This is a genomic window from Microbacterium sp. F01 (genome assembly GCF_056156365.1).
This window is the reverse complement of record NZ_CM149592.1, coordinates 172,654-401,029: the sequence shown is the minus strand read 5'-3', so window position 1 is coordinate 401,029 and position 228,376 is coordinate 172,654. Positions and strand designations below refer to the sequence as shown.

The 228,376-nt window shown below is 70.1% G+C and carries 200 protein-coding genes, 4 pseudogenes and 1 riboswitch (2 of these 205 running past the window's edge); of the genes and pseudogenes, 101 read left to right on the top strand and 103 right to left on the bottom strand.

The features are described from left to right. Nucleotides 1-373, top strand: the 3' portion of a protein-coding gene (locus ACVN90_RS01780) for an FAD synthase family protein (RefSeq protein ID WP_475100464.1). It extends 98 nt beyond the left edge of the window; the window shows 373 of its 471 coding nt (coding positions 99-471); the start codon falls outside the window, past its left edge; it ends in the stop codon at nt 371-373. A gap of 43 nt (nt 374-416) precedes the next feature. Here the strand turns inward: ACVN90_RS01780 and ACVN90_RS01775 are convergent, their stop codons facing one another. Further along, nucleotides 417-1,568 (bottom strand): glycosyltransferase, encoded by a 1,152-nt coding sequence (locus ACVN90_RS01775; RefSeq protein ID WP_475100463.1) that lies wholly within the window; start codon nt 1,566-1,568, stop codon nt 417-419. A 140-nt stretch (nt 1,569-1,708) separates the two neighbouring features. On the opposite strand from ACVN90_RS01775, the gene ACVN90_RS01770 reads away from it, so the two are divergent. The 7 genes from ACVN90_RS01770 (at nt 1,709) to ACVN90_RS01740 (ending at nt 10,390) form a co-directional block, all read left to right on the top strand. After that, nucleotides 1,709-1,978, top strand: a complete 270-nt coding sequence (locus ACVN90_RS01770; RefSeq protein ID WP_475100462.1) for a glutaredoxin domain-containing protein — start codon at nt 1,709-1,711, stop codon at nt 1,976-1,978. Nucleotides 1,979-2,080: 102 nt separating this feature from the next. After that, a complete protein-coding gene (gene kynA, locus ACVN90_RS01765) occupies nt 2,081-2,941 on the top strand; it encodes a tryptophan 2,3-dioxygenase (RefSeq protein WP_475100461.1) in 861 nt (286 codons plus the stop codon). Further along, nucleotides 2,941-3,921: a hypothetical protein gene (locus tag ACVN90_RS01760; RefSeq protein ID WP_475100460.1), complete on the top strand. Its 981-nt coding sequence runs from the start codon at nt 2,941-2,943 to the stop codon at nt 3,919-3,921. The genes kynA and ACVN90_RS01760 overlap by 1 nt, the downstream gene beginning before the upstream one ends. Further along, nucleotides 3,908-5,173 (top strand): kynureninase, encoded by a 1,266-nt coding sequence (locus ACVN90_RS01755; RefSeq protein WP_475100459.1) that lies wholly within the window; start codon nt 3,908-3,910, stop codon nt 5,171-5,173. The genes ACVN90_RS01760 and ACVN90_RS01755 overlap by 14 nt, the downstream gene beginning before the upstream one ends. A 59-nt stretch (nt 5,174-5,232) precedes the next feature. Beyond that, complete coding sequence (locus ACVN90_RS01750) at nt 5,233-6,741, top strand: MFS transporter (RefSeq protein ID WP_475100457.1); 1,509 nt, start codon at nt 5,233-5,235, stop codon at nt 6,739-6,741. A gap of 218 nt (nt 6,742-6,959) precedes the next feature. Then, nucleotides 6,960-8,726 (top strand): aldehyde dehydrogenase family protein, encoded by a 1,767-nt coding sequence (locus ACVN90_RS01745; RefSeq protein WP_475100456.1) that lies wholly within the window; start codon nt 6,960-6,962, stop codon nt 8,724-8,726. Further along, the gene (locus ACVN90_RS01740) at nt 8,723-10,390 is read left to right on the top strand and encodes a GMC family oxidoreductase (protein ID WP_475100455.1); all 1,668 of its coding nucleotides are present in this window, start codon (nt 8,723-8,725) and stop codon (nt 10,388-10,390) included. The genes ACVN90_RS01745 and ACVN90_RS01740 overlap by 4 nt, the downstream gene beginning before the upstream one ends. Nucleotides 10,391-10,727: 337 nt before the next feature. Here ACVN90_RS01740 and ACVN90_RS01735 read toward each other — a convergent pair whose 3' ends face one another. From ACVN90_RS01735 to ypfJ, 3 genes and pseudogenes are all read right to left on the bottom strand, one after another. Continuing rightward, nucleotides 10,728-12,305, bottom strand: a complete 1,578-nt coding sequence (locus tag ACVN90_RS01735) for a DEAD/DEAH box helicase (RefSeq protein ID WP_475100453.1) — start codon at nt 12,303-12,305, stop codon at nt 10,728-10,730. A 721-nt stretch (nt 12,306-13,026) separates the two neighbouring features. Beyond that, nucleotides 13,027-13,998, bottom strand: a pseudogene (pip, locus tag ACVN90_RS01730) (prolyl aminopeptidase); the annotation flags it as partial. Beyond that, nucleotides 13,995-14,864, bottom strand: a complete 870-nt coding sequence (gene ypfJ / locus ACVN90_RS01725; RefSeq protein WP_475100452.1) for a KPN_02809 family neutral zinc metallopeptidase — start codon at nt 14,862-14,864, stop codon at nt 13,995-13,997. The gene ypfJ and the pseudogene pip, both read right to left, overlap by 4 nt. 92 nt (nt 14,865-14,956) lie before the next feature. On the opposite strand from ypfJ, the gene ACVN90_RS01720 reads away from it, so the two are divergent. From ACVN90_RS01720 to ACVN90_RS01710, 3 genes are all read left to right on the top strand, one after another. Next, nucleotides 14,957-15,979 (top strand): malate dehydrogenase, encoded by a 1,023-nt coding sequence (locus tag ACVN90_RS01720; protein WP_475100451.1) that lies wholly within the window; start codon nt 14,957-14,959, stop codon nt 15,977-15,979. Nucleotides 15,980-16,030: 51 nt separating this feature from the next. Then, nucleotides 16,031-17,803, top strand: a complete 1,773-nt coding sequence (locus tag ACVN90_RS01715; RefSeq protein ID WP_475100450.1) for a cation:proton antiporter — start codon at nt 16,031-16,033, stop codon at nt 17,801-17,803. A gap of 132 nt (nt 17,804-17,935) precedes the next feature. Next, complete coding sequence (locus ACVN90_RS01710) at nt 17,936-18,427, top strand: recombinase family protein (RefSeq protein WP_475100448.1); 492 nt, start codon at nt 17,936-17,938, stop codon at nt 18,425-18,427. A gap of 12 nt (nt 18,428-18,439) precedes the next feature. On the opposite strand, the gene ACVN90_RS01705 is transcribed toward ACVN90_RS01710, so the two are convergent. From ACVN90_RS01705 to ACVN90_RS01680, 6 genes are read right to left on the bottom strand one after another with little or no spacing between them, the layout of a single operon-like run. Beyond that, on the bottom strand, nt 18,440-19,189 hold the full coding sequence (locus tag ACVN90_RS01705) for a hypothetical protein (protein WP_475100447.1): 750 nt from the start codon (nt 19,187-19,189) through the stop codon (nt 18,440-18,442). Further along, nucleotides 19,186-20,811: a serine/threonine-protein kinase gene (locus ACVN90_RS01700; RefSeq protein ID WP_475100446.1), complete on the bottom strand. Its 1,626-nt coding sequence runs from the start codon at nt 20,809-20,811 to the stop codon at nt 19,186-19,188. The genes ACVN90_RS01705 and ACVN90_RS01700 overlap by 4 nt, the downstream gene beginning before the upstream one ends. Then, a complete protein-coding gene (locus tag ACVN90_RS01695) occupies nt 20,808-22,211 on the bottom strand; it encodes an FHA domain-containing protein (protein WP_475100445.1) in 1,404 nt (467 codons plus the stop codon). Before ACVN90_RS01695 ends, ACVN90_RS01700 begins: the two co-directional genes overlap by 4 nt. Then, entirely contained in the window at nt 22,211-23,065 is an 855-nt protein-coding gene (locus tag ACVN90_RS01690) for a PP2C family protein-serine/threonine phosphatase (RefSeq protein WP_475100443.1), read from the bottom strand. The genes ACVN90_RS01695 and ACVN90_RS01690 overlap by 1 nt, the downstream gene beginning before the upstream one ends. Continuing rightward, nucleotides 23,065-24,318, bottom strand: a complete 1,254-nt coding sequence (locus tag ACVN90_RS01685; protein WP_475100442.1) for an RDD family protein — start codon at nt 24,316-24,318, stop codon at nt 23,065-23,067. The genes ACVN90_RS01690 and ACVN90_RS01685 overlap by 1 nt, the downstream gene beginning before the upstream one ends. Then, nucleotides 24,315-26,825: a transglutaminaseTgpA domain-containing protein gene (locus ACVN90_RS01680; protein ID WP_475100441.1), complete on the bottom strand. Its 2,511-nt coding sequence runs from the start codon at nt 26,823-26,825 to the stop codon at nt 24,315-24,317. The genes ACVN90_RS01685 and ACVN90_RS01680 overlap by 4 nt, the downstream gene beginning before the upstream one ends. A 275-nt stretch (nt 26,826-27,100) precedes the next feature. On the opposite strand from ACVN90_RS01680, the gene ACVN90_RS01675 reads away from it, so the two are divergent. Further along, nucleotides 27,101-28,297, top strand: a complete 1,197-nt coding sequence (locus tag ACVN90_RS01675) for an IS110 family RNA-guided transposase (protein WP_475098221.1) — start codon at nt 27,101-27,103, stop codon at nt 28,295-28,297. 17 nt (nt 28,298-28,314) lie between these two features. On the opposite strand, the gene ACVN90_RS01670 is transcribed toward ACVN90_RS01675, so the two are convergent. The 6 genes from ACVN90_RS01670 to ACVN90_RS01645 form a co-directional block, all read right to left on the bottom strand. Then, nucleotides 28,315-29,577, bottom strand: coding sequence for a DUF58 domain-containing protein (locus ACVN90_RS01670; protein WP_475100440.1), 1,263 nt, complete (start codon nt 29,575-29,577; stop codon nt 28,315-28,317). Next, entirely contained in the window at nt 29,577-30,548 is a 972-nt protein-coding gene (locus tag ACVN90_RS01665) for an AAA family ATPase (protein ID WP_475100439.1), read from the bottom strand. The genes ACVN90_RS01670 and ACVN90_RS01665 overlap by 1 nt, the downstream gene beginning before the upstream one ends. 46 nt (nt 30,549-30,594) lie before the next feature. Further along, entirely contained in the window at nt 30,595-36,660 is a 6,066-nt protein-coding gene (locus ACVN90_RS01660; RefSeq protein WP_475100438.1) for an Ig-like domain-containing protein, read from the bottom strand. A 202-nt stretch (nt 36,661-36,862) separates the two neighbouring features. After that, a complete protein-coding gene (locus ACVN90_RS01655; RefSeq protein WP_475100436.1) occupies nt 36,863-39,235 on the bottom strand; it encodes an ATP-binding cassette domain-containing protein in 2,373 nt (790 codons plus the stop codon). A gap of 198 nt (nt 39,236-39,433) precedes the next feature. After that, nucleotides 39,434-41,680 (bottom strand): LLM class flavin-dependent oxidoreductase, encoded by a 2,247-nt coding sequence (locus ACVN90_RS01650; RefSeq protein ID WP_475102046.1) that lies wholly within the window; start codon nt 41,678-41,680, stop codon nt 39,434-39,436. Nucleotides 41,681-41,720: 40 nt separating this feature from the next. Further along, nucleotides 41,721-42,293, bottom strand: coding sequence for a DNA-3-methyladenine glycosylase I (locus ACVN90_RS01645; protein ID WP_475100435.1), 573 nt, complete (start codon nt 42,291-42,293; stop codon nt 41,721-41,723). 135 nt (nt 42,294-42,428) lie between these two features. Here ACVN90_RS01645 and ACVN90_RS01640 point away from each other — a divergent pair, with 135 nt between their 5' ends. After that, nucleotides 42,429-42,830, top strand: a complete 402-nt coding sequence (locus ACVN90_RS01640; protein WP_475100434.1) for a glucose-6-phosphate dehydrogenase — start codon at nt 42,429-42,431, stop codon at nt 42,828-42,830. A gap of 120 nt (nt 42,831-42,950) precedes the next feature. Here ACVN90_RS01640 and ACVN90_RS01635 read toward each other — a convergent pair whose 3' ends face one another. Beyond that, nucleotides 42,951-45,056: an acyl-CoA dehydrogenase family protein gene (locus ACVN90_RS01635; RefSeq protein WP_475100433.1), complete on the bottom strand. Its 2,106-nt coding sequence runs from the start codon at nt 45,054-45,056 to the stop codon at nt 42,951-42,953. Between the two features lie 219 nt (nt 45,057-45,275). On the opposite strand from ACVN90_RS01635, the gene ACVN90_RS01630 reads away from it, so the two are divergent. Beyond that, a complete protein-coding gene (locus ACVN90_RS01630; RefSeq protein ID WP_475100432.1) occupies nt 45,276-45,632 on the top strand; it encodes a VOC family protein in 357 nt (118 codons plus the stop codon). 19 nt (nt 45,633-45,651) lie between these two features. Beyond that, complete coding sequence (locus ACVN90_RS01625) at nt 45,652-46,464, top strand: glycoside hydrolase family 16 protein (RefSeq protein ID WP_475100431.1); 813 nt, start codon at nt 45,652-45,654, stop codon at nt 46,462-46,464. Nucleotides 46,465-46,480: 16 nt separating this feature from the next. Here the strand turns inward: ACVN90_RS01625 and ACVN90_RS01620 are convergent, their stop codons facing one another. Beyond that, on the bottom strand, nt 46,481-48,178 hold the full coding sequence (locus ACVN90_RS01620) for a formate--tetrahydrofolate ligase (RefSeq protein WP_475100430.1): 1,698 nt from the start codon (nt 48,176-48,178) through the stop codon (nt 46,481-46,483). 264 nt (nt 48,179-48,442) lie between these two features. Here ACVN90_RS01620 and ACVN90_RS01615 point away from each other — a divergent pair, with 264 nt between their 5' ends. The 3 genes from ACVN90_RS01615 (at nt 48,443) to ACVN90_RS01605 (ending at nt 51,416) form a co-directional block, all read left to right on the top strand. Then, nucleotides 48,443-48,904: an N-acetyltransferase family protein gene (locus ACVN90_RS01615; RefSeq protein WP_475100429.1), complete on the top strand. Its 462-nt coding sequence runs from the start codon at nt 48,443-48,445 to the stop codon at nt 48,902-48,904. 140 nt (nt 48,905-49,044) lie between these two features. Beyond that, a complete protein-coding gene (locus tag ACVN90_RS01610; protein WP_475100428.1) occupies nt 49,045-50,523 on the top strand; it encodes an APC family permease in 1,479 nt (492 codons plus the stop codon). Beyond that, complete coding sequence (locus tag ACVN90_RS01605; protein ID WP_475100427.1) at nt 50,520-51,416, top strand: universal stress protein; 897 nt, start codon at nt 50,520-50,522, stop codon at nt 51,414-51,416. The genes ACVN90_RS01610 and ACVN90_RS01605 overlap by 4 nt, the downstream gene beginning before the upstream one ends. 64 nt (nt 51,417-51,480) lie before the next feature. On the opposite strand, the gene ACVN90_RS01600 is transcribed toward ACVN90_RS01605, so the two are convergent. Both ACVN90_RS01600 and ACVN90_RS01595 read right to left on the bottom strand, forming a co-directional pair. Further along, complete coding sequence (locus ACVN90_RS01600; RefSeq protein ID WP_475100426.1) at nt 51,481-53,274, bottom strand: glycoside hydrolase family 3 protein; 1,794 nt, start codon at nt 53,272-53,274, stop codon at nt 51,481-51,483. Beyond that, a complete protein-coding gene (locus ACVN90_RS01595) occupies nt 53,274-54,575 on the bottom strand; it encodes an MFS transporter (RefSeq protein ID WP_475100425.1) in 1,302 nt (433 codons plus the stop codon). Before ACVN90_RS01595 ends, ACVN90_RS01600 begins: the two co-directional genes overlap by 1 nt. Nucleotides 54,576-54,731: 156 nt before the next feature. On the opposite strand from ACVN90_RS01595, the gene ACVN90_RS01590 reads away from it, so the two are divergent. Then, on the top strand, nt 54,732-56,009 hold the full coding sequence (locus ACVN90_RS01590) for a TetR/AcrR family transcriptional regulator (protein ID WP_475100424.1): 1,278 nt from the start codon (nt 54,732-54,734) through the stop codon (nt 56,007-56,009). A 124-nt stretch (nt 56,010-56,133) separates the two neighbouring features. Here the strand turns inward: ACVN90_RS01590 and recQ are convergent, their stop codons facing one another. Continuing rightward, a complete protein-coding gene (gene recQ / locus ACVN90_RS01585; RefSeq protein ID WP_475100423.1) occupies nt 56,134-58,146 on the bottom strand; it encodes a DNA helicase RecQ in 2,013 nt (670 codons plus the stop codon). A 218-nt stretch (nt 58,147-58,364) separates the two neighbouring features. Next, nucleotides 58,365-58,901 carry a DUF1697 domain-containing protein gene (locus ACVN90_RS01580; protein ID WP_475100422.1) on the bottom strand — a complete coding sequence of 179 codons (537 nt, stop codon included), beginning with the start codon at nt 58,899-58,901 and terminating at the stop codon, nt 58,365-58,367. Nucleotides 58,902-59,053: 152 nt separating this feature from the next. Here ACVN90_RS01580 and ACVN90_RS01575 point away from each other — a divergent pair, with 152 nt between their 5' ends. Then, the gene (locus ACVN90_RS01575; RefSeq protein ID WP_475100421.1) at nt 59,054-59,932 is read left to right on the top strand and encodes an SDR family oxidoreductase; all 879 of its coding nucleotides are present in this window, start codon (nt 59,054-59,056) and stop codon (nt 59,930-59,932) included. Between the two features lie 388 nt (nt 59,933-60,320). Here the strand turns inward: ACVN90_RS01575 and ACVN90_RS01570 are convergent, their stop codons facing one another. Then, nucleotides 60,321-62,891 carry a DEAD/DEAH box helicase gene (locus ACVN90_RS01570; protein ID WP_475100420.1) on the bottom strand — a complete coding sequence of 857 codons (2,571 nt, stop codon included), beginning with the start codon at nt 62,889-62,891 and terminating at the stop codon, nt 60,321-60,323. 269 nt (nt 62,892-63,160) lie between these two features. Here ACVN90_RS01570 and ACVN90_RS01565 point away from each other — a divergent pair, with 269 nt between their 5' ends. The 7 genes from ACVN90_RS01565 (at nt 63,161) to ACVN90_RS01535 (ending at nt 69,551) form a co-directional block, all read left to right on the top strand. Then, complete coding sequence (locus ACVN90_RS01565; RefSeq protein WP_475100419.1) at nt 63,161-63,481, top strand: GNAT family N-acetyltransferase; 321 nt, start codon at nt 63,161-63,163, stop codon at nt 63,479-63,481. A 13-nt stretch (nt 63,482-63,494) separates the two neighbouring features. Continuing rightward, the gene (locus ACVN90_RS01560) at nt 63,495-64,481 is read left to right on the top strand and encodes a pirin family protein (protein WP_475100418.1); all 987 of its coding nucleotides are present in this window, start codon (nt 63,495-63,497) and stop codon (nt 64,479-64,481) included. A 239-nt stretch (nt 64,482-64,720) separates the two neighbouring features. Continuing rightward, complete coding sequence (locus ACVN90_RS01555; RefSeq protein WP_475100417.1) at nt 64,721-65,272, top strand: ECF transporter S component; 552 nt, start codon at nt 64,721-64,723, stop codon at nt 65,270-65,272. Between the two features lie 78 nt (nt 65,273-65,350). Next, entirely contained in the window at nt 65,351-67,189 is a 1,839-nt protein-coding gene (locus tag ACVN90_RS01550) for an ABC transporter ATP-binding protein (protein WP_475100416.1), read from the top strand. Further along, complete coding sequence (locus tag ACVN90_RS01545; RefSeq protein ID WP_475100414.1) at nt 67,186-68,034, top strand: energy-coupling factor transporter transmembrane component T; 849 nt, start codon at nt 67,186-67,188, stop codon at nt 68,032-68,034. The genes ACVN90_RS01550 and ACVN90_RS01545 overlap by 4 nt, the downstream gene beginning before the upstream one ends. Before the next feature lie 24 nt (nt 68,035-68,058). Continuing rightward, nucleotides 68,059-68,931, top strand: a complete 873-nt coding sequence (locus ACVN90_RS01540) for a siderophore-interacting protein (protein ID WP_475100413.1) — start codon at nt 68,059-68,061, stop codon at nt 68,929-68,931. After that, nucleotides 68,928-69,551: an ECF transporter S component gene (locus ACVN90_RS01535; RefSeq protein WP_475100412.1), complete on the top strand. Its 624-nt coding sequence runs from the start codon at nt 68,928-68,930 to the stop codon at nt 69,549-69,551. The genes ACVN90_RS01540 and ACVN90_RS01535 overlap by 4 nt, the downstream gene beginning before the upstream one ends. A gap of 12 nt (nt 69,552-69,563) precedes the next feature. Here ACVN90_RS01535 and ACVN90_RS01530 read toward each other — a convergent pair whose 3' ends face one another. The 7 genes from ACVN90_RS01530 to ACVN90_RS01500 form a co-directional block, all read right to left on the bottom strand. Further along, nucleotides 69,564-70,409 carry a carbohydrate ABC transporter permease gene (locus ACVN90_RS01530; RefSeq protein ID WP_475100411.1) on the bottom strand — a complete coding sequence of 282 codons (846 nt, stop codon included), beginning with the start codon at nt 70,407-70,409 and terminating at the stop codon, nt 69,564-69,566. Further along, the gene (locus ACVN90_RS01525; RefSeq protein ID WP_475100410.1) at nt 70,406-71,329 is read right to left on the bottom strand and encodes a carbohydrate ABC transporter permease; all 924 of its coding nucleotides are present in this window, start codon (nt 71,327-71,329) and stop codon (nt 70,406-70,408) included. The genes ACVN90_RS01530 and ACVN90_RS01525 overlap by 4 nt, the downstream gene beginning before the upstream one ends. 55 nt (nt 71,330-71,384) lie before the next feature. After that, on the bottom strand, nt 71,385-72,680 hold the full coding sequence (locus tag ACVN90_RS01520; RefSeq protein WP_475100409.1) for an ABC transporter substrate-binding protein: 1,296 nt from the start codon (nt 72,678-72,680) through the stop codon (nt 71,385-71,387). Between the two features lie 54 nt (nt 72,681-72,734). Beyond that, nucleotides 72,735-74,609, bottom strand: a complete 1,875-nt coding sequence (locus tag ACVN90_RS01515; protein ID WP_475100407.1) for a glycoside hydrolase family 127 protein — start codon at nt 74,607-74,609, stop codon at nt 72,735-72,737. 116 nt (nt 74,610-74,725) lie between these two features. Then, nucleotides 74,726-75,727 (bottom strand): LacI family DNA-binding transcriptional regulator, encoded by a 1,002-nt coding sequence (locus ACVN90_RS01510; protein ID WP_475100406.1) that lies wholly within the window; start codon nt 75,725-75,727, stop codon nt 74,726-74,728. Nucleotides 75,728-75,853: 126 nt separating this feature from the next. Beyond that, nucleotides 75,854-77,017 (bottom strand): acyl-CoA dehydrogenase family protein, encoded by a 1,164-nt coding sequence (locus ACVN90_RS01505; RefSeq protein WP_475100405.1) that lies wholly within the window; start codon nt 77,015-77,017, stop codon nt 75,854-75,856. A gap of 147 nt (nt 77,018-77,164) precedes the next feature. Continuing rightward, entirely contained in the window at nt 77,165-78,523 is a 1,359-nt protein-coding gene (locus ACVN90_RS01500) for a M15 family metallopeptidase (protein WP_475100403.1), read from the bottom strand. A gap of 121 nt (nt 78,524-78,644) precedes the next feature. On the opposite strand from ACVN90_RS01500, the gene ACVN90_RS01495 reads away from it, so the two are divergent. Next, on the top strand, nt 78,645-79,775 hold the full coding sequence (locus ACVN90_RS01495) for an Rv2578c family radical SAM protein (RefSeq protein ID WP_475100401.1): 1,131 nt from the start codon (nt 78,645-78,647) through the stop codon (nt 79,773-79,775). A gap of 6 nt (nt 79,776-79,781) precedes the next feature. Here the strand turns inward: ACVN90_RS01495 and ACVN90_RS01490 are convergent, their stop codons facing one another. Then, nucleotides 79,782-80,699: an alpha/beta fold hydrolase gene (locus ACVN90_RS01490; RefSeq protein ID WP_475100400.1), complete on the bottom strand. Its 918-nt coding sequence runs from the start codon at nt 80,697-80,699 to the stop codon at nt 79,782-79,784. Nucleotides 80,700-80,769: 70 nt separating this feature from the next. Here ACVN90_RS01490 and ACVN90_RS01485 point away from each other — a divergent pair, with 70 nt between their 5' ends. Together ACVN90_RS01485 and ACVN90_RS01480 are read left to right on the top strand one after the other, a co-directional pair. Continuing rightward, nucleotides 80,770-81,432 (top strand): TetR/AcrR family transcriptional regulator, encoded by a 663-nt coding sequence (locus ACVN90_RS01485; RefSeq protein WP_475100399.1) that lies wholly within the window; start codon nt 80,770-80,772, stop codon nt 81,430-81,432. A gap of 170 nt (nt 81,433-81,602) precedes the next feature. Further along, nucleotides 81,603-82,880, top strand: a complete 1,278-nt coding sequence (locus ACVN90_RS01480) for a glycosyltransferase (RefSeq protein ID WP_475100398.1) — start codon at nt 81,603-81,605, stop codon at nt 82,878-82,880. An 11-nt stretch (nt 82,881-82,891) separates the two neighbouring features. On the opposite strand, the gene ACVN90_RS01475 is transcribed toward ACVN90_RS01480, so the two are convergent. Continuing rightward, nucleotides 82,892-84,562, bottom strand: coding sequence for a DEAD/DEAH box helicase (locus ACVN90_RS01475; protein WP_475100397.1), 1,671 nt, complete (start codon nt 84,560-84,562; stop codon nt 82,892-82,894). Between the two features lie 275 nt (nt 84,563-84,837). Between ACVN90_RS01475 and ACVN90_RS01470 the strand changes: the two are divergent. From ACVN90_RS01470 to ACVN90_RS01460, 3 genes and pseudogenes are all read left to right on the top strand, one after another. Then, a pseudogene (locus tag ACVN90_RS01470) lies at nt 84,838-85,590 on the top strand (hypothetical protein); the annotation flags it as partial. Between the two features lie 134 nt (nt 85,591-85,724). Beyond that, entirely contained in the window at nt 85,725-86,354 is a 630-nt protein-coding gene (locus ACVN90_RS01465) for an antibiotic biosynthesis monooxygenase (RefSeq protein WP_475100396.1), read from the top strand. 68 nt (nt 86,355-86,422) lie between these two features. Beyond that, nucleotides 86,423-87,508 (top strand): DUF998 domain-containing protein, encoded by a 1,086-nt coding sequence (locus ACVN90_RS01460; protein WP_475100395.1) that lies wholly within the window; start codon nt 86,423-86,425, stop codon nt 87,506-87,508. 41 nt (nt 87,509-87,549) lie between these two features. Here the strand turns inward: ACVN90_RS01460 and ACVN90_RS01455 are convergent, their stop codons facing one another. Beyond that, nucleotides 87,550-87,885, bottom strand: coding sequence for a hypothetical protein (locus ACVN90_RS01455; protein WP_475100394.1), 336 nt, complete (start codon nt 87,883-87,885; stop codon nt 87,550-87,552). Nucleotides 87,886-87,945: 60 nt separating this feature from the next. Here ACVN90_RS01455 and ACVN90_RS01450 point away from each other — a divergent pair, with 60 nt between their 5' ends. Continuing rightward, nucleotides 87,946-88,749 carry an MBL fold metallo-hydrolase gene (locus ACVN90_RS01450; protein WP_475100392.1) on the top strand — a complete coding sequence of 268 codons (804 nt, stop codon included), beginning with the start codon at nt 87,946-87,948 and terminating at the stop codon, nt 88,747-88,749. 6 nt (nt 88,750-88,755) lie between these two features. On the opposite strand, the gene ACVN90_RS01445 is transcribed toward ACVN90_RS01450, so the two are convergent. Beyond that, complete coding sequence (locus ACVN90_RS01445) at nt 88,756-89,496, bottom strand: hypothetical protein (protein ID WP_475100391.1); 741 nt, start codon at nt 89,494-89,496, stop codon at nt 88,756-88,758. A gap of 49 nt (nt 89,497-89,545) precedes the next feature. Between ACVN90_RS01445 and ACVN90_RS01440 the strand changes: the two genes are divergently transcribed. Continuing rightward, nucleotides 89,546-90,697, top strand: a complete 1,152-nt coding sequence (locus ACVN90_RS01440; protein ID WP_475100390.1) for a hypothetical protein — start codon at nt 89,546-89,548, stop codon at nt 90,695-90,697. Nucleotides 90,698-90,815: 118 nt separating this feature from the next. On the opposite strand, the gene ACVN90_RS01435 is transcribed toward ACVN90_RS01440, so the two are convergent. From ACVN90_RS01435 to ACVN90_RS01425, 3 genes are all read right to left on the bottom strand, one after another. Beyond that, nucleotides 90,816-91,895 carry an ABC transporter substrate-binding protein gene (locus ACVN90_RS01435; protein ID WP_475100388.1) on the bottom strand — a complete coding sequence of 360 codons (1,080 nt, stop codon included), beginning with the start codon at nt 91,893-91,895 and terminating at the stop codon, nt 90,816-90,818. A 289-nt stretch (nt 91,896-92,184) separates the two neighbouring features. Beyond that, nucleotides 92,185-92,748 carry a dihydrofolate reductase family protein gene (locus ACVN90_RS01430; protein ID WP_475100387.1) on the bottom strand — a complete coding sequence of 188 codons (564 nt, stop codon included), beginning with the start codon at nt 92,746-92,748 and terminating at the stop codon, nt 92,185-92,187. 95 nt (nt 92,749-92,843) lie between these two features. Continuing rightward, nucleotides 92,844-94,019 carry an MFS transporter gene (locus ACVN90_RS01425; RefSeq protein ID WP_475100386.1) on the bottom strand — a complete coding sequence of 392 codons (1,176 nt, stop codon included), beginning with the start codon at nt 94,017-94,019 and terminating at the stop codon, nt 92,844-92,846. Nucleotides 94,020-94,178: 159 nt separating this feature from the next. Between ACVN90_RS01425 and ACVN90_RS01420 the strand changes: the two genes are divergently transcribed. Next, complete coding sequence (locus ACVN90_RS01420; RefSeq protein ID WP_475100385.1) at nt 94,179-94,586, top strand: YciI family protein; 408 nt, start codon at nt 94,179-94,181, stop codon at nt 94,584-94,586. Continuing rightward, nucleotides 94,583-95,731 (top strand): RNA polymerase sigma factor, encoded by a 1,149-nt coding sequence (locus ACVN90_RS01415; RefSeq protein ID WP_475100384.1) that lies wholly within the window; start codon nt 94,583-94,585, stop codon nt 95,729-95,731. The genes ACVN90_RS01420 and ACVN90_RS01415 overlap by 4 nt, the downstream gene beginning before the upstream one ends. Here ACVN90_RS01415 and ACVN90_RS01410 read toward each other — a convergent pair. Next, on the bottom strand, nt 95,716-96,822 hold the full coding sequence (locus ACVN90_RS01410) for a fatty acid desaturase family protein (RefSeq protein WP_475102045.1): 1,107 nt from the start codon (nt 96,820-96,822) through the stop codon (nt 95,716-95,718). The two genes, ACVN90_RS01415 and ACVN90_RS01410, sit on opposite strands and share 16 nt — an antisense overlap. 187 nt (nt 96,823-97,009) lie before the next feature. Next, nucleotides 97,010-97,213 carry a cold-shock protein gene (locus ACVN90_RS01405; RefSeq protein ID WP_310287476.1) on the bottom strand — a complete coding sequence of 68 codons (204 nt, stop codon included), beginning with the start codon at nt 97,211-97,213 and terminating at the stop codon, nt 97,010-97,012. 556 nt (nt 97,214-97,769) lie between these two features. Between ACVN90_RS01405 and ACVN90_RS01400 the strand changes: the two genes are divergently transcribed. Further along, nucleotides 97,770-99,047 (top strand): MFS transporter, encoded by a 1,278-nt coding sequence (locus ACVN90_RS01400; protein ID WP_475100382.1) that lies wholly within the window; start codon nt 97,770-97,772, stop codon nt 99,045-99,047. A 16-nt stretch (nt 99,048-99,063) separates the two neighbouring features. Here the strand turns inward: ACVN90_RS01400 and ACVN90_RS01395 are convergent, their stop codons facing one another. The 3 genes from ACVN90_RS01395 to hxlB form a co-directional block, all read right to left on the bottom strand. After that, nucleotides 99,064-99,588, bottom strand: a complete 525-nt coding sequence (locus tag ACVN90_RS01395; protein ID WP_475100380.1) for a hypothetical protein — start codon at nt 99,586-99,588, stop codon at nt 99,064-99,066. A 91-nt stretch (nt 99,589-99,679) separates the two neighbouring features. Further along, entirely contained in the window at nt 99,680-100,303 is a 624-nt protein-coding gene (gene hxlA / locus ACVN90_RS01390; protein WP_475100379.1) for a 3-hexulose-6-phosphate synthase, read from the bottom strand. Nucleotides 100,304-100,362: 59 nt separating this feature from the next. After that, nucleotides 100,363-100,944: a 6-phospho-3-hexuloisomerase gene (gene hxlB, locus ACVN90_RS01385; RefSeq protein ID WP_475100378.1), complete on the bottom strand. Its 582-nt coding sequence runs from the start codon at nt 100,942-100,944 to the stop codon at nt 100,363-100,365. 95 nt (nt 100,945-101,039) lie between these two features. On the opposite strand from hxlB, the gene ACVN90_RS01380 reads away from it, so the two are divergent. Both ACVN90_RS01380 and ppk2 read left to right on the top strand, forming a co-directional pair. Then, complete coding sequence (locus tag ACVN90_RS01380) at nt 101,040-101,864, top strand: helix-turn-helix transcriptional regulator (RefSeq protein ID WP_475100377.1); 825 nt, start codon at nt 101,040-101,042, stop codon at nt 101,862-101,864. Between the two features lie 162 nt (nt 101,865-102,026). After that, nucleotides 102,027-102,932 carry a polyphosphate kinase 2 gene (gene ppk2, locus ACVN90_RS01375; protein WP_475100376.1) on the top strand — a complete coding sequence of 302 codons (906 nt, stop codon included), beginning with the start codon at nt 102,027-102,029 and terminating at the stop codon, nt 102,930-102,932. A gap of 26 nt (nt 102,933-102,958) precedes the next feature. On the opposite strand, the gene ACVN90_RS01370 is transcribed toward ppk2, so the two are convergent. Genes ACVN90_RS01370 through thiO form a run of 4 tightly spaced genes read right to left on the bottom strand, consistent with a single transcriptional unit; the run spans nt 102,959 to nt 106,326 of the window. Beyond that, entirely contained in the window at nt 102,959-104,134 is a 1,176-nt protein-coding gene (locus tag ACVN90_RS01370) for a ThiF family adenylyltransferase (protein ID WP_475100375.1), read from the bottom strand. Continuing rightward, a complete protein-coding gene (locus ACVN90_RS01365) occupies nt 104,131-104,943 on the bottom strand; it encodes a thiazole synthase (RefSeq protein WP_475100374.1) in 813 nt (270 codons plus the stop codon). The genes ACVN90_RS01370 and ACVN90_RS01365 overlap by 4 nt, the downstream gene beginning before the upstream one ends. Further along, on the bottom strand, nt 104,906-105,145 hold the full coding sequence (gene thiS / locus ACVN90_RS01360) for a sulfur carrier protein ThiS (protein WP_475100373.1): 240 nt from the start codon (nt 105,143-105,145) through the stop codon (nt 104,906-104,908). Before thiS ends, ACVN90_RS01365 begins: the two co-directional genes overlap by 38 nt. Next, nucleotides 105,142-106,326 (bottom strand): glycine oxidase ThiO, encoded by a 1,185-nt coding sequence (gene thiO, locus ACVN90_RS01355; RefSeq protein WP_475100371.1) that lies wholly within the window; start codon nt 106,324-106,326, stop codon nt 105,142-105,144. The genes thiS and thiO overlap by 4 nt, the downstream gene beginning before the upstream one ends. Nucleotides 106,327-106,380: 54 nt before the next feature. Between thiO and thiE the strand changes: the two genes are divergently transcribed. Next, entirely contained in the window at nt 106,381-107,028 is a 648-nt protein-coding gene (gene thiE, locus ACVN90_RS01350) for a thiamine phosphate synthase (RefSeq protein ID WP_475100370.1), read from the top strand. A 58-nt stretch (nt 107,029-107,086) separates the two neighbouring features. On the opposite strand, the gene thiC is transcribed toward thiE, so the two are convergent. Beyond that, nucleotides 107,087-108,820: a phosphomethylpyrimidine synthase ThiC gene (gene thiC / locus ACVN90_RS01345; protein ID WP_475100369.1), complete on the bottom strand. Its 1,734-nt coding sequence runs from the start codon at nt 108,818-108,820 to the stop codon at nt 107,087-107,089. Further along, nucleotides 108,819-108,927: riboswitch (TPP riboswitch) on the bottom strand. Its footprint overlaps the gene before it by 2 nt. A gap of 136 nt (nt 108,928-109,063) precedes the next feature. Here thiC and ACVN90_RS01340 point away from each other — a divergent pair. From ACVN90_RS01340 to ACVN90_RS01305, 8 genes and pseudogenes are all read left to right on the top strand, one after another. Next, nucleotides 109,064-109,357, top strand: a pseudogene (locus ACVN90_RS01340) (alpha/beta hydrolase); the annotation flags it as partial. Nucleotides 109,358-109,449: 92 nt separating this feature from the next. Beyond that, nucleotides 109,450-109,980, top strand: a complete 531-nt coding sequence (locus ACVN90_RS01335) for an alpha/beta hydrolase fold domain-containing protein (RefSeq protein WP_475100368.1) — start codon at nt 109,450-109,452, stop codon at nt 109,978-109,980. Nucleotides 109,981-110,034: 54 nt separating this feature from the next. Next, a complete protein-coding gene (locus ACVN90_RS01330) occupies nt 110,035-111,750 on the top strand; it encodes a SulP family inorganic anion transporter (protein ID WP_475100367.1) in 1,716 nt (571 codons plus the stop codon). 134 nt (nt 111,751-111,884) lie between these two features. Further along, nucleotides 111,885-115,043, top strand: a complete 3,159-nt coding sequence (locus ACVN90_RS01325; RefSeq protein WP_475100366.1) for a M14 family metallopeptidase — start codon at nt 111,885-111,887, stop codon at nt 115,041-115,043. A 74-nt stretch (nt 115,044-115,117) separates the two neighbouring features. Continuing rightward, the gene (locus ACVN90_RS01320) at nt 115,118-116,242 is read left to right on the top strand and encodes a M24 family metallopeptidase (RefSeq protein WP_475100364.1); all 1,125 of its coding nucleotides are present in this window, start codon (nt 115,118-115,120) and stop codon (nt 116,240-116,242) included. 131 nt (nt 116,243-116,373) lie between these two features. Next, nucleotides 116,374-117,837 (top strand): glutamate/gamma-aminobutyrate antiporter GadC, encoded by a 1,464-nt coding sequence (gene gadC / locus ACVN90_RS01315; RefSeq protein ID WP_475100363.1) that lies wholly within the window; start codon nt 116,374-116,376, stop codon nt 117,835-117,837. Next, nucleotides 117,834-118,283 carry a hypothetical protein gene (locus tag ACVN90_RS01310; protein ID WP_475100361.1) on the top strand — a complete coding sequence of 150 codons (450 nt, stop codon included), beginning with the start codon at nt 117,834-117,836 and terminating at the stop codon, nt 118,281-118,283. Before gadC ends, ACVN90_RS01310 begins: the two co-directional genes overlap by 4 nt. Next, nucleotides 118,280-119,629, top strand: coding sequence for a M20/M25/M40 family metallo-hydrolase (locus tag ACVN90_RS01305; protein WP_475100360.1), 1,350 nt, complete (start codon nt 118,280-118,282; stop codon nt 119,627-119,629). Before ACVN90_RS01310 ends, ACVN90_RS01305 begins: the two co-directional genes overlap by 4 nt. Before the next feature lie 15 nt (nt 119,630-119,644). Here the strand turns inward: ACVN90_RS01305 and ACVN90_RS01300 are convergent, their stop codons facing one another. Next, nucleotides 119,645-121,003 carry a threonine/serine exporter family protein gene (locus ACVN90_RS01300; protein ID WP_475100359.1) on the bottom strand — a complete coding sequence of 453 codons (1,359 nt, stop codon included), beginning with the start codon at nt 121,001-121,003 and terminating at the stop codon, nt 119,645-119,647. On the opposite strand from ACVN90_RS01300, the gene ACVN90_RS01295 reads away from it, so the two are divergent. Continuing rightward, the gene (locus tag ACVN90_RS01295) at nt 120,978-121,448 is read left to right on the top strand and encodes a hypothetical protein (protein ID WP_475100358.1); all 471 of its coding nucleotides are present in this window, start codon (nt 120,978-120,980) and stop codon (nt 121,446-121,448) included. The two genes, ACVN90_RS01300 and ACVN90_RS01295, sit on opposite strands and share 26 nt — an antisense overlap. A gap of 80 nt (nt 121,449-121,528) precedes the next feature. Here the strand turns inward: ACVN90_RS01295 and ACVN90_RS01290 are convergent, their stop codons facing one another. Both ACVN90_RS01290 and ACVN90_RS01285 read right to left on the bottom strand, forming a co-directional pair. After that, nucleotides 121,529-122,653 carry a Gfo/Idh/MocA family protein gene (locus ACVN90_RS01290; protein ID WP_475100357.1) on the bottom strand — a complete coding sequence of 375 codons (1,125 nt, stop codon included), beginning with the start codon at nt 122,651-122,653 and terminating at the stop codon, nt 121,529-121,531. After that, nucleotides 122,650-123,474: a sugar phosphate isomerase/epimerase family protein gene (locus ACVN90_RS01285; RefSeq protein ID WP_475100356.1), complete on the bottom strand. Its 825-nt coding sequence runs from the start codon at nt 123,472-123,474 to the stop codon at nt 122,650-122,652. The genes ACVN90_RS01290 and ACVN90_RS01285 overlap by 4 nt, the downstream gene beginning before the upstream one ends. A 229-nt stretch (nt 123,475-123,703) precedes the next feature. Here ACVN90_RS01285 and ACVN90_RS01280 point away from each other — a divergent pair, with 229 nt between their 5' ends. Continuing rightward, the gene (locus ACVN90_RS01280; RefSeq protein ID WP_475100355.1) at nt 123,704-124,060 is read left to right on the top strand and encodes a hypothetical protein; all 357 of its coding nucleotides are present in this window, start codon (nt 123,704-123,706) and stop codon (nt 124,058-124,060) included. Nucleotides 124,061-124,144: 84 nt separating this feature from the next. Here the strand turns inward: ACVN90_RS01280 and ACVN90_RS01275 are convergent, their stop codons facing one another. Continuing rightward, a complete protein-coding gene (locus ACVN90_RS01275) occupies nt 124,145-124,633 on the bottom strand; it encodes a DUF6326 family protein (RefSeq protein WP_475100354.1) in 489 nt (162 codons plus the stop codon). 119 nt (nt 124,634-124,752) lie between these two features. Between ACVN90_RS01275 and ACVN90_RS01270 the strand changes: the two genes are divergently transcribed. Then, a complete protein-coding gene (locus ACVN90_RS01270; RefSeq protein WP_475100353.1) occupies nt 124,753-125,424 on the top strand; it encodes a TetR/AcrR family transcriptional regulator in 672 nt (223 codons plus the stop codon). Between the two features lie 10 nt (nt 125,425-125,434). Here the strand turns inward: ACVN90_RS01270 and ACVN90_RS01265 are convergent, their stop codons facing one another. The 4 genes from ACVN90_RS01265 to ACVN90_RS01250 all read right to left on the bottom strand — a co-directional run bounded on the left by ACVN90_RS01265 (nt 125,435) and on the right by ACVN90_RS01250 (nt 129,172). After that, entirely contained in the window at nt 125,435-126,328 is an 894-nt protein-coding gene (locus tag ACVN90_RS01265; RefSeq protein WP_475100352.1) for an ABC transporter permease, read from the bottom strand. Continuing rightward, nucleotides 126,315-127,256, bottom strand: a complete 942-nt coding sequence (locus ACVN90_RS01260) for an ABC transporter ATP-binding protein (RefSeq protein ID WP_475100350.1) — start codon at nt 127,254-127,256, stop codon at nt 126,315-126,317. The genes ACVN90_RS01265 and ACVN90_RS01260 overlap by 14 nt, the downstream gene beginning before the upstream one ends. A 7-nt stretch (nt 127,257-127,263) precedes the next feature. Further along, nucleotides 127,264-128,379: a LolA family protein gene (locus ACVN90_RS01255; RefSeq protein ID WP_475100348.1), complete on the bottom strand. Its 1,116-nt coding sequence runs from the start codon at nt 128,377-128,379 to the stop codon at nt 127,264-127,266. Between the two features lie 82 nt (nt 128,380-128,461). After that, nucleotides 128,462-129,172 (bottom strand): lysophospholipid acyltransferase family protein, encoded by a 711-nt coding sequence (locus ACVN90_RS01250; protein ID WP_475100347.1) that lies wholly within the window; start codon nt 129,170-129,172, stop codon nt 128,462-128,464. Between the two features lie 135 nt (nt 129,173-129,307). On the opposite strand from ACVN90_RS01250, the gene ACVN90_RS01245 reads away from it, so the two are divergent. Both ACVN90_RS01245 and ACVN90_RS01240 read left to right on the top strand, forming a co-directional pair. Beyond that, the gene (locus ACVN90_RS01245) at nt 129,308-129,988 is read left to right on the top strand and encodes a DUF2461 domain-containing protein (protein ID WP_475100346.1); all 681 of its coding nucleotides are present in this window, start codon (nt 129,308-129,310) and stop codon (nt 129,986-129,988) included. Between the two features lie 122 nt (nt 129,989-130,110). Then, nucleotides 130,111-130,947: an alpha/beta fold hydrolase gene (locus ACVN90_RS01240; RefSeq protein ID WP_475100345.1), complete on the top strand. Its 837-nt coding sequence runs from the start codon at nt 130,111-130,113 to the stop codon at nt 130,945-130,947. 43 nt (nt 130,948-130,990) lie between these two features. Here the strand turns inward: ACVN90_RS01240 and ACVN90_RS01235 are convergent, their stop codons facing one another. Beyond that, complete coding sequence (locus ACVN90_RS01235; protein WP_475100344.1) at nt 130,991-134,101, bottom strand: nSTAND1 domain-containing NTPase; 3,111 nt, start codon at nt 134,099-134,101, stop codon at nt 130,991-130,993. A gap of 21 nt (nt 134,102-134,122) precedes the next feature. Between ACVN90_RS01235 and ACVN90_RS01230 the strand changes: the two genes are divergently transcribed. Further along, the gene (locus tag ACVN90_RS01230) at nt 134,123-134,761 is read left to right on the top strand and encodes a hypothetical protein (protein WP_475100343.1); all 639 of its coding nucleotides are present in this window, start codon (nt 134,123-134,125) and stop codon (nt 134,759-134,761) included. 37 nt (nt 134,762-134,798) lie between these two features. Here the strand turns inward: ACVN90_RS01230 and ACVN90_RS01225 are convergent, their stop codons facing one another. The 4 genes from ACVN90_RS01225 to ACVN90_RS01210 form a co-directional block, all read right to left on the bottom strand. Beyond that, entirely contained in the window at nt 134,799-135,482 is a 684-nt protein-coding gene (locus tag ACVN90_RS01225) for a DUF1345 domain-containing protein (protein WP_475100342.1), read from the bottom strand. Between the two features lie 198 nt (nt 135,483-135,680). After that, nucleotides 135,681-137,774 (bottom strand): iron ABC transporter permease, encoded by a 2,094-nt coding sequence (locus tag ACVN90_RS01220; RefSeq protein ID WP_475100340.1) that lies wholly within the window; start codon nt 137,772-137,774, stop codon nt 135,681-135,683. 11 nt (nt 137,775-137,785) lie between these two features. Then, entirely contained in the window at nt 137,786-138,814 is a 1,029-nt protein-coding gene (locus tag ACVN90_RS01215; RefSeq protein ID WP_475100339.1) for an ABC transporter substrate-binding protein, read from the bottom strand. A 79-nt stretch (nt 138,815-138,893) separates the two neighbouring features. Beyond that, nucleotides 138,894-139,751: an ABC transporter ATP-binding protein gene (locus ACVN90_RS01210; protein ID WP_475100337.1), complete on the bottom strand. Its 858-nt coding sequence runs from the start codon at nt 139,749-139,751 to the stop codon at nt 138,894-138,896. A 270-nt stretch (nt 139,752-140,021) separates the two neighbouring features. Here ACVN90_RS01210 and phnD point away from each other — a divergent pair, with 270 nt between their 5' ends. From phnD to ACVN90_RS01185, 5 genes are read left to right on the top strand one after another with little or no spacing between them, the layout of a single operon-like run. After that, nucleotides 140,022-140,924, top strand: a complete 903-nt coding sequence (gene phnD, locus ACVN90_RS01205) for a phosphate/phosphite/phosphonate ABC transporter substrate-binding protein (RefSeq protein WP_475100335.1) — start codon at nt 140,022-140,024, stop codon at nt 140,922-140,924. Then, nucleotides 140,924-141,730 carry a phosphonate ABC transporter ATP-binding protein gene (phnC, locus tag ACVN90_RS01200; RefSeq protein WP_475100334.1) on the top strand — a complete coding sequence of 269 codons (807 nt, stop codon included), beginning with the start codon at nt 140,924-140,926 and terminating at the stop codon, nt 141,728-141,730. Before phnD ends, phnC begins: the two co-directional genes overlap by 1 nt. Then, nucleotides 141,714-142,562: a phosphonate ABC transporter, permease protein PhnE gene (phnE, locus tag ACVN90_RS01195; RefSeq protein WP_475100333.1), complete on the top strand. Its 849-nt coding sequence runs from the start codon at nt 141,714-141,716 to the stop codon at nt 142,560-142,562. The genes phnC and phnE overlap by 17 nt, the downstream gene beginning before the upstream one ends. Further along, entirely contained in the window at nt 142,559-143,329 is a 771-nt protein-coding gene (locus tag ACVN90_RS01190; RefSeq protein WP_475100331.1) for a tyrosine-protein phosphatase, read from the top strand. The genes phnE and ACVN90_RS01190 overlap by 4 nt, the downstream gene beginning before the upstream one ends. Beyond that, complete coding sequence (locus ACVN90_RS01185) at nt 143,326-144,066, top strand: TetR/AcrR family transcriptional regulator (protein ID WP_475100330.1); 741 nt, start codon at nt 143,326-143,328, stop codon at nt 144,064-144,066. Before ACVN90_RS01190 ends, ACVN90_RS01185 begins: the two co-directional genes overlap by 4 nt. Nucleotides 144,067-144,098: 32 nt before the next feature. Here ACVN90_RS01185 and ACVN90_RS01180 read toward each other — a convergent pair whose 3' ends face one another. Continuing rightward, nucleotides 144,099-145,829, bottom strand: coding sequence for an ABC transporter ATP-binding protein (locus tag ACVN90_RS01180; protein ID WP_475100329.1), 1,731 nt, complete (start codon nt 145,827-145,829; stop codon nt 144,099-144,101). After that, on the bottom strand, nt 145,826-147,409 hold the full coding sequence (locus ACVN90_RS01175) for an ABC transporter transmembrane domain-containing protein (RefSeq protein WP_475100328.1): 1,584 nt from the start codon (nt 147,407-147,409) through the stop codon (nt 145,826-145,828). Before ACVN90_RS01175 ends, ACVN90_RS01180 begins: the two co-directional genes overlap by 4 nt. Nucleotides 147,410-147,532: 123 nt before the next feature. Between ACVN90_RS01175 and ACVN90_RS01170 the strand changes: the two genes are divergently transcribed. The 6 genes from ACVN90_RS01170 (at nt 147,533) to ACVN90_RS01145 (ending at nt 153,169) form a co-directional block, all read left to right on the top strand. After that, on the top strand, nt 147,533-148,318 hold the full coding sequence (locus ACVN90_RS01170; protein WP_475100327.1) for a helix-turn-helix domain-containing protein: 786 nt from the start codon (nt 147,533-147,535) through the stop codon (nt 148,316-148,318). Between the two features lie 99 nt (nt 148,319-148,417). Then, nucleotides 148,418-149,377: an ABC transporter substrate-binding protein gene (locus tag ACVN90_RS01165; RefSeq protein WP_475100326.1), complete on the top strand. Its 960-nt coding sequence runs from the start codon at nt 148,418-148,420 to the stop codon at nt 149,375-149,377. Continuing rightward, a complete protein-coding gene (locus ACVN90_RS01160) occupies nt 149,374-150,264 on the top strand; it encodes a siderophore-interacting protein (protein ID WP_475100325.1) in 891 nt (296 codons plus the stop codon). The genes ACVN90_RS01165 and ACVN90_RS01160 overlap by 4 nt, the downstream gene beginning before the upstream one ends. Nucleotides 150,265-150,267: 3 nt before the next feature. After that, nucleotides 150,268-151,293: a FecCD family ABC transporter permease gene (locus ACVN90_RS01155; RefSeq protein ID WP_475100324.1), complete on the top strand. Its 1,026-nt coding sequence runs from the start codon at nt 150,268-150,270 to the stop codon at nt 151,291-151,293. Then, the gene (locus tag ACVN90_RS01150; RefSeq protein ID WP_475100323.1) at nt 151,290-152,336 is read left to right on the top strand and encodes a FecCD family ABC transporter permease; all 1,047 of its coding nucleotides are present in this window, start codon (nt 151,290-151,292) and stop codon (nt 152,334-152,336) included. Before ACVN90_RS01155 ends, ACVN90_RS01150 begins: the two co-directional genes overlap by 4 nt. After that, on the top strand, nt 152,333-153,169 hold the full coding sequence (locus tag ACVN90_RS01145) for an ABC transporter ATP-binding protein (RefSeq protein WP_475100322.1): 837 nt from the start codon (nt 152,333-152,335) through the stop codon (nt 153,167-153,169). Before ACVN90_RS01150 ends, ACVN90_RS01145 begins: the two co-directional genes overlap by 4 nt. Before the next feature lie 144 nt (nt 153,170-153,313). Here the strand turns inward: ACVN90_RS01145 and ACVN90_RS01140 are convergent, their stop codons facing one another. Then, on the bottom strand, nt 153,314-153,856 hold the full coding sequence (locus ACVN90_RS01140) for a hypothetical protein (protein ID WP_475100321.1): 543 nt from the start codon (nt 153,854-153,856) through the stop codon (nt 153,314-153,316). A 277-nt stretch (nt 153,857-154,133) separates the two neighbouring features. On the opposite strand from ACVN90_RS01140, the gene ACVN90_RS01135 reads away from it, so the two are divergent. Further along, the gene (locus ACVN90_RS01135) at nt 154,134-154,706 is read left to right on the top strand and encodes a YdeI/OmpD-associated family protein (protein WP_475100320.1); all 573 of its coding nucleotides are present in this window, start codon (nt 154,134-154,136) and stop codon (nt 154,704-154,706) included. A gap of 234 nt (nt 154,707-154,940) precedes the next feature. Here the strand turns inward: ACVN90_RS01135 and ACVN90_RS01130 are convergent, their stop codons facing one another. Continuing rightward, nucleotides 154,941-155,780, bottom strand: a complete 840-nt coding sequence (locus ACVN90_RS01130; protein ID WP_475100319.1) for a CPBP family intramembrane glutamic endopeptidase — start codon at nt 155,778-155,780, stop codon at nt 154,941-154,943. Between the two features lie 303 nt (nt 155,781-156,083). Between ACVN90_RS01130 and ACVN90_RS01125 the strand changes: the two genes are divergently transcribed. Continuing rightward, nucleotides 156,084-156,551, top strand: a complete 468-nt coding sequence (locus ACVN90_RS01125; RefSeq protein WP_475100318.1) for an alcohol dehydrogenase catalytic domain-containing protein — start codon at nt 156,084-156,086, stop codon at nt 156,549-156,551. Here ACVN90_RS01125 and ACVN90_RS01120 read toward each other — a convergent pair. Next, nucleotides 156,548-156,742: a VOC family protein gene (locus ACVN90_RS01120; RefSeq protein ID WP_475102173.1), complete on the bottom strand. Its 195-nt coding sequence runs from the start codon at nt 156,740-156,742 to the stop codon at nt 156,548-156,550. The two genes, ACVN90_RS01125 and ACVN90_RS01120, sit on opposite strands and share 4 nt — an antisense overlap. 352 nt (nt 156,743-157,094) lie before the next feature. Between ACVN90_RS01120 and ACVN90_RS01115 the strand changes: the two genes are divergently transcribed. The 4 genes from ACVN90_RS01115 (at nt 157,095) to ACVN90_RS01100 (ending at nt 160,137) form a co-directional block, all read left to right on the top strand. Beyond that, nucleotides 157,095-157,910, top strand: coding sequence for an AraC family transcriptional regulator (locus tag ACVN90_RS01115; RefSeq protein WP_475100317.1), 816 nt, complete (start codon nt 157,095-157,097; stop codon nt 157,908-157,910). A gap of 45 nt (nt 157,911-157,955) precedes the next feature. Next, nucleotides 157,956-158,501, top strand: a complete 546-nt coding sequence (locus tag ACVN90_RS01110) for a DUF5655 domain-containing protein (RefSeq protein WP_475100316.1) — start codon at nt 157,956-157,958, stop codon at nt 158,499-158,501. A gap of 198 nt (nt 158,502-158,699) precedes the next feature. After that, on the top strand, nt 158,700-158,999 hold the full coding sequence (locus tag ACVN90_RS01105; protein WP_475100315.1) for a hypothetical protein: 300 nt from the start codon (nt 158,700-158,702) through the stop codon (nt 158,997-158,999). Nucleotides 159,000-159,579: 580 nt separating this feature from the next. Next, nucleotides 159,580-160,137 (top strand): hypothetical protein, encoded by a 558-nt coding sequence (locus ACVN90_RS01100; RefSeq protein ID WP_475100314.1) that lies wholly within the window; start codon nt 159,580-159,582, stop codon nt 160,135-160,137. 117 nt (nt 160,138-160,254) lie between these two features. Here the strand turns inward: ACVN90_RS01100 and ACVN90_RS01095 are convergent, their stop codons facing one another. Further along, complete coding sequence (locus ACVN90_RS01095) at nt 160,255-160,836, bottom strand: TetR/AcrR family transcriptional regulator (RefSeq protein WP_475100313.1); 582 nt, start codon at nt 160,834-160,836, stop codon at nt 160,255-160,257. Between the two features lie 4 nt (nt 160,837-160,840). Beyond that, nucleotides 160,841-161,425 carry a sugar O-acetyltransferase gene (locus ACVN90_RS01090; RefSeq protein WP_475100312.1) on the bottom strand — a complete coding sequence of 195 codons (585 nt, stop codon included), beginning with the start codon at nt 161,423-161,425 and terminating at the stop codon, nt 160,841-160,843. A 112-nt stretch (nt 161,426-161,537) separates the two neighbouring features. Here ACVN90_RS01090 and ACVN90_RS01085 point away from each other — a divergent pair, with 112 nt between their 5' ends. The 7 genes from ACVN90_RS01085 to ACVN90_RS01055 all read left to right on the top strand — a co-directional run bounded on the left by ACVN90_RS01085 (nt 161,538) and on the right by ACVN90_RS01055 (nt 168,141). Beyond that, complete coding sequence (locus tag ACVN90_RS01085) at nt 161,538-162,779, top strand: MFS transporter (RefSeq protein ID WP_475100311.1); 1,242 nt, start codon at nt 161,538-161,540, stop codon at nt 162,777-162,779. 130 nt (nt 162,780-162,909) lie between these two features. Then, complete coding sequence (locus ACVN90_RS01080; protein ID WP_475100310.1) at nt 162,910-163,911, top strand: phosphotransferase family protein; 1,002 nt, start codon at nt 162,910-162,912, stop codon at nt 163,909-163,911. After that, on the top strand, nt 163,908-165,260 hold the full coding sequence (locus tag ACVN90_RS01075; RefSeq protein WP_475100309.1) for an MATE family efflux transporter: 1,353 nt from the start codon (nt 163,908-163,910) through the stop codon (nt 165,258-165,260). The genes ACVN90_RS01080 and ACVN90_RS01075 overlap by 4 nt, the downstream gene beginning before the upstream one ends. Further along, nucleotides 165,257-165,892 carry a TetR/AcrR family transcriptional regulator gene (locus tag ACVN90_RS01070; RefSeq protein ID WP_475100308.1) on the top strand — a complete coding sequence of 212 codons (636 nt, stop codon included), beginning with the start codon at nt 165,257-165,259 and terminating at the stop codon, nt 165,890-165,892. The genes ACVN90_RS01075 and ACVN90_RS01070 overlap by 4 nt, the downstream gene beginning before the upstream one ends. 171 nt (nt 165,893-166,063) lie before the next feature. Beyond that, nucleotides 166,064-166,876, top strand: a complete 813-nt coding sequence (locus ACVN90_RS01065) for a potassium channel family protein (protein ID WP_475100307.1) — start codon at nt 166,064-166,066, stop codon at nt 166,874-166,876. A gap of 77 nt (nt 166,877-166,953) precedes the next feature. Next, nucleotides 166,954-167,247 carry a hypothetical protein gene (locus tag ACVN90_RS01060; protein WP_475100306.1) on the top strand — a complete coding sequence of 98 codons (294 nt, stop codon included), beginning with the start codon at nt 166,954-166,956 and terminating at the stop codon, nt 167,245-167,247. 597 nt (nt 167,248-167,844) lie between these two features. Further along, nucleotides 167,845-168,141, top strand: a complete 297-nt coding sequence (locus ACVN90_RS01055; protein ID WP_475100305.1) for a hypothetical protein — start codon at nt 167,845-167,847, stop codon at nt 168,139-168,141. 209 nt (nt 168,142-168,350) lie between these two features. On the opposite strand, the gene ACVN90_RS01050 is transcribed toward ACVN90_RS01055, so the two are convergent. Together ACVN90_RS01050 and ACVN90_RS01045 are read right to left on the bottom strand one after the other, a co-directional pair. After that, the gene (locus ACVN90_RS01050) at nt 168,351-169,244 is read right to left on the bottom strand and encodes an arginase family protein (RefSeq protein WP_475100304.1); all 894 of its coding nucleotides are present in this window, start codon (nt 169,242-169,244) and stop codon (nt 168,351-168,353) included. Nucleotides 169,245-169,389: 145 nt separating this feature from the next. Beyond that, nucleotides 169,390-169,788, bottom strand: a complete 399-nt coding sequence (locus ACVN90_RS01045) for a PPOX class F420-dependent oxidoreductase (protein ID WP_475100303.1) — start codon at nt 169,786-169,788, stop codon at nt 169,390-169,392. A 251-nt stretch (nt 169,789-170,039) separates the two neighbouring features. On the opposite strand from ACVN90_RS01045, the gene arfB reads away from it, so the two are divergent. Together arfB and ACVN90_RS01035 are read left to right on the top strand one after the other, a co-directional pair. Beyond that, nucleotides 170,040-170,477: an alternative ribosome rescue aminoacyl-tRNA hydrolase ArfB gene (gene arfB, locus ACVN90_RS01040; RefSeq protein ID WP_475100302.1), complete on the top strand. Its 438-nt coding sequence runs from the start codon at nt 170,040-170,042 to the stop codon at nt 170,475-170,477. A 618-nt stretch (nt 170,478-171,095) separates the two neighbouring features. Next, nucleotides 171,096-171,842: a nucleotidyltransferase domain-containing protein gene (locus ACVN90_RS01035; protein WP_475100301.1), complete on the top strand. Its 747-nt coding sequence runs from the start codon at nt 171,096-171,098 to the stop codon at nt 171,840-171,842. A 214-nt stretch (nt 171,843-172,056) separates the two neighbouring features. On the opposite strand, the gene ACVN90_RS01030 is transcribed toward ACVN90_RS01035, so the two are convergent. After that, a complete protein-coding gene (locus tag ACVN90_RS01030) occupies nt 172,057-172,788 on the bottom strand; it encodes a flavodoxin family protein (RefSeq protein ID WP_475100300.1) in 732 nt (243 codons plus the stop codon). A 358-nt stretch (nt 172,789-173,146) separates the two neighbouring features. Here ACVN90_RS01030 and ACVN90_RS01025 point away from each other — a divergent pair, with 358 nt between their 5' ends. Continuing rightward, complete coding sequence (locus ACVN90_RS01025; RefSeq protein ID WP_475100299.1) at nt 173,147-174,175, top strand: hypothetical protein; 1,029 nt, start codon at nt 173,147-173,149, stop codon at nt 174,173-174,175. 1,181 nt (nt 174,176-175,356) lie between these two features. Here the strand turns inward: ACVN90_RS01025 and ACVN90_RS01020 are convergent. The 6 genes and pseudogenes from ACVN90_RS01020 to ACVN90_RS00995 all read right to left on the bottom strand — a co-directional run. Continuing rightward, nucleotides 175,357-178,515, bottom strand: a pseudogene (locus ACVN90_RS01020) (efflux RND transporter permease subunit); the annotation flags it as partial. Nucleotides 178,516-178,606: 91 nt separating this feature from the next. Beyond that, on the bottom strand, nt 178,607-178,978 hold the full coding sequence (gene crcB, locus ACVN90_RS01015) for a fluoride efflux transporter CrcB (protein WP_475100298.1): 372 nt from the start codon (nt 178,976-178,978) through the stop codon (nt 178,607-178,609). Continuing rightward, nucleotides 178,975-179,388 (bottom strand): fluoride efflux transporter FluC, encoded by a 414-nt coding sequence (locus ACVN90_RS01010; protein ID WP_475100297.1) that lies wholly within the window; start codon nt 179,386-179,388, stop codon nt 178,975-178,977. The genes crcB and ACVN90_RS01010 overlap by 4 nt, the downstream gene beginning before the upstream one ends. Nucleotides 179,389-179,411: 23 nt before the next feature. Then, nucleotides 179,412-180,380, bottom strand: a complete 969-nt coding sequence (locus ACVN90_RS01005; protein ID WP_475100296.1) for a DNA topoisomerase IB — start codon at nt 180,378-180,380, stop codon at nt 179,412-179,414. 72 nt (nt 180,381-180,452) lie between these two features. Beyond that, entirely contained in the window at nt 180,453-180,719 is a 267-nt protein-coding gene (locus ACVN90_RS01000) for a DUF7218 family protein (RefSeq protein ID WP_475100295.1), read from the bottom strand. A gap of 36 nt (nt 180,720-180,755) precedes the next feature. Next, nucleotides 180,756-181,640, bottom strand: coding sequence for an SDR family oxidoreductase (locus tag ACVN90_RS00995; RefSeq protein WP_475100294.1), 885 nt, complete (start codon nt 181,638-181,640; stop codon nt 180,756-180,758). 212 nt (nt 181,641-181,852) lie between these two features. Between ACVN90_RS00995 and ACVN90_RS00990 the strand changes: the two genes are divergently transcribed. After that, a complete protein-coding gene (locus ACVN90_RS00990; RefSeq protein WP_181911764.1) occupies nt 181,853-182,017 on the top strand; it encodes a hypothetical protein in 165 nt (54 codons plus the stop codon). 90 nt (nt 182,018-182,107) lie between these two features. Here the strand turns inward: ACVN90_RS00990 and ACVN90_RS00985 are convergent, their stop codons facing one another. Continuing rightward, nucleotides 182,108-182,890, bottom strand: coding sequence for a MerR family transcriptional regulator (locus ACVN90_RS00985; protein ID WP_475100293.1), 783 nt, complete (start codon nt 182,888-182,890; stop codon nt 182,108-182,110). Between the two features lie 173 nt (nt 182,891-183,063). On the opposite strand from ACVN90_RS00985, the gene ACVN90_RS00980 reads away from it, so the two are divergent. Both ACVN90_RS00980 and ACVN90_RS00975 read left to right on the top strand, forming a co-directional pair. After that, nucleotides 183,064-184,026 (top strand): DUF4097 family beta strand repeat-containing protein, encoded by a 963-nt coding sequence (locus tag ACVN90_RS00980; RefSeq protein ID WP_475100292.1) that lies wholly within the window; start codon nt 183,064-183,066, stop codon nt 184,024-184,026. Between the two features lie 5 nt (nt 184,027-184,031). Next, a complete protein-coding gene (locus tag ACVN90_RS00975) occupies nt 184,032-184,640 on the top strand; it encodes a PadR family transcriptional regulator (protein ID WP_475102172.1) in 609 nt (202 codons plus the stop codon). A 151-nt stretch (nt 184,641-184,791) separates the two neighbouring features. Here the strand turns inward: ACVN90_RS00975 and ACVN90_RS00970 are convergent, their stop codons facing one another. Beyond that, nucleotides 184,792-185,331: a universal stress protein gene (locus tag ACVN90_RS00970; RefSeq protein WP_475100291.1), complete on the bottom strand. Its 540-nt coding sequence runs from the start codon at nt 185,329-185,331 to the stop codon at nt 184,792-184,794. Nucleotides 185,332-185,499: 168 nt separating this feature from the next. Here ACVN90_RS00970 and ACVN90_RS00965 point away from each other — a divergent pair, with 168 nt between their 5' ends. Beyond that, nucleotides 185,500-185,697 carry a DUF3073 domain-containing protein gene (locus ACVN90_RS00965; RefSeq protein ID WP_141895483.1) on the top strand — a complete coding sequence of 66 codons (198 nt, stop codon included), beginning with the start codon at nt 185,500-185,502 and terminating at the stop codon, nt 185,695-185,697. An 87-nt stretch (nt 185,698-185,784) separates the two neighbouring features. Here ACVN90_RS00965 and ACVN90_RS00960 read toward each other — a convergent pair whose 3' ends face one another. The 4 genes from ACVN90_RS00960 to ACVN90_RS00945 form a co-directional block, all read right to left on the bottom strand. Then, nucleotides 185,785-187,023: an MFS transporter gene (locus ACVN90_RS00960; protein WP_475100290.1), complete on the bottom strand. Its 1,239-nt coding sequence runs from the start codon at nt 187,021-187,023 to the stop codon at nt 185,785-185,787. Nucleotides 187,024-187,066: 43 nt separating this feature from the next. Then, nucleotides 187,067-188,527: an amidophosphoribosyltransferase gene (purF, locus tag ACVN90_RS00955; protein WP_475100289.1), complete on the bottom strand. Its 1,461-nt coding sequence runs from the start codon at nt 188,525-188,527 to the stop codon at nt 187,067-187,069. A 35-nt stretch (nt 188,528-188,562) separates the two neighbouring features. Then, a complete protein-coding gene (gene purM, locus ACVN90_RS00950; protein WP_475100288.1) occupies nt 188,563-189,711 on the bottom strand; it encodes a phosphoribosylformylglycinamidine cyclo-ligase in 1,149 nt (382 codons plus the stop codon). 223 nt (nt 189,712-189,934) lie between these two features. After that, nucleotides 189,935-190,804: an endonuclease domain-containing protein gene (locus ACVN90_RS00945; RefSeq protein ID WP_475100287.1), complete on the bottom strand. Its 870-nt coding sequence runs from the start codon at nt 190,802-190,804 to the stop codon at nt 189,935-189,937. A gap of 278 nt (nt 190,805-191,082) precedes the next feature. Between ACVN90_RS00945 and ACVN90_RS00940 the strand changes: the two genes are divergently transcribed. After that, nucleotides 191,083-191,694, top strand: coding sequence for a zinc-binding alcohol dehydrogenase (locus tag ACVN90_RS00940; RefSeq protein ID WP_475100286.1), 612 nt, complete (start codon nt 191,083-191,085; stop codon nt 191,692-191,694). Between the two features lie 4 nt (nt 191,695-191,698). On the opposite strand, the gene ACVN90_RS00935 is transcribed toward ACVN90_RS00940, so the two are convergent. Both ACVN90_RS00935 and ACVN90_RS00930 read right to left on the bottom strand, forming a co-directional pair. Beyond that, complete coding sequence (locus ACVN90_RS00935) at nt 191,699-192,052, bottom strand: potassium transporter Trk (protein WP_475100285.1); 354 nt, start codon at nt 192,050-192,052, stop codon at nt 191,699-191,701. Nucleotides 192,053-192,153: 101 nt separating this feature from the next. Then, nucleotides 192,154-196,056 (bottom strand): HtaA domain-containing protein, encoded by a 3,903-nt coding sequence (locus tag ACVN90_RS00930; protein ID WP_475100284.1) that lies wholly within the window; start codon nt 196,054-196,056, stop codon nt 192,154-192,156. A gap of 163 nt (nt 196,057-196,219) precedes the next feature. On the opposite strand from ACVN90_RS00930, the gene ACVN90_RS00925 reads away from it, so the two are divergent. The 3 genes from ACVN90_RS00925 to ACVN90_RS00915 all read left to right on the top strand — a co-directional run bounded on the left by ACVN90_RS00925 (nt 196,220) and on the right by ACVN90_RS00915 (nt 199,268). Beyond that, entirely contained in the window at nt 196,220-197,347 is a 1,128-nt protein-coding gene (locus tag ACVN90_RS00925; RefSeq protein ID WP_475100283.1) for a heme/hemin ABC transporter substrate-binding protein, read from the top strand. Between the two features lie 86 nt (nt 197,348-197,433). Then, nucleotides 197,434-198,447, top strand: coding sequence for a FecCD family ABC transporter permease (locus ACVN90_RS00920; protein ID WP_475102171.1), 1,014 nt, complete (start codon nt 197,434-197,436; stop codon nt 198,445-198,447). Beyond that, nucleotides 198,444-199,268 (top strand): heme ABC transporter ATP-binding protein, encoded by an 825-nt coding sequence (locus tag ACVN90_RS00915; protein ID WP_475100282.1) that lies wholly within the window; start codon nt 198,444-198,446, stop codon nt 199,266-199,268. The genes ACVN90_RS00920 and ACVN90_RS00915 overlap by 4 nt, the downstream gene beginning before the upstream one ends. Before the next feature lie 6 nt (nt 199,269-199,274). On the opposite strand, the gene ACVN90_RS00910 is transcribed toward ACVN90_RS00915, so the two are convergent. Further along, nucleotides 199,275-199,643, bottom strand: a complete 369-nt coding sequence (locus ACVN90_RS00910) for a sterol carrier family protein (protein WP_475100281.1) — start codon at nt 199,641-199,643, stop codon at nt 199,275-199,277. 202 nt (nt 199,644-199,845) lie between these two features. Between ACVN90_RS00910 and purD the strand changes: the two genes are divergently transcribed. The 5 genes from purD (at nt 199,846) to ACVN90_RS00885 (ending at nt 205,017) form a co-directional block, all read left to right on the top strand. Beyond that, nucleotides 199,846-201,120 carry a phosphoribosylamine--glycine ligase gene (purD, locus tag ACVN90_RS00905; protein ID WP_475100280.1) on the top strand — a complete coding sequence of 425 codons (1,275 nt, stop codon included), beginning with the start codon at nt 199,846-199,848 and terminating at the stop codon, nt 201,118-201,120. A gap of 3 nt (nt 201,121-201,123) precedes the next feature. Further along, entirely contained in the window at nt 201,124-201,513 is a 390-nt protein-coding gene (locus ACVN90_RS00900) for a hypothetical protein (RefSeq protein ID WP_475100279.1), read from the top strand. Nucleotides 201,514-201,827: 314 nt separating this feature from the next. Further along, complete coding sequence (locus ACVN90_RS00895; RefSeq protein ID WP_475100278.1) at nt 201,828-203,276, top strand: aldehyde dehydrogenase family protein; 1,449 nt, start codon at nt 201,828-201,830, stop codon at nt 203,274-203,276. After that, complete coding sequence (lhgO, locus tag ACVN90_RS00890; protein WP_475100277.1) at nt 203,276-204,565, top strand: L-2-hydroxyglutarate oxidase; 1,290 nt, start codon at nt 203,276-203,278, stop codon at nt 204,563-204,565. The genes ACVN90_RS00895 and lhgO overlap by 1 nt, the downstream gene beginning before the upstream one ends. Before the next feature lie 11 nt (nt 204,566-204,576). Next, on the top strand, nt 204,577-205,017 hold the full coding sequence (locus ACVN90_RS00885; RefSeq protein WP_475100276.1) for a flavodoxin domain-containing protein: 441 nt from the start codon (nt 204,577-204,579) through the stop codon (nt 205,015-205,017). 76 nt (nt 205,018-205,093) lie between these two features. Here ACVN90_RS00885 and ACVN90_RS00880 read toward each other — a convergent pair whose 3' ends face one another. After that, the gene (locus ACVN90_RS00880) at nt 205,094-205,258 is read right to left on the bottom strand and encodes a hypothetical protein (RefSeq protein ID WP_475100275.1); all 165 of its coding nucleotides are present in this window, start codon (nt 205,256-205,258) and stop codon (nt 205,094-205,096) included. Here ACVN90_RS00880 and ACVN90_RS00875 point away from each other — a divergent pair. The 4 genes from ACVN90_RS00875 to ACVN90_RS00860 all read left to right on the top strand — a co-directional run bounded on the left by ACVN90_RS00875 (nt 205,257) and on the right by ACVN90_RS00860 (nt 209,073). Further along, nucleotides 205,257-206,480 carry an MFS transporter gene (locus tag ACVN90_RS00875; protein ID WP_475100274.1) on the top strand — a complete coding sequence of 408 codons (1,224 nt, stop codon included), beginning with the start codon at nt 205,257-205,259 and terminating at the stop codon, nt 206,478-206,480. The genes ACVN90_RS00880 and ACVN90_RS00875 overlap by 2 nt on opposite strands. A gap of 109 nt (nt 206,481-206,589) precedes the next feature. Next, on the top strand, nt 206,590-207,291 hold the full coding sequence (locus tag ACVN90_RS00870; protein ID WP_475100273.1) for a DUF2306 domain-containing protein: 702 nt from the start codon (nt 206,590-206,592) through the stop codon (nt 207,289-207,291). Between the two features lie 4 nt (nt 207,292-207,295). Next, nucleotides 207,296-208,423 (top strand): sensor histidine kinase, encoded by a 1,128-nt coding sequence (locus ACVN90_RS00865; protein ID WP_475100272.1) that lies wholly within the window; start codon nt 207,296-207,298, stop codon nt 208,421-208,423. Then, nucleotides 208,420-209,073, top strand: coding sequence for a response regulator (locus tag ACVN90_RS00860; RefSeq protein ID WP_475100271.1), 654 nt, complete (start codon nt 208,420-208,422; stop codon nt 209,071-209,073). The genes ACVN90_RS00865 and ACVN90_RS00860 overlap by 4 nt, the downstream gene beginning before the upstream one ends. A gap of 57 nt (nt 209,074-209,130) precedes the next feature. On the opposite strand, the gene ACVN90_RS00855 is transcribed toward ACVN90_RS00860, so the two are convergent. From ACVN90_RS00855 to ACVN90_RS00785, 15 genes are all read right to left on the bottom strand, one after another. Continuing rightward, nucleotides 209,131-209,418: a putative quinol monooxygenase gene (locus ACVN90_RS00855; RefSeq protein ID WP_475100270.1), complete on the bottom strand. Its 288-nt coding sequence runs from the start codon at nt 209,416-209,418 to the stop codon at nt 209,131-209,133. Beyond that, the gene (locus tag ACVN90_RS00850; protein WP_475100269.1) at nt 209,415-210,467 is read right to left on the bottom strand and encodes a hypothetical protein; all 1,053 of its coding nucleotides are present in this window, start codon (nt 210,465-210,467) and stop codon (nt 209,415-209,417) included. The genes ACVN90_RS00855 and ACVN90_RS00850 overlap by 4 nt, the downstream gene beginning before the upstream one ends. A 13-nt stretch (nt 210,468-210,480) precedes the next feature. Then, nucleotides 210,481-210,948, bottom strand: coding sequence for a GlcG/HbpS family heme-binding protein (locus ACVN90_RS00845; RefSeq protein WP_475100268.1), 468 nt, complete (start codon nt 210,946-210,948; stop codon nt 210,481-210,483). 1 nt (nt 210,949) lies between these two features. Further along, nucleotides 210,950-211,756 (bottom strand): alpha/beta fold hydrolase, encoded by an 807-nt coding sequence (locus tag ACVN90_RS00840; protein ID WP_475100267.1) that lies wholly within the window; start codon nt 211,754-211,756, stop codon nt 210,950-210,952. Nucleotides 211,757-211,879: 123 nt separating this feature from the next. Continuing rightward, a complete protein-coding gene (locus ACVN90_RS00835; protein WP_475100266.1) occupies nt 211,880-212,356 on the bottom strand; it encodes a VOC family protein in 477 nt (158 codons plus the stop codon). Further along, nucleotides 212,353-213,228, bottom strand: coding sequence for a fumarylacetoacetate hydrolase family protein (locus ACVN90_RS00830; RefSeq protein WP_475100265.1), 876 nt, complete (start codon nt 213,226-213,228; stop codon nt 212,353-212,355). Before ACVN90_RS00830 ends, ACVN90_RS00835 begins: the two co-directional genes overlap by 4 nt. A 13-nt stretch (nt 213,229-213,241) precedes the next feature. Beyond that, nucleotides 213,242-214,729, bottom strand: a complete 1,488-nt coding sequence (locus ACVN90_RS00825; protein ID WP_475100264.1) for an NAD-dependent succinate-semialdehyde dehydrogenase — start codon at nt 214,727-214,729, stop codon at nt 213,242-213,244. After that, nucleotides 214,726-215,664 (bottom strand): VOC family protein, encoded by a 939-nt coding sequence (locus tag ACVN90_RS00820; protein WP_475100263.1) that lies wholly within the window; start codon nt 215,662-215,664, stop codon nt 214,726-214,728. The genes ACVN90_RS00825 and ACVN90_RS00820 overlap by 4 nt, the downstream gene beginning before the upstream one ends. A 4-nt stretch (nt 215,665-215,668) precedes the next feature. Continuing rightward, nucleotides 215,669-216,205, bottom strand: coding sequence for a MarR family winged helix-turn-helix transcriptional regulator (locus ACVN90_RS00815; RefSeq protein ID WP_475100262.1), 537 nt, complete (start codon nt 216,203-216,205; stop codon nt 215,669-215,671). Between the two features lie 219 nt (nt 216,206-216,424). Beyond that, entirely contained in the window at nt 216,425-217,345 is a 921-nt protein-coding gene (locus ACVN90_RS00810) for a substrate binding domain-containing protein (RefSeq protein WP_475100261.1), read from the bottom strand. A gap of 141 nt (nt 217,346-217,486) precedes the next feature. Further along, a complete protein-coding gene (locus ACVN90_RS00805; protein WP_475100260.1) occupies nt 217,487-218,395 on the bottom strand; it encodes an ATP-binding cassette domain-containing protein in 909 nt (302 codons plus the stop codon). After that, nucleotides 218,392-220,296, bottom strand: coding sequence for a dipeptide/oligopeptide/nickel ABC transporter permease/ATP-binding protein (locus ACVN90_RS00800; protein WP_475100259.1), 1,905 nt, complete (start codon nt 220,294-220,296; stop codon nt 218,392-218,394). The genes ACVN90_RS00805 and ACVN90_RS00800 overlap by 4 nt, the downstream gene beginning before the upstream one ends. Further along, entirely contained in the window at nt 220,293-221,240 is a 948-nt protein-coding gene (locus tag ACVN90_RS00795) for an ABC transporter permease (RefSeq protein WP_475100258.1), read from the bottom strand. The genes ACVN90_RS00800 and ACVN90_RS00795 overlap by 4 nt, the downstream gene beginning before the upstream one ends. A 96-nt stretch (nt 221,241-221,336) precedes the next feature. After that, nucleotides 221,337-222,884: an ABC transporter substrate-binding protein gene (locus tag ACVN90_RS00790; protein ID WP_475100257.1), complete on the bottom strand. Its 1,548-nt coding sequence runs from the start codon at nt 222,882-222,884 to the stop codon at nt 221,337-221,339. Between the two features lie 185 nt (nt 222,885-223,069). Next, nucleotides 223,070-224,641, bottom strand: coding sequence for an arylsulfatase (locus ACVN90_RS00785; protein WP_475100256.1), 1,572 nt, complete (start codon nt 224,639-224,641; stop codon nt 223,070-223,072). A gap of 181 nt (nt 224,642-224,822) precedes the next feature. On the opposite strand from ACVN90_RS00785, the gene ACVN90_RS00780 reads away from it, so the two are divergent. Beyond that, a complete protein-coding gene (locus ACVN90_RS00780) occupies nt 224,823-226,157 on the top strand; it encodes an aminomethyl transferase family protein (RefSeq protein ID WP_475100255.1) in 1,335 nt (444 codons plus the stop codon). Nucleotides 226,158-226,311: 154 nt separating this feature from the next. On the opposite strand, the gene ACVN90_RS00775 is transcribed toward ACVN90_RS00780, so the two are convergent. Continuing rightward, a complete protein-coding gene (locus tag ACVN90_RS00775; protein WP_475100254.1) occupies nt 226,312-227,691 on the bottom strand; it encodes an aminomethyl transferase family protein in 1,380 nt (459 codons plus the stop codon). 129 nt (nt 227,692-227,820) lie between these two features. Between ACVN90_RS00775 and ACVN90_RS00770 the strand changes: the two genes are divergently transcribed. Further along, nucleotides 227,821-228,303 (top strand): MarR family winged helix-turn-helix transcriptional regulator, encoded by a 483-nt coding sequence (locus ACVN90_RS00770; protein WP_475100253.1) that lies wholly within the window; start codon nt 227,821-227,823, stop codon nt 228,301-228,303. 67 nt (nt 228,304-228,370) lie between these two features. On the opposite strand, the gene ACVN90_RS00765 is transcribed toward ACVN90_RS00770, so the two are convergent. After that, nucleotides 228,371-228,376, bottom strand: partial view of a bifunctional methylenetetrahydrofolate dehydrogenase/methenyltetrahydrofolate cyclohydrolase gene (locus tag ACVN90_RS00765; RefSeq protein WP_475100252.1) — the 3' portion only. Its footprint extends 927 nt past the window's final position; only the last 6 of its 933 coding nucleotides appear in the window; its start codon lies off the right edge, out of view — the gene reads right to left on this strand; its stop codon occupies nt 228,371-228,373.

The following is a 228,376-nucleotide window of genomic DNA, read 5'->3' as shown; positions in this document are numbered from 1 at the left end:
GATCGCGGGCGTCGTCAGCGACGAGATGCTCCGACTCGTGAAACACGTCGAGCCCGTCATCCCGACGGCGGAGCGCGTCGAGATCGTCCGGAGCATCACCTACGTGGACCAGGTCCATGTGGAGGACGTCCCCGACAAGCTCGAGACGTGGCGGCAGCTCCACTTCACGCACTTCTTCAAGGGCGACGACTGGCGCGGCACCAAGAAGGGCGCCCGACTCGAGCGGGAGTTCGCCGCGGTGGGCGTCGAAGTCGTCTACTTCCCCTACACGGTGCACACGTCGAGCAGCGCCCTGCGGCACGCGCTCGAAGCGATGGCGGCGTCGCACCCGCGCGAGGAGACGCTCACCGAGGGCCTCATCGCGAACGCCTGAACGGCACGATTCACGGATGCCTCGGGCCGAGGCATCCGTGAAACTACAGCTCGCCGGGCTGCATGGCCTCGCGGTCGAGCTCCTCGACGAAGCGGCGGGCGGGGCTCGGCTCCACGCCGGCCTTGCGGGGTGCGTAGACGACGAGCGAGTGGAAGAGGAAGCGCACGAAGAACGCGACGACGAGGGTGACGGCGGTCGCGACGACGGCGGAGATGTGGCCTGTCGAGACCATGGCCGCGACGATCGGGATGCGGATCACCGCTTCCGCGTTGTTGAACGTGAACGACTTGGCGAACCGCAGCCACACCCCCGACGCGCTCTCGCGCATGTCCTCGAAAACGAACCGCTCCTGCAGCAGGAAGTTGCCGATGATGGTGACCTCGGCGGCGACGATCGCGGCGACGATGTAGTCGACGCCGAGCTGCGTGAGCGCCCACACGATCGCGACGTTCGCGATGGCGCCGACGCCGCCGATCACGGCGAACAGCGACATCTTGCCGAACCGCAGCGCGGTCAGCTGTGTGACGAAGTGCAAGCCCTGTCGCACCGACGCCTTCGATTCGCCCGCGTGGCGGTCGGCGAAGTCGAACGGGATCTCGGCCACGCGCATGGGGCGGCGCGCGAGGATCTCGAGGAGGATCTTGAATCCGCGGGGTTTCAGCAGCGCCTGATCGACGCTGCGCCGATCGATGAGGAAGAAGCCGGTCATCGGGTCGGTCACGTCTCGCAGCCGGATCGGGAACATCGCGCGGGTCACCGCGGTGGACGATCTCGACACCAGCACCCGCGTGCGGTCGGCGAGTCCGTGGGCCGTGCCTCCGCCGGCGTAACGCGATCCGATCACCACATCGACGTCACCGCGCGAGAACCGGGCCCACAACTCGGGGATCTTCTCGGGCGGATGCTGCAGATCGGCGTCCATCACGAGGCATGCGTCCGCCTCCGCGGCGACGAAGCCCTCCATGACGGCTCCGCCCAGGCCCCCGACGGCCTGATCGCGGTGGATCAGCCGCACCGGCAGGGACGCGGATTCCGCGACCTCGTGGATCACGTCGGGTGTGGCGTCCGTGCTGTCGTCGACGAAGAGGATCTCGGCGTCGATGCCCGCCGTCTCGACGGCAACGGTGACACGACGAACCAGCTCCGCGATGTTCGGAGCCTCGTTGTAGGTCGGAACCACGATCGACAACTGCATCGCGGGCTATCCTCCCATGCGCCGGTGAATCGTCGCTTCCGAGTTCGGCAGACCCATGACGGCTTCTCGGTCGGCCCACAGGGCCCCGGGGCGACGGCGTGCTCGGCGCCCACCCAGGATCCATCCCTGAGAATGGGATGATGACTTCCCCCGCGTCCTCCCCCTCCTCCCTCACGATGTTCGGCGCCGACTGGTGCCGCGACTGCATCCGCACCAAGAAGCAGCTCGACGCGCTGGGCATCTCCTACACTTATGTCGACCTCGTCGCCGACCCCGCCGCGGCGGACGTCGCCCGCGACATCTCGGGCCGCACCAACATCCCGGTCGTCGTGTACCCGGATGCCTCGCACCACGTCGAGCCGTCGAACGCCGACGTCGAGGCGAAGCTGCGCGAACTCTCCCTCATCTGAGGCGCATGGCTCCCGCTCGTTGAGCGAGCTTGCGAGTCGGAACGCCTCGGAGTACCGGCGACACCCTGACGCCGCGGCATCCGTCCGAATTAGGCTGAGGCCGTGAGCGTCGAACGCAATACCCGGGCGATCGAGGGATCTGTCGTCACCGACTTCGAGGACCGCATGAGCTATGGCGGCTACCTCGATCTCGCGACCCTTCTGTCGGCCCAGCGGCCGCTCAGCGGCGGCGGCGGCAAGCAGGAGCATCATGATGAACTGCTGTTCATCGTGCAGCACCAGACCACGGAGCTGTGGCTGAAGCTCGTGCTGCACGAGCTCGGCGCCGCCTGCCGGCTGCTCCGCGAAGACCAGCTCGCCCCCGCGCTCAAGTGCATCGCACGTGTCAAGCACATCCAGAAGACCCTCACCGAGCAGTGGTCGGTGCTCGCGACCCTCACGCCCGCCGAGTACGGGCAGTTCCGCGGGGTGCTGGGGAACGCCAGCGGCTTCCAGTCCGCGCAGTATCGCGCCGTCGAGTTCACTCTGGGCAACAAGAACGCCGCGATGCTGCGGGTGTTCGCCTCCGACCCCGCCGCGCACGCGCTCGTCGGCGCGGCGCTCGAGGCGCCGAGCCTCTACGACGAGTTCCTGGGCATGCTCGCCCGCTCCGGCTACCCGATCCCCGCCGAGGTGCTCGAACGGGACGTCACGACGGCGTGGACCTACACGCCGGAGCTCGTGCCGGTGTTCACCGAGATCTATCGCGACCCCCAGGCGCACTGGGCGGCCTACGAGACGTGCGAGGAGCTGGTCGATCTCGAGGACAACTTCCAGCTGTGGCGCTTCCGCCACTTGAAAACCGTCGAGCGCATCATCGGCTTCAAGACAGGCACCGGCGGCTCGAGCGGCGTGCCGTTCCTGCAGCGGGCGCTCGATCTCACCTTCTTCCCCGAGCTGTACGCCGTGCGGACGGAGCTGTGATGTCGCACGATCCCGACGCCCTGCGCGAACTCCTCGGCCCCGACGCGGCGCTCTGCCACCGCGCCATCACCGGCGAGCACGGCGTCTCGCTGCCGCCGTTCACCGACCACCACGTGCACCTGCACCTCATCGACGAGAGCGCGCTCGCCGCGGGCGGCATCGCCGGCGTCGTCGACCTGGGCGGCGACCCGGTGGCTCTGGCACGACGGGCGAACCACAGCATTCCGCGCGTGGCATATGCCGGCGCATTCCTGACGGCGGTCGGCGGCTACCCGGTCGGGCGCCCGTGGGCGCCGGCCGAGATCGCCCGCGAGATCGCGGACGCCTCGACCCATCCTGGCGTCGCCGGAGGCGCGGCGACCGCGGTCGACGAGCAGGCGTCGTTCGGGGCATCCGTCATCAAGGCCTCCCTCAACAGCGTTGCGGGGCCGGTGCTCGACGCGGCGGCGCTGGCCGCGATCGTCGAGGTCGCGCGCGAGCGCGGGCTGCCGGTCGTCGCACATGCGGAGGGCATCGGGATGCCGCAGCTCGCGCTGGATGCGGGCGTCGACGGCTTCGCCCACACGCCGTTCACCGAGTTCGTCGGACGCCACTTCACCGCGCACGCCGTCAAGGCCGGCCAGGTGTGGATCTCGACGCTCGCGATCCACGAGGGCGATGAGGAGGCGGCCGAGTTCGCCCGGGTGAACCTCGCCGGCTTCGCCGCCGCAGGCGGCCGAGTGCTCTACGGCACCGACCTCGGCAACGGCGAGCAGCCGGTGGGCGTCAACCCCGACGAGGTCGCCGCGCTCGACCGCGCGGGCGTCCGTGGCGCGGCGCTCATCGCGGCGCTGGCCGATCCGTGGCCGCTCGCCGACCCGCCGTCCGGAGTCTGCACCTTCGTCCCCGGACCCCCGCCCGTCGAACTCGACGAGGTCGCCGAGTGGCTGCGGGGCGCGACCGTCGTCCCCAGCGAGGAGCTCATCCATGACGACCACTGACCCCGCAGCGGCGGCCGTCACCGAAGGGCTCGAGGACGCAGCATCCGTTCTCGATGCAGCCGATCCTCTCCGCGCTCACCGTGACGCGTTCGTCGGAGCCGAGACGTCGCTCGTGTACTTCGACGGCAACTCGCTCGGGCGCCCGCTGCGGGCGAGCGTCGAGCGGCTCGCCGCGTTCGCGCGCGACGAGTGGGGCGGGCGCCTCATCCGCGGGTGGGACGAGTCGTGGATGCAGCTGCCCTTCGGCATCGGCGACGCCGTGGGCCGTGCGGCGATCGGCGCCGCGCCCGGCCAGACCGTCATCGGCGACTCGACCACCGTGCTCCTCTACAAGCTCCTGCGGGCCGCGTTCGACGCCGCCGTCGCCGCGGATCCGGCCCGCGTCGAGATCGTCGTCGACCGCGACAACTTCCCGACCGACCGCTACCTCGTCGAGGGCATCGCCGCGGAGCGCGGCGGCCGCGTGCGATGGATCGATGTCGACCTCGCCGGTGGCGTCTCCGCGTCGGCGTTGAGCGAGGCGGTCGGACCCGAGACGGCGGTCGTGCTGCTGTCGCACGTCGCGTACCGATCCGGTTATCTGGCGGATGCTGCGACCCTCACCCGCATCGCCCACGACGCCGGCGCGCTCATCCTGTGGGACCTCTGCCACTCCGCGGGCTCCGTGCCGGTCGAGGCCGACGCATGGGAGGTCGACCTCGCCGTGGGCTGCACCTACAAGTACCTCAACGGCGGGCCGGGCTCGCCGGCGTTCGCGTATGTGGCCGCGCGATTGCAGGATCGACTGGCCCAGCCCATCCAAGGGTGGATGGGCACGGCCGACGTGTTCGCGATGGGGCCTTCGTACCTCCCGGCGGACGGGATGCGGCGCTTCCTGTCGGGCACGCCGCCGATCGTGGGCATGCTCGCGATGCAGGACACGCTCGCGCTGCTCGAGGAGGTCGGCATCGAGGCCGTGCGCGCCAAGTCGGTCGCGCTCACCGAGTTCGCCGTGCGCGTGGCCGACGAGCTGCTCGCCCCGCTCGGCGTCACGGTGGCGTCGCCGCGGCATCCCGCCGAGCGCGGCGGACACGTGACGCTGTCGCACCCGTCGATGCGCGCGGTCACCGCGCGTCTGTGGACCCAGGACGTCATTCCCGACTACCGCGACCCGGGGGGCCTCCGCATCGGCCTCTCCCCCCTGTCGACGTCTTTCGCCGAGACGCTCGCCGGGCTCCGCGCGGTCGAGGCAGCCGTCCGCGCCGAGTCCTGACTCGCGGTGGGCATCCACAGGCCGAATCGGCGCGTGCGTCACTGACCTACACTGGCGCGATGAGCAAAGAGGCTCCGCCGGCGACTGGGGTTCCGGCATCCACCTCCGCCCGGCTCGGCCGCGGCACCATCGCGCGTTACGCGACCGGGTCGCTCGGCACGGGCGGGTTCGCGACCCTGCCGGGGCTCGTGCTGACCTACTACCTCACCGACTCGCTCGGGGTCGCGGCGCTCGCGGCCGGCGCCGTCATCACGGTCGCGAAGGTGTGGGATGTCGTCATCGACCCGATCATCGGGGCGCTCACCGACCGCGACCTCGCGCGCCACGGCAGCCGTCGGCGCCTGATGCTCATCGGCGCGCTCGCGCTGCCGGTGCTTTTCGCGCTGACGTTCGCCGTGCCGCCGTCGCTCGGACCGGTGGTCGCGGGCATCTGGGTGCTCCTCGCGTTCACGATGACGGCCACGGCGTTCAGCCTCTTCCAGGTGCCGTACATCGCCCTCCCCGCTGAGCTCACGCCGCGGTACGACGAGCGCACGCGCCTGCTGACCTGGCGCGTGGTGGTGCTGACGCTCGCGATCCTGCTGTTCGGCGCCGGTGGGCCGGCGCTGCGCCGCGTGTCTGACGACCCGTTCGTCCAGTACCTCGTGATGAGCGTCGTGTGCGGCGTCGTGATCGGGATCGGGATGCTGGTTACCACCGGTGTCGCCCGGGCCGCGGCATCCGTCCCCCCGCAGATCCGCGAGAGAACACCTGGCGGCCGAGAGGTAGTGAAGTTCCCTGACTCTCGGCCGCCAGGTGTTCTCTCGCAGAAGGACGACGGGGACGACGGTGGCGACGGGGGCGACGGGACGGCGAACGGGCGGAAGGCCGGCGCGCGGATTCGGGAGCACTTCGCGGACGGAATCGGCGCGCTCAGACGCAGCACGGCGTTCCGGATGCTGCTGTCGACCTTCGTGCTCCAAGCCCTCGCCACGGGGCTCATGCTCGCGGGCGCGCAGTACGTCGCGACATGGGTGCTGCACTCGCAGGCGGCCGTCGAGCTGCTGTTCGTCGCGCTCATCGCGCCTGCTCTGCTCGCCGCCCCGGCGTGGGGTGTGATCGCGCGCCGCATCGGCAAGGAACGCACGTTCACCATCGCGAGCGTCGTGTTCGCGGTCGCGGCGCTGTCGATCCTCGGCATGCTGTGGGCACCGGGAGACTGGATCTACGCGCCCGTGAGCGTCGCCGGCATCGCGTACGCGGGCATGCAGTCGCTGCCGATGGCGATGCTGCCCGACGTGATCTCGCACGACGAGCGCACCCACGGACCCGGCCGGGCGGGATCGTTCAGCGGCGTCTGGACCGCCGGCGAGACCGTGGGCTTCGCGCTCGGCGCGACGACGCTGGCGGTGATCCTCGCGGTGACGGGATACGTCTCGTCGACAGGAACGCAGGTCGTGGAGCAGCCGGATGCCGCGATCACGGGCATCGTCGTGAGCTTCAGCCTCGCGCCGGCCGTGCTCATCGGCCTCAGCCTGCTCACCCTGGCCCGGTACCCGCTGCGCCGCGCCGACATCGACCACGACTGACGCCCCGCCGCGTGCACAGAATCGGAGAACTTCACCGACACGCGGACGAGTGGATGCTGCCACCCGGCGTGTGAGGCGGAACCTCCGATTCTGTGTACGACGGGGTGGCATCGGGTCGCACGGACACTGACACCGGGTGCCGTGCGGGGTGACGTAGGATGCCCGGTGACGGACTCGCCCGACCCGGGTTCGGGGACGCGAGTTCGAAGGAGAGCAGCATGGCACCCACCTCGGCGAAGGCCCAGGCGAAGCCCCGCGCGAAGAAGTCCAGCGCTCCGGCGCTTCCCGCCGACGAGCGTGCGGCACTCGACGCCGACCTCGATCGGCTCGACGCGGGCGCGAAGGTGTGGGTCGCGCTCACGCTCGACCAGCGGGCGCGGCTGCTCGGCCGGGTGCGCGACGCCGTCGGCGCCGTCGCGCAGGAGTGGGCAGACGCTGCCACCGTGTCGAAGGGCCTGGAGCCCGGGCATGCCCTCTCGGGAGAAGAGTGGCTCGGCGGACCCTACGCCGTCATCGGTCTGCTCGACGCGCTGCGCGAGACCCTTGAAGCGCTCGCGAAGGGCCGCAGCCCGCTCGATGGCGTCACTCTCGGCGAGGCGCCCGGCGGGCGTCTGCGCGCGCATACGTTCCCCCTCAACGGCACCGAGAAGTTCCTGCTGTCGGGGTTCACCGGCGAGGTGTGGTTCGAGCCGGGCGTCTCCGCGAGCGAGGCGACGCGCGCGGCGGGGCTCGCGCAGCTCGACCCGACCGCGTCGGGCGGCATCGGCCTCGTGCTCGGCGCGGGCAACGTCACCTCGATCCCGATCGCCGACGTGCTGTACGAGCTGTTCGCGCACAACCGCGTGGCGCTGCTCAAGGTCAACCCGACGCAGGACGCCCTCGTCCCAGTGTTCGAGCGCGCGCTCGCCGCGCTCATCGAGCCAGGCTTCGTGCGCATCGTGCGCGGCGGCGCCGCGACCGGCGCCTACCTCACCTCGCACCCGCGCTTCGCCCACGTCCACATCACGGGCTCGGCGGCGACGTTCGACGCGATCGTGTGGGGGACGGGGACGGATGCTGCGGCCGCACGCGAATCCGGAACCCCGAAGCTGCAGGTTCCGATCACGGCGGAGCTCGGCGGCGTCTCGCCCATCATCGTGGTGCCGGGCCGTTGGACAGCAGCGGACCTGACCTACCAGGCGCAGCACGTCGCGACGATGCGCCTCGTGAACGCGGGGCACAACTGCATCGCGGGCCAGGTCGTGGTCGTGAGCTCCGACTGGCCGCAGCGCGAGGAGTTCCTGCGCGAGCTGCACACGGCGTACGCCGAGGCCCCCGAACGCCCGGTCTGGTACCCCCGGAGCGACGAGCGGCTCGAGTCCGCAGCATCCGCTTATCCAGATGCCGTCTGGAACGCGGACCGCACGCGCGCGATCGTCGACGTCGGCCAGGGCGACGCCGCAGACCCGGTCGAGACCGTCGAGTACTTCGCGCCGATCCTCGGGGTCGTCGAGCTGGGCGGCACGGGCCAGGAGTTCCTCGACGCGGCGGTCGCGCACGCCAACGACAGGCTCACCGGAACCCTCGGCGCGAACGTGATCATCGACCCGGTCACCGAGCAGGCGCTCGGCGACGGGTTCGAGCGCGCGATGGCCGACCTCCGCTACGGCGACATCGCGATCAACACGTGGACGGCCTTCAACTTCCTCACGGCGCGCCTCACGTGGGGCGGCTTCCCCGGCGCGACCCTCGCCGACGTGTCGAGCGGCATCGGCGTCGTGCACAACGCGCTGCTGCTCGACCGCGTCGAGCGGTCGGTCGCGCGCGGCCCGTTCCGCCCGTTCCCGCGGTCGATCGGCAAGGGCGTCTTCAGCATCCTGCCCACCCCACCGTGGTTCCTCAGCTCGCGCACCGGCGCCGAGGTCAGCGCCGGACTCACGCGGTACCTCGTCGACGGCAGACTCCCCGGACTCGTGAAGACCCTGACGAAGGCCATGCAGGCGTGACCGCCGGGTTCGGCCCTCCCGCGAGCGCTGGATTCGGCTCGGATGGGCTCGAGGCCGACTACGTCGTCGTCGGCGCAGGCTCGGCGGGCGCCGCGCTCGCGGCCCGCCTGAGCGAGGACCCGAACGTCTCGGTGCTGCTGCTCGAGGCCGGCGGACCCGACAAAGCGCTCGAACTGCACGTTCCGGCCGCCTTCTCGAAGCTGTTCCGCGGCGCGTACGACTGGAACTACGACACCGTCCCCCAGCCGGGCCTCGAGGGGCGCACCGTGTACTGGCCGCGCGGCAAGACGCTGGGCGGGTCGTCGTCGCTCAACGCGATGATGTGGATCCGGGGCTTCGCCGCCGATTACGACGAATGGGCGGATGCTGCGGGCCCGACCTGGTCGTGGGACGCCCTGGTCCCCTACTTCCGGCGCGTGGAGCGCACGTCCGACCCGGTCGATGCGACGCAGGGCACTCACGGTCCGCAGTCGGTCGAGCACCAGCGCGACCCCCGGCCTCACACTGCCGCGTTCCTGGCGGCGGCGGCCGAGGCGGGGCATCCGTTGACTCCGCCGAATCTGCCCGCGGCACAGGGGTTCTCGCAGACGATGGTGAGCCAGCGCCGCGGCGCCCGCGCCTCGACGGCCGACGCGTACCTGCGCCCGGCGAAGAAGCGGCGCAACCTGCGCGTGGTCACGGGAGCGCACGCGCGGCGGGTGACCTTCCACGTCGGCGAGGGTGCCGAACCGCGCGCGACCGGCGTGTACGTCGACATCGACGAGATCACGCGCCACCTGCGCGCACGGCGCGAGGTCGTGCTCGCCGGCGGCGCGATCAACACCCCGCAGCTGCTCATGCTGAGCGGCATCGGTCCGGCTGGACACCTCGCCGAACACGGCATCGACGTCGTGGTCGATGCGCCGGAAGTCGGCGCGAATCTGCAGGACCACCTCGTCGCCGGCCTCGCCCCGGCCGCGAAGGGCGGCACGCTGTTCGCCGCCGAGAAGCCCGCCGAACTCGCGAAGTACCTCGCCGCGCGGAAAGGGATGCTGACCTCCAACGTCGCCGAGGCCTACGGCTTCGTGCGCACCGAGGTCGCCGAGCGCACGGGCGCACCCGAGGGGCTCCCCGACATCGAGATCATCTTCGCCTCGGCGCCCTACGTCGGCGAGGGTCTCGTGCCGACGCCGGCGCACGGGCTCACGGTGGGCGCGATCCTGCTCCGCCCGCGCAGCCGCGGCACGATCCGGCTCGCGTCGGCGGACCCGTCCGCAGCGCCGCTCATCGACCCGGCGTACCTGTCGGATCCCGACGGCATCGATGCCGAGACGATGCTCGCGGGTCTCGCGGAGTGCGAACGCCTCATCGACACCGACGCCTTGCGCGCCGTCACGACCGGCGGGTGGGTGCAGCCCGAGGGCGGCGAGCGCATGACACCCGCCGAGCGCGCCGAGTTGTCCCTGCGCCGCTACTCCCACACGCTCTACCACCCCGTCGGCACGGCACGGATGGGAACGGATGCCGCCTCCGTCGTCGACCCCGAACTCCGAGTCCGCGGGGTCTCGGGGCTGCGAGTGGCCGACGCATCCGTCATGCCCACGGTGATCCGCGGCCACACGAACGCCCCCGCGATCGTGATCGGCGAGGTCGCCGCCGACCTGGTGCTCGGACGCCGCGTCTGACCAGCGACCGCCGTCCTGCTTCTCACCTGTCACAACGTGCTGCCACGAGCGACGCGTCGTGACAGGTGAGAAGCACCCTCGGCGCAACACTCTGCGAAGTCCGGACCTCGCAGCCCTGTCGGCGCAGAACTCTGCGATGTCCGGACTTCGGAGGCACACCCGCATTCCGTGTGGTCGCTGCCGTCCAGGTTTCGCAGCATCCCACGCGCAAGACTCTGCGAAGTCCGGACTTCGCCCGGGGGTGGTGGGACGGCCGGGCGGTGCGGGCGGGCCGGTACACGAACGACGAACCCCTCCGTCCTCGGATGAGGTCGGAGGGGTTCGAGGTGGACCGGGGTCAGCGGCCGCCGCGGCGGTTGGTGCCGTTGGGGCGGACGACCGAGCCGACCATGAGCTTGCCGGTGCCGCCGGACGAGGCGCGACGGCCCGGGGTGCGGGGGTTGCCGGCGGGCTGAGCAGAACGCGAGTGGCCCACGCTCTGGTCGTGACGCTGGTGCGAGGCCTTGTCGTGCGCGGTGGCCGCGTCGCGACGCTGGCCGCCCGCGGCCTGCTGACGACCGGCGCCCTGGGCCGAACCGCCCTGGCCCGAACCGCGACGGCGACGGCCGCCGCCGCCGGAGCGACCGGCGGTGGCGGCAGCATCCGTCTCGCGTGCTTCACGCGCGGCGCGCTTGCGCTGGGCGTTCGCGCCCTGGCTGGTGCCGCGCGGCGTCTCGGCGACCGGGACCGGCTTGACGTACGGGGCGACCTGGCCGACGAGCTCGACGACCTCGGGCGAGGTCGCGGTGACCGCGACGGGCTCGACCGAGATGGCGGCCTTGCGCAGCAGCTGCGACACGTCGCGCTTCTGCTCGGGGAGCACGAGCGTCACGACCGCACCCTCCGCGCCCGCGCGGGCGGTGCGGCCGGAGCGGTGCAGGTACGCCTTGTGCTCCATCGGCGGGTCGACGTGGATGACGAGCTCGACGTCGTCGACGTGCACGCCGCGGGCCGCGACATCCGTCGCCACGAGCACCTTGACGGCGCCCGACGAGAACGCCGCGAGGTTGCGGTCGCGCGCGGCCTGCGACAGGTTGCCGTGCAGGTCGACCGCCGGGATGCCCTGGCCGGTGAGCTGCTTCGCGAGCTTCTTCGCCTGGTGCTTGGTGCGCATGAACAGGATGCGGCGGCCCATGCCCGAGGCGAGCGCCTTGACGACGTCCTTCTTGGCGTCGGCGTCGGCGAGCGTGAAGACGTGGTGCGTCATCGCGGCGACGGGCGAGTGCGCCTCGTCCACGGAGTGCAGCACCTCGTTCTGCAGGAAGCGGTTCACGAGCTTGTCGACCCCGTTGTCGAGGGTCGCGCTGAACAGCAGGCGCTGGCCGCCGGCCGGCGTCGCGTTGAGGATGCGCGTGACACCCGGGAGGAACCCGAGGTCGGCCATGTGGTCGGCCTCGTCGATGACGGTGATCTCGACGGCGTCGAGGTGCACGAAGCCCTGCTTCATGAGGTCCTCGAGGCGGCCCGGGCACGCGACGACGATGTCGACGCCGGCGTTGAGCGCGTTCACCTGGCGGTTCTGGTTGACACCGCCGAAGATGGTGGTCGTCGTCAGGCCGTGCGCCTTCGCGAGCGGGGCGAGGGTCGCGTCGATCTGGGTCGCGAGCTCGCGCGTCGGCGCGAGCACGAGGCCGAGCGGGCGACCCTTGCGGCAGTTCCCGCCGGCGAGCTTGCCGCCGAGGCGCGCGGCCATCGGGATCGAGAAGGCGAGGGTCTTGCCCGAGCCGGTCTTGCCGCGGCCGAGCACGTCGCGGCCGGCGAGCGTGTCGGGGAGCGTGTCGACCTGGATCGGGAACGCGGTGGTCTTGCCGCCCGCGGCGAGCGCGTCGACGAGGGGCTGCGGCACGCCGAGCGCGCCGAAGGTGGTTTCGGTCATGAGGGGAGTTCTCCGGGCACGCGTGTGCCCTGTCGGTGGCCGGGGCGTATCTCGCCCGCGGGTCGCCGTACGAAAGATGTCAGCGCGGTTCTTCGGATCGGGGTCCGGATGCCGGCGAGGGAAGCGTTCTACGACGCGAGAAGCGCACGAAGCGCTGCAAGGGTCTCCACCCTACCAGTGGTCGGCTGGGCGTTGCCCGGCGGCGCTCGAGGTGCGCGTCGCGGTCAGGCGTTTCGACTCGCAAGCTCGCTCAACGAGCGAGGAGAGGTGCTCGGTACACCCTGGGTCAGAGGTCGGCGGTGTCCTTGCGCTTCTTGGACCGCTTGCCGTTGCGTTCGCGTCGGAGCCCGGGCTGTGCGGCCGGCGGGTCCTCAGGGTCGCCCGCATGCTTGGAGCCGAGCTCGGCCTCGGGCTCGACCTGCGAACCCGCCTCCGGCTCCTCGGACTCGGCGTGCGAATCCGTCTCCGCTTCCTCGGGCTCGGGGTCGGGGTCGGGCTCGGGCTCGGGCTCGGGCTCGGGCTCGGGCTCGGGCTCGACCTGCGAACCGGCCTCCGGCTCCTCGGGCTCGGGCTCGGGCTCGGGCTCGGGCTCGGGCTCGGGCTCGGGCTCGGACGACTCTTCAGGGCCTGGCTCTTCTGCCTCTGTCTGGTCGGACTCCTCGGCCGCGATCTCCTCCCCCGGTTCGTCGGGCGTCTCGGCGCCGTCGAGCGACTCGGCGGGCGCCCCGGCGAAGCGGTCTGCCGCGGCGCGGAGCGCGGACGCGATGCCCGGCTCGGACGCGGCGTGCGCAGCATCCGGAATCATGACGAAGTCGGCCTCGGGCCACGCGCGGTGCAGGTCCCACGCGGTCATCGCGGGGGTGCACACGTCGTAGCGGCCCTGCACGATGACGGCGGGGATGTGACGGATGCGGTCGACCTGCGCGATCAGCTGATCCGGCGTGAACCAGCCGCCGTGCAGGAAGTAGTGGTTCTCGATGCGCGCGAAGGCGACCGCCGCCTTCGGCTCCGTCATCGCCTCGATGAGCTCAGCGTCGGGCAGCAGCGTGAGATTCGCGGCCTCCCAGCGCGACCACGCGACGGCGGCCGGCACGTGCACGGCCGGGTCGGGGTCGGCGAGCCGTCGATGGTACGCCTCCATGAGCTGCGAACGCTCGAGGATCGGGATGGGGGCGATGAAGTCCTCCCACAGATCCGGGACGATGGATGCTGCGCCCCCCTCGTAGAACCATTCCAGCTCGTGGCGGCGCAGCGTGAAGATGCCCCGCAGCACGATCTCGGTCACCGCCTGCGGGTGCGACTCTGCGTAGGCGAGCGCGAGCGCGCTCCCCCACGAGCCGCCGAAGACCTGCCATCTGTCGATGCCGAGGTTCTTGCGCAGCAGCTCGATGTCGGCGACGAGGTGCCACGTGGTGTTGTGGCGGAGGTCGGCGTCGGGCTCGCTCGCGTGCGGGGTGGAGCGGCCGCAGCCGCGCTGGTCGAGCAGGATGATGCGGTACTTCTCGGGGTCGAAGAAGCGGCGGTGCCAGGGCGAGGTGCCGGCGCCCGGTCCGCCGTGGAGGAACACCACCGGCTTTCCCTCGGGGTTTCCGCTCTGCTCATACGCGATGCGGTTGCCCTCGCCGGCGATGAGCGTGCCGGTGTCGTAGGGCTCGATGGGCGGATAGAGGATGTCGTCGAGGTGTTCGTTCATAGGCTTCCCCCCGAGACGGCGAAGGTGTCGCAGGCGGAGGGACCGTTGCGGTAGCCGGTCTCGAACCAGCCCTGTCGCTGCTCGCTCGAACCGTGGGTCCAGGATTCGGGGTTCACGAAGCCCCCGGACTCCTGCTGGATGTGGTCGTCGCCCACCGCGCCTGCCGCGTTGATCGCGTCGGCGATCTGCTGCTGGGTGGGCTCCTTGAGATACGGTACGCCGTTCTCGTCGCGCAGCTCGGTCATGTCGCCGACCCAGGCGCCGGCGAAGCAGTCGGCCTGCAGCTCGGTCCTCACGCCGTTGCTGTCGGGACCCGTGCCGTTGTCAGGGTGCTGGTCCATGATCCCGGCGATGTACTGCACGTGATGGCCGTACTCGTGGGCGAGGACGTAGAGCTGGGCGAGGTCGCCGGCCGACGCGTCGAACTGCTGACGCAGCAGCCCGAAGAACGTCGGATCGATGTACACGGTCTCTTCGGGCGGGCAGTAGAAGGGGCCGGTCTGGTTGGAGGCCGTGCCGCAGGCGGTGCCCGTCTGCTGGTCGACGATGATCAGCTGCGGCGCCCGATAACCCTGCACCTGGGTCTCCCAGTACTGGTCGAGCACGACGCTGCCGGCGGCGAGGCGGCACTCGTCGTTCGCGTTCGCGTCGGCGCCCGTCTCGCACTGCTGGATCTCGGACTCCTCGCCGGATCCGACCTGCGGCTGCGAGGGGATGACGCTCGACAGGTCTTGTCCGGTGAACAGCTGGAACAGGATCACCGCGATCGCGCCGAGACCGGCGATGCCGCCGCCCGCGACCGCGATGCCCCCGCCTCGACGCCGCGCCGTGTTCCCCCCGACGTTGGCGTTCTCATTGAACGTCATGCCGTCACGGTACCCCGACAGTCCGATCCACAGCAGGAACCATTCCCGAATCAGCAGGAATGAGTACAATGCGCGGGGCTACGCTCGGGGGCATGGCGAGCGAACCCACGACAGTGACCATCACCGGCGGCGGAGGCCAGATCGGCTACGCGCTGATGTTCCGCATTGCTGCGGGTGACATGCTCGGCCCCGATCGTCCGGTTCGGCTGCGGCTGCTCGAGATCCCCCAGGGCATGCGCGCGGCCGAGGGTGCGGCGCTCGAGCTGCAGGACTGCGCGTTCCCGCTGCTCGCCGACGTCGACGTCACCGACCACCCCCTCACCGCCTTCAACGGCACCCGCATCGCGATGCTCGTCGGCGCGCGGCCACGCACCGCCGGCATGGAGCGCGGCGACCTGCTGGCGGCGAACGCGGGCATCTTCGGCCCGCAGGGCAAGGCGATCGGCGCAGTGGCGGACGATGCCGTGCGCGTGGTCGTGGTCGGGAACCCCGCGAACACGAACGCGCTCATCGCCGCAGCATCCGCTTCGCCCGACATCCCTTCCGAGCGCTTCACCGCGCTCACACGTCTCGATCACAACCGCGCCGTCGGCCAGCTCGCCGAGGCGCTCGACGTCGCGGCCGGCGACATCGCCGACGTCGTGATCTGGGGCAACCACTCCGCCACGCAGTTCCCCGACGTAGACCATGCAGCCCTTGCCGATGGGAGGTCGGTGCCCGAGGCCCTCGCCGAACGTCTGGGCGGCGCCGAGCAGGCGATGGCATGGCTGGACGACGTCTTCATCCCGCGTGTGGCGAAGCGCGGGGCCGAGATCATCGAGGTGCGCGGCTCGTCGTCGGTGGCCTCCGCCGCGAACGCCGCGATCGATCACGTGCGCGACGAGCAGCTCGGAACGCACAAGGGCTGGACGTCCGCGGCGGTGGTGTCGCGGGGCGAATACGGGGTTCCCGAGGGCCTGGTGTGCTCGCTGCCCGTGGTGTCACGTGGCGACGGCAAGGGCTACCGCGTCGTCGAGGGTCTCGACCTCGACGACCGCGCGCGGGCCAGGTTCGCAGCATCCGTCGCCGAACTCGCCCTGGAGCGCGACGCGGTCCGGGCGCTCGGCGTGCTCTGACCCCGCCGCGGCTCGGCAGGGCCGGCAGCGCCCGGCAATAGGCTCTGAGGCGTGGAAGTCCTGATCGTCGTCATCATCGCGATCGTGGTCATCGCGCTCGCGACGGCGGTCGCCCCGAAGCTCGGGATCGCGGGGCCACTGATCCTCGTGCTGGTCGGCGGAGCGGTGAGCCTGCTGCCCTTCGTCGAGATCCCCGAGATCAACCCCGAGTTCATCCTGGTCGGCGTGCTGCCGCCGCTGCTCTACTCGGCGGCGGTCTCGCTCCCTGCGATCGAGTTCCGCCGCGACTTCGGCCCGATCGCGGGCCTGTCGTTCCTTCTCGTCATCATCAGCTCGGTGCTGCTCGGGTTCTTCTTCATGGCCGTGATCCCCGGCATTCATCCGGCCGTCGCGGTGGCGCTCGGGGCGATCCTCAGTCCCACGGATGCCGTGGCCACATCCATCGTCAAGCGCCTGGGTGTGTCGCGCCGCGTGGTGACGATGCTCGAGGGCGAGAGCCTGCTCAACGACGCGACGGCGCTGGTGCTGCTGCGCACGATGATCGCCTCGGTCGGACTCGCGACCAGCGTCAGCGGCGACACCCGCGTCGGATTCGGGTTCATCCCGGCGTTCGCGTGGGGCGTGGTCGTCGCGGTCGTGGCCGGCGCGATCGTGGGCTGGCTGAACCTGCGGCTGCGGGCGCTCATCAAGAACTCCGCCGCGAACACCGCGATCGGCTTCGTCGTGCCGTTCATCGCGTACATCCCCACCGAGGAGCTCGGCGGCTCCGGACTCGTCGCCGCGGTCGTCGCGGGCATCGTCACCGGCCAGGGCGCGGCACGGTGGTTCACGCCCGAGCAGCGCCGGTCGGACGAGCACAATTGGCGCACCATCGAGCTCGTGCTCGAGGGCGCCGTCTTCCTCATCATGGGCCTCGAGCTCCGCGACATCGTCGAGCAGAACGTCGAGCAGCACAACGGCCTCGGCACCGGCCTCGGGATCGCGCTCGGAGCGCTCGCGATCATCATCGCCGCGCGCGCGGCGTACGTCTCACTGCTGGTCTGGCTGCAGAGCCGGCGCGCCCGCGGGCGGCAGCGCACCCGTCTCGAAGCGATGAACACGCGGCTCGACCGGATCGCGGACGGCTCGGCCGTGCCCGATCCGCGCTACCGCGGCCGGCATCCCGACAGGTCGTTCGACGATCCGCGCGCGCAACGGCGGCTCTCGTCGATGCGGACGCGCGTGTCGCGGGCGCTGAGCGACCTCGACTACTACCAGGCCTCGCCCCTCGGCTGGAAGCACGGCGCCATCATCGTGTGGGCCGGCATGCGCGGCGTGGTGACGCTCGCCGCCGCACAGACGATCTCGAGCGACGTCACCGACGATCGCGCGCTGCTGGTCTTCATCGCGTTCGCGGTGGCCGTCGGGAGCCTCATGCTGCAGGGCTTCACGCTGCCGTGGGTGGTCAAGGCCCTGCGAATCGAACGGACGGGCGACGACAGCGTCGACAAGGCGGAGCAGTCGGCGATCGACGACGAGCTGCGCGACGCGGCGATCGGTGCGCTGTCGGATCCCGCACTGCGCCGGCGCGACGGCTCGGAGTTCGCCGAGGACCTCGTCTCGCTCGTCGGCAGCCGCATGGTCGACCCGCCCGACGACGCCGAGGGCCTGGCGACGCGCGACCTGCTCGAGCTCCGGCTCGCGATGATCGAGGCGATGCGGGGGCGGCTGAACGACCTGTCGTCGGGCGGCGAGTACTCGACGCCCGCCCTGCGCCACTCCCTGGCCGAGCTCGACGCCGACCAGCTCAGCCTCGAGCTGCGGCTGGACGACGAGGACGACTGAGCGCGGGTGCCGAGCCGGCGCTGCGACCGCGCTCGGGCGTTTCGACTCGCAAGATCGCTCAACGAGCGGAAGGGCCGGGGCGAATCCGCCTCGCGGGTGGGGGAGAATGGGAACGAGCGAGGGGGCCTCACGATGAGCGAGACGACGAAGACGCCGGATGCCGCGCACACGCACGCGGCGGCGGCTCCGGGGTCGGTCGCGGCCGACACCGCGCCGCTGCACCTGCCGCACCAGGCGGCCGAGTGCCCCAAGTGCTTCACCGAGCTGCAGCAGAACCGCAACTGGTGGCTCGCCCAGCCCGCCGGGTCGCGCCTCGTCGGGCTCGTGATCGCCCGCGACGACATGCCCTCCGTGGTCGAGCAGCGCAACGACCTCACGCGCTTCGGCGTGCCGATCGAAGGCTTCCGCCATCCCGCGCCCGAGACCCTCGAGTCGTGGGAGGAGCGTCTCGTGCGCCTGTTCGGCACGCTCGTCCGCGGCGACGTGCTCGTCGTGGCGAACGTGCACGCCCTCGGCCGCGACATCGACGAGGAGACGCGCACCGTCACGGAGCTGCACCGTCGCGGTGTCGTCGTGAAGGTCGTCAGCCACGGCGGCCGCCACCTCTACGACGCCGGCCGCTGACGCATCGAGCCGTCAGCCGGCGTCGTCCTCTCCAGAGTTCTCACTGCTGAGCGAGTTCTCGCGCTCGACGTCCAGGAGGGGGAGGTCGTCGCGTGTGACGAGACGTGCCGCGATCGCGTGCTCGACGAGCCGCACGCGGCGATTGGTCGCATAGGAGCGGACTCCGCCGCGCATGCCCGGAACACCGGCGCGGTCGAGCTTGTCGCACACGTTGTCGAGCTTGCGGTTGAACCGGGTGAGCGTCCAGCCGAGGCGCTCGGCGGCCTGCGCCGACGTCGGCAGTTCGCTCATGCCGGTGCCGTCGCGCCGGAGCACCGGCTCGGCGAGCGCGAGGATCATGACGCGCTGACTGTGCGTGAGCGGCACCTCGCCGATCGTCGAGAGGCCGTCGTCGTCGGCGGGCGGCTGCGTCTCGCGGAAGGTCGGTTCGGCCGCGTGGATCGTGAGCTCGTACGTCGTGGGGCCGGCACTGAAGATGACGGATGTCGCGGCGAAGACGAGCGGCAGCCGCGCACCTGGTGCGAGCCAGGCCTGCACACGCCCGCCCGTGTCGGTGACCGTCGCCGACAGGCGCGAGCCCACGTTCGAGAGCAGCCAGAGCCCTTCGATGTTCTGGATCGTGAGGAAGTTGCGGTGCAGGAACAGGTTGTCGTCGATCGCGAGATCGCCCTCACGGCCCACCGTGAAGACGGTGCCGGGTGCCACCGAGAACTCCTCGCCCGCGAACTCGACCCTGAGCTCGTCGACCTCTGCGGCTGTCACGGTGTGCACCCCCGCGTGGGTTCGGGCTGGAACTGCCCGTTCTCGCGAACCAGCTCGACGTCGACGCAGGTCGGCCCGGAGGCCGCCGCCGGCACGACGATCTCGGCGATGGCGACCGGCTCGGGCTCGGCATCGCCGTCGCTCACCGAGATCGCCGTCACGAGGTACTGGTCGCCGTCCTGCGGATCGGGGTTCGTCCAGGTGAATTTCACGCCGCCCTCGACCGGTGTGCCGACGACGTCGGTGACGGCGGGGATCACGGTCGACAGCGGGTCCTGCGGCTTGGACGACTCCGTCGGCGTCGGCGGTTCCTGTGCCGTGCCCGACAGGATGCCCGGCAACGACACCCCGACGATGACCGCCACGATCACGAGCGCGGCGGCGCCGAGTCCGATCCACAGGCCGGTGCGGCGAGGGCGCGGGGGCGCAGCATCCACCTCCTCCTGCACAGGGGCCGCATCGAACGCGGGAGCGCGGACGATCGTCTCGTCGAGCGACTCCGGCGGGCCGACCTGGTCGCGGCGGATCGTCTGCTCGTACGCCGACGGCGGGATCGCGGACGCCTGGCGGGCGACCGTCTCGGTCTCGGCGGGTGCCGGATCGAACTGCGGCGCGGAGGCCCGGCTCGGCGCGGTCGTGGCCGACGGACGGGTCATGCCGGCCGCGGGAGTCGTGTCGGGGTTGATGCTGACGACGCCGCGCACGCGGGTGAGTCCGTCGTCCTCGTCCTCCTCGATGTCCTCCGGGACGTGGTCGTCGAGGATGTCGATCGGGGTGACGGAGTGCGACAGCTCGATCTGCACGGTCTGCAGCGCGCGGGCGAAGGCCAAGGCGCTCTCGTACCGGTCGACGGGCGCCTTCGCCATCGCGCGCTCGAGCACGCGCTGCAGCGACGCCGGCACGTCGGCGCGCCCGAGGGCGGGAAGCGGCAGCGACTCGATGCGGTGGATCAGCTCGGCCGCGCCGTTGCGCTGGCCGGGCAGCTCGAACGGCGAGCGTCCGGCGAGGAGCGTGTAGACGGTCGCGCCCAGCGCGTACACGTCGGAGCGCGGGTCGCTGCGCGGCACGTCGGCGAACGACTCCGGCGGCGACCACGGGATCGACAGGCCGGCCGACTCGGCCGCCGCGTTCGTGGTCGAGGCGATGCCGAAGTCGGTGAGCGCGGGGCGGTTGTACTCGGTGACGAGGATGTTCGCGGGCTTGATGTCGCGGTGCAGCACGCCCGCGCGGTGCGCCGTCTCGACGGCGGCGGCGACCTGCACGCCGACGCGCAGCGACTCCGCGATCGAGAAGGGCTCGCGCCGGTACCGCACCTGCAGGTTCGGCCGCGGGCAGTACTCCATCACGAGGTAGGGGCGGCCGTCCTTGGCGACGCCGGCCTGGTAGATCGTGACGATCGCCGGGTGCGTCGACAGCATGGCCATGACGTTGGCCTCGGCGGTGAACTCCTCGACCGACCCGCTCGACATGCGATCGGTGAGCAGCACCTTGACCGCGACGCGGCGCTTCGGCAGCTGCTGCTCGTACAGGAACACGTCGGCGAAGCCGCCCGAGCCGAGCAGGTCGACGTAGGTGAACCCGGGAAGATCCGGCGGCGCCATGGGCGCGCGCTTGGCGCTCACGACAGCCCCTCGATCGCGACGGTGATGCCGTCGCCGAGGTCGAGCACGTCGCCCGGGACGACGACGGCGCCCTCCCCCGGGTGCAGCCGCACCGGGTCGGCGCCCTGACGCAGCAGCGTCGTGCCGTTCGTGGTGCGCAGGTCGGTCGCGACGATGCTCTCGCCCTCGACGCGCAGCTCGACGTGGCTGCGCGAGATGTCCTGCTGGGGGCTGTCGACGGCCACGAGGTGCGGCAGGTCGGTGCCGCTCACGCGGGTCGAGCGCGGACGGCGGCCGATCACGATCGTGCGGTCGAGCTGCAGCACCTGCCCCGTCGAGACGCGGATGCGTCCGGGAGCGGGCGGCCGCGGCGGCGCGAGCGGTGCGGGGGTCGAGTCGAGGGGAACGGATGCTGCGCCCCCGGCGCCGCCCGCCGCCTCGCGCAGTGCGCGGGCCTGGGCCAGCGAGATCGTCGCGCCGTCGTGGTCTCCGGCGGGCGGCGCTGCGGGACCGCCCTCGTCCACGGGGCCGGCCTCGACTGCGTCGGTGGAGCGGATGACCGTGGCACCCCAGACGTCGTCGAATCCCGCGGTGGACTCGTCTTCGCCGGCCGGCACAGGGCCTGCCGGAGGCAGCGGCACGATGGTCTCGGCGGACGGCGTGAGGGCCGAGTCGAGCGGGAGCAGCGTCTCCGCGTCGACGACCGATGGCACGGAGTTCGAGTCGATGAGCCCCGAGACGGCCGGCCCCGGTTCCGGCGTCGTCGCCGGAACACGGGTCGGTCGTCCGACACGCCGGGCCGCGGCATCCGTCTCCGGCGTGTCGCCGTCATCGGCCCGTGTTTCGGCAAGGACGGGAGACGCGGATGGCGGCTCCGGCACCGCGGGCGCCGCGGGGACGTCGCGCCGACGCGGACCCGGCGCGACCTCGGCCGGAGCCACCTCGGCCGCAGCTGCGCCGGCCGGAGCGGCCGGCGACGCACCCGCGGGCGCAGCATCCCATTCGATCCTGCTCGCCAGCACGATGCCATCGGCGATCTCGAACTCGGCCGGTGCATCGGACCCCGACATCGTGAGGGCCACGCGCACCACGCCGGGGATCACGCGCTCGGTCCAGGTGGTGACGCCGGCGCCCGACACGCGCTCGGAGACCGTGGCGTCGACGTCGAACGCGAAGTCGCCGCGCACCGCGACGCGCACGCCGTCGCCCTCGGCGAGCGCGACGGCGAATGCCGGGATCGCCGTCAGCGACGCGCCGTACGCGCCGGTGAGCGCCTCGATCACGCCCCCGAGGCCGCGGCCGTCGGCGAGCAGCGACCTGATGCGGGTGAGGAGCGCGGCGGAGGTGCCGGACTCGAGCATCGCGAATCCGCGTGGGGTGACTGCGGCCGGCGTGGTTCCCGGGGCGTACAGCGTGGGCATCAGAATCCTCCCGCGACGACCGCGCGTGGCAGCGTGTCGCCGTCGATGTCGGCGTCGTCGTGGGCGGGGGCGCTCACCGGCACCGTATCGCGTTCGCACGCGCGGCTCGTCCGGGTGCGCACCGAGAGGGCGTCGACGACGATCGCCGTGATGTTGTCGCGGCCGCCGCGCACCATCGCCTCGTGCACGAGCCGTGTGGCAGCCGCCTGCGGATCGGCTTCGGCGAGGAGGATGCCGTGGATCGCATCCTGCTCGAGCTCGCCCGAGAGCCCGTCGGAGCACACCAGGATGCGATCGCCGTCCTCGGCCGGGATGAGCCAGTAGTCGGGCTCGGCATCGCTGCCCGCACCGATCGCCCGCGTGATCACGTTGCGGCGGGAGTCCCGCTGGGCGGCGGCGGCGGCGAGCTGGCCGCTGTCTACGAGCTCCTGCACGATCGAGTGGTCGACGCTGACCTGCTCGAAGTGCCCCTCACTGAGGCGGTAGGTGCGCGAGTCGCCGAGGTTGATCGCGAGCCAGTAGCCTTCGCCGTCGACGTCGGCGATCACGACGCCCGCGAGCGTCGTACCGGCACCCGCGCCGGCGTCGGCCGGCAGCGCCGCGACCCGGCGGCGCGCCGCGACGACGCCCGCCTGCACCTCGTCGATCGTCAGGCTCTCGCGGCCGGCGAGGCCCGAGAACTCCTCGATCACCGTCGCGCTGGCGATCTCACCGGCATTGTGGCCGCCCATGCCGTCGGCCACGAGGAACAGTGGCGACACGGCGAGGTAGGAGTCCTCGTTGATGCGGCGGCGCAGGCCGGCGTCCGTCGACGCCCCGAAGGCGACCGCGATCGGCGCGGTGGCGCCGGTCATCACGTGAGACCCACCGTCACGCGCCGGTCGCCGAACTCCAGCGTGTCGCCGTCGCGCAGGTTCGTGCGCGCGCCCGGCGTGAGCGGGATCCGCCCGCCGTCACGGACGAGCGTCGTGCCGTTGGTCGAGTGGCGATCGGCGATCCACGCACCGGTGGCACCGCCGCCGACCTCGAAGTGCGTCTTCGACAGCGAGAGGGTCTCGTCGCGCACCGGGATCGCGACAGCGCCGTCCTCGCCTGCGGGGTTGCGGCCGTACAGCGTGCGGCCGTACACCGCCATGCGCGTGCCATCGTCCCACGTGAGCACCGCGAGCACCGGCGCGCCGTCGTACAGCGCGGCCCGCTGCGCCGGCGGCGGCACGACGATGCGCGTGGACTCGAGGTCGTCTTCGACGGATGCGGGGATGACGGATGCTGCGACCGCAGCGGCTGCGGCAGGTGCGGCCGGGGCGGCGGTCACGGTGGCGGTGGCGCCGAGCGGCTCGGTCGTCGTCGCAGCGGGGAACGGCATGGTGACACTGGGGAAGGCCTCGGCCTGCGGCGGGCGCGTGACAGGAGCCTGCGGGTCGCGCGTGACCCACGGGATGTCGTCGATCACACCGGTCGGCGCCGGGGCGGCCGGACGGGTGGTCGACGGGGCCGATACGGGCATGAACCCGGCCGCCGGGACCGGGGTGGCGGGTCGCAGCGGCGGGGCCGGCGGCAACGATGCGGCGCCTGTCGGTGACGGCAGGTACGGGTTCGCTGCGGGCAGAGCTGCGGACGCCGGGGTTGCAGCATCCGTGTTCCGGATGTCGATGACGACCGCCCGCGATGCCATGTCGTGCCAGCCCTGCCGGCGGCCACGGGAGTCGAAGAGGGGCGTGAAGTAGCCGACCACGATCGACGCGGCGAGGCTGAAGACGAGATTGCGCAGGATCGCGCGCCAGAAGCCGATCGGGGCGGCGGAGGCGGCGTCCTGCAGACGCAGGCCGAGGAGCCGCTGCCCGATCGAGCCGCCGCGACTGCCCTGCATCGCCGAGTAGACGAGCCACCAGACGAAGAGCAGGAGGCCGATCCCGAGGTAGCTGAGGACGATCATGACGGCCAGGCCGTCGCGCTGCCAGGCCGGACCGACGCCGAAGATGATGCCGACCACGATGCCGATGAGCACGGCGCCGATCACCCAGACGACGCCGATGTCGATCGCGAACGCCCCCACACGGCGTCCGATGGTCGCCGCGGGGGCGGCGCCTGGCGGGCTCACGGTCATTCGTTCTCCTGTGGGGGGTGGGCGGAGGGCTCGGGTGCGCTCCGGGTCTTGCTGCCGCGGCGCGAGCGCCGGGTCGAGCCCTTCGGCGCGTCGGCGTCGTGCTGAGGGGTGTCAGCGGGCTGCGTCATTCGCGCGCGCGGCGCCGGACGCGCGGGCAGCGCGAATCGCGTGCCTTCGAGGAGTGTACGGATACTGAGCCTCGCGCCGAGACGATGCCACACCGAGCGCCCCTTCCCCATGCCGCCGACGATCTCGTCGACCTGTGTCCAGAAGGCCTCGATGTCGTCGGGCGACGGCTCGGTCGGACCGAACACCTCGAGATCTGCGCGGGATGCCAGGGTCGCGACCCGCGGCTCGGCGAACGCCGCGGTGAGCACGCCCGCGTCCTCCTGGCGCGTCGCACCGGGGCGGACCGGGGCACCGAAGTCGGAGGCGCGGTCGACGAGCTCGTCCCATCCGCCACTGATGCGGTCGGAGGCGCGCTCCGCCTCGCGGCGCTTGCGGCGGCGGGTCGCCTTCAATGCGCCGATCACGATGAACGGCGCGAGCAGCACGGCGAGCAGTCCCAGTGCGCCGACGCCGATCGACACGATCGTCCACAGGAGGCCCGCGTCGAAGGCGTTCTCGTCCTCCGAGCCGCGGTCGTCGGCGACAGTCGGCGGCAGGTCGACGGGCTCCGCCGGTGGCGGCGGGGGCTGCAGCACCTGCGGCTTGGGGTCGGCCTTCGGCTTGGTCGTCTGGTCGCTCGGAACCTGGTCCTCGGGCGGGGTCGGGTCGAAGGGGACCCAGCCGGCGCCGTCGAAGGCGACTTCGACCCACGCGTGGAGCGTCTCGCCCGTCGCGGCGTACACGGGCTCCGCTGCGGCGTCCTCGTCGGGGTAGAACCCCATGACGACCCGCGCCGGGATGCCGACCTGGGCCGCGAGGAGCGCCATCGCCGTCGCGTACTGCTCGTCGTCGCCCACCATCTGCTCCGAGCCGAGCAGTGTCGCAATGCGCTCCGCACCGTGACCGGCGCGCGAGAGCGGCTGCCCGGCGAGGCCGTGACTGAAGTAGCCGCCTTCCGACAGCATCTGCTCGAGGGCGCGCACCTGCTCGACCGGCGTCTCGGCCTCGGCGACCGTCTTCGACGCGATGTCGGCGAGGGTCTCGGGCACGCCGACCTGCTTCGGCATCTTCAGCGGCGCGAAGCTCTGGTCCGCGAGCGCCTCGTCGCTCGGCACCTCGGGGATCACCGCCTCGAGCGTGTACTCGTCGCCCTTCTCGAGACCGAGGGTGACGACGCCCGTCGCGGTCGCTTCGTTGTAGTGCGCGGTGCGGCGGAGATCGTCGGCGCGGGCGCCGTCGAACGTGACGCTCTGCACGGCGCCAGCGTCCGGCATCCACACGCTCTCGAGCTCACCGATCTCGACGTGCACCGTGGCCGGCGTGCCCTCGGCGTCGGCGGACATGTTGGTGCGCGCGGGCGCGAAGGCGCTCGACGAGCCGGTGCCGTCGTCCGACACGTTGTAGACGGTGCCGTTGTAGGCGTCCATCGTGGCCAGGCGCATGCGGGCGCCTTCGGGCAGGCCGCTGACCGTGAAGAGCGGCTCGTCGGGGTGGTCGCGCACGTACGCGCGGAACGACTGCAGCGGGCTCGCGAACTCGCGGATGTCGAACGGCGGGATCACGACGTCGCGCAGCACGTACCGCGGCGACGAGGGCGCCGCGAATCCGCTCGTGGCGACGCCGACGACGGCGGCGATCACCACGACGGCGGCGCCCATCAGCACGCGCCGCACACCCGCGCCCGAGCGGGCGGGGCCTTCGCCGACCGAGATCGCGGCCGCCTGCGGCTGCCACGCCTGGCGCAGTGCGAGCCAGACCACGGCGACGAGTCCGAATGCCACGCCCTGAACGACGGGGACGAAGGGCTCGGACGTGCCCAGCGCGATCTCGATCGCGAGGAACGCGGCCGCAGGGACCAGCGCCCACGCGGCGCTGCGCAGCCGCAGGGCGAGGGAGGTCGTCAGCACCGCCGCGACGAGCGACAGGACGAACGGCACGATCAGGTGGCCGTCGTCGGTCGCCACGGGAGCGATCGTGGTGAGCAGTTCTTTCCACGATATGACCGCACCGAGCGCGAGCTGACGCAGCGTCTCGAGGGTGGGGATCACGCCCGCGACGGTGGTGTGCGGCAGGGCGAGCGCCCCGCCGAAGAGGAAGTAGACCGCGATCGTGGCGGCCGCGAGGAGGAGGATGCCCCAGCGGAAGATGCGGCCGAGCACGCCGAGCCCCATTCCGAGCACGAGCCCGCCGAGGGCGGCGACGAGGTAGCTCGCGCCGTCGAACGTCGGCGCGAACCCGACCACGGGGATGAGGAGCAGCAGCGCGACGGCGGTGAGGTCGAGGATCCAGCGGCGGGTCGGGAGCGCGTCCACGCGGGGAGCGCGGGGAGCGGATGCTGCCGCCTGTGGCGGTGCGGATGCTTCGGCGCGCGTCGGGAGCGGGGTGACGGGCGCGCTCATTGGTGCACCATCGCTTCTGTAGCGCGAGCGGGTCGCGTTGGATGAGGCTTCCTGTTGAACCGCCGGCCGGTGGCTGACCGCCTGAGCCGCTTGTCCCTCGAGGACCAGCATGAGATCTGCGGCAGCCGCCGGGCCGGGAAGCCGATACCGGCGCTAGGGATATGCGGGTTGGACCGCCACGCAATGAGCATCCGGACTGGCTCCCCGTCACCGACGGTGCCAGATCCATCATCACAGGAAGGACCGGACAGATGTCCACAGAGAACGACCCGCGGTTGTTCGCCGGCATCGACTGGGCCAGCAACACCCATGCCGTCTGCGTGGTCGACGCTCACGGAGAGATCCGGGTGCGTTTCGAGATCGCTAACACCGGCAAGACCTTCGCGGGGCTCGTGAAACGGTTGGCCAAGCTCGCCGTCGAAGGCGTCGCGATCGAACGGTGTGACGGGCCGCTGGTCGAAGCGCTGCTGGACGCGAACCTGCACGTCGTGGTGATCACGCCACGACAGGTCAAGGGACTGCGCAGCCGCTACTCCGGCTCGGGCGCGAAGTCCGACGCCGGCGACGCCTACCTGCTCGCCGACGTGCTGCGCACCGATGGCCACCGGCTGAGCCCGCTGACCCAGGACAGCGGCGCCACCCAGGTACTGCGGTCGCTGTCGCGCACCCGCAAGCAGCTCGTCGAGGCCCGGGTCGGGTTGATGAACCAGCTGCGCGCCGAACTGGAGCGCTGCTTCCCCGGCGCGATCGGCCTGTTCGCCCGACTGGACAGCGACGTCACCATCGCGTTCCTGCGCCGCTACCCCACCCAGCGCGCCGCCGCCCGACTCACCCCGGCCCGGCTCGCGGCGTTCCTGCGGCGCATCGCCTACTGCGGCCGCAAGAGCGTCGACGACCTCTACGCTCGCGTCACCCAAGCGCCCCCGGCGGGACTGTCCGCCGAGGAAGCCGACGGGCACGCCGTCTGCGTCCACGCCCTGCTCAAAGCCATGGAGACCATCCGCAACCAGGAACGCGAACTGGAAGCCGAGATCATCGAACGCCTCGACGCCCACGCCGACGCGCACATCTTCACCAGCCTCCCCAAAGCGGGCCACGGCGTCCGCGCCGCAACGCTGCTCGCCGAGATCGGCGACGTCCGCGCCCGGTTCCCCGACGAGGAATCCCTCGCCGCCCTCGCCGGCGTCGCACCCGTCACCAGAGCCAGCGGAAAGATCCACTCCGTCGCGTTCCGCTGGGCCGCGGACAAGAAGCTCCGCAACGCGCTCATCGACTTCGCCGACGACTCCCGACACGCCAGCCCCTGGGCCGCGAAGATCTACCAAGATGCCATCGCCCGCGGCAAACGCCACCCCCATGCCGTCCGCATCCTCGCCCGCGCCTGGGTCCGCGTGATCTGGCGCTGCTGGCAAGACCACACCGCCTACAACCCCCAACTCCACGGAGGCGCCATGCAGCAGATCGCCGCCTGAGGTTGACCTAGGGAATCTCATGCGAGCACCTTCCGGAGGGCGTTCGGGAGCTGGTCGAGCGCGCCGAGGGTCACGACATCCGCTTCTCCGATCCTTCGCAGCGACGGCGCCGCGTGGTCCGCCGACGCGACGACGGCGAGCATCCGCGCGCCGAACGGCAGGCGGCTGCACGCGGTGCGCAGGTCGTTCGCGTCGACCTTGCTGCCGCACACGAGCACGACCACGCTCGCCAGGGGAAGCGTCGCGGCGACGACGCCGGCGAGCTCGACGACCGAGCCCGCCTTCGGCTTCGAGTGGCCCAGCGCCGAGAGGGAGTCGAGGAACTGCTTGCCGGTGCCGGACGGCAGCGCCCGCTCCTGCACGCGCACCTCGACGCGCTGGGAGTCGCGCAGGGCGCGCAGGCCGAGGGAGCCCGCGGCGGAGATCGCGAGCTCGAACTCGTCGTCGTCGCGGTAGTCGCCGGGGCTCGTCGACAGCCCGATCACGAAGTGCGAGCGGCGCGTCTCTTCGTACTGACGCACCATCATGTGCCCGGTCCGCGCCGTCGACTTCCAGTGGACGTGACGCAGGTCGTCGCCGGGCTGATACTCGCGCAGCGCGTGGAACGAGACGTCGTCGGGCGACAGATCGGTCGCGGGGAGGCCTTCGAGGTCGCGGAGGAACCCGAGGGACTGACCGTCGAACAGCACAGTGCGCGGGTGCACGAAGAGATCGACCGGCTCGTCGCGGCGGTGGACCCGCTCGAAGAGTCCGAGCGGATCGCCGCGCACGACGCTCACCGGGCCGACCTTGACGACCGCGCGACGCGATGTGGGGATGGCGAAGAGCTCCTCGGCGGACTCGCCCGCCGCGAGCCGGTGCACGTCGAAGACGCCGCGGCCGCTGCCGACCGGCAGCAGCACGCGCGACGGCAGGATGGCACGCGAGCTGGTGTTGGCGAGCGTCAGCGCTCCCACGGCTCGCTCCCCGACCACGACGCGCGTGCGGTTGAGATCGAGCGACACGTCGTAGGCGGTGCGGCCGATGAGGAACAGCAGGCACAGCGCCAGCACGACGGTGATCGAGATCGCCGCGACGGTGAGCTCCCACCAGCCGAGCGCGTGGCCGGCGATCCACAGGGTCAGCGCACCGGCGATGAGCACCCAGGCGACGGGGCGCACGACCCCGAACACGCGGCCGAGCACGATGCCGGCGCGCCGCAGCGCGCCGAGCAGCAGCTGCCCGTACCAGGCGCGACGGTCCTGCGTGGAAGCCGCCTGCCCGAGTGCTTCCGTCGTCATCAGGCCGCGGACCTCGCCTGCGGTGCGGCCACCGACTCGAGGACGCGTCCGATGACGGTCTCGGCCGACGTGCCGGCGAACTCGGCCTCGGGGTCGAGCACGATGCGGTGCGTCCACACCGGTGCGACGAGCGACTTGACGTCGTCGGGCAGCACGAAATGGCGGCCCTGCGCGGCGGCATAGACTTTGGCGATTCGGATCATCGCGAGCGAGCCGCGCACCGAGACGCCCAGGCGCGTGGCCGGGTCGTTGCGGGTGGCCTCGGCGAGCTGCGCGGTGTAGCGCAGCACCGCGGGGTCGACGTGGACCGTGCCGGCGAGGTCGGCCATGTCGGCGACCGCGCCCGTCGTGATGATGGCGGGGAGGTGCGCCGACGGGTTGCGGTCGGCCGCGCCCGCGAGGATGCGCTCGGCCACGGCCAGGTCGGGGTAGCCGATCGACGTCTTCACCAGGAAGCGGTCGAGCTGCGCCTCGGGCAGCTTGTACGTGCCCGCCTGCTCGATGGGGTTCTGCGTCGCGATGACGAGGAACGGGCGGCCCACCTCGTGCGCGACGCCGTCGACGGTCACGCGCGACTCCTCCATGACCTCGAGGAGGGCCGACTGCGTCTTCGGCGAGGCGCGGTTGATCTCATCGGCCAGGACGATCGACGCGAACACCGGACCGCGGTGGAACTCGAAGCGGTGCGAGGTCTGGTCGTAGATCGTGACGCCCGTCACGTCAGACGGGAGCAGGTCGGGCGTGAACTGGATGCGGCTCGACGTGCCCTGCACGGTGGCGGCAAGCGCCTTGGCGAGGCTCGTCTTGCCCGTGCCCGGGGCATCCTCCAGCAGCACGTGCCCTTCGGCGAGCATCGCCGAGAGCACCAGTGCCACCACCTCGCGCTTGCCCATGAGGGCCTGATCGACGTTGTCGACCAGTCGCGCGAAGGTGCCCTGGAACCAGGCCGCCTGTTCGGGGGTCATCGTCATGAGTGTTCTCGTTTTCTCGTTGGAAGGTCGTGTTCGTCGCCGCCTGTTACCAGACGATCGATTCGGCGTTGCCCGTACCGCCGGGACCGCTGTAGCTCACCCAGCTCGTGTAGCCGGTGTAGCCCGTGTAGCAGGACAGCTGCACGCTGCCGTTCTGGGGCACGTTGTAGGTGCGGTTCCCCCACCGGCCCTCGGTGTCGTTGCAGTTGAGCGTGTACGTGCCCGCGACCCAGTTCTGGACGTTCAGCACCATGTATGCGCACGACGCACTCGAGCAGCCGGACATACCCTGCGCACTGGATCCCCGACTGGTCCACGCCCGCGGCTGCGGCGGATCCGAGGTGCGGGCCGAGTCCGAGACGACGGCGCTCCACTGGCCGGCGGCATCCTGAGCTCGCGCTTCGATCGTGTGGGTCTGGCTGTGGCCGTAGTTGCCGGACGTCGAGCCGCTGTTCGCGACGTTCTGCCAGCCGCCACCGTCGATCCGGATCTGCATCTGGGTGATCGCGCGACCGTTCTCGGAGGGCGGCGACCACCGGTAGGTGATGCTCGTGCCGTTGGCCGTCGCGGTGACGCTGGGGTTGCGCACCGGTCCGTACGGGATCACCGCGTTCGACGGGGCCGACGCGGCACCGGGTTCACTCACGCCGCCGACGTTGGCGACGGCGCGCACCCGGACGGTGTACGTGGTGCCGTTCGAGAGGCTGCCGATCACGTTGTTGCCCGGCATCGCCTGCCAGCCGCCGTTGTTGAGCGAGTACTGGTAGCTGAGCTCGCCGGCCGTCGCGCCGTTGCCCGCGGCTGCCCCATAGGAGACCGTGATCGAGCTGTTGCCGCTCGGCGTCGACGCACTCACGTTCGTAGGCGCTCCCGGAGGAGTGAAGCCGCGCTGTGGGGCGGAGTTCGCGCTGAATGCGCCCCAGCCGGCCTTGTTCTGGGCGCGGACCCGGAACGTGTAGTCCGTCGTCGAGGTGTTCACCACGACCGCCTGGCTCGTCGAGGTCGCCGACACGGGAATGGTCCGCACGACGCTGGAGCCCTGCATGACGTCGAGCTGATACGCCGAGATCGCGTCGCCGTTGTCGGCCGGATTATTCCACGCCACCTGGATCTGGGCCTGGCTGCCCACGGGTTCGAGGCGGCTCACCGACGGCGCGCCCGGCGCCTCCGGGGCGCGCGCCGGGATCTCGCTCACCGACCACGTGCTCCAGCTCGACGGCTCGGGAGCGCGGTTGTGCGCCTGGACGCGCACCTGGTACGCGACGCCGTTCTGCAGCCCGTCCCACACGATCGAGTTGCCGACCACGTCGGTCTTCTGCGACAGGCCCGAAGGCGGCGCGGGCGAGATCTCGAGCGTGTACTTCTCCACGGGCGAGCCCGGCGTCGTCGGCGTCACCCACGACACGTTGAGGCTCCGGTCGCCGAACACGAGGCTGGGCGCGGCCGGCGTGTCGGGCCGTGCATCGGGTCGAGCGGTTTCGGACGGCGCCGACGGGTCGGACGGGCCGACGCGGTTCTCGGCGACGACGGTGAAGTTGTACTCGACGTTGTTCGTCAGCTGGTCGAGCGTGCACGTCGTCGCGAGGCACACCTTCTCGTAGCCGCCCGTGGTCGAGGTGACGAGGTATCGCTCGATCTCAGCGCCGTTGTTGGCCGGCGGCGTCCACGACAGCACCACAGTGCGGTCCTGCACGCTCGAGACGATCGGCGTGCCCGGTGCGTCGGGCTTGCCCTGCACGGTCAGGCGGATGCGGCCCTCGACCTCGCGATCGGCGTCGCCCGTGGCGTCTTGCACGCGGTAGCGGACCGTCATCGTGCCGAAGAACTTCGCGTCCGGCGTCACCTTCACGTCGCTGCCGGAGACCTCGACATCGCCCTGACCGGTCTCCAGAAGCGCCGTGGTGACCTCGAGCGGCTTGTCGGGGAAGGGGTTGACGTCGTTGCTCAGTACCGGGACCGTCACGGTCTTGCCCTGGTGGGCCTCGGGCACGATGTCGTCGTTGGCGGTGGGCAGCTCGCGCGTCGACGCGATCACGCGCACGTTCACGGCACCCTCGATAGCCTCGGTGGTGCCGTCCGAGATGCGCAGCTTGATCGTCGCCGCGGTGCCCTTCTTCGTGTCGGCCGCGGCACTGACGCGCAGTTCGTCGCCCTCGATCGTCGCCGTCATGCCCGCAGGTGACCCGCCGACGATCTGGTACTCGATGCGGTCGGCGTCTTCGGGATCGGGGTCGGTCGTGAGCCCGCCGAGGTCGAGTGTCGTCGCGTCCTCGCCGGGAGCGACATCCATCTGGCCGTTCACGAACGTCGGCTGCTGGTTCTCGGGCGGCAGCACGGTGATCGGGAGGGTGAGCGTCGCCTTGCGGCCCTCGGGGTCGTCGGGACCCGTGCCGTCGGTCACCTCGAACGTGATCGCGTCGGGACCGAAGTACCCCTGCGCCGACGTGTAGACGAGTGTCGTCTGGTCTTTGATGAGCGAAGCGCCGTTGTGGTGCGCCGCGGTGACCTTGGCGGCCTCGGTGATGACGACCTTGCCGCCACCGGCAGCGCGCACGTACTTCGACAGAGCCAGCTCGACGGTCGCGCCGCTCTTGACCTCGACCGGCTCGGAGGAGACCAGGGTCGGCGGCAGCGACGACAGCGATGGGACGTGGATGAATGCGGATGCCGCGTTCCCGTCGCGGTCGGTGATCGTATAGGTCACGAGCCGGCCGGTGTCGCCGAGCGTCACGCGCACCTTGCCGTCGGCGAGCACGCGCGAGTCCGCGTCTGCGACCTTCAGCTCGAGATCGTCGACCGTGCCGTCGGGGTCCTCGTCGTTCGCGAGCACCTCGAGGTCGACCACGCCGTCCTCGACGTCGGCGGCGAGCACGTAGTCGTCGCGGGCGATCGGCTTCTGCAGCGGCACGTCCTCGGCGACGGTGATCTGCAGCACGGCCTTCGCCTCGGCGCCGCGCGCGTCGCGGATCGTGTAGTGCAGCGACGTCTCGACGGGCTGCGACGGCGACGTGACGACGACCCGGTTGCCGTCGACCTTCGCCTTGAGCCCTGCGACGTCGGGCAGGATCAGGCCGTTCTTCACGATGCCGAACTCGTCGCCGTCGGGGTCGGAATCGTTGGCGAGCACCGGCACGGCGACCGAGCGGCCGGGGCGCATGATCACGGAGTCCTTGACGGCGTACGGCGCCTGGTTCACGCCCTCGGCCGGCGCGATGCCGACCCGGATGGTCGCGGTGGCCTCGGCGCCGAGGCGGTCGCGCACGCGGTAGGTGAACGTGTCGACGCCCGCGGTGTCGTCGAATGCCTCGTAGACGAAGTGGTCCGCCCCGGTCTCGGTGATCCGTCCCTTGCCGGGAGAGGAGGCGAGCCCGACGAGCTCGACGGAGTCGCCGTCGGAGTCGATGCCGTCCAGCGGCACCGCGATGTTCACGCGGCTTCCGGCGAGCACACGAGCGGTGAGGTCCCGGGGTCGCGGAGCGGCGTTGGTGTCGGCGTTCACCGGCAGCACCTGGATGGTGATGTAGCCGGCGTCCTTCTGGCCGGTGCTGTCGACCGCCTCGTACGTCGCGTAGACGGTTCCCGGCTCGTCGGAGGCGCGGAAGCGCACGGTGTCCTGCGAGACGAAGATCTCGCCGTCCTCGGGCTCGATGAGCGGCGGGATGAGGTCGGGGGCGACGTGGATGGTGTCGCCGTTCGGGTGATAGTCGTTGTCGAGCACTGGGATCGTCACGACGTCTCCCGCCCGCACCACGACCTGGTCGTCGTTCGCCACGGGTGGGCGCAGTTGCGCCGGCGCCGGGATCGGGATGACGATGACGTCGCCCTCGGCCGACTGCGACCCGTTCGAGATGCGGTACGAGATGCGCACCTGCTCCGACAGTGCCGCCTGATCGCTGATGCGGAGGGTTTCGTGGTTGAGCACGGCCACCGCGACGCCCGAGTTGGGCTCGACGGTCACCGACTGCACGACGAGGATGCCGCCCGACGGGTCGGAGTCGTTCGTGAGCACGTTGACGAGCACCTCGCCGCCGCTCGGCAGCAGCGCGACGTCGCGCACGGCGACGGGCGGCAGGTCGGTCTCGCCCTCGGGGAGCACGTCGACGCGGACGATGCCGGGCACGCCGGCCGCACCCGCGGCGACCATGTACTGGACGTAGTAGGTGCCTGGACTCGCCGACCGGAACGTGAACGTCTTGTTCGCGTAGTCGGGGACGACGTCGGCGCCCGACACCGGGTCGACGCGGGCCAGACGCAGCGGCTCGCGGCCCGCACCCACGTCGTTCGCGAGGGGCGACACGGTGGCCGTCTGTCCGGCGCGCACCGCGATGTAGTCGGCGTTCGTCACGGGGTCGATCGAGCCGACCGGACGCACATCGAACCGCACGGTGCCGACTGTCACGTCGGACCCGTCCGAGACAGTGATCTCGACGTCCTTGCGCCCCTGCGTGCCGCCGACCGCGCGGTAGGTGACGCGACCGTCCGACGTGAAGTCGGCCTCGTCGCCCTCGGCCGGGGTGACCGTGCCGAGGAAGACGTCGTCGCCGTCGGGGTCGATCCAGTCCGGCAGGACGTTGTAGGTGATCGTCCCACCGGCCTCGACGGCGACCGTCGTCACGCGCTTCTGCGTCGGCGGGGAGTTGACGTCCCAGCCGTGCACCGCGAGCGAGACGCGCGCGGTGTCAGTGCCGCCCCGGCCGTCCGAAACCTCGTAGGTGAAGGAGGTCGAGCCCTCCGCGTCTTCGGGCACCGCGATCTGCAGCGACCGTCCGTTGTCGATCGACTGCACCTCGCCGACGGACGGACCGCCGTCGACCACGCGCGTCGTCAGCACGTCGCCGTCGGGGTCGCTGTCGTTGTCGAGGAGAGGGAGGATCGTCGTGCGGCCCGGGCGAACGCCGAGGTCGTCGTCGTTGGCGTCGGGCGGGGTGTTGATGTCGGAGCGCTCAGGGAGGACCGTCTCGGTCGTCTCCTCGGTCGTCTGCTCGTCGTCCTCGGTCTCACCCTCGGGCGGGGTCATCTCGTCCCAGTTGTCGACGCGCTGCAGCTCGTCGACGGCCATCCAGGTGGCGCCGCCGACCACGTCGTTGAGCACCACGACGTCGCGGTTGACCCGGAACTTCAGCAGCGAGGTCGGCTCGATGCCGTCGATGTCGACCGCGAGGTCGTCGGCGTCGCCTGCGCAGTCGCGCACGAACCTGCCGGAACCGGTCCACGCGGCGTAGCCGCAGCCCTCGAGCCACACCGGCTCGGCGGGGGCGCCGTCGGCGCCGGCCTCGACGGTCGTCGGCTCCGATCCATCGAACGGCACACGCACGAGCGCGGATGCCGTGGACATCGTGACGGCATCGGATGCTGCGGACGGCTGCTGCAGGACGGCGCTGCGTCCACCGTCGACTTCGGTCGCGCGGCCGTCCGCGATGACGGTGCCTGTGGAGGTGTCGAGCACGATCGGCTTGTCGCCGACCGCGGTGACCGAGAGCTCAGCGTTGTCGCCGAGCGCGGGGAGACCCGAGCGACTCGGCTCCTCAGGGGTGCCGTCCGCGCCGAAACGGATCGTGACGAGTTCGGCGGTCTCGGGCGCGACCGCGTAGACGACGCCGTCGACGCCGACGGCGACATCCGCACCCTTGCCGACGTTCGCGGTCGGGTCGGTGCCCTCGATCTGGAACGAGCCGACGCTCGCGCTCGAGACGACCCACAGGTCGCCGGAGGCGGGGTCGAGGATCGCGACAGTGTCGCCGCCGAGCGCCACATCGGCGCCGCCCGGCACGCCTGCGGCGCCAGAGAGCGCGACCATCGCGGGATCGACCACGCTCACGGTGGAACCGGCGTCGTCGACGACGAGGACGGTGCTGCCCGACTGGAGGATGTCGTAGTCGTCGCTCGTGGTGCGCAGGGCCCCGTCGAGCACCTGCGACTCGTGGTTGAAGTGACCGACGAGCAGACTCGACTGCTTCGTCACCCACACGCCGCCGTCGTGGAGGTCGACCTCGGTCGTGGGCACGCCCTGGTAGACGAACGCCAGCGTCGTGATCGTGACCGCGGCAGCGGTCACCGCGCCTGCCGACGCGAGGGCGCGCGGGCGCGATCGCAGCCATGCGAAAGACCTCATCGAACCTCGGCCTCCTCCGGGGTGTCGTGCGTCTCTACGTGGCGTCGGGACCCGACGTGGGGCGTCGGGCGCTCACAGAAGACCTGGGGGAACACTCCAGCCTAACCCGGCGCGCGTCGCGCGACGGGACGGGAAGTGTCAACTGAGGAGATCGTATTCCGCCTGATCAGAGGGGATCGATGGGGACAAACACCCATCCCCCTCAGGAAGCGGTCGCCGAGCTTGTCGAAGCGCCGACGTACTCCCGCAGATGCTGGGCCGTCAGCGTCTCGGCGCCCGCCACGAGGTCGGCCGGGGTCCCCTCGAACACGATCGAGCCGCCGTCGTGCCCGGCGCCGGGACCGATGTCGATGATCCAGTCGGCGTGCGCCATCACGGCCTGGTGGTGCTCGATCACGATCACGCTGTTGCCCGCGTCGACGAGGCGGTCCAGCATCCCGAGCATGTTCTCGACGTCGGCCAGGTGCAGGCCCGTGGTCGGCTCGTCGAGCACGTAGATCGCGCCCTTCTTCGCCATCGAGATCGCCAGCTTGAGGCGCTGCCGCTCGCCGCCCGACAGCGTGTTGAGCGCCTGACCGAGCGTGATGTAGCCAAGGCCGACATCGATCATGCGCATCAGGGTCGTGTGCGCGGGGCCCTTGGAGAAGAAGACGGATGCCTCGGCCGCCGACATCGCGAGCACCTCGGCGATGTTCTTCCCGTCGAGGGTGTACTCGAGCACCTCGTCGCTGAATCCCGACCCCTCGCACAGCTCGCACAGCGTCTCCACGGTCTGCGTGAACCCGAGGTTCGTGATGATCACGCCGAGGCCGCGGCACGCGGGGCACGCGCCCTCGGAGTTGGCGCTGAAGAGGGCCGGCTTCACGCCGTTGGCCTTCGCGAACGCGGAGCGGATCGTGTCGAGGATGCCGGTGTACGTCGCCGGGCTCGAGCGGCGGTTGCCCTTGATCGGCGACTGGTCGACGACGACCACGTCGTCGAAGCCCGGCACGTTGCCATGGATGAGCGAGGACTTGCCCGACCCCGCGACGCCCGTGACGACGGTGAGGATGCCGAGCGGCACATCGACGTCGACCTCTTTGAGGTTGTGCTGCGTCGCGCCGCGGATCTCGAGCGCGCCCTTCGCGGCGCGCGTCGACTCCTTGAGCCGCGCGCGGTCGCCCAGGTGGCGCCCCGTGATGGTGCCGGACGAGCGAAGGCCGTCGACATCCCCCTCGTACTGCACCTCGCCACCGGCGCGGCCGGCGCCGGGACCGAGGTCGACGACGTGGTCGGCGATCTCGATGACCTCGGGCTTGTGCTCGACCACGAGCACCGTGTTGCCCTTGTCGCGCAGAAGCTTCAGCAGTCGGTTCATGCGCTGGATGTCGTGCGGGTGCAGACCGGCCGTCGGCTCGTCGAAGACGTAGCTGATGTCGGTCAGGGCCGAGCCGAGGTGGCGGATCATCTTCGTGCGCTGCGCCTCGCCGCCCGAGAGCGTGCCCGACGCGCGGTCCAGCGACAGGTAACCGAGTCCGATGTCGATGAACGACGCGATCGTCTGACGCAGGCCCACCATCAGCGGGGCGACCGACGGGTCGTCCACCGTGTCGAGCCACGCCGCGAGGTCCGTGATCTGCATGGCCGCAGCATCCGCGATGCTCGTCCCGTTGATCTTCGACGACCGTGCGCCGTCGTTGAGACGCGTGCCGCCGCAGTCGGGACACGGCATGAACTTGACGGCGCGATCGACGAACGCGCGGATGTGTGGCTGAAGCGCCTCGCGGTCCTTCTGAAGGAACGACTTCGTGATCTTCGGCACGAGCCCCTCGTAGGTCATGTTGATGCCGTTGATCTTGACCTTCGTCGGCTCCTTGTAGAGGAAGTCGGCGCGCTCCTCGGCGGAGTAGTCCTGGATCGGCTTGTTCGCGTCGACGAATCCCGACTCGGTGAAGCCCTTCACCATCCAGCCGTCGACGTTGTAGCCCGGCACCGTCAGAGCGCCCTCCGCGAGCGACTTCGTCTTGTCGTAGAGCTCGTCGAGGTCGACGTCGCTCACCTCGCCGAGGCCCTCGCAGCGCGGGCACATGCCGCCGGTGATCTCGAACGAGCGACGCTCCTTGACCTTCTTGCCGCCCTTCTCGAGGGTGATGGCCCCTGCTCCCGACACCGACGGGATGTTGAACGAGAACGCCTGCGGCGACCCCACGTGCGGCGACCCGATGCGGCTGAACAGCAGCCGCAGCATCGCGTGCGCGTCGGTGGCGGTGCCCACCGTGGACCGCGCGTTCGAGCCCATTCGCTCCTGGTCGACGATGATCGCAGGACTCACGTTCTCGAGGGCGTCGACCTCGGGGCGGCTCAGCTGCCCCATGAACTGCTGCACGAACGTCGGGTACGTCTCGTTGATGAGGCGCTGCGACTCGTTCGCGATCGTGCCGAACACCAGCGACGACTTGCCCGACCCGCTCACCCCGGTGAAGACGGTCAGCCGCCGCTTCGGGATGTCGACCGACACGTCCTTGAGGTTGTTCTCGCGGGCGCCGACGACCCGGATGACTTCGTGCGAATCAGCGATGTGGGAGTCCGATGCCATGCGCACGAGTATGCCCGGGAACCCGGACACCGCGCTTCCTGAATCCTGCTCGATCCGATGTCACCTCGGCGGCTCGGCGCGTTTCGACTCGCTCGTTCCTCGCCCGCTCAACGAGCGAGAAGCCGGCCAAGTCCCCGCTCGTTGAGCGAAGGGCGCTCTGGCGCCCGAAGTCGAAACGCCTCGGGCATCCGAACGACCTCAGGCCGCGTCGGAGGCCGCAGGCTCGATCGCGAAGTTGTCGCGGAAGACGCACGTCGGGTCGTACGCCGCCTTCACGCGGCGCAGTCGCTCCAGCGTCGCGGGCGGGAACGCCTCGGCGATGCGCTCCGGGCGCTCGGACGAGTCGAAGCTCAGGTACATCCCGTCGACGTGGTCGGCGAGGGTGCGCCACTGGGCGTCGAGCCGTTCCGGGTTCGACCCCAGCGCGGCGACCGAGAAGTTCGCCGAGCGGTGCGCGTAGGCCGTCGCGTCCTCGGCGACGTCGGCCACGGCCCCGCCGACCGCGCGCAGCTGGAAGAACGGCACGGCGCCGGTCTGCAGCATCCGTTCCACCGCCGCCGCGAAGGCGGGCGTGACGTGCTCGATGAGACCCGACCGGGAGTGGGGCTCGCCCGCGCCGTGCTGGGGGCCGAGGTCGGCGTTCGCCATGACCTGCGCGTAGGTGGTGAGCTGCACCGACTGCTGCACGAGCGGTGCGAGCTCCGCGAACGGCTGCAGCCGCGCGATGATCGTGTCGGGGTCATCGGAGTCGACGATGCCGTAGAGCTGGACGACCTGCGGCTGGCCCGGGCGGGGTCCGCCCGTCAGCAGGAACAGCGTGAGGTCGCGCGGCGAGGACTCGACGATGCGGCCGTAGCCCTCGAGGAACCCGGCGACGTCGTCGACCTGGAACGCGAGCTGCGCGTAGCCCACCTGGCCGACCTCGTCGACCTCGAACTCGAAGGCCGTGACGATGCCGACGTTGGCACCGGCTCCGCGAATCGCCCAGAAGAGGTCGGGATGGGTCGAGGCATCCGTCCGCACGATCGAGCCGTCGGCGAGCACCACCTCGGCGGCGCGCAGGTGGTCGATCGTGAGGCCGTGCTCGCGCGCGAGCAGGCCGATGCCGCCCGCCGTCGCAAGACCGCCGACGCCGACCCCGCCGTAGTCGCCCGAGGTCAGCGCCCAGCCGTGCTCGCCGAGCGCCGCGGCGACCTGCGCCCAGCGCGCACCGGGCCCGATGCGCACGAGCCGGCGATCGGCGTCGAGCACCTCGATCCCGTCGAGCCGGCGGAGGTCGATGACGATGCCGCCGTCGTTGGTGCTGCGGCCGCTGATGCCGTGGCCGCCGCTGCGCACCGCGAGCGGGAGCCCGGGATGCCGCCGCGCGAACGCGAGCGCCTCGGCCACCTGCGCGGCCGTGTCGGGCTGCAGCACGATGCCCGGACGTCCCCCGCGCATGTAGGTGGCGCGCACGTCGCCGTAGTCGAAGTCGCCGGGCTCGATCGCGCGAAGGCCGGCCGGCACGTCGTCGTACGCGATGCCGTCACGGCGAGCGGCGAGCGCAGCGGCGGATCGGACGGATGCTGCCGCAGTGCCTCGCCGGCCGCGCTCGGCGGCGACGAGCTCGCGGGCCGCGGGCGCGACGTCTTCGCCGAAGCGCTGGAGCAGGTTCGGGTCGTCGGCGGCGATGATGAACGTGCCGATGCCGTCCTCGAGTGCGAGGCGCGCGAGGCGCTCGGCGAACTCGTTCGGGTCAGCGGCGAGCTGGCCGATGTTGAGCAGACGCCGCACCTCGCGCGGGTCGCGGCCGACGGACGCCGCTGCCTCGTCGATCGCGGCGTTGCCTTTGGCGAGATCGCCGGGCTTCATGTAGCCCAGCGACGGCAGCCACCCGTCGCCCTTGCGGCCGGTGAGCGCGAGCATGCGCGGCTTGTACGCGCCGATGTGGATCGGGATGTCGTGCGCCGGCCGCGGCCCGCGCTTCGCGCCGTGCACCGCGTGGTACTTCCCGTCGGTGAAGACGCCCCGGCGCTCGTCGGTGCGCCACAGCTCGCGGATGACGTCGATCGCCTCGCCCAGCGCCGTGACGGCCTGACCCGGCGTCAGCCGCGTGCCGCCCATCGCCTCGATCGCGTCCCAGAAGCCGCCGGCGCCGAGGCCGAGGTCGAAGCGCCCGCCCGACAGCAGGTCGATGCTCGCCGCCGCGCGTGCCACGACGGCGGGCGGACGCAGCGGCACGTTCAGCACGTTGGGCGCGATGCGGATGGTCTCGGTGCGCGCCGCGACGAACGACATGAGCGTCCACGTGTCGAGGAACGCGGGCTGATACGGGTGGTCCTGGAAGGTGACGAGGTCGAGACCGGCTGCCTCGGCCACCTGCGACAGCAGCACCGGCGCGTCGGGACTCGCGACGGTCGGGGTGATGAAGGCGCCGAATTCGAGCGGGTGTCCGTAGTCCACGATCCATTCGAACGCATGGGGAGCGCTCGTTGTTCCTCGCGGCTCAGCCGACCCGCCAGCACCCGTCGACGTGGTCGTCGACCATCCCGGCCGACTGCATGAGCGCGTACATCGTCGTCGGGCCGACGAAGCGGAACCCGCGCTTCCGCAGCGCCTTGCTCATCGCCTCGGCCTCCGCCGTGATGGCGGGCACCTCCGCAAAGGTCGACGGTCGCTGATGAGCGGCCGGTGCGAACGACCACATGAAGTCGTCGAGCTCGCCGGGCTCGAGTTCGAGCACGAGCCGCGCATTGGAGATCGTGGCCTCGATCTTCGCGCGATTGCGGATGATCCCGGCATCCGTCATCAATCGTGCGATGTCGTCGTCGTCGAACGCCGCCACGGCCTCCGGCTCGAACCCCGCGAACACCTCGCGGAATCGCGGGCGCTTGCGGAGGATCGTGATCCACGACAGCCCGGCCTGGAACCCCTCGAGGCTCATCTTCTCGAAGAGGGCGCGGTCGCCGTGCAGCGGCACACCCCACTCCTCGTCGTGGTAGCGGGCGTACTCGGAGTCGTCGCCGACCCACGCGCAGCGCGCGCGGCCGTCGGCGCCGAGGCGGACGTCGGTGCTCACCGCGCCAGCCTAGGTTCCCCCTCCGACGTCGCCGGTGTTCAGCACTCCGTCACCAGGCCGATTCCCGGATGCCGCCTCCGTCGCTTACCGTGGAATGTCGGGCTGTTCGCGCCCGCGCAGCTGGGAGGCAGGACCATGAAGATCGTCGCGTCGGCGGATTGGCGGGACTCGGTCCCCTTCGAGAACCCCGTGCTCCTGGCGGACGTGGTCCCGGGCGAGCCGACGCGCTGCTTCACCTGCGGCCCGGACTCCGAGCTGCTGCCCCGCACCGAGCTCTGGGCGTACAAGCACCGGCACCCCAAGAACCACGACGGCTATGTGCGCTTCTACTGCGCGTACCACGTGCCCGCCGCGGCGATCGTCCCGCAACCGGCGGCGGCGCCGGCCGCCCGAGCGAAGTCGTCGCCCCGCCCGGCCGCCGAGCGCCGCGTCGCCAAGCCGGTCGTCCCCGAGCGCGTCCGCGCGATGTGCCCGAACTGCTTCATCGAGGTCTCCGCGACCGGTGAGTGCGGCAACTGCGGCTGGACCGCCTCCTGACGCGATCGCGATCCTCATCTGAGGATCGTGGCCGAGATGCGGAGCTGTCGGCGACGATCAGCCCGCATCCCGGCTCCACTCCTCAACTGAGGACGCCGGCTTGCGCTGCGCGCCGCGCCGTCACTTCTTCTTGAGCGACTTCTCCGACACGGGCGCGTTGCCCGACGCGGCGAGCGCGCGGTAGTACTCGCGGGCCTCGTCCTGGCGCTGGCGCTCGGCACCCGACGCGATGGGCGCGCGCACGTGCTCGGGCGCGAAGCCGTAGGCGTCGACGAGATCCTGCGCGTGCGGACGCAGCCGCGCCGCGAGCCGGTCGATGTAGCGGGAGACGGATGCTGCGCGCTGGGTCGAGAGCCGGCCGTTGATGATGTACCACGCAAGGTGCTTCTCGATGAGGTGCAGGCCGAAGAGGTCGCGCATCCACGTCAGCACCTGCTTCGTGCCCTCGTCGGAGACGCGATTCACGCCGTCAGTGAAGGCCTCCCACTGCAGGAGCTCGCCGTGCGCGCGGGCGGCTTCGATCAGTTCCGCCTGGTGGCTGTTGAACAGCGCCGCGGCCTCAGCGGGCGACAGCTTGGACGCCGGCCGCAGGGCGGCGGCGACATCCGCCACCATCTGCTGCACGCGGCCGGCGAGCAGCTCGTGCTGCTGGTCGGTGCGCAGGCCCAGCTCGATCGAACGCGCGGTCGAGCCGAAGTCGGTGACCGTCTGCCCGAGCTGGCGCAGGCCCGCGCCGTGGAACACCTTGCCCGCGGTGTGGCCGACGGCGAAGCGGGCGAGGGCCGCAGCATCCTTCCCCTTGAACTGCTTGGCGTAGTCGGACAGGAGCCGCTTTCCGACCAGCTGGAGGAGGACGTTGTTGTCTCCCTCGAAGGTGACGTAGACGTCGAGGTCCTGGTGGAGACCGACCATGCGGTTCTCGGCGAGGAAGCCCGAGCCGCCGCAGGCCTCGCGGGCCTCCTGGATCGTGCTCAGCGCGTTCCAGGTGCTGAGGGGCTTGAGCGCCGCGGCGAGGGTCTCGAGGTCCTCGCGCTCCTCGGGGGTGTCGGTGCGGCCCGAGAAGACGGCGTCGAACTTCTTGAGCAGCTCGTCGTGGGCGAAGAACTGCGCGTAGTTCTGCGCGAGGAGGGGAAGCAGGCGCCGCTGGTGCTTGCCGTAGTCGAGCAGCACGACCTCTTCGGTGCCGGTGCCGGAGTCGAACTGGCGGCGCTGGTTCGCGTAGGTGAGGGCGATGTGCAGGGCGAGCGCGGTGCCGGTGGTGGCGGCGCCGTCGAGCGACACACGGCCCTGCACGAGGGCGCCGAGCATCGTGAAGAAGCGGCGACCCGGCGTCGGGATGTCGGACGTGTAGGAGCCGTCCGCGGCGACCTGGCCGTAGCGGTCGAGCAGATTGAATCTGGGCACACGCACGCTTTCGAAGGCAAGCCGCCCATTGTCGATGCCGTTGAGGCCGCCCTTGACGCCGTCGTCCTCGCTGATGATGCCGGGGAGCATCGCGCCCTCGTCGTCGCGGATCGGCACGAAGAAGCAGTGCACGCCGTAGTTCACGCCGCCCGTGATGAGCTGTGCGAACACCGTCGCGGCCTTGCCGTGCAGCGCGGCGTTGCCGAGATAGTCCTTGTACGCGCCGCGGAACGGCGTGTGGATGACGAACTCCTCGGTGTCGGGGTCGTAGGTCGCGGTCGTGCCGATGGCCGCGACATCCGATCCGTGCCCGGTCTCGGTCATCGCGAACGCACCCGGGATGGAGAGATCGGTGATGCCCGGCATCCACTTGTCGTGGTGCTTCTCTGTGCCGAGCTGGAAGACGGCCGAGCCGAACAGACCCCACTGCACGCCGGACTTGATCTGCAGACTGGGGTCGGCGAGCACGAGCTCCTGGAAGCCGGCGAGGTTCGCGCCGTTGTCATTGAGTCCGCCGAACTTCTCGGGCATCGCGCGGCGCGAGCCGCCGTGCTCGACGAGCAGGTGCAGCTGCGTCAGCACCCGCTCGCGGTGCTCGGGCATCGACTGCCCCTCGATGCGCCAGAACGCGGGGTCCTTGATCATCTCGCGGGCTTCGCGGCGGGTGTCGCCCCACGTCCCGAGGAGCAGATCGGTGACCGCGGCGATGTCGATGCGGGGATCGGATGCCTCGGCCGCGGTGTGCGGGGCGGTCGGGGCTCCGCCGGCGGGCGTGTTCTTGTGAACGGCGGGCTTTTTGGTGCGGACGGCGGCGTCAGCCATGTGCATCACCTCTCGGTGCGACGGGGAAGGTCACGTATCCCTCGACCGTAGGACTCCCACAACCTGACCTCAAAGCCTCTGGTGAATGTCCACAACCACGGAGCGGCACGGGTGACGGATGCGTTGTGCGAGACGCACAGGATGGGCCGCTGCGGAGCCCGCGCGTCGCCCGTCCGACAGTCCCGAGCGAACGTCCGCGGCGAGGCCTAGGCTCAGGTCATGGCCCCTCCGACGGCGATCACGACCGCGTTCATCCCCGTGCACGATCCGCGCGCGAGTGCGCACTGGTACGCGGATGTCTTCGGTCTCGGCGTCGCCGAAGAGACGGACTTCTCGAGCGTGCTCTCCGGGTCGCACGGCCAGGTGACGCTCATGGGGCCGAAGAGCGGCATCCATGTCGTCCCCGGCCTGCCGTGGGCGACATGCAACTTCCGCGTCGACGACCTCGAGCCGGTGCCGGAACTCCTGGCCAGGCTCGGGGCCCATCCGGGCGAGGTGCAGGGCGACCCCGACCGCTGCCTGTTCTTCACCGCGACCGACCCCGACGGGAACATCATCCTCGTCACCGATCGGTGACCCGGACTCGATGGTCGACATGACCGACGACACCGCGTTCCTCGACACGTCGCCGCTCGACCTCGACGGCCGCGAACCCGATCTCGACGAGCGGTTCGGCGAGGGCGTGCTCGACGAGACGGTGTGGTGGCCGCACTACCTGCCGCACTGGTCGTCGCGCGAGCGCACCGCCGCCAAGTACTCGGTCGCACCCGACGCACTCGAGCTGTTCATCGACGCCGACACTGCGCCGTGGTCGCCCGAGTTCGACGGCGAGAACCGCGTCTCGCACCTGCAGACCGGCCAGTTCTCCGGTGATCGGGGCAGCGAGATCGGGCAGCACCGCTTCCGCGAGGGACTCGTGGTGCGCGAAGAGCAGCCGGAGCGACTGCTCCACCTCCCGAGGTTCGGTGTGATCGAGGTGCGGATGGCGGCGGTGCGCCACCCCGACGCCATGGTCGCGTTCTGGCCGATCGGGTTCGAAGGCACTCCCGACGACAGCGGCGAGATCTGCATCGCCGAGATCTTCGGCAGCGACCTGGACGACGAAGGCGGCTGGGTCGGCGTGGGCGTCAAGCGCCAGCACGACCCACGCCTGCACGACGACTTCGAGAAAGTGCGCGTCGAGGGCGACCTCACCGAGATGCACGACTACGCGGTCGAATGGACACCCGACGCGGTGCGGTTCTTCATCGACCACCGCTGGGTCAAGACCGTGCGCCAGACGATCGACTACCCCGTGCAGCTCATGCTCGATCTCTACGAGCTGCCGCGCGCCGACGGCACGCGCGACACCGCGGCGCTCCCCCACACGCTCCGCGTCGAGCGCGTGCGCACCTTCCCGCCGCTCTGATCCCCGAGCGCCCGTCTCAGAAGAGCCCGACGATGCGCCCCTCGTCATCCACGTCGATGCTGTTGGCCGCCGGCACGGCCGGCAGCCCCGGCATCGTCATGATGTCGCCGCAGATCATCACGACGAACCGCGCCCCTGCGGCGAGCCGCACCTCGCGGACGTCGACGACGTGCCCGGTCGGTGCGCCGCGCAGCCTCGGGTCGGTCGAGAACGAGTACTGCGTCTTCGCGACGCACACCGGGTACCCGCCGTAGCCCTCGTCCTGCAGGCGCTTGATCTGCGCGCGGACGGCGGTCGACGCGGTGATCTCGGACGCCCCGTAGATGCGGGTCGCGATCGCGCTCATCTTGCGCCACAGCGTCGCGTCATCCGGGTAGGTGAAGTGCAGAGCGGATGCTTCGTCCCCCTGCTCCGCCGCACGCTCGTCGCAGATCCGCACGACCTCGCGCGCGAGGTCCTCTGCCCCGGCGCCGCCCTCGGCGAAGTGCTTCGCGACCACCGCCGTGACCCCCACGGACTCCGCGGCCGCGACGAGCGCCGCGGTCTCAGCATCCGTATCCTCCGCACGATGGTTGATCGCGACCACCGTCGGGATCCCCCAGGTCTCGCGCAGGGTCGTGAGGTGCCGGATGAGGTTGGACGTGCCGCGATGCAGCGCCGCGACGTTCTCGTGCGGGAGGTCGGCGACGTCGGCACCGCCGTGGTACTTCATCGCGCGCACCGTCGCCACGACCACGGCGACGTCGGGGCGGAGGCCGGTCGTGCGGCAGAGGATGTCGACGAACTTCTCGGCGCCGAGGTCGGCGCCGAAGCCGGCCTCGGTGACGACGTAGTCGGCCATCCGCAGCGCGGAGTCGGTCGCGAGGTACGAGTTGCAGCCGTGCGCGATGTTCGCGAACGGACCGCCGTGCACGAACGCCGGCGTGTGCTCGAGGGTCTGCACGAGGTTCGGGGCGAGCGCGTCGCGCAGGATCGCGGCCATCGCGCCGTGCGCCTCGAGGTCGCGGGCCCGGATCGGCGCGCGGTCGCGGGTGTAGGCGACGACGATCTCGCCGAGGCGTTCCTTGAGGTCGGCGAGGCCCCTCGCGAGGCAGAAGATCGCCATGACCTCGCTCGCCACGACGATGTCGAAGCCGTCCTCCCGCGGGTAGCCGTTCGACGGGCCGCCGAGGCCGATCACCGCGTCGCGGAGCGCCCGGTCGTTCACGTCGAGCACGCGACGCCAGGTCACGCGCCGCATGTCGATGCCGAGGGCATTGCCGTGGTGTACGTGGTTGTCGATGAGCGCCGCGAGCAGGTTCGTCGCGATGGCGATGGCTGAGAAGTCGCCGGTGAAGTGGAGGTTGATGTCCTCCATCGGCACGACCTGCGCGTACCCGCCGCCCGCGGCGCCGCCTTTCATGCCGAACACCGGCCCGAGCGCGGGCTCGCGCAGGCAGATCATGGCCCGCTCGCCGATGCGGGTGAGCGCGTCGCCGAGGCCCACGGTGGTCGTCGTCTTGCCCTCGCCCGCCGGCGTCGGCGACACGGCGGTCATCAGCACGAGCCGCCCGCGCGGCCTCTCCTGGAGCGTCTGCAGATACCGCAGCGACACCTTCGCCTTGAAGCGGCCGTACGGCTCGAGCTCCTCGTCAGGGATGCCGAGCCCCTCGGCGATCCGGGTGATCGGCCAGAGTTCGGCCTGCTGTGCGATCTCGATGTTGCTCGTGGCCACGCCGTTCTCCCTTGACACGTTCCGGCCCCCGCCCCGTCGCGGGCCTCGTCGCCCGCCTCCGTCAGCCTATGCGTCGCAGCGGCGGCCTGGGATCGAGGCCGCAGTGTGACGCGGCGTCCACATCGTGTGCTCTCACCGAGGTCACCCGTCCTGCGCGCGCACGACATGTGGTCTCGGCGAGAACACATGAAGCGCGCACGCGGCGTGCGCGCAGCACACGCGGGGGCGCGTGACGCGCGCCCCGGGCTTCTCTACGGTGGAGTCATGGCCGCTCCGCCCGTGCGCACAGCCACCGTCGACGACGCAGCGCGCGTCGCCGAGCTGCTGCACGACTTCAACACCGAGTTCGACACAGAATCCCCTGGCCCGGCCGTGCTGGAAGAACGCCTCCGGCACCTGCTCGCGGGCACGCAGACGCTCGCACTCCTCGGCGGCGAGCAGGCCGATGGACTCGCACTCGTGACGCTGCGGCCCAACGTCTGGTACCCCGGCGCTGTCGCACTGCTCGACGAGATGTACGTCGCACCGGCGTCGCGCGGCGCGGGCATCGGAGGGGCAATCATCGAGCGACTGATCGCCGACTGCCGCCGAGAGGGCGTGTCGGCGATCGAGATCAACGTCGACGAGGGCGACGTCGACGCCCAGCGCTTCTACGAGAGCCACGGGTTCCACGGCTCCGACCCCCAGTCCGGCGAGCGCGCGTTCTTCTTCTTCCGGGAGTTCTGAGCCGCCGCCTCGTGCCGGAAGGCACGTCTGTGATCTCAGACGCAGGCCGGGGGAACTGGCCTGTACCGGCTGCGCCTCGCGCACCAGACTTGGGGACACCCCGGGCGCCGTGGCCCGGGCCACCCCGTGGGGAGTCCGACATGGCCGCACTCGGCGAGCAGCTCTTTCGACGCAAGCCCATCGTCATCCAGCAGAAGCACCACAAGGGCGAGGAGCTCGCCCGGAACATCGGCACCTTCCAGCTCATGATGTTCGGCGTCGGCGCGACCGTCGGCACCGGCATCTTCTTCGTGCTGAGCGAGTCGATCCCCGAGGCAGGGCCCGCCGTGATCATCTCGTTCATCGTCGCCGCGATCTGCGCAGGGCTCTCGGCGCTGTGCTACGCCGAGCTGGCATCGGCGATCCCGGTGAGCGGCTCGACGTACTCGTACACGTACCACGCACTGGGTGAGATCTGGGCGGTGATCATCGCGGGCTGCGTGCTGCTGGAGTACGGCGTCGCCGTCTCGGCGGTCGCGGTCGGCTGGAGCGGCTACTTCAACGAGCTGCTCGAGAACACCCTCGGGTTCCGGCTGCCGGATGCCCTGTCGGTGTCGTTCATCCCGGGATCGGACGGCGCGGCGACCGGCGGCATCATCAACCTGCCTGCCGTCGTCCTCGTCGGCCTGTGCTGTCTGCTCCTCATCCGCGGCGTCGCCGAGTCGGCCACCGTCAACACGATCATGGTCCTCATCAAGCTGGGCGTACTGGCGCTGTTCATCGTCCTCGGCTTCACCGCGTTCAACGCGGACCACTTCCAGGACTTCTTCGCTTTCGGTGCCGCCGGCATCAGCGCCGCCGCGGCGACGATCTTCTTCTCGTTCATCGGCCTCGACGCCGTCGCAACGGCCGGCGAGGAGGTGCGCAACCCGCAGAAGGCGCTCCCCCGCGCGATCATCGGAGCCCTCATCATCGTCTCGACGGTGTACATCCTCGTCGCGATCGCGGGGCTGGCCGCCGAGCCGGTCGAATTCTTCTCCACCGAGGAGGCCGGTGAGGCCGGTCTGGCGCAGATTCTGGAGAACATCACCGGCAACCCGGTCTGGGGAACGATCCTTGCGGCGGGCGCGGTCGTCTCCATCTTCTCGGTGACGCTGGTGACCCTGTACGGACAGACCCGCATCCTGTTCTCCATCTCGCGCGATGGGCTCGTGCCGCGGAAGTTCCTCAAGGTCAACGCCAAGACGATGACCCCGATCTACAACACGATCGTCGTCTCGGCGATCGTCGCGGTCATCGCCGGCTTCGTGCCGTCCGACTATCTGTGGGACACCGTCTCGATCGGCACTCTGGTCGCGTTCAGCGTCGTCGCGCTCGCCGTCATCGTGCTGCGGCGCACGAAGCCCGACCTCGAGCGTCCCTTCCGCGTGCCGCTCTACCCGGTGGTGCCGATCCTCACGATCGCCGCGTGCGTCTACATCCTGTCGGGGCTCGCCGCCGTCACATGGGTGATCTTCGGGTCGTGGATCGCGATCGTGCTGCTCTACTACTGGTTCTACGGCCGCCGGCATGCGACCCTCAACGACTACACCTCGCCGGAGCAGATCGCCGAGCCGATCCATCCCGAGGAGGAGACGTGACGTACCTCGTCGGTTACGGACCGCGAAACGACGATCGCAGCGCGGTCGAGCTCGCGTTCCAGTTCGCCCGATCCCATCCCGAGCCGGTCGTCGCGGTGTCGGTCGTGCCGCAGGGGTGGGGCACGCCGCTCGCCGGCGGCGTCGACCGCGAATACGAGGAGTGGGCCGCGAGCGAGGGCCGGCTGAGCGCAGGGCTCGCCCTGGCGGACTTCGCCCACCACCCCGGCATTCCCGCCGAGGCGGTGTGGGTCGCCGGCAGATCGGCGCCCGCGACGCTCATCGAGCAGGCCGTGGCGCGAGACGCGCGGATGATCGTGGTGGGGTCTGCCGAAGAGGCGGAGCCCGGTCGCGTCCGACTGACCTCCAAGACCGACCGACTCGTCCACTCCTCGCCCCTTCCCGTGGCCATCGCGCCGCGCAGCTACCGCACGACGAGCCCGGTGAAGAGGGTGACCGTCGGCTTCCGCGACGATGACGCCAGCTGGTCGCTGCTGAACCGCGTCGCGGAGTTCAGCCGGATCGCCTCGGCGCGGATGCGCCTGGTCACGTTCCTCGTGAACCCGTCGCGCCGCCCGGTCACCACCGACATCAGCCACGCACAGACCCAGGTCATCGAGCTGTGGGCCGTGCAGGCCGCGGCCGCGCAGCAAGAGGCGGCCGCGCACCTGAAGACGCTGGGGTTCTCGGACGACGAGCTCGAATACGGCATCGCCGCCGCCGGCGACTGGGGCACGGCGGTGTCATCGGTCGGCTGGACGGAGGGCGACGTCATGGTCGTGGGGTCGTCGTCGACGCATCGCCTTGCCCAGGTGTTCCTGGGCTCCAGCGCGTCGAAGATCCTGCGCAACGCACCGGTGCCCGTCGTGGTCGTGCCGGGGGTCGTCGCGTCGTAGCCAGCACAGAATGACGGATGCTGCGCCACGAGGTCGTGGCGCAGCATCCGTCGTCTCAGTGCGGCTAGAGCGAGAGGCCGTGGCCGAAGCGGAACAGCGGGTCGGCGGTGTCGAACGGCACGTCGGGGCGCGAGGCCTCGACCGCGGCCATCGAGCTCGGCACGTCGAACGGGAGCTTGCCGGTCGCCGGGGACCCGCCCGTCAGCACGTCGAGCAGCGCGTCGGCGTTGGCGCCCCAGTTCGCGGTGACCGCGGCCGCGGCGTCCACGAGCGGGCCGAGGATCGCGGGACGGTCGAGGAACACGTCCACGACCGTCGGCACGACCGCCGCGATCTCGCGCACGTGGGCGACGACCTCCTCGGGGAAGTCGAGCGACCCCGCGTGGAAGAAGTTCTCGAACATCGACGCGCGCTGCTCGTAGGGTGCCTGCAGACGGAGGATCGCAGCATCCGCTTCTTCCGGCGTGTCGACGACCTCGCCGAAAAGCGCGGCGGCCTCGGGCGCGATGCCCTCGACGTAGAGCTTCGCGCCGCGGCGCAGCGGCAGGGCGCCGTCGTTCGACAGCACGGCGAGCGAGGCGCGCTGCGCGGCCTCGCCTGCGGCGCGGAACTCGGCCGAGCCGACGATGGCGTCGGCCGCCTCGACGTCGACGAACGGGTTCTCGAACAGTCCGAGCTCGAACTTCTCGCGGAGCAGGCGGCGCGCGGAGACGTCGAGGCGCTCCTCGCTCACCAGGCCGTCGCGCACGAGGCCGAGGAGCAGCGACGGGTCGTGCTCGCCGCCGAACTGGTCGGCGCCGGCGTCGAGGATCTTCACCATGCGCTCGGCGGGGGTGAGATCCTCCACGCCCCACGCGCGGGCGGCGAAGTCGGTGCCCATGATCGGCTGGTCGGTGACGAGGCCCCAGTCGGTGCAGACGATGCCGTCGAAGCCGAAGCGCTCGCGCAGGAGGCCGGTGAGCACGCCCTTGTTGAAGCCGAAGCCGACCTCCTCGTACTCGGTGCCGACGGGCATGCCGTAGTACGGCATGATCTGACGGCCGCCGGCGGCGAAGATCTCCTCGAACGGCTTGAGGTGCAGCTCGAACTGCCCGCCCGGGTAGACCTGCTCGCGGCCGTAGTCGAAGTGCGGGTCCTCGCCGTCCTTCTGCGGGCCGCCGCCCGGGAAGTGCTTGGTCATGGTGCTCACCGAGCCGGGACCGAAGGCCTCACCCTGGAAGCCGCGCACGTACGCCGCGCCCAGCTCGCCCGCGAGCGCAGCGTCCTCGCCGAACGTCTGCAGCTGGCGCGCCCAGCGCGACTCGGTCGCGAGGTCGACCTGCGGGTGGAGGGCCACGCGGATCCCGACGGCCGTGTACTCCTGGCGCGCGATGTCGCCGAAGCGCTGCACGAGCTGCGCGTCACGCGTCGCCGCGAGGCCGAGCGGCTCGGGCCACTGCGAGAACGGGCCGGCGAACATCGCGGCGCCCGGGTTGTCACTGAACGAGTGGCGGGGATCCGTCGAGATCGACACCGGGATGCCGAGGCGGGTGGATGCTGCGAGCTCCTGCAGCTTGTTGTGCCAGGCCGCGATGTCACTGGCCTTGGGCGCGACGCCCAGCAGGTTGAAGTGGTTCATGTGGCGGCCGGCCACGTACTCGCGGTTGGACGGGATGCCGAAGGCCGAGTCGCCCTCCGACAGCTCCCCGCCCTCGCCCATCACGATCATCGTCTGGAAGAAGAGGCCTGCCTTCTCCTCCACGGTCATCGCGGCGAGGAGCAGCTCGACGCGTTCCTCTGTGGGCAGGCTCGCGTCGAGCCAGGGTCGGCTTTCGGGCGCGGCCGGGGTCGCAGCATCCGTCGTCAGAATGTCGGTCATCACTTCACTCCCTTGATGCGGTAGACGAGCACGGCGCCGGCGAGGGCGACGAGCGCGCCGAAGAGGTAGTACACGGTGTAGCCGCCGAGGGCGGTCGTGGCGCCGAAGGCGATGATGCCCGGGGCGATCGCCGGGGCGATCGACTGCGGCAGGGCGTTGGCGATGTTGAGCACGCCGAGGTCCTTCGCGGTGTCCTCCGGGTTCGGCAGCACCTCGGTCGCCAGGGCCAGGTCGACCGACATGAACGAGCCGGCGCCGAAGCCGATGATGGCCTGGGCGACGAGGACGACCGCGACGCTCGGAGCGAAGGCGAGGGTCACCAGACCCACGACCATGATGACGCCGGCGATGGCGACGAACGGGCGCCGCTTGCCGATCTTGTCGGAGAGCACACCGCCGAGGGGGCCCGAGATGGCCATCGCCACCATCGACGCGAGGTTGGCGATGAGGATCGTCGTGATCGCGGTCTGCTCATCCAGGCCGAACTTCTCGGTGAGGTAGAAGGGCAGGAAGGTCGCGATGCCGGCGTAGCCGAACATGACGAGGAACTTCGTGAGCCAGGTCCAGCCGAAGTCAGGGTGCTTGGCCGGGTTGAACACGAAGGAGCCGAAGAACTGGCCGATCGTGAACTTCTGGGCGGGCTTGTGGTCGAGGCGGCGGTCCTTCAGCACGAGGACGAACAGCACGGCGAGCACGGTGGCGATGGCCGCCGGAACGACGAAGCGCGCGAAGTCGTCCGACAGGAAGTTGACGAGGAACGAGCCCGCGAGGATGCCGAGGGGCGTGGTCAGTCCGACGATGCCCGACACCTTGCCGCGGCCCGTGACAGGGACCTGGTCGGGCAGCGTCGCGTTGGCGGCGGCGAGCACCGAATTCATCGCGGTCTGCACGAGGCACCACGCGATGAGCACGACCCACACCGACTCCGCGACGCCGATGAGGGCGAAACCTCCGAGGCCGACGAGCGTGCCGCCGAGGATCCACGGGCGGCGCATGCCGAACCGCGAGGTCGTGCGGTCGGAGAGGCGGCCGGCGAGCGGGTTGGCGATGAGCGCGAAGAACGCCCCGACGCCCATGACGAGGCCGAGGTTCGCGGTCGCCTGCCCCTCGGGTGAGATGTGCTGCACCTTGAAAGCCATCGAGACGAGCACCGGCGTGAGCAGCGCGAGATAGACGCCGAAGTTGACCGCGGCAAGGCCGGGCGTGTACCCACGGGGAGTCTTGTCGGGCGTCGTGCCCGGTGCCTTGAAACCGGTCGTGCCGGCGGCCGCGGCCGTCGCGGCGGGTGACATCTCTGTCATCGGAGTCCTTTCTCGGGTGCGACGCGGGTCGTCTGCGAGGCGCGTCGATGCACGAGGATACATGAAACTCGACCGTTTGGTAACTGAAATTCGACCGTGTGGTAATCGACGAGGATAGGATGAGCGCGGGGGGAGCGCAGAGAGGCGGGTGGTCACGTGGCGACAAGTGCACCCGGCACCGTGCGCACCGCCCGTACCGAGCAGACCCGCGCTGCGATCGTCGCGGCCGCGCACGACGCCTTCGTCGCCCGTGGGTACCGCGCCACGTCGCTCCGCGACATCGCGGCCGCCGCCGGCATCAGCCACCCCGGACTGCTCCGGCACTTCGCCACCAAGGATGAACTTCTCGCAGCCGTGGTCGACCTCTTCGAGCGCGACAACGAGACCGAGCTCCTCGAGCGCATGGCCGCGGAAGACCCCGGCACGCTCGCGTACAGCGAGCTCGCCCGGCGCAACGAGACCGTGCCCGGCTACCTCGCGCTGTTCGCCGCACTCACGGGCGAAGCATCCACTCCCCGTCATCCCGCGCACGAGATCATGCGCGACCGGTACGCGCGCCTGCGGGAGCTGTCGATCGACGCCATCGACGAGGCGATCACGCAGGCCATCGTGTCCGCCGACCGCGACCCGGCGGGTGAGGCCGTGCGCATCGCGGCCGCGTGGGACGGCCTGCAGCTGCTGGCGCAGTACGTTCCCGAGCGCGTCGACATCGCCGCGGCGCTCGAGACCTATGAGGAGTCGCTCGCGCTGCCCGTCGGATGGCGCGACGCCGACGATCCCTCACCGGCGTCGACGGCCGTGCCGGTGCCGCCGATGCCCAGTTTCGCCATCCCGGATGCTGCGCCCTCGGGCTACCGCGTGGGACGCGAGCGCCGCGCGCTCATCGTCGACGGAGCCACCGCCCTCTTCGCCGAGGAGGGGTACGGCGACACGAGCCTGCGCGACATCGCCGAGCGCGTCGGCGTCTCGAAGTCGACGCTGCTGCACTACTTCGGCTCGAAGGAGGAGCTGCTGAGCGCGGTGCTGAGCCACCGCGACCAGCAGATCGAGTCGCGCGCGGACTACGTCGCCGCGGATCGCGCGGCGGACGAGCTGCGAGGACTCCCCCTCGGCGCGACCGTCAACGCGGCGACGGCGCCCGGCCTGATCGAGGTGTATGCCGTGCTGTCGTCGGAGGCCGTGCCCGCCGACCACCCGGCCCACGCGTACTTCGAGCAGCGCTTCCGCGGCGTGGTGGACCACTTCGCCGCGCTGTTCCGCGCGGCCCAGGAGGACGGAGACCTGCCCTCCCACCGCGACCCCGAGTTCGAGGCGCTGTGGCTCACCGCCCTGTGGGACGGCCTGCAATACCAGTGGCTGTACGACCGTTCGTCGGTGGATGTCGCGACCCAGCTGACCGCGCACCTCGACGACGTGCTGCCCCGTTCCGGTTAGACGCCGACCGGGCGATGTTCACATCGGGCGCTGTCGCCGAGGTCACGCGTTGTGTGCGCACATATCGCGCGTTCTCGGTGAGAGCACCCGATCTGACCGGGCTCTGCGACCGGCCTCTTCAGCCTCAGGCGGCGGCGACCACCGCGAGCACGGCGTCGCCGTAGGCCTCGCGCTTCTTGGCGCCGATGCCCGAGACGCCGTCGAGGTCGGCGAGGCTCGCTGGGCGACGTTCGGCGAGCGCCCGCAGCGTCGCGTCGCCGAACACGATGTAGGCGGGCACGCCGAGCTCCTTCGCGACGCCGGCGCGCCACGCGCGCAGCGCCTCGAAGAGGCCCGCGTTCGCGGGGTCGAGGGACTCGGGAGCGGTAGTCTTGCGCACGCGGGCGACCCCGCCGGAGCGGCCCATCACGTCTCGGCGCAGCGGCACCGGCGTCTCGCCGCGCAGCACGCCGCCCGCCGATTCGCCGAGTGCGAGCGTGCCGTACTCGCCGCGGGCGACGAGGATGCCGCGGGCCAGCAGCTGTCGGATCACGCTGCGCCAGTCCTGGTCGCTGAGGTCGGCGCCGAGCCCGTAGGTCGAGAGCTGGTCGTGTCCCTGCTGGCGGATGCGGTCGGTCGAGGCGCCGCGGAGGATGTCGACGAGGTGCCCCGCGCCGAACGCCTGGCCCCGCTCACGCTGCAGGCGCACGATCGTCGACAGCAGCTTCTGCGCGGGGACGAGTCCGTCCCACGTGTCGGGCGCTTCGAGGCAGGTGTCGCAGTTGCCGCACGGGGTGGAGGCTTCGCCGAAGTAGGCGAGCAGGTTCTGGCGGCGGCATCCGACCGTCTCGCAGAGGCCCAGCATGGCGTCGAGGTGCTGGCCCAGCCGGGTCTTGAAGGCGCGGTCGCCCGGCGACTGGTCGATCATGCGGCGCTGCTGCACGACGTCGCCGAGCCCGTAGGCCATCCATGCGACGGATGCCTCGCCGTCGCGGCCCGCGCGACCGGTCTCCTGGTAGTACCCTTCGACCGACTTCGGCAGGTCGATGTGCGCGACGAAGCGCACGTCGGGCTTGTCGATGCCCATGCCGAACGCGATCGTCGCGACCATCACGACGCCGTCTTCGCGGAGGAACCGGGACTGGTTCGCGGCGCGCGTCTCGGCAGGAAGACCGGCGTGATACGGCAGGGCGTCGACGCCCTGCGCGGAGAGGAACTCGGCCGTCTGCTCCACGGACTTGCGGCTCAGCGCGTAGACGATGCCGGCCGCACCCGACCCCTGTGATCGGATGAACGCGACGAGCTGGCGCCGCGGGTCGGACTTGGCCTCGATGCGGTATTGGATGTTGGGCCGGTCGAAGCTCGACACGAAGTGGCGCGCCTGCGGCAGCTGCAGCCGCTCGGTCATCTCGCGGTGCGTCGCCGGTGTCGCCGTGGCCGTGAGCGCGAGGCGCGGCACGCCGGGGAAGCGCTCGGCGAGCGCGCCCAGCGCGAGGTAGTCGGGGCGGAAGTCGTGGCCCCATTGCGACACGCAGTGCGCCTCGTCTATAGCGATGACGCTCAGCTTGCCGCGCGCAAGGAAACGCAGCGTCGACTCGGTGTTGAGCCGCTCGGGGGCGACGTAGAGGAGGTCGAGCTCGCCCGCGAGGTACGCGCGCTCGACGGCCGCGCGCTCCGGCGGCGCTTGCGTGGAATTGAGGTACGCCGCCCGCACGCCGTTGGCGACGAGCGCGTCGACCTGATCGTGCATCAGGGCGATGAGCGGGCTCACGACCAGTCCCGTGCCCGGGCGCACCAGCGCGGGCACCTGGTAGCAGACGCTCTTGCCGCCGCCGGTCGGCATCAGCACGACGGCGTCGCCGCCGGTGATGACGTGATCGACGATCGCGCCCTGCCCACCGCGGAACGCGTCGTAGCCGTACACCTCGCGCAGCACGGTGGCTGCGTCGGCACCCGTGAAGTCGCGGCGCGGACCGGCTCCCGCGAACGGGTCGATCGACGTCGAACCGCCCGCCAGCGGGTCGGGCGGCGGCATCCACCCGTCCTCCGGCGGAGCCCACGAGTCGTCGGGCGGGGGCGCGCTGTACTCATCGGCCGGCGGCGCCCAGGCGGGCTCCCACGCGAGGTCGGCGTACGGGTCGCCCTGGGGGATCGTCACCTGTCCCAGGGTAGCCGCGGCGTCCGACGCACTCCCTCGCACCCCCCACCGTGGTGCACAACCCGTGCCGAACCGACTTCTGCGGGTTCTGTGGAGGAGCCTCCCGGCATCCTCAACTGAGGATCAGGGCCGGGATGAGGAGCGGCGCCCCGAGGCGGGGGCCGCAGTCCGGCCCTGGTCCTCAATCGAGGAGCGGGTGAAGCCGCACCACCCCGAGCTCAGCACCACTTCTGCGCGAGCGTCGTGATGACGTTCACGTTGCGGTTGGTCGCGACGCCCAGCAGCTTCGCCGCGCGGAGCGGATCGACGGTGCCGGCCTGGTAACCCGGGCCCAGCAGCGCATGCGCGACGCGGCCGCGCACGACCATCTCACCGGCATCCGTCGTGAGCCCCTCGATCTCGGCGACCGTGTCGCCCGGCAGCGCTTCCTTCAGCAGATACACGTAGTGGCGCTCCAGGCCGTGACGGCCGGCGGTGAGGACGACGGCGTCACGGGCGATCGCCGCCAGCTCGGCGGTCGTGAACACCATCGTCGGCACGTCGAACCCGCGATCGGCGGCGAAGGCCTCCTCGAGCGCCTTCTCGATCTTCGCCCGCGAGCGCATCGGCGTCGTGAAGCGCACGTTGCCGGTGTTGATGTGCGTCTCGACGTCGGTGAACCCGACGCCCTCGACCGCGCGCACGATGTCGGCCTTCGGAAACTTCCGATTCGCCCCGAGGTTGATCGCCCGCAGGAACGCCACATAGGTCGGCATGCCGCCATCATCCCCGATGCCTCCGCCCACCGCATGCGGTAGCGTCGCCGTCATGCAATGCCTGTGACCCGTCTCCGTCACCACCTCGTCCGCCGCGATCCGCACGGACTGATTCACGGATGCTGCGACGCAGCGTCCTCGAAAGGCATCGCATGTTCTCTTCCCCGTCGTCCCTGCCGCTCGCCGGCAAGACCGCCCTCGTCACCGGCGTCTCGCGCCGGCGCGGCATCGGCTTCGCCGTCGCCACCCAGTTCGCGCGCCTCGGCGCCGACGTCTTCCTCCACCACTACCGCCCGCACGACACCCGCCTGCCGTGGGGTGGCGACGACCTCGACGCCGTCCGCGAAAGCCTGCGCACGGAGCTCGCGCCCAGCGCGCAGCTCGGTGACATCAGCGCGGACCTGCGGGACGCAGCATCCGTCCCCCTCGTCATCGAGGCCGCAACGGCACTGACCGGGCGGCTCGACATCCTGGTGTGCAACCACGCGCAGTCGGGCGACGACGGGTCGATCCTCGACATGACCGCCGAGCGGCTCGACGCGTTCTGGCAGACCAACACCCGCTCGACGCTCCTGCTGACGCGGGAGTTCGCGGCGCTGCACGCGGGGCCCCTCGACCCCGGGGCGCACCCCGGCGAGCGCGTCGAGCGGAGGGGTCCGTTCGCCGAGCCGACCGGGCGCGTGTTCTGGATGACGTCGGGGCAGATCCATGGCGCGCTGCGCGGCGAGGTCGCGTACGCCGCGAGCAAGGCGGCGCTCGCGGGCGTCACGAAGACGGTGGCTGCCGAGCTGCTCGACCTCGGCATCGTCCTCAACACGATCGATCCCGGCCCGGTCAACACCGGCTATCTCGACCCCGAGACGACCGACCGGCCCCTCGACGAGATCGAGGCGTGGATGCGGGCGACACCCTTCGGCCGCTACGGCGAGCCCGCCGACCCGGCGCGGCTCATCGGCTGGCTCGCGACGCCCGACGGCGCGTGGGTCGTCGGCCAGGTGCTGTCGACCGACGGCGGCCTCGGACTCGGCTGAGGGCCTCACCCCGGCCGCGCGCCGTACAGGCATGTCCGGACTTCGCGGCGCTCCGCGAGCGGTGCCCTGCGATGTCCGGACTTCGGCCGCCATCCGCAGGCGATGCCCTGCGATGTCCGGACTTCGGCCGCCATCCGCAGGCGGTGCCCTGCGAAGTCCGGACTTCGGCCGCCATCCGCGGGCGGTGCCCTGCGATGTCCGGACTTCGGCCGCCGCCCGCGGGAAGTGCCCTGCGAAGTCCGGACTTCGGCCGCCGTCCGCGGGCGATGCCCTGCGAAGTCCGGACATCGCACGCCGTCCGCAGGCGGTGCCCTGCGAAGTCCGGACATCGCACCCGGCGGATGGATGCGTCGGCACGCGGCCGCGGGCAGATCCAGCGCGGCGACGACTACAGGCGCACGACCTCGGTCACCCGCACCACGGCGGTGCCGGCCTCCTCCGAGGCCGCGAGGTCGACCACGCCGCGGATGCGCCAGTCGTGGTCGCCCGCCGGGTCGTCGATCGTCTGCTCGACGCGCCAGAGCCCCGAGGACGCAGCATCCGTCTCGTCTACGGTCACGAGTCGCGGCGACCGGGCCGCGCCGCCCGTCAGGATCTCGTCGTGGTCGTCGAAGTAGGCGTCGAGCGCCGCCGGCCAATCGACCTCGGGGTCGAGTTCGACGAGCTCCTCGTCGCGCTGCAGCGCGGCCAGCTGCACGCGCCGGAACAGCTCGTTGCGCACCAGCACGCCGAACGCGCGCCGGTTCGTCAGCACCGACGGCGGGGCCGGCGGGACCACCGGCGCCGACGGGTCGTCGACGGGGTTGATCAGCGCCTCCCACTCGTCGACGAGGCTCGAGTCGACCTGCCGTACGACCTCGCCGAGCCACGCGACCAGATCGTGCAGGTCATCGGTCTGGGCCTCGGCGGGCACGGTCTGGCGCACCGCGCGGTACGCGTCGGAGAGGTAGCGCAGCACCAGGCCCTCGCTGCGCGCGAGCTGGTACAGCGAGATGAGCTCCGAGAACGACAGCGCGCGCTCGAACATGTCGCGCACGACCGACTTCGGCGACAGCTCGAAGTCCCGCACCCACGGCTGGCTCGACGCGAACACCTCGTAGGACTGCGCGAGCAGCTCCTCGAGCGGCTTCGGGTACGTGACCTCTTCGAGCAGCGCCATGCGCTCGTCGTACTCGATGCCGTCGGCCTTCATCGCCGCGACAGCCTCGCCGCGCGCCTTGAACTCCTGCTGCGACAGGATCGGCCGCGGGTCGTCGAGCGTCGCCTCGATCACGCTCACGACGTCGAGCGCGTAATGCCCGCTTCCGGCGGCCCCCGCCGTGTCGTCCGGGTCGAGCAGCTCGATCGCGGCGAGCGCGAATGGCGACAGCGGCTGGTTGAGCGCGAAGTTCGGCTGCAGATCGACAGTCAGACGGATGTGATTCCGGATGCTGCGGGCCGAGGCATCCGTGCTCCCCGAAGTACGGTCGATCTCGACCACGTCCGCGGTGAGGAGCGTCCGGAAGATCGCGATCGCGCGCCGCGCGAGCTCGTACCGCCGGGCGCGCGGCTCGTGGTTGTCGAACACGAGGCTGCGCACATTCGAGAACACGTCGCCGCCGCGGGCGATGACGTTGATGAGCATCGCGGCGGTGAGCTGAAGCTGCGGCACGAGCGGCTCGGGCTCGGCCTCGACGAGGCGCTCGAACGATCCGAGTCCCCAGTTGACGACGCCCGTGGGTGCCTTCTTGCGCACGATCTTCTTGCGCTTGGCAGGGTCGTCGCCGGCCTTGCGGAGCGCCGCCTCGTTCTCGATCTCCCACTCCGGAGCCATCACGACGACGGTTCCCGACGTGTCGTACCCGGCGCGGCCGGCGCGACCGGCAACCTGGTGGAACTCACGCGCGGTCAGCTGCCGCATCTTCGTGCCGTCGAACTTCGACAGCGCCGTGATGAGCACCGTGCGGATGGGCACGTTGATGCCGACGCCCAGGGTGTCGGTGCCGCAGATCACCCGCAGCAGCCCGCGCTGGGCGAGCGTCTCGACGAGGCGGCGGTAGCGCGGCAGCATGCCCGCGTGGTGCACGCCGATGCCCGCGCGCACGTATCGCGACAGCGTGCGGCCGAACGCGGTCGTGAACCGGAAGCCGCCGATCGCCTCGGCGATCGCATCCCGCTGCTCGCGCGAGACGATCCGGATCGACGACAGCGCCTGCGCCCGCTCCATCGCGGCGGCCTGCGAGAAGTGCACGATGTACACCGGCGACTCGCCGGTCTGCAGCAGCTCCTCGACGGTCTCGTGCACCGGCGTGCGCGCGTAGGAGAAGTGCAGCGGCACCGGTCGCTCGACACCCGTGATGCGCGAGACCGTGCGACCGGTGCGGCGCTCGAGGTCCTCGGCGATCGTCGTGACGTCGCCGAGCGTGGCCGACATCAGCACGAACTGCGCGCGTGGCAGGAGCAGCAGCGGCACCTGCCACGCCCATCCGCGGTCGGGGTCGCCGTAGTAGTGGAACTCGTCCATCACGACCTGGTCGACCGCGGCGTCGGCGCCCTGGCGCAGCGCGAGGTTCGCCAGGATCTCGGCCGTGCAGCACACGATCGGGGCATCCGGGTTGACCGACGAGTCACCGGTGACCATGCCGACGTTCGCCGCGCCGAAGATGTCGACGAGCGCGAAGAACTTCTCGCTCACGAGCGCCTTGATCGGTGCGGTGTAATACGTGCGGCCGCCACGCGCGACGCACGCCGCGTGGGCGGCGACCGCCACCAGCGACTTGCCCGTGCCCGTCGGCGTCGACAGGATGACGTGCGAGCCCGACACGATCTCGATGACCGCCTCGTCCTGCGCGGGGTACAGCGCGAAGCCCTGATCCCCCGCCCACTCCACGAACGCGTCGTACAGCGCATCGGCGTCGGGCGCCCCGGCGGGCGACCCGGATGCCTCGGCCGCCGCGGCGATGGTCTCGAGAAGCGTCACCGTCCGAGTCTGCCAGGTCGCAGCATCCGCTCCCCTGCCACGAGTGCCGCCGCGGGCGGGCGGACGGGCGGGGCGACGGCACGGAATGGGAACGGATGCTGCGGCCCGCGGCATCCGTCCCCCCAGGGTCCTAGCCGGCGAGCGCCGCCTGGATGATGGAGGCGAAGGCCTGCTGGCCCCTCCCCTTCCCGCAAGAGGTCCACGTGCACGCGCGGTGGCGGAATCAGGCCGCGCACACGTACGTTGAGAACGACGACGAAGGGACTGAAGTGACCGAGACGCAAACGCAGACCATCGTGACCCGCAACGACGAGGACCGCCGCTACGAGGGGCACGTCGATGGGGTGCTCGCGGGATTCACCGTGTTCCGCATCGACGCGAAGGGCCGCCTGCACTTCCCGCACACGGAGGTCGACCCGGCATTCCGCGGCCGGGGCATCGCCCAGGCGATCGTCTCGGAGGCGATGGCGGATGTCGCGCGCCGCGGCGAGACCGTCGTGCCGCACTGCCCCGTGGTGGCCAAGTACGTCCGCGAGAACGACGTGGCCGGGCTCACCGTCGAGTGGCCCGACCAGCCGCACCCGGAGTGATCGGGCCGGCGACATGACCCGACTGGACGCCGACGACGCTGTCGCCACCGAGTCCGCGGTCGAATGCGCGGGACCGCGCACCCTGCTGCTCGAGGCCCGCGAGGTGCCGCTCGGCGGCGTGCGGGCGATGTCGGTGCACCGCGCGCTGCCGCAGCGCGAACTGCCGCTCGTCGGCGCCTGGTGTTTCCTCGACCGGTTCGGACCGCAGGAGACGCGCATGCGCGTCGAGCCCCACCCGCACATCGGCCTGCAGACCGTGACCTGGCCGTACCTCGGCGACGTGCGGCACCGCGACACCGTGGGAAGCGATGTCGTGGTGCGCCGCGGCGCGCTCAACCTCATGACGAGCGGCGCGGGCATCGCCCACTCCGAGTACTCCGTCGGAGAGGATGCCGCACCGCTCGACGCGCTGCAGCTCTGGGTCGCCCTTCCCGAGTCGCGACGCCACGGCGGACCCGCGTTCGAGCAGCACGCGGTGCTGCCCGAGCTGGAGCTCCGCCCGATCGCGGGCGAGGCGGGCTCGGCCACGGTCGTGCTCGGCGAGCTCGGCGGCGTCGCCTCGCCGGCCACCGTCTACACGCCGATCGTCGGCGCCGAGCTGCGGATTCCGGCGGGTTCGACCGTGACCGTGCCGCTCGACTCCGCCTGGGAGCACGCGCTCGTCGCCGTCTACGGCGAGGCCTCGGTCGTCGCCGACGCGGGTGACGACGTCGTCGCCGACGCCGCGCACCTCCTGTACCTCGGTACCCATCGCGACGACGTCGTGATCTCGAGCCCCGCGGGCGCGACGCTCTTCCTCCTCGGCGGCGAGCCGTTCGAGGACGACGTCGTCATGTGGTGGAACTTCGTCGGCCGCACACACGAAGAGATCGTCGAGGCCCGCGAGGCCTGGGAGTCAGGCTCCGCCCGCTTCGGCCACGTCATCGGCCACGGCGACGAGCGCATCCCCGCCCCGCCGATGCCGGCCGTGCGCCTCACCCGGCGCCGGCGCCGCCTGTAACGCCTTCCCCGCACGAGTCTTCGCGGAACGGATGCTGCGGCCCGCAGCATCCGATTTCAAGAACGCGCTGCGCGCCCGGGCCGAGTCCGCGGGGCCGAGTCGAGCCGAGGCTCGCGACTCGTGGAAGTCGCTGCGCCACATCGTTGGAGCGCAGCGACCTCCACCGTAACGGCCCGAACGATCGCAGCGAATGAGAGCTCAGTGAGAATCGTCCGGCCCCATCCCAGTACGCTGGGCACGTGGCTGCCGGCACCCGGATTTCAACGAGCGTTCTGCTCACCTGCGCCGCGATCGGCGTCGCGACCGGCGTTCTGCAGGCGGGCGCAGGGGCGATCAGCGGCTTCGTCTCGGCGGGCGCGCCGATCCTCTACGGGCTCGTACTCGGCGTACACGTGCTGCCCGGCGTCGTCGCGCAGGAGCTGCTGCGCCGACCCTGGGTCGCGCTCATCACCCACATGGTCGCCGCTCTGGTCGCGAGCGCGGTCGTGCCGCTCTGGATCGGTCGCTACATCGGCACCGCCCTCCTCATCGGCGGACTGCAGGAGCTGATCGCCGCGATCTCGCGCTACAAGCGCTGGGAGCCGTGGCGGTTCTTCCTCTCGGCGGTGATCGTGGGCGCCGTCATCGCGGCCGCGATCTGGTTCGCGGCCGACGTGACGCGGTTCCCGCTGTGGGGTCAGATCGTCTACGTCGCGCTGTTCATCGTCGGCCCCGTGGCCTGGACGGCCGTCGGCCTCGCGATCGGCTCCGCGTTGCGGCGCGCCGGGGTCGCCCGCCGCAGTCAGCGCTGACTCTCGTCTCGAGGGCCGTTTCGCCGCCGCCTAGGGTGCCGGTAGGTTAGGGAAGGCTAAGTTTCCCTCGACGATCGGATGCCCGTGTCTTCTGCCGTGCCGCTGCTGCGCGTGCGCGAGCTCGGCATCACCCACGACGGCGAGACCACCCCGGCGCCGGCATGCGTGTCGTTCGACATCGCTCCCGGTGAGGTCGTGCTGCTGCTCGGACCGAGCGGATCGGGCAAGTCGACGCTGACCCTCGCATTGAACGGGCTGCTGCCGCAGGCCGTGCCGGCGACCGTCACCGGGTCGGTCGAGGTCGACGGGCTCGACACGCAGGCGACGCCCGTCGCCGCGCTGAGCACGCGTGTGGGGATGGTCTTCCAGGATCCCGACGCGCAGCTCGTGACCGGCACGCTCCTCGATGAGGTGGCCTTCGGACCGGAGAACCTGCGGATGCCGGTGGCCGAAGTGCTCGCCCGCGCCGAGGAGGCCCTCCGGCGGGTGGGCCTGTGGGAGCGCCGGCGGGAGAACCCCGACCGCCTGTCGGGCGGCGGACGCCAGCGGCTCGCGATCGCCTGCGCGCTCGCGGTGGGATCCCCGCTCCTCGTGCTCGACGAGCCGACCGCGAACCTCGACCCCGCCGGGATCGAGGAGGTCTACGCCGCCCTCGCCGAGCTCGTCGCCGCCGGCGACCGGGCGATCCTCCTCGTCGAGCACAACCTCGACGCCGCGGTCGGCTTCGTCGACCGGGTCGTCGTCCTCGACCACGACGGATTCCTCGCCGCCGACGGATCGGTGGATCACGTGCTGCGGGAGCGCGCCGAGGACCTGCACGCGATGGGCGTATGGCTGCCCGTGTCGACGATCGCCGCCCTGCGGCTGCGCCGCGCCGGCTTCCGGCTCGACCCGCTGCCTCTCACTCCCGATGAGCTGCGCGCGGCGCTCGACGCCGAGCCGACCCCGGCCGGGATTGCGGCACCTCCATCGCCCGCAGCATTCGGAATCCGGACATTCGTGCAGATTCCGGATGCTGCGGCCCGCGGGCTCGGGAAACACGACGAATCTCCGAAATCCGGATCCGCGTATGAGCGGTCTGATCAGGCGCCGCTGATCCGGGTGCGGAACCTCACGTTGCGCCGCGGGCGCACCGAGGTGCTCCACGGCGTCGACCTCGACATCCCCCGCGGCGCCTTCGTCGCGGTGGTCGGTGCGAACGGTGCGGGAAAGACCAGCCTCATCCAGGCCCTCGCCGGAGTCGTCTCGCCGCCGAAGGGCACCGTGCACGTCGACGGGCTCGACGTCGGTCGGACCGATGCGCGCGCGCTCAGCTCGCGCATCGGGTTCGTCTTCCAGAACCCCGAGCACCAGTTCATCGCGCACACCGTGTTCGACGAGATCGCGCACGGCCTGCGCCGCCAGCACCTCTCCGATGACGAGGTCCGCGTGCGCACCGAGGCCCTGCTCGACCGCTTCGGCCTCGCCGCGAAGGCCGAGAGCCACCCGTTCCTGCTGTCGGGCGGGCAGAAGCGCCGCCTCTCGGTCGGCACCGCCCTCGTGGCCGGCGCCCCGGTGCTCGTGCTCGACGAGCCGACCTTCGGCCAGGACCGCGCCCGCGCCGACGAACTCCTCTCGCTCCTGTCGGAGCTCAACGCCGAGGGCACCACCATCGTCGTCGTCACGCACGACATGCAGCTCGTCACCGACTACGCCGACCGCGCCGTCGTCCTCGCCGACGGACGCGTGCTCGCCGACGGCCCCACCGCCGACCTCTTCGCCGACGACGCGCTCATCGCCCGCGCGGGCCTGCGCCCACCACCGCTCCGCCGCGCACTCCAGGGCGTTCGTAACCACCCGGAGCTCGCCCGCGTCGCCCGCCTGGCCGACCTCGCCGAAGCGACTCGAGCCTCGCACGCGACGGGAGGTGCCGCGTGACCGACACCGGACCCCTCACTGCGGCGACGGCCGCGCACTCGACGTTCGATCCGTACGCGCGGCGAGTCGAGGCATCCACCGTCCGTTTCCTGTACGGGATGAACCCACTCGCGAAGCTCGCCGCCCCGTTGCCCGCGATGGTGCTGCTCGTGTTCGTGAGGGATGCTGCGACCCCCGCCGCGTTCCTCGCGCTCGCGTACGCCGTGCTGCTGGTGGGGGTGTCGTTCACGCGGCGTCTCGCGGCCATCCTGTTCCTGGCGCTGCCGCTCAGCGCGGTCGTGATCGGCTTCGGGTTCGCGCTCTGGACCGACGCGTCGCGCGTCGACCAGTCCGTCGTCGTGTGGCAGATCGGCGGCTGGACCATGTACGGCGGCGCGCTCGAGGTGGGTTTCGCCACGGGTCTGCGCCTCGCCGCGATCCTCGCCCTCACGCTCATCGCGGGGCTGTCGACGACCGGACCCGACCTCGTGCGCGCCGCCGTCCAGCAGCTGCGCGTGCCGTACCGCATCGGGTACACGGCGCTGGCGGCGTTCCGCTTCGTGCCGCGGTTCGGCCACGAGCTCGACGTCATCCGCCAGGCGCACCGCGTCCGCGGCGCCCACGGCGGGCGCGGACCGTTCTCGGCGGTCGCCCGCTGGTTCGGGTACGTCGTGCCGCTCATGGCCGGCGCGATCCGCCACGCCGAGCGCGTCGCGCTGGCCATGGACGCCCGCGCCTTCGGCGCCCACCCCGACCGCACCGAGCGGTACCTCGTGCCGTGGCGCGTGCGCGACACCGTGTTCGTCCTCGCGTTCTGGGCGGCCTCCGCCGCGCTGTTCGCCGCCCTCTTCCCCTGGGGTCTCTGACCTCTCCCGACAAGGAGCACCGACATGGCTCACCCCCGACTGGTCAAGCCCGAGACGCAGGGTCTCGTGCACCTCACGGTGCTGCGCACCGAGCGACTGTCGCCGCACTGGAAGCGCGTGACGCTCGGGGGCGGCGAGATCGACCGCTTCCACGCGATGGGCTACGACCAGTGGTTCCGTCTGTTCCTGCCGCTCGGCGGCGACGAGGGCCTGGAACGCCTGCCCGCGAAGGCGAACAAGATGTTCGGCTACCTCAAGTACCTCCGCATCCCCGACGGCGTGCGGCCGGTGATGCGCAACTACACCGTGCGCGCGTTCCGCCCCGCGACCGAGACCGCGGGGGCCGAGATCGACGTCGACTTCGTGATCCACGGCTCCGCCGCCGACGGCACGGCCGGCCCGGCCTCGCGGTGGGCCGAGTCCTGCCAGGCCGGCGAGAGCGTCGTCGTGATCGACGAGGGCCTCACCTTCAACCCCGACCGCGGCACCGACCACGTCGTGCTGGTCTCCGACGAGACCGGCCTCCCCGCGATCGCCGGCATCTGCGCCTCGCTGCCGTCGCACGCCGCCGGGCTCGCCATCGTCGAGGTGCCCTCGGCCGAAGACGCACTCGACTTCCCACGCCCTGCCGGCGTCACGGTGCGCTGGATCGTCCGTGAGCACGACGTGAAGCCCGGAACCCTCGCGCTGCAGGCACTCCGCGAGGCTTCGATTCCGGATGCTGCGTTCCACGCGTACGTCGTCGGCGAGCAGGCTCTCGCCACCGAGGGTCGCCGGTACCTGGTCAGCGAGCGCGGCGTCTCGAAGGACCTGGTGAGCTTCACCGGCTACTGGCGCGTCGGCGCCGCGTCGCCCGCCCCGAAGTCTCAGCGCGCGACCGCCGAGGCCCACTCGTGAGCGGCCCCGCACAGTCTCCCGCCGCCCCCACCCCGCCGCGGAGCACTCGCGGGCGTGTGACCACCGCGTACCTGCTGACCTGTGCCGCGATCGGCGTCGCCGGCGGCGTCATGCTGTGGGGCGCCGGCTGGGTCTCGACCGTGCTCTTCGCGACCGTGCCCTTCGTCTCGGTCGCGATCGCCGGGCTCTGGCTGCTGCCCGCGACGGTCGCGCTGCGCCTGCTCGAGCGCCCGTTCGCCGGCATCCTCGTCGGCGTGATCTCTGGCCTCGTCGTGTTCCCGTTCCTCGGGGCGGCCATCTGGTGGGCGTTCTTCGCCGAGCTCGCGTTCCTCGTGACCCTGTACCGATCGTGGCGCACCTGGCAGTACTACGCCGGCGCCGTCTTCGTCGGCGCGATCTACCCTGTGCTCGCCGCCGCGTCGTTCAACCTGTGGGCGATGGAACCGTGGGCGCTCATCACGTTCTTCGCGCTCACGATCGCGAGCTGCATCGCGGGCGTCGCGCTGGGCATCCTCGTGGCCGACCGCCTCCGGAAGGCCGGCGTCGCAAAGCTCGCGCGGCGCCGCGGCCTCGCTTCCCGCGGCCTCGGCCGCGGCGCAGGCCCCGCCGGTCAGCACTGACGCCCGACCGTCCTACTTGAGCGCCCCGCCGAGGAGGCCCGCCACGTAGTACTTCTGGAGCAGCAGGTAGACGATGACGCAGGGGACGACCGTGATCGCGACCCCGGTCTGCATGAGCCCGAAGTTGACGCCGAAGTTCGAGTCGACGGACAGGATGCCGATGCTCACCGGCAGCGTGTACAGGTTCTGATCGGTGATGAGGATCAGCGCGGCGAAGAACTCGTTCCAGGACGCGAAGAACGCGAGCAGCCCGGCCGACACGAGGCCGGGAACTGCGACCGGGAGCATTACCCGCCACATCGCACCGAACGGCGTCGCCCCGTCGATCTGCGCGGCCTCTTCGAGCGCCGCCGGGACCGCGGCGAACGAGTTGCGCATCAGGAAGATGCTCAGCGGCAGGTTGAAGGTCGCGAGGACCAGGGCAAGTCCGACGAGGTTGTTCTGCAGCCCGATGTCCCGCAGCACCAGGTAGAGCGGCGTGATGATCGCCTGGAACGGAACCATGAACGTGATCAGCGTGACGAAGAACGCGACCCTGCTTCCCGGGTAGGGCAGCTTCGCGAACGCGTAGCCGGCGAGCGTGCTGACCACCACGGTGACGGCGGTGGCGAGCAGGGCGACGAACGCGGAGTTGCCCGCGCTCTGCCACACGCTGAGCCCACGGCTCGCGTCGAAGATCTGGGCGATGTCATCGGGTCCGACCTGCGCGAGCATCACGCCGATCGGGTACAGGAAGAGCACGGCGAGGCAGATGCTCACGATCCACCAGGCGACGCGCGGCATCAGGCGTTCACGACGGGGAACCTCCGTGGCGTCCGGCAGCAGCGTCGTCGTCGTCGCGGGGAGGGTGGCGGTCATGAGTGATCCGAGTTCCGTAGGAGGAGCATCTGGCCGAGGCTGACGACTCCCAGTGCGAGCATGAGGAGGATGGAGAGCGCGGACGCGTAACCCACGTCGAACTGCACGAATCCGGAGCGGTATATCTCGAACACCGCGGTGATGGTCGAGCCCGCGGGTCCGCCGTTGGTCATGATGTAGAACTGGTCGAAGGCGAGCAGCGAGCCTGCGACCGAGAAGACGAGCACGAGGGCGAGAGTCGGGCGCAGCAGCGGCACCGTGATGTGCCAGAAGGTCTGCCACCCGCCCGCGCCATCGATGCGGGCGGCTTCGTTCACCTCTTCGGGGATGCCCTGGATGCCGGCGAGCACGAGGAGCATCTGCAGGCCGACGACCTTCCACGTCACCATCGCGACGACGATCGCGAACGCGGACCAGAAGTCGGCGAAGAAGTTCTTCGTCGAGTCGACGAGGCCGAGATCCCCCAGCAGCACCGTCGTGGGTCCGATGTCGGACTGCCACATGAAGAGCCAGATGTAGCTGCCCGAGGCGAGGCCGATGACGACCGGGAGGAAGTACACGGTCTGGAAGAACCGATGCGCGCGGGTGCCCCGCCGAACCAGGAACGCCAGCCCGAACGCGAGGGAGAGCAGGATCGGCGTGATCACCACGGTGTAGAACAGTGTGAAACCGGCCGCCCTCAGGAACTGGGTGTCGCTGAATGCGTCCACATAGTTCTCGAAACCCACGAACTCGGGTGTGCCCATGAGCGGCCAGTCGTTGAGCGACATCGTGACCGTGCGCACGAGCGGCCAGACGAAGAAGACGCCGAGCAGGACGAACGCGGGCAGGCTCAGGACCAGGCCGAGCATCCCCCGGCGACGGGCGATCCGTCCACCGCGCACGCGGGCGGGCGGAGCGGCTTGCTGAAGTGCTGTCATTTCACTCACTCCCGGTCAGGCGGGGCCAGTCGTCCGGCCCCGCCTCGATGGTGTCTCAGCCGTTCGCCTCGTCGAGGATGGCCTGGGCTTCCTTCTGGGCTTTCGCCTGAGCCTCTTCGACGGTGCCGGAGCCGAAGACGGCTTCCTGGATCATGGTCGACCAGACTCCGTTGGGGTCGTTGAACAGCTCGTTCTCGACGACGCTGTAAGGCACCTTGCCCACCGCAAGGGCGTCGGCGAAGACCTGGTACCGCGAGTCCTGCGGGATGTAGATCGTGTCGAGCAGATCCAGCCGGGTCGGCATCACCCCGTTGTCGGCGATGATGCCCTGGGCCTCAGCATCCGTCGCCCACTGCAGGAACTCCCACGCACCTTCGGGGTTCGTGGCACCGGACGGGACAGTGAGGTTATCGCCGCCCGCGAAGGAGCCGATCTGGCCCTCTTCCTCGCCAGGGATGGGCGCGACGCCCCATTCGAACTCTGCACCGTCGGCCTCGTCCTCCAGGGAGCCGACGAAGAATGTGCCCCAGTTCATGATCCCGACCTTGCCCGCTTTGAACGCGTCACCGGCGTTGGCGCCTCCGTCCGACTGGACGAGCTCGGGCATGGTTCCGCCGTCCCACATGTCGCGGTACATCTGCAGGGTCGTTGTGACCTCGGGGCTGTCCAGCAGCGCCTCGGTGCCGTCATCGGAGAGCACGTCACCCCCGCTGGCCCAGATGTAGGGCGTGACGGTGAAGATGTTGCAGCCGCCGCACGCCCCCGAGAAGACGAAGCCGTAGTTCCCGTCGCCGCCGTTCGCGGCGAGGGTCTCCGATGCGGCCTGGACCCCGGCCATTGTGCTCGGCGGGTCTTCGGGATCGAGGCCGGCAGCCGTGAACAGATCTTTGTTGTAGAACATCGCCGAGACGTCGGCGGTGAACGGCACCGAGTACACGCCGTCCTCGTAGACGCCCTGTGCGACGTGGCCGGGGCTCATGTCGTCCTTGTAGGGCAGCTCGTTCCACTGCTCCGAGATGTCGGTCAGCGCTCCCACCGACGCGAAGTACGGGACGTACACGAGATCGATGGACGCGATGTCGGGTGCGTCGCCCCCCGCGGCGGCCGTGCCGAACTTCTGCACGAAGTCCGCTGCGGGCACGAGGGTGACCTCGACCTGCGTGTCGTGCGTCTCGTTGAACGCGTCGGCGAGCTGCTGGATGAAGCGGGACTGGGAGTCGCGGACCCAGAGCTTGACGGTGCCGCCGCTCTCGCCGGCGTCACCGCCTGCGCCCGAGCCGCAGCCCGCCAGGCCGACGCCGAGTGCTGTGACGGCAGTGACCGCGATGAGCGAACCGATGTGACGCCTCATTGCGTGTTCCTCTCTAGTTGGGGTCTGGCCGGCGAACCGGCCGCGCCGGATGCTTCAGTGGGTGGGCATCCAGACGCGCATGGCTCCGGGGGCGCGATTCGCCCACCGGAAGTACGGAATCGCTCGCACGGGGCCGAGATCGACCGCGTCGGGGCCGGCGAGCTCGGGCGAGTAGAGGCGAGCGGTCGAGCCGAGCACCCGCCCGCCGGGGATCTCGAGGGTCACCGCCCGGAGCCCTTCGTCGGTTCCTGTTTCGACGGCCTCCGGAGCATCGGGGATCACGACATCCTCGAGGCGTACGCCCTCCGGCAGGTCGGCCTGCTCGAGGCAGTAGTAGACGGGTCCGCGGCGCAGCGCGATCGTTCCGCGCACGCCGTCGACCCAGGGGTGGGCCCTCTCGAAGACGGGCTCGACGGGGATCTCGATCTCGACGACGCGAGCGCCGGCCGGCACCTCCGCATAGCCGGGGCCGACTTCTCGAGACATCTCGCCGTCGACCGACAGTGTCGCGCGGACGGCCCAGCCCGGAACGCGGAACTGCGTCGTCCGCGTGGTCGGAGCGGAGAAGTCGACCCGCACGTGCGAACTCCACGGGAAGTCCGTGTCGATCGTGGCCGTGACGCCGTCCTCGATGTCGTACTCGCCCGCCGCATAGAGGTGGAACTGCGTCGCGTCTTCGGTCTCGGTCACGAGGTACGCGTTCAGCGACGACAGCAGTCGCGCGAGATTGGGCGGGCAGCAGGCGCAGAAGTACCAGTCCAGCCGCGAGGAGGGCGCATCCTCCTCGTGCGTGTGCCCGCTGCGCAGCTGCAAGGGGTTCGAGTAGAAATAGGCCTTGCCGTCGAGGGATGTCGAGACGGCGATGGCGTTGTACAGACCCCGCTCGATCTCGTCGGCGTACCGGCCGTCGGCATCGAGCAGCAGCATCCGCCAGTTCCAATGGAGATTGGCGATCGCCGCGCAGGTCTCCGAGTAGGCACGGTCCGCGGGGAGCTCGTAGGGATCGCCGAACGACTCGCCGCGGTGGCGCGACCCGAGTCCGCCGGTGACGTACTGCTTCTCGTGGTGCACGCTGCTCCACAGCCGCGAGAGGGCGTCTGCGTACCCGGAGGCCGGGTCGTCGAGCTCGAGGTCGGTCACTCCCGCCAGGAGGTAGAGCTGGCGCACCGCGTGCCCGGTCGCCTCCTGCGCCTCGCGGACCGGCGTGTAGTCCTGGTAGTAGGCACCGCCGAACTGTCCCTCGCCGATGGTGCGGTGGCCGCGCAGCTCGACCATGCGCCGGGCCAGTTCGCGGTGGCGTCCGTCGCCCGTGAGACGGGAGAGCTCGACGAGCGCGGTTTCGATCTGGGGGTGTCCGTCGATGTCGTCGCGGCTGCCCTCGCCGAACGTCTCGTGGACGAGCTCGACGTAGCGGAGGGCGACGTCGAGCACATCGCTGCGACCGGCGTACGACCACGGGATCGCCGCCTGGATGAGGTGACCGAGTTTGTACATCTCGTGCCCCTGCGGCAGGTCGGTGAACCGCTCGCCGGCGTGCGGGCCCTGGTAGAAGCTGTCGAGGTAGCCGTCCGCCTCCTGCACAGCGGCGAGCAGGCGCACCGACTCGTCGACGAACGGCAGGAACTCGGTCACATCGCCGCGGACGGCCTCCCAGCCGATCGCCTCGAGGGTCTTGTACAGGTCGGAGTCGGCGAACAGCGGCCCGCGGAACGGAGCGTCGCTCTCGCCCACGAGGCGGCGGAGGTTGTCGATGACGCCGGTGGACTCGAGCCGCTCGATGCAATGCGGGATCGTGCCCTCGCGGTTGACGCGCTGCCAGTCACCCAGGAATCCGCCGCCGAGCCGTACGCGACGGACATCGAGCGGGCGTCGTGCCGTCGAACGCGCGGGGACGGAGGGAGCCGCGAGAGCGGTGGTGAGGCTGACCATGATTCTCCTCATCGAGCGGTGCCTGGTAGTACACCGGTGTACAAGTGGATGAGAACCGATAGTACACCGGTGTACGAAAAGCGCAAGAGAAGCAGGTCGATCCCGCGCACGCGGCGCTAGACCGAGTTGCGGCGCACCACCCGGTGCCCCGCGACGAACACCTCGGGCGCGAGGTCGGCCGAAGTGAGCCGCTCGGCCAAGCGGGCGACCGCACTCTCGGCGATCCAGTTCCGACCCGAGTCGAGGGTCGTCAGCGGTGGGAATGCGAGAGCCGCCTCCTCGACATCGTCGAAGCCCGCGACCGAGACGTCACCGGGAACGTCGAGGCCTCGTCGCTGCAGCTCGTTCAGCGCGCCGAGCGCGAGCGAGTCGTTGAATCCGAACACCGCGTCGAACTCGACGCCTCGGTCGATCACGGCCGCGATGGCGTGAGCGCCCGAGAGGCGATTCCACGGGATCGGGCCGACCAGGAGGTCCTCGGCGAGAGCCACGCCGGCCTCCGCGAGCGCCTGGGAATAGCCGGCGAACCGCAGCGCGGCGGCGGTCGGCAGCTCGGACCGCTCCATGCCGAGCGCCACGATCCGGCTGCGCCCACGGTCCAGCAGCAGGCGGGTCATCTCATACGCGCCCTCGACGTTGGAGACCGTGACGAAATCGAAGCGACCGCCGTGGACCCGATCGCCGATCAGGACCATCGGCACATCCAGCGTGGACGACTCGATGTCGTCCGCATCGAGCGCGATCGGATGGAACAGCAGCCCGTCGAAGAACCTGCCGTTCTCCCCGCGGAGGATGGCGAGCTCCCGGTCGTGATCCCCGTCCGTGACCTCGACCACGACATTGAGCCCGCGGTGCTGCGCCGCGGACACGACAGCCTGCGCCAATTCGGCGAAGTAGGGGTGCGCGATCTCGGGAATGGCGAGCGCGATCGTTCCGGTGCGTCCCGAGCTCAGATTGCGAGCCGAGATGTTCAGCTTGTAGTTGAGCTCACTGACGGCGGCTTCGATCCGCGCGCGGGTCTCCGGCCGGATGTAGGGATAGCCGTTGAAGTAGTTGGAGATGGTCTTCTTCGACACTCCGGCCAAGCGCGCGACGTCCGCCATCGTCGGTGCACCCATCGAAGCCTCCTGCCGCTCGCGCACTCATTCATAGCATCACCGGCAAGGGCAGCCAGGAAAGACGGATGCCGCGACCCGTCGCCTTCGAGAAGGCGCGGGGTCGCGGCATCCGTTATCGAGACCGCGTCAGCGCTTGCCCACGATCTGGCGCGAGACGAGGTCGCGCATGATCTCGTTGGTGCCGCCGTAGATGCGGTGCACGCGGGCGTCGAGGTAGGCGCGGGCGATCGGGTACTCGGTGATGTAGCCGTAGCCGCCGTGCAGCTGCACGCCGACGTCGAGGAGCTCGGCCTCGCGGTCGGTCGTCCAGAACTTGACCTTCGCGGCCTCTTCGGCGGTGAGCTTCTCGTCCTTGTAGAGCATCATCGCGCGGTCGACATATGCCCACATCACGTCGACGGTCGTGGCCATGTCGGCGAGCTTGAAGCGGGTGTTCTGGAAGTCCGCGATGCGCTCGCCGAACGCCTCGCGGCTCAGCACGTAGTCGCGGGTCCACGCGAACGCCGCCTCACCGGCCGCGGCCGCGGCGACACCGATCGACAGGCGCTCGAGCGGCAGGTTCATCATGAGCTGGATGAAGCCGAGGCCTTCCTTGCCGCCGATGAGGTTCTCCTCGGGCACGAAGACGTCGCTGAACGACAACTCGGCGGTGTCCCAGCCGTGGAAGCCCATCTTCTCGAGCTTCTTGCCGTGGTCGAAGCCCTGCATGCCGTCCTCGAGGATCAGCAGGCTGAACGCGTCGGGGCGGTTGCCCTCGCCGGTCTTCACGAACGTCACGACCATGTCGGCGGTCTTGCCCGACGAGATGAACGTCTTCGCGCCGTTGACGATGTAGCCGCCTTCGACCCGCTTGGCGGTGGTCTTGATGCCGCGCAGGTCGCTGCCCGCGCCGGGCTCGGTCATCGCGAGGGCGCCGAGGATCTCGCCGGTCGCCATGCCGGGGAGCCACTTCTCCTTCTGCTCCTGCGTGCCCATGTGCACGATGTACGGCACGGCGAGGTCGTCCTGGATGCCGAGGGCACCGGCGAGCGAGCCGAGGCCGGCGCCGATCGTCTCTTCGAGCACGATCGAGCGGAAGCGGTAGTCCTGCAGCATGCCCGCGCCACCGAACTCCTCGGGCACCGACAGGCCGATGATGCCGGCCTCGCCCGCGGCGAGCATGGTCGGGCGGTCGATCTCGCCGGCGGCGTCCCACTGCTTGCGCTTCTCGTCCGACGCGTAGCGCTTGACGAACTCCTTGACGACGTCGCGGAACGCCTCGTGGTCCTCGTCGTAGATCTCGCGCTCCATGATGCGCCTTCCTCTCGTCTTCGAGTCTGGGGAGATGCGGCCCCGGTGGAATTGCATCTCACCTTCAATGGTACTCAGTTTCAGCCATGACGGATGCTTCGACCGCGCGGCATCCGTGATCCGCAAGAGTAGTGCCGACGCCCGACGTCAGCCGAGGTAGTCGGGGGCAGGGTCGAGGGCGAAGAACTCCTCGAGGGAGGTCCATCCGCCGTCGTGGTAGGCCTTCGCGAGCTCGGGCCCGATGTAGCGGAGGTGCCACGGCTCGGGGAGGTAACCGGTCACGGGCGTGGCTCCGTCGGTGTAGCGGACGATCCAGCCGTGCTCCCACGCGTGCTCGGCGACGAACTGACCCTGCGGAGTTCCCGCGATCTGATCGAGCGTGCCGCACGCGCCGGCACACGCGACGACGTCGGCGCTGAGGCCGAGCTGGTGCTCGCTGTATCCGGGCCGCGCGCTGACCTGGTCGGCACGATCGCCCTTCTCCGCGAAGTGGCGCCCGTACGTCGTCTGCTGGGTCTGGTACGACCGGAACCCGCTCTCGAGCGCGATCTCGCCTACTCCGGCGTTGCGGGCAGCGGTGACGAGAGAGGCGAGAGCGGATGCTGCGTCCGACCGCAGTGTGCCGCCCTCGATGTTGCGCACCCCGTCGGGGAGCACGAGAGCGCTGGGGCGGTAGTCGATCGGGTTGGCCGGACGGATCTTGTCCATGACGGTCCAGACGCGGGCCGAGTCGCCGAGGTCCACGCAGGGGGCACGCCCCTCGACCACGGCGGTGCGGAACGCCTCACCGCCGCCGGCCGCGACGATCGCGGCTTCGTCGTCGCCGCGCTGCACAGCGGCGGCGACGTCGGGGAGGGCGCAGACGTCCGCCGCGGGTGGGGATTCCTCGACCTGAGGGACGGGGAGCTGCTCGACCTCGGGCAGTTCCGCCGTCATCGTCACCGCGGCGTCGGCGCGGGCGGCCTGCGGCTCGGAAGGGAGCATCATCGCGGTCATCGCCGCCGATCCGAGCAGCAGCGCGGCGCCGGTGGCGAGCCCCGCCACCATGATGAGCCGCTTGGTCAGCCGGCGTGGTCGCGCGTGGCGGACGGGCTGCGCGCCCTCGTCGACGTCGAGCAGCCCGTCGGCGCGCGCCGCCCTGCGTTCGCTGACGACGGGTCGGGGCGAGCGGACCGCACGGCGGCGCCCGCGGACCCGCGCTTCGGGCACGCGGTGCGGCGTCGAGTCGCTCCGCTGCGGAGCGGCACCGGTCGGCCGGAGCTCGAGCGGCAGCGTGGACGGCGCGCCCGCTGCGATCGACCCCGGCGCGAAGTCGTCGCTGGGCAGCTCGAACGCCAAGAGGTCGTCGACAGGAGAAGCGTCGACGGGATCGACCGCCCGGGCGACGGCGTCGGGGGCGGCCTCCGCCGCGCGGGCACGCCTCTCAGCCTCCTCGCGCATCGCTCGGGCGGCGCGACGAGTCTCGGGGGCGGCTCGGGGGGTAGCGAGCCGGCCAGGCTCCGTCACGTCTGCCATTCTGACCCGTGACGGCCCGTTTTGGCCAGGCACGCGGCATCCATATCGTCGATGTTCTAGACACGGTCCCGGGAAGCTTGACTTAAGTTCGAAGTTTTGTTCTCATGGATGCATGCGATGGCAGGGGCAGGAACTGGGAGTGGCGGATGCTGCAGCCCTGCCTGGCCTCGAACAGCTCAACGGTCTGGTGCGCTCGGTGACGACCCCCGAGTTCGCCGGCGTCACGTTCCACGAGGTGCTCTGCAAGTCCGCCCTCAACCACGTGCCGAGCGCCTCGGCGATGCCCTTCGACTGGACAGTGAACCCTTACCGGGGCTGCAGTCATGCATGCGTTTATTGCTTCGCCCGAGGCACCCACGAGTACCTCGAGCTCGATGCGGGGCGGGACTTCGACACGCAGGTCGTGGTGAAGGTGAACGTCGCCGAGGTGCTCGAGAAGGAGCTGCGCCGGGGCAGCTGGCGGCACGAGCCGGTCATGCTCGGCACGAACACCGATCCGTACCAGCGGGCAGAAGGGCGTTACAAGCTGATGCCGGGGATCGTGTCGGCCCTGACCGAGTCGGGCACGCCGTTCTCGATCCTCACGAAGGGCACGCTGCTGCGGAGGGACCTGCCGCTGCTGAAGGATGCCGCCGACCACGTGCACGTGACGCTTGCGATGTCGATCGCGGTGTTCGACGACGAGCTGCAGCACCTCACCGAACCCGGCACACCCAATGCGACCGCGCGCCTCGAGACCGTACGCGCCGCGACCGAGGCGGGCTTCCGCGTCACGGTCTTCTTGATGCCGATCATCCCGCACCTGACGGACTCGATCGCGGCGATCGACCACGCGCTCTCGCGCATCAAGGAGGCCGGCGCCGTGCGCGTCGTGTACGGCGCCCTGCACCTCCGTCCGGGCGCGAAGCAGTGGTTCCTCGAGTGGATCGCCGAGCGGCACCCCGAGTTGGTGTCGTCGTATCGGGGGCTCTATCCCGGTGCGACGGCGTACGCTCCGAAGGCCTACCGTTCGTGGCTCGCGAAGCGGGTGCGTCCACTGCTGCGCGTCCATGGCCTCGACGGACACGCCGAGGAGGAGAATCCGCGCGGCACGCCCGTGGCGGGTCTCGCCGATCGAGCCGATGCGCGCAGCGCGCCGCCGATCATCACGACCTCGCTTGGGCGCGCCACCGCGACGTCGTTGCGAGCGGCGTCCTCATCCCGGTCGCAGCCTGGCGCCGAGGCATCCGCACGGCTCTTCTAAGTCGCGCTATGCGGCGACCGCAACCGCGCTGAACTCCTCGACCTCGACCGGTGCGGCCGCCGCGAGTGGGGTGCCGACGTGCTCCAGCACGGCGTCGAGCACGGCGTCGTCGGTGAGGATGCGGTTGTGCCCGAGGCCCCTGGTCGCGAGCAGCTCCGACCCCGGATTCGCGGCGACGATCCGCCCCGACTCGCCGAACGGCACCACGCGGTCGCCGCGGTCGTGGGCGACGAGGACCGGCACTCCGGCCGGAAGCGGGCGCCGCACCGTCGACAGCCAGTCGAACGGGTCGGGCTCTCCGGGGAAGTAACGGGTAGCGAAGAGGTCGCGCATGCTCGCCGCGACGGCATCGGGGTATCCGAGCATGCCCTGGAACTGGGTCAGCAGCAGGTCGGCGTCGGCGGGCGCGGCGATGGTCACGACGCGCGTGGAGTCGATGCCGCCGGCGACGCCGACGAGGGTCGCGAGCCCGCCGAACGAGTGGCCGACCATCGCCTCGAACGCGCCGTGGCGCTCCTGCAGCGCGGCGAACACGGCGAGCCAGTCGACGAGATACGTGCGCCGACCGCCCGAGCCGCCGTGAGCGGGCGCGTCGAACGACACCACCCGATACCCCTCGGCGACGAGCTCGCGCACGAGCACCGAGAACTGGCTGGCGCGGCCGTTCCAGCCGTGCGACAGCACGACCGTGCGGGCGCCGTCGCCCCACTCGTAGGTGTCGACGTCGACGCCGCGCCGGTCGATCCCTGGGATGCGCACCGTGCGGAGTCGCGCCCGCAGCATCGTGGGCTGGTCATCGGCGTGCACCGGTCGCGGCTTCGCGACGTAACCGAAGAGCGGCATGGCCACGGCGGCTCCCCACCGGGGCGAGAGGACGGCCGCAGCACGAACGGAGGTGCTTGCAGCAGCGAGTGCGAGATTCATGGTGCTCCGATCAGAAGAATACGAACGATCGTACTTATGAACACGAACGATCGTACGGTAATCTCGGGGTGTGACACAAGCCCCGATCGATCGACGCCGCCTGCGAGGCGACGAGTCACGCCGTGCCGTGCTCTCGCACGCAGTGGACACCGCGACGGTGGATGGCCTCGACGGCCTCACGATCGGCCGACTGGCGGATGCCTCGGGGCACAGCAAGAGCGGCATCGCCACGCTCTTCGGCTCGAAGGAGCAACTGCAGCTCGCCGTCGTGGCCGCTGCCCGTGAGGTCTTCATCGACCGCGTCGTCGCGCCGGCCCGCGCGCGAACGCCCCGCGGTCTCGTCCGCGTGTGCACGCTGCTCGGAGACTGGCTGGCCTACTCGCGCGATCGCGTCTTCCGCGGCGGGTGCTTCTTCGCCGCGACCTCCGTCGAGTTCGACGCGAAGCCGGGCGTCGTCCGCGACGCGATCGTCGCCGCCTCGAGCGAGTGGGAGGACTACCTCACCGTGAGCATCGAGTACGCGATGGCCGCGGGGGAGCTGCCCCTCCTCGATGACGCGCGCCAGCTCACGTTCGAGATGGTGTCGTTCCTCGAGGCGGCGAACACCCGCTCGCTGCTTCACACGAGTGAGGAGCCCTACCGCCGCGCCGAGGTCGCGCTCCGCGCGCGCCTCACGTCATTCGGCGGCGACCCCGAACTCATCGAGTCGATCGGCGCCGAGCCCGCCGCCTGACCAGCGCCGAGGCGTCGACGTGGGCCCCATCGGCCGCCGAAGCAGGGGATTCCCGCCGAAACAGGGAGCGAGGTCCCCGGTCTCGACCGAAATCCCCTGGCTCGGCGACGCACGCTGCTGCACGCACCAGACCCCTGGTGCGTCTCGTCCGCTTGCGACACGATGTCCCAATGGCCCGATTCCTGGTGACGGCCATGCCCTTCACTGGGCATGTCACACCGCTGCGGGCGGTCGCGCAGGAGCTCGTCGCCCGCGGTCACGGCGTGCGCTTCTACACCGGAAGCGCATTCCGCACGGGGATCGAGGCATCCGGAGCCGTGCACGTGCCGTGGCGCGAGGCCCCCGACTTCGACGAGAACGATCTGCGCGCGACGTTCCCGCGACTCGAGGGCCGCAAGGGCCTCAGGCAGGTCTTCGTGAACCTCGAAGACGTCATGATCAACACCGCTGCGGCGCAGGTCGCCGACCTGCAGGCCGAGTGGGATCGCGAGCCGTGGGACGCGCTCGTCACCGACGACACCTCCGTCGGCGCGGCCCTCTTCGCCGACTGGTCGGGCTGCCCGCGGGCGACCGTGGCCGTGCTGCCGCTCCACCTCACAAGCCGGCAAGGGCCGCCGAGCGGCATGGGACTCACGCCGGGCGGCAATCCCTTCACGAAGACACGGGATGCTGCGCTCCGAGGCATCGCGCCGCTCGCGATGCGGCCGCTGACCAAGCCGATCGTGCGCGCGCGGATCGCGGTCGGCCTGCCGCCCGACCCGCTCACGTTCGAGCAGACCGTGCTGTCCCCCCAGCGCATCCTCGCCAGCGGATCGCCCGCGCTCGACTTCGCCCGCACCGATCGCCCCGTGTACCTCGACTTCATCGGCATCCTCGCCGCGCCGCCCGCCACGCCGCCCGCCCTCCCGGAATGGTGGGGCGACCTCGACGGCCGCACCGTCGTGCACGTCACGCAGGGCACGCAGAACATCGACCCCACCGATCTCATCCGCCCCGCTCTCGAGGCCCTCGCCGAGCGGGACGTGCTGGTCGTCGTGTCGACGGGCGTGCGCGCCCGCGACGAGCTGCCGTTTTCCGTCCCGGCGAACGCGCGCATCGCGGGGTTCCTCCCCTATGACGCCCTCCTCCCCCGCACCGCCGTCGTCATCACCAACGGCGGCTGGGGTGGCACACTCGCCGCGCTCAGCCACGCGATCCCGCTCGTCATCGCCGGCGGCGACCTCGACAAGCCCGAGATCGCAGCCCGAGTCGCGTGGGCGGGCGCCGGCGTCGACCTCCGCACCGGCACGCCCACCGCAGCCCAGGTCGCCCAGGGTTTCGACCGCGCGTCGACCGACAGGACGATGACGGATGCTGCCACCCGCGTGGCCGCCGAGCTCGGCTCTCTCGGGGGAGCGCCGCGCGCCGCCGAACTGCTCGAAAGGTTCGCGGCCCGGTCGGGGCGGTGAGCGACGTGACGTCAGCGCCCGGCGAGCTCTTCCAGCAGGTCGTCGCCGGGGCGCACGTCGTCGAACGGCGCCTCGATGTCGGCGCGCTCGAGCAGGTCGGCAAGGCGCTCGCGCCGCGCACGCGTCACCAGCGTGACGACGGTTCCCGAGCGCCCGGCGCGGCCCGTGCGACCGGAGCGGTGCAGATACGTCTTGTACTCGTCGGGCGCGTCGGCCTGGACCACCAGATCGATGTCGTCGACATGGATGCCGCGGGCCGCGACATCCGTCGCCACGAGCACGTCGATGCGACCCGACGTGAGCTTCTCGAGGTTGCGCGTGCGGCGGGCCTGATCGAGGTCGCCGTGCAGCGCCAGCGCGCGGATGCCGACCTCGTCGAACTGCTCGGCGAGCATCTCGGCGAACGCCCGCGTGCGCGTGAACACCAGTGTCTTCCCCGAACGGTCGACGAGCGAGCGCAGGATGTCGCGCTTGTCGCGGTGGTCGACCACGAGCACACGATGGTCGATCGTGCCGGTGTGCTGGGTCTCGCCGGCCACCTCGTACACGGCCGGCTCGCTGAGGAACTCGCCGACAAGAGACGACACCTCGCCGTCGAGCGTCGCCGAGAACAGCAGGCGCTGGGCGTCGCGGGGCGTGCGGCGCATGATGCGCTGCACCGGCTCGAGGAAGCCCAGCTCGCACATGTGATCGGCCTCGTCGAGCACGGCGATGCGCACCTGCGAGAGGTCGAGCGCCCGGGACTCGACGAGGTCTTCGATACGCCCCGGCGTGCCGATGACGATGTCGATGCCCTTCTTCAGCGCGCCGAGCTGCCGCGCCTTCGGCACGCCGCCATAGATCTGCGTCGTGAAGAGGCCGACGCTGCGGGCGATCGGCTGGATCGTCGCGTCGATCTGCAGTGCGAGCTCCCGCGTCGGCGCGAGGATCAGCGCTCGCGGCGGACGCGCGAACTCGCGCTTCTGCCCCGCCTGCGACCGCAGGACGCTCTCGACGAGCGGTGCCCCGAACGCGATGGTCTTGCCCGATCCGGTGCGGCCACGCGCGAGGACGTCGCGACCGTCGAGGATCGCGGGGATCGTCGCCGCCTGGATGGGGAACGGATGCTGCGCCCCCAGCTCCGCGATCGTCTTGACGATGTTCTGGCCGAGGCCGAGATCGGCGAAGGTCGCACCTTCGACCTCGGCGGGCGCGACCGCGTCGGCCCGGAACCGCTGGTGCACCACATCGCGGCGGACCGGCTCGTCCCGTCGCGGACCGGCATCCCGGCGCGGCGCGGCGTCCCGTCGTGGAGCCGCGTCCCGGCGCGCACCCGAGTCCCGGCGCGGCTCGAATTCCCGGCGCGGCGCATCGCCACGCCCCGAGTCACGGTGGTCGTCGCGTTCTCGTCCCGGTCGCCCGCGATCGTCCCGCGAATGCGTCCGGATCGCCCGCGCCTCGTCCCGGCCCGCGCGCTCCTGCTCGGTCCAGCGGCGCTTCGGGGCCGCAGCATCCGTCGATTCCGGGCGGTGTCCGCGGTGCCCGGCGCTGCGGCTCCCGGGCTTTCCTGCCGAGGAATCGCCGGGTCGGCGCTTGCCGTCCTGACCGTCGCGACCCTCGCTCGCCGCACGGTACTTCGGGTTGTACCGGGGATCGAAGTTCTTCGCCGCGCGGCCTCCGCCGGGCTTCTTGTTCTTGGGCATCCGGCTCCTCCAGGTGCGGGTCAGCGGCACCCGCTCGCCGTCCGCGCGGCGCGGCGCGTGAACCGGCGTGTCCAGCGTACCCGGCGAGATGCGTACGCCGCGGAGTCCCCGTATACCACCGACCAGCGCTTTCCCGGCTCAGCGGGATACAGTTTCGGTAAGCGGTTCGCCGCTGAACTGGGGATTTACCGTCTTGACCAACGGGCCCCGGACCGGGGGTTCTTTGGGGGGATGTCCGGCTTCGGGCACGCCGTGCAGAACCGATCGTGAGTCGAATGCCTCCCACGACCCTTTCCGACGCTCCACCGGTCACCGTCTCGCCGTTGCGCGCGACGGCCGACGTCAGCGCGTCGACGCTCACCCGCGTCGACCCCGAAAACGCCCTGGCGCGGATGCTCTCGCATGCCGCGACGAGCAGCACCACGGGCTCAGAATCCCTTTCCGCGACGACGACCACCGCCGTCGCGGCCACCTCCACAGCCACCACCGTCACGACCACCACCGTCGCGACGATTCCGGCCGAGCCTGCCACCGTCAAGGCCGACCCCGCCGACATCGCCCACCGCATCGGGCGTCTCGCCGTGCTGTCCCTTCCGGTCGGCGTGGCACTCGCGATCCTCACCACGCACGACGCGACGTGGTGGCAGCTGCACTTCTCTCAGCTCGGCACCCACACCGACTTCTCGGGCCGCACGTTCAACAGCATCACGATCTTCTCCGGCTTCTTCCTCGCGGTGTACGGCGTGCTGATCGCGGTGGCGCTGCCCGACGGCATCCGTCGTCGTGCCTCACGTGCGTTCCGCGGATCGATCGTGTCCGCGGGCCTGTTCCTCACCGGCGTCGGGCTCGTGCCGATCCCGGTGAGCCCGATCGGCCACGACCTCATCGCCACCGCACTGGGTCTGTCGTTCCTCTCGACGGTCGCGACGGGACTTGCGATTCCCGGTCGCAGCCGTCGGTTCCGCCGGATCACCGTGCTCTGCGTCGCCCTGCTCGCCACGGGCATGGGCGTGCTCACCGCCGGGTTCATCACCCTCGCCCTCTTCGAGTTCGTCGCGTTCGTCACGATGGGCATCTGGCTGCTGTCGCTGCCGCGCGCCCTCGCCCATGCCCCGGCGCCTGCGTCCGTCCAGGTGAGCACCACGCTGCCGGCATCCGCAGAATGGATGGCATGGCAGAACCCGTGGCCCACCCCATCACCGTCGCGATCGAACGGCGCATCGACCCATCTCGCACCGTCGAAGCCACGAGCTGGATGCAAGCGGGCACCGATCTCGCCGCGGGCTTCGCGGGGTTCCTCGGCTCCGGCTGGGTACGCGCGGGGGAAGGCAGCGACCTCTGGTACATGCTGTACCGCTTCCGCGACATCCCGACCCTCGAAGCCTGGGAGGACTCGCCGCAGCGGTCTTGGTGGCTCGACTCCGGCCGCGCCTTCGCGAGCGAAGTCAGGGTCGAGCGCCGCACCGGCATCGAGGGATGGTTCGACGCCCCGTTCGCCACTCACGTCGAGTCGCGGCATCCGGGTCACGCGCCCTCACCGGTCACCGGCCCGGTCCAGCAGCCCATCCCGGCCGCCCCGCCGCGATGGAAGCAGGCCGTCACGATCTGGCTCGGCTTCTTCCCCACGAACCTCCTCGCGTCGTGGCTTCTCGGCTTCGTCCCGGGCTTCGCGGAGTGGCCGCTGATCGCTCGCGTGCTGCTCTCGACGGTGCTCCTCACCCCCGTCATGACGTACGCGGTGCTTCCGTGGGTGACACGGATGCTGCGCCCCTGGCTCCAGCGCGGCGCTTGACGAATCCGTGACCGAATCTTCTCGAGCCGATCACCCTCGGGGTTCTCACGCGGTCGTACTCTGACCTCGTGAGCACTGTGAACACCTCGCCGCGACCGGACGCCGCCGCGCCGTCGCCCGGTCGCCGGGCCGAATCGGAGGCGGTCTACGCCGCGTTCGCCGCCGGCATCCTCGGCGCGATCTACGGCCTTCTCGTGGGCATCTTCGCCCCCGATCTGCAGCTCGCCGGCGTCGCGGACTCGTTCTCGGTCTGGGCGGCGTGCGGAGCCGCGGTGGTCGCCGCCGTCGCGTCGACCCTCGAGTACTGGCGCTCCCGCGGCCGGCCCGGCCAGGAATGGCGCCAGTCGCTGCCGTCGTGGAAGTACATCGTCAACACGGTGTCGGTCGTCATCGTGCACACCGCGCTCGCGTTCGTCGCCGTGTACGCGCTGTACCGCGTGCTCGCGATGGGCTTCATCGGCCTGCCGATCGTCACGTTCTGGGCCGTCGTGCTGATGTCGGTCACGCTGGGCCTCACGACCTGGTTCGTCTACCTGTCGGTGTCGGCGATGACGACCCAGCGCATGTCGTCGCTGCTGCTCACGTTCATCGCGATCGGCACGCTGACCGCCATGGTGACGACGCCCGACCCGAAGTGGTGGACGATCCACTTCAGCCACCTCGGCACCTTCGAGGACGACCTCTCGAGCTGGGTCTTCAACGGCACCCTCATCGCCGCCGGCCTCCTCGTGACGACGTTCGCCGTCTACGTCGCGAACGACATGCGCGAGCTCTCCGAGGCGGGCATCCTCGAGAACCCGCGCGCGGTGCGGACAGTCCCCGTGCTCTTCGTGATCATGGGCATCATGCTCGCGTGCGTGGGGATCTTCCCCGTCGACGTGAACATGCCGGCGCACAACCTGTCGGCTTCGGGCATGGCCGTGATGTACCTGGTGCTGCTCATCGGCGGACCGAAGTTCTTCCGTGGCATGCCGCGCACGTACTTCGTCGCGTCGTGGGCGTTCCTCGCTGCGATGGTCGCTTCGGTGATCCTCTTCATCCCCGCCGTCGGCTACTTCTCGCTGACCGCGTTCGAGATCATCGTCTTCGCGCTGATCTTCGGCTGGATCGCCGTGTTCATCCGCTTCCTCGGCGTCGCCGGCCGCAAGGACTAGATGGTCGACGGATGCTGCGGCCCGCAGCATCCGTCTATCCCTCAGGAGTCGCCGGGGGCGAGGAAGACGCCGATGCGGCTGCCGTCGAAGACGAACTGCAGGGCGCTGTCGGCAGGGAAGCGGTCGCGGAGCTGCTGCGGGGCGCTGCTGTCCACGACGAATTGGATCGTCGCCGGGAACGAGCCCGCGCGGCAGCCGTTGTACATGATCCCCGAGATCGACCATGTGTTGGTGTCGGCGTCGGGCCCGGGAAGCTGCTCGCTATCGACCAGGGCGAAGCAGTCGGTGCCGACGCCGGTGTAGCCGCCCGTGCTCTCGAACAGGGTGAGGCCGCATCTCGTGCATCGTCTCACGCCGCGGGCCACGGGCTGGATCACGGGTCCTCACCGCGACTAGCGTCTTCCTCGAGCGATCGCACACCACCGCGGAGGCATCCGATGCTGAACCACGTCGCCGAGGGCGTTCTCACCCACGAGAGCGAGTTCATCCAGACCCAGGCCACGGTGGTGCTGGGGCGCGATGGGGTGCTCCTCGTCGACCCCGGCATCACGCGCGCCGAGATGGCCGACCTCGCGCACGACGTCCGCGAGCTCGGTCGACCGGTCGTCGCGGCGTTCTCGACGCACCCCGACTGGGACCACGTGCTCTGGCACCCCGACCTCGGCGACGCGGCGCGGTACGGCACAGCCCGGGGCGCAGCATCCGTCCGCGAACTGCTGTCGATGGCGGACTGGAAGGAGCAGGTCGCCGAAGGGCTGCCGCCTGAGTACGCCGACGAGATCCCGATGGAGCTGCTCGGGCTGATCACGGGTCTGCCCGAGGGCACGACGGAGGTCCCCTGGGACGGTCCCACCGTCCGGATCCTCGAGCACCGCGCGCACGCGCCGGGGCACGCGGCACTGCTGGTCGAGGCGAGCGGAGTGCTCGTCGCCGGCGACATGCTCTCCGACATCCTGATGCCGTTCCTCGACCTCCAGGCCGACGACCCGATCGGGGACTACCTGGCAGCGCTCGACCTCTTCGAGGGCGTGGCGGACGGCGTGGCCGCGGTCATCCCCGGCCACGGTTCGGTCGGCGGCGCCGAGGCCTTCCGCCTTCGGCTCGCACAGGACCGCGCGTATGTCGAGGCTCTGCGCGACGCGCGCACCCCGGACGACCCGCGCATCGGCCCGTCGGCGCCGCTGGACTGGCTCGTCGACATCCACGACTGGCAGGTGCAGTCTCTCGCCGAGCGCGGCTGACTCCGCTCAATCGGCCGGAGGTCGCACGAAGACGTCGACCGTGTCCTCGCGGAGATGGAAGTCGACGATGCTCCCGTCGGGGAGCCACGGGGCGAAGTCGTCGACCCCTTCGGGCTCAACGGTCAGCGACAGAGCCACCTCCCTGCCGGGCGGGGCGCACTTGATCGAGAACCGCCCGCTCGCCAGGAGGTCCCAGACGACGAAGCAGACCCTCCCTGCGGCGTTCTCGACCGACCACACGCCCACGTCGTGATAGGGCTCGAACTGGCGGAGCGTCGACGCGTCGGGACCCCTCCCCTGTGCGCTGAGCACGCGTATGACGTCGCTGCTGCCCTCGGCGTCGATCTGTCGCAGCGTCGCGTCGGGGCGCAGCACGAGATTCCAGACGGTGGCGCCGACGACCGCGAAGAGGCAGATCACCCCGACGACCGCCCACGTGCGGCCCCGAACTCCGCGGGAGGCGTCCCGCGATGAGGGGCTCGTCGGCTCCGCGGGCGCTGCCACGGTGACGGCCGTGGCAACGGCGACCGATGCAGCAGCTCGCGCGGCCGTCGCGGCCCGGTGGGCCGCCTCGAGCTCGATCAGCCGCGCCATCGCCGCCGGGTCCGCGTCGATGTCGGCCTCCGGCCCGTAGGCCCGCGCGCGCAGTGCGTCGAGCTCGCGTTCGGTGTCTGACGGGCGCGAGCTTCCTTCCGTGAGCTCGGGCGACTCGGGTTCTGAGTCGGGTGCGGAGGGCCATCCGTCCACAGCCTCAACGTACCCCCCGCAGAGGCCTCGATGGGTGGACAATCAAGCCATGGCACGCGGCGCGTGGTCGCAAGGAGCACGCCTCGAGGCTGCCGCGGTGCGCGTCGAGAGACAGCTGCACCGTGACGGGGTGATCGAAGCGCGACGCTTCGCCGTGCGCACCGAGGCGCGGGCGATCGTCGTCGCCGCGCTCGCGTTCGCCGTCGGACTCGCCGGCGGAGCACTCGGGTTCTGGGGCCGCGCGGCACCGGTGTGGGAGGGGGCGTCGGTCGGCGCGGCCGGCATCGTGGTCGCGGCATCCGTCACCCTCGCCGCCGCGTCCGTCAGCTATCGGCTCGCCGCCCGCGATCCGAGGCAGGCGTGGCTGAAGGGTGTCACGCACTCGCGGCGACGGTGGATGACCGCAGCGCTGGCGATCTCGCTCGCGGCGGTGTTCGCGATGGTGCAGTGGATCCTGTTCCACGCCGCGTCGCTGATCTGGCCGGGCGCCGCTGTCGACACGCTGACGGCGACCATGATCGTCGCCCTCGTGGCCGGTGGCTGCGGCTACATGGCGTTCGCCCTCGCCGCACATGTCACTGCTACGCGGCTCGTGCTGCTGCTGTTCGCCGTCGTGGCCATCGGGTTCACCGTGAGTGTGGCGACGACGCAGGACGACGAGTGGTACCGGCTGAACTTCAGCGAGCTCGGCGGCCGGGGCGACATCACGTCGGCGGTCTTCAACGCCACGTTGATCCTGGCGGGCGGGGTGACGGCGCTGCTCGCGATGTACCTGCTGACGAGCCTGCAGGCGTGGGCGCGCACCGAGTCGCGGGTGACTCGCACGAGGGCGCTCATCGTCTACTTCGTGTTCCTCGTGCTCGCCGCGTGCTTCATCGGTGCCGCGCTCGTTCCGGTCACCTTCAGCCAGGTGGGCCACAACATCTTCGCCATCGGGATGGCCATCGTCTTCGGCGGATTCCTCCTCGGCCTGCGCTGGGTGCTGCCGTGCCTGCGCTGGCCGATCATCGCGCTCGCCTTCGCGGCGGCGGCGGGCATCTTCTTCTCGGCGACCCTGTTCTGGATCGGGTACTACACCCTCGCCACCCACGAGATGGTCTGCGCCGGACTCGTGGTCGGCTGGCTGCTGCTGTTCACGCGCACGCTCGCTACGGCCGAACGAGCCGACTCTGCGGCGGCGGAGACGGATGCTGCCGCCTGACGCATCGGGTGATCGGTAGCGTGGCCGCTACCGCGAGCCGCGTGGGCATGGAATGCGAGAAGCGAGAGGGGAAGCAGATGTGCCGCCCCTCTCGCTCTCGTCTGTCTGTCGTGCGCGCTCAGTCCTTGCCGAGTCCGGCGGCGGAGACGGGTTGTTCTCCGGCGGCTTCGAGCTGCTGGTTGAGCAGGGTCAGGTCGAACAGGCCGTCGATGGAGCCGTCTTTCTGGGTGCCCGCTTCGATGCCGTTCTCAACCAGGGTCTGGAAGGTGTCGGCGTGCGGGTCGACGGAGAACGACACGTGCTCCAAGGCCCGGGTGATCACGGCGTCGGCGAGCGGCTTGCCGGTCTCCTTCTCGATCGCGGCGTTGATCACCGCGGGTGCGTCGGCCGGGTGGTCGGCGATCCACTGCACCGCGGCCGTGTGACCCTCGAGGAGGTCGGCGACCACGTCGGGGTGCTCCTCGAGGAACTCGGTGCGCACCAGCAGCACGGTGGTGGGGAACTGGCCGTCCTGCCACAGCTCGGCCTCGTCCTGCAGCACGTGCGCGCCGGCGTCCACGATCAGCCGTGACACCCACGGCTCCGGCAGCCAGGCACCGTCCAGCTGCCCGTCCTGGAACAGCGTCAGGGTCTGCGCGTTCTCGGTCGGGGTGATCTGCACGTCCCCGCCGCCGGAGGTGTCGGTGGCGTACCCCTGGTCGGCGAGCCACACCCGGGCGGCGACGTCCTGCGTGTTGCCCAGCTGCGGGGTCGCGATCGTCGTGCCGTCCAGGTCGGCGGGGGTGTCGATGCCGTCGCGGACCACCAGCGCGGCGCCGCCGGTCGCGGCGCCCGCGATGATCCGGGCGGACTGCCCACCGGACTGGATGAAGGTGTTGATCGACGGGTTCGGGCCGATGTAGGTCGCGTCGATCGCGCCGGCCGACAGCGCCTCGATCGCGGCCGGTCCCGCGTTGAACACCTGCGTGGTCACCTCGACATCGCCCAGCGCGTCGGCGAACAGCCCCTCCTCGAGACCGACCAGCGCCGGCGCGTGGGTCACGTTCGCGAAGTAGCCCAGGCGCAGCTCATCGACCGACGGGCCGGCGTCGCCGGCCGAGGTCGCGTTCGGCTCCGCGGCTGCGGAGGCGCAGCCGGCCATCATCGCTGCCACGAGTCCCAGGGTTGTGAGTGCTGTCGCAGTGCGGATCTTGTTCACGGTGTCGCCTCCTCAGGTCGGGTGTTGCTCGATGGTGAAGGTGCGTGCGGGACGCACCGCCCCGCACGATCCCGGCGACGATCGAGCCGCCGGGCGGGACCCTATCGGGGCCCATCGGCGAGCGTAGAAGCGCCGATGCCGCCGACCTATCCGATCGTCAAACCCGGTCACCGAGCGTCATCGTCGGACACCCGAGTTGCGTTCGGGATTGCGCCCACCCCTCGCGACGCAACCCTCGCGGCACCACCTGCGGCGGCGGAACCTGCCGCGGTGATCCGAACGAACCGCTTCAGCGCTTCGTCTCGTACCGAGTCAGGATCGCACCACCGGGAAACGTTCGCATCTCGGTGAGGTTCAGGTTCACCCAGCTGTCCACCGGGGCGAAGAACGGTGCGCCACCGCCCACGACCACCGGATGCGTGACGATCTCGTACTCGTCGACCAGCCCGGCACGCATGGCCGCGCCGCCGAGCGCTGCCCCGCCTACCCTCATGCGCCCGGCGTCCTCCGCCCTCAGACGGGCGATCTCTGCGACCGCGTCGCCGCTGAACACACGAGCGTTCCAGTCCACCGTGTCGATCGTCGACGAGAAGACCACCTTCGGCGTTTCCCGCCAGTTCTGTGCGAACGCGATCTGGTCGGGGGTGGCGTCCGGCTGCTGGTCCCCGGTCGGCCAGTACGAGCTCATGGTCTCCCACAGTCTGCGCCCGTAGAGGAACTGATCGATCGCGAGCTCCTCGTCGAGCCAGAACCGGAACAGCTCGTCGCTCGGCTCACTCCAGCCGAGATCATCGCCGGCCGCAGAGACATAGCCGTCCAGGCTCAGGTTCATGCCGTAGACCAGTTTCCCCATGACGCCGCGCCTTCCTGTCCGTCGGCCTCGGGAGGCCGGACCCGCTCATGGCGGGTCGAACTCGCCAGCAGTCTGCCGCGCCGGCGCGCCCAGGTCTACCCGCGCGGCTCCGGCGGACGCAACCGCCCCGCCAGCATCAGCGCCGCCGCGGGAACGAGCAGGCACACAGCGATCGCGAGCCGAAGTCCCGCCCACTCGGCGATGACCCCCACCACGAGTGGCGAGGTGAGAAGGCCGACCCGCATCACCGTCGCTGCAGCCGCGAGGCCCGTCCCAGGATCGAGGCCGGGCGCGCGCTCCGAGGCGTCCATCGCCAACGGGATCATCGGAGCGATTCCGAGACCGAGGAGGCCGAGTCCGACGGCGACGACCCAGGTCTCGGGCGCGAACACGGCCGTGACCAGTCCGACGAAGGCCGCCACCGAACCGACACGAACCGTGCCGACGGCACCGATCCGGTCCACGAGCGCATCCGAGGCGAATCTGCCCAGCGTGAGTGCGCCCATCAGCGCGGCGAACGGGATCGCTGCTTCCGCGACGCCCGCGCCGGTCTCTGCGACCACGTACACCCCGCCCCACGTGGATCCGAGGTCTTCGAGGAAGGCGCCGATGGCCGCGATGGCACACGCCGCGATGAGCATCGCGCTGACCCGACCGTGCCGATGGGGATGATGCGCCTCCGTTCGCGGGGGCGGCTCGGTGCGCAGGCGCACGAGCGGGAGCGCACCGAGGCTTCCCACGATGATGATGGCGCCCATGACGGGCAGATGGACGGAGATCGGGATCGCGAGCTGAAGCGCAAGAGCACCGAGCAGTGCGCCCGCGATCGCCCCGGCGCTCCACGCGCCGTGCAGGCCGTTGATGATCGACCGGCCCATCAGCCGCTGAATCGCGAGCCCGTGTGCGTTGTTCCCGACATCACCCGTGGCGTCCCCGAACCCGATCGCGAACAGCACGATGCCGAGAACGACCGGCGTGCCGGCGAAGCCCGCCCCGACCAGCAAGGCCCCGAGAATCATCGAGGACGTGACAGCGACGGGGATCGCGCCGAGGCGATTCACCAGCCTGCCCGCGATGAGGCTTCCCACCACGGATCCCACCGGGCCGCACGCGACCATCAGGCCGAACGCCAGCTCACCGAGGCCGAAGCGATCCTTCAGCTCGGGATAGCGGGTCACGATCGTCGCGAACACCAGCGCGTTCGCGATGAAGAGCATCGCCACCCCGCGTCGCGCGGCCGATACTCGCGCAAGGGCAACCGGCGCGCTCATCCCTGGATTCTAGGGTGATCGGCGCCGTCGGCTCGTCCGCGTCCCGCATCCCGCGTCAGACGATTCCGAGAATCTTCGCCGACCGATGTAGAGATCGCGGGCTCGGTTCCGTCTCCTCTGTGACGCGGCAGAATGGGCCGCACCGAACGGGAGGCTCTCATGGCCAAGTACCTGATGCTCAAGCACTACCGGGGCGGACGCACCTCGGTGAACTCCGTCCCGATGGACCAGCTCACGCCGGACGAGTGGGCCGCGCACGTGAAGTACATGCAGGACATGGAGGAGCGGCTCATCGCATCGGGCGAGCTGGTCTCCTCGGAGGGGCTCTCGATGGAGGGCGCGTGGGTCCGATTCGACGGCGAGGGGCGCCCGCCCGTCGTCGACGGTCCGTTCGCCGAGACGAAAGACCTCATCGCGGGCTGGATGATGATCGAGGTCGACTCCTATCAGCGGGCGCTCGACCTCGCCTCCGAGCTGTCGGCTGCGCCGTGGGCCGGCGGCACTCCTCTCGGCGAGTGGCTGGAGCTGCGTGAGGTGATGAGCGCGCCGCCCGCCGACGTCGGATGACAGAGGCGGATGCTGCGGCACTGCGCCGCGCGATCCCCGAGGTCGTCGGCATCCTCGTCCGGCGCGGAGCGGATTTCGCGTCGGCAGAGGATGCCGTGCAGACCGCCCTGGTGCGCGCACTCGAGCGACCGGTCCAAGACGGAGTGCGCGACATCCGTGCGTGGCTCGTCACCGTCTCGTGGCGCGCGTTCCTCGATCAGGTGCGCAGCGATACGGCGCGCACCGCCCGCGAGGACCGGCTCGCGCAAGAGCCCGAACCCGGGCCGGTGCCGCAGCATGACGACACGCTCGGCCTCTACTTCCTGTGCACGCACCCGGTCCTCACCCCGACGTCAGCGATTGCACTCACGCTGCGGGCGGTCGCCGGGCTGACGACGCGGCAGATCGCGGATGCCTTCCTCGTGCCGGAGGCGACGATGGCGCAGCGCATCAGCCGCGCGAAGCAGCGGCTCACCGGAATCCCACTCGATCAGCCGGGCGATCTGTCGCGTGTGATGCGCGTGCTCTACCTCGTATTCAACGAGGGCTACTCCGGTGAGATCGACATCGCCGCCGAGGCGATCCGCGTGACGCGGCAGCTCGCGGCGCTCACCGACGAGCCCGAGGTCGACGGTCTGCTCGCGCTCATGCTCCTGCACCATGCGCGGCAGCCGTCGCGCGTGGTGGGTGGGCGACTCATCCCCCTCGCTGAGCAGGATCGCTCCCTGTGGGACGTCGACGCGATCACGGAAGGCGTCGCCATCCTGCAGTCGGCGCTCTCCTGCGACCGGCTCGGGCAGTATCAGGCGCAGGCCGCGATCGCGGCGCTGCACGCCGATGCCCCGACGGCCGCAGAGACCGACTGGGTGCAGATCGTCGAGTGGTACGACGAGCTGCTCGCGTTCGGCGATTCACCCGTCATCCGGCTGAACCGCGCGGTCGCGATCGGTGAGGCCGACGGTGCGCGCGCCGGCCTCGTCGCCCTGGACGCCGTCGATAAGGAGGTGCCGCGGTACCACGCCGCACTCGCCTACCTCCACGAGCGGGCGGGAGAAACGGATGCTGCCGCCGCCGAATACGCGGAAGCCGCACGCCGCGCGACCAGCGCGCTGGAGCAGCAGCATCTCCTCCGTGAGGCGGAGCGTCTGCGTCAGGTTCGGCGGTAGGCCCCGACGACAGGGCAGTCGAACGGGTCGCGCGCGGCCAGTCCGACGCGGTTCAGGTACGCGATGACGATGCCGTACGAGCGCCACAGCGTCGTCTCGGTGTACGGCACGCCGAGGTGGCGGCACTGGTCCATGACGATCTCGCGGGCGCGCGCCAGATGCGGGCGGGGCATGTTGGGGAACAGGTGGTGCTCGATCTGATAGTTGAGCCCGCCCATGAGCATCGTCGCCCACCAGCCGCCGCTGACGTTGCGCGAGGTGCGCACCTGCTTGCTGAAGAAGTCGAGCTTCGCATCCATCGCGATGATCGGCATGCCCTTGTGGTTCGGCGCGAAGGAGGCGCCCATGTACACGCCGAACACGGCCAGCTGCACCCCGAGGAACGCGAACGCCATCCCCAGCGGGAGGAAGAGGAACACCGGCGTCCAGATCACCGCGAAGCGCACCGTGATGAGCGCGAGCTCGATCCAGCGGTCCTTGGCGCCCTCGCGCGAGAACAGGTGCCGGAAAGCGTGAGCGTGCAGGTTCAGGCCTTCGAGCGTGAGGAGCGGGAAGAACAGCCACCCCTGCTTGCGCGTCACCAGAGCGCGCAAACGACCGGCGGACGCAGCATCCGTTTCGAGAAAGGAGATCGTGTCGATCTCGATGTCGGGGTCTTTGCCCACCCGGTTGGGGTTCGCGTGGTGGCGGTTGTGCTTGTTGTTCCACCACGAGAGGCTGATGCCCACGATGCCGGCGGCGAGGAAGCGGGCGAGCCGGTCGTTCGCGGGGCCCGAGGCGAGGATCTGCTTGTGCGCCGCCTCGTGCGCGAGGAACGCGACCTGCGTGAACAGGATCCCGAGGGCACCGGCCATCAGCAGCTGATACCAGGTCTGGCCGAGCAGGACGAAGCCGGTGACCACTCCGCCGAAGCTCAGGAGCAGGCCCGCCCCGACCAGCGCATAGAACCACTCGGCACGGCGGAGGAGGCCCGTCTCCCGGACGACCTGCGAGACCTCGGTGTACGCACGAGCGATCGGGGGGAAGTCAGTGGTGCCGGCGTACGTCTGACGGACGGGACCGAGCCGGGACTCGAGTGTGGTGGAGGAGATGATGCACCAGTTCCGATGGGGACCGTTTTGGCCGTTGAAAGCCAGAGGCGGTTGCCCATCGCTGCCCTCAGGCTACGTGGGTCCACATGAGCCGACAGGAATACCTCGTGATTCGTGGGTGATGCCCAGGTGAACAACAGCGCCCGCCCAGGCCGAAACCGGGGCGGGCGATGTGAACGCGGGAGCGTCAGAGCGGACGGATGTTCGCCGCCTGCATGCCCTTGGGGCCAGGCTCGGCGTCGAACTCCACCTTCTGGTCTTCGCGGAGCTCCTTGAAACCGCTGCCTGCGATCGCGCTGAAGTGTGCGAAGAGATCGGCCGAGCCGTCATCGGGTGCGATGAAGCCGTAGCCCTTCTCGGAGTTGAACCATTTCACGGTGCCAGTGGCCATCGTGTCTTTCCTATTCTTCGGGCCGCCGGAGCGACCGGGGGTGCCGCGCCGACGAATGCGGTGCGGACGGATGTGGACCGGTGCCGGAATCGACAACGGAGAGGGAACGGATGCTGCGACCGCCGCGCGCGCGAGATCCGGCGTCGCGTGGAGCCCGAGGTCTTCACCGCGGGGTCCGTGCGCGCGGAGACCGCGCGGCGTCGTGTCGATGAAGCCAGCGTATTCGTCGGCGCGTGTCGCGACATAGACGTCATCGTCGGCCTGTCGCCAGGCGAGCGCCTGCAGGTGGGAGTGCATGTTGGTGTGTTTCGTTCGTTGGCGCGAAGCGTTGCGGCGTTCGCGGCGGCGGCGTGCAGAAGCCGAGGAAAGGATGAGGCGTTCAGATCTGCGTCTCCACGATGAGGCAGAGAGACGAACGCGCGGTTCCCAAACGGGAACGTGTCAGTGTAGCATGCGCACCTCCGGGCGCCGAAGGCGGGGTAGCCGACTCGTCGCGTGAGGGATACGGTCGCGGTGTCGTCCGATTCCGGTGCAAAGAGGCGGTGTCGCCATCTCCATGACCAGTACCGCGCCCACCCTGCCCACGCCGCGCAGGGTGCAAGGCACGTATTACACGCTCATGCTCGGCAATACGCTCGCCGCGTCGCTCATCTGGGGCGTCAACACGCTGTTCCTGCTCGACGCCGGTCTCTCCAACCTCGAGGCCTTCGCGGCGAACGCCTTCTTCAGCGCCGGGATGCTGATCTTCGAGATCCCGACGGGCGTCGTGGCCGACACCGTGGGGCGCCGGGCGTCGTACCTGCTCGGCACGGTCACGCTCGCGGTGACGACAGTCATGTACTGGATGCTGTGGGTCTGGCAATCGCCGTTCTGGGCGTGGGCGGTCGTCTCGGTGCTGCTCGGTCTCGGCTTCACGTTCTTCTCCGGGGCGGTCGACGCGTGGCTCGTCGATGCGCTGAGGGCGACCTCTTACCAGGGCAGTCTCGAGACGGTCTTCGGCCGGGCACAGATCGTGGGCGGAGTCGCGATGCTGTCGGGATCGGTGCTCGGCGGCGTCATCGCGCAGCTGACGAACCTCGGTGTGCCGTTCCTGATCCGAGGCGCCATTCTGCTCCTGATGTTCATCGTCGCCGCGCTGCTGATGCGGGATCTGGGTTTCACACCCGATCGCAGCGAGAGCCCGTTGCGCGCGACGCGCACCGTGTTGCGCGCGTCGATCCGCTACGGCCTCGGCGATCCGCCCGTGCGCTGGCTGATGCTCGCGAGCCCTTTCACCACCGGTGTCGGGTTCTACGTCTTCTACGCGCTGCAGCCTTACCTGCTGGAGCTGTGGGGCGATGAGGAGGCGTACACCGTCGCCGGACTCGCGGCCGCGCTGGTGTCGGGCACCGCGATCCTCGGCGGTGCCATCGCACCATGGGTGCGGAAGCTCTTCCATCGGCGCACGTCGACGATCCTGCTGGCGGCGGTCACCAGCGCGCTCGTGCTGATCGGTATCGGACTGGTGCGCAACTTCTGGGTCGCCGTGGTGCTCGTCGCGCTCTGGGGCATCGCCTCGGCCATCGACGATCCCGTGCATCGCGCCTACCTCAACGACATGATCCCGTCGAAGCAGCGTGCAACGGTGCTCTCATTCGACTCGCTCATGGGTTCGGGCGGCGGCGTCGTCATCCAACCCGTACTGGGCCGCGTGGCGGATGTCGGCGGCTACGGAGCCTCGCTCGTCTGGAGCGGCGTGATCACCGCAATCGCCGTTCCCTTCGTGCTGATGAGCCGAGCGCAGAACCCGCCCGCCGACACCGCCCGCGAGGTCACCGCTCAGACGCCCCAGTGATCCAGCTCCCGTGCCCTCACCACTCGCGGGAGTCCCCCGAGTTGGCGCGATCCAAGCCCAGGAAGCCAGGCACGCCGGGGCGGTGGTGCGTCCTTCCTCCGTCGACGGGGGCCGTCTCATGCCCGGCCAGCTGGTGGATCCACGGTGGCTGCTGGTCGATCGTCACCGAACCCGCGCCGGTCGTGAAGTACGCCGCGACGGGCGGGCTCGCGACGAATGCGGCGGCCACCACAGCGGCATCAGGGATGCGCACCAGCGCGTCGCGCGCCAGGAGATCGCGCATGAGCATGGCGAACGCGTGGGGATCGACGGATGCTGCTTCCTCCGGCGCGTCCGGCAGCTCAGCGCTCAGCTGGTCGACGACCTCGGAGCGTTGGGATTCCGAGAGTCGGGAGAAGGCGGCGGCGTACGCCTTGTCGGCCACGCTTGCCGGCACATTCCCGAGGACATACGCGTACCGCGCGATCTGCTCGTCCGGGGTGATCGCCTGCTGAGTGCGCCGCTTCTTCACGATCCCTCCCGACGACTCGATGAGCGCCACAGTACGCTCGGCTACCCTCATCGTCGATGGGCGTCGCGGCCCGGGATGCCGTGTCCGGCGCTCCCGAGCCGCGGCCCGCTTGGTGCAAGGGTCAGGCGATGGCTGCGCGCAGTTCTGCGGCGGCCGCCGTGACGTCGGGGGCACCGTAGAGGGCTCCGCCGACGACGGCGATGCGGGCGCCTGCGTCGCGCACCGAACCGATGGTCGAGGCGTTGACGCCGCCGGCGACGGAGAAGGGCACGCCCGAGGCCTCACCGGCACGCAGCAGCGAGTCGAGCGAGTAGCCCTCCTGTGCCTGCTCGTCGAGACCCGCGTGCACCTCGACGAACTCGGCGCCGAGCGCCACGACCTCCTTGGCGCGGGCGGGCTTGTCGGCCACGCCGATCAGGTCGACCACGATGCCCTTGCCGTGCCTCTTGGCGGCCTTGACGGCGCCCGCGATGGTGCTGTCGTCGGCCGAGCCGAGCACGGTGACGAGGTCGGCGCCGGCGCCGAAGGCGATGTCGGCCTCGAGCTCACCGGCATCCATCGTCTTGAGGTCCGCGAAGATGACCTTGTCGGGGTGCGCCTCCTTGAGGGCGGTGACGGCGGCGAGGCCCTCGCTCTTGATCAGCGGGGTGCCGAGCTCGAGGATGTCGACGTGCGCGGCCGCGGCGGCGGCGAGCTCCAGCGCCTTCTCGGTGGTCAGGGTGTCGATCGCGAACTGCAGCTTCATGGGTGCTCCATTCCGTGGTGGGGTGGATGCCGACGCCGGCCGGCGACGGGGGTCGGTGGTCATTCGAGATTCGAGTGGCGGGGCCAGAGGTCGTCGGCGCTCGATCCCTGGCGCTGCCACAGCGCGTGGAAGAGGCCGTCGCCGAGGAGCACCACGACCTGCTCGAACAGGCTGCCCGCGTACTGGTCGGATGCCGCGGCGGTGCGGTCGAGCTTCTGAGCGGCGGGTACGACGACGAGGACCTCGGTGAGATCCGCCAGGGGCGACGCGGGTGCCGTGGTGATCGCGGCGACGCCCGCTCCCGCGGCGGCTGCCTTCTGCGCCGCGCGCACGACGGAGTCGGTCGTGCCGGAGCCGCTCGCGGTGAGGAGCACGTCGCCGACGCCGATGGCGGGGGTGGTGACGTCGCCCACCACGTGGACCTCGAGGCCGAGGTGCATGAGACGCATCGCTGTCATGCGCAGCGCGATGCCGGAGCGACCGGCTGCGCCGACGAACACGCGGTCGGCCGACAGCAGCAGGTCCGCGAGCGCGTCGAGCTGCTCGGAACTCGCGACAGCCGCCCGCTCTGCGGCGCGCAGCGCTTCGTTGGCGACGAGCGAGATCGCCGCGGCGGACGAGATGGTGGCGGTGCTGGACATGCCCTCCAGCGTCGCCGCCGCGTCGGTCGCGCGCGCTCCTCCCCGCGAGCAGTCCTGACTACCCGAAAGGAGAGGTCGTCGTAGGATAGGTCCTCGTGACCGACGATCTGAGCCGCGCCGCGGCCGCGCGCCGCGCCGCCGCCGACCACGCCCGCGCCCTCGCCGAACAGCGCGATCGCTATGCGCTGACGCTCGAGTCGCTGCTCGCGACGCTCCGCTCACCCCGGCTCGACGACCGCGCGGCGCGGGCGATGGCCCTTGATGTGGCGGCGGGTGCCCTCGTCGGGCTGCGGGTGCAGACCGACCAGCAGAGCGCCGCGCTCGAACCCGTCGTCGGCGCCTTCGAGCGGCTGCGCGGCGACCTGCGCCCCCTTGTCCGCTACAGCGAGCTCGACGTGCAGTTCGTCGAGCCGCCCGCGAACGGCCGAGCACTCCCGGGCGACATCGCGCACGCGGCCCGCGCGATCGTACGCACCGCCGTGCTCGCGATCGTCGACCGTGGCGAGACCAGCCGCGTGCGCATCCAGTGGGACTGCGACGGGTTGCACCTCTTGATCGCGCTCCGCGACGACGGCCGCGGGGAGCTCACGCTCCACGACGACGCGCTGCGCCCGGTGGCCGAGCAGGTGGCCGCACTCGCCGGCCATCTCTCGGTCGCCTCGACGCCCGGCTGGGGCTCCGAGATCGGCATCCGTCTCCCGCTCGATCCGCCCGCGGAACCGGAGGATCTGCCGGACGCCGTGGACGCCAGCCCCCGCGAGCGCGACGTGCTGCGGCTGGTGGTCGCCGGACGCCGCAACCGCGAGATCGCACAGACCCTCGGCGTCAGCGAGAACACCGTGAAGTTCCACGTGTCGAACCTGCTGCGCAAGTCCGGCGCGGCCTCCCGCACCGAACTGGTGTCCCTCGCGCGAGGCTGAGCCCACCCGTTCGACGGGTCACCGCCTATCCGAATGGGCAGCCACGCGATTTCCCCGATGTCAGAACGGCGCCCCGCGCGAGGTGACGTATCGGCTGGTCACCTCCGCCCGGGATAATGCGGTCCATGGCGTGTGCGTGCCGCCAGGGAAGGAGCCGACGTGATGGATGGCGTGCCGGTCGAAGGCCTGCGGGAGTACATCGAGCATCTGCGGCAGCAGGGCTATTCGGTGCGCGACGGGCACACCGCTGACCCGGATCTGATCGACCCGCACGGGAACGCGGTCTACACCTGGCAGGAGGGCTACCCGTACGGAGAACTGCTGGACCGCGACGCGTACGAGTTCGAGAAGTACCGGCTGCAGATCGAACTGCTCAAGTTCCAGTACTGGCTGGAAGACAACGGCCGGCGGGCGATCATCCTGTTCGAGGGCCGGGATGCTGCGGGCAAAGGCGGCACCATCAAGCGGTTCACCGAGCACCTCAACCCCCGCACCGCCCGTGTGGTCGCGCTCAGCAAGCCCACGGAGCGCGAACTCGGGCAGTGGTACTTCCAGCGCTACATCGAGCACCTGCCGACCGCTGGGGAGATCGTCATGTTCGACCGGTCCTGGTACAACCGGGCCGGCGTCGAGCGGGTGATGGGGTTCTGCACGGACGAGGAGTACGAGCAGTTCATGGTGCAAGCACCTCAATTCGAACGGATGCTGGTGGATTCCGGCATCCATGTCACCAAGTTCTGGTTCTCGGTGTCGCGGACCGAGCAGCGCACCCGGTTCGCGATCCGCCAGCTCGACCCGGTGAGGCGGTGGAAGCTGTCGCCCATGGACCTGGCGTCGCTGGACCGCTGGGAGGACTACACGCGTGCGAAGGAGGAGATGTTCCGCCGCACCGACAAGAAGCACGGCCCGTGGATCATCGTGCGCTCGAACGACAAGAAGCGCGCACGCCTGAACGCCATGCGCTTCTTCCTGCGCCAGTTCGACTACGACGGACGCGATGACAAAGTCATCGGCACTCCCGACCCCCGCCTGGTGATGCGCGGCATCCGCGAAACCGCCGACGAGTAACCCCAGCGAGAGCTCGACTCACTCGATCAAATGAAGTCTCTGCCACCCGACCGCGCAGTCCATCGGTCGAATCCTCCGGTGAGGACGCGCACGTCCGTGTGCCCGGCGGCCGAGAGGATGCCTGCCGCCGTCTGCGCGCGCGGCCCGACTTTGCAGTAGACGATGATCGGTCGTTCGGCGGGCAGGTCGAGGAGACCCGGCCCGTCGATCTGGAGCCTGCTGAGCGGCGCGGAGCGGGAGCCCGCGATATGCGCACGGGTGTGTTCGTCGGTCTCGCGGACGTCGAGCAGCTCGAACGCCGCCTGGCCTGACGAGCGCTCGTAGAGCGACCGGCTCAGCTCGTCGGCGGTGATGACGCCGGGCGTCGGAACGGCAGCGACACACGTTTCGCCCTGGTGCCGGACATCGGTGATCGGCACTCGGCCGGGGTCGGGCAGAATCCTCACCTCGCGCCACGTAGCGTCCGCCAGGTCGAAGATCGCGAGTCGTCCGAGCAGGGTTCTCCCCGTGCCGGCGATGAGCTTGATCGCCTCGGCCGCCATCAGCGATCCGGCGACCCCGCAGAGCATTCCGAGCACACCCGCTTCGCCGCAGGAGGGGGCGGCCTCGGGCGGTGGCGCGTCGGGGAACAGGTCTCGGTAGGTCGGACCGTGGGTGCTCCAGAACACGCTGACCTGGGCACCGAATCGGAGGACAGAGCCCCAGATGCACGGCTTCCCGGTCACGGTCGCGGCGTCGGAGACCAGGTAGCGGGTGGCGAAATTGTCGGCGCCGTCGATGACGAGGTCGTACTCCTCGAACAGTGTCACGGCGTTCTCGGCCGACAGTCGCACGGGATGGGTCCGGATCTCGATCAGCGGGTCGAGGGAGGCGAGGGCGTCGCGTGCCGAGTCGACCTTGAGGCGGCCGACATCGCCGACGCTGTGTGCGATCTGGCGCTGCAGGTTGCTCGCTTCCACGCGGTCGTCGTCGACGATGCCGAGCGTGCCGACCCCGGCGGCGGCGAGGTAGAGGAGGACCGGCGATCCGAGACCCCCGGCGCCGATCACCAGTACGCGGGCATTCTTCACCCGCCGCTGGCCGATGTCCCCGATCTCGGGCAGCAGGAGGTGGCGGGAGTAGCGGTCGATCTCCTCCGGCTCCAGCGTGGGAGCCGGTGCGACCAGCGGCCCCAGGACGTCGTGGGCCGGCGTCGGTGTCATAGGTCCGGCCGCCCGTCCATGGCGGAGGAGGCGTGGGCGGCGGTACGTCGAGGGATGCGGCCCGACAGGTGGGCGAGCCGCCCGGCGATCACCGCGTGACGGAAGGCCGTCGCCATGCCGACCGGATCCTGTGCGCGCGTGACCGCGGTCGCCAGCAGCACGGCGTCGCAGCCGAGCTCCATGGCGAGGGCGGCGTCGGAGGCGGTGCCGATGCCGGCGTCCAGCACGATGGGCACATTCGCGCGTTCGACGATGAGGGAGATGTTGTGGGGGTTCAGGATGCCGAGTCCTGTGCCGATCGGCGCGCCCAGCGGCATGACCGCGGCGGCGCCGAGTTCTTCGAGGCGCAGGGCGAGCGCCGGGTCGTCGTTGGTGTACGCGAAGACGGTGAAGCCTCGTGCGACGAGCTGTTCGGTGGCGAGGGCGAGCTCGGCGCCGTCCGGGAGGAGGGTGTCTTCGTCCGCGATCACCTCGAGCTTGATCCAGTCGGTGGACAGAGCCTCGCGCGCCAGCTCGGCGGTGAGCACGGCCTCGCGGGCGGTGAGGCATCCCGCCGTGTTCGGAAGGAGGCGGATGCCCTGATCATTCAGGAGCTGGAAGAGGGAGCCACTCGTCGACGGGTCGTGCCGACGCATGGAGACCGTGGTGAGTTCTGTTCCGGAGGCCCGCAGTGCGTCGCCGAGCCCGGCGTGACTCGGGGCACCGCCGGTGCCCATGATCAGTCGGGAGCCGAGGTCGACGCCGTCGATGTGCAAGATGTCGGACGTCACGTCAGCCTCCCTGCGCGGCGCTGACGATCTCGACGGCATCGCCCTCGGTGAGCTGCTCCTGCGCCCATGCCGTTCGAGGGACCACGACGGAGTTGACCGCGACGGCGACGCCGAGGGGCCTGCCGTCCGGGACGGTTCCATCAGCGGCGACGCGAACGCCCAGAATCGCGTGAATCAGGTCGGCGACGGAGTACGCAGCCGAAGCGGAATGGGGTTCGCCGTTGACGGTGATCGTGGTCATCGGTGGGTCCTTTCTGCCGTGGAAACGGCGGGGGTCGGTGTGAACCGGGAGGGGCGGAACGCGTCCCAGCGGTGATCGGAGCTGCCCTCGATGAGCCCGACGGCGATGTCTGCGGCGAGGGGAGCGAGAAGGACTCCGTGCCGGAAGAAGCCCGTCGCCACGATCAGCCCGGAGACGGTGGTGCCGTCCCGGTCTGGGACACGCCCCAGCAGTGGTGCGTTGTCCGGCGTGCCCGGTCGCGCCCTGGCGGTCGCCTCGATCAGCGACAGCTCTGCGACCGCAGGCACGACCTGCTGTGCGTCACGCAGGAGCTGGTGCACCCCACCTGCGGACACAGCATCCATCCCGTCCTCGCGCTGCGTCGCGCCGACCACCAGCGTGCCGTCGGCACGGGGCACCAGGTAGACGCTCGCCCCATGAACCAGGGCACGCACCGTGCTGCGGAGCAGGGGGCGGAGCCGCTCAGGCACCCGCAGCCGGAGGATGTCGCCGTATACGGGTCGCAGCGGCAGCTCCAGCCGCTCCGGAAGTCCCCCGATGGTCCGCGCTCCGACGCCGTTCGCGAGCACGACCTCCGCCCCGTTGATCGTCGTCCCGTCCGCAAGGCGGACGCCGACGACGCCGGACTCGTGGTCTGCGGGGTCGCGATGCAGGAGGGCGACCGCCGGCACGTGCGCGATCCCCACCCACCGCGTCGCGCGCTGCAGCTCGTCGAAGAGCCGGGCCGCGAGCGCGCGCGGGTCGACCTGATGGTCGCCCGGCACACGGTAGGCGCTGGTGACCCGGGGCCCGAGCAGCGGTTCACGCGTGCGTGCGTCGCGAGTCGTCAGCTGCTCGACGGCGAGCTGCGCCCGACGATGGACGGCGTGGAGATCGGCCAGCGCCTGCCGGTCCCCCTGATCGACGCCGACCAGAAGCGTCTCGTTCCGCAGGTATCCCGTCGCCCGCTCGCCGGATTGCAGCTCGCGCACGAACCCGGGGTACCGCGACGCGGACTCCCGCATCGCCGGCAGGAGCGCGTCTTCCTGGAAGTGGTACTCGCTGACCGGGGCGAGCATGCCCGCCGCCGCGAAGGTCGCGCCCTGGGCCGGTGCCGGGTCGATCAGCACCACCGAGCGACCGGTCTGCGACGCACGCCAGGCGATGCTCAGCCCGATGATCCCACCACCGACGACGATCACATCGGCCGTGCTCGGACGGTCGAGGCCCCGCGGATCCGCCGCTACGCTGAGCCGATGTCCATCGCCACCGCACGCCTCTACCTCTGCACCGACGCGCGAGCCGGTCGGGGCGATTTCGCCGATTTCGTGGATGCTGCGTTCGCGGGCGGCGTCGACATCATGCAGTTGCGGGACAAGGCCGTCGAAGGCGGCGAGCAGCTCGAGCTGCTGGGCGTCCTCGCCGAAGCTGCCGCGCGCCACGACGCGCTCTGGTCCGTCAACGACCGCGCCGACATCGCCCGGGTCACGAGCGCCCCGGTGCTCCACCTGGGTCAGAAGGACCTTCCCGAGCGGCTCGTCCGGACGATCGTGGGGCAGCAGACCGTGGTCGGCAAGTCGACCCACACTCCCGAGCAGGTCGATGTCGCCGCCGTCGCGGACGACCTCGACTACTTCTGCGTCGGACCGGTCTGGGCGACCCCGACCAAGCCCGGTCGCGCCGCCGTCGGAACCGAACTCGTCCGCTATGCGGCGAGCACCGGCACGACGCGGCCGTGGTTCGCCATCGGCGGCATCGACCTGTCGAACATCGAGGAGGTCGTGGCAGCGGGTGCCCAGCGCGTGGTCGTCGTCCGGGCGATCACCGAGTCCGACGACCCCGCCGACAGTGCGCGGCGACTCCGGGCCGCCCTCCCGGCGGTGGTGCCGGTGGGGGCCTCCTGAACTCTCGGCGCCCCGCTCGGCCGAACCTTCGTCGTTCGGGTGAGCCATCTGCCGCCGCCTACGGCTCGCGCAGCGCCGGCACAGGAAGATAGACCCTCCCGCCGGATTCCCGGAACTCCGCCGACTTCTCCGCCATCCCGGTCGTGCGCGCAGACTCGCCGACGAGCCCGAACTGGTCGCGGATGTCCTGCGAGATCCGCATCGAGCAGAACTTCGGTCCGCACATCGAGCAGAAGTGCGCTGTCTTCGCCGGCTCCGCCGGCAGCGTCTCGTCGTGGAAGGCCTCCGCAGTGACCGGGTCGAGCGACAGCGCGAACTGGTCCCGCCACCGGAACTCGAACCGCGCCCTCGACAGCGCGTCGTCCCGCGCCTGCGCCCCCGGGTGCCCCTTCGCGAGGTCGGCAGCGTGCGCCGCGATCTTGTAGCTGATGACCCCGGTCTTCACGTCGTCCCGGTTCGGCAGCCCGAGGTGCTCCTTCGGAGTGACGTAGCAGAGCATCGCGGTGCCGTAGCGTGCGATCTCGGTCGCGCCGATCGCCGAGGTGATGTGGTCGTAGCCGGGGGCGATATCGGTCACGAGAGGGCCGAGCGTGTAGAACGGGGCGCCGTCGCACAGGTCCTGCTGGCGCTCGACGTTCTCGCGCACGAGGTGGAACGGCACGTGCCCGGGGCCCTCCACCATCACCTGCACGTCGTACTCCCACGCCCGCTTCGTCAGCTCGGCGAGCGTGTCGAGCTCCGCGAACTGCGCCGCGTCGTTGGCGTCCGCGATCGACCCGGGCCGCAGCCCGTCTCCCAGCGAGAATGCGACGTCGTACCGCGCGAAGATCTCGCACAGCTCGTCGAAGTGGGTGTAGAGGAAGTTCTCCTGGTGGTGGGCCAGGCACCAGCCGGCCATGATCGAGCCACCGCGCGAGACGATCCCCGTCACCCGCTCTGCTGTCAGCGGCACGTACCGCAATAGCACGCCGGCGTGGACGGTCATGTAGTCCACGCCCTGCTCGCACTGCTCGATGACGGTGTCGCGGTACACCTCCCACGTGAGCGCCGACGCGTCGCCGTTCACCTTCTCCAGCGCCTGGTAGATCGGCACCGTGCCGATCGGCACCGGCGAATTGCGCACGATCCACTCGCGCGTGGTGTGGATGTCATCCCCGGTCGACAGGTCCATGACGGTGTCGGCGCCCCAGGTCGTCGCCCACTGCAGCTTCGACACCTCGTCCGCGATCGAACTCGTCACCGCGGAGTTGCCGATGTTGGCATTGATCTTCACCAGGAACGCCTTGCCGATGATCATCGGCTCCGACTCCGGGTGGTTCACGTTGTTCGGGATGATCGCCCGTCCGGCCGCCACCTCGGAACGGACCAGCTCCACGTCGCAGTTCTCCCGCAGCGCGACGAACCGCATCTCCGGGGTGACCACGCCCGCGCGGGCGTAGTGCATCTGCGTGACTCTGCGCCCGGGCTTCGCCCGGCGCGGGCGGCGCTTCTCGCCTTTCCATTCGACGGATGCTGCGCCCCGCCGCACTGCGGAACGGCCGTCGTCGTGCAGATCGCGGTCGCGACCCGCGTATTCATCGGTGTCGTCGCGGGCGGCGATCCATTGCTCACGCAGCGGCTCGAGCCCCCGCACCGGGTCACTGCCAGGCCCCTGGGTGCGGTACACGATCACGGGTGCGTTGACCGAACCATCCGGCGACACGTTGAGCGAGATCTGGTCGACCGGCACGCGGATGTCGTGTTCGGTGTCGTGCAGGTGCGCGAGAACGCGCGATGAATGGACGGACTCCATGGAGGCGACTCCTACTTCCTTCGCCGGCATTACCCGGACAGGTTCGAACGGTCGCAGGCCGCGTCAGCCCGATCTCAGCCCTTGCGAGGGCACCCGTGTGGATAGCGCAACGCTACCGCACCTTCCGGCGCCGCCCCGCCCTCAGCGGCGCGGCGCGACCGGGAGCCGTACTGGACAATCTTGTCCGGTCAGGCTCTACGATGAAGCGGCGGGTCGACGCAGACCCGCGAGAACGGAGCAGGCATGGACATCTCGGCAGTGGATCCGGCACTGCGTGAGGCGACCGCGAAGGCACCGACCGTCGATCTCGAGAACAGCGCGGTGCGCTGGCTCGCAGCGACCGCGTCGTCGCTCATTCCCGGCAAGCGCGTGGACGGCGTGGAGCGCCGCACGCTCCGCCACGACGGCGTGAAGCTGCGGGTCTACACTCCTGCCCGGCCATCCGGAGCGGGGCTGCTGTGGATCCACGGCGGCGGGCTCGTGCTGGGCGCCGCCGCGATGGACGACGTGCACTGCGGCGAGACGGCGCGCGACACCGGGGTCACGATCGTCTCGGTCGACTACCGCCTCGCGCCGAAGCATCCGTTCCCCGCGCAGCGATCGACGACTGCTTCACCGGATGGCAGTGGATGCGCGCCAACGCGGAGGCTCTCGGCCTCGACACCGGGCGCCTCGCGATCGGCGGGCAGAGCGCCGGCGGCGGGCTCGCCGCAAGCCTCGTCCAGCGGGCGATCGACGCGGGCGACCCCGTCGCTGCACAGTGGCTGTTCTGCCCGATGCTCGACGACCGCACGGCCGCGGACCGCGGCCACGACGCCGCCGACCACTTCATCTGGAGCAACCGCTCGAACCGTGTCGGCTGGTCGTCGTATCTCGGCGCGGGCGTCGGGGCGCAGTCGCTCCCCCCGTACGCGGCGCCGGCACGCCGCGAAGACCTCAGCGATATGCCGCCGACCTGGATGTACACCTCCGACATCGAGCTGTTCCATGACGAGGACATCGAGTACGCGAACCGGCTCCGAGCGGCAGGCGCGGATGTCACCGTCGAGGTGGTCGGCGGTGCGCCGCACGGGTTCGAGGCGTGGGCATCCGACCACCCGATGGCGCGCAAGCTCTTCGCGACCGCCCGCGCCTGGCTCGAGGAGCGCCTCGAGCGCTGAGCGTCCTGGCCGGATTACTTGTCGGACGATTCGACATTGCGGTAAGACATGCCCATGGCGACGACAGGTGGTGAACGTCCGACCCGGGTTCCGCTCGTCGGCCAGCTCCGGTCCTATCAACGCGTGTGGCTGCGCGGCGACGTGATCGCCGGGGTCACGGTCGCCGCCCTCATCGTCCCGAAGAACCTGGGATACGCCGGCATCGCGGGGGTGCCGCTGCAGAACGGACTCTATGCGGCCGCGGCCGGCGCGATCTTGTACGCGATCTTCGGGACGAGCCGGCAGATCTCGATGGGTCCGAGTTCTGGTCTCGCGGCCGTTGCGGCCAGTGCCGTGCTCGCCGCCGGCATCGCCGGCGAGCAGGACGTCGCGTCGTTCGTCGCCGGCATCACGCTCGCCTCGGGCATCGTGTTCCTGCTGCTCGCCGTCTTCAGGATGGGCTGGATCGCCCAGTTCCTCTCGCGAGCGGTGGTGACCGGCTTCCTCTTCGGCGCCGCGATCGACGTCGTGATCGGCGAGCTCCCCAAGCTCACCGGAACCGAGACCACGGGCGCGAATCCGATCCAGGAACTGTGGTCGTGGTTCGGGACGCTGGACGCGGTGCACGGGACGACGGCGCTCGTCGGGGTCATCTCTCTCCTCGTCGTCTTCGGGCTCCGGGTGATCGCGCCGCGGGTTCCCGGCGCCCTGGTGCTCGTCGTGGGCGGGCTGCTGGCGTCGGCGCTGTTCGATCTCGGGGCCAAGGGAGTGGCGGTGGTCGGGGACGTGCCGGCGGGCCTGCCCGCGCTGCAGGTTCCGAACGGTCAGCTGCTGTGGGATCACGTGGGCACCGTCGCCGTCGCCGCCGTGGCGCTGGTCATGATCGGCTTCTCCCAGACGGCGGGCGACGCGCGCACGTTCGCGGCCAAGCATCGCTATCGAATCGACATCAACCAGGAATCCGTCGCGCAGTCGTTCGCCAACATCGGCTCCGGGCTTTTCCAAGGGATGCCGGTTTCCACCAGTCTCTCGGCGAGCTCGCTGAACGACCGCTCGGGGGCCAAGACGGGGCTGGCATCGCTGACCTCCGGCGTGACGGTGCTCCTGACGCTCCTGTTTCTGGCGCCGCTCTTCTCCGACTTGCCCAAGGCCGTCCTCGGTGCGCTGATCATCGAGGCCGTCGTCAGCGGCATGATGAATCTTCCGGAGATGCGGCGGCTCTTCCGGGTGAAGAAGGTCGACTTCTGGATCGCGATCACAGCCCTCCTCGCCACGGTGATCTTCGGCGTGCTCGCCGGCGTGATCATCGGCATCGGACTCTCGCTGATCTGGCTGATCGCCGTGGCCACTCACCCGCAGATGCCGACCCTCGGTCGCGAACGGGGCACGCAGGTGTTCCGCGAGGTCGAAACGAACCCGGGCGACGAGATCCTGCCCACCGTGTCGGTGGTCCGGTTCGACGGCGGCCTGTTCTTCGCCACCGCGGACGCACTGGAGGACCACCTGCGCGAGGTGATCCAGGCGAACCCGCGACTGACCGGGATCGTCCTGGACTGCGGGGGGATCAACTTCATCGATTCCCAGGGCGCGGCCTCGACGGCCGACATCGTGACCCTCGTCCGCGATGCGGGCGTCCAGCTCCGCTTGACCCGGCTGAAGCCGGGCCCGCGGGCGGTCCTCGAACGCGAGGGTGTGATCGACCTCATCGGAGCGGACCACATCCACGGCAACATCCACCGAGCGGTCGCGGCCGAGCAGAACGACGCCGAGAGCAGAGGCGACGGCGGTTGACCGCGAACACCGCATGCTGTTGACCGCCCTCGAACGCGGGTCCAGGATGGGGACCGTTCGGCGACATGAGGGTTCTTGCGCCGACCTCCCCGAGGATCTCCTCGGTCGGACACGTCAGCTACAAGGGAGTAGAGATGTTCCGCAAGGTTGCTGTCGCCACTGTGGCGGCCCTCGTTCTGACCGGGCTGGTTGCCACACCGAGCGTCGCGAGTCCACCGACGCCGAGCGGCGATGACCGACTCGCGGTGTATTCGGGAACTGTCGATGCCGCGGGCCTCGCCGCCATCGTCGAACTCGGCGTCGACCGTGGCGAGATCGTCTCCGCGCCGAGCGCAGACGGATCCGGACTCGTCGACGTGCAGGTCATCTTGAGCGGCGGTCAGGTCGACGCACTCGCCGCTCAGGGTGCCGAACTGCAGATCCAGGCCGACCCGTCGAGTCAGCGTCGATCCCTGCAGCAGACCGACGGCGTGTTCCGCATGTACAGCGGTGAGGGCGGCATCCTCGAAGAGCTCATGGCGCAGGCTGCCGCGCACCCCAAGATCGCCGAGTTCCGGGTCATCGGCGAGACCGCCCAGGGCCAGGAGATCGGCGCCGTGCGGGTGACGAAGAATGTCGCCAAAGCCAAAGACGGCAAGAAGCCGACGACGGTGTACGTCGCCGCGCAGCACGCCCGCGAGTGGATCACGCCAGAAATGGTGCGACGGCTGCTCGACCACTACCTGACGGGGTACGGCACCGACGATCGCATCACGGATCTGGTCGACGACACCGAGCTGTGGTTCGTCCCTGTGGCGAACCCGGACGGCTACGACTTCACGTTCCAGGAGGGCCAGCGGCTGTGGCGCAAGAACCTGCGTGACAACGACGAGAACGGCGAGATCACGGTCGGCGACGGCGTCGATCTGAATCGCAACTCGGCGACGCGGTGGGGCTACGACAACGAGGGGTCCTCGCCGAACCCGGCAAGCGACACCTACCGCGGGCCCTCGCCGGCGTCCGAGCCGGAGACCCAGGCGCTCGACGGTCTGTTCGCCGACATCACGCCGCAGTTCATGATCAACTACCACTCCGCCGCCGAGCTGCTGCTGTACGGCATCGGCTGGCAGGTCGCAACGCCCTCCCCGGATGACGTGATCTACGAGGCCATGGTGGGCGACGACGAGACCCCCGCCGTCCCGGGCTACGACCCCGACATCTCGGCGGAGCTCTACACCACCAACGGCGACCTCGACTCGCACATGCAGGAAGCGCACGGGGCCCTCGGCTTCACCCCGGAGATGTCGACGTGCGAAGCGGCGGTCGCCTCCGTCGAGGACGACGAATGGACCGAAGACGATTGCCAGTTCCTGGGCTTCGACTTCCCGGACGACGAGGCTCTGATCCAGGCGGAGTTCGAGAAGAACATCCCCTTCGCGCTGGCCGTCGCCGAGTCGGCGATCGACCCGGACGACCCCGTGTCCGTCGTGGGTCGCGACGCCGAGGACTTCCGTGTCGACTCGTTCACGGTGTCATACGGCGACCCGCAGACCGTCGCGGTGTGGGCGAAGAAGGCGCTGAAGGCCAAGAAGATGACCTACTCGATCAACGGCGGGCGGCCCAAGAGCGTGGGCGTCACCGAGTGGGCAGGCGGCGAGCGTTACGGTTCCGAGAACGTGGACTACTACGCCGAGTACCGCGGCGTGGTGACGGGCGCGAAACCGGGCGACAGCGTCGAGGTGTGGTTCAAGGGCACAGCCACGGGTAAGGACATCCCGAAGGGCCAGCAGGGGGCGGGCCCCCGCGAGAGCGAGCACTTCACGTACGTGGTCGCGGAGGGCACCGGAAACTCCGTGCTGATCGTCGCGAACGAGGACTACACGGGCGTGAACCCCACCTACCCGGCCGGCACGAACGCGCCGAAGTACGTCGACGAGCACGTCGATGCCCTTCTCGCCAACGGCGTGACCCCCGACGTGTGGGATGTCGACGCGCAGGGTGTCCCCCACGACCTCGGCGTGCTGAGTCACTACGACGCGGTGCTCTGGTACCTCGGCGACAACAGGTTGACGCAGGACCCCGAGGACGAGCTCACCCAATATGGTGCGCAGCAGCTCCCCGACCTCGCGGTGGCCGAACGCCAGCAGTACCTGACCCTCGCCGTCAGGGACTACCTGAACGAGGGCGGCAAGGTCGCGTACGCCGGCGAGACGACCGGCTACTACGGCCTCGGCGCGAGCACGTTCGGCGGCATCTACTACGGCCTGGATGGCTACCCCGATCAGGATTGCGTGGTCACCGTCGATCCGTTCTCGGACTGCCTGCTGCTGGCCGACGACTTCACGCAGTACTGGATGGGTGCCTACGACCGGGCGGCGCTGTCGGCCGAGGGGGTCGGAGGCACGGCTGAGCCGCTCGACGGTCTCCAGGCACTCTTCGGTGGTCCGGCCACGGACGACAATCCGATCGACGAGGTCGGCGCGTTCACTCCGACGAGCGAGCGGCTGCCTGTCGCGGACTTCCCGCAGTTCGAGAGCTGGGCAGCGGCGGACTACACGGGTGTGACGGGCAGGATCGTCGCGGTGGAAGGAGCCCTGGCGGCCGCGGCCACGCACGTCGACGACAGCTACCAGCGGTTGGGGCGAACGTTCGATCTGACCGGGGTGTCGGCCGCCGGCAGACCGACCTTCGAGGCGCAGATCGCCTTCGACCTCGAAGCGGGATACGACAATGTGATCGTCGAGGTCAGGCCCGTGGGCACGGATGACTGGACGACCCTCCCCGACCTCAACGGCAACACCTCCACCGCGGTGCCGACGGAGTGCGAGGCGGGCTTCTACATGGGCGAGCATCCGCAGCTCGAGCACTACCTCACGCTCGGCGACCCCTGCCTGCCCACGGGAACGACGGGCGAATGGAACTCGTTCACCGGTGCGTCCGGCGGGTGGATTCCGGTCGCGTTCGATCTCAGCGCATATGCGGGCAGCACCGTCGAGCTGGTCGTGAGCTACGTCACCGACCCGTCCACCGGCGGCGCGGGACTCATCGTCGACGACACCAGGCTCGTCGTCGCCGGAGCGCCCACGGAGGCGGAGGGCTTCGAAGCGGGCTTCGGCGACTGGTCGGTACTCGGCGAGCCCGAAGGAAGTCCGGAGAATGTCAGCGACTTCGAGATCGCGGACGGCCTCGGCGACGTCGTGGCGGTGACGGCGACGCCCGACACCCTGCTCTTCGGGTTCGGCCTCGAGCAGCTCGAATCCGATGCCGATCGGGCCGCCGTCGTCGCGAGGATGCTGGCGCACTTCGCCGGATAGTCGCGGGACGGATGCTGCGTGCCGGGGGTTTCACCCTGGGTCGCAGCATCCGTCTCCCGCTGTGAGGAGATCCCATGGACGCCGTGTCGGCACCGTTCGCGTCCGATGACTACCGCGCACGCATGGAGAGGGCGGCGGCGTCCGCGGCGGCGGAAGGTCTCGATGGACTGCTCGTGACCCCGGGCCCGGACCTGGTCTGGCTCACCGGCTATCAACCGACCGCGATCACCGAGCGGCTCACGCTGCTCGTGCTCCGCGTCGATGCCGAGCCGCAGCTGCTGGTGCCGATACTGGAGCATCCCGATGCGGCGTCGGCGGCCGGTGCCGGGGCCGTGACGATCAGGGACTGGCGAGACGGCGCGGACCCGTACGCCGCGGCCGCGCCCTTGCTCACCGCCGATGGCGAGTTCGCGATATCGGACTCTGCCTGGGCGATGCACCTGCTCGGTCTGCAGTCACGTCTTCCGAAGGTCAGGTACTCGTCGATCACGGAACGGCTGCCCATGCTGCGGGCGGTGAAGGACTCCGCGGAACTGGCCCGGCTGGCGGCGGCGGGCGCGGCCGCAGACGCGACCTTCCGCGAGATCGTGAAGGTGCGCTTCGCCGGGCGCAAGGAGACCGATGTCGCCGCCGATCTCGCGCGGCTGCTGCGCGAGTTCGGGCACGAGCAGGTCGACTTCACCGTCGTGGGGTCGGGTCCCAACGGCGCCAACCCGCACCACGAGGCGGGCGACCGCACCATTCTCACCGGAGACATGGTGGTTCTGGACTTCGGCGGACTGATGGCCGGCTACGGCTCCGACACCACCCGGACCGTGTGCGTGGGCGAACCCACAGCGGAGATGCGGGAGGTCCATGAGATCGTGCGGGTCGCCCAGCAGACCGCATTCGAGGCGGTGCGCCCGGGCGTGGCCTGTCAGGACATCGACCGCGCCGCCCGCCGCGTCATCACCGAGGCCGGGTACGGCGAGGAGTTCATCCACCGCACCGGACACGGCATCGGCGTGACCACGCACGAGCCGCCGTACATGGTGGAGGGCGAGCTGCGGCCGACCGTGCCGGGGATGTGCTTCTCGATCGAGCCCGGGATCTACCTTCCAGGACGATTCGGCGTTCGCATCGAGGACATCGTGACCGTGACCGACGACGGCGGGCGTCGCTTCAACGACACCGATCACGGACTCGCCATCGTCGAGTAGGGCGCGCCCATTCCGCACGCACCCGGACAACGCTATCTTCAGCATTGATCCGGTTGTTTGTTGGTTTTGCCCGCCAGTGACGGAAGGGGATCCGCGATGGAGCGATCGTCGAGTGACCGAGGAGTTGTGCGATGAGCGCCGCGGATTCATCGAACCGAGGCAGCGACGCGCTCCGCGCCCGCGCGAAGGCGGTCCCGGCGCCGGTCTGGATCTCGTGGATCGCACTCGCGCTGATGACGACGAGTTCGGTCGCGAGCCTGCGACCGGCGCCGACGATGGCGGTCTACGGCCTCGCCGCGGTCTTCCTCTACCTCGTCCCTGCGATCGTCTTCCTGTTGCCGACATCGCTCGTCGCGGCAGAACTCGCTTCAGGGTGGAAGGGCGGCGTCTACAAGTGGGTGTCGGAGGGGATCTCCAAGCCCATGGGCTTCCTCGCGATCTGGTGCCAGTTCGCGATGACGATCTTCTACTACCCGACGCTGCTCGGGTTCGTCGCATCCACCCTCGCCTACGTCATCAATCCCGCGCTCGCGTCGAACGGCGTCTGGACGGCGCTCGTGATCATGGTCTGCTACTGGGCCGGCGTGTTCGTCTCGTCTCGGGGAACCAAGGGCGTGGCGGGTCTCGCGAGCTGGGGCCTGATCATCGGCACGCTCATCCCCGGTGCCGTGCTGGTGATCCTCGGCGCGCTCTTCCTCGGGCAGGGCAACCCGTCGGCCGCGCCGATGACCGTGGACAATCTCCTCCCGCAGTGGGCGGGTCTTGCCAGCCTCGTGCTCATCGTCAACAATTTCCTGTCGTACAGCGGCATGGAGATGAACGCCGTGCACGTGTCGTCGCTGAAGAACCCGGGCAAGGAGTATCCGAAGGCGATCTTCCTCGCCATGGGGCTCGTGCTGCTGATCTTCATCCTTCCTGCGCTCGCGATCAGCTGGGTCGTCCCGGCCGAGCAGATCTCGCTGACGGCCGGCATCATGCAGGCGTTCGAGGCCGTGTTCGCCACGTTCGACATCTCATGGTTGACCCCGATCGTCGGGATCATGCTCGTCGCGGCCTCTCTGGGTGGCATGCTCACGTGGCTGGCGGGTCCATCGAAGGGCCTGTTGCTCATCTCGCGGGAAGAGGGCTATCTGCCGCCGTTCCTGCAGAAGCTCAACAAGAACGGCGTGCAGCAGAACCTGCTGGTCACGCAGGGCGTCGTCACCTCGATCATCGCCCTGGGGTACGCCCTCATCCCGAACGTGTCGAGCGCGTACTGGATCTTCTCCGTCATCACGACGCAGGTGTACCTGATCATGTACCTGCTCATGTTCGTCGCGGCGGTGCGGCTGCGCCGGCTGCATCCCGACCACCCGCGCGGGTATCGTGCGCCGATGCTGGTCGCGCTGTGCGGGGTCGGCTTCGCCGCCTCGCTCGCCGCGCTCCTGGTCGGCTTCATCCCGCCATCGCAGTTCGGCGGCGACAGCCCCTGGACCTACCTGCTCATCGTCGGCGGCGGCGCACTCGGGCTCGGGCTGCTCGTGCCGTTCCTCTTCTACCGGTTCCGCAAGCCCTCGTGGAAGCAGCCGGCTGCGACATCCGGAGGTGAATCATGAGCACGGATGCTGAGTCCCAGAGCAAACGCGAACGCTCGGTGATCGCCACCGTCGCCATCGTCGTGCTGGTCGCGCTCGCCGTGCTCGCGACCGTCCTGTTCGTCGGAGCGCGCCAGGAGGCGAAGGACGTCGACAAGGCGCAGCAGTTGCTCGACGCGTTCGCCGACGCGGGCATCGCCGTCACCTTCACGCCGGAGCAGGTCGCTTCGGTGCTCGGTGACGACGGCGGCGCGACCTGCGCCGACCCGAACGCCGCGCTGGCGCGGTCGACGCTGCTCGCGGGCCTCTCGAACGGCGCCGGCGGCCCCGGGCTGCGCCCGACCCTGGTGGAATCGAGGCTGCTGCAGGGCCAGCTCCTGATCATCCAGACGTACTGCCCAGACGAGGCCGAGGAGTTCCAGGAGTTCGTGGACAGCCTCAACACGGTCGACGGCGACGGCTCGTGAGCGACGAGATCCGCGCGCGCATCAGCGCGATGATGCCCGCTGCTCGCGGCGAGCTCGCCGAACTCGTCGCCCTTCGCTCCGTCGCGGACCCGCGTCAGTTCCCCCCGGAGGAGTGCGCCAAGGCCGCCGAGTGGGTGCGCGGGCGGTTCGCTGCGCTCGGTTTCGACGACGCCCGGCTCGTGCGCACACCAGACGGCAGCGACGCCGTCATCGGCAGCCGCCGAGCCACCGATCCCGACGCGCCGACGGTCCTGCTTTACGCCCACTACGACGTGCAGCCTCCCCTCGACGAATCCGCATGGCGGACACCGCCGTTCGTGCTCACCGACGTCGACGGCCGGTGGGCGGGCCGAGGAGCCGCGGACTGCAAGGGCAACATCCTGATGCACCTCCTCGCGTTGCGCGCCCTGCAGAACGAGATCCCCGTCCACCTGAAACTCGTGGTCGAAGGCAGCGAAGAGCAGGGCACGGGCGGGCTGGAACGATACGTCGAGGAGAACCCGGACGTGCTCTCCGCTGACGTGATCCTGGTGTGCGACACGGGGAACGCCGCCGTCGGCCGCCCCGCCGCAACCGTCTCGCTGCGTGGTTTCGCGAACGTCGTCGTCCGGGTCGAGGCGCTCGCGTCGGAGATCCACTCCGGCATGTTCGGCGGCCCTGCGCCGGACGCGCTGGCCGCGCTCGTCGCGGTGCTCGCGTCGCTGCGCGACGACGCCGGCAGCACGACGATCGGCGGGCTCCCCCATGACGGAACCTGGGCAGGCGAACCCTATGACTCCGGGCAGTTCCGTGCCGATGCCGGCGTGCTCGACGGGGTCCGGCTCCTGGGCGACGGAACGGTGGCGGATGAGCTCTGGGCGCGACCGGCGCTGACGGTGCTGGGCATCGACTGTCCGCCGGTCGTCGGCTCATCAGCATCCATCGTTCCGCGCGCCGCGGCGCGCCTGAACCTGCGGGTCCCGCCGGGGGTGGGCGCGCAGGACGCGCACGATGCGCTGGTGACGCACCTTCAGAACCACGCTCCGTGGGGCGTGCGGTTGGTGGTCGAGACCGAGGCAGTGGGCGAACCGTTCCGGGCCGCCACCGATGGCCCCGCGTTCCGGGCGTTCGCCGACGCGATGCACTCGGCGTACGGGGTCGAACTGACGCGGCTCGGGCAGGGCGGATCGATCCCGCTCTGCAACGTGTTCGCCGACACCTACCCGAAGGCCGAGATCATCCTCATGGGCGTCGAAGAGCCGCTCGCTCTCATCCACGCACCCAACGAGAGCGTCGATCCGACCGAGATCGAGAACCTCGCTGTCGCCGAGGCGGTCCTCCTCCGCTCCTTGGCGAAAGGCACCTGACCGCACGCAGCCGGGTCAGCGCGACTCCACGGGAGCGTCATCCATCCAATCCGCGGCAGGGGCGCTGCGGAATCCCCGCGCGGAACCCGAGGCGACCAACCCGAGCAGCACGCCCAGCGCGATCGACACCATGCTGGCGATCGTGGTGATGATCGCGTTGCTCCCCGACGATCCGCCCTCCAGCACACTCGCGACGCCGACGAGTCCGAGCGCACCGGGCACGAGCAGCCAGAACGCCGGCAGGAAGCTCACCAGCGCCGGCGGCCCGGAGCGCTGGCGGGCCACGACCACCGCGACCGGTGTCATCGCCGCGGCGCCCACGAGCGCCGAGAGGACGCCGTCGAAGAACACGTCGCCGACCACCTGGGCGCCGTACGCGACGTACAGCACGACCAGGATCCAGCCGATGGATGAGGGGCGTGCGCACTGGTAGATGCTGATCCCGACGCCGAACACGGCGACGGCCACCCATGGTGCGACGGGACCCAACGGCCAATGCGTCGCGGTGACCGCGGGAACTCCGAGCAGCGCGGCGGCCGCGACGATGCCGGTCGCGAGCAGCAGCAGCCGGATGGCTCCGGCGGCCACGCGAGCCGCCCCCGAAACGATGTGGCCGGTCGCGAGTTCGATCACGCCGATCGTGAGCAGGCCGCCCGGCAGGAGCATGATCAACGGCGCGACGATCGCCGGCAGGACACCCGCGTCGACGAGATGCGCGACCGCGAGCATCACCAGACCCACCCCGAGGGAGGCCGCGACCACGACCAGCGCCTGATACGCCGATTCGAGGCGCTCGGTCGCGAGCAGCAGCGCCCCGACGCCGATGCCGAGCACTCCGGCGACGATGACACCGGGCCAGGAAGAGCCGAGCAGAACGCTGAGCGCGGCGGACAGCAACCCGTACGCTCCGATCCGCTGCCACCTCGTGAAAGGCTGGGGCAGATTCTCCACCCGGGCGAGCTGGTGGCGCACCCAGCCTGCCCCGGCGCGGGTGCGCGCGACGCCGGCGATGCGATCCACGGCGTCGACCTGGTAAAGCAGCGCGATGCTGTCGCCGGCGGTGACAGCCCGCGTCTGGACGGCACCTTCATCTCGCGATGAGACGAGGATCGATGTCGGGAACACGACGGCTTCCGCAGACGTCAGCCCGTTCACCTTCGCCATATCGTCCAGCGCGCTGCGAACCTGACCCACGGGGTAGCCGCTGTCGATCATCGCGGTGCCCAGGGACGCCATCGCGTCCAGCACGGCGGGTGCCGTCTCGTTGCCGGCCGCGCCCGCGCCCGAGGCGATGGCACGTCGCGGCGGCTCTCGGCGTGCGAGGAGCCAGAGCAGAACGCCGGCCGCGATGAGCACGCCGAGTGCCAGCAGCACCGTCGGCAGCGTGGTCGTCGACTCCGTGACGGCAGGGGGGATGGCGGGAATCGGCGTCGCCGTGGGCTCCGGGGTCGCCGTCGGCTGCGGTGTCTCGGTCGTGGTGGGCGTGGGGGTCGCATCGGGAGAGGCCGTCGGCTCGGGCGTGGGTGTGACGGTCGACGTCGGCGACGGTGACGTCGTCGGAGTCGGGGTCGGCGTCGGGTCGAGGGACGGCGACGGCGACGGTGACTCCTCCGGCACCGCGGAGACCGCCGACGAGACGTTCGCGAGCCCGCTTGCAGATGCCGGGACGGCCGACGTGAGTGCTGCTGCGCCGAGCAGCAGCAGGACGGCCGCCGTCGCAGCGGCGCGCGGGAGATTCCCACGCCACCGGCGCCTCGGTTTCGTGCGCGTCCCCGCCATCAACCACTCATGTTGGCATCGAGACGCGGTGGGGCGATAGGGCGGGTGGTGGCGCTGCGACGACGACGAGGCCGCGCTGCCCCTGGAGGGGACGGCACGGCCTCGTATGCGGATGCTGCGTCAGAGCGTCGCGGCGAACGGATCGAAGTCCGCGGGTACCGACGGCACCGGAGCGACGGTGGTGCCGATCTCGATGGACTGCCCGGTTTCGACGGACTGCTCGGCGGAGAGCATGACGTCGAGCACGTGAAGGCCGAGCTGGCCGCTCGCGACGTGGGGTCGGCTCTCGGCGATGGCGCGCACCATGTCGAGGAGGCCGAGGCCCCGGCCGACGACGGCGCCCTGCTGGGGAACGTCGATCCACTCCTGCTCGAACTTCGCACCGTCGCGCAGCACACCGAGCGGCTTCACGTAGGCGATACGGCCCTCGAACTGGTTGGGGTCGGGCAGCACGATCGTGCCCTCGGTGCCGTGCACCTCGAAGATGCCGTGGCGCTCGAGTGCGGAGTCGAAGCTCAGCAGGCTCTGCGCCTGCTGGCCCGCCTCGAACACCGTCGTCAGCTGCACCGTCGTCGGCACCTCCACGGTGAAGTTGGTGCCGGCGATGGGGCCGAGGTGAACCGTCCGCTCGTCGCGAGCACGCAGGCCCGCCGCGAAGACGCGGGCCACCGGTCCGAGGAGGCTCACCAGCCCGCTGATGTAATACGGCCCCATGTCCAGCAGCGGACCGGCGCCCGTGCTGAAGAGGAAGGCCGGATCCGGATGCCACAGGTCAGGGCCCTGCGTCTGGAACGCGGTCTGCGCGAACAGCGGCTCGCCGATCACGCCCTCCGCGATTGCGCGCTTGGCGGTCTGGAAGCCCGGTCCGAGGATGGTGTCGGGCGCCGAACCGACGCGCAGCCCGGCAGCATCCGCCGCCTCCAGGATGCGCGAGACGTCGGCGAGGTCCAGGCCGACCGGCTTCTCGGTCCACACATGCTTGCCGGCGCTGATCGCGGCCTCCGAGACCTCGACATGCGCCGCCGGGATGGTGAGGTTCACCACGACCTGCACGTCGGGGTGCTCGAGCACCGCCGCGGCATCGCCGTGCACCGGCACGCCGTACTGCTCGGCTTTGCTCTGCGCGCGGTCGGGCAGCAGGTCGCCGACTGCCAGGACCTCGACGTCCGGGAACGACGTCAGGTTCTTGAGATACGTGTCGCTGATGACGCCGGCACCGATGATGCCGACACCGACGCGCGTCATCGGACGAAACCGCCGTCCTGCAGGAACGCGTACGAGGCCGCGATGTCGGCGAAGACGTCGCCCGGCGGGTTGTCGTACTCGATGACGGCGTACTTGACCGCCGTGGCGGCGTTCAGCGCGTCCGAGAGCGCGACGACGCCCTCCCCGGGGTGGGTCTGCTCCAGGCTCTTCGAGGTGAAGGCCGGCGCGTCGGGCGCGAACGGGTTGCTGGCGGGAACTCGTCCGTCCTTGATGTGGAGCGCCACCAGGCGGTCGCCGATCGCACGCGTCAGCGCCGTGACGTCCTGTCCGCCCACGGCGGCCCAGTACAGGTCGAGCTCGATGGCGACGCGGTCGTCGGTCAGCTCCAGGAAGCGCTCGAACGCGGTCTGGCCGTCGAACGATGCCAGGAACTCCTGCGCGTGGTTGTGATAGCCGACCGTGAGACCGAACCCGGCCGCGATGTCGACGAGGTCGTTCAGACGGCGGGCGGTGTCGGCGACACCCTCCTCGGTCAGCCAGCGGTCGGTCGGCACCATCGGGTCGATGACCGTGGTCGCACCGATCGTCGCCGCGGCCTCGAACACGACCTCGGGAGCAGGGGTGGGGATCGAGCCGTCGGGAGTCCACAGCTCGTCCGACAGCAGCGGGGCGTGACCGGTCGGAGAGGCGAGGCCCGCCGCGTCCAGTGCCGCGCGGATCTCCTGCGGGCGGCGGACGAAGTCGAAGGCCTCGACGTTCTTCAGCCCGATCGCGGCGAGCTTGTCCATCGAGCCGGACATGTCGGCGGAGAAGGCGGCGGCCAGGGTGTAGAGCTGCACCGAGCTCTCGGGTCGAGTCACTTCGGACACCTTTCGTACATCTTCGTGCGGATCGACTGCATCGTGTCAGGGCAGAGTAGCACAAAACCTCCATGTGGAGGTTTTCCCGTCGCGCGGCCCGAGGATGACCGAATGGCCGACGAAAACGGGACCGATCCTGCGCGCAGTCCCGGTTCTCGCGGCGCATGCGGCTGCTCGCGCCGTCCTGACCCGTATCAGTCGTGCCATGCCGGAGGGATACTGTTGCGCCATGCCATCGGTCACGGACTGGATCTCGAGCATCAGCTCACTCGTGGGCGGTCTCACGGGCGTCGGCGCCCTCATCATCGCCATCCTCAGCTACGTGAAGTCGAACAAGGCTCTCAGCGCGGACGCTCGAACCCGCAGCGCCGTGAGCTCCACGCTGGAGGCCATCGAGCTCCTGGGCCGGCAGAGCGGGCTGGTGAAAGCGCCAGACCCTGCAGAGCATTCGCTCAGGGGCGAGAGATACGAGACCAGCACCGACGACGAGCATCTGCCCAGCAAGGTCCCCGACCCTGAATCGCGCACTGCATACCGAGAAGCGCTCAGCACTGCACGACAGAAGCTCAGCGACGCTCGGTCGTGACGAGGAATCGGCTCAGCGGTCGATGCGCACCACGTCGTCTTCGATTTCGGGCGCGGGGTGACACATGGCGGCCCAGGCCGGCGCCTACCGGCGAAGGCCCTGTCGAACGTCGGTCGTCGCGGGAGCGGTGGGGAGGGTGGGGGTCCGCGGCCACGTCCAGGCCGACCGCAGGATGAAGGCCACGAGCAGCACCTCGATCCCGATCGAGATGCCGTAGAAGGCTGCCCACTCCCAGGTCGCCCCTGCCGCGTTGAAGATCGAGTACGGGATGAGGAGCGATGCGACGACGAGGTTCGTGGCGCGGTTCACGCGCGCCGGCAGCGTCATGGAGAGCATCACCATCACGGCCGGGATCGACACCGACACGAGGAAGACCGTCAGCAATGCAGCGCTGATGTCGAACCTCCAGACGAGGCCGTTCAGGATGCCGTCGACGACACCGGGCTTGTAGAAGTTGAGGACGTCTACGTAGACGTAGAGGAGCATGAAGCTGGTCCACGCGGCGGCGAGCTTCACCTGCACCGGGATCGGCGGGTTGTCGAGCGAGTTCCGGGTTGTCGTTCGCATGGTCATCGGGTTCTTCTTTCTCGAGGAATGGTCTGACTTTCGTCCGTTCGTACACCGTACGTCGTACGCTGTACTATGATCGTACGCTGTACGATTGTCAAGCCGTTGAGCAAGCGAGGAGACCCGTGTCCGCGAAAGAACAACGTCAGGTCGCCTCTGACGCGGGGCTGAGCAAGCAGCGTGTCGTGGTCGAGGCGATCCGACTCGCCGACCGCGAGGGGGTCGACCGGCTGAGCATGCGCCGGCTGGCCGGCACGCTCGGTGCGGGCGCGATGTCGCTCTACCACTACGTGGCGAGCAAGGAGGAGTTGCTCGACGCCATGATCGACGTCGTGTTCGATGAGATCGAGCTCCCGCCCGAAGGGGCCGACTGGCAGTCGGCGATGCGCCGGAGGGCGGTGTCCGCCCGACAGGTTCTCGCACGCCACCCGTGGGCGAACGGTCTGATGGAGTCTCGGACGTCGCCGGGGCCTGCGAATCTCCGCCACCACGAAGCGGTCACCGCCTGCCTGCGGAGGGCCGGGTTCTCGCCCTTGATGGCGACCCACGCCAACTGGCTGCTCGACAGCTATGTGTACGGTTTCGCGCTCCAGGCAGCCGGCCTGCCGTTCGACACCGCCGATGAGCTCGCGGACATGGCCGAGGACGTCTACCTTCCCCAGCTTCCTCCTGACGAGTTCCCCTACCTCAACGAGTCCGCCGCGGCGCTCGTCGCCGCCGGGTTCGACCCGGCGGAGGAATTCATCTTCGGCCTCGACCTCGTCCTCGCCGCCCTCGAGCCCCTCAGAACCGCATAGCGGCGCGCGACTACGTCAGCACGTCGCGGGTCGTGAACCGCCAGACGGCGAGCGCCCCCGCGACCACGATCCAGACGGCTTGCAGCAGGGCGTTGTCGAGGAACGAGTCCCACGAGATCGGCGAGCGCAGCAGGTCGCCGAAGTCGAGCCAGCGATCCGTGAACAGGTAGGGGTGGAGCGCCGACAGCTGCGGGATCTGACCGACGATCTGCGCCACGACAGCGAGGATCGCGGTGGCTGCCATGGCACCGACCGGCACGGTCGTGAGCGTCGAGAGCAGAACGCCGATCGCCGCGAGCCCCAGCATCGACACCGACACGTAGGCCACGACGGCAAGACACCGGAGCAGTCCCTCGGCGAGGCTCACGGGTGTCCCGCTGAGCAGGGTCAGCGGGCCGGCACCGAAGAGGATCGCGCCGACGATCACGCCCACCGCGACCACGGCGAAGGTCGCGATCACGCAGAACACGGCGGCGGCGACGTACTTGACGGCGAGGAGCGCGATGCGCCCCGATGGCGCGACCAGGAGGTAGCGAAGGGTGCCGAGGCTCGCCTCGCCGGCGATCGTGTCGCCTGCGACGACGCTGACGGTGAGGGGAAGGAAGAGCGGGATCGCGATCGTCAGCGCGGCAAGGCCGACGAAGACGCCGTTGTCGGTGATCTGATCGAGGAACGCCGGGCCGCGGCCGGGACGGGTGCCCCCTGCGATCCGCACCGCGACGCCGAGGAGAACGGGGACGAGGCCGAGCGCTCCGAACATCATCCACGTGCGGAGGCGACGGAACAGCGTCGCCAGTTCGCTTCCGAGAAGACCAGGGATGCCGCTGCCCCGTCCCGCGGCGCCCGAGACCGGCGCCGTCGGCGCAGCGCCGGTCGGGCGAGCCGCGGCATCACGCGACGACATCGAAGCCCTGCCCCGTCAGCTCGACGAATCTGTCCTCGAGGCTCGTCCGCTCGACCGTGATGCCGCGCACCCGCACGTCAGCGCGCACGAGGGCCGCGACGATGTCTTCGGGCTCGGGCCCGCGCGAACCGAGCGTTCCCACGAGCGTGAAGGGCGCAGCATCCGTCGTCTGAATTCCCGCGCTCTCGAGCACCTCTCTCGCCCGCACGACATCGGGGGTCTGCAGCTGCAGGCGGCCCGTGCCGTCACCGCTGCGCAGCTCGTCGAGGGTGCCCGATGCGACGAGCCGCCCCGCGCTCATGATCCCGGCATGCGTGCACACCTGCTCGACCTCGGTGAGCAGGTGGCTCGAGACGAAGACCGTCGCCCCCTCGCCGGCCAGCGAGCGGATGAGTCCGCGCACCTCGCGGGTCCCCTGCGGATCCAGCCCGTTCGTCGGTTCGTCCAGCACGAGCAGCTCGCGGGGCGTGAGCAGTGCGTTGGCGATGCCGAGGCGCTGCTTCATACCGAGCGAATACGCGTGCACCTTCTTGTCGGCCGCCGTGGTCAGTCCGACGCGCTCGAGCGCCTCGTCGACACGTCGGCGGCGGGTGACGGATGCTGCGTGCCGGCCCGCCGCGTCGAAGCGGTGCAGATTCTGCCTCCCGGTGAGGAAGGGTGCGAAGGCCGGGCCTTCGACGAGTGCGCCCACCCGGGGAAGCACGCTCTGGAGCGCTTCGGGGACGGGCCGCCCCAGGACGCGGGCCTCGCCCGCCGTCGGGCGGACGAGGCCGAGGAGCATGCGGATCGTCGTGGTCTTGCCCGACCCGTTCGGACCGAGGAACCCGAAGACCGACCCGTGCGGCACGTCCAGCGCGACGGCATCAACGGCCGTCTGTGCGCCGAACCGCTTGGTCAGACCGGAGGTCTGGATCGCGAGGCCGGTCACTGCGGGCTCAGTCGCCGGCCGCGACCTGTGCGAGGTGATCGGCGCTGACAGCGCCCGCGAACACGCGTCCGTCGTCGGTGAAGTACACCGTCACGAGCGCCGTCTCGAGCACGCGTCCACCCGCAACCGGCCGCGTCAGGCTTTCGAGGGTCGCCGCATCCGGGCCTCCCGCCGCCGCCGTGCTCGTGCCGGCCTGCGGCAGCTCGACGACCGCGGTCCACCCTTCGCCATGCACGATCGGCTGGACCGCGGCATCCGTCTTCCCGTCCTGCGTGGCTCCGGAATCGGTGTGCAGCGACGAGAGTGTCTTCTCCTCGACGGCGTACCCCGGCGCGGGCGTGTACGTGAGCGTCGCGGGGTCGGGCGCCGCGAACGACACGTCTGTGAAGGCGATGTCGAACGCGGGCTCCTCATCACCGCGGGCGGTGACGGATGCTGCGAGCGCAGCGCCCGTCTCACCGTCGATCGCGAAACGCACCTCGCCGACGAGGCTGGCGGCGTCCGTCGGCACGAGCACGAGCTCGTACACGTCGCGTCCTGCCACGCGCCCGTCGTTTCCCACCGAGATCTCGGTCGAGTCGCCGAGCTTCGCGAGAGCGTCATCGAGCATCTGCTGCGGGTTCTCCACCGTCGCGTCAGGCCGCGCGGGAGAGCCCTTGTCGCCGCCCGCCGTGTAGTGCGTCGCGGTCTTGGTCTCGGAGTCGACGAACCAGCCCTCCCCGGCGGCCCGGTCGACATACACGTCGCGCTCGGCAAGGCGATCGAGCACCTGCAGGCGCGACCTGTCGCCATCGAGGTAGACCTTGGCCGTGTGCGAACCGGTCAGCAGGTCGACGGCATCGGAGGCGCCGGCGCTCGAGTCCGGGTTGCCCGACGAGTCCATGAGGCTCGAGAGGTCGGGCAGGCCGAGATCCGACGCCTGTTCGATCGTCCCCGTCATCGCGGTGACATCGCTCGCGGCGGCGAACTCCACGAGTGCGGCGGGGGTCTTGTCGGGAAGATCCACCTGGGCATCGGCGGCGGTCGGGATGACCACGGCCGCGGCGACGGCCGCAACCAGGATGGACGCGCCGGCGATCGGGAGCCAGCGAGCGGGTGACCGGCGCGGATGACGCCTATCCATGCGCAAATGCTACGCCTGGGCGCCGACGCACGGGCTGGGAGATGGATAGGAGAATGCGGCCGCGACGCTTCTACGGAATGGCTCAGTCGCGCGACGTTGCGTTCACGCTGCCGGAGCGTTCCTGCCCGCTCAGGCGTGCGATGGCTGCCATCATGCGCTCGGTGATCTCGCGACGAGCCTTGCCGTCCGGCACCCCGTCGAGGTCGGTGAGGTCGAGCGGCTCGCCGAAGTGCACCTCGAGTCGCGGCCTCCCCGGCAGCAGATGGCTCAGCGGTTTGACGGTGCCGGTGCCGATCAGCCCGACGGGCACGACCGCGGCGCCCGTGTCGCGGGCCATCCACGCCGCACCTCCGTGACCCTCGTGCAGCTTGCCGTCGCGTGACCGGGTTCCCTCGGGGAACACCGCGAAGACGCTCCCGGCCCGCAGAATGCTGCTGCCCGCGTCGAGCGCGGCGCGTGCATCGCGACCGGTCGCACGGTACACCGGGACACCGCCGATCGAGGTGAAGAACCAGCGCTTGACGCGGCCGAGCACGCCGGAGCCGGTGAAGTACGACGACTTGATGAGGAACTGCACAGGGCGGGTCGCGGAGGTCGGGATGATGACGGTATCGAGCGACGCAAGGTGGTTGCTCGCCAGCAGCACCGGCCCGCGCTCAGGCACGTTCGCTCGACCGACGATGCGCGGGCGGTACATCAGCCAGAACAACGGCCGCAGGACCACCCGCCCCAGGAAGTAGATGGCACCCGGCCGCGGTGCAGGGGCAGGGCTCGGCCGAGCAGGCGCTGTCACCCCGCAACCCTATCCGTCGTGGCCGGGTCGATCCTCGTGCGCGCCTGCCTCACGGGCCTTGGCGGTGTCCACGTCCGCTCCGCCCTTGTCGTTCGCCTCTCCCTCGGCGTAGCCTCCGCTCGCTACGATCAGCGGGTGGGATTCGAAGGACTGGATCGCGACGCCGTTGCGTTCTACGCCGAGCTTCGCGCCGACAACACGAAGACGTGGTGGACGGCCAACAAAGCGCGCTACGACGCGGCCGTTCGCGGGCCCTTCGAGGCGCTCGGTGCGGAGCTCGAGCCCGAGTTCGGGGCGGTGAAGATCTTCCGCCCGTATCGCGACGTCCGCTTCAGCGCCGACAAGACGCCCTACAAGCTGCACATCGGCATGGTCTCGCAGGCGCGAGTGGCGCATTATGTGCAGCTGAGCGAGGACGGCCTGATGCTGGGTGGCGGCATGTATGACGTGCCGCCGGCGGTGCTGGCCCGCTTCCGCGAAGCCGTCGACGATCCGCGCACCGCCGAGGATCTCGACGCGCTGCTCGCGGAGCTGCGCAGCGCAGGCTTCGAGCTCTTCCGCGACGACGCCCTCAAGACCGCACCTCGCGGCTACCGCCCCGACCACCCGCGCCTCCCGCTGCTGCAGCTCAAACGACTCGCGGTCGGCCGGCGGGAGCCTCCCGCCGACTGGATGTGGACGCCCGACGCGTACGACATCATCGCCGACGACTGGCGCACCGTCTCGACCTGGTGCGCCTGGCTGACCGAGACGCTCGGAGCCGAGCTGCTCGAGGCCGCGCAGTCCTCGAGGCGGGGCCGCAGCGACCGGACGTGACGCCATCGGGCGGACACTCCTGTGTGACGGCCGTCGCCCTGTCGAGTCGGCTCTGGCGTTCCCGGGCGACGTCTGCGACGGTGGGATGGTCCGGCGCGATGGAAGCACCCCAGCGAGGAGCCATGACCGAGTCCCGCAACCCCCACGTCGAGACCGGCTTCGCGTCGGTCAACGGACTTCGGATGTACTACGAGGTGCATGGCGCAAACGCCACGCCGATCCTGCTCCTGCATGGCGGGCTGTTCGACATCGAGCAGCAGTTCGGGGCGCTGCTCCCGCTCCTCTCCGCCCACCACCGGGTCGTTGCCGCCGACTTCCAGGGTCACGGCAGGACCAACGACATCGACCGTCCGCTGTCGACGAAGGCGCTCGCCTCGGACGTCATCGGACTGCTGGAGCATCTGGGCATCGAGCGGGTCGACGTGTTCGGCTTCAGCATCGGCGGAGCTGTCGCGCTGGAGCTCGCGGTGCGCCGCCCCGAGCTCATTCGCAAGCTCATCGTGTCGTCGGTGTCGTTCTCACCTGACGGCAATCGCGGCGGCAACGACGAAGCGGTCGCCGAGATGAAGGTCGAGATGATTGCGGGGACGCCGATGGAGCAGGCGTATCTCTCGAAGTCGCCTCATCCCGATCACGAGCACCTGCAGGCTCTTCTCGACAAGATCGCGCGATTCGACCAGGGATCGTCGGGATGGACGGACGACGAGATCCGCGGCATCGCCGCGCCCACGCTGATCACCGTGGGCGATGCGGACATGGTCAAGCTCGACCATGCCGTGCGATTCCTCCGCCTGCGCGGTGGCGACGTCAACGGGGATCTCGAGGGTATGCCCACCTCGCAGCTCGCGGTCTTTCCAGGAACGTCGCACTTCTTCGGATTGGCACGGACCGATCTGGTCGCGCGTGTCGTGCTCGGCTTCATCGACAGCGATCGCCCCTCCGGCTACAGCGACCTCTGAGCCCGGGGTTCCTCGCCGCCGAGATCGACGAGGTGTCTGGCTGTCAACCCCGGCATGCGGGGTCGTAAGGGATTCCGCCGATGAACTCCTGCCACTCCCCCTCGGTGAGCGTACGCGCGGCGACCTCGCACGCCCGTTCCGCCCACACCGTTGGGTGGGCACTCACACTGCGGATGTGGCCATCGGGCTGTTCCAGCCGAACCGTGCGCTCGGTGTGGCCGACGAGGTTGGAGACGACTTCGCGGTACTCCCCGGGCCAGTCCGCAAGGCTCCATGTGATCGTCTCGCCGTTGCTCGCGACGGTGACCAGTTCGTCCTCCGCCCGATATCCGATCTCGGCGACATCGCCGCTGTGGCCGCCGAGAACCTCGACGACTTCGGCGGCGTCGACGCTCACCAGTGCGATGCTTCCCGTGGTGTCGGCCACCGCGAGCTGGGAGCCGTTCGGACTGAACTCCGCCGTCACCGCGGCGCGAGGCAGCGCGACCACGACGGGTGCGGTCGCTCCCGAGGGATCGACGATGCGCACCCCCACTCCGTCGGCTCCGATCGCCAGGCGGCGCTCATCGGCACTGACGGCGAGCAGCCCGTTTCCGCGGATCTCGTCCAGCTGCGTACCCGTCGCCGTGTCGAACACGCTGATCGGCCCGTTTCCACTCGCGTAGAGACGGGAACCGTCCTGCGAGAATCTCAGGACGATCCGCTTCACGATGCCGGTCATCGGGTCGTCCCCCCTGAGCTTCAGCGCGAGCGTCCTCGGCTGAGCGTCCTCGGGAGCGCCCGTGCTCCAGAGTTCGATCGTCCCCCGCGAGGCATCCTCCGTCTGGAGCTGAGACGGTATCGCCAGCAGCGAGCCGTCCGGCGAGTAGTCACTGACGAGCGCCACTCCGAACACGTTGTCATCCTTCGGGTCCGAAGGCTCGATGTGCGTGACAGAGGCAGCCCTGGGTGCTCGCGCGAAGACCTCGATGAGGCTGACACGCGCTTCCGGACTGTCGTGCAGGTGGATGGCCTGGACGGCGAGCAGCAAGGCACGATCCAGCCGCGGCTCGTCGATCGCGACCTCGGACACTCGGCGCGCCGTGGTGGCGATGGCGGCCTCGCCTGCGATGTTCGCCTGGATCCCGGCGAACACGCTCGCCGTCACCGCGAGGATCGCCAGTCCGGCGGCTCCTGCCGACACCCAGGCGAGTCGACGAACCATCCGACGCTCGCGGCGGAGCTGAGTCTGCGCAGCCGCCAGTTCCGCCTTTTCACGCTCCCCCGACATCGCCAGGAACTCGCGCTCGAGCGTGGTGAGTGACGGCGAGACGGCATCCTGCCATTGCTGTGCGGTGAGCAGTCGGCTGCCGCGATAGAGCTCGCTGTCGGGTCGCCCCATCGCGTCCCACGCGACGGCTGTGGAAGCCAGGTGGCGCATGATCCGCTGGCCCGCCACATCCCCGGCGAGCCACTCCGTCAGGCGCGGCCACTCGCGTGCCAGCGCTTCGTGCGAGAGCTGCACCGACTCCTCGTCTGTCGTGAGCAGGCGGGCGTCGGCCAATCTGTCGATGATCCTCGCGTGGGCGTCATCGACCGCAACCAGCGCGCGTTCGACGCGACGGCCATTGGCGACGCCGTCGGCGACATCCACGAGACGCAGCAGGATGTCGCGCAGCAGTCTTCGTTGTTCGTCCGGCAGCTCCGCGTAGACCTCTTCCGCCGTCTGCGCGACCGCACCGTCGATCTCACCCGAGGCACGGTAGCCGTCGACGGTCATCACGCGTCCTTCGCGACGGGACCACACCTGGCGCAACGCGTGGGACAGCAGAGGAAGCGATCGGCCGTCGGCGTCGCGGACCAGGACTTCGGTGAGGCCGGGCTCCAGCATGAGCCCCGCCTGCTCTGCGGGCTTCTCGATGATCGCTCGGAGACCGTCTGATCCGAGCATGGTGAGCAGCAGCATCCGTGACCGGATGATCTGCGCGAATCCCGCCTGCTCGGCGAGATCGCCCAGGCGATCGGCGCGGACAGCGATGACGAGCGGCGCACGGAAGACCAGCTGCCCCAGGGTTGCGAAGAATTCGCGCGTCTCGGCGAGGTCGTCGACGGCGAAGGCCTGCTCGCACTGATCGACGATGAGGACGGATGCTGCGCCCTCGAGGTCGGCGGCTCTCGACGCCTGGACCGGATGCTCCCCGGGCGTGATGATGACGACCTCGGCGCCGCCCGCGCGCAGTTGCGCAGCGATCCCGGCCCTGACGAAGGACGACTTGCCGACGCCCGATGCCCCGGCGACGAGGAGCACACCGTGCTGCTCGAGCATCCGCAGGGCCTCAGTCAGCTCCTCCTCACGGCCGAAGTACCGGTCGGCGTCTTCCACGTCGGCCGGCGGAAGGCCGAAGTACGGGCACTCGGCCGACGCCGCCCGGAACACACGGTCGGAGAGGAGGGCAGGATCTTGGCGCAGCAGAGCGTGCTCCAGCTCGGCCAGCTCGACGCAGGGATCCAGCCCCAGTTCCGCGGCGAGCAGCGAACGCGCGTTGTGAACGGTGGCGAGAGCATCCGCCTGCCGACCCTGTCGGTACTGCGCCACGGCCAGCACGACCCAGCGCCTCTCGCGGAGTGGCGCTTCCGCGACGCGCGCGCGTGCCGAGGCGGCCACCTCCTGCACCTCGCCGGCCTGCAGCCGTGCGTCGAGCAGCAGCTCCTCGGCCGACAGCCTCAGCTCTTCCAGGCGACCGGAGGCGATGCGGGCCGGCTGCCAGTCGACCAGCTCGACATAGGCTCCACCCCGCCACAGCGCGAGGGCCTCGGTGAAGGTGTGCGCCGCGCGGTCGGGCTCGCCGAGTTCGAGCTGGTCAGCCCCTCGCTGGACGAGGCGTTCGAAGAGGTCGGCGTCGATCTCGACGTGATCCGGCAACAGTCGATACCCGCGCGGGGTGGTCTCGATCTGCGCCGGCGCGATCAGTCGGCGCAGTCGCATCACGCATCCCTGGATCACCTTCGTCCACGACGCGGGGAGTTCGTCGCCCCACAGCGCGGCGGCCAGCGTTCCGACGGAGAGTGGGATGCCCGGCCGCACCGTGAGCGCACCGAGGACTGCGCGATCCCGCGGAGCCAGCGGGATCCGGCCGTCGTCGAGTGCAAGTGCACCGAGTACGCGCACCTCCATGACGCCACTGTGAGCCTGCCTGTGACCCGCGTCAAGAGCGCCGGAACCGCGCCGATACCGGCCGCCGAGCGCCGGTACCGCACCGATACCGCGTCGCGCGTGAATAGACATGCTGAGACTGGAGGACGCACCATGGACGAGTCACCAGCGGCGCCGGCGGAGACCACGGCGCGAGATTCAGGCAAGCGCCGGGCGCGCGGCATCCTGCCCTGGGCTATCGCCGCCGTCGGGGCGCTGATCGCGGTGATCGCGATCATCATGCTCGTCGTCAACGGGGCGAGCGAGCCGCGGCCGGTGGCGCAGCTGGGGCAGGCCGATTCGGTCGAGGGGTCGTTCGCCATCGAGGAGGATGTGGAGTTCTTCGGCCTGACTGCGGCCGACTTCGTCTCGCACGGATCGTACGGGCCGCTGGAAGTCTGGACCGCGACGGCGACGGAGCCGCAGGACATGCGGTGCCTCGCGCTGGTTGCGGAGAACCATGTCTCGATGTTCGGGTGCTCGGCGCCGACGATCGACACGATCGTCGACTTCCCCAGCATCGATCCGAGGGCGGTCCCCCCAGCGCCGTCCGGCGAGCCCACCTCGTATCTCCGGTTCGTCCTCCACGACGATGTGGTCGACGTGTACCTTGCGCCCAACCCTGAGGGCGGCTTCTACTGAACCGACGCGGTCGCGGGTTCTCAGCCCGATGGATGGGTCAATTGGTGAGGAACAGCACGCTGATCAGCAGCGCGATGATGAAGGTGCTGAACGCGAAGGCGATGTAAGTCTGGCCGGTGACGATGGAGCGGGCACGCGTGGTGAGGACGCTGACGTCCGCCGAGGAGAAGGTCGTCGCGACCTGGGCGGCGAGGTAGTAGTAGTCCGCGAAGACCGGCCCGTCGCCCTTCTCGCCGGGCAGGTCGAAGGACTCCTCCTGCGTGTTCACGCGTGCGTAGTGCACAGCGTAGGCAGTGACGGTCACCAGCCACGCGGTGATGACCACGCCGAAGCCGAGCGCGTTGGCGAGCACGCTGTCGAGCAACCCCGGCAGCACGACGACGAGGATGACGGCGACGACGGCGAGCACAGCCCACTGCGCAGCGCTCGTCGGGATGGCGAGGCTGCGGCTGCGCATGTTGGTCGCGGCCAGCCACGTGCGCAGCGTTCGGGCGTCCACCCGGCCGAAGGTGGAGTGAGTGAGGACCATGAATGCCAGGGAGTACCCGATCCAGAAGACGAACACCGTGAGGGTCACGGTGTCGACCGAGAACGGCACGCTCCACACCACGCTGAAAGCCAGAACTGCGATCGCCGCGACAAGGGCGGCGACTCCCAGCGCGACGAGGTTGCGGTGCCCCTCCCCTGCCAGGTACGGCGTAGACCGGGAATCCCGTTCCATGGCGTGATCGTATCGAGCGGTCCCGGTGCGGGCCAGCGTGCGACCGTGCGCTGCGGCACCGCGATCGGCTGCTCGGGTCAGCTGCCACCCCGTCCAGCAGCAGTCGGGGCGCTCCTCAGTCGGTGATGCCCGGATGTGGTTCCTTCGCGGGTTCCTTTCCGCTCCTCCCTGGTCCCCTTAAGACCGAAGCAGCAAAGCTCAGGCGTCGCGCGAGCGCCAGAGCAGCCAGACGAAGTACGGGGCGCCGATCAGCGCGACCACGAGGCCCGCCGGGAGCTGTGCCGGCGCGATCACCGTCCGGCCGAGAGTGTCCGCCGCACCCACGAGCACCGCACCCAGCAGCACGGCCACCGGGATCACGCGGCTGTGACGCGCGCCCACGAGGGCCCGCGCGGCGTGCGGCGCGACGAGTCCGACGAAGCCGATCACTCCCACCGCGACGACGCTCAGGGCCGCGAGCACGGCCGCCGCGACGAGCAGCAGCAGGCGGGTCCGTTCCAGCCGGATGCCGACGAGCCGCGGGGTGTCCTCGTCCATCGCGAGGATGTCGAGGTCGCGCCGATGCGCGAACACGAACGGGAGCGCGATGACGAGCACGATCGCGAGCGGGATCACCTGCTCCCAGATGCGGCCGTACGTCGTGCCCGACAGCCACGTGTAGATCTTCGGCGTGTCCCACGGGTTCGCGCGCAGCAGCACGAAGGTCGTCAGTGCGACGGCGCCGTACGAGACGCCGATGCCGATGAGGATGAAGCGGTCGGCGCTGAGGCCACCGCGCCAGGCCAGTCCGTACACGAGCGCGAAGGCGAGGAGCCCGCCGATCACGGCGGCGATCAGCATCCCGAAGGTGGTCGCCGTGGCACTCGTCACGACCAGCACGGCGCCGAGTCCCGCTCCGCCGGTGATGCCGAGAAGGCTCGGGTCGGCCAGCGGGTTGCGGCTCACCGCCTGCGTGACGCTTCCCGCCAGGCCGAGCGCCGCTCCCGCGACCACAGCGGCGATCACCCGAGGTGCGCGCTCGTCGAGGGCGAAGGCCATACGTGGGGGCGCAGCATCCTGGAGCCACAGCAGGATGTCTCCCGTCAGGAGGCGTGTGCTGCCGAGCAGCATCCCGATGAGCACGACCGCGGCGAGCGCGATCGCGGCGACGATCACCACGATCACGAACCTGCGGCTGCTGCGCACGCCGATGCGGATGGTGGGCGGGCGTCGGGTGGGGCCGGAGTCGCGCAGGCGGCGGGCCATCACCACCAGGACGATCGCGCCGAACACCGTCGTGGCCACGCCCGTCGGCACGGCGATGGCGCCCTCGGGGCCGATGAGGGCGCGCAGCAGCGCGTCGGCGAGGATCACGACGATCGCGCCGATCAGGCCCGAGAGCGGGATCAGCAGGAGGTGCCGGCCGAGCGCCGGCACCACGCGGGCCAGCAGCCGGGCGAGCACGGGTGCGCACAGGCCGACGAAGCCGATGGGTCCGGCGAGCGTCACGGCTGTCGCAGTGAGGAGGACGGAGAGGAGGATGCCGCTGATCCGCGTCGACCGGATCGGCACGCCGAGCGACGAGGCGGTGTCGTCGCCGAGGGCGAGCACGTCCAGGCGGCGCGACATCACGAGGGCGAGCACGACCGCGACGAGGACCACGGGCGCCGCGCGCAGGAAGCTCTCGAGCCCGAGCTGCGACAGGCTGCCGCTGCCCCACGCGAGCAGACCCTTCGTCTCCTCCGAGAACAGCACGAGCAGCGCCGAGGTGCCGGCCTGGAAGGCGAGAGCGAGGGCCGAGCCGGCGAGCACGAGACGTGTGGTCGAGGTCCCCGCTCCCCCGGCCAGGCCCAGCACCAGCGCGGCGGCGGCGAGGCCACCGGCGAAGGCCACGAAGCCCGAGGCCCAGATCGGCACCGCGAGCCCGAAGGCCGCGACCGCGGTGACCGCGAGGTACGAGCCGGCGGTGACGCCGAGCGTGTCGGGTGAGGCCAGCGCGTTGCGCGACAGGGACTGCATGAGGAGCCCCGCCACCCCGAGCGCGATGCCCACCGCGACGCCGGCCGCGAGCCGCGGGACGCGGGATCCCCACAGCACGTCGGCGTCGGCGAAGACGGCCCCGCTCGTCCCCTGCGTCAGATGCCAGCCCGCGGCCAGCACCAGCACGACGAGGAGTGCGAGCAGGACGCCGATGGCGGCGCCGGTCGTTGAGCGAGCGCCGCGGACCGGACCCGCGCCCTGCGCAGGCGCCGGGCGCGCAGCATCCGTCGCGCCCTCCGCGTCACTCGACGAGCGAGTGGCCCGCTCGCTCAACGACCGACCGCTCACTGGGTGATCGCGGCGACGTACGCGTCGACGATCTGCTCGGCCGAGCGGGGGCCGCCGAAGGTCCAGATGCCACCCGGGAACGGGGCGATGCGGCCCTCTGCGACGGCCGGGATCGACGCCCACGCGGGGTTCTCGGCCGCGGCGTCGACGAAGCTCTCCGAGTCGGGGTCGACCGTGCCGGTGTAGAAGAGGTTGGCGTCGCCGATCGTGGTCATGCCCTCGATGTCGGTCTGGCCGAGGCCGTAGGCGGCGTCCACCTCGCCGGTCCACGCGTTCGTGAGACCGAGCTCCTCGCCGAGCTCTCCGACGAGCGAGCCCTGGCCGAACGGTCGCAGCGACACGTTGCCGCCGTCGACCCAGCCGTCGAAGTAGACGAAGTCGGTCACCGCGGGCGCGACCCCGGCGATCTCGGCCTTCGCGTCCGCGAGGTGCTGCTCGAACTCGTCCTTCACGACGTCGGCGCGCTCGGTGCGGCCCGTCGCCTCCGCGATCAAGTCGAACGTGTCGAGCATCTGCCCGATGGGGTCCTCGGCGTTCGCACCGAGCGTGGCGAGAACGGGCACGCCGTACTCCTCGAGCTGCGCGATGATCTCGTCGTCGCGCGTGTACGCCTCGACGATGACCAGGTCGGGCTCCGTCGCGAACAGCGCATCGAGGTTCGGCTCCTGGCGCGTGCCGACGCTCTCGACGCTCGCCGGCAGCTCCTCGGCGGTGTCCCACGTGCGGTAGCCGTCGGCATCCGCGACGGCCACGGGCGTGAGGCACAGCGACAGCACGTCCTCGATCTGCTGCCACTCGAGCACCGCGACCTTCGCGGCGGGCTCGTCGAGCGTGACAGTCCGGCCGAACGCGTCGGTCAGCTCGACCGGGTCCGTCGACGTCGTGGTGGCGTCGTCCGCGCAGCCGGCGCTGGTCGACACCGCGGTCTCGGTGTCCGTCGAGGCCGCGACCTCGGTGGTGCCGCACGCGGTCAGCGCGAGGGCGAGGGCGCCGAGGACGGCGAAGGCGGCGATGGGCTTGGTCATGGGGCAGGCTCCAGAACAGTCGGGATGGGAGGGGTACAAGGGGTCGAGTGGCCGGCGCGCTGTGCCGGCGCGCGCTGCGTCAGGCGGGGAGTGCTGCGCCGCGGCGGACGCGTTCGTGATGACGACCGCGCGGGATCACGCGCACACGCCCGGTCGCGTCATCCACCGCCGTCTCGATGCGGAAGCCGTACACCTCGGTGAGGTTCCCGGCCGTGAGCACGTCGTGCGGCGTGCCGGTGGCGTGCACGCGGCCACGGTTCATGAGCACGACTTCGTCGGCGACGGATGCCGCGTGGTCGAGGTCGTGCAGCACCACGCCGACCGCGGTGCCCTGGTCCGCCAGATCGCACACCAGGTCGAGCGTCTCGATCTGGTAGCGCAGGTCGAGGTGGTTGGTGGGCTCGTCGAGCAGCAGGATGCCGGTGCTCTGCGCCAGCGCGGTCGCCAGCCACACGCGCTGCAGCTCGCCGCCCGAGAGCTGATCGACCGGGCGGTGCCCCATAGCGGTGAGCCCGGTCAGGCCGAGTGCGCGGTCAATGGCCTCGCGGTCGGCGTCGGTGACGCCGGAGAAGCGGCCGCGGTGCGGGTGGCGGCCGTACGCGACGACATCGCGCACCTCGAGCCCCGACGGGTGCGGGCGCGACTGCGAGAGCATCGCGACCGTGCGGGCGAACGCCTTGGCGGAGAGGGATGCTGCGTCCCGCCGCCCGTCGGCGCCGTCGATGTGCACGGAGCCGGCGTCGATGCGGTGCAGGCGGGCGAGGGCTCGCAGCGCCGTCGACTTGCCGCTGCCGTTCGGACCGATCAGCGCGGTGACGGTGCCGGGTCGCAGGTGGAGCGACACCTCGTGGACCACCCGGGTGCGGCCGTAGCTGAGCTCCAGCGCGTCGCCGTGCAGCTCATCCGTCGGTCGTTCCGGGCCGCCATCCGTGATCACGTTAGGGAAGCCTAAGCTATGTTCGCGCCCGGCTCCAAGATCGTGACGTAACCGACGACCTGCGCCGCGCACTCGTGTGAATCCACCCGGGCTCGAGGGGTGGGTGGGCCTGCCCGCGCGCGGGTGAGTCCCAGCCGTGCTCTCACGGCGTCGGAAGCTGTTCACCTTGCGTTCTATTCGCGGTCCGGCGGTCTCGTAATTCGCGGTCACCTCGGCGAGTTTGCATACCGGTGTTCTCGAAATCCCCCGAACTCCGGAAGGAACACCCTCATGCGCCGTGTCGCATTCCCCGCCCTCGGTCTCCTCGGCATCGCCGCCCTCGCCCTCACCGGCTGCGGGGGTGCCGCCTCCGCGTCCGACGCGGACGCCGCCGCTCCGATCACGATCGCCACCATCCCGCTCGGCGATGACCCGTCGGCGGAGAACCCGGTCGAGGCGTTCGCCGCTCTGCTCGAGGAGGAGACCGGGCGCACCGTCGAGGTCACGGATGTGCCGGACTACCTGAGCGTCGTGGAGGCGATCCGCGCCGACCACGTCGACATCGGCATCATGAGCGGATTCCCCTCGGCCCTCGCGGTCAACACCGGCGAGGTCGACGCGCTGCTCGCGTGGAAGGGCGACGACACCCCCGTCTCGACCTGTGTCGTGCTGCAGGACTCGCCCATCCAGGAGGTCGAAGACCTGAAGGGCAAGACTGTCGCGTTCGCCGACCAGGCCTCCAGCTCCGGCTACTTCATGCCGGTGTACATGCTCCATGAGGCGGGCCTCGAGCAGGGCGAGGACTACGAGGCGATCTTCGCCGGCGGTCACGAGGGCAGCTTCGCGGCTTTGGAGCAGGGACAGGTGGATGCCGCGTGCACGGCGATCATGCTGACGCAGATGGGTGAGCCGTACTTCCCGTTCGCCGACGGCGAGTGGCGCGGCGTCGGCGAGAGCCCGTCGATGCCGGTCGCCGGCACGGTGCTGGCACGTCAGTCGCTGGACGACGAGACCCGCGCGCTCTTGGAAGAGTCGCTGCCGGCGGTGTTCTCGGAGGAGAACGCCGAGGCGCTCGGCGCGCTGGGCGAAGGCTTCATCGGCCGCGAGACGGTCATCGCCCCCGAGCCGGAGCTGTTCCAGGGCTTCGTGGACATCGCCGCGGTCGCCGGCGTGAAGCTCGAGGATCTGCGCTGATGACGCTGACAGTGACGACGGATGCTGCGGAGGTCGCAGCATCCGTCACCCCCACAGTGTCGGTGCGCGGCCTCGCCGTCGCGTACGACCGCACCCCGGTGCTGACGGGCGTCGACCTCGACCTGCGCCCCGGCGAGACCGTCGCGCTGCTGGGGGCATCGGGATCAGGGAAGTCCACGCTCATGCGCAGCCTCACCGGATTCGCACCGATCACCGCGGGCAGCGTCCGGGTCGCGGGCCAGGAGGTCGCCGCGATGCGCCCGCGCGACCTGCGCGCCCTGCGCGCGCAGGTCGGGCAGGTGTTCCAGCAGTTCAACCTCATCCCTCGGCTCAGCGTGCTGACCAACGTGCTGACCGGCGCCCTGCACGACGCGGGCCCGTTCAACCTGGTCGGTGGTTTCACGCGGGAGCATCGCACCCGCGCGCTGGAGCTGCTGGACCGCGTCGGCATCGCGCACAAGGCCACCGCTCCGGCACGCTCCCTCAGCGGCGGGCAGCAGCAGCGCGTCGCGATCGCCCGCGCGCTCATGCAGAAGCCGAAGGTCATCCTCGCGGACGAACCGGTGGCCTCGCTCGACCCGAAGCTCGCCGACTCCGTGCTGAGCCTGCTGCGCGACATCGCCCGGCAGGACGGCATCCCCGTGCTGGTCAGCCTGCACGTGCTGCCCCTCGCGCTGGCGCACAGCGATCGGATCGTGGGGCTCAAGCACGGCGAAGTCGTGGTGTCGGCCCCGACCTCCGAGCTGGACGCCGACGCGCTGGCCGTGGTCTACGACGAGGAGGACGCTGATGAGCACCACGACTGAGCGGGTGCGCCCGGAGAAGACGCGGACCGCGCCGCAGCTGGATCCGCACGAGCGGGAGCGCCTCGAACACGCCTTCCGGGTCCCCCGGGCCCGGTTCGGACTCGGGCTGGTCGCCGGCTTCGCGGTGCTGGTGTGGTCGTTCCAGGGAGCCGAGTTCAACTTCGCCAAGCTGGCCGAAGGCGCCGTGAACATGACCGAGTTCCTGGGACGGCTCTTCCCGCCGGACTTCTCGGACTTCGGCACGATCGTGGCCCTGTTGATCGAGACGCTGCAGATGGCGATCGTCGGCACCGTGCTCGGCGCGGTGTTCTCGCTGCTGGTCGCTTTCGGCGCAGCATCCAACATCGCCCCGAAGTGGGTGTATTACCCGTGCCGCTGGCTGATGAACATCATCCGGTCGGTGCCCGACCTGGTGTTCGCGCTCATGTTCGTCTCCGCCGTCGGCCTCGGGCCGTTCGCCGGCATCCTGGCGATGACGCTCGGCTCGATCGGCTCCATCGGCAAGGTGTTCGCCGAGGCGATGGAGTCCGTCGACCGCGGCCCCCTCGTCGCGATGCAGGCCGTCGGCGCCTCGAAGCGTCAGGTCATCCAGTACGGCGTGCTGCCGCAGGCCGCACCACTTCTCGTGTCGTACACGCTGCTGCTGTTCGAGGGCAACGTGCGCGGCGCGACCATCCTCGGGCTCGTCGGCGCCGGCGGCATCGGCCTCGAGCTCACCACCGCGATGCGTATGTACGACTACGGGCACCTGTGCGCGATCGTCATCTGCATCATCGTCCTGGTCACCGCCATCGACCAGGGCAGCGCATTCATCAGAAGGAGAATCACATGACCACCGCCCTCATCGACCTGGAGCTCAGCGCTCCCGTCAACCTCCGCGACCTGGGCGGCATCCCCGTGGCGGACGGCACGCTGCGCGACGGCTTCGCGCTCCGCGCCGATGACCTCGCCGTCGTCACCGAGCAGGACGCTCACGACCTGGTGAACCGTGGTCTGGTGGCCGTGATCGACCTGCGCACCAGCGACGAGGTGGCCCTCACCGGCCGCGGTCCGCTCGCCGATCAGCCCGTCGCCTATCACCACCTGCCCCTGATGGCGAGCATCGGAGCCGGGATGCCGCAGGGCGGACGGGTGTCGTTCGACCACGCGTCGATGGGCGAGATGTACGCGCACATGGTCGAGACCTCCGCGCCGCAGCTCGCGACGGCGCTGTCGATCATCGCCCTCGCCCCGGGTGCGACGGCGTTCCACTGCGCCGCGGGCCGCGACCGCACCGGCGTCCTCGCCGCGATGCTGCTGCTCGCCCTGGGCGCCACGGACGACGACATCGTCACCGACTACGCCCGCACCGACGCCAACATGACCGCCATCCAGGCGCGCATGAAGCCCGTCATGGGCGTCCTCCTCGAGCGGCTCGGGTTCGACCTGGACCAGATGACCGCGTTGACGATGGATGCTGAGCCCATGGACATCTCGATGCGCATCATGCTCGCCCGGCTCCGCGAGCGGCACAGCGGTGACGCGCTCGCGCCCGTCCGCGCCGCGGGGCTCTCGGATGACCTGATCGCCCGGCTGCGTGCTCGCGCGGTGGCTGCGTGAGCATCGCCCCGCTGCAGGATCAGACCGGGGTCGCGGTTCGCCGCGGCCCCGGTCGGCCGCGCGTCGAGGACCTCGATCAGCAGATCCTCGCCGCCGCGCTCGCGCTCATCGACGAAGGCGAAGCCGTCACCGTCCGCCAGCTCGTGCACCGCAGCGGCGTCAGCCGCGCCGCGATCTACCGTCGCTGGCCCTCCATGACGACGCTCGTCGCCGCCGCCCTGGACGTGGGACGCACCGTGCCCGGCGACATCCCGCTCGACGGCGGCCTCCGTGAGGCGGTCATGGGCGCCCTGGTCGGCGGTCAGAGCGTCAGCGTCGTCGGCTACTCGGAGGAGCGGTTCCGGCAGCGCATCCGTCTCGCCATGGGAGACCGCGACCTGCAGAAGGCGTACTGGGCCTCCCACGTATCGCGGCGACGTGGTCCCCTCGAACGGGCCATCGCCGCAGGCATGGAACGAGGCATCCTCCGTCCCGAACTCGACCCCGCGACATGCTTCGATCTGCTCGCCGGCGTCGTCTACTACCAGCTGGTCGTGCGAGGCGAGGAGATGAGCGACCCTGTCGTGTGGCAACGATGCCAGGATGCCTTCGACATCGCCTGGCGGGGCATGCTCAGCTCGCCCGGCTCGGAAGACGCGCATGCAGAATGGGAAGCTCAGGTCGAGATGCCCGCCCCCGCGCCGAACCCCGGCGACAACGGGCTCGATGAGGGACGCATCGTCATCGAGCTGCGCTGAGCGGCCGCGGCAATCGACGCCGCCTGCGGCACTCACGCGGATGGCCGCGGATGACGGTGCCATGTGTCCCAGAGCAGCCGGTAAGTGCCGCCCACATGCAGGAGCTCATCGTGGTTGCCCGCTTCGACGATGCGGCCGGCTTGCAGCACGAGGATCTCGTCAGCGGTCGCGGCTTGGTCGAGACGGTGAGCGATGGTGATCGTCGTGTGACGCGCGGCGAGGCCGGCCGCGGCCGCGGCGAGCTCGCCGTGCACACTGGCCCCGGACTCCGACGCGGCCTCGTCGAGGATGAGCAGATCGGGCCGCAAGAGCTCGACCCGGGCCAGCGCCAGCTGCTGCCGGCGCGTCTCCGAGAGGGCGAGCCCGCCCTCCCCGATCACGGTGTCCAGCCCGTCCGGCAGCTCACCGATCCACGCTGCACCGACCGCTGCGAGTGCCTCGTGGATCTGTGCGTCGTCGGCGGCAGCATCCGCCATCCTGAGGTCATCGCGGATGGACCCCGTGAAGACGTGGCTCTCCTGGCTGACCAGCGCGATCCGGGGCTGCTCGCCGGCGAATCGGATGCGCCCGCGGGAGGGGGTCAGCTCGCCGGTGACCAGAGAGGCCAGGGTGCTCTTGCCGGCACCGCTCGAGCCCACGATGGCGAGGTGGCCGCCGTGCGGGAGCTCGAACGCGATGTCGGCCAGAACGCCGCTCGTGCCGTAGGAGAATCCGACGCCCTCGACCGATACCGCCATGCCCGGGCGTACAAACGACTGGTCACCGGTGCGCGGCGGGGCGAGCGGATCATCGAGGATGCCGACGAGGCGGGCCAGGCTCGCACCGGCGCGCTGCAGGTCGTCGAAGCTCGCCAGCACCGTGCCCATGGGGCCGAACAGCTGCATGAACAGCAGCGCGGCTGCCGTCGCCGCGCCGACGGTTCCCGCGCCGGTGGCAACGAGGATCCAGCCGACCGCGAGCACGGCGCCGAGCCCGATGAACTCGGCGATGTTGAGCCGACCCCAGAAGCGGGCGCCGACGCGTGTCGCGTCGACGACGAGGTCGACTTCGCGCCGCGCTGCCGCGTCGACGCGGGCTTCGGCCCGCGGTCCGGCCCCGAATGCCACGAGCGTCGTGCGGCCGTCGAGGGCCTCCATCGTCAGTTGGGACCGCGCGCCCGCGGCTTCGCGCGATGCCCGGTACAGCGGCTGAGACCTGCGCAGATACAGGCGCACGGCGAGCACCTGCAGCGGAACAGCCAGCAGTGCGGCGAGAGTCAGGCGCGGATCGATGACTCCGAGCCCCACCGCCGACGTCGCGACGAGGAATGCCGCGGACGCCGCACTGGGCAGCACCGACGAGACAGTGTCGCCGACGACCGCGACATCCGCGGTCACGCGGGAGATCACCTCGCCTCGGCCGGCCGCCTCGATGCGCCGCCCTGGAAGCCTCATGACATGCACGAAGACGTCGGAACGCAGGCGCGCCAGCATCCGCTCACCGAGGCGAGCGACCGCGATGCGCGACCCCGCCGCGAACCCGGCGAGCAGCATGGCGAGCGCACCGAGCGCGACGATCAGCGGAACGAGCCGGCCGTGGTCCGCGTCGTCGCCGGCGGCGGCATCGACCACTTCACCGAGCATCAGCGGTGTGGCGACACCGGCGACCGCACCGCCGACGAGCGCCACGACCGCGAGCAGGAACCCGGTCCTGTGTCGGGCGATGAGATCGCGCATCGCGCGACGGGTGCGCGCCGCCGACGCCACCGGTAGCGGCTGGCTCACGATCGCCCCCTTTCTGCGCCGAGCGCCCCGCCGCCGGCATCCACCAGGGCCCCGGCTGGATCGCGCACGACATCGCATGCCGACAGGAGGGCCGGGCTGGTGGTCACGAGGACGGTGGTGCGCCCGGCACGGTGACGGCGGATGCCGTCCGCCAGTGCCGCCTGGGTGACGGCATCCACCGACGTGGCGGGCTCGCGCAGCACGAGCACGGTCGGCTCCGCGGCGAGCGCGCGTGCCAGCGCCACCCGCTGACGCTGACCCCCGGAGAGGAGCCGGCCGCGTTCGCCCACCTCACGCTGCCAACCCCCCTGGGCGAGGACGTCGCCGAGCGCCGCGGCGTCGGCGGCAGATGCGAGCCGGCCATCGTCGTCGGCCACGCCGAAGGGTGCGACGTTGTCCGCGACGGTTCCGGTGAACAATGTCGGCTCGTGCGGCGGCGCGACCACGGTCGGACGTGTTCCCGCCGCGGGCGGGCCGAGCAGCGGCATCCCATCGATGAGAACCGTGTCGTCCCCGCGACCGCCTCCGCCCGCGAGGCGGTCGTGCAGGGCGATCGCGTCCTCCTCGTCGAGCACCAGGCCCACGATCTGCCCGCCGGCGACGTGGAGGTCGAGCACCGCGCCGGACGGAAGGCACAGGCCGTCGATCCGCACCGCGCCCTCGCCGACGTCGAGGCGGAAGCCCGGTCCCGAAGGTGTGCTGCCGAGCGCGGCGACGCGGCGCGCCGACGCGCGCGCCCGGGCGAGCTGCGCGCCGACGAACCCGAGCCCCGCGATCGGCCACTGCAGGAACTGGGCGAGGCCCACGACCGTGACGAGCTGCCCCGCGCTGAGCTGACCGGCGACCACCGACACGGCCCCGATCGCTGCGAGCAGCACGAGGAACACCCCCGAGATGAGCGAACTGATGCCCGCGTAGGCGCCTTCGGCGCTCGATGCGCGCAGTGCCGCCCGCAGCGATCGCTCGTTGACGAGACGGAACCGCCGGATCGCCTCGTCCTCGGCCGCCAGTCCCTTGACGGTGCGCAGTCCCGACAGCAGGTCCCCGGCGAGCGCGGAAGAGTCCGCGAGTGCTTCCTGCTCGGCGGCGCTGCGCCGTTCCAGCGGCCGCGTGCTGAAGTGCAGCACCACCATCACGACGGGAGTACCGACGAGCACGAGGACGGCCAGCGGCGGCGAGATCAGCAGGAGGGCGATGGATGCTGTGAGCACGGCGACTGCGGAGGCGATCCCGCGCCCGATCGTCCAGACGACCGACGCCGCTTCGTCGACGTCGGATGACAGGACCGACAGCGTCTGCCCGGACGGTCCGCCCGGCGAGACGCGGGGCGCGAGCAGGCGCGCGAGCAGCCCCCTTCTCGCTGCGTACGTGCTCTCGGCGTACGCGCGGATCGCAGCCAGCTCGCCCATGCGCCACACCCAGAGGAGGACGACGAACACCGCCCCGAGCGCGGTGAGCGAGGCCGCGAGCAGCCACGGATCGGACGGGGCGATCGCGAGGTCGATGGTGATGCCGACGACGATCGGAACGAGCGCTTCGCACGCCTGGTGCAGCGAGAACCCCAACGATGCGACGAACACCCGGCGTCGCTGGCCTCGGCCGGGATGCGAGGGGACGGCAGCAGGGTCAGGGGCTTCGGGGGACACGAAGTGGTAGCTTAGGTTCGCCTTACTCGTGGCAACAAGACGACAGGCGGACAGATCATGTCGCAGAGCGGACAAGCCGTCGAAAGCGATCGGTGGCGCGTCGACACGGCCGACTTCGCGGTGGCCGAACGCGTCGAGTGGGATCGGCACGCGCACGACGACATGCACGAGCTGCTGTGGGGCACACGCGGCACGCTCACCGTCGAGACCGACGACGGATGGTTCGCCGCGCCGAGCGCACTGGGGATCTGGATCCCCGCCGGTGTCATGCATCGCGTCGTCGCCGCGCCGCGGACGACGTTCCGGTGCACGTACTTCGATCCCCAGCTCGGGTCGCCCGGCGACAAGACCACGGCCGTCGCCATGCCCGAGCTCAATCAGGCCCTGCTCGCCCGACTCGCCGATCCCGCCCACCTGCCGCAGCGCGCGCGTGAGCACGCCGAGGAGCTCGTCACGTGGCTGCTGCAGCCGGTGCGCCTCACCACGGTGGATCTCCCTCTCCCCACCGACGACCGCACGCGGCGGGTCGCCGAGATGCTCCTGGCCGACCCGGCCGACTCGCGCCCGCTCGAGGAGTGGGGTCGCGAGGTGGGCGCGAGCGCCCGCAACCTCTCGCGGCTGTTCGCCGCCGAGACGGGACTGAGCTTCGCCGAGTGGCGCACCCGCGCCCGCATCCGGCGCGCGATCGAGTGGCTGGCGGCGGATCACACCGTCGCCTCGGTGAGCGCGCGCGTCGGCTACGCCACACCCAGCGCCTTCGTGCAGGCCTTCCGGCGCGAGATCGGCCACACCCCGGGCGAGTTCGCCGGGGCACGATCCGGACTCGGCCAGAGTTTGTCCTGACGGCGACACGTTCTGGCACTTCGGCGACATCGCGGGGTGAATACTGGCTGGGTTAGGTAACCCTTAGCTAACTTCCTCCCCCGAACGAAAGGCGCCCGCATGCGCGCACGCTCCTTCGCCACGCTCGCCCTCCTGGGTGCTTCCGCCCTGCTGCTCGCCTCGTGCGCTTCGAGCGCCGGCAATGCCGCGACGGGTGACACCACTGAGGTCGAGACGCCCGCCGGCGTCACGATCGACATGCCGACCGAGCCTCAGTCCGCGCTCGGCTTCTACACGACCGACGTCGACATGCTCATCACGCTCGGCTTCCCGCTCGCCGACACGCAGCCCGTACGCGACGACTTCTCGGCGTTCCCCGACTTCTTCCCGCAGGAGGAGCTCGCCGGCATCGAGGTCTTCGGCAACTTCCCCGAGTTCAACCTCGAGAAGATCCTCGAGGTCGGCCCCGACTTCATCCTCAACGGCCTCGGCTACGAGGAGGACCTCGACGCCGATCTGCAGAAGATCGCCCCGACCTACACCTACAACGCGTTCGACGGCGCCGACTGGCGCGACTCCTTCCACCAGGCCGCGATCGACCTCGGCCGAGAGGAGCAGTACCAGGCGTGGACCGACGCGTACGAGGCCCGCGTCGCGGAGATCCGCGCGGAGCTCGACGAGAAGGGCATCGACCCCGTCGTCGCCGATGTCTCGTTCTACGAGGGTGAGGTCGGCACCAGCACGTACGGTGTGCCCGCCCTGGTGTTCTCCGACCTGGGCCTGAACATCTCGCCGCTGATGATGGCGGATGAGAACGGCCTGCCCGCGGGCGACGGCACGAAGTTCAGCATGGAACAGCTCGGCCAGCTGGACGAGGTCGACGTGGTCTTCGGTTCCGTGAACGAAGACGGCACAGGACTCATCGGCGAGGAGGACGCGCTCTCCTCCAACGCCCTGTGGAACCAGCTCGGCTTCGTGCAGAACGGCGAGATCCACGGCTACAACTACGAGATGGCGTACGGTTCGCCCAGTGGTCAGAGCGCCTTCCTCGAGGTCGTCGCGAAGGCGCTCCTCGGATGAGCGTCAACCGCATCCACCGCATCGAGGTGCTCCGCGTCGAGCGCCTGACCCCGGGGATGACGCGTGTCGTGTTCGGCGGCGCCGGACTCGAGGGCTTCACGTCGACCGGGGTGGGCGACGAGTACTTCCGCATCTTCTTCCCCTTCGAGCAGCGCGCCGAGCCGACCCTGCCGTTCGCCACGGAGGACGGCTACTGGGAGTACCCCGACGGCGTCGAGCCGGCGCCGCTGCGCACCTACACGGTGCGCCGCTGGGACGAGGCGGCCGGCGAGCTCACGATCGACTTCGTCGTGCACGACGGCGGCATCGCCGCGGCTTGGGCCCTCGCGGCCGAGCCCGGCGACGTCGTGGGCGTCAACACGCCGCGCGGGCTCTACGACCCGCCGGCCGAGATCGCGTGGCAGCTCCTCGTCGCCGACGCGACGGGGCTTCCCGCGGCTCTCCGGCTCGCGGAGTCGGCCCCCGCGGGCGTCCGCACCCGTGTGGTGATCGAGGTGTCGTCCGCTGCCGACGAGCAGGCGGCCGACCTCCCCACGGGTGTCGAGCTGCACTGGGTGCACGGCGGCAACGGCCACGGCCCGACGCGCATCGAAGAGATCGTGCGCTCAGCCGAACTGCCCGCGGGGCCGGGATACGTCTGGGTCGCGGGCGAGACGAAGGCCACCCGCGGCATCCGTCGACTCCTCCGTCACGAGCGCAAGCTGCCCTCGACTGCGTACAAGGTGGTCGGCTACTGGACCGAGAACGCCGAGCAGTGGCGCGAGAAGTACGACAACGTCCCCGAAGCCGACCGCGCGCGACTCGCCGCGATGTGGGATGACGTCGATCGCGACGAAGAGGAGATCGAGGACGAGTACGAGGCAGAACTCGAGAAGCTGGGTCTCTGAGTCGTGAGCATCACCGCCGTGGAGACGGAGAAGCCGATCGCACCGCCGCGGCGGGTGCTGGCGGTGACCCTCCTCGCGCTCGCCCTCGCGGTCGCGTGCGTCGCCAGCGTCTTCCTCGGCTCGCAGCGCCTCACCCCGCTCGAGGTGTGGCAGGGACTCATCGGCACCGACCCGGAGGCGATGGTGATCGTGCGCGATATGCGCGTGCCGCGCACCCTGGTGGCGGTTGCCGTCGGGGCGGCGCTCGGCATCGCCGGCGCCCTCATCCAGGGCTTCAGCCGCAACCCGCTCGCCGACCCGGGGATCCTCGGCGTCAACGCCGGCGCGGGCGCGGGCATCGTCGCGGGCGTCGCGTTCGCCGGCGCCACCGGCGCGCTCCAGTACATCTGGTTCGCGTTCGCGGGCGCCGCGATCGCGACGCTGCTCGGCTTCCTCATCGGCTCGGCCGGTCGCGGTGGGGCGGACCCGCTGCGCATGACGCTCGCCGGCGTCGCGCTCGGCGCGGTGCTCGCCGGTGTCACCGGCGGCATCTCACTGTTGCGCCCGGAGGTCTTCAACGAGATGCGCACCTGGGCGGCCGGGTCGCTGCAGGCGCTCACGTCCGACGTCAACACGGTGCTCCCGTTCATCGCGATCGGACTGATCATCGCCTTCGCCCTCGGACCGAGCATGAACGCACTCGCTCTCGGCGACGACCTCGCCACGGCGCTCGGCTCACACGTCACGCGCACCCGCATCCTGTCGATCGCCGCGGTCACCCTGCTCTGCGGGGCGGCGACGGCGGCCGCCGGCCCGATCGGCTTCATCGGCCTCATGGTGCCGCATGCCGTGCGGTGGCTGGTCGGACCGCACCAGGTCTGGATCCTCGTCGGCACGGCGCTGGGCGCACCACTCCTCCTCATCGTTTCCGACATCGTTGCGCGGCTCATCCTGCCCACCGGCGAACTATCGGTCGGGCTCGTCGCCGCGTTCGTGGGGGCGCCCGTCCTCATCGCCCTCGTGCGCCGCCGGAAGGCGAGCGGACTGTGACCGTCACCGCCCCCGCCCCGAGGGTGATCCAGATCCAGCGCGGCCCGTTCACGCGGCGCGTCCGCGTGCGGGGAATGGTCGCGACCGTGGCCATCACGCTCATCGCCCTGTGCCTGGGTGTGCTCGCGCTCTGCCTGGGCGACTTCTTCGTGGCGCCCTCCGACGCGCTGGCCGCGCTCTTCGGCGTCGGAACGCCGCGCAACACCCTGGTCGTCGTCGAGTGGCGACTCCCCCGCGCCCTTCTCGCGCTGGTTTTCGGTGCCGCCCTGGGCACGGCGGGCGCGATCTTCCAGTCCCTCACCCGCAACCCGCTGGGCAGTCCCGACATCATCGGCTTCGACGCCGGCGCGTACACGGGCGCGCTGCTGGTCATCACCGCGGGCTCGTTCGGCTTCGCCGCCACCGCGACCGGGTCGTTCCTCGGCGGACTCGCCGCCGCCGTTATCGTCTACCTCCTCGCCTGGCGAGGCGGATTCCAGGGATTCCGCCTCATCATCGTCGGCATCGGCGTGAGCGCGATGCTCGCGTCGGTCAACACCTGGCTCATCCTCAACGCCGACCTCTACGTCGCGATGATGGCGTCGGCGTGGGGTATGGGCTCCCTCAACGGGCTGGGGTGGGAGCAGGTCGGCCCGTCGCTGCTGTTCCTCGCCCCGCTCGCGGTGGCGTGCGCCGTGCTCGCCGACCGGATGCACCTGCTCGAACTCGGCGACGACGCCGCCACCGCGCTCGGGGTGCGCACCGGCACCATCCGCATCCTGCTGGTGCTCGTCGGCGTCGGCCTCACCGCCGTCGTCATCGCCCTGTGCGGCCCGATCGCGTTCATCGCGCTGGCCGCCCCGCAGATCGGCCGCCGCATCACCGGCAGCGCCGGCGTCACCCTCACCGCGTCGGCCGCCGTCGGCGCCGCGCTGCTCGTCGCCAGCGACCTGCTCGCGCAGCGCCTGTTCGCGCCCACCCAGCTGCCGGTCGGCCTGGTCACGGTCGCCCTCGGCGGCGGGTATCTGATCTGGCTCCTCATCCACGAAGCGAGAAAAGCATGACCCACGTGTCCAGAGGCGACGGCAGAACGATGACGGATGCTGCGCCCCCCGCGCGCGACGCAGCGCCCAAGCTCGCCACGCGCGATGTCACCCTGGCTTACGACCGCGCCGTCGTCGCGGAGCGCCTGAGTGTCAGCATCCGTCCAGGGTCCTTCACCGCGATCGTCGGACCGAACGCGTGCGGCAAGTCGACGCTGCTCCGCGCGATGGCACGGCTGCTGAAGCCGACCGCGGGATCGATCGTGCTCGACGGCAAGGAGATCACCGACTACCCCTCCAAGGAGGTCGCGCGGCGGCTGGGCCTTCTCCCCCAGACGTCGATCGCTCCCGACGGGATCCGCGTGACCGACCTGGTCGGCCGAGGTCGGCATCCGCATCAGACGCTCCTGCGCCAGTGGTCGCGCGCCGATCGCCAGGCGGTCGACACCGCGCTGGAGCTCACCGGTACGCAGGAGCTCGCCGGACGCCTGGTCGACGAACTCTCGGGCGGCCAGCGGCAGCGGGTCTGGGTGGCGATGCTGCTCGCGCAGGAGAGTCCGACGATGCTCCTCGACGAGCCGACGACCTTCCTCGACATCTCGCATCAGTACGAGCTGCTGAAGCTTTTCCAGTCCCTTCAGGGGGACGGGCGCACGATCGTCGCGGTGCTGCACGACCTCAACCAGGCGGCGCGGTTCGCCGACCACATGGTGATGATGCGGGCAGGCCAGGTCGTAGCATCCGGTGCCCCATCGGAGATCGTGACGTCCGAGAGCGTGGAGAGCGTCTTCGGCCTGCCGTGCGCGGTCATTCCCGACCCGCATTTCGGCACGCCGATGATCGTCCCGTTCTGACCTGTCGCTGACCTGCAGCCATCGATCCCCGACAGCGGGTAACGGCGCTAGGTGCTCGACAGGGCGCTGGCGATCTCGGGAGCGAGGCCGTCGAACTGGTGCCCACCGGAATCGCTTCTTCGCCCGACACCTGAAGGCCGCGAGCTAGCGTCGGGCATCGCGGGTCGGCTGACGATCTGCATAGAGCGGGACATCCGCTGCGGTGCGGACCTCCGCCGCCTCATGCACCGCTCCCACGAAGCGCGTCGTATCTGATACGGCGGCGGTGAGCAGGGCGACGAGTCGTTCGTCGGGGTCCTGGTCGCACGCCCACGCGATTCCATCCACGGCGCCGGTCACGATATCGCGGGATTGTCGCGCGGTCATCCCTGGGCGGCCCGGACCGACTTTCTCGATGAACCGAATGGCCCAGGCATCGGCGGCGGGGGCGGCACGGAGGGCAGCCTCCCCGAGTTCGCGCAACTCCGCGGCGAGCTCGTCACGCTCGACGAGCTCCTTGAGGGCGACGCGCACCGCCACGGCTTGCGAATGCTGGCGCTCCTCAGCGGCGACGGGCAGGGCGGCGCTGGCAGATCGCAGAGCGAGCAGGACGTCGAGCCTCGGGTCGTCGCTCGTCAGGCCGACGACCGACGGGATGAGTGGCGTGAGCCGGGCGCGGCCGACCTCGCTCGTTCGATCGTTCACCATCCGTGCAAGATGCGCGAGGGTGCCGTGCGTGCACGCGGGATGGTCACTCCAACGCTCTCCCGCGAGGTACGACGCGAACTCCATGAAGCAGGCACCGCGCCGCGGCGAACGGTGCCGACCCGGGGAGAGGATCGGCATGACATCCGGATGAGCTGTCCAGTCGCGCATGGGGGGCATCCCTCCCCTTCACTGTGCGCCTGCCGTGGCCGTGATGCAAGAACCCCTGCCGGAACTTCGCAGGTGCGAACGTGTCGGTGCGAGGGTCTACCGTTCGAGAATGGTCGCCGCCTCCGCCAAGCCCGAGCTCCATGTCGCCACCGTCGCGGAATGGGAGCGTTGGCTGGAGTCCGATCCCGATCCTGGCGGAGTGAGGCTGCGCGTCCGCAAGGCGGCGTCGAACAAGCCGGGGATCACATACGCCGAGGCGTTGGACGTCGCGCTGTGCTTCGGCTGGATCGATGGCCAGAAACAGTCGTTGGATGCCGACTACTTCCTGCAGGTCTTCACACCACGCCGGCCGCGCGGGATGTGGTCGAAGGTCAACATCGAGCACACCGCGCGTCTGATCGAGGAGGGCCGGATGCGGCCTGCCGGCCTCCGCGAGATCGACCGTGCGAAGGCGGACGGGCGGTGGGACGCCGCTTATCGTCAGCGCGACGGGGACATCCCGCCAGAGCTCCAGTCGGTGCTCGACGCCGACCCGGCGATCGCCGCCGCGTTCGCCGCGCAGTCGGCGCAGAACCGCTTCGCGATGGCGTTCCGCGTGAGCAGCCTGAAGCGGCCGGAGACCCGGGCCGCCCGCGTCGCCCAGTACGTCGCCATGCTCGAGCGGGGCGAGACGCTCTACTGAATCGTCCGCGGCCGGCGGCAGGATCGTGTGGATCGGGATCGCCGCCTACGCGTGGGCGTTCGAGGGCGGCTACAGCGAAGGGGTCATCGAGTGGCGGCGGGTGCGGATGTCCTCGCGGATGACGCTGACGATGCTGATGGCGACGAGGCGATCCAGATGCGAGGACGCACCCGTCGGGTTCCGGTCATCGGTGGCGATGTCGTCATGGTGGCTTCGCAGTCGAGATGGCTGACCTCAGGAGCTCGACACGTCCGCCAGATTGTGCTGGGCGGTGCGCCGTCGTTCGCTGACGATCAGGACGATCAGCAGGATGAGACCGGTCGCGACGACGAGGTAGGTGCTGAGCGCGGGCAGCAATCCGAAGATGTTGTTCGCGGGGTAGCTGCCGTGCAGGAACAGGGTCGGATCGGTGCTGGCGTGCACGAGCATCGGTGCGATCAGGGTGCGGGTGACGCGCAGGATCAGGTACATGCAGATGCCGAACGCGAACGTGTACACGACCTGTTCGAGCGTCACGACGAGTCCCTGGCTCGTGGTGAAGGCGTTGACCAGGTGCAGTGCGGCGAAGATGCCCGCGGAGGCCAGCGCGACAGCGATCTCACCGTGACCCGCCTTGCGCATCATGTTGACCACGAAGCCGCGTGTGACGAGCTCTTCCACGAATCCGACGAACAGCCCGGCGAGCAGCCACGTGAAGACGAGGACCAGGCCGGCCTCGGCGTAGTCGATGCTGAACAGCGCGGCGACGTTGATGGCCAGCACGACGATCAGCGCGATCCACATCCAGCCCCGGCCGCCCAGCGGCTGCCGGGCGAACAGCTCCTTCAGCCATCCGACGGATGCCGCGAACGCGATGAGAAGGACGCTCGTGAGGATGATGGGCAGGGCTGTCGCGAAGAAGACATCGGCCGCGCTGCCCTTGTCGCCCCGCAGGTCACCGCCCTCAGGCGCCACCAGTCCGAGCAGGAAGCCGATCAGAAGGTAGACGCCGAGGTAAAGCGCCGCCAGCAGCAGCGCCCGCCAGAAGCCCCCGCGATCCCAGAAACCCCTCCAACCCGTCGACCGATCAGCCATCAGATCTCCCATCCAGATATCGGGACCGTCGCGAGACCGCTCGGCCGCGTGCCTCACCCGATCCTGGCAGACGGGCTCACCGCTCCGGGGTGAACAGACCGGCGTGCGTGACGCGCCGACCCACCCAGCACTGCGGGTGGGCCGGGCGAGACGAGCGGAGGCAAGCATCGGGTCAGAAGATGCGCGCTTCACAGGCGGCGAGGAACGCCGTGCGGCGCCTCCGGGGTTCGAGCACTGGAACCGCCTGCAAGACTTGCGCCCGCCTCCACACTGCCGGAGCCGACGCCGGCGATCAACGACGTCGTGGTAGAGGTCCACGCGTCGGGTTTCGTCCCAGCGGAGTGGGAGTGGCCATCGACGTGGACCGATCGCTCCGGCCACCCGCGGGCGCGGCCGATCATCGGCCATGAGCTCGCCGGCGTGGTCACCGCTCTCGGGTACGGCACGACCGGTCTCTCCGTGGGACAGCGAGTGCTCGGAATCACGGACTGGCACCGAGACGGCAGTTTGGCCGCTGTCGGGACAAGACCGGCCCGACGGCCGACGAATGCCAGCCTCGGCACGAGCCGCGGCAAGAAGCCCACCACGGCGACTGCTCGGCGAAGTCCGGCCGCGTTGCTCCATCGATTCATCATTCATTCGATCGGAGCCCGCCACAACGGGCACTCATGCGGGTCGACCTTCCAGCAGTGCACACATAGCCCGGGTCCGGGCGCGGCTCAATCACGTGCGGTCGGCGGCCGCCAGCGAACAGGCGACCGTCGAACTTAGGAGGTCGACCACACGCCGAGTTCGTTGCCGCTCGGGTCGAGGAAGTGGAAGCGGCGGCCGCCGGGAAACTCATACGGACCGTTCACAACGGTGCCACCAGCCCCGATGACGCGTTTGACGGCGTCGTCGAGGTCTTCGGCGTACAGGAGAACGAGGGGGCCACCCCGCGTGACTGTCTCTGCGAGGAGCAGGCCGCCGGCTTCTTCGCCTGGGGGATCACGTGTCGACCATCGTGCACGAGATCGACCGCGACAACTGGGGCATCGATGGCCACGCCGCCAGCGACGTCGACCTCGGTTTCACCGTCAACGTCTAGGCCCCAGCGATCCTCCAGCGGGCGGTGGCGCTATGGCGGGCGATGCGTGCAGCCTCTGGCGGTGCAGGATCGTGTGCAACCTGAACGTCGTCTGGACACCGGGGCGTGCTGACTGAGGCCACTCGACTCGTTCACCGCCAGCCTCCTCGACGCGCACTACGCAGAGGAGCCGGAGTCGTCACCCGCCTGCTCGCCGGCCGCAGGTGGGCCTGTCATACGCTAACGTCATGAGGCCAGAGCCCGTGCCCTTGCCCGCCTCGCTGTCGGGCGTCGTGCTTGAAGCATGGGCGCTCGACATGCCGCGTGAGCATGAGGTCGAGCAGGTTCTGCCGATGCCCACCACTGAGATCATCGTCAATTTCTCGGCGCCCTATCGCGTGCACACGCCCGGCGGGGCGATCTGGGAGACGCCGCCGGTGTTCGAGACGGGGATTCGGCATGGCGTGGTGCGGTTCGCGGACCCGCCGATGCTGCGGCACGTGGCGGTGCGGCTACCCGCGTACGGACCCGCACGGTTCGGCGTCCCTCCGTCGGCGGCTCCGGCGCCCGTGCCCGGAGCGCTCGGCGCGGACCTAGCAGCCCTCAGTTCCGCCGCGCACTTCGCGTGGAACTCGGACGTGGCCGATGCCGCCTTCGAGGTACTCGGCGTGCTGGAACGTCACGTGCGGCCCGAGACGGACGCGGAGCGCACCGTGCGCCAGGCCGTCGATGCGCTGGTCGCCGATCCGGCCCGTGAGATCGCGGGGATCGCCAACGAACTGGGCGTGACGCACAAGACGCTCATCTCTCGGTTCCGGCGCTTCACCGGTGTCACGCCGTCGCAGCTGTCGCATCTGGTGAAGGTGGATGCCATCGTTCGGGCGGTGCCGACGGCGGGCACCATGCCTTCGTGGACGCAGCTGATCGCCGACAGCCCATTCGTCGATCAGTCTCATTTCATCCGCTCGTTCCGGCGGCTCGTGGGGATGTCGCCGCGCGAGTATCGAGATGCGCTGGCGGCCTCACGGTACGACGACCCGCGGTTCCTCGCCTCGCAGCGGTGAATTCGGTACAAGGCAGGTGGGGCCGTGAGCCGTCATCCTGAGGGGATGGACGTTCAAGGGGCACGCAGAACACAGCTGCGCAACATCGAACAGTCGACGGGCACACCGCTCGCCGACTGGTTCGCGCTCATCGAGGGTCGTCGGGTCGAAGGGCTGAAGCACGGTCAGCTCGTGGCCTGGCTCAAGAGCGAGCACGGACTAACGCACGGCAACGCGAACGCACTCGTTCTCGCGTCGGCGGAGGGTGAATCCCAGCCCGTCGACCTGGTCGCGGCTCAGTACGCCGGCGGGAAGGAGTCGCTGCGGCCGCTCTACGATCGGCTCGTGACGCTGGCCGCGTCCCTGGGCGACGACGTCGAGGTGTCGCCGAAGAAGACGAGCGTGTCACTGCGCCGTTCGAAGCAGTTCGCGGTGCTCACGCCCGCGACGCGCACGCGCATCGACGTCGGGCTCAATCTCGGCGACGCACCCGCGGACGGTCGGCTCGAGCAGGCGACCGGTATGTGCTCGCACCTGGTACGGATCTCATCGGTCGACGAGGTCGATGACGAACTCGCCCGGCTCCTGCGGACCGCATACGAGCGCGCCTGATCTAGCGATCCGTAAACGGGCATCGCCCGTAGGAGGAAGGCCCCGGGCGGTCGAGGGCGCGTGCGGTTGCGATCCCCTTACGGGCATTGTGCGTGATCACGTAGGAGGCTGCCGCTGGGTGGTCCACATGATCATCCTCGATGGACGTCGCGGCGGCGACGCGTGGTTCCGTTCGCCGGGATTTAATAGGATCGACGGGTGACCGACGGCGCCGAGATCCTGCTGTGCTGCTTACTGTGGGCCCACGACGGCGAGATCGCCGGCCTGTCTGCCTATGAAGATCGCGTCCTGTCGCTTCTCTCCCGCCACGGTGGTGAGGTGATCCAGCGCGCCGTGAGCAAGGGCACCGGCGAGACACCGCACGAGGTCCAGTTTTACCGATTCCCCGACAGCGGGGCGCTGGATGCCTACCTCGCTGATCCGGATCGTGTGGCGCTCGCCGGCGATCGAGACCGGGTAGTGGCGCGTACCGAGCTGTTCCCTGTCACGTTCCGCTGACACAGGCCGGCTCGCGAAAGGATGCCGCGAAGAAGGCCTCGGATACGTCGCGGCGGTTATCGATCGACTGCGGGCGATTCCTCGGCCGGCCCGTCCGTGGTGGGACGGCTCCGCATCGCAAGGACAGTGAACGATGACGCGAACACTGCGCCGATACCGACTCCGAGGGCGATGCCCACAGCAACGTTGCCCAGCGCAACGCCCAACGATGTGCCGACCGCAGTGCCCACGCTGAGACCCACCGCAAGTGCAATCGCGAACGCGCGAGCGGCGGGATGCGGCACACCAGGAGACTGCTTCGGATCATCCACGGACCCACAGTACGAACTGCGAGCGTCGCACACCTCCCCCGTAGGGCGGATCTCTCCCGCAACGATCCGTGTTCGGGCAGTGCTCGGATGTCAGTGGACGGCGGATGTGCTGCGGCGTAGTGTGCGGCCGTGAACGAGGAACTGGCTCATCCGGTGGAGTCGCGTTCTCACGGCCTGGCTAAGGATGACGGCTGCGACCACACCTGAGCACCGCGCCCCCAGGGCCACAGCGGCGTCGCCGGCGACGCATCGGAGCGAAGGAGCGCACCATGGAGCAGGTCAGGATCTGGGCGGGACTTCAGGGGTTCATGAGCGCGGTGGCGCTGCTGGCACTGCTGCTGTTCTTCGCGATGGCGATGCCGTTCGGCGCCGAGCGGCGGCAATGGTCGTGGCTCGGCCCGGTCAACGACTGGCTGAGCGTACTCGGGGCGACACCGTGGATCGTCGCGATGGTGCTCCTGGCCGCGAGCGCCCGCGTGCCTGCGTGGGTCTGGGTCGCGACGGGTTTGATCGCCGTGGGAGTCATCGCCGGGGCGGTCGTCACCGTGCTGATGCTCGCGGGGCGTGCGACACTCACGCTGCAAGCGGCCGTCTTCACCCCGGTCGCGGCAGTGGGATTCGCGTGGATCGCCGTGGTCGGCACCCTCGCCGCGAACGCGGTGGTGCTCCCGCACGCGCTCGCTGTGGGTGGTGCGATCGTCGGGGTCGGTTTCCTCCTTCCCGAGTCCGGCCGCATGCCACTGTTCGTGATTGGCGCGATCGTCGGCGGGCTCTCGTGGATCGGCTTCCCCGTGTGGTGGCTGATGGTCGCCTCAACCCCGCGATAAGCGACTATCCCTCTGCGGATGAGACGCCGCCGATCCGCGGGTTCGGCTCTGGAGCCAGACTCTTCGATGGTGCGCCACACGCGATGCGCTCTGCTGTTCTCCTGCCGACGAGGTGGGTCAGTGTGGAGAGGTGGCGGTGACGCGAGTAACGGCGCGCTCCACTTCGTGCGGGTCCCGATCCTCCGCGTCGAGGGCGCGGTGGATGGTCATTCCCTCGATGAGCGCATCGAGCAGACGCGCGGTCTCGGGGTCGAAGTGGCGCTCGAGCGCAGCGCGACTGCGCAGCATCCATGCGCTGGTGATCGACCGGTAGGCGGGGTCTCGTGCTGCGAGCGTGTAGAGCTCGTGCGACAGGATGAGCTCTCGGTCGTCGCCGAAGACGTCCTCGAGGATGATGGCGATCACGGCTTCTCGAGCGGCTTCAAAGTCTTGCGCGCCGGCCATGCGGCGTTCGAATCTGTCGCTCACCGTGGTCGCGAACCGGGTGAACGCCTCGCGCAGCAGCTCGTCGATGCCGTCGAAGTAGTAGGTCATCGCACCCAAGGGCACGCCGGCCCGGGCGGCAACCTTCCGATGCGAGGTGCCGGCGATCCCGGCGCCCGCGATGACGTCCAGGCAGGCATCGATGATCCGGTCCCGTCGGTCGGGGTCGTTGCGGCGTCCTAGGCGAGAGCCGGCGGCGCCCTGTGAAGAGGTCACCTGATTAGCCGATCGTGCGGATGACTCGGGCGGGATTTCCGACGGCGACGACGCCCGCCGGGACATCCTTGGTGACGACAGCGCCGGCGCCGATCACCGAGTTCTCGCCGATCGTCACGCCCGGGCACACGATGACGCCGCCGCCGAGCCAGACGTTGTCTTCGATAGTGATGGGTTCGGCCGCCTCGAGCTTGTCCCGCCGCGGTCGCGGGTCGATCGGGTGAGTGGGTGTCAGCAGCTGGACGTTGGGACCGATCTGGCAGTCGGCTCCGATGGTGATCGCGGCGACGTCCAGGGCGGTGAGGTTGTAGTTGACGAAGGTGCGGGCGCCGATGTGGATGTTCTCGCCGTAGTCCACGAACAGCGGCGGGTTGATGTGCGCCCCGTCGCCGAGCGTGCCGAGGAGGTCGACGAGGATGCTGCGGGCGTCCGGATCGTCGGCGAGCTCGGCGCGATGATAGGCACCCGCGAGGCGGACCCCTCGCCGATGACGGCGCTCGATTTCGGGGTCGTCGGCGATGTAGAGGTCACCGGCGAGCATTCGCTCGTGGTTCGTGCGCGGGTCGCCGGCGAAGTAGTCCGCAGTCATACGACAAACCTATACCAAATGTGTACGATCGTACCCATAGTGTGTACGATCGTACTCGTGACGTTCTGTCACGACGACCTCCCTCCGGCCACCGAAAGACAGCACCCCGACCGTGTACTCGCTTCTGCTCGCGATCATCTACGTCGCCTTCATCAGCCTCGGGCTGCCAGACTCGCTCGTCGGCGCCGGGTGGCCTGTCATGCATCAGGATCTCGGCGTGCCGGTGCCGTTCGCCGGCATCCTCACCATGATCATCGCGTGCGGCACGATCCTCTCCAGCCTCGCCTCCGAGCGCGTCACCCGCCGATTCGGCGTCGGCCTCGTGACAGCCGTCAGCGTGGGGATGACCGCGGCCGCCCTCGTGGGCTTCTCCATGAGCAGTTCATTCTGGATGCTGTGCCTCTGGGCCATCCCGTATGGCTTGGGCGCCGGCGCAGTCGACGCGGCCCTCAACAACTACGTCGCCGTTCACTACGCCGCACGGCACATGAACTGGCTGCATGCCTGCTGGGGATTGGGCGCCTCGATCAGCCCCTTCATCATGAGCTACGCACTCTCCTCGGGCTCCGGGTGGTCCAGCGCTTACTTCATCATCGGCGTCATCCAAGTCGCCCTGACCTTCGCACTGCTCGCCAGCATTCCGCTGTGGCGCAAGGTGAATCCCATCGTGCCCGCCGCTGCCGCTTCATCCGACGACGCGGAAGACGCAGCCGACCGCACGCCCGGACCGCGCAGCACCCACGTGCCGCTGGCGCGGGCGATCCGCTTACCCGGCGTCCTGCTGATCCTGACCGCGTTCTTCTCCTACTGCGCACTCGAGAGCACGGCGATCCTCTGGGCCTCGACATACCTCGTCGCCGACCGCGGAGTCGACCCCGCCACCGCGGCTGCGTTCGCCTCCCTGTTCCTGCTGGGCATCACAGCGGGGAGGTTCCTGGCCGGCTTCTTTGCCGACACGATCGGTGACCGTCAGATGATCCGTGGCGGCTTCGCCATGGTCGGCGTCGCTTCAGCGATGCTCGCACTCCCAGTGGAGACGGACGTGCTCGCCCTGGCCGGGCTCGTGATCGCAGGGCTCGGCTGTGCGCCGATCTACCCCGCGATCATCCACTCCACCCCGGTGAACTTCGGCCGCGGCAACTCGCAGGCCATCATCGGTATCCAGATGGCCGCCGCCTACACCGGCTCCACCCTCGCGCCGCCGCTGTTCGGCGCGGTCTCGGCCGGAACCGGAATGTGGATCTTCCCCCTGTTCCTCGCACTGCTCGTGGCGCTCGGCCTGTTCATGACCGAACGGCTCAACCGACTCGTGAACCGCCAGAAACACCTCAGCCACGCACCCACAGCTGACTGATCGACAGGCTCTCACAGGGGTAGCCGAGGCTGCATCCGTCCACGATCCAACGGTCTAAGAAACAAGCAGGTGTGCTTGTTTCTGCTAATCTGGCGGTCTTGCGTGTTGAAGCTACAAGTGTGGAGGCCCGATGGAGAGCATCACTAAGAACCGCCAGTCCGCTGCCACGCTGCGGGCCCTGATCGAACGCGCCTATGGTGCCGACCAAGTGCCGAAGGGCGACGACTTCGCCCAGGAGATCACCGAAGGCTGGTTCAACGTCGCCTACCGGATCGCCCTGCGCGACGGTCAGCAGGTCGTGCTCAAGATCGCCCCGCCGGCCGGCGTCGCCGTGCTCACCCGCGAGGTCGGGATGATGCGGGCCGAGTTGGAGGCGATGCGGCTGGTCTCGACGCGGACGTCGGTGCCGGTCCCTCGGGTGGACTACGTGGATCTGTCGCACGAGATCGTCGACGCGGACCTGTTCTTCATGGAGTACGTGGATGCCGACAACTTCGGGTTCGCCGCCGCTGACGGGCGGTTGAGTGCCGAGGTGGTGTCGACAGCGACCCGGGAACTGGGCGCCCTCAACCGGGAGATCAACTCCATCGTCGGGCCCCACTTCGGGCCTTTGCTGGGCGAGGGGTCGCCGACGTGGCGCGAGGCGTTCACGGTGATGATCGAGGACACGCTCGCCGATGGGCAGCGTGTCGGTATCGACCTGGGCTGGGAGTCCGCGCAGATTCGGACCGTGCTGGCCGACAACGCCGCCGCCTTGGACCAGGTCACCGTGCCTCGGCTGGTCGAGGTCGACCTGTGGGCGAAGAACTCGATGATCCGCGACGGGCGCATCGTGGCGATCCTCGACCACGAGCGGGCGGTGTACGGCGACCCGCTGATGGAGGCGGGACTGACTGGCCTCGACATGTCGGCGTTCGGCGATCCCTCGGACTTCATGGCCGGCTTCGGCATCCAGGAGCTGTCGGATGCCGAGAGGACCCGCCGCCGCCTGTACTCGCTGTACCTGGCGCTCATCATGGTCGTCGAGACCAAGTACCGCGGCCACACCGACGCCGAGATCTACGACTTCGGCCGTCGCGAGCTCGACGCCCTGATGGCCCACTTCGGGTACGCCCGCACCACCGTGCCGTGAGCGCCCGCACCCGCCACGGTCACGCCGAGAGCCTCGGCGTCCGCCCGATCGGGCGACTGCTGTGGTGGACCTGCTCGCAGACGACGCTCTCGGTCGGCGTCTACGGCATCTATGCGCTCACCAACGCCTGGTTCGTCGCGCGCGGAGTCGGTGAGACCGCGCTGGCCTCGGTCAACCTCGTCGCACCCGTACTGCTGCTGCTGGGCGCGGTCTCCACCACGGTCGGGGTCGGCGGAGCTTCGATCGTCTCACGCAGCCTCGGGGCGCGGCATCCCGAAGCCGCCGCCAAAGCCGCCGGCAACTCGTTCACGATCTTCTGGGGCGCGGCGATCGCGTTCACGATCCTGGGGCTGGTGTTCCTCGAACCCCTGCTGCGAATGCTCGGCGCGACCGGCGAGACGCTGCCGTACGCGCTGCCCTATGCCGCGATCATCGTAGGCGGGGCGATCTTCTCGACCGGGTTCTCCGCCCTGGTCCGTGCCGAGGGACGGCTGCTGTTCTCGACGCTGCTGTGGGTCGTGCCGGTACTGGTGCAGATCGTCCTCGACCCGCTGCTGATCTTCGGGCTCGGCATGGGAGTGGTGGGCGCCGGGCTCGGCACCGTGGCCGGGCAGGCGGTCTCGGCGGGCATGGCCATCTGGTTCTTGTTCTGCCAGCGCGACCGGCCCTACCGGATCCGGCTCGCGCAGCTGCGCCCCGACGCGGCGACGGTGCGGTCCATCCTGAGCATCGGCACGCCGTCCTTCCTCGCCGGCTTCGGCGCCACGCTCCTCGCCGTCGTCGTCAACACCGCCCTGGCCACCGCAGGTGCCGCCGTGATCGCTGCCTACGCGGTATGCGCCCGCATCCAGACGTTCGTGTCCATGCCGCAGACAGGGATCACACAGGGCATCCAGCCCATCGTCAGCTACAACGCCGGGCGGCGACTGGATCACCGCGTCGCCCGCACGCGCACGCTCGCGCTGCGCGCGACGACGCTCTATGGGGCGATCGCCGCGATCATCGTCGCGCTGGCCGCGCAGCCGCTCGCGACACTGTTCCTCACCGACCCCCGCGCCGTGGCACTGACCGCCGACGCGCTGCGGATCATCGCGATCGGGTTCGCCTTCTCGGGCGTCCCTTCACTCGTCTCCGCCTACTTTCAGGCGCTGGGCCTCCCCGCGCCGTCGTACCTGATCTCGATCGGCACGCTGCTGCTGCTCAAGCTCCCGGTCGTGCTGCTGCTCGGGATGCTGGGCCCCCTGGGGATCTGGATCGCGATCCCCCTGGGCGAGGCGCTCTCGGCTGCAGCAGCCTGGCTCGTCCTGCGGCGGCGGATGCCGGCCCCCATCGCCGCGGAGCAAGCATGAGCACGCACGAGCGCTGGACGCCCACCCCACCGTCGCGGACCTACCCGAAGGGCGACCGACGCCGAGCTCAGATCATCCAGGCCGCGTTCGCAGCCTTCGCCGCCGGTGGGTACCGGGGAGCGAGCATGGTGCAGATCGCGGCCGCCTGCGGTGTGTCTCGTGGTGCGCTGCAGCACCACTTCCCGTCGAAGGAACTCCTCCTCGCCGCGGTCCTCGAAGAACGCGACCGCATCAACGGCGAGCTCTTCTTCGTCGGTTCCGATCCGGGCAACGACGGCATCGACTACCTCCAGCGACTGGTCCGCGTCATCCAGCACAACACCACGCAGCGCGAGATCATCAGCCTCTTCGCGACGCTCTCCACCGAAGCGGCCGACGTCGAGCACCCCGCCCACGACTACTTCGCGAACCGCTACCGCTGGCTGCGCGCCGACATCACCGATGCGCTTCGCGACATCGACCGACGTGGCCTGCTCCGCACCGACGTCGCCCTCAACGGGGTCGACGCCGATCTCGTCGCCCTCATCGACGGCCTCCAGATCCAATGGCTCATCGACCCCACCAGCATCGACATCCCCGCACGCCTCCGCCACCGCATCGACCAGCTCCTCACCAGCCCTCTGCCACGCTGACCAGTCGCGCGGCGGCAAAAAGGATCCGCTTACGCGCGGCGAACGCAAGCGGAGCCGTCGGCGCGCATTGGGCACGACCGCGACCAGCGACCGTGCGGTTCGCTGGCGCTCCTGCCGACGAGCCGTCGTGGACGCTGTCTGGCGGTGGCGCTCAGGAGTGGGGCCGCTTTCGTGCGCGAGCGCCTCGAACCTCGTCCGATCTCGCGTCGGGCAGGGGCCCGTCATGTCGCCGGGGTAGGGCGATGCGGTTGGGATAATCGCGCCATGTATGGGGAACGTATCGCCAAATGGGAGAAGGCTGTTGAATGGCCGCTCGCCCTCGCCGCCGTCCTCTTCCTGGCCGCCTATGCCATACAGATCATCGCCCGACCCGGCGGTCTCCTGAACTTGTCGTGCGAGATCGTCTTGGTCGCGACGTGGGCCGTCTTCGTTGTGGACTACGTGGTTCGGCTGGCGATCACGCAACGCCGATGGCGATGGTTCTACCGGCACCTGCTCGACCTGGCGATCGTCGTGCTGCCGATGCTGCGTCCGCTGCGCCTCATGCGCTTCCTGACCGTTTTGGCACTGATCGGCCGCAGCACCGGCAACATGCTCCGCGGCCGCGTCGTCCTGTACACCGTCGGCGCCACCGTGCTCACCGTGTTCATCGCGGCGCTGTCGGTGTTCGACGCAGAACGCGGCGTCGGCGACATCGACACGTTTCCCGACGCGGTGTGGTGGGCGTTCGTGACCATCACCACCGTCGGGTACGGCGACTATTACCCTGTGACGGCCGCTGGGCGGATCGTCGCGGTCGGGCTGATGATCGGCGGCATCGCGCTGATCGGCGTCGTCACCGCCACCCTCGCCTCCTGGATCGTCGAGCGGGTCGCAGACCAGACCAGCAAGACTGTGTCCGCGACCGAGGCGCAAGTCGAGGAACTGCGCAGCGAGATCGTCGAGCTCAAGCAGATGATCCGGGAGCTGCGCCCGACCAGCTGACCAGGTGACACAACAGGCCCAGGGGCGCAAGAAGCTGGTGGGGCGCTACTGTGTGGCTCGTGGATGCGTCTGTGGGGATGACGTTCTGGGCTGGGGTCATTGTCGGGGTGCTCTGGGGAGTGCTGCTGATGATCGTCGGCCGCTGGGCGGTTGCTGCGGTGAAGCGCGCGAGTTCGCGACGGCGGCAACGGCGCTACCTCAAGTCGTCCAAGCGCGACCCGCTGCCACAGCTGTGGGCGACCGGAGCCGGGTACCCTGACGCCGGCGCATCGGGAACCGCGCGGCGGGCTCCCGGCGGGCTCGACGAGTATCGCGAGGGACGGCGGCAACGCCCGGACTTCAATCCGAAGCCCGGCCCCAGAGACTGGTAGGGCGTCGAGCGTCTCGAACGACTCAGTTGGATCTCTCCGTCGCCATTCGACATCCTTCGAACGCAATACTTGGCGAGTGACTCTGCGCCGCGACGACCCCGAACGGCGGACGCGCCCGAACTACACGTTGCGCCGAGTCCTGGCAACACTCGTCCCACGGTCTTGGGAGGGCGCACGCGCAGCGATCGCCCTCGTCGGCGCGATCGTGGTGGTGGTCGTGCTGATCCTCAAGAAACCTCATGATGCACTGACAACTACGAGCTCACCGCGCTGAGTGTGACGATGACCGCGGAGATGTAGCCCCACGAGCGCTGCGCACATCGAAAGGACAGTGGCTTGGCCCACACAGCTGGAAAGAGACGAGGCGCCGGTCGCACCCTCTTGCGTACCCTGATCGGGGCGGTGGCAGTCGCAAGCGCGCTTACGCTAGCCGGTTGCACCGCGTCCGACGGTGCTCCGGCCGAGGGCTTTAAGCCGACACGCTCCGAGCCCGCGGCCGCGGTCGCTGCGCAGCCGTCGCCGACCACGGGCGCGGAGGGAGAAGCTGACACGGGTGAAGTCACGGACGCTGACACGTGTGCGGCGATCTCGGATGTCGTGACGATCCAGTTCAACGCAGAAGCGGCGGTGCGAGACGGACGGATGCAAGTGCACGAGCAACAGTCCTGGAATCGCCTGGCCACGCGCGTCTTCGACCGGGCACCCATCTCGGGCGTGACGGTCTTGAGCCAGACCGTCGCTGATCTCCAAGCATCGATCCCCGACAACCCTCCTGGCGCGATGGGTGCGACGTTGGTCGGGACGGATGAATGGGGCGCCGCGTTCCCGGCGATCATGCAACTCTGTGCGCAGGCGGGAGCAGAGATCGTCACGGAGGGCTTCGTCGGCGGGTAGCGCGTCCCCGTTCGCACCAAGAGAAGTCGGCATCGGCTTGAAGCCCCTGGTTCGGGCGGTTCGACGCGTCCCGCGCACGTTCGCTATTCGCCACGGGTGCGCCGATAGTGACGCATCGCGGCGCACACCCCGGATCCCTTACCGGGCCGCGCGCGGAGGCGGCACCTTTGCGGGCATTGCTGGCTCGCGGGGTCCGCGAGCGGGCTGTTCTACAGCAGTGGGAAGTCGGCGAGGAGGGCTTGCAGGTGCATGACCTGTCGGGGAATGTACTCGGCGATCGTGAGGCCGACGACCTCGCCGGCGCGACTCGCGTCGGCGACCACCCTGCGCACTTGGTCCGTGGTGAGTCCGCCGCGGTCGGCGCCGAGCCCGAACCGAACCTCGTCGGCGTCCACGGTGTCGACGTCGAAGTGGATCGCGAGCTTCGATGCCCCGGTCGCGCGGATCCAGTCGAGCAGCACGGCGCTGTCGTGTCGCAGCGCCGCCGGCGGGATGATGGCCAGGCGCCACTGTTCTGCGGCAGCGGCGAGCGCCGGGTCTGACCAGTCATGCGTGCCCACCAACGCCACCCGGTGGGTGGGGATCGTGGCTGGCAGTGTGGCGAGGAGATCGGGGTCGCCGTGCCCGGTGAGGCCAGACACCACCATCGCGTGATACCCCTCGTAGGCTGTGTCGCCGGTGTCGATGTCCGGGTGGGTATCGATCCACAGGATCGCAAGGTCGGAGCGGTACTTGGCTGCGAGCCAGGCGAACGGGGCCATGCTGACTGAGCAGTCCCCGCCGATCGTGGTAATCCGAGCCGGGTTGTGCTGGTCGAGCAGGGCGAGTGCGGCGCGGAGCTGTTCGAGGACGACGGTCTTGGCTTCGATGCCGTCCCGCTGTTCCAGCCCGGTATCTCCCATCGCGACCGGGACAACCGCGGTCGGGCCGTCGTGGGCGGGGAGGATCGCCTGCAGTACGGTGGTGCCGACCGCGTAGCCTCGGCGGGCGACGTCGAACGGGAACTCCGCGGCCAGGGTTCGCACACTCGTCGAACCGGCGCCCTGCCACTGCGGCCACACCAACCGCAGGTGCGGTCCATCCTTCGGCCCACGCCCAGTCACACGACCAGGCTAGTCATGCTTCCCGGCCGGAGTCGCGTCGCAGGCATTGCACCGTGGCGATCCCTGAGCTGGCGGCGAACGAGAGCGGAGCTGTGTCCGCACATCCGGCGGACATCGATGCATGAGTGGACAGCGACGCTCATGGTCAGCGTGATCCGTTAAGAGCGAGTTCGTAGTGTTGAGTGTCGTATCGCATCACACGATGCGCCAACGGGACAAGCACGCCGTGCAGCATCGGATGCCGCCGTCTCAGCAGCGTGCGTGCGGTGGCGGCCTCCCCTCCGGCGAGGATCCACGCCGTTCCCTGCTTTGCCGGGCCCTTGGGCTTGCCGAGGAATGTGCACGGGGCTGCACGAACAGCGGAGAAGTTCCGCAGCCGCTTCGCCTTTCCGGACTGTCGATAGGTGCGGAAGTACATCCGTCCGTCCCGGACGGCCAGGCTGACCGGCGTGGCGACCCATGTCCCGTCGCGTTTGCGCGTCTCAAGCCGGATCGTCTTGCAGCCCGCCCATTCCGCTTCGGTCGGCGCGGTCATGTTCGACATCACATCCCCTCGCGTTCGCAGCGCTGGCGCGGCCGCTCGTGAGCATCCTGCCTCTGACGATTGCGCTGTCGAGGGTGGAATACACGCCCCTTCCGACCTGTCGGACGCAGACGTAAACTGCGCGCTTCTCGACTCGGAGTTCGGTCTTCAGCGTGAGCAATGCCACGACACCCGCACAACGTTCCGCCGCGCTGGGCGGCGCACGCCCAGGAAGCGCTCACCGAGCTGGTCATCGGGGTGATGATGGACTCATGCCGGCCGCCCATCGTCCCGGACTTCGAATCAACGCACGGGTCACCATCCCGGAGTCCGAGTTGTCCTGGCGGTTCTCGCGTTCTTCCGGCCCGGGCGGGCAAGGTGTGAACACCGCTGACTCCCGAGCGGAACTCATGTGGGATGCGGCCGGATCGGCCGCCCTCTCCCCCGTCCAGCGAGAGCGACTCCTCACGCACCTGCGCGGCCGTCTCGTGGGCGGAGTCCTGACGATCACAGCTTCCGAGCACCGCGAGCAATTACGCAACCGGGATGCGGCGCGCACACGGCTGGTCACGGTTGTCGCTGAAGCCCTGCGGCCGCCCCCACCGATGCGCCGGCCTACCGCACCCACCCGAGGAGCTAAGGAACGGCGTCTGCAGGCGAAGAAGCATCGCACTGACGTCAAGCGGCTCCGTCGCCCGCCCAATGAGTGACCCCGACGCCGCCTTCACGCGTGTGGCGAACGATGCGCGTAAGCGGGCCGCGTCACGTGTTCACGCGGCAGATGGCATATCGATCACGTAGCAGCGCATGGCACTGATCCGCCCGTCTGTGATGTCGTAGGCGAGGCAGTAGCGGGTCCGCATCCCGCGGCCCGCATGTGCTGACGCGCAATCGCCTTCCAGAAACACGTGGTCGGGTGTGACGACGTAAGTGTGTGCGCGCGTCGTCCATGGACGCGTGGAGGGCGAGAACGTAGTCCCTAACAGTGCCGGAGCCGGCGGTGACCTCACCGGTGTCCACAACGAGCCATGTGACGTCGTCTGCATAGCGCTCCGAGAATTCGGCGCCGCGATTCATCAGATCGAAGTAGCGGTCCATGGTGCCCTGCGATAAAAGCTCGGACATTGTGTGCCTCCGTCGGCGACTCAATGTGCGACCCGGTCGCACTGGCCTGATCAGCCTCGCAGTATCGTGGGGCCTCCACCGGGCAGATCGAGCGCCGCCGACCCCGGATCCGTAAACGCGCACCGCTCGCTGAGCGGGCCGTACCGGGCGTCGGCGATCCGGCAACGGACTCGAGAGGTCCACGTCCGTGCAAGTGTTGTGCCATGTTCTCTTCGGCGGATCGAGCCACCATCCAATCGGCCCTGATTGGGCGGGCCGAGGCCGATCAGCGAGTCATCGGTGCGGCGTTGGTCGGATCGGCGGCGCGCTGGTCCCAAGACGACTGGTCCGACATCGACCTCGCTCTGCAGCTCGACGACGGCGTCGACGAGCAGCAACTGGTCGACGAGTGGACCCAGGCGATCGACGACGAGCACAGCCTGTCCGACACGCACGATGTGTGGGCGGCCGGTGCCCGTTACCGTGTGTTCCTCCTCGAAAGCTCGCTGCAGGTCGATGTGTCGTTCTGGCCGCACGACAGGTTCCGCGCCACCGAACCGGGCTTCCAGGTTCTGTTCGGCACACCCAACGCACCCACCGAGCCAACCGCGACCGACGCCTCGTCGATCATCGGGATGGGCTGGCTGTACGCCCTCCATGCGCGTTCGTCGATCGCGCGGGGCAAGCTCTGGCAGACGTCGATGCTCGACGGCCTGCGCAGTCAGGTGCTCGCCCTCATGTGCGCACGAGTCGGGCTCAATGCCTGGCACGGCCGCGAGATCGACCGCCTGCCCGCAGACGACCTCGCCAGACTGGAAGCAACGCTGATCGGCCGGCTCCTCGCCGCCGACCTCGACCGCGCCCGCATCACGCTGACCCGACTGCTCCTCGACGAGGTCACCAAGACCGACCCCGATCGCCGGCGACGACTGCAACCCGCCATCGACACACTCGTTGAACCCGTGACATGATCCGATCCCCAAGCGGGCACCAACGGAAGCGGGACGCTCGTCGCGCAATCGTCGCGATTGTGGGCGGCAGTCGCGTCACGTGCGCTTTCGGAACATGGGACGTACCCGTATTACCTCTGCGTCCAACCCACCAGAACGCTCCCTGACCGTGCGTGGTCGGCATCAGTCCCTCGGCGGCTACCTGGCCCCGGCAGCAGTAGTGGCGTCCACGGAATCAGCGGTATTCAGGGTTGGTGTCGTACCCGAAGTGCTCGCCCGCGTCCCACCTCTTGCGTAGGTTGCCATAGGCGGGGATGCCGCCGGCGTCCTTGAGGAGTCGCGCCATGTGCAGCAGGTTCCAGGTCATGAACGTGGTGTTGCGGTTGGTGAAGTCGTTTTCGGGGCCGCCCGAGCCGGGGTCGAGGTAGCTCGGACCGGGTCCGACTTCGCCGATCCAGCCGGCATCCGCGGCCGGTGGGATGACGAATCCGATGTGCTGCAGGCTGTACAGGATCGCCATCGAGGCATGCTTGATGCCGTCCTCATTGCCGGTGATGATCGCCCCGCCGGTCTTGCCGTAGTAGACGTACTGACCACGATCATTGAATAGCCCGCTCATCGCGTAGAGCCGCTCGATGAGCTTGCGCGTGATTGACGCGTTGTCGCCGAGCCAGAGGGGGCCGCCGATCACCAGGATGTCGGCGGCGTCGATGAGGGGCCAGATGTCGTCGGGCCATGCGTCCGTGTTCCAGCCGTGCTCGCGCATATCGGGATAGACGCCAGTCGCGACATCGTGGTCGACGAACCGGACCACGTCCACGCTCACGCCCTGCGTACGCATCAGGGAGATGCTGTGATCCATCAGGCCCTGCGTGTGCGAGAGCTCAGGACTGCGCTTGAGGGTGCAGTTGATGTATACGGCGCGGAGGTCGTCGTAGCTCGCGGGCGGGCTCGTCGCTTCGGTCATGGCGCCGACGATACGCCCGCAACGCGCCACTCGTCCTGCCTCACGCTCAAAACGAGGAGGTGCCCGGCGGAAGATGCGCCGGGTCGATCGACGACGCGTCAAGCTCCCCTGCCCAGTCGGGGCGAGGATTGCGCGTAATGCGGTCCGTCGTGCGCGGGCCTCCGCGCGCGCGATCGCGATCCCGAGCCGGACAACTGCGGTCGCCCAGCGGCCGATGCACGGAAGCCGGTCGTCGAAGAAGTTCGCGGTTCGCGACGCGCGACCACCGGTCCCTTCACGGGCGGCGTATCACGGGCGGGCTCGGTGTCCTCATTGCAGTGTGTCTTCGACCGCGTCCGCGACCCTATTGGTGCGAGGGGTGCGCTGGCTCGGAGCCCGATGGCTGCCTTTGATCGGCGGTGTCGTGCTGGCTGTGACTGTCGTCGACGCGGTGGTCAGCTATGGCGCGGATCCCCGTCAATGGGAGTGGTTCTACACGAGCGGCATCTTGCTGCTGTTTGTCTGCCTGGTCGCCAACCATGGTCAGAACCAACGCGTGCTCGACACCCTGGACCGCCTCGTCAGGCAGGGTGTGGTCGGACCGGGAGACCCGGAGACCGCGGTGCGCGAAGTCACACAGGCGATGCGTCACCGGGTACCCCTCGTTGCGGCAGTGACTGCGGTCGCGTTCGTGATCGTGATGGCCGTCCTGTGGCTGATGGCGGCGGGCAGAACCTTTGACCATTGGGTCACATTCTGGCTGGAGATCTTCCTTGCTGCACTGGCCGGCATCGTGGTGGGCCGGATGATCGCGTACGGCGGGCTCGGATCCGCCATCAAGCGCGCCGGTCTCCAGGTGACACCGATCCCTGGCCACATCGACGGCGCTGCGGGGCTACGGCCGATCGGCGCGCTGTACCTGCGACAGGCGACCATCGTGGCCGCGCTGACCCTCTATGCCGGTTTCTGGTGGCTCGTGCTTCCGGAATACTCACGGGGCCGGTTCATGAACTGGCACGACCCCTATCTGCTGTTGATGCTCGTAGGAATCGTTGCCGAGATTCTCGTGTGCGTCGTGCCACTTTGGGGCTTTCACCGGGTCATGCTCCAGCAGAAGATGCTCAATCGGCGCATCGCCGATCAGCATGCCGCGCGAATCGCTGGACTGAAGCGCGAGCGAGTGGGCACGCACGGCAAGGATGATCAGCAGCGTATCGATGCAGAGATCGACGCACTGGCCGCGCAGTGGGGAGACCTGGAGAGCATGCCCACATGGCCACTCGACTCCCGCGTGAGACGTCGCTTGACGCTCAACAATGCGCTGGTCTTCCTCCCCATCGCCCTCAACGCGATCGCCCCGGATGGCTGGTGGCAGCAGTTCCTCGACGCGTTCCGAAACATCACTTAGGCAAGTGAACGGTCCGAGTGGGTCAGCCCGAGGCGCGCACCGGATGATCGATGCCCACTCGACGGTCCTCCGGCGCGCGCGTGGTGGACGACCGGCGCAGCGAGGAGAAGTGCGGGCCGCGACGCTCGTTTACCGTGCCCCATGAAGATGCCCGCTTGGCCGCGCTATTCGCGCGGCCAAGCGGGATGGTTCAGGAACACCGAACCTTGACGTCAGACGGGTCAGAGATCGTCGCGGGGACGGTCCTCTCCGTCCTCGGGCGCGACGGGCTCGTCGCCAGCAGACGATGCTCCGCCCTCGGGGTCATCGTCGTGCTCGAGCGGAGCCGGTTCGGAGTCGTCAACTGCGACTTCGGGCGTCTCGGACCCGCGTGACGTCTCGCCCTCTCCCGCGGACTCTTCCGCGGCGGTCGACTGGTCGTCGAGCGCATCATGCAAACCCGCCGGCCCCGAGTCGGCGTCCGCATGGTCGGCTTCGGCTCCGGCCGTCCCGCCGGTAGCAGACTCTTCGCCCTCGACATCGGCGGTGGGCTCCGCATCGGCGACCGGCTCCGAGTCGTCCGTCCCCTCGTCGTGCGCGGTCTCCGTCTCGGCCGCGTCACCCGTCGCTGCAGACGCCTCGTCTGAAGTGTCGGCCTCGGCGCCGTGCTCGCTCACGACGGCTGCGTCCGCTGTCTCGGCAACGGATTCGGCGTCCGGTGCCTCGGCATCCGGAGCCTCCGGCGCCACGGGTTCGAGCGGCGCAGCATCCGCGTTGTCCGTCGCGCGCGTCCCGTCGAGCACTTCCGCCTCGGCATCCGGTGCGAACTCGGGTTCGACCGGCGCCTGCGCCTCAGCCGCATCGTCGGCGGTCTCGCTCGTGGGTGTCCAGTCGGACTCCCCCACCTCGGCGGCCTGCTCGGACTCGGGCACGACCACCTCTGCCGCCGCCTCAGCCTCGACCGGCGCCGGGGTCGAGTCCGACACCTCGATGTCGGGACCTTCTTCGATCTCGGGCACCGCCACCTCGGCGGCGTCGGCCGCGACCGTGCCTCCGTTCTCGCGCTGACGACGCTGACGCCGGGTCTCGAACGCCGCCGCCCCCGCGGCGCCGGCCGCAGCCTCACCGGCTGCACCCGCGTCGGCACCGGCAGCCCCGGCCTCCGAAACCGCACCCGCACCCACGCCGGCGCCGACGAGAACGCCCGCGGCCGCAGCATCCGTCCCGCCATCCGGGCCATCGCCCTCGGGCGCCGGGCCACCGCCGTCACCCTCGTCGCGACGGCGCCGGCGCTCAGTCCGCCGCTCCCCCGCGCCCTCGACGAGGTTGTACAGGGTGGGGAGCACGAGCAGCGTGAGGACGGTCGACGACACGAGGCCGCCGATCACGACGATCGCGAGGGGCTGCGAGATGAAGCCGCCCTGGCCGGTGATGCCCAGTGCCATGGGCGTGAGCGCGAAGATCGTCGCGAGCGCGGTCATGAGGATCGGACGCAGACGGCGCGAGCCACCGGCCACCGTGGCGTCGTGCGCCGAGAGGCCTTTCTCGCGGTACTGGTTCACCAGGTCGACGAGCACGATCGCGTTCGTCACCACGATGCCGATGAGCATCAGCACACCGATGAGCGACGCGACGCCGAGCGGCACACCCGTGATGATCTGCAGGAGGATCGCGCCGGTCGCCGCGAAGGGCACCGACACGAGCAGCAACAGCGGCTGGCGGAGCGACTTGAAGGTCGCGACCATCACGATGTAGACGATCAGGATCGCCGCGAGCAGGGCGAGGCCGAGCTGCGAGAACGCATCCTGCTGCTGCGTCACGACACCGCCGAGCGTGGCGTCGGCCGACGAGGGCAGGTCGGCGTCGGCGAGCGCCGTCGTCACCGAGGCTGTGGCGGTCTGCAGGTTGTCGGTCGACGGGGTCACCGTGACGGTCGACGTGCGCTGGCCCCCCTCGGTGGTGATCGAGGTCGGTCCCTCGCTCTCCTCCACGGTGGCGACGTCGGAGAGCGGGATCGGGCCGGTGGCGCTCGGCACCTGCAGCTGACGCAGGTCGTCGAGCGACGCGGGCGTCTCGGATGCCGCGAGGTACACCGTGAGCGACGTGTCGTCGATCTCGACGGTGCCGATCGACTGCGGCTGCATCGTGTTCGACACCAGCGCGCCGACCGCGACCTCCGAGAGGCCGAGCTCCGCGGCCTTGTCGCGGTCCACCGTCACGGCGATGTACGGCAGCGAGGCCGACAGGTTGCTCGTGACCTGGCCCACGCCGTCGGCTCCTTCGACGGCCGAGATGACAGCATCCGTCGCGTCCTGAAGTGTCGACGAATCGGGAGCCGTCACGTCGATCGCGATGTCTGTCGAGCCGAAGCCGCCGCCACCCGCGGCGACGGTGATCTCGCCGGCGTCGTCGAGGTCGGCGACCGCGTCCTGCACCTCTTCGCGCAGCGCGACCTGGTCGACGCCGGGGTCGGTGGTGATGGAGTACGTGATGCCGCTGCCGCCGCCAGAGAACGCGTCGCGCAGGGCCGAGCCGCTCGAACCGATCGACACCTGCACGGTCTCGATGCCGTCGATGCCGAGGAGCACCTCCTCGACCTGCTCCGCAGCGGCGCTCTCGGCCTCGAGCGAGGGGGCGGGGCCGATGTCCTGCGTCATCGTGAAGGTGTTCTGCCCCGAGTCGCCGAGGAAGTTCGTCTTCATGAAGGGAGCTGCGGCGATCGTGCCGACGAGCACCAGCACGGCGAGCGCGAGCGTGATCCACGAGTGGCGGAGCGTCCAGCGCAGGATCGGCAGGTACGACTTCTGCAGGCGGCTCGGTGGCGCGGCCGGGTCCTCCGGGTCGACCGCGATGCCCTCGGCGTCGAGGATCGGCTTGCCGGGCTTCAGGAACCAGTACGCGAGCACCGGAACGATCGTGAGCGCCACGAACAGCGACGCGGTCATCGCGATCGTCACGGTCATCGCGAACGGTCGGAACAGCTCGCCCGTGACGTCGCCGACGAACGCGATCGGCAGGAACACGGCGACGGTCACGATCGTCGACGCCGTGATGGCGGAGGCCACCTCGCGCACCGCCCGGCGGATGGAGTCACCCTTGTCGGCATCGCCGACGTAATGCCTCTTGATGTTCTCGATGACGACGATGGAGTCGTCGACCACACGCCCGATCGCGATCGTGATCGCGCCGAGGGTCAGGATGTTGAGCGAGTAGCCGAACGCCTGCAGGCCGATGAACGTGATGAGGATGCTCGTCGGGATCGAGATCGCCGCGACCAGCGTCGACCGCACCGACAGCAGGAAGATGAAGATCACGATCACCGCGAAGACGAGGCCGAGCAGGCCCTCCTTCGCGAGGGTGTCGATCGACTCCTGGATGTACGGCGCCTGATCGAACACGACGGTGAACTCGGCGCCGTCGAGCGAGTCCTCGAGGTCGGGCAGCACCGCGAGCACGCCGCGCGACACGTCGACCGTGTTGGCGGCGGGCAGCTTCGTGACGGCGATCGTCAGCGCCGGCTCGCCGTTCACGCGCGAGATCGTCGTGACCGGGTCGGCCTCTTCCGCGACGCTCGAGACGTCGCCGATGGTCTTCGGGCCTGCCACGAACTGGTCGGCCGTCGAGGGCACGAGCGGCAACGCCGCGATCTCGTCGACCGACGAGATCTTCGCGCCGGTCTGCACCGTGAGCGTCTCGTCGCCCTCGGTGATCTCGCCGCCCGGGAACAGCACGCCGTTCTGGTCCAGCGCATCGCGGATCGCCTGCTGCGTGTACCCCGACGCGGCGAGCTCGGCCTGGTCGGGCGTGATGGTGACCCGCTGGCCGACACCGCCGACGATCTGCGCGGCGTTGACGCCCGCGACATCCTCGAGATCCGGGATGACGGATGCCTCGAGCTGCGCCTGGATCGTCGCCTCGTCGTCGTAGCCGGTCACCGCCAGCTGGATGACGGGGAAGTCGTCGATGCTGGCCGAGATGACGCTCGGCTCGACCCCGGTCGGCAGCTGCGACTTGATGCGGTTGATCGCCTGCGTCATCTTCTGCTCGGCGGTCGCAAGATCGGTGCCGTAGGTGAAGGAGGCCTGCACGATCGAGGCGTTGGTGGTGCTCGTCGCGGTCGACGACTCGAGCCCCGGCACGCCCTGGATGGCGGTCTCGATGGGCACCGACACGTCGTTGCTCACGACCTCGGGCGACGCGCCCGGGTATGTCGAGACGACGATGAGCGCGGGGAACTCGATCGAGGGGATCAGTTCCTGCTTGAGGTTCGTGAGCGCGAGGCCGCCGAAGATGGCGGCGACGATCGTGATCAGCGCGATGAGCGCGCGGTTCTTGAGACTCAGAACGGCGAGGTTCGACACACGGAGGCCTTCGCTGGTGAGGTGATGCAGGGGGAGGGACGGAGCCCGGACGATACGGAGATGTATCGCGTTTCAGTATTTCATGCGGCTCTCATGAAACCGCTCCCCCGAGCAGCAGTCCGAGCCCTGCCGCGACAGCGGCGAGCGCGAGCGTTCCGAAGAGGTTGAGCGCGGCCTGCCGCCAGCGCTTGCGTTGAGCGAGCAGCACGGTCTCGACCGAGACGGTGCTGAAGGTCGTGTAGCCGCCGAGCAGACCGAGCCCGAGCACGAGCGACAGTTCGGGCGCGATGGCCGTGCCGAGCCCGGTGATCACACCGAGCACGAACGAGCCTGACACGTTGACGACGAGGATTCCCACGGGGAACCGCGCACCCGCGGCGGGTGTGAGCCACCGATCGACGAGGTACCGCAGCCCCGCTCCGACGCCGCCCGCGAGCGCGGCGACGAGCAGCCACGGACTCACTCGGCGTCCTCCGGGTACTCGATCCCGCCCGGCCGGTCGGCGATCCGGCGCCCGATGGACAGTCCCACGATCGCGCCGATGACGCCTGCGATGACGGATGCTGCGGCCAGCCCCGCCGCGAGCCACGGCGTCGCGACCCACAAGGCGGTGGCCACGGCGAACGCGCTGTAGGTGGTGAAGCCTCCCAGCACTCCGGTGCCGAGGAACGAGCGGAGGATGGGTCGGCGGTCATCGAGCCAGCCGACCACGACCCCGAGGATGAGGGACCCGACGACGTTGATCCCGAGCGTCACCCACGGCACGGCGGTCGGATCCGTCACCGGGGTGAGCACGAGCGCGCGGGCGAGGACGCCGATCGCCCCGCCGGCCACCGTCACCCCGAGGATCCGGGGATCGACGGGCTGCGGCATCCCTTCACGGTACTCCGGCGCTGTCAGCGTCCCGGCCGCAGCAGCCCCCGGATCGCCGACTCCGGCGTGATCGAGAGGTCTAGCGTGTTCCCCTCGCGATACCTCGTGAACACCCTCGGGTCGATGTACGAACCCCGCGCCACCGCGGGCGTGTTGCCCAACGCCTCCGCCGTCGCCTTCACGGCGAGCACCTCGGCGCGCTTGCGGTCGGTCTTGGTGTCGACGGTGCCGATGCGCGCGAGCGCCTCGGCGGCGAGGATCGTCCCGCGCAGCGTCCGGAAGTCCTTCGCCGTGAACTTGCCGCCGGTCAGCGACCGCACGTACGCATTCACCTCGGTCGGGGTCAGCGCCACGCGGCGCCCGCCGCGCCGCCACGCGAGCAGCGGCGACCGCGGCCGTCCCGCGGCCAGCAGCTCCATCGCCGCGGCGAGGTCGGCGTCGTCGAGCTCGAGCACCTGGTGCTTGCCGCTCTTGCCCGGAAACGCGAAGGAGACGACGGATGCCTCGACCGAGACATCGCGTCGCTGCAGCGTCGTGAGGCCCCTACTGCCGTGCGCGGCGAGATAGCGCTCCGAGCCGATGCGCGGCGCGGCGTCGTCGAGCAGGCGGAACGCGACCGCCAGCACGCGCTCGCGGTCGAGCGCCTCGCGGCGGATGGACGTCGTCACCCGCGCCCGCGCGCGGGGCAACGCCTCGGCGAGCGCGAGCGACCGCGCGAACTTGCCGCGGTCGCGGCCGGACGTCCAGTCGGGGTGGTAGACGTACTGCCGGCGGCCGGCGTCGTCGACGCCCACCGCCTGGATGTGCCCGTCCGGCCGCGTGCTGATCCACACGTCCTGCCAGGCCGGCGGGATCACGAGCGCGTGGATGCGGTCCAAGTGACGCGACGCCGGCGTGCGACCCTTCGTGTCGAGGTACCGGAAGCCCGAACCTGCGTTCAGCCGACGGAAGCCGGGGTCCTCGTAGGGACGGACGCGGGCGAGCTTCGGCATCCGTTCACGCTACCGGGGTCACGGGGCCGGCCGACGGGCTCGGGCTACCCGCCGGCCGTGTCTCCCCCAGAGTCAGTGATTCCGGATCATCGAGATGAGCTCGGACTTCTTCTTGCCCGAGTAACCCTTCAGACCCAGCTCCTTCGCGCGCTTGCGCAACTCTGGAACGGTGCGATCGTCGTAGTCCTTCGCGTTGCCGCCGCGCTTGCCCACCGTCTTGCGGCCTTGGCTCGCCGCGGCGTTCGAGATGCGGGCGGCCTTCTCCTTCGAGGCGCCGTCCTTGCGGAGCTCCTCGTACAGGTCGGGGTCCTGGAGACTCGCTCCACGTCGTCCTGGCATGGCTTCCTCCTTCGTCCACCGCCGCGCGGGCGGGTTTCACAGCCCCTTGCCCCCGGTCACGGGGAGGATCGCGCCCGACGTGAACGACGCGTCGTCGCTCGCGAGGTACACGTAGGCGCCGGCGAGCTCGGCGGGCTGACCCGCGCGCCCCAACGGCGTGTCCTGTCCGAACGTCGCCAGGCGCTCAGCATCCCATCCGGTCGCAGGAATGAGGGGTGTCCAGATCGGGCCTGGCGCGACCCCGTTGACCCGGATGCCCTTCGGCCCGAGCTCTTCGGCGAGCGCCTTGACGAACGCGACCTGGGCCGCCTTGGTCATCGCGTAGTCGATGAGCGACGGCGACGGGTTGAACGCCTGGATCGAGGTCGTGACGATGATCGACGCGCCCGGCTTCAGGTGCGGGACCGCGGCGCGCGCCGTGAACATCTGCGCGTACAAGTTGGTGCGGAAGACGCGGTCCAGCTCGGCGGTTTCGAGGTTCTCGAGGCCGTCGCGGTCCTTCTGGTACGCGGCGTTCAGCACGAGCACGTCGAGGCCGCCGAACTCGGCGACGGCACGCTCGACGATCTCGGCGCAGAAGTCCTCGTCGCGCAGGTCGCCCTCGAGCGGCAGCGCTCGCGCACCGCTCTCGGCGATCCAGCGCGCGGTGTCTTCCGCGTCCTCCTGCTCCTGCGGCATGTGGGTCAAGGCCACGTCCGCACCCTCGCGCGCGAAGGCGATCGCGACGGCCCGGCCGATGCCGGAGTCGCCGCCCGTGATGAGCGCCCGGCGCTCCGCGAGGCGCAGCGCGCCTTGATACGAGCTCTCGCCGTGATCGGGCTCGGGACGCGTCTCATCGGTGAGTCCCGGCTGCTCCTGCTGCTGCGCCGGGAAGCCGTCCTCGTGGTGAGCGGTCGTCGGATCGGTCGCGGATGTGCTCATACCCGCGAAGCTACGGCGCCTGTCCGCAACGCTCACGGGGGTTGATTTCGACCCCGCGCGGCGCTAGCGACCCCACCGATCCTCCGGCGTATCACCGGAAATCCGGCGTCGTCAAGCCCCTACGGACCCGGCCCTGCGGGTGCCACTGTCGAGATGTGCCCACGAGGCACGCGATGCATCACATGCATCGACGACGAAGAAGGAGAGCTCCAATGAACCTCGCCCTGATCATCATCATCGTCGTCGCGATCATCCTTGCGATCGTCGGCGGCCTCAATTCGGCGCTGAGCTGGCTGCTGTGGGTGGCCATCATCGTCGGCGTCATCGCCCTGATCGCCTTCCTGTTCCGAGTCATCAGCGGCGGTCGCGGAACCTGACCCCTGCACCACAGGATCAGTTGACGGACGGATGCCGCGGCCACTGCTGGCCGCGGCATCCGTCCGTCTTCTCGTGGTTCAGGTGACGAACTACAGGTTCGCCTCCGCGTAGACGCGGAGCGCATCGCGCACGAACTCGGCGCCGTGCGTGCCACCCTGGCTGGTCGCGTACTGCGCGCCGAACCGCGGGTCGGCCACGTACATCTCGCCGAGGCCGATCACGTAGGCCTTCACGTCGCCGCCCGGCGCTGCCGCGGGCGTTCCCGGGATGCCGGTCAGCCACTCGACGTGCCGCTTCGCGACGGCCTGAGCCTCGTCGCTGTCGGGGGCGATCCCGGATTCCGCGGCCGCGATCCAGTCACGGCCGAGGTCCGAGGCGCGCTGTTGCCACGCGGTCTTCTCGTCGGCGCTCATCGAGCGCCACCAGCGGTCGCTGTCGGCGTACGCCTTCTTCCCCCAGCGCTGTTCGACCTCGTCCTTGTACTGCGTGTGGTCGAAGCCGTCGAACATGTTCTCTGCCATCAGTCGTTCACCTCCTCTCACTGCACTGATCGTGTTCTCGACCGACGCGATCTGCCGCGCCAGCCGGTCCTGTTCCTGCCGCAGCCACGCCAGATGCGCCTCGAGGGCGGGCACCTCGCCGGTCTCGCGCTCCATCACCCCGGCGATCTGCGGCAGCCCGAGTCCGAGCTCGCGCAGCAGCAGGATCCGCTGCAGCCGCACCAGCGCGGCCTGGCCGTAGTACCGGTAGCCGTTGTGGCCGATGCTCGACGGGGCGAGCAGGCCGATGTCGTCGTAGTGGCGGAGCGTGCGGCTCGTCGTGCCGGCGAGCTTCGCGATCTGCTGGATCGACCACTCCTGCTCCTCTTCCATGACGACCTCCTCTCGCGTTCGTCCGACGCTGACAACGGTAAAGGTTGACGTTGCGTCAAGGTCAAGCGGGTCAGGGGAAGATTCTTGACAAAGACGCGATATATCGTGTTACTGTCGTAGCACGCGATATATCGCGATACGGATCACCCCTAGATACCGCAGGAGAAGCAGTCATGACCCTGGAGAAGTGGATCATCCACCCGGGCGAGACGCGCGTCATCGACATCGAGACCGTGCGCACGCTCAAGATCGGCCTCGTCGGCGGGCAGGTCGACGTGATCGCCCACGACGAGCCCGGCATCCGCATCGAAGTCCACGACGTCACCGTCAAGGACCTCCGCATCGAGGTCGCCGACGACCACGTCGAGATCGACCACCCCCAGCTGCGCTGGGACAACTTCCTCGAAGTGTTCCGCAACTTCGGCACCTCCGGCCCCAAGGCCGAGATCAGCGTCGCGGTCCCCCGCGAAGTCGCCCTCACCCTCGGCGTCGTCAGCGCCAGCGCCCTTGTCTCGGGTCTGCAGAACGCCGCCTCGCTCAACACCGTGTCGGGCGACATCATCGTCGACGGCCTCACCGGCGACCTCTCTGTCAACGCCGTCTCGGGCGACGTGCAGGTGCGCGAGCTCGTCGGCGCCCTCAACGCCAACAGCGTCTCGGGCGATGTGGCCGCCACCGGAACCCTCCGCAAGGCCACCATCGACACGGTCTCGGGCTCGGTGCTCGTCGACTCGACCGGCGACATCCTGTCGGTCGGACTCAACACCGTGAGCGGCACCTCGACGGTGCGTCTCGACGAGGGCCACCCTGCCAACTACGTCATCCGCAGCGTCAGCGGCAAGGTCCAGGTCGACGGCGTCGTGCGCTCCGGCAACGGCACCGGCCCGACCACCAACTACGCCGGCTCCGTCGGCGAGCTCAGCGGCAGCTTCGCCGACGTGCGCGCCCACAGCGTCTCGGGCGACATCACGGTGCTGCGTCGCGCGGCTTCTCCGGTGACGGATGCTGCGCCCCCGGCGTCCGTCGACGCTGCGGCGTCGACGCCGGCCGAGCCCGCGGGCTCTCAGCCCGCCGGTGGCGTCGATGAAGAGGCCGCCGGTGAAGCGGCGGCCGGCTTCGACCGAGAAGGGCTGTGAACACCATGGCCCCGGTCTTCTCGCACGGCGACCTTCGCCTGTATCTCCTGAACCTGCTCGATGAGGGGCCGCGCCACGGCTATGACATCATGCAGGCCCTGTCGGACCGCACCGGGGGCACCTACACCCCCAGCGCCGGCACCATCTATCCGCGTCTGGCGAAGCTCGAAGAGGAGGGCCTCGTGACCAAGACCGTCGACGGCCGCAAGACGGTCTACGCGATCACCGATGCCGGCCACGCCGAGGTGCAGTCGCGTGCGGGCGAACTCGAGGGCATCGAGGCCGGCCTCGCCGACTCGGTGCGGCTCATCGCCGACGAGGTGCGCGGGAGCGTCCGCGAGGCGATGAAGAGCCTCCGCGCGGACCTCGCCGCCGCGTCGCGCGAGGAGCGCAAGATGACGCCGCAGCCTTCGCGCGAGGACGACCCGCGCGTGCGGAGCCGTGAGCAGGTGCAGCGCGTCGACGCGCTCGTGAACGAGTTCCGCGCCAACGTGCGCGGCGACGTCCGCGTCCACGTCGCTCGCGGCGGCGACCTCGCCGCGTCGATCGTCGACCAGCTGGCTTCGGAGCTCGACCGCGTGGCGCGCGACGTGACACGCGCGCTGCGCGGCTGAGCCGCAGCATCCGTCCCGCCGCCCCGCCGTCCGCCCCTCGAGGGCCCGTCTCTCCGCGAGAGAACAACTGGTGGCCGAGAGGTAGTGAAGTTGCCTACCTCTCGGCCACCAGGTGTTCTCTCGGCGGAATGTGGTCGGGGGGTCGGGGGGGTCAGGCGGGCCAGATCTCCTCGTCGTCGGGAACCGGCTCGCCGAGGGGCACGATCAGGATCGGGCGGTGCTGGCGGTGCGCGAGGCGTGCGCCGACCGAGCCGGTGAAGAACTCGCGGACCGACTCGCCGAAGCCGCGCTTGCGCGTGCCCACGACGAGCAGGCGCGCGTCGATCTGGTCGGCGAAGTGCTTCAGCGCCATCGCGGGGTCGCCGACGAGCTGACGCACGGTCCATTGCGGTCCGGTATCGCCGAGAACGGATGCTGCGGCATCCTGCACCTTCGCGAGCTCACCCTCGCCGGCGGCGATGTTGATGTCGATCGGCGCCGAGTGGACGTAGCCGTCGGGGTCCTCGTAGGTGACGAAGCGCGTGACGTCGACGTGCACGACCACGAGCGGCGCCTGGAAGAGCTTCGCGTAGCGCGCCGCCTCCTTCAGGACGCGCGGCGACTGGTCGGGGATGACCCCCGCGATCACCGCCCCGTGCAGGCCTTCATCGGTCGTCGCATCGCCCTGCGGCTCGGATGCCTCGTCGGTCATATGTCCGCACTCCTCCTGCACCGGTGGCGTCGGAACCGCCGGGGTGCGGGGGCTCCGTGTTATCCTGAATGCTACTCTTACCGGTTCGAAGCCGGATTCGTGAATGCCCGGGTTTGCGAGGCTGAGAGCCCGCAAAATAGCCCGCGATCCTAAATGAGGGGGTCTCGCATGGGGCGTGGCCGTCAGAAGGCGAAGCACACCAAGATCGCCCGAGAGCTGAAGTACGACACGTACAGCGTGAACTACTCGGCGCTCGAGCGCGAGCTCGGTCACCACAGTGAAGACGAATACGTCGACAAGTGGGCCGACCAGTACAACGACGAAGACGAGGACGAGACCTCGCCGCTCTCTTCGTCGCAGGCGTAACACCTCGCACGTCGGCCGCCGTTCCGGCGGCCTGACCGGTGTTCGCCGACCCCGGATGACCCGGACGCCTCACCGGGCGCCGGGGTCTCACCAGGCGCCGTGGCGCCGTTCCCAGTCGTCCTCGACGGTGTGGGGGCGCGCTGCGACGACGCCTGCGGGGATCGCTGCCGCGACGACGATCGCCAGCACGATGAGCGGACCCGTCCACGAATCCGTCGCCTCGTGGAGCAGACCGATGCCGAGCGGGAACAGCGCCGCGATGGCGTAGCCGCCGCTCTGGGCGAACCCGCTGAGCGCGACCGAGCCCTCGTGCGTGCGCGTTCGCAGGCCGAGGAGCACCAGGATCATCGGGAACAGCAGGGGCGCGAGCCCGAGCAGAACGACCCACAACCACGGCGCCGCCGTCGGCGCGAAGAGGAAGCCGGCGATGCCGGCGAACCCGCACGCGACCGCGACGCCGAACAGCAGTCGCGTGGCGTTCCACCGCGTGACCAGCAGCGGCACCACAAGAGATGCCGGCAAGCCCATGAATCCGAAGAGCGACAGCAGCGCACCGGCCGTGGCAGGCGTGACGCCCGAGATGTCGACGAGCAGCTTGGGCATCCACGCGAACGATGTGTACGCGATCGTGCTCGACACCGCGAACGACACGAGCAGCGCCCACGCGAGCGGAACACGCCACATGCGGCCGAACGCCTGAGGGCTCGCCTCCTCGATGTCGTCATCGTCCTTCTCGGCCTGCGCAGCACGGTGACGAACCGCGAGACCGATCCACGGGATCATCGCCACCAGGGCGAAGACGGCCCACAAGCCGAGCGAAAGGTGCCAATCCGCAGCATCCGCCATCGGAACGGCGATGAGGGGCGGAAGGAAGGTGGACACGGCCATCGTGGTGGAGAAGATGGTCGTCATAAGGCCGATGCGGTCGGGGAAGTACCGCTTCACCAGCGGCGGCAGCAGGATGTTGCCCGTGCCGACCGCGGCGAACACCAGCGCGGTGCCGGCGAGCAGCAGACCCCAGCTGGGCGCGAAGCTGCGCGCGACGAGCCCGAGCGTCACGACCGCCATCGCCGCGACCGCGAGGCGCTCGAGCCCGAACCGGCGCTCGAGGGCGGGCGTCAGCAGCCCGAAGATCGCGAAGCAGACGGGCGGCGCGGTGCCGATCAGCCCGATCACCGCCGGCGGGACGGCGAAGTCCGCGGCGATGTGGTCATACAGGGGCGACAGCGAGGCGACCGCCGAACGCAGCGAGAACGCGAACAGCACGATCCCGACGAGCGCGAGGGTCCTCCCCTGCCAGAGCGGGCGGGCAGGAGACGACTTCACCTATCCACCCTACGGGCGGTGACGGATGCCTCGGCCCGCGGTGTCAGGACTCCTGCGAGCCCTCGACCCAGGCCAGGTACTCGTCGGTGACGGTGCCGGTGATGTAGCGGCCGTCGAAGCAGCTCATGTCGAGGTCCTCGACGTCGGAGCCCTCGAGGATCGCCGCCTTGAGGTCTTCGACCTCCTGGTAGACGACGAAGTCGGCGCCGAGCTCCTCCGCGATCTGCGGAATCGTGCGGCCGTGTGCCACCAGCTCGTGGCGCGACGGCATGTTGATGCCGTAGACGTGCGGGTAGCGCACGGGCGGGGCGGCCGAGGCGAACGTGACGCTCTTGGCTCCGGCATCCCGGGCCATCTGGATGATCTCCTTCGACGTCGTGCCGCGCACGATGGAGTCGTCGATGAGGAGCACGTTCTTGCCCTTGAACTCGCTCGACATGGCGTTGAGCTTCTGGCGCACGCTGCGCTTGCGCGCGGCCTGGCCCGGCATGATGAAGGTACGGCCGACGTAGCGGTTCTTGTAGAAGCCCTCGCGGTACTCGACCCCGAGCTTGCGGGCCACCTGCATGGCCGCGGGGCGCGACGAGTCGGGGATCGGCATGACGACGTCGATCGCTTCCTTCGGCGTGTACTTCGCGATGGTGTCGGCGAGCCGGTCGCCCATGCGCAGGCGCGCCTCGTACACCGAGATGCCGTTCATGACCGAGTCAGGGCGCGCGAGGTACACGTACTCGAACGAGCACGGCACGAGCTGCGCGTCGGTGGCGCACTGCTTCGTGTGGAGGTTGCCCTCGAGGTCGATGAACACCGCCTCCCCGGGGTCGACGTCGCGCACGACCTCGAACTCGCCGTTCTCGAGCACCAGGGACTCGCTCGTGACGACCCACTCGTAGTGGCCGTCCTCGTTCTTGCGCGTGCCGAGGATGAGGGGACGGATGCCGAAGGGGTCGCGGAACGCGAGCAGACCGTAGCCCGCGATCAGCGCGATCGCCGCGTACGAGCCCTCGACGCGCTCGTGCACGCGGGTCACGGCCTGGAACACCTGCGCCGGGTCGAGCTCGAGGCTCGAGATGGAGGACTGCAGCTCGTTCGCGAGCACATTGACCAGCAGCTCGGTGTCGGACGATGTGTTGAGGTGACGGCGGTCCTTGTGGAACAGCTCCTGCGTGAGCTCGCGCGTGTTCGTGAGGTTGCCGTTGTGCACCAGCACGATGCCGTAGGGCGCGTTCACGTAGAAGGGCTGTGCCTCTTCTTCGTTCGAGGCCGTGCCTTTGGTGGCGTAGCGCACGTGGCCGAGCCCGATCTCACCGAGGAGCGCGCGCATGTCGCGCGTGCGGAACGACTCGCGCACCTGCCCCTTGACCTTGTGCATGTGCACGACGCCGTTGCGCTCAGCGGTCGAAATCCCCGTGGAGTCCTGGCCGCGGTGCTGAAGAAGGAGGAGGGAGTCGTAGATCTCCTGGTTGACGGACCCGCGGCCCACCATTCCGACGATTCCGCACATGGGTGTTGCCTGCTCCTGCTGTGTTCTGACTCGGCTCAGCGAGCCGCGTGGTCTGCGTACGCGCCCACGAGGCGCACCGCGCCGCCGTCGACGCCCTTGGCGCCCTGCTCCCAGTGGCCGTCTTCGCGGTCGCCGGTGTGCACGACACCCACCTGCCACGTCGCGATGCCTTCACGGGAGAGAGCGGATGCTGCGGCCTCGGCCTTGTCGGAGGCGACGACCGCGAGGAACCCGATGCCGAGGTTCCACGTGCCCTCGGTCGCCTCGAGCTCGAGGTTGCCGAGGTCGGCGAGGACGCGGAACACCGGGGAGGGCGACCACGTCGAGCGGTCGACCTCGACCCACGTGCCCTGCGGGAGCACGCGCGCGAGGTTCGCGGCGATGCCGCCGCCGGTGACGTGGCTGAGGGAGTGCACCGCGTCGCCGGTCTCGGTGATGAGGCGCAGCAGCGGCAGCGTGTAGAGGCGGGTCGGCTCGAGCAGGGCCTCGCCCCACGTCGTGCCGAAGTCGGCGGCGTTGTCGCCGTACTGGATGCCGGAGCCGGCGACGATGTGACGCACGAGCGAGTAGCCGTTCGAGTGGAGGCCGCTCGACGCGAGGGCGAGGACGACGTCGCCCTCGCGCACCCGCTCGGCACCGAGCACGCGCGAGGCCTCGACGACACCGGTCGCGGCGCCCGCGACGTCGTAGTCGTTGACCCCGAGCAGGCCAGGGTGCTCGGCGGTCTCGCCGCCGACGAGGGCCGTGCCGGTGGCCGAGCAGCCCTCGGCGATGCCGCGGACGATGTCGGCGATGCGCTCGGGGAACACCTTGCCGCACGCGATGTAGTCGGTCATGAACAGCGGCTTCGCACCGACCACGACGATGTCGTCGACGACCATGCCCACCAGGTCCTGCCCGATCGTGTCGTGCTTGTCGATGGCCTGCGCGATGGCGACCTTCGTGCCGACGCCGTCGGTGCTGGTGGCCAGCAGCGGCTTGTCATAGGCCTTGAACGTGGTCGCGTCGAAGAGTCCGGCGAAGCCGCCGACGCCCCCGAGCACCTCGGGGCCGTGGGTGCGCCGCACCGCCGACTTCATCAGCTCGACGGCGAGGTCGCCGGCGGCGGTGTCGACGCCCGCAGCCTGGTACGGGTTCACGGGCTGTTCGGGGCGGGAGGGGGCATCGCGTTCGGATGAGGCCACGGCTACCAGCCTACCGGCGACCCACCTGGACGGATGCCGGGGGCCGCCGCTGTTACGCCGGGGCCGCAGCATGAGGACTCTCGCACGGGCCGGGTCGCCGCATCCATGATTCCGCTCCTCGACGACCTGGCTCTCGCGACGAGCGGAGGTGATGTGGCGAGCGGAGGACGGATGCTGCGCCAGGACCTCCTCCCCCCGCTACATCTCCTCCCGCCGCGACGGGTCAGGCCGCATCGGTCGGTGCCAGATGGAGCCCTTGCGCGACTGCCTGCATGATCACGGCCTGTACCCCGGGCCAGTCCTCCATGACCTGGATGTACCCCACCCGGATGACGTGGTACCCCATGTGGCGGAGGACCGCATCGTGGGCGTTGTCGCTCGCGCGCTGCCTTCCCACGTGGTGACCTCCGTCGACCTGCAGCACCAGCCGCTCGCCGATGAGGAAATCGACCCGATGCCCCGCGATCCAGGCTTGGGGAACGATGCGAAGCTTCATCCATCGGAGCCGCGGCACGACACACGTCTCGAGCCCCGAGTCCGAGTAGGGACTGGCGACTTCGAGGATCTTCCGTACGCCGGGCGCGAAGGGCAGACGCAGGAGCGCCGATTTCTCCACGAGTCCCTTGTTGAGTGCGGACTCGACTATCGCGAGGGCGGGTTCGAACGGCTGGCACGCGCACACGAGGCCGAGGACGTTCTCGATGGAATCCTCGAGCGCCGCCGGATCTCGCGGGATCACGGGCGCGGCCCGGTGGACGTGCATTCCTTTCCTCACCGCGACGCGACCGGCATGGGGGTGCGCGGCCACGTGCTTCTCCGTGCTCTCGGTAGCGATCCAGAGCCCCAGGCGACGAGCGCGTGTGACGCATGAGATCACGACGCCTGCCCGCGCAGCACTGAGAAGCACCGGGTCGACACTCGGAACGGCGACCCACACACGCCGCACGACGCGGAGGAGCCCGCCGGCGACAGCCGCCTCGATCGTCCGCTGTGCGTGTCCGGCTTTGACCAAGGCGGCGCGACGGACGATTCCGCCTCCGTCAGCCACCGCGGACAGGAGAGCCAGCGCCCGTTGCTCTGCTTTCAGCTTCATCGTCTTGATCATCGGGAACGAATGCCTGGTCGGGTCGAGCCGACGTGATTGCTGTGCAGAACTCACTGCTCGGAGTCGCTTGGGGAGGACGGCGTGCGGCGGGCCGTCCGCGTCGTCCCGCCTGTGAGGAGCGGAGGAGATATGGCGAACGGAGGATGAAAAGTGGGCGTTACGTCCTCCCTTCCAGACATCTCCTCCCTTCATTCCGCGCGGACGACGAGCGCACGAACGCGGGCACGACCCGCCGCGACGTCGCTGCCCGGATCTACAATGGCCGCATGGGCGGCGCCGGGGCTCCGGAGTGGCTGATCCGCGAAGACGCCGGTCAGCCGGTTCTTCTCGCCCTCTACCTGCGCCAGGTGCTCGGCATCCGATCTCCGGATGAGCTGCCGCACCTGCGCGGCATCCCTCCTCGCGCGAACGATCGGTCCGAAGAGGCCCAGGCGCTGCTCGAACGTCAGTGGCGCGAGTTCTGGGCGATGACCGTCGAGCCGCAGGCGCATCCGTCGCCGGTTCCGCTCGATCTCGTCGACGGCTTCGACACCGCGCTCGCCCTGCCGATCGAGGGCTGCGACGAGCTGCGGGCGGCCTTCGAGCCGCACGCGGTCGAGGCGCTCGCGTTCGCGCAGTCGGCGAACGCGCGGTACCGCAAAGAGGCGTCGCACAGCACGGGAACCGCATACCGCGCCTACGCCGGGGCGATCGCCGAGCACGAGCGACAGGTCGGCCGACGGGCGCATTCGTTCGAGCTCAACGTGCAGGTGCTGCCGCTGAATCAGCGCGGGGTGTGGTGGATCGGCTCGCTCACGATCGCCGTCACCGACGGACTCCGGGGGGATGTCGCGGCCTTCGACGCCGCGATCCACCCGATCATCGCCGAGCTGGCGTAGCGGCTCAGTGGGCGGGGCCGTGGCCGTTGGTGCCGGGCTCCGGGTCGACGTGCACCTGCTCGTGGTCGACCGCGACCTCCTGCGTGTGGCGCCGTGACCGGCGGTCGAGGATCAGCGCGAGGATGCCGCCCAGGGCCAGGCCGATGGGGGCGCAGATGAGCGCCAGGAAGCCGAACACCTGCCCCTGCGAGTACATGACGCCGGTGTTGGGGCTCACTTCGGCGGTGCCGTTGAACGCGAACGTGAGGATCATCGCGACGAAGACACCGACGAGCGCGCCGACGATCAGGAAGACGGAGATCTTCGGGGCCCGTCGCACGCGCACGGTCTCGATGCGGTCCTGGCTGTGCTCGGGCATGTGTCCATTGTCCCACCCGACGAGCGCGAGCGCGCCCATGAGAACGGCGGCGCCCCGCTCGGAAGCCGAGAGCGGGACGCCGCCGGGGTGACGGCCGGTGGTCAGCCGGCCGTCTGGTCTCCGTCGCCGCCGGCCGTCGCACGGCGGCGGGAGACCACGATCCAGACCACGGCGCCGATCCCGAGTGCCAGGGCGATCCCCACGAGCGCCCACGGCCACACCGGCGCCGTCGTCTGGTCGGCGGAGAGGGTCTCGGCCGAGGCCTCGGCCGCCTCGGCGACCGGCACCTCCTCGGCCGCGACAGGAGCGGCGACCGCGCAGTCCGCTGCGATCGGGAGCACGGCCGACACCGGGTCGAGCTCGTCGCCCGCGGCGTAGGTGCCGAAGGCGGCGGCGCCGGCCTCGGTCAGGGTCGCGGGAAGCGCGTCGAGCACGAGCCCGTCGTCGGCGACCTCGAGGTCGGGCAGCGCGAACTCCGCGAACCGGATGCTCGCTGCCGTCACCGGCTCACCCGCCTGCGTCGTGCCGCTGACATCGAACACCAGGTATCCGGTGTCGCCCGCGAGCTCGACGCGGGCGTTCGACAGCGTCGTGTCGAGCGCACCCTGGTGACCGGTGAAACGGATGCTGCCGCCGTAGGTGACGAGACCGGTGCGGGTCGCAGCATCCACCGCTCCCGTGCCCGCGGTCCAGACGAACTCGGGGTACTCGTAGGCGACGTCGGTCAGCTCCCAGCCGCCGGCTGCGATGCCCTCGATGTAGGTGCGGAAACTCTCCTTGAAGCCCCAGTTCAGGCTCGCGGCGTCGACGACGCAGCCGGTCGCGATCGCCGCACGGGCGAGGGTGAAACGGATGCCGCGGTCCACGGACCCCTGGAACGTCAGGGTGTGCTCGCCGTCGGCGAGGGTCGCCGGCAGGGATCCGGTCCACGTGGCGGTGCCGGAAGCGTCGGCCGAGACCTCGCCGAGGAGCGTCGGCGTCGAGTACACGACGACCTGGATGCCCTCTTCGTTCGCGGTGAAGCCCGACGCCGTGACCGTGACCGGCTCGCCCTTCTGCAGCGCGGCGAGGGCGTCGTCGTCGAGGTCGATGCCCGTGGAGGCGGGTGCGGTGGCGGGGAGTGAGGTCGTGCGGGTGGTCGACGCTCGCGCCGCCGCGACGGTGCCCGTCGAACCCGCCGGCGCGGCCGCCGCGACGCCGATCGTGAACGCGAGCGGGTCGAGCTCGGTCGTGTAGCCCTGGAACACCTGGCTGCGCCCGGCAGCGGTCAGCGTCGCCGGCACCCGCGAGTACGTGACCGTGCCGTTGGCGGTGACCCGCACCGCGCCCGAGAGGTCGAGGTTCGCGAAGGCGACGTGCGAGCCGCCGCTGGTGACGTAGAGCGTGGCGGCGTTCGGCGACGTGATGCGCACCTGCGGGTTCGCGATCGTGACGTCGAGCACACCGCCGTGGCCGGTGAAGCGGACCGAGCCGGTGTATGAGACGGTGCCCGTGCCGGTCGCCGCGTCATACGTGCTGCCGGTCGCCTGGCCGAACTGGAACTGGCCGCCGGAGCGCGTGGCTCCGCCCGTCACGGCGATGCTGCCGTGCGCGATGCTGCCGGTGATGTAGCTCGCGAAGCTCGACGAGATCGCCCACGAGAGCGAGCCGCCCTGCACCGTCGCCGGCGGGGTCACCGGTGTGCCGGGGTCGACCGGCGGCTCGGGGTCGGTCGGCGGCGTCACCTCGGGAACCAGGATCTTCCAGTGGTCCGAGGTGAACGGCACGTCGGCGCGGGCGTAGATCGTGTCGGCGGTGGGCAGGGTGTGCTGACGCCACACCAGAACCTCGTACTGCTTCGTCCTGTCGAGCTTCGCGTTGGGCGCGACGAGATCGACCGTGAAGGCGCCACCGTCGATCTGCGGCAGGTACTTCATCGCCGCGTAGCCGCCGCTTGCGGTCACCGCCGACTCGGTTCCCTTCTCGATCACCGCGGCGTACGCGCCGGTGACATCACCGAGATTCGAGGCGGCGACGTCGACGGTCGCGCCGGCGGTGGCCGAGGCATCCGTCACCGTCACGTCGACGGCGGGAACAGGCGTGGGATCGGCGAATGCGATGGGCACGAACCGCTCGTTCGCGGGCTGAACCCAGTTGGAGTGCGAGCCGAGCGTGAAGACCGCGAGCGTGCCGCCCTCGAGCTGCTTCGCGTCGAGCTTCGCCTTGTCGATCTTGATCGTCCAGTTGAACGAACCCGAGCCGTCCTCGGCGACCGTGAACGCCGGCTGCCCGGGGTAGCCGGAGCCCACCAGCGCCGCGTAGGCGTTGCTGCGGTTCGCTGCGCGCGTGTCGGAGGCCGAGACCGGCGTCCACTGGCCCTCGACGATCCAGCCGATCTGGGCGTAGATGCCGCCCGCGTTGACCTCGTAGCCGGTCCCCGTGACTGTGATCGACTCACCCGCCGGGTCGATCCCCTCGGTTTTCGACACCGACAAGGTCGCGACCGGCTTCGGGTCCGCGAACGTGATGGGCACGAACCGCTCGTTCGCGGGCTGAACCCAGTTGGAGTGCGAACCGAGCGTGAACACAGCGAGCGTGCCCCCCTCGAGCTGCTTCGCGTCGAGCTTCGCCTTGTCGACCGTGACCGTCCAGCTGAACGAACCCGAGCCGTCCTCGGCGACCGTGAACGCCGGCTGCCCGGGGTAGCCGGAGCCCACCAGCGCCGCGTAGGCGTTCGTGCGGTTGGCGGCCCGCGTCTCCGATGCCGAGATCGGCGTCCACTGACCCTCGACGATCCAGCCGATCTGAGCGTAGATGCCGCCCGCGTTGACCTCGTAACCTGTGCCGGTAACGGTGATGCTCTCACCGGCGGGGTCGATCCCCTCGGTCTTCGACACCGACAGCGTCGCAACCGGCTTCGGGTCCGCGAAGGTCACCGACGCTTTCGCGTCCTGCGTGCGGTCGGCCTGTGCGGTGTGGTCGGCGATCGTGTAGACCGCGGTCGGTCCCGACTTCGGCGACACCGCGAACTCGGTCTGGAACGAGCCGTCGGCGTTGAGCTTGACGATCGACGGGCGCGTCGGGTTCGGCGAGATGAGCTTCGCTCCGGCAGTGCAGCCCGCGTTGATGAACGCGAACGACACCTGGTCCAGCGGCACGTCGGCGCAGGTCGTGAGGTACATCGCCTGGTTCGGGTTGTAGCCCGTGCCGGTCACGGTCACGGTCTCACCCTCCCGGTTCAGCCCCGTCGACTTCGAGAGCGTCAGCACGGGCTTCAGCGCCGTCGGCGGCGCGGTGATCTCGTACGAGACGACGGACGAGGCCGAGCCGGTGAACGCCGCGGCGTCAGCCGGCGTGAACACGGCCTTGAGCTGCGCCGCGCCGGTGGTCGCGATGCTCGCGGTGATCGTCGAACCGACGGACGCCGAGCCCAGCTGCGCGTCGCCGTTGAAGTACGAGACGGTTCCGGATGCTGCGGGCTCGACGGTCGCCCCGAGCGTGAAGTCCGCGCCGGCCAGGCTCGAGGAGGCCGGGTCGACCGTCAGGGTCGTGGTCGTCGCTGACGGCGGGAAGACCGCGGCCCACTGATCGGCGGTCACCGAGATCGCGGAGCGGGCGTAGATGTTCTCGGGCGTCGGCAGCGAGTGCTGCTTCCACACCAGCACCTCGTACGCGGTGGTCCGGTTGAGGCTCGCCGTCGGCGCCACGAGGTCCAGCGCGAGCGCACCGCTGCTGACGGGCGAGAACGCATTCATCGCCAGCGTGCCTTCGGTGCCCGAGAGCGTCCCCTCGCTGCCCGCCGGGATGATCGCGGCGTAGGCGAACGGGACGGCGGGCAGTCCGGACGCCTCCACCCGGACCGTGAGGCCGGCGCCGGCCGAGGCGGCGGTCACGTTCGCCGTGGCCGTGGCCCCGTCGAGAGCGGTGGCCGCAGGCGCTGTGATGGCGCCCGCGACGAGGAGCAGGAAGGCGAGGAGCGAGGCGATCGCGACTCTGCCGCGATCGAGGACGAGCTGCGTAGACATGTTCTCCGGTGCGTCGGCGCGCACGCCCGAAGCCGCGCCCGCCGGCGTCGTTGCGTTCGGGTAGGTGATGGCACCGGTATGGTTAGGCTCAGCTAACCTGGAACCGTTCCAGACGCTAGAGCACCCGGCAAGGTCGCGTCAAGTTTTAGGTTAGCCTTGCCTAATGCGCCGCACCTTCGCCCTTCTCGTGGCGGCCGCCTTGATTCTCGGTCTCACCGGCTGCGCCTCCCGCGAGGCATCCTCCCGCGCGTTCGATCCCGACTGCCCGGCCGCCGACGTCCCGCTCGCCGATCTCGCTCTCGCCGACGATCCGCGCACATCCGAGGGACCGTCAACGGCCTGCCTCGCGTCGCACGCGATCGAGCCGATCGTGTCCGATGCCTCCCCCGACCTGCCCGTGACGGTGACGGATGCCGAGGGCCGCGCGGTCGAGATCACGGACGTCAGCCGCATCCTGCCGGTCGACATCTCGGGCACGATCGCCGCGACCGTGTTCGGCCTGGGCCTCGGCGACGCGGTCGTCGGACGCGACTCGTCGACCTCGTTCGACGGCACCGAGGATCTGCCCGTCGTGACGAAGTCGGGGCACACGCTCAACGCCGAGGCGATCCTGGAGCTCGCGCCGACCGTGATGCTGACCGACACCTCGATCGGCCCGAAGGAGGTGCGTCAGCAGCTGCGTGATGCCGGGATCACCGTCGTCGTGGTCTCCAGCGAGCGGCGCGCCGACACGGTGTCCGACCTCGTTTCGGAGATCGCGGCGGCCCTGGGCGTGCCCGGTCGCGGCGCCGCGCTCGCAGAACGGCTCGACGCCGACGTCGAGGCGGCGAGCGCCGAAGTGGCCGAGATCGCGCCGGTGGCAGCATCCGATCGTCCTCGCATGCTCTTCCTCTATGTGCGGGGCAGCGCGAACGTGTACTACATCTTCGGCCGCGACTCGGGGGCGGACTCGCTCATCGAGGCGGTCGGCGGCGTCGACGTCGCGAGCGAGATCGGGTGGGAGGGCATGAAGCCCATGACCGCCGAGGCGCTCGTCGCGGCGCAGCCCGACGTCGTCGTCATGATGACCGACGGGCTCGCGTCGGTCGGCGGCGTCGACGGGCTGCTCGAGCGCATCCCGGCGCTGCAGCAGACGCCGGCGGGCGAGCACCGGCGGGTGGTCGACATGGCGGATGCCGAGATCCTGAGCTTCGGGCCGCGCACGGCGGACGTCATCCGGGCACTGGCGCGGGCGGTGTACGCGCCGGCGACTTCGCCTGCGTCGACGCCCGACGCGGAGCCCGCGTCGTGACGACCACGCTCGCCCGCGCGGAGGACGCGACCGCCGAGGTCGTGACCGAGGTGCCGACGACGCACCGCGCCCGGCGGTTCGCGCTCATGACGGCGGGACTTTCAGTCGCGATCGTGCTGGTCGTGATCGTGTCGCTCGGGCTCGGGCAGTACTGGCTCACGCCCGCGCAGGTGGTCGGCGTGCTGCTGCAGTCCGTCGGGATCGACACGTCGTGGGCTCCGGAGGCTCAGACCGCGTCTGGCGTGATCCTCGACATCCGCCTCCCTCGCATCGTGCTCGGTCTGCTCGTCGGCGCAGCCCTCGCCGTGTCGGGCGTGCTCATGCAGGCGATCTTCGGCAACCCGCTCGCCGACGCGGCAGTCGTGGGCGTCTCATCGGGCGCGGCGTTCGGCGCCGCGGCGAGCCTCACGTTCTCCCTCGCGGTGTTCGGCATGTGGACCACCCCGGCCTTCGCCTTCATCGGCGGGCTCATCGCGGTGTTCTCGGTGTACCTCATCAGCCGCTCGGGCGGACGCACCGAGGTCGTGACGCTGCTGCTCACCGGCATCGCGATCAACGCCATCGCGGGAGCGGGTCTCGCGTTCCTCACGTTCCTGGGCACGACGTCGACCCGCGAGCAGATCGTGTTCTGGCAGCTCGGCAGCCTCAACGGCGCACTGTGGCAGAACATCGCGCTCGTCGCGCCGCTCGTCGCGATCGGCGTGGCCGCTGCTGTATTCGTCGCGCACCGCCTCGACCTCTTCGCCCTCGGCGAGCGCACCGCGCGCCACCTCGGCGTGCGGGTCGAGCTGCTGCGCGTTGTGGTGATCGTGATGGTCGCGCTGCTCGTGTGCGCAGCGGTCGCGTTCGCCGGCATCATCGGCTTCGTCGGACTCGTCGTCCCCCACCTCATGCGCATGGCGATCGGACCCGCACACCTGCCGCTCGTGGTCACGAGCGCGCTCGGCGGCGCGCTGCTCATCGCGGTCGCTGACCTCATCGCCCGCACGGCCGTGCCGCTCGCGGACCTGCCCATCGGCATGATCACGTCGCTCGTCGGCGGCCCGTTCTTCCTGTGGCTCCTGCTGCGCACACGCCGCAAGGCGGGGGGCTGGGGATGAACGCGATGACGGATGCTGCGGCCCCGGCGGTCGCCGTCGCTCCGGGGTCCGTGCGACTCCGCGCCCGGGGCGTGACTGTGACGCCGCAGGGCGCCGCGCGGCCCGTCCTCGCCGACGCGGGAATCGACGTCCGCGCGGGCGAGCTCCACGCCCTCGTCGGCCCGAACGGCGCCGGCAAGTCGACGCTGTTCGGGGTGCTCGCGGGCGATGTCCCACCGGACTCCGGAGAGGTGAGCCTCGACGGAACGCCGCTGGGCAGCATCCGTCCCCGCCTCCTCGCGCAGCAGCGCGCGGTGCTGCTGCAGCAGAACGCGGTGTCGTTCCCGTTCACGGTGGAGCAGGTCGTGCGGATGGGCCGTGCGCCGTGGGCGCGCACGCCCGCCGAGGACGACGACGACTCCGCGGTCGCGCGCGCGCTCGAGGTCACCGACCTCGTGCCGCTCGCCGGGCGCGGCGTCACGTCGCTGTCGGGCGGCGAGCGCGCGCGGGCCGCCCTCGCGCGGGTGCTCGCGCAGGCGTGCGACGTGCTGCTGCTGGACGAACCCACCGCGGCGCTCGACCTCAGGCACCAGGAGGACGTGCTGCGCATCGCGCGGGGTCGCGCGCGCGATGGCGCGGCGGTGGCTGTGGTGCTGCACGACCTCAACGCGGCGCTCGGTGTCGCCGACCGCGTGACCCTGCTGTCGCGGGGTCGGGTGGTTGCGTCGGGCGCGCCGTCGGAGGTGCTGACGTCCGCCGCGATCGAGGAGGTCTACGGGCAGCGGGTGGATGTGTTCCCCCACCCCGTGTCGGGCACGCCGGTGGTCATGCCGCGGCGCTGACCGGGGTCAGGGACGGAGCGGCAGGAGGTCCGAGATGTCGGCGCGTGTACCCGAGGCGCTGATGCGACCCGAGGCGGCAGCATCCGTCCACTGCTCCCTGCCCGTGGCGAGCGCGATCCAGGTCGCGGGATCCGTTTCGACGACGTTCGGCGGGGTTCCGCGCGTGTGCCGCGGGCCCTCGACCACCTGCACCGCGCCGAACGGCGGCACCCGCACCTCGACGGAGTTGCCCGGGGCCTTCTCGGCGAGCAGCTGCAGCAGGTAGCGGACGGCCGTCGCGTTGTCGGTGCGGGCGGGCGGAGCGGAGGCCGCCACCGCCGCCGCGACCGCGCTCAGCGCCGCGCGGCCGTCATCGGTCGAGATCTTGCGGGCCACGGTGCCAGGTTACGCCGACGCCCGGTTCCCAATTCAGGACGAGCGAACGCCGCCCTCGACGCCACCCGCGATATTCCGCGCCGTCGACCGGGGGCGGCGCGCACCCATCCTGAGTTGGGAACCGGAGAGCGGGGCCTGGGGACGAGGCCGGCCGCACCCGGCGCCCGAAACAGCGCGGAGGGCCGCCGGTAGGCTGGAACGCGTGAAGATCCTGGTTCTCGGCTCGGGCGCGCGAGAGCACGCCATCATCCTGGCGCTGCGGTCGGAGGAGGCCGAGCACGAGATCTTCGCGGCTCCCGGCAACGCCGGCATCGGGCAGGATGCGCAGCTCGTCGCCCTCGACCAGAACGACCCCGTGGCGGTCAGCCAGTTCGCGATCGACCACGACATCGCCCTCGTCGTGATCGGCCCGGAGGCACCGCTGGTCGCAGGCGTCGCCGATGCGGTGCGCAAGCGGGGCATCCCGGCGTTCGGGCCCGGCAAGGAGGCCGCACAGCTCGAGGGCTCCAAGACGTTCGCGAAGCGGATCATGGATGCCGCGGGGGTTCCGACGGGTCGCGCCGTGCGCGCGCACACGCGCGCCGAGGTCGAGGCCGCGTTCGACGATCTCGGCTCCCCGCACGTCGTCAAGGCCGACGGACTCGCCGCCGGCAAGGGCGTCATCGTGACCTCTGACCGCGCCGCTGCGCTCGCCCACGCCGACGAGTACCTTCCGACGGGCGCCGTGCTCGTCGAGGAGTTCCTCTCGGGCCCCGAGGTGTCGCTCTTCTTCCTCAGCGACGGCGACCACGTGCTGCCGCTCAGCCCCGCCCAGGACTACAAGCGCCTGCTCGACGGCGACGAGGGTCCCAACACCGGCGGCATGGGCGCGTACTCGCCGCTGCCGTGGCTCGACGGCAAGTTCGGCAGCGAGCGCGAGTTCGTCGAGCTCGTCACGCGCGACATCGCCGAGCCGGTCATCCGTCAATTGGATGCTGAGGGCACGCCGTTCATCGGACTCCTCTACGCCGGTCTCATCCTGACCGACGACGGCGTGAAGGTCATCGAGTTCAACGCGCGCTTCGGCGACCCCGAGACCCAGGTGGTGCTGCCGCGGCTCGTCGACCCGCTGTCGGAGCTGCTGCTGGCCGCGGCATCCGGTCACCTCGAGGATCTCCCCCTCCCGGCCTTCGCCAACGACGTCGCCGTGACCGTCGTGCTCGCGAGCGAGGGCTACCCGGCATCGCCGGTGACCGGCCGCGCGCTGACGAACCTGCGCGAGGCCGAGGCCGTCAACGGGGTGCACCTCGCCCACGCCGCCACCGCCGAGACCGACGGCGGACTCGTCGCGACGGGCGGCCGCGTGCTCAACGTCGTCGGCGTCGGCACGACGTTCGTCGAGGCCCGCGACCGCGCCTACCGCGCGCTCGGCGCGATCGGCCTCGAGGGCGGCCAGCACCGCACCGACATCGCCGCGCGCGTCGCCGAAGGGCTCTGACGCATGCGGCGGCGCGCAGCATCCGTCCTCTCCGTCGCCCTGCTGCTCGTCGGCGGCGCCGTGTCGGGATGCTCGGCGAGCGTCGACATCGACGCTCCGGGCAAGGAGCTGATGGACCAGGCGCACCAGGTCGCGAACGAGGCGCTCGTGGCCGCCGCGACCACGGGGCTGCAGGCGCTGCAGGCTGCCGGCGGCGTGACCGAGGAAGCCGTGCGCGACGCGCTCGAGGCCGCTGGCGCGGCTGAGGTCGAGACCCGCGTCGTGGGCGACAGCCTGCTGTTCGGCGCAGAGGTCTCGGGCGGGTGCGTGTACGGATCCGTCGGCGCCTCGGGCACCGTCTCGATCGACCTCGGTGGCGTGAACGCCGACGGCGGGTGCCTGCGCGAGGAGTGACCGGCCTACGGCCCACGCGGTGCACGCTCACGCCTCTTCGCGCGCGCCGCGGCGATCGGCGCCGGCGGAACCGTGCGTCCTCAACTGAGGACCGTTGCCGAGCTGAGGATCCCCTCCCACAGTACGGCCCTCACCTCGGCTCCGCTCCTCAGTTGAGGAGCAGCGCACGCCCCACAGGAGCGTGAGCGGTCGGCAACCAAGGCTTGCGTGATCGGTGGGCCGTGCGCGTTGCCGCCCTCGCGACGCCCGGCGAAGCTGGGAGGAGCCTGCCGCGCCGTGATCGGCGTCCGTCGGCGAGGCGTCTGGAGGATCCCGTGAGCACCACCGTCAGCCCCAACCTCGTGGAGGGCCGCTTCTCGACCGACGCGTCCGGCGACCCCATCGAGGTGCGTGATCCCGCGACCAGCGACCTCGTCGGGCTGGTCCCGGCGATGGGCCCCGCCGACGTCGACGCCGTGCTCGATGCCGCCGTGCGCGGCGCGAAGGCGTGGCGCGCAACCGGGCCGATCGAGCGCGGCCGGGTGCTGCTCGACGCGGCGACGCTGATACGGAAGGATGCCGCAGACCTGACGTCGCTCATCGTCACCGAGATGGGCAAGACCACCGCGGAGGCGCGGGGCGAGGTCGGCAAGGCTGCCGAGTTCTTCGAGTACTACGGCGGGCTCGGCCGCGCGCCGTTCGGCGAGCTCATCCCCGACGCGCGCCCCGGCACTTTCGCACTGCAGAAGCGCGAGCCGATCGGTGTGGTGCTGCTCATCACGCCGTGGAACGACCCGCTGCTCACCCCGGCGCGCAAGATGGCGCCCGCCCTCATCGCGGGCAACGCCGTCGTCATCAAGCCCGCGACCGAGACGCCGCTCGTCACGCTGCGCCTCGCCGAGATCCTGCACCGCGCGGGGGTGCCCGCGGGGGTCCTCGGCACCGTGACCGGACGCGGCTCCGTCATCGGCGATGTGCTCGCGACCGACCGGCGCCTCGCCGCCGTCTCGTTCACGGGCTCGACTGCCGTGGGCCTCGACCTGCAGCGCAAGCTCGCGGGAAGCAGCATCCGTGTGCAGACCGAGATGGGCGGCAAGAACGCCGCCGTCGTGCTCGACGACGCCGATCTCGACCTCGTCGTGCCGGTGCTGATGGCGGGCGCGTTCGGGCAGGCCGGTCAGCGCTGCACCGCGACCAGCCGCCTCATCGTGCAGCGCGGCGTCGCGGCCGAGCTGCGGGCACGGGTCGCAGCATCCGTCGAAGCACTCCGCGTCGGAGCCGGCGGTGCCGAGGGCACGGATGTGGGTCCGGTGGTCAGCCGCAGCGCGCAGCGCGACATCACGGACCGGGTGGATGCCGCACTCGGCGAAGGCGCAACCGTCATCGCCCGCGCGGCGCTCGCCGACGGGCTCGCCGAGCACGGGGCGTTCGTCGAGCCGCTGTTCGTGGCGTTCGACCGCGACAACAGCCTGTGGCGCGACGAGGTGTTCGGGCCGGTGCTCGGCATGATCGAGGTCGACACGCTCGACGAAGCGATCGAGGCCGTGAACGACTCGGCGTACGGCCTGTCGAGCGCCGTGTACACGCGCAGCCTCGACGCGGCGTTCCGCTTCGTGGACGAGGTCGACACCGGGCAGGTCTCGGTGAACCAGCCAACGAGCGGGTGGGACATCCACCAGGCATTCGGGGGCTTCAAGGAATCGGGTTCGCCGTTCAAGGAGCAGGGCCTCGAAGCGCTGCGCTTCTACACGCGCGTGAAGACCGCGGCTGTGAGGACCCACTGATGGCGGGCGCGACTCGGCGCACCGGGATCATCGGTGGCGGCATCGTGGGCGTCGCCCTCGCCCGTGCGCTGAGCGCCCGCGGCGATGACGTGACGGTGCTGGAGAAGGAGGGCCGGCTGTCGCAGCACCAGACCGGGCACAACTCCGGGGTGGTGCACGCGGGGCTGTACTACAAGCCGGGGTCGCTGAAGGCGACGTTGTGCGCGGCGGGGCGGGTGTCGATCCGGGAGTTCTGCGAGGAGAAGGGCCTCCCGTACCGGGAGGTCGGCAAGCTCGTGGTCGCGGTGGACGAGTCCGAGCTCGACGCGCTGGCCGAGATCGAGCGGCGGTCGCTGGAGAACGGCGTTCCGGACCTCACCCGCATCGACGACGTCGAGCGGCTGCGGGAGATCGAGCCGCACGTCGCGGGCGTCGCGGCGGTGCACTCGCCGCACACCGCCGTGGTGGACTACGCGTCGATCACCGAGGCGATGGCGCAGGACGTCCGCGCGGCGGGCGGCGAGGTGCGGCTCGGTCATGAGGTCACCGCGATGTCGCTGGAGAACGGCCGGGTGCGGGTGGTGACGCCGGTGTCGGAGGACGTGTTCGACCGCGTCATCGTGTGCGCCGGCCTGCAGTCCGACGTGGTGGCCCGGTTCGTCGGCGCCGACCCGTCGCCGAAGATCCTGCCGTTCCGCGGCGAGTACTGGGAGCTCGCACCGGCGCGCACCGACCTGGTGAAGGGGATGATCTACCCGGTGCCCGACCCGCGGTTCCCGTTCCTCGGCGTGCACTTCACGCGCGGCGTGTACGACAACGTGCACGTCGGCCCGAACGCGGTGCCGGCGCTGGCCCGCGAGGGGTACAGCTGGCTGCAGTGGTCGGTGAAGGACACGGTCGAGTCGCTGCGCTGGCCGGGCGCCTGGCCGCTCGCGAAGCAGCACTGGAAGATGGGCGTCGACGAGATCTCCGGGTCCCTCATCAAGCCGCTGTACTTCCAGAAGGCGCGCCGGTTCATCCCCGAGCTGCGCTCGTCGGACCTCGCCCACAAGCACGGCGCCGGGGTGCGCGCGCAGGCCTGGGGCCGCGCCGGCGAGCTCCTCGACGACTTCGCCGTCGACCAGGTCGGGCCGGTCACACTGCTGCGCAACGCCCCCTCGCCCGCCGCCACGAGCTCGATCGCCATCGCCGAGTACGTCATCGACCACTACCTCGACGCCGCATCCGCGACGAAAACGAAGATGACGGATGCTGCGCCCCCCGCTGCGCCCGTCGCGCAGGCGCCCGCGACGGCGAAGGCCGCGGGCTGAGGCATCCGTCCATGCGCATCGTCGCCCTGTACGGCACCGAGTCGGGCAATGCCGAGGCGGTCGCGCTCGGCATCGCGAAGGCTGTGACCGGCGTCGAGGTCGTGAACATGGCGGACGCCGGGGTCGACGTGTTCGAGCCGGGCGCGCTGTACCTGATCTCGTGCGCGACCCATGGCGGCGGCGAGCTGCCCGGGTTCGCCCAGTTCCTGCATGACGACCTGCTCGACCTGGCGCCCGACCTCGGCGGCGTGACCTACGCGATGTTCGGTCTCGGCGACACGTCATACGACGAGCGCTACAACCGCGGGGCGCACCAGTTCGACGAGTTGTTGCGGTCCCTCGGGGCGACGCGGGTCGGCCCGTTCGGCGAGCACGACGTCATGACCCGCGCCGACCCCGCCGAGCTCGGCGTCGCGTGGGCGAGGGAGGTCCTCGCCGAGACCTCGCCATGACGGGCTCGGACTCGGCTCCGTCGCGTGGTTCGGGCGCGGTGCCCGAACCCATGGAGAGTACGCGCGGTCGAAATCATCACACGCGGTCGTTCGCAACGGGCGCGAACGCCGGTCTCGACAGCGCGAGCGCCGAGCCCGCGCCGAACTCACGCGCGAGCACGGATCCCGTGGCGGCGCCGGCTCGGCCGCCGGCGGGGCTCGACCCCGGCACGCGGCGGATGCTGTGGCGGTTCGCGCCCATGATCTACGGGCCGACGCTGCTGTTCGGGCTCGCCGAAGGCGCGCTGCTGCCGCTGCTGCCCGTGATCGCCGCGTCGCTCGGGGCGGACGTCGCCCAGGCCGCTCTCATCGTCTCTGTCATCGTGGTCGCCAGGCTGATCGGCAACCTGCCCGCCGGATGGCTCGTCACGCGGATCGGCGAACGGCGCACGATGGCGATCGCGGGGTGCCTCGCCCTCGCCGGCGGCGTCGGCGTGCTGGTCGCGCCGGGCCTCGCGGTGCTCGCGGCCGCGTCGTTCCTCGTCGGGCTGTGCGCGTCGGCGTTCGGCCTCGCACGGCACGCGTTCATGACGACGCGCGTGCCGCTGCGCTACCGCGCCCGCGCGCTGTCGGTGCTCGGCGGCTCGTTCCGTCTCGGCATGTTCGCGGGGCCGTTCATCGCCGCCGCGCTGCTGGCGTGGTCGGGATCCACCGATGCCGCCGTGTGGTTCTTCCTCGCGATGCTCGTCGCCCTGGTGGTGCTCGTGCTCGTCGGCCGCGACCCCGAGGAGCAGCTCGAGAGCGAAGGGCTGCTGCCCTCCCACCCGCAGGCCGCGCATCCTCCACGGCCGGCTCGCAGACCGGCAGCCGCATCGGACGGGGTCTTCCCGACGATGTGGCGCCATCGCGGCGTGCTCGCGCGGATGGGCCTGCCCGCAGCATCCCTCTCCGGACTCCGCCAGGCCCGCGTGTACCTGTTGCCGCTGTGGGGCGTCTCGCTGGGGCTCGATGCCGAGGCGATCGCTCTGATCGTCGGCCTGACCGGCGCCCTCGAGTTCGCGCTGTTCTACTCAAGCGGCCAGATCATGGACCGCTGGGGGCGGCTGTGGGCCTGCGTGCCTTCGATGGTGCTGATGGGCGGCGCCTTCCTCGGCCTCGCGTTCACCCACGACCTCGACGCCGCGACCGCGTGGTTCGTCGCGGGGGCGATCGTCGTGGGTGTCGGCAACGGCCTGTCCAGCGGCATCCTGATGACCCTCGGCGCCGATATCGCGCCGGCATCGAATCCCGCGCCGTTCCTCGGATCATGGCGGACCTTGACGGATGCCGGAGCCGCCGCCACCCCGCTCCTCATCGCCGGGGTGACCGCTGCGCTGTCGCTTCCCGTCGCGACCGCGCTCGTGGGCGCGCTCGGGCTGCTGGGCGCGGCGGGGTTCGCGGTGTACGTGCCCCGGTACGTCCCGCACGCGGCTCACGACCGCTGACCCGCGGTACTCCCGGCGCTCTCGCGGGCTCAGGGATCGGCCGATCGGACGAGGCGTTCGAGCCGGGCGGCCGAAGCGGCGCGGGCCTCATCGCGGCGAGCATGGCGGCATGACCACCGCCACCACCCTCCCGCAGGCCGCCCGACGCCGGCCGGAATGGCTCGTGCCCGCCGGGCTCATCGTCCTGAGCCTCGTGCCGATCGTGGCCGGGTCCGCCCGGCTGACGCAGCTGACCACGGGGGCCGCGGTCACCGCGGAGAACGCCCGGTTCTTCGACTCGCCTATCCCGGTCGTCGCGCACATCATCGGCTCGAGCGTGTTCCTCGTGCTCGGTGCGGTGCAGTTCGCCCCGTCGTTGCGACGCCGGCGCTGGCACCGCATCGCCGGACGCATCGTCGCGCCCGCGGGGCTGGTCTCGGCGCTGTCGGCGCTGTGGATGACGCTGTTCTACGACATCCCCTCGGCTGTCACCGGCCCGGGTCTGCACGCGATCCGGATCCTCCTCGGCACGACCATGGCCGCCGCGATCGTTTTCGCGTTCGTTGCGATCAGGCGGGGCGACGTGCGCACGCACAGCGCGTGGATGACCCGCGCCTACGCGATCGGCATGGGTGCCGGCACCCAGGTGCTCGTGTTCCTGCCCTACACGCTGCTGGCCGGCACACCCGCTCCCCTCACCTACACGGCGCTCATGACGGCGGGCTGGGCGATCAACCTCGTCATCGCCGAGATCGTCATCCGCCGCCGCGCCCGCACGGGTCGGCGGCGCAGCGGCACCCCGGTGGCGGCGGCCGGTGCGCACCTATCATGAGGGCATGACGAGCCCGGTCCGCGCGCTCTGGGACGCGCCCGCGGCGGTTCCGGCGCCGCCGCGGCGGGTCTGGCGGGACTGGGTGCTCGTCGGCGTGATCCCGGTGCTCGCCGTCTTCGAGGCATCCGTCCGCGTCGACGTGCCGTGGCGCTGGCTGTGGGCCGTCATGCTCGCCGCGCTCGCGCCCACGCTGCTGTGGCGCCGCTCTCGCCCCTTCACGATGCTCGCGATCGCCTTCGCCGTCGGCACGACGGTGGGGCTCGCCACTGCCGGCGACCCGCAGCTGTACACGACGGCGTACTTCCTGATCCTCCTCTACGCCGTGTTCAGGTGGGGCTCCGGGCGCGCGATGCTCGGCGGCGGCGCGCTCGTCGTCATCGGGATGCTGCTCACCTTCCTCGCCACCCCGCCCGAGCTCGCCGATGTCATCGGCGGCGTGGCCGTGGCGGTGACGACGAGCACTCTCGGCCTCGCCGTGCGGTGGCGGCGACGGGCTCGCACCCGCGAACTCGAGCAGGTGCGGCTGCTCGAGCGCGAGCAGCTCGCCCGCGACCTGCACGACACCGTCGCGCACCACGTGTCGGCGATCGCCATCCAGGCGCAGGCCGGCACCGCGGTGGCTGCCACCGACCCGGGCGCGACGATGCAGGTGCTGCACGCGATCGAGGCCGAGGCGACGCGCACGCTCCGCGAGATGCGCGCGATGGTCGGCGTGCTGCGTACACCTGACGACGCGCTCGCGCCGACTCCGGGCCTCGCCGAGATCCGTGCTCTCGAGAGGACGGATGCTGCGACCCCGGCCGTCGCCGTGAGGCTCGGCGGTGACCTCGACACCGTGCCCCAGGCGGTCGCCGCCGCCGTGTTCCGGATCGCGCAGGAGGCGGTGACGAACGCCCGCCGTCACGCGCGCAGCGCGACGCGGATCGATGTGGGGGTCGATGTCGGCGCCGAGGGCGTGCGGCTCGAGGTCCGCGACGATGGCGCGGGCGCGGCATCCGCTGTTCCGGGATACGGGATCACGGGCATGCGCGAGCGCGCGGCACTGCTCGGCGGGACGTGCGAGGCCGGGCCGGCTCCCGGCGGCGGCTGGGTGGTCGCCGCGACACTCCCGCGGGCAGGATGGGCTGCATGACCGTTCGCGTGCTCGTCGCCGACGACCAGGACCTCGTCCGCACGGGACTGCGGATGATCCTCGACGCGCAGCCCGACATCGAGGTCATCGGCGAGGCGGCCGATGGCACCGAGGCGGTCGCGCTGGCACGGAGCCTTGCACCCGACGTGTGTCTGCTCGACATCCGGATGCCGGTGATGGACGGTCTCGCGGCTACCCGAGCCCTCGCCGGACCGGACGTCGCCGACCCGATCCCCGTCGTGGTGATCACGACGTTCGACCTCGACGAGTACGTCTACGAGGCGCTGCGCTCGGGGGCGCGCGGGTTCCTGCTGAAGGACGCCGGCGCAGTGCTGCTCGCCGAGGCCGTGCGCGCGGCGGCGCGGGGCGACGCGCTCATCGATCCGAACGTCACGGTGCGGCTGATCGAGGCGTTCGCGGGGGCGACTCCGAAGCCGCCGACGCTGCCGTCGAGCCCGCTCACCGACCGGGAGGAGGCCGTGCTTGCCGGCGTCGCCCGCGGACTCGGCAACAGCGAGATCGGCGACGAGCTGCACGTGTCGCTCAGCACCGTGAAGACGCACCTCGCGAGCATCATGACCAAGCTCGGCGCCCGCAACCGCGTCGAGCTCGCGATCTGGGCTCACGAGCGCGGCCGCGGGCCTCACTGAGCGATCCCGACCGCCGAGCGCGCCTCCGGGGGGCGCGACACGCTCGGCGACCGGAGGTCAGAGCGCGACGGCGACCGTGACGTCGGTCGGCACGACGGTCAGGCCCTTCAGCCCATCGCGCAGCACCTGCACCGGTGCGCCGGTGTTGTGGGCGGCGAGCGCCTCGCGCGAAGCCCAGCGCTCGACGATGACGATCGTGCCGTCGTCGGCGAGGTGCGGGTCGTACTGCTCGCAGCCGTCTTCGGCACGAATGCCCTCGACCGCCGCGCGGACGGCGGCGACAGCATCCGTGACCCTCTCCGGATCGGGTTGGATGCGGGCGACCACCGTCACCGCGGCGGTCATGCCTCGTTCCCCCACACCATCGTCGCGAAGGTCTCGACGTGCTCGAGCTTCTTGCGCTGCTGCTCGATGTTCAGCGGAGCGTCGCGGTAGTGGATCGGCTGGAAGCCGCGGTTCGGCAGCAGGCCGATGCGATCGTAGTCGTGCTGATCGAGCGCCGTGTCGATACGCGCCATCACCGTGTCGACGTCTTCGAGATCCGGGTTGAACGCGTCGACGATGCCGATGCCGATCTGCTTGTCGTCGGGCACGAGGGTCGGGAAGTCGCGCGCGACGATCGCATCGGTGTGGAACGGGAACGTGAACTTGTCGTAGTCCGACGCGAACAGCTGCTCGGCGCGCCGCACGTCGAGGTCGCCCCCGAGGTCGTCGTCCCACCCGATCGTGAGCGCGACCTTCTGGTCCTCGTCCTTCTCGATGCCGGCGACCACGGCCGCGTCGATCGAGAGGGCTTCGTCGAAAGACATCTCGCCGACCTCGCCGCCGGCAAGATAGGTGAAGTAGTCCGGGTTGTCGAACTGCACGAACTTCACTCCGATCTCGAACAGCAGCTCGAGCTCGTCGCGCAGCATCTCGGCGACCGCGTCGCCGACGGCAGCCGCGCCCGGGTACGCGCGCCGCGCGTCGGGCGTGTAGGTGTGCGCGGCGATGTGGGCTGCCGAGGGTAGCTTCACCTTGACGGGGAACCCCGTGTTGTCGAGCAGGAACCGTGCCGCGTCTGTGGCGATGGGCTTGCGCTGCTTCAGCGGGCCGTCGACGGTCCACGTGCCGAGGCCCGAGGGCTCCATCGCGTCGGGCATGCGGCTGAAGCCGGCGACGGACTGCAGCACGGCGCTGCGGTAGTCGCCGTCGCGGAAGTTGCCGTCCGACAGGCACGAGAGGGTGAGATGGCGCTGGTACGAGATGAACTCGAGGATCGCCTCGTCCTCGACCTGCTGCCGCTCGTCGGCGGTGATCTCGCCGGCGCGGAACTTCTTGCGCGCCTGCTGGATCGAGTCGGGGCGGACGTTGTCGCCGTGGTTGTCGATGCGATACGAGAAGAGATTGGCCATCGTCGGCCCCTTCCTAGTGCTTGGGGTCGCCGGCGCCCTTGGCCCCGGCCCATTCGTCGAAGTCGGTCTCGTAGCCGAGCTCGGTGAGGATCGACTGCGCGAGGGCCTCGTCCTCCTGCGGCGTGCCGCCCGAGACGCCCACACCGCCGACGAACTCGCCCTCGCGTTTGAGCGTCACGCCTCCCCCGGTCGCGACGATGGGGAACTGCCCGAGATCGCCGACCTTGCTGAAGAACACCGGGTCGGACGTCGACCAGCCCTTGAGCATGCCGCTGGGTCGCTGCATGACGGCAGAGGTGTAGGCCTTGGACAGCGCGATGAGCGGGGTCATCGGGCGTGCGCCGTCGAAGCGGCGGATGCTCACGATGAAACCGCCGGAGTCGACCACGGCGATCGAGAGCCCCTTGCCGAGCCGCAGCGCCTCGCGCTCGGCGACCTCCATGATCTTCTCGGCCTCGTCCTGCATCACGTTCTTGGGCATCTCACGCCTCCTTCGTCACGGCGGGTGCGGCGCCGACGCCGACCGGCGCCAGGGCATCGACGAGCTTCTTCACGGCCGCGTTGAACTGCTCGGGCCGTTCCCAGTACATGGAGTGCGGGGCATCCGGCACGATCTCCAGCAGCGATCCCTCGATGAGCTCGCGCGCCGCCGTCACGGTCGTAGGGCTCAGCACCGCGTCCTTCTCCCCCGCGAGGAAGGCGACACGGATGCCGCTGCCGGCCACGTCGGCGGGCGTCGGGCCGTCGCTCGAGAGGTTGCGGAGGTCCTGCATGCGCGCCTTGTTGAACGTGCCCATCTGCGTGAAGAGGAAGGTCTTCGCAGCCTCCTCCTCGCGGAACCGCTTCGTCAGCAGCCGGTCGATGACCGGGAGCTTCTCGGCCTCGGCGCGGTCGGCCTTGACCAGCGGCGTCACCTCGGGGGCGTCGATGCCGCCGAGCGAGTGCGCGAGGATCACGCCGCGCACGCGCTCGGGCATGCGCAGCGCCGCCTTGAGCGCCGCGGCCGCGCCGATCGACTGGCCGAGGAGCACGGCGTCGGTGAGGTCGGCGTCCTCGAGGACGGCGACGATGTCGCCGGGGAAGTTGAGGCTGTCGTACGTCTCGTCGGCGTCGGAGTTGCCGAAGCCGCGGAGGTCGAGCGTCACGATCGTGTGCTGGTCGCGGAGTGCGGCGACCTGCTGCCACCACGCGGCGTGGTGGCCGCCGGAGCCGTGCACGAAGACGATCGGCGATCCTTCGCCGTGCACCTCGTAGTAGATCTGTGTGCCGTTGTTATCGACTCTTGGCATGGGTGTCCCTTGCGGTGGGCCCGGATCGGTTGGTCGGGCGGTGTTCGTTCGGTGGCTCGGGCGTTTCGACTCGCTCGTTCCTCGCTCGCTCAACGAGCGGGATTCCCGAGCGAGCCGGGCCAATCAGGCGGGGCGCTTGCCGTGGAAGACGAGCTCGATCATCGTGTGGTCGGGGTCGTGGATGTAGCAGAACTTGGAGTTGTTCTCGGGGCGCTCGACCGGACGCGTGTGGCGGATGCCGAGACTGTCGAGGTGCCCGAGGAAGCCGTCCCAGTCCTCGACCTCCATGGCGAAGTGGTACGGCGCCATGCGGTCCATCTCCTCGACCGGCGTGAAGTGCAGGTCGAAGCGGCCCTTCGTCATGAGCACCACGCGGGTGTTGCTCTTGGGCATGACGCGCTTGAGACCGAAGACCTTCGTGTACCACTCGACAGTGCGGTCGACGTTCGTCGTCGGGAAGTTGACGTGGTGGATGTACTTCGGCTCGATGCTGCGCCCCTGCTCGTCGAACTTCGGCTCGGGCAGGCTGAAACCCTTCTCGACGTGCGTCGGGGCGGCGGCCGTCTCGGGCGTCGCCTGGGTGGTGTCGGTGGTGCTCATGCGGGCACTCCCTCTCTGTCGGTGCCGGCGGCCTCGCCGACGCTGGTGTCGATGCGGGCGCCCTCGGCGACCACGGTGTTGGTGAGCGTTCCGATTCCGGAGATCTCGATGTCGATGACGTCGCCGACGCCCATCGGGGTGTTTCCGTCGGCACCCATCCACAGCACGTCGCCGGGGTGCACGGTGATGTACTTCGTCATCTCGACGAGGAAGTCGTAGGGATCGAAGATCATGTCGCCCGTCTCGAACGACGCGTCGACGACGCCGTTTCGCCAGACGGTGGTCGTCGACAGCAGCGGGTCGACGTCAGTCTCGATCCACGGCCCCATGGGCTTGAACGTGTCGGCGTTCTTGGCGCGCCAGAAAGTGCGGTCCGCGTGCTGCCACTCGCGCGCGCTCACGTCGTTGCCGATCGTCCAGCCGAAGACGGCTGCCTTCGCCTCCTCGCGGGTCGCGTGGCGCAGCGTTCGGCCGATCACCGCGACCACCTCGGCCTCGGTCTCGAAGCGCCCCTCGACGTCGGCGGGCTTCACGATCGCGGCACCGTGGCCGACGAGCGCACTCTGGGCGCGGTACCCCACCTCGGGGTGCGGCCCCACCTTGATCGGGTCGTACCCGAGCTCCTCGTGGTGGCGGTTGTGCGCCTTGTAGTTGAAGCCCGCCGCGTAGAACGTGCCGGGTACAACCGGTGGGAGCAGCACGACGGAGGACAACGGATGCCGCGACCCGCGCTTGTGCGGAGCCCACGGGGCATCCGAGATCTCGACGACGTCGTCGCCGTCCACGAGCGCGAAGAACTCGCGCCCTTCGGCAAGCTCAGGGACCGATCCAGGTTGCTGAGCTTGTCGAAGCACCGCCCGAACGAAGCGCATCTCTCCCCGATCCTCAGCGCAGCTTGTGCGAGACGCGCTTGGTGATGAGGTACGCCTGCACGCCCTCGGGGCCGGACTCGCGGCCGAGGCCGCTCTCTTTCACGCCGCCCGACGGCGCCTCGGTGACCGAGCCGCCGCAGTGGTTGATCGAGAGGATGCCCGCCTCGAACCCGCGGGCGAGGACGTCGGCCGTCGACGCGGACTCGGTGAAGCCGTACGCGGCGAGGCCGAACGGCAGCGAGTTCGCGATGCGGATCGCGTCGTCGAGGTCGGTGAACGTCGTGATCGGGGCGATGGGACCGAACGGCTCCTCGCTCATCACCTCGGCGGAAAGCGGCACGTTCGTGAGCACGGTCGGGGCGTAGAAGCACCCCTGCTCACCGATGCGGTGCCCGCCGGTGGCGACGGTTGCGCCGTGGGCGACGGCATCCGTCACGAGAGCATGAGTGGAATCGACGCGCTTGGCGTTGATGAGCGGGCCCATCGTGACGTCGTCGTCGAGCGGGTCGCCCACGACGAGCGCCTCGGCGAGGCGCACCATCTCGGCCGTGAAGGCCTCGGCGATCGACTCGTGCACGAGGAACCGGCTGGGCGACGTGCACACCTGCCCGGCGTTGGCCCACTTGGCCGCCGACGCACGTCGCGCCGCCTGGATCGGGTCTGCGTCGGCCGCGACGATGACGGGGGCGTGGCCGCCGAGCTCCATGATGGTCGGCTTCATGAGTCCGCCAGCGCGGGCGTTGAGCTCCTTGCCGACCGGCACCGAGCCGGTGAACGCGATGAGGCGGGTGGTCGGCGAGTCGATGAGGTGCTCGGCGGTCTCGGCGCCGCGGCCGAACACGAGGTTGAGCACGCCCGCCGGCAGCCCGGCATCGTGGAACGCCTGCACCAGCGCGCACACCGTGGCCGGCACCTCCTGCGAGGCCTTGATCACGAGCGTGCAGCCCGCGGCGATCGCCGCCGACATCTTGCGCATGGGCGAACCGGCGGGAAAGTTCCACGGCACGATCGCGCCGACGACACCCACGGGCTCGTAGCGGACCGTGAGCGATGTGTCGACGTCGGTCGGGATGATGCGGCCGTACAGGCGCCGGGTCTCCTGTGCGCACCACTCGAGCGTGCCCGACACGCGCAGCACCTCGGTGGTCGCGTCCTTCACCGGCTTGCCCTGCTCGACGGCCATGAGGCGACCGATCTCAGGTGCCCGCTCGCGCAGCAGCGCGACGGTCTTCATGAGGATGCGCGCCTTCTCGAACGCGGACGTGTCGCGCCACGCGGGGAACGCCCGGTCGGCGGCGGCGAGCGCGTCGTCGAGATCGGATGCCTCGGCCCGGGCGACGTGCCCGATCACCGAGTCGTCGACGGGGTTCAGCACATCGAACGTGCGACCCTGGGCGCCCTCGCGCCACTGGCCGTCGATGTAGAGGCCGAGGCGCGCGGCCGAGTAGATCTCGGCGGCGCGGGACGCGGCATCCGTGCGGGTATCGGCTGCGATGGTCATGCCAGGGCCGTTCCTTCCGACGTGTTGGGAACCGCGGAATCGCGGTTGGTCTCGAGCACCCAGATGTGGTGCGGCGGGGTCTCTTCGTGCACCCGCGTGGGATACGTGTCGTCGACACGATCCATGTCGGCGGCGTATTCGACGCGGCCGCCCGCGGGGCAGTGCACGAAGCGGAACACGTTCGACCCGACGGTGTGGCGACCCAGGCGACGCGCCTCGCGCCAGCCCTTCTGGATCATGTGGTTGCCGCCCTCGATCACGTCGTCGAAGCCCGAGACCTCGAAGGAGACGTGGTTGGTGCCGGCGCGATCGGGCCGGTGGCACAGCAGGAAGTTGTGCTGGTCGTCGTCGCCCTCGATCTGCATGAACACGCCCATCGGCTTGACGATGTCGACGGCGCGGAAGTTCAGGCGATCGAGGTAGAAGTCGATCGCCTCGTCCTTGCCGGCCTTCGGGATGTTCAGCGCGACGTGGCACATGCGGATGGGACGGATGTCGGCGATCGGCCCGTGCGGCTGGTTCCAGCGCTCGATGTGGCCGCGGCTGTTGTAGCGGCGGGGGTCGTAGTCGACGTGCTCGGGCGCGGTGACGGCGAGCGCGAGGCCGAAGCCGGTCTCGTCGAGGGTGTGGGCGACGCCGTCCGCGTCGACCGTGACCTCGCGGTCGGTGCGGAGGTCGGCCACCAGGGCGTCGAGCGCCTCCTGCGTGTCGACGCCCCACACCACTTCGCGGATGCCCGACGTCGCCTCGACGGATGCCGGAAGGGTCGGGTCGTCGATGCGCTTGAGCACGAGACGCTGGTCGACCTGCGTCGTCAGCACGACCTCGTTGTCGGTCCGGGCGACGAGCTCGAGGCCGAAATCGACGAAGAACCGCGCGCACTCGTCGAGGTCGTCGACGCCGTACACGACGGATTCGATGCGTTCGATCGCCATGCGCTCAGGCCTCTCGGTGGGGGGTCGCAGTCGAGTCTGCGCCCTGGGCTGCGAGGGCGGGAGCCTCCGACGCGAACCCTTTCGTTGCGCGGTCTGCATGCAGGCCGGCGCGGATGCGGACGAGGGCGTCGACCGCGCTCTCGGGCACGCCGACGGTGTCGGCGGCCGCGTGCCAGGCGCTCTCGACGAGCCCCGCCCACGAGGTGCGGAGCTTGCCGATGGTCTCGTCGGCGAGCGGCGTCGCGTCGATGCGGATCGCGCGGCCGTCGGCCTCGTCGCGCTGCGAGGTGATGTAGCCGCGGCCGCGCAGGTCGCGCAGCGCCACGCTCACGTTGGCCCGCTGAAGCCCGCTGCCGTCGGCGATGTCGGAGGCCGAGCAGCCGGGGTGATTGTGCACGTAGCGCATCACCTGGCCCTGCGTCTGAGTCAGCGGGACGACAGGCGTCGTCTGCACCGCCCGCAGCTGGATCTCGCGGGCGATGTCGATCACCAGTTCGGCCAGCAGCCGGAACGTCGGGTCGGTGTTCGCTTCTTCGCTCATCGGGCCTCCTCGCTCGATTTGATTATCAAAACATAATCACTTTGTCGAGGCAACCCTGATCTCCTCGACCGAAGTCCCGGGGCCTCGGTAGCGACCGTTCCTCAGTTGAGGACCAGGGCCAAGATGAGGGGCGCAGACGCCGGATCGGTCCTCATTTCGGCCCCGGCCCTCAGTTGAGGAGCCGCTCGCGGACCTCAGTCGAGGAGCCGCCCGCGGACCTCAGTTGAGGACCGGTTGCGCGGCCGCGGCGGCGCGGGTGCGGAACCAGGTCGTCATGAAGTCGAGGAAGATGCGCACGCGCTCGGGGGTGCGACCGCCCGGTCCGTGCACGGCGTAGAGGGCGCGCGCCGGGGGCTGGTGCTGTGGCAGCAGCTCGACCAGCTCCCCCGTCGCCAGCCGGGCCTCGGCGGGGCGGCGCGGGATGAGGGCGATGCCGCATCCCTCCTCCAGGAGCTTCTCGATCACCAGGTACGAGTTCGCGATGACCGCGGCATCCTGCACCTTGAAATGGATCGTGTCAGCACCCGACCCGAGCCGCCAGACCGGGTCGTTCGGATGGAGCAGGCACAGGTGGTCGTTCAGCTCGGCGACCGTCTCAGGCGTTCCCTTGCGCCGTAGGTAGTCGGAGGATGCGGCGAGCACGAACGGCAGCTCCGAGACGCGGCGCACGAGCACGTTCGAGTCGCGCAGGTCGCGGGTGTGGAAGGCGACGTCGTAGCCGCGGTCGAGGAAGTCGTAGTTCCGGTCCGACATGCCCCCGAGCTCGAAGCGCACCTGGATCTTCGGGTGCTCGCGCACGAACGCGGCGATCGCGTCGCCGACTTCAAGCGTGCCGATCCACTTCGGGCAGATGATCGAGAGCGTCCCCTCCGGCGCGTCGCGCGACCCCGAGAGCGAGGCATCCTCGTCGTCGATCTCGTCGAGGATGCGCTCCGCGAACTCGGCGTAGCGCTTCCCCGCCTCGGTGAGGCTCACCGAGCGCGCCGTGCGGTTCACCAGTCGCACGCCGACCTGCCGCTCGAGATCGGCGACGTGCCGCGAGACCAGCGAGCCCGAGATCGCGAGCTCCCGCGCCGCAGCGCTGAAGCTCGACGACTTCGCGACGGTGACGAACGTCTTCATGACGACCAGACGATCCACGGCGACCTCCTCGTTCCCGACGACCGTCGTCGTGAACTGAATGGAGCCTACCTATGCACGATCTGCACAGCTCTATTCCGAGGTTGCAAGGATCGCAACCTCAGTCTGAAGACACCGCAGAACGGATGCTGCCGCCCGCCGTCAGACGACCGGCACGAGTCCTTCCGCATGGGCCTTGGCGAACGCCGCGCGCACCGCGCGCCGCTCGTCGCGTCCGGCCGGATGCTGCGCCGGTGTCGCGCCCAGCAGCTTGCGCGTGTACGGATGCTGCGGATCATCGAACACCCGGGACGCCTCGGCGAACTCGACCAGCCGGCCGAGGCGCATGACCGCGATCCGGTCGGAGATGTGCCGCACGATCTCGAGGTTGTGCCCGATGAACAGGTAGCTCATGCCCGTCTCCGCCTGCAGATCGACGAGCAGGTTGATGATCTGGTTCTGCGTCGACAGGTCGAGCGCACTGAGGGCCTCGTCGCAGACGACCAGTCGCGGTTTGAGCACGAGCGCGCGTGCGATCGCGACGCGCTGCTGCTGGCCGCCCGACAACTCGCTGGGGTAACGCTCGAGATGCGCGCGCGTCAGGCCGACGTGATCGAACGTCTCGGCGGCGATGCGCTCGCGTTCCGCCGGGTTGCCCATGCCGTGCCGCTTGAGAGCGGAGGTGACGGCCATCGACGCCGGCTGCCTCGGGTTCAGCGACATCGACGGGTCTTGGAAGACCGCTTGCACGTCGCGGCGGTACGACAGGGGCGTCCGGCGGCCGAGACCGAGGACGTCGGTTCCGTCGAAGCTGATCGCGCCCGCCGACGGCTTCAGCAGGCGGAGGATCGCGCGCCCGACGGTCGATTTCCCCGAACCGGACTCGCCGACGAGGCCCACCGTCTCCCCGGGCAGGATGTCGAACGTCACGTCCTCGACGACGTTCTTCCGCTCTTTGCGGAAGATGCTGCGGGCCTCGTAGCTGATCGACAGGTCGGTGACCTCGAGCAGCGGCGTCCGCCCCGCCTCGGGCCGGGCGTCGGCGACGGGGGTGCTCAGCTCGGTCTTCACCGTGCCACCTCCTTGGTGGGACGCGGCCGTCGCTCGCGTGCGGCGAGAAGCGACTTCGTATACGGATGCTGCGGCTCGTCGAACAACGCCGCCGCAGAGTCGGTGACCTCGACCAGTTCGCCCTGGTACATGACGGCCGCCCGGTCGCACGCCTCCGCCACGACGCCCATGTCGTGCGTGATCAGCAGGATCGCCATGCCGTACTCATCGCGGAGGTCGAGCAGCAGGTCGAGGACCTGGGCCTGCGTCGTGACGTCCAGCGCGCTGGTGGCCTCGTCAGCCACCATCAGCTCGGGACGCGACGCGAGAGCGATGGCGATCGCGACGCGCTGAGCCATGCCGCCCGAGAACTGGTGGGGGTAGTGGCTGAGCCGGGTCTCCGGGTCTTTCACGCCGACCCGGTCCAGCAGCTCGATGGATCGCGCGCGGACCTCCGACTTCGAGAGGTGGAAATGCGCTCGGAGGGGTTCTGCCAGCTGCTTGCCGATGGTGTGCACCGGCGAGAGTGCGGCCATCGGGTCCTGAAACACGGCAGCGATCTTGCTTCCTCGCACGCCACGCAGTTGCTTCTCGGACTTGCCGACGAGGTCCACGCCGTCGAGCAGGATCGAGCCGTGCGAGACGCCGATTCCGGGTGCGAGCAGGCCCAGCACCGCACGGGCGAATGTCGACTTGCCCGATCCGGACTCGCCGATGAGTCCGACGATCTCACCGCGGCCGATGCTGAGCGACGCGCCCTTGACGAGTTCGACCGTGCCCTTCTCGACGCTCTGGAACTCGATGTGCAGGTCGCGCACCTCCAGGACGTTGCCGGCATCGGCCGGCGCGAGAGCGACGTCCTCGTCATCGCGCACGATCGGCGCGACGACGACGCCCTCCGGAACGCCGGCCGGTCCGGTCGGCGTCAGGAATCCGCCGGCGTCGGCGGCCGCCACCGCGCCGGCGGCGGGCCCCTCGACGAGCGCCGCCTGCGCGACGTTGTCGGCGATCTTCTTCGGGCGGCGGAAGGGCTTGCGACGGCCGACGCCGAGCGCCTCGTTGAGTCCGTCGCCGATGACGTTGAAGGCGAGCACGGTGAGGACGATCACGACACCGGGCGGGATCGCCATGAACGGCTGCACCGCGAGCTTCGCCGCGGCGACGCCGAGCAGGCCGCCCCACGAGGGCACGGCGGACTCCAGCCCGATCCCGAGGAAGCTGAGCGCCGACTCGATGATGATCGCCGTGCCCGTCATGATCGCCGCTTGCACGATGAGGGGCGAGGCGAGGTTCGGAAGCACCTGCTTGAAGACGATCGAGCTCTCTCGCAGACCGCTGACGCGGGCGGCGTCGACGTAGAGCTTGCTGCGCTCCGCCATCGTGATCGCACGCGCCATGCGGGCGAAATTCATGCAGAACATGAGACCGATCGCCAGGAGCAACGGCGCCAGCCCACGCCCGAGGATCGAGATGACCGCGAAGGCGACGAGGATGCCCGGCATGGCGTCGAAGACATCGACGAAACGCGTGCCGACGCGGTCGGTCCAGCCGCCGCGGAAACCGAGCAGAAGGCCGATCGGCACGCCGATCAGCATCGCGACGATGACGGCGCCGAAACCGACGGCGAGCGCGACGCGCGCCCCGTAGATGATGCGGCTGAGGGTGTCACGGCCGTTCTCGTCGGTGCCCAGCCAGTGCTCGGGAGACGGACCCTGGAGCACGTTCATGAAGTCGTTCTCGAGCGGGTCGTAAGGCGCGAGCCAGGGGGCGAAGACGGCCCACACGACCACGACGAGGAGCCATGCGAGCGCGATGAGCGTGAGCGGCTGTCGCAGCAGGCGGCGCACCACCTTCGCGCCCTGCTTCTGGTCCCGGGCCGTCGTCTTGATCGCGACGGTCTTGCCGTACTGCGTGTCGGTCATGCGGGTCGGGCCTTCGGGTTGATGAGTCCGTACGAGATGTCGAGGACCATGTTGACGAGGATGACGATGACGCCGATGACCAGCGCCACGCCCTGGACCACCGGGAAGTCCTTCGCCAGGACGCTCTGGAGCATGAGGGTGCCGAGTCCGGGAAAGCTGAAGACCTTCTCCATCACCAGGCTGACGCCGAAGAGCACACCGACCGCGAGCCCGATCGCGGCGAGCGCCGGCACCAGCGAGTTCTTGAACGCGTACGTCCACAGGATGCGCCTGCGGGAGACACCCGCCGCCACCATCGTGTCGATATACCGGGAGCTCAGCGCCTCGGCGACCGCGGTGCGCGTCTGGCGCGCGATGAGGGCCGACGTGCCGATGCCGAGCGCGATCGCCGGCAGGACCAGGCCCGCGAGCCATTTGCTGACGTCCTGCGACGGCGGCGTCCACGCGAGGACGGGAGCGACGTGCAGCTGGATGACGAACACGACCACGAGGATCTGGCCGAGCCAGAACTCCGGGACGGACTGCATGAACGCGGTCAGGCCGGTCACGGCGCGGTCGCGGGGCTGGCCCGCCCGAATCCCCGCGAAGATCCCGAGGCCCATGCCGACGATCACCGCCACCACGAGTCCGCCCACCACCAGTGAGAGCGTCGCGGGCAGGCGCTGGGTGATCATGTCGGTCACCGGCTGACCGGACAGCAGGGACGTGCCCAGGTCTCCCTGGAACGCCGCGGCGTACCAGTCGAAGAGCCGCACGAGGAACGGCTGGTCGAGGCCGAGATGCGCCTCCACCTCGGCGATGGCCTCCGGTGTCGCGGCGGCATCACCGAGGATGGCCGCCGCGACACTGCCGGGCACGAGATACGTGAGCGAGAAGACCAGCAGCGAGACGATGAGCAGCTGGGGGACGGCGAGGACGAGCCGGTAGCCGATGAGCTTCAGCATGTCGGCCTGCTCCGACCTGTCGTTCGCCGTCCCATGGTGCTGCTTCCTTACTCTTGCGGATCTGTCGCGGTGCGCCGCTTCAGCGGCGCGGGTGGGTTACTCGGAGACCACCGGGTAGACGGTGCGGTAGTCGATCAGGTTGATCATGTACGGCTGCGTGGACTCCTGCACACCGGCGACGGTGTCGGTGTTCCAGCCGATGCGCTGACCGCCGACGGCGAACCCGCAGGCGAGCGCCTCGTCGTCGATGATGATCTTCATGACCTCCTGCCAGAGGGCGTCGGCCTCCTCCGAGCTGCCGGCCGCCTTCGCAGCGTCTGCGGCGGCCTTGAGCTCCGGGCTCTCGTACTTCGACGGGTTCTGACGCGCCGTCGAGGCGAACCAGCTGGAGTACCAGTCGAACGGCGTGATCTCGGGGTTCTGGCCGATGCCGAGCGCGTACTTTCCGGTGTTCCAGGTCGATTGGAAGTCCGGGACAGCGAGGTCCTGCACCGTGATGTTCACGCCGTCGAGCTGGTTCATCTGGTCGGCGAAGAACTCGATCTGGCCCTTGAGGAACGGCGCGGCAGGGAAGGTCGCCTCGACGGTCGCGTCGCCCAGGAGGTCTGCGGCCTCGTCGAGGTCGACGGGGTAGCCGACGATGTCGGGGTTGTAGCCGACCTCGCCCTCCAGGAAGTGCTGGTTCGGCACCTCGAGCGTCATGGGGTCGTACTGCTGGTACGCCTCCATGTCGAGCGTCGAGCAGATCGCCTTGCGCACGTCGACGTCGCCGAAGACCCCGCCGGGAGCACGGTCGAAGAACACGACGTTGTTGCGGACGGCGTTGTAGTCGTACCAGTCGATGTTCTCGACGCCCTCGATGCGCGAGAACTGGTCGTTCTCGACGTCGGTGACGTCCAGCTCGTTACCGAGCAGACCGGCGACGGCCGACGTGTCGTCGGCGATGGCGTACAGCTCGACGTTCTCGAAGTACACCGGGTCGCCCCAGTAGTCCTCGTTGAGGGTGAACGCCCACTTCGTGCCGTCGACGGAGTTCGCGGCGTCGTACTTCCACGGACCGGTGCCGACGGGCTCGGTGAGGATGGTGCCGTCCGCGATCGCCGTCGGGCTGGCGATGAGGACGTTGTTGCGCGTGAGCATCGTCAGGAAGGTCGGCGCCGGGAACTTGAAGTTGATCTTGGCCGTGTACTCGTCGACGATGTCGATCGACGCGATCGCCTGCAGCGGACCGGAGTAGGCACCGGGGTTGTCGCGGACGTACTCGAGGTTGGTCTTGACGGCCTCGGCGTTGAACGGCGTCCCGTCGTGGAACGTCACGTCGTCGCGCAGCGTGAGGGTGAGGGCCATCGGCTCCTCGACCCACTCGGTGGCGAGGTTCGGCAGGATCTCGTTGTTGTCCCCGAGCAGCACGAGCGACTCGTACGGCACGTAGTAGTAGCCGGGCTCGATGCGAGCGCCGGGTGCCCACGTGCTGGGCGCGGAGCCCCAGTTGATGCGCAGCGTGCCGGTGGGCTCGCTGGGCGGGCCGGACGTCGCACTGCTGGTCGGGGCGGCGTCGCCACCTCCGCCGGAGCAGCCGGCGAGCATCGCGCCGACGACCACCAGCGGGACCACCACCTTCATCCATCGCTTCTCAAGTGCCATGTGGGACGCCTCCTCGCGTCACTTTCGAGCGCTTCTGCACGCTCGGATCTGGGCTAGAACACCCGCCTTGGTGCTCGGGTCCTGCCACGGTACCTACGGGTCCGCGAGTGGACCCAGACCCCAACCGGCAAGCTAACCGTGCACGATCTGCGGGGTGCGCGGACCGGGTTCGCGGACCCGTTCGATCACGACGTCGCCTGCCACGCCGGCAGCCCCTGCGTCTCGTACATCGCGACGAGATCGGGGAACAGGATGACCCCGTGCCGGTCGGCCCAGTCCTGCCACGCGAGCGAGAGCTCGCCCACGAGCTCGGGGTGCTCGGCGGCGAGATCGCGCAGCTCCGCGCGGTCGACATCCAGATCGTACAGTTCCCACTCCCCGCCGTACTCGCGCACCAGTTTGTGCCGGCCCCGGCGGATGGCCGCATTGCCGATGTGCTCCCAGCAGAGGTCCCGCGGCGGCATCCCATCGCCCTGAAGAAGCCCGATGAGGCTCGCGCCGGTGACGCGGTCGGGCGTCGGCGCGCCCACGGCGGCCGCGATGGTCGGGAGCACGTCGGTCACGTGAGCGGGATCGTGACGGATGCTGCCGCCCACGATTCCGCCCGCAGGCCAGCTCGCGATCATCGGCGCCGCGATGCCGCCCTCGTGCACCCACGACTTGTACAGCCGAAATGGGGTGTTGGACAGGTTCGCCCATGCCCGACCGTAGCTGGCGTAGGTGTCTTCGGTTCCGGGCACGATCGAAGGGTCGTTCCCGATGGAGACCGGCCCGCCGTCGCGGGTGCGATCGGGCGTCACGTGGGGGGCGAAACGTCTGCCCAGCGGGATCTCCATGGCCTCGGCGCCGTTGTCGCTGAGGAACAGCAGCAGGGTGTCGTCGAAGCGCCCGGCGTGGTCGAGCTCGTCGAGGAGCCTTCCGATCGCCCGGTCCATCGCCACCACCTGCGCGGCGTAGACCTCCATGCGTCGAGCCTGCCACGACGCCTCGCCGGCGTCGGTCCATGCGGGCTCGGCATCGTCGCGGGGTGCGGGGTCGAACGACTCGGGGAAGAGCCCGAGGTCAGCCTGGCGCGCACGGCGTCGTTCACGCAGCGCGTCCAAGCCGTCGTCGTAGTCGCCGGATCGATCGCGGATGTCATCCTCCGGCGCCTGCAGCGGCCAGTGCGGCGCGGTGAGCGCGAGGTAGAGGAAGTAGCGGCTGTCGGCAGCCGTCTGCTCGCGCACGAAGTCGACGGCCTCGTCGGCCAGCGCATGCGTGAGGTAGAAGTCGGGGCGGAGCGCGTCGCGCTCGGCGCTCTGCTCGCCGCGGAAGAACGCCTTCGGGGCGAAGTAGCTCGTGCCGCCGCCGATGATCCCGTAGAAGCGGTCGAACCCTCGTCGGGTGGGCCACGTGTCGTCGGCCTCGCTCACCTGCGACGACAGATGCCACTTGCCCGCCAGCGCGGTCGCATAGCCCGCCTCCGACAGCATCGTCGCGAGGGTCGGCACCTCGGGGTCGAGCGAACCGCGGTAGCCGACCGGGCGCGTGAGCACGCCGATCCCGACCTCATGCGAGGGTCGCCCGGTGAGCAGCGCGGCTCTGGTCGGGCTGCAGCGCGGGGTCGTGTAGAAGCTGCTGAGGCGCACGCCGCGCTCGGCGAGCCGGTCCAGGTTCGGCGTCGGGACCTCGCCGCCGTACGACGCGAGGTCGGAGAACCCCAGATCGTCGACGAGGATCACGATCACGTCGGGGCGGGTGGGGGTGGGCGGCGTCATCGCGGCTCCTCGGCTCCTGCGGCGGGTCGCTTCCAGTCTCGCGGGCGCGACGGGGCGCTTCGTGCACGCGAAGACTGCACGGCACGAACCTCTTGGCATGTTATTTCAGTTGACTTACACTTCTGCATACATCTGGGATCCAGCGACATCCGATTCGCAGCCCGAGGCAAAGGAGCCGCACATGGCATGGGAGTTCGTGAGCCTGCAGCAAGGCATCGACGAGGCCGGATCGCCGATCCGCCTGCTCTGGAAGCCGGGCTCAGGCCCGTGGAAGCCGCCGGTCGTCGACGACGAGTACTCCGGCTGGGGTGCGGAGCAGACCGCGTGGCGGACGCAGGTGACGCTCTCCGACCTTTCGTTCCACATGTCCGACACGTTCCTTCGAGGCCCCGACGCCCGACGGCTCCTCGGCGAGGTCAGCGCCAACAACGTCGAGAGCTTCGAGATCGGGCAGGCGAAGCAGTTCGTGCCCGTAGCCGCGGACGGCAACATCATCACCGACGGCATCCTTCTGCGTGACGGCGAGGAGTCGTTCGTGCTGAGCGGCGTCCCCGCCGCGCAGAACTGGGTGACCTCGCACGCGGCGGCCGGCGGCTACGACGTCGAGTTCGAGACCGACGGCTCCATGGAGTTCCGCTTCGGCGAGCAGCCGCGGTTGTTCCGCCTGCAGGTGCAGGGACCCCATGCCCTCGATGTCGTGCACAAGGCGTTCGGCGGACCGCTGCCCGAGACGAAGTTCTTCCACTCCACGCCGGTCACGCTCGCCGGCCGCTCGTTCCGGGCTCTGCGCCACGGCATGGCGGGTCAGGCGGGCTATGAGTTCATCGGCGACTACGCCGATCACGATGCCGTGAAGGATGCGCTCACCGCCGCAGGTGAGGAGTTCGGCATTTCCCTCGTGGGCGCGCTGTCGTACGCGACGAACGGCGTCGAGAGCGGCTGGATCCCCACTCCGACCCCGGCGATCTACACGGATCCGACGCTGGCCGACTACCGTCAGCGCCTCGGCCTGTTCACGTACGAGGGCCAGAACCCGCTCTACGGCTCGTTCTACTCCGACCGCATCGAGGATTACTACACGTCGCCGTGGGAGCTGGGCTACGGCCGCTCGATCTCGTTCAACCACGACTTCATCGGCCGCGACGCCCTGCGGGCGGCGAAGGATCAGGTGCACCGCACCAAGGTCACGCTCGAGCTCGACGCCGACGACGTGCGCGCGCTCGGCGCCGACGACGCCTACCTCAACAACTACGGCCGCCAGCGCATCGAGACCGGCGGCGAGCTGGTGGGCACGACGTTCCAGGCCGCCCGCATCGCGCCGCTCGGACGCGTGCTCGCGCTGTCGCTCGTCGACACGGCGCACGCCGCCCCTGGCACGCAGGTCGAGGTGGTGTGGGGCGACCACCCCGGCCACGGCACCGCACCCGACGCCGACCTCGGCTTCCCGCGCATCCGCGCCACCGTGCAGCCCGCGCCGTACAACGAGTACGCCCGCACCACGTACCGGAAGGACTGACCTGGGGTTACCCCGGGTTTGGGGCGCTTCCCGCACGTTCGGGGCGCGCATTATGCGCCCCGAACGGCACCGACGCGCCCCAAACCTGGAATGACCACGACCGACGAGGGGGACGGATGCCGCGGGCCGCAGCATCCGTCCCCTCTTCTGAGCGTCAGGCTGCGGCGACGGCCGCGGCCTGGCGGTTGCCCGAGCCCTCGGTGGTCTCCGAGAACGGACGCGGGATCACCGTCGCGCGCACCTTCGTCTGCGTGTGCCGCTCGTAGAACGGGCTGTCGACGCTGCCGGCGGGCTCGCCCCACGTGAGCTCGACCTCGTCGCCGACCTGCGCCTCGCCGTCGAGCGAGCCGAGCGAGATCCAGCTGCGGGTGTTCGACGAGTAGGTCGTCAGGTTCATGTTGCCGACGTGGGCGCCGGCCTTCTCCACCCGATCGAACTGCGTCGCGGTGTAGGTCGCGAACGGCATCTCGAGGTACTTGAAGCGGTCCGCGCCTTCGTTGTACATGCTCGCGAAGATGCGTGCGACGTCGTCTCTGTTCCACTCGACCCACGCCTTGCGGCGGTGCGGCTCGTCGATGCGCGCCTCGAGCGCCTCGCGGCCGATGAAGTCGTGGTCGAACTTCGCGATGTGGGTGTAGCCGAGGTCCCACGGCGTCACGTAGTAGTCCTCGATGGCATCCGACACGAACGAACCGGCGATCGCGAGCGTCCCCTCGAACGAGCGCGCGTTCTGCCATTCGCGGAACGGCTTCATCTCAGGCTGCGAGTACACGGCGGGCAGGGTGTTGGCGATCCACCCCGACTCGGTGGCGACCGACGCGTACGCCCGGCCGCCGATCTGGGTGATGCCGAACTCGGCTCCGGCCTCGAGGAGCGTCTCGCGGACGCCCTGAAGCTCTTCGTACGGACCGAAGAACTCGAGCCCCGGGAAGCCCGACATGCGGTGGTTCAGGGCCGTCGTCTCGTACTTCCCGATCTTGAACCTGCCCATGTGGAAGAACTTGATCTCGGGCATCGGACCGCCGTTGACCTTCTCGAAGATCTCGCCGGCGGTCGGTCCCTGCAGCTGCAGGCGGTAGTACTCGCGGTTGGGGTTGAGCACGAAACGCTCGTCCTTGCGGACGGTCACGTTCCAGTCGCCGGTCTCGGCGTGGAACTGCACCCAGTTGAGCGCCGGCGGGCGACCGACGATGCGCACGAGCTGCTCGCCGAGGCAGAACAGGATCGCGTCGCCGACCATGTTGCCGTCGTGTCCGACCGCGATGAGCTGCTTCGCCTTCATGGGGCCGAAGTTGCGGAAGCTGTTCGCTCCGATGTGCTCGAGAAGGCGGAAGACGTCCGGTCCTTCGACGATGAGGTCGGGCATGTGCAGCGACAGGTCCATGAGCGCGGCCGTCGAGCGCCACGATTCCTGTTCGTCGCGCCAGTTGGTGAACTCCGGCTTGACCGGAAAGGCGTAGGCGCCGGAACGTCCGCTGCGCAGGAGCGAGAGCGGTCCGCCGGCCTTCTGGATCTCGTCTTCGAGAGTGGGCATCCTTCGGTTCCTTCCACGACCCGCGTCGATGCGGGAATGCGTTCAGAATATCAGTCATCTGTAAACATGTCATCCCACTTCAATGATTGGAAATCCTGATAATGTGAACCGACAACGCGAGGAGGCGACATGGTGCTGAACGAGCCGGAGCGGCCATCGGAGTGGCTGGGCGGCATCCCCTACCGGCTGTGGCGGGCCAATCAGGCCCTTCACCGCCGAGTGGTCGAGGCGATCGACGACCTCGGACTCACCGTCACCCAGCTCGGCATCATGGTGCACCTCGACGAGCTCGGTCATATGTCGGCGTCCGATCTCGCGCGCCTCTTCCGCCTCACGCCCCAGAGCACGACGACCGCGCTCAACCGCCTCGAGTCCGAGGGATGGGTGCGGCGCGTCCCGCACCCGATCCACCGCCGCGTCATCTGGTACGAGGTCACGCCCGAGGGCCTCGAGGTCGCCGACGAGGGCCGCAAGCGCGTCGCCTCGGTGAACCGCGAGGTCGAGTCCGCCCTCGGCGACGTGGACCAGGCGGCCCTCTCGGCTGCGCTGCACCTGATCGCGTCGACCTTCGACGAGGAAGTCCCCACCGGCACCATGTGGCCGGTGCGCTGACCCCCGAGAACCATTGACGAAACGGATGCTGCGGCCCGCGGCATCCCGTCTCGCAAAGGCTTGCGGGTCAGGC

Excerpts from the sequence above, each read along its gene's own strand:
- ACVN90_RS01760 (WP_475100460.1), top strand. The coding sequence starts at position 2,941 with ATGTCGCACGATCCCGACGCCCTGCGCGAACTCCTCGGCCCCGACGCG.
- ACVN90_RS00875 (WP_475100274.1), top strand. The coding sequence starts at position 205,257 with ATGATCTACGGGCCGACGCTGCTGTTCGGGCTCGCCGAAGGCGCGCTG.
- ACVN90_RS01400 (WP_475100382.1), top strand. The coding sequence starts at position 97,770 with ATGACCAGTACCGCGCCCACCCTGCCCACGCCGCGCAGGGTGCAAGGC.
- ACVN90_RS01235 (WP_475100344.1), bottom strand. The coding sequence starts at position 134,101 with ATGGAGGTGCGCGTACTCGGTGCACTTGCACTCGACGACGGCCGGATC.
- hxlA (WP_475100379.1), bottom strand. The coding sequence starts at position 100,303 with ATGAAGCTGCAGTTCGCGATCGACACCCTGACCACCGAGAAGGCGCTG.
- arfB (WP_475100302.1), top strand. The coding sequence starts at position 170,040 with ATGCCGGCCGCCCATCGTCCCGGACTTCGAATCAACGCACGGGTCACC.
- ACVN90_RS01310 (WP_475100361.1), top strand. The coding sequence starts at position 117,834 with ATGAGCACGGATGCTGAGTCCCAGAGCAAACGCGAACGCTCGGTGATC.
- thiS (WP_475100373.1), bottom strand. The coding sequence starts at position 105,145 with ATGACCACGATCACCGTCAACGGCGAACCCCATTCCGCTTCGGCTGCG.
- ACVN90_RS01225 (WP_475100342.1), bottom strand. The coding sequence starts at position 135,482 with ATGGAACGGGATTCCCGGTCTACGCCGTACCTGGCAGGGGAGGGGCAC.
- ppk2 (WP_475100376.1), top strand. The coding sequence starts at position 102,027 with ATGGATGGCGTGCCGGTCGAAGGCCTGCGGGAGTACATCGAGCATCTG.
- ACVN90_RS01465 (WP_475100396.1), top strand. The coding sequence starts at position 85,725 with ATGGATGGCATGGCAGAACCCGTGGCCCACCCCATCACCGTCGCGATC.
- ACVN90_RS01005 (WP_475100296.1), bottom strand. The coding sequence starts at position 180,380 with ATGCCGAAGCTCGCCCGCGTCCGTCCCTACGAGGACCCCGGCTTCCGT.
- ACVN90_RS01080 (WP_475100310.1), top strand. The coding sequence starts at position 162,910 with ATGGAGAGCATCACTAAGAACCGCCAGTCCGCTGCCACGCTGCGGGCC.
- ACVN90_RS01060 (WP_475100306.1), top strand. The coding sequence starts at position 166,954 with ATGACGTTCTGGGCTGGGGTCATTGTCGGGGTGCTCTGGGGAGTGCTG.
- ACVN90_RS00860 (WP_475100271.1), top strand. The coding sequence starts at position 208,420 with ATGACCGTTCGCGTGCTCGTCGCCGACGACCAGGACCTCGTCCGCACG.
- ACVN90_RS01685 (WP_475100442.1), bottom strand. The coding sequence starts at position 24,318 with ATGACCGTGAGCCCGCCAGGCGCCGCCCCCGCGGCGACCATCGGACGC.
- ACVN90_RS01750 (WP_475100457.1), top strand. The coding sequence starts at position 5,233 with ATGAGCAAAGAGGCTCCGCCGGCGACTGGGGTTCCGGCATCCACCTCC.
- ACVN90_RS01610 (WP_475100428.1), top strand. The coding sequence starts at position 49,045 with ATGGCCGCACTCGGCGAGCAGCTCTTTCGACGCAAGCCCATCGTCATC.
- ACVN90_RS01160 (WP_475100325.1), top strand. The coding sequence starts at position 149,374 with ATGAGCGTCAACCGCATCCACCGCATCGAGGTGCTCCGCGTCGAGCGC.
- ACVN90_RS00865 (WP_475100272.1), top strand. The coding sequence starts at position 207,296 with ATGACGAGCCCGGTCCGCGCGCTCTGGGACGCGCCCGCGGCGGTTCCG.
- ACVN90_RS00825 (WP_475100264.1), bottom strand. The coding sequence starts at position 214,729 with ATGACCATCGCAGCCGATACCCGCACGGATGCCGCGTCCCGCGCCGCC.
- phnD (WP_475100335.1), top strand. The coding sequence starts at position 140,022 with ATGCGCCGTGTCGCATTCCCCGCCCTCGGTCTCCTCGGCATCGCCGCC.
- ACVN90_RS00845 (WP_475100268.1), bottom strand. The coding sequence starts at position 210,948 with ATGCCCAAGAACGTGATGCAGGACGAGGCCGAGAAGATCATGGAGGTC.
- ACVN90_RS01110 (WP_475100316.1), top strand. The coding sequence starts at position 157,956 with ATGGACGTTCAAGGGGCACGCAGAACACAGCTGCGCAACATCGAACAG.
- ACVN90_RS01325 (WP_475100366.1), top strand. The coding sequence starts at position 111,885 with ATGTTCCGCAAGGTTGCTGTCGCCACTGTGGCGGCCCTCGTTCTGACC.
- ACVN90_RS00970 (WP_475100291.1), bottom strand. The coding sequence starts at position 185,331 with ATGACCGACGAGGCATCCGAGCCGCAGGGCGATGCGACGACCGATGAA.
- ACVN90_RS00935 (WP_475100285.1), bottom strand. The coding sequence starts at position 192,052 with ATGCCCGAGCACAGCCAGGACCGCATCGAGACCGTGCGCGTGCGACGG.
- ACVN90_RS01695 (WP_475100445.1), bottom strand. The coding sequence starts at position 22,211 with ATGCCCACGCTGTACGCCCCGGGAACCACGCCGGCCGCAGTCACCCCA.
- ACVN90_RS00815 (WP_475100262.1), bottom strand. The coding sequence starts at position 216,205 with ATGAGCGAAGAAGCGAACACCGACCCGACGTTCCGGCTGCTGGCCGAA.
- ACVN90_RS01425 (WP_475100386.1), bottom strand. The coding sequence starts at position 94,019 with ATGAGCGCGCCGGTTGCCCTTGCGCGAGTATCGGCCGCGCGACGCGGG.
- ACVN90_RS00840 (WP_475100267.1), bottom strand. The coding sequence starts at position 211,756 with ATGCCAAGAGTCGATAACAACGGCACACAGATCTACTACGAGGTGCAC.
- ACVN90_RS01600 (WP_475100426.1), bottom strand. The coding sequence starts at position 53,274 with ATGACCGACATTCTGACGACGGATGCTGCGACCCCGGCCGCGCCCGAA.
- ACVN90_RS01475 (WP_475100397.1), bottom strand. The coding sequence starts at position 84,562 with ATGCCCAAGAACAAGAAGCCCGGCGGAGGCCGCGCGGCGAAGAACTTC.
- ACVN90_RS01520 (WP_475100409.1), bottom strand. The coding sequence starts at position 72,680 with ATGAGGCGTCACATCGGTTCGCTCATCGCGGTCACTGCCGTCACAGCA.
- ACVN90_RS01045 (WP_475100303.1), bottom strand. The coding sequence starts at position 169,788 with ATGTCGAACATGACCGCGCCGACCGAAGCGGAATGGGCGGGCTGCAAG.
- ACVN90_RS01515 (WP_475100407.1), bottom strand. The coding sequence starts at position 74,609 with ATGGTCAGCCTCACCACCGCTCTCGCGGCTCCCTCCGTCCCCGCGCGT.
- ACVN90_RS01090 (WP_475100312.1), bottom strand. The coding sequence starts at position 161,425 with ATGACTGCGGACTACTTCGCCGGCGACCCGCGCACGAACCACGAGCGA.
- ACVN90_RS00780 (WP_475100255.1), top strand. The coding sequence starts at position 224,823 with ATGGCATGGGAGTTCGTGAGCCTGCAGCAAGGCATCGACGAGGCCGGA.
- ACVN90_RS00925 (WP_475100283.1), top strand. The coding sequence starts at position 196,220 with ATGCGCCGCACCTTCGCCCTTCTCGTGGCGGCCGCCTTGATTCTCGGT.
- ACVN90_RS00835 (WP_475100266.1), bottom strand. The coding sequence starts at position 212,356 with ATGAGCACCACCGACACCACCCAGGCGACGCCCGAGACGGCCGCCGCC.
- ACVN90_RS01540 (WP_475100413.1), top strand. The coding sequence starts at position 68,059 with ATGGCTCACCCCCGACTGGTCAAGCCCGAGACGCAGGGTCTCGTGCAC.
- ACVN90_RS00995 (WP_475100294.1), bottom strand. The coding sequence starts at position 181,640 with ATGAGCACATCCGCGACCGATCCGACGACCGCTCACCACGAGGACGGC.
- phnC (WP_475100334.1), top strand. The coding sequence starts at position 140,924 with ATGACGCTGACAGTGACGACGGATGCTGCGGAGGTCGCAGCATCCGTC.
- ACVN90_RS00940 (WP_475100286.1), top strand. The coding sequence starts at position 191,083 with ATGGGCGGCGCCGGGGCTCCGGAGTGGCTGATCCGCGAAGACGCCGGT.
- ACVN90_RS00965 (WP_141895483.1), top strand. The coding sequence starts at position 185,500 with ATGGGGCGTGGCCGTCAGAAGGCGAAGCACACCAAGATCGCCCGAGAG.
- thiE (WP_475100370.1), top strand. The coding sequence starts at position 106,381 with ATGTCCATCGCCACCGCACGCCTCTACCTCTGCACCGACGCGCGAGCC.
- gadC (WP_475100363.1), top strand. The coding sequence starts at position 116,374 with ATGAGCGCCGCGGATTCATCGAACCGAGGCAGCGACGCGCTCCGCGCC.
- ACVN90_RS01130 (WP_475100319.1), bottom strand. The coding sequence starts at position 155,780 with ATGGCTGATCGGTCGACGGGTTGGAGGGGTTTCTGGGATCGCGGGGGC.
- ACVN90_RS01290 (WP_475100357.1), bottom strand. The coding sequence starts at position 122,653 with ATGACGCGCGTCGGTGTCGGCATCATCGGTGCCGGCGTCATCAGCGAC.
- ypfJ (WP_475100452.1), bottom strand. The coding sequence starts at position 14,864 with ATGACGTTCAATGAGAACGCCAACGTCGGGGGGAACACGGCGCGGCGT.
- ACVN90_RS01240 (WP_475100345.1), top strand. The coding sequence starts at position 130,111 with ATGACCGAGTCCCGCAACCCCCACGTCGAGACCGGCTTCGCGTCGGTC.
- ACVN90_RS00790 (WP_475100257.1), bottom strand. The coding sequence starts at position 222,884 with ATGGCACTTGAGAAGCGATGGATGAAGGTGGTGGTCCCGCTGGTGGTC.
- ACVN90_RS00770 (WP_475100253.1), top strand. The coding sequence starts at position 227,821 with ATGGTGCTGAACGAGCCGGAGCGGCCATCGGAGTGGCTGGGCGGCATC.
- ACVN90_RS01655 (WP_475100436.1), bottom strand. The coding sequence starts at position 39,235 with ATGGCATCGGACTCCCACATCGCTGATTCGCACGAAGTCATCCGGGTC.
- ACVN90_RS01335 (WP_475100368.1), top strand. The coding sequence starts at position 109,450 with ATGCGCGCCAACGCGGAGGCTCTCGGCCTCGACACCGGGCGCCTCGCG.
- thiC (WP_475100369.1), bottom strand. The coding sequence starts at position 108,820 with ATGGAGTCCGTCCATTCATCGCGCGTTCTCGCGCACCTGCACGACACC.
- ACVN90_RS01755 (WP_475100459.1), top strand. The coding sequence starts at position 3,908 with ATGACGACCACTGACCCCGCAGCGGCGGCCGTCACCGAAGGGCTCGAG.
- lhgO (WP_475100277.1), top strand. The coding sequence starts at position 203,276 with ATGGCGGGCGCGACTCGGCGCACCGGGATCATCGGTGGCGGCATCGTG.
- ACVN90_RS00930 (WP_475100284.1), bottom strand. The coding sequence starts at position 196,056 with ATGTCTACGCAGCTCGTCCTCGATCGCGGCAGAGTCGCGATCGCCTCG.
- ACVN90_RS01560 (WP_475100418.1), top strand. The coding sequence starts at position 63,495 with ATGACCCGACTGGACGCCGACGACGCTGTCGCCACCGAGTCCGCGGTC.
- ACVN90_RS01635 (WP_475100433.1), bottom strand. The coding sequence starts at position 45,056 with ATGGCTGACGCCGCCGTCCGCACCAAAAAGCCCGCCGTTCACAAGAAC.
- ACVN90_RS00820 (WP_475100263.1), bottom strand. The coding sequence starts at position 215,664 with ATGGCGATCGAACGCATCGAATCCGTCGTGTACGGCGTCGACGACCTC.
- ACVN90_RS01255 (WP_475100348.1), bottom strand. The coding sequence starts at position 128,379 with ATGGATAGGCGTCATCCGCGCCGGTCACCCGCTCGCTGGCTCCCGATC.
- ACVN90_RS00985 (WP_475100293.1), bottom strand. The coding sequence starts at position 182,890 with ATGGAAGAGGAGCAGGAGTGGTCGATCCAGCAGATCGCGAAGCTCGCC.
- ACVN90_RS00975 (WP_475102172.1), top strand. The coding sequence starts at position 184,032 with ATGGCCCCGGTCTTCTCGCACGGCGACCTTCGCCTGTATCTCCTGAAC.
- ACVN90_RS00980 (WP_475100292.1), top strand. The coding sequence starts at position 183,064 with ATGACCCTGGAGAAGTGGATCATCCACCCGGGCGAGACGCGCGTCATC.
- ACVN90_RS01575 (WP_475100421.1), top strand. The coding sequence starts at position 59,054 with ATGTTCTCTTCCCCGTCGTCCCTGCCGCTCGCCGGCAAGACCGCCCTC.
- ACVN90_RS01775 (WP_475100463.1), bottom strand. The coding sequence starts at position 1,568 with ATGCAGTTGTCGATCGTGGTTCCGACCTACAACGAGGCTCCGAACATC.
- ACVN90_RS01480 (WP_475100398.1), top strand. The coding sequence starts at position 81,603 with ATGGCCCGATTCCTGGTGACGGCCATGCCCTTCACTGGGCATGTCACA.
- ACVN90_RS00915 (WP_475100282.1), top strand. The coding sequence starts at position 198,444 with ATGAACGCGATGACGGATGCTGCGGCCCCGGCGGTCGCCGTCGCTCCG.
- ACVN90_RS01320 (WP_475100364.1), top strand. The coding sequence starts at position 115,118 with ATGGACGCCGTGTCGGCACCGTTCGCGTCCGATGACTACCGCGCACGC.
- ACVN90_RS01265 (WP_475100352.1), bottom strand. The coding sequence starts at position 126,328 with ATGTCGTCGCGTGATGCCGCGGCTCGCCCGACCGGCGCTGCGCCGACG.
- ACVN90_RS01440 (WP_475100390.1), top strand. The coding sequence starts at position 89,546 with ATGGCACGCGGCGCGTGGTCGCAAGGAGCACGCCTCGAGGCTGCCGCG.
- phnE (WP_475100333.1), top strand. The coding sequence starts at position 141,714 with ATGAGCACCACGACTGAGCGGGTGCGCCCGGAGAAGACGCGGACCGCG.
- ACVN90_RS01140 (WP_475100321.1), bottom strand. The coding sequence starts at position 153,856 with ATGGTGAACGATCGAACGAGCGAGGTCGGCCGCGCCCGGCTCACGCCA.
- ACVN90_RS01070 (WP_475100308.1), top strand. The coding sequence starts at position 165,257 with ATGAGCACGCACGAGCGCTGGACGCCCACCCCACCGTCGCGGACCTAC.
- ACVN90_RS00800 (WP_475100259.1), bottom strand. The coding sequence starts at position 220,296 with ATGACCGACACGCAGTACGGCAAGACCGTCGCGATCAAGACGACGGCC.
- ACVN90_RS00850 (WP_475100269.1), bottom strand. The coding sequence starts at position 210,467 with ATGGCCAATCTCTTCTCGTATCGCATCGACAACCACGGCGACAACGTC.
- ACVN90_RS01275 (WP_475100354.1), bottom strand. The coding sequence starts at position 124,633 with ATGACCATGCGAACGACAACCCGGAACTCGCTCGACAACCCGCCGATC.
- ACVN90_RS00775 (WP_475100254.1), bottom strand. The coding sequence starts at position 227,691 with ATGCCCACTCTCGAAGACGAGATCCAGAAGGCCGGCGGACCGCTCTCG.
- ACVN90_RS01330 (WP_475100367.1), top strand. The coding sequence starts at position 110,035 with ATGGCGACGACAGGTGGTGAACGTCCGACCCGGGTTCCGCTCGTCGGC.
- ACVN90_RS01630 (WP_475100432.1), top strand. The coding sequence starts at position 45,276 with ATGGCCCCTCCGACGGCGATCACGACCGCGTTCATCCCCGTGCACGAT.
- ACVN90_RS01100 (WP_475100314.1), top strand. The coding sequence starts at position 159,580 with ATGGAGCAGGTCAGGATCTGGGCGGGACTTCAGGGGTTCATGAGCGCG.
- ACVN90_RS01710 (WP_475100448.1), top strand. The coding sequence starts at position 17,936 with ATGAGCGAGACGACGAAGACGCCGGATGCCGCGCACACGCACGCGGCG.
- ACVN90_RS01660 (WP_475100438.1), bottom strand. The coding sequence starts at position 36,660 with ATGAGGTCTTTCGCATGGCTGCGATCGCGCCCGCGCGCCCTCGCGTCG.
- ACVN90_RS01665 (WP_475100439.1), bottom strand. The coding sequence starts at position 30,548 with ATGACGATGACCCCCGAACAGGCGGCCTGGTTCCAGGGCACCTTCGCG.
- ACVN90_RS00945 (WP_475100287.1), bottom strand. The coding sequence starts at position 190,804 with ATGAAGCTGAAAGCAGAGCAACGGGCGCTGGCTCTCCTGTCCGCGGTG.
- ACVN90_RS01670 (WP_475100440.1), bottom strand. The coding sequence starts at position 29,577 with ATGACGACGGAAGCACTCGGGCAGGCGGCTTCCACGCAGGACCGTCGC.
- ACVN90_RS01215 (WP_475100339.1), bottom strand. The coding sequence starts at position 138,814 with ATGACCAAGCCCATCGCCGCCTTCGCCGTCCTCGGCGCCCTCGCCCTC.
- ACVN90_RS01405 (WP_310287476.1), bottom strand. The coding sequence starts at position 97,213 with ATGGCCACTGGCACCGTGAAATGGTTCAACTCCGAGAAGGGCTACGGC.
- ACVN90_RS00785 (WP_475100256.1), bottom strand. The coding sequence starts at position 224,641 with ATGACGCCGCCCACCCCCACCCGCCCCGACGTGATCGTGATCCTCGTC.
- ACVN90_RS00990 (WP_181911764.1), top strand. The coding sequence starts at position 181,853 with ATGAACCTCGCCCTGATCATCATCATCGTCGTCGCGATCATCCTTGCG.
- ACVN90_RS01525 (WP_475100410.1), bottom strand. The coding sequence starts at position 71,329 with ATGACAGCACTTCAGCAAGCCGCTCCGCCCGCCCGCGTGCGCGGTGGA.
- ACVN90_RS01680 (WP_475100441.1), bottom strand. The coding sequence starts at position 26,825 with ATGAGCGCGCCCGTCACCCCGCTCCCGACGCGCGCCGAAGCATCCGCA.
- ACVN90_RS01365 (WP_475100374.1), bottom strand. The coding sequence starts at position 104,943 with ATGCCGTCGAGATCGTCAGCGCCGCGCAGGGAGGCTGACGTGACGTCC.
- ACVN90_RS01115 (WP_475100317.1), top strand. The coding sequence starts at position 157,095 with ATGAGGCCAGAGCCCGTGCCCTTGCCCGCCTCGCTGTCGGGCGTCGTG.
- ACVN90_RS01030 (WP_475100300.1), bottom strand. The coding sequence starts at position 172,788 with ATGACCGAAGCGACGAGCCCGCCCGCGAGCTACGACGACCTCCGCGCC.
- ACVN90_RS00880 (WP_475100275.1), bottom strand. The coding sequence starts at position 205,258 with ATGGGCGCGAACCGCCACAGCATCCGCCGCGTGCCGGGGTCGAGCCCC.
- ACVN90_RS01490 (WP_475100400.1), bottom strand. The coding sequence starts at position 80,699 with ATGAATCTCGCACTCGCTGCTGCAAGCACCTCCGTTCGTGCTGCGGCC.
- ACVN90_RS01735 (WP_475100453.1), bottom strand. The coding sequence starts at position 12,305 with ATGACCGAAACCACCTTCGGCGCGCTCGGCGTGCCGCAGCCCCTCGTC.
- hxlB (WP_475100378.1), bottom strand. The coding sequence starts at position 100,944 with ATGTCCAGCACCGCCACCATCTCGTCCGCCGCGGCGATCTCGCTCGTC.
- ACVN90_RS01615 (WP_475100429.1), top strand. The coding sequence starts at position 48,443 with ATGGCCGCTCCGCCCGTGCGCACAGCCACCGTCGACGACGCAGCGCGC.
- ACVN90_RS01000 (WP_475100295.1), bottom strand. The coding sequence starts at position 180,719 with ATGCCAGGACGACGTGGAGCGAGTCTCCAGGACCCCGACCTGTACGAG.
- ACVN90_RS01510 (WP_475100406.1), bottom strand. The coding sequence starts at position 75,727 with ATGGGTGCACCGACGATGGCGGACGTCGCGCGCTTGGCCGGAGTGTCG.
- ACVN90_RS01430 (WP_475100387.1), bottom strand. The coding sequence starts at position 92,748 with ATGGGGAAACTGGTCTACGGCATGAACCTGAGCCTGGACGGCTATGTC.
- ACVN90_RS01720 (WP_475100451.1), top strand. The coding sequence starts at position 14,957 with ATGGCGAGCGAACCCACGACAGTGACCATCACCGGCGGCGGAGGCCAG.
- ACVN90_RS01415 (WP_475100384.1), top strand. The coding sequence starts at position 94,583 with ATGACAGAGGCGGATGCTGCGGCACTGCGCCGCGCGATCCCCGAGGTC.
- ACVN90_RS00920 (WP_475102171.1), top strand. The coding sequence starts at position 197,434 with ATGACGGCGGGACTTTCAGTCGCGATCGTGCTGGTCGTGATCGTGTCG.
- ACVN90_RS01690 (WP_475100443.1), bottom strand. The coding sequence starts at position 23,065 with ATGACCGGCGCCACCGCGCCGATCGCGGTCGCCTTCGGGGCGTCGACG.
- ACVN90_RS01170 (WP_475100327.1), top strand. The coding sequence starts at position 147,533 with ATGTCGCAGAGCGGACAAGCCGTCGAAAGCGATCGGTGGCGCGTCGAC.
- ACVN90_RS01595 (WP_475100425.1), bottom strand. The coding sequence starts at position 54,575 with ATGACAGAGATGTCACCCGCCGCGACGGCCGCGGCCGCCGGCACGACC.
- ACVN90_RS01530 (WP_475100411.1), bottom strand. The coding sequence starts at position 70,409 with ATGACCGCCACCCTCCCCGCGACGACGACGACGCTGCTGCCGGACGCC.
- ACVN90_RS01550 (WP_475100416.1), top strand. The coding sequence starts at position 65,351 with ATGCCCGTGTCTTCTGCCGTGCCGCTGCTGCGCGTGCGCGAGCTCGGC.
- ACVN90_RS01190 (WP_475100331.1), top strand. The coding sequence starts at position 142,559 with ATGACCACCGCCCTCATCGACCTGGAGCTCAGCGCTCCCGTCAACCTC.
- ACVN90_RS00870 (WP_475100273.1), top strand. The coding sequence starts at position 206,590 with ATGACCACCGCCACCACCCTCCCGCAGGCCGCCCGACGCCGGCCGGAA.
- ACVN90_RS00795 (WP_475100258.1), bottom strand. The coding sequence starts at position 221,240 with ATGCTGAAGCTCATCGGCTACCGGCTCGTCCTCGCCGTCCCCCAGCTG.
- ACVN90_RS01010 (WP_475100297.1), bottom strand. The coding sequence starts at position 179,388 with ATGCCGCAGCCCGTCGATCCCCGGATCCTCGGGGTGACGGTGGCCGGC.
- ACVN90_RS01295 (WP_475100358.1), top strand. The coding sequence starts at position 120,978 with ATGAGCACGCCGAGTGCCAGCAGCACCGTCGGCAGCGTGGTCGTCGAC.
- ACVN90_RS01370 (WP_475100375.1), bottom strand. The coding sequence starts at position 104,134 with ATGACACCGACGCCGGCCCACGACGTCCTGGGGCCGCTGGTCGCACCG.
- ACVN90_RS01450 (WP_475100392.1), top strand. The coding sequence starts at position 87,946 with ATGCTGAACCACGTCGCCGAGGGCGTTCTCACCCACGAGAGCGAGTTC.
- ACVN90_RS00855 (WP_475100270.1), bottom strand. The coding sequence starts at position 209,418 with ATGACCGCCGCGGTGACGGTGGTCGCCCGCATCCAACCCGATCCGGAG.
- ACVN90_RS01145 (WP_475100322.1), top strand. The coding sequence starts at position 152,333 with ATGACCCACGTGTCCAGAGGCGACGGCAGAACGATGACGGATGCTGCG.
- ACVN90_RS01770 (WP_475100462.1), top strand. The coding sequence starts at position 1,709 with ATGACTTCCCCCGCGTCCTCCCCCTCCTCCCTCACGATGTTCGGCGCC.
- ACVN90_RS01625 (WP_475100431.1), top strand. The coding sequence starts at position 45,652 with ATGACCGACGACACCGCGTTCCTCGACACGTCGCCGCTCGACCTCGAC.
- ACVN90_RS01165 (WP_475100326.1), top strand. The coding sequence starts at position 148,418 with ATGCGCGCACGCTCCTTCGCCACGCTCGCCCTCCTGGGTGCTTCCGCC.
- ACVN90_RS01135 (WP_475100320.1), top strand. The coding sequence starts at position 154,134 with ATGGTCGCCGCCTCCGCCAAGCCCGAGCTCCATGTCGCCACCGTCGCG.
- ACVN90_RS00900 (WP_475100279.1), top strand. The coding sequence starts at position 201,124 with ATGCGGCGGCGCGCAGCATCCGTCCTCTCCGTCGCCCTGCTGCTCGTC.
- ACVN90_RS01495 (WP_475100401.1), top strand. The coding sequence starts at position 78,645 with ATGCGATGGCAGGGGCAGGAACTGGGAGTGGCGGATGCTGCAGCCCTG.
- ACVN90_RS01745 (WP_475100456.1), top strand. The coding sequence starts at position 6,960 with ATGGCACCCACCTCGGCGAAGGCCCAGGCGAAGCCCCGCGCGAAGAAG.
- purF (WP_475100289.1), bottom strand. The coding sequence starts at position 188,527 with ATGTGCGGAATCGTCGGAATGGTGGGCCGCGGGTCCGTCAACCAGGAG.
- ACVN90_RS01640 (WP_475100434.1), top strand. The coding sequence starts at position 42,429 with ATGAAGATCGTCGCGTCGGCGGATTGGCGGGACTCGGTCCCCTTCGAG.
- ACVN90_RS01035 (WP_475100301.1), top strand. The coding sequence starts at position 171,096 with ATGTTCTCTTCGGCGGATCGAGCCACCATCCAATCGGCCCTGATTGGG.
- ACVN90_RS01280 (WP_475100355.1), top strand. The coding sequence starts at position 123,704 with ATGCCATCGGTCACGGACTGGATCTCGAGCATCAGCTCACTCGTGGGC.
- ACVN90_RS01580 (WP_475100422.1), bottom strand. The coding sequence starts at position 58,901 with ATGCCGACCTATGTGGCGTTCCTGCGGGCGATCAACCTCGGGGCGAAT.
- ACVN90_RS01505 (WP_475100405.1), bottom strand. The coding sequence starts at position 77,017 with ATGGAGCGCGAGATCTACGACGAGGACCACGAGGCGTTCCGCGACGTC.
- ACVN90_RS01420 (WP_475100385.1), top strand. The coding sequence starts at position 94,179 with ATGGCCAAGTACCTGATGCTCAAGCACTACCGGGGCGGACGCACCTCG.
- ACVN90_RS00830 (WP_475100265.1), bottom strand. The coding sequence starts at position 213,228 with ATGCGCTTCGTTCGGGCGGTGCTTCGACAAGCTCAGCAACCTGGATCG.
- ACVN90_RS00885 (WP_475100276.1), top strand. The coding sequence starts at position 204,577 with ATGCGCATCGTCGCCCTGTACGGCACCGAGTCGGGCAATGCCGAGGCG.